Source organism: Kribbella sp. NPDC043289 (assembly GCF_056436705.1).
Map to the genome: position 1 here is coordinate 1 of NZ_JBWKCB010000005.1, position 225,337 is coordinate 225,337.

231 protein-coding genes, 2 tRNA genes and 2 pseudogenes (1 of these 235 cut by a window edge) are annotated in these 225,337 nt (G+C 68.4%); 124 read left to right on the forward strand and 111 right to left on the reverse strand.

The window, feature by feature from the left end; all coding sequences use genetic code 11:
* Positions 1-161: 161 nt before the first annotated feature.
* The 3 genes from AC0662_RS27585 to AC0662_RS27595 form a co-directional block, all read right to left on the reverse strand.
* A complete protein-coding gene (locus tag AC0662_RS27585; RefSeq protein ID WP_478304232.1) occupies positions 162-899 on the reverse strand; it encodes a DUF3800 domain-containing protein in 738 nt (245 codons plus the stop codon).
* A 93-nt stretch (positions 900-992) separates the two neighbouring features.
* Positions 993-1,886: a Rossmann-fold NAD(P)-binding domain-containing protein gene (locus AC0662_RS27590; RefSeq protein WP_478304234.1), complete on the reverse strand. Its 894-nt coding sequence runs from the start codon at positions 1,884-1,886 to the stop codon at positions 993-995.
* Entirely contained in the window at positions 1,883-2,731 is an 849-nt protein-coding gene (locus AC0662_RS27595; protein ID WP_478304236.1) for a phosphotransferase family protein, read from the reverse strand. The genes AC0662_RS27590 and AC0662_RS27595 overlap by 4 nt, the downstream gene beginning before the upstream one ends.
* 54 nt (positions 2,732-2,785) lie before the next feature.
* Between AC0662_RS27595 and dapD the strand changes: the two genes are divergently transcribed.
* Together dapD and AC0662_RS27605 are read left to right on the forward strand one after the other, a co-directional pair.
* Positions 2,786-3,724 (forward strand): 2,3,4,5-tetrahydropyridine-2,6-dicarboxylate N-succinyltransferase, encoded by a 939-nt coding sequence (gene dapD, locus AC0662_RS27600; protein ID WP_478304238.1) that lies wholly within the window; start codon positions 2,786-2,788, stop codon positions 3,722-3,724.
* 175 nt (positions 3,725-3,899) lie between these two features.
* Positions 3,900-4,871, forward strand: a complete 972-nt coding sequence (locus AC0662_RS27605) for a VldE C-terminal domain-containing protein (protein ID WP_478304240.1) — start codon at positions 3,900-3,902, stop codon at positions 4,869-4,871.
* Between the two features lie 48 nt (positions 4,872-4,919).
* On the opposite strand, the gene fdxA is transcribed toward AC0662_RS27605, so the two are convergent.
* A complete protein-coding gene (fdxA, locus tag AC0662_RS27610) occupies positions 4,920-5,246 on the reverse strand; it encodes a ferredoxin (RefSeq protein ID WP_012923087.1) in 327 nt (108 codons plus the stop codon).
* Positions 5,247-5,364: 118 nt separating this feature from the next.
* Here fdxA and AC0662_RS27615 point away from each other — a divergent pair.
* Positions 5,365-5,529 (forward strand): annotated as a pseudogene (locus AC0662_RS27615) (putative acetyltransferase); the annotation flags it as partial.
* Positions 5,530-5,553: 24 nt separating this feature from the next.
* Positions 5,554-6,291: a GNAT family N-acetyltransferase gene (locus AC0662_RS27620; protein WP_478304989.1), complete on the forward strand. Its 738-nt coding sequence runs from the start codon at positions 5,554-5,556 to the stop codon at positions 6,289-6,291.
* Here the strand turns inward: AC0662_RS27620 and AC0662_RS27625 are convergent.
* Entirely contained in the window at positions 6,273-7,634 is a 1,362-nt protein-coding gene (locus AC0662_RS27625) for an MFS transporter (RefSeq protein ID WP_452204571.1), read from the reverse strand. The genes AC0662_RS27620 and AC0662_RS27625 overlap by 19 nt on opposite strands.
* Positions 7,635-7,688: 54 nt before the next feature.
* On the opposite strand from AC0662_RS27625, the gene AC0662_RS27630 reads away from it, so the two are divergent.
* A complete protein-coding gene (locus AC0662_RS27630; protein ID WP_452204570.1) occupies positions 7,689-8,126 on the forward strand; it encodes a type II toxin-antitoxin system PemK/MazF family toxin in 438 nt (145 codons plus the stop codon).
* A 4-nt stretch (positions 8,127-8,130) separates the two neighbouring features.
* On the opposite strand, the gene AC0662_RS27635 is transcribed toward AC0662_RS27630, so the two are convergent.
* The 5 genes from AC0662_RS27635 to AC0662_RS27655 form a co-directional block, all read right to left on the reverse strand.
* Positions 8,131-9,915, reverse strand: a complete 1,785-nt coding sequence (locus AC0662_RS27635; RefSeq protein ID WP_478304243.1) for a VanW family protein — start codon at positions 9,913-9,915, stop codon at positions 8,131-8,133.
* A 112-nt stretch (positions 9,916-10,027) separates the two neighbouring features.
* Positions 10,028-10,546 carry a flavin reductase family protein gene (locus AC0662_RS27640; protein ID WP_452204568.1) on the reverse strand — a complete coding sequence of 173 codons (519 nt, stop codon included), beginning with the start codon at positions 10,544-10,546 and terminating at the stop codon, positions 10,028-10,030.
* Positions 10,547-10,607: 61 nt separating this feature from the next.
* The gene (mshB, locus tag AC0662_RS27645) at positions 10,608-11,519 is read right to left on the reverse strand and encodes an N-acetyl-1-D-myo-inositol-2-amino-2-deoxy-alpha-D-glucopyranoside deacetylase (RefSeq protein WP_452204567.1); all 912 of its coding nucleotides are present in this window, start codon (positions 11,517-11,519) and stop codon (positions 10,608-10,610) included.
* A gap of 82 nt (positions 11,520-11,601) precedes the next feature.
* On the reverse strand, positions 11,602-11,898 hold the full coding sequence (locus AC0662_RS27650) for a response regulator transcription factor (RefSeq protein WP_452204566.1): 297 nt from the start codon (positions 11,896-11,898) through the stop codon (positions 11,602-11,604).
* A gap of 138 nt (positions 11,899-12,036) precedes the next feature.
* The gene (locus tag AC0662_RS27655; RefSeq protein ID WP_452204565.1) at positions 12,037-12,405 is read right to left on the reverse strand and encodes a (deoxy)nucleoside triphosphate pyrophosphohydrolase; all 369 of its coding nucleotides are present in this window, start codon (positions 12,403-12,405) and stop codon (positions 12,037-12,039) included.
* A 48-nt stretch (positions 12,406-12,453) separates the two neighbouring features.
* On the opposite strand from AC0662_RS27655, the gene AC0662_RS27660 reads away from it, so the two are divergent.
* The 9 genes from AC0662_RS27660 to AC0662_RS27700 all read left to right on the forward strand — a co-directional run bounded on the left by AC0662_RS27660 (position 12,454) and on the right by AC0662_RS27700 (position 22,174).
* Positions 12,454-13,086 carry a hypothetical protein gene (locus AC0662_RS27660; protein ID WP_452204564.1) on the forward strand — a complete coding sequence of 211 codons (633 nt, stop codon included), beginning with the start codon at positions 12,454-12,456 and terminating at the stop codon, positions 13,084-13,086.
* Positions 13,087-13,188: 102 nt separating this feature from the next.
* Complete coding sequence (locus AC0662_RS27665) at positions 13,189-13,491, forward strand: hypothetical protein (protein WP_387781663.1); 303 nt, start codon at positions 13,189-13,191, stop codon at positions 13,489-13,491.
* Between the two features lie 79 nt (positions 13,492-13,570).
* Positions 13,571-14,371, forward strand: a complete 801-nt coding sequence (locus AC0662_RS27670) for a hypothetical protein (protein WP_452204563.1) — start codon at positions 13,571-13,573, stop codon at positions 14,369-14,371.
* A 28-nt stretch (positions 14,372-14,399) separates the two neighbouring features.
* Positions 14,400-16,280, forward strand: coding sequence for a fumarate reductase/succinate dehydrogenase flavoprotein subunit (locus AC0662_RS27675; protein WP_452204562.1), 1,881 nt, complete (start codon positions 14,400-14,402; stop codon positions 16,278-16,280).
* A 69-nt stretch (positions 16,281-16,349) separates the two neighbouring features.
* Positions 16,350-17,102, forward strand: coding sequence for a succinate dehydrogenase/fumarate reductase iron-sulfur subunit (locus AC0662_RS27680; protein WP_452204561.1), 753 nt, complete (start codon positions 16,350-16,352; stop codon positions 17,100-17,102).
* A gap of 152 nt (positions 17,103-17,254) precedes the next feature.
* Positions 17,255-19,228, forward strand: coding sequence for an ABC1 kinase family protein (locus tag AC0662_RS27685; protein WP_478304247.1), 1,974 nt, complete (start codon positions 17,255-17,257; stop codon positions 19,226-19,228).
* A gap of 29 nt (positions 19,229-19,257) precedes the next feature.
* Positions 19,258-20,679 carry an MFS transporter gene (locus tag AC0662_RS27690; RefSeq protein WP_478304249.1) on the forward strand — a complete coding sequence of 474 codons (1,422 nt, stop codon included), beginning with the start codon at positions 19,258-19,260 and terminating at the stop codon, positions 20,677-20,679.
* A gap of 4 nt (positions 20,680-20,683) precedes the next feature.
* Positions 20,684-20,971 carry a 4a-hydroxytetrahydrobiopterin dehydratase gene (locus AC0662_RS27695; protein WP_452204558.1) on the forward strand — a complete coding sequence of 96 codons (288 nt, stop codon included), beginning with the start codon at positions 20,684-20,686 and terminating at the stop codon, positions 20,969-20,971.
* Between the two features lie 153 nt (positions 20,972-21,124).
* Positions 21,125-22,174, forward strand: a complete 1,050-nt coding sequence (locus tag AC0662_RS27700; protein WP_478304252.1) for a sialidase family protein — start codon at positions 21,125-21,127, stop codon at positions 22,172-22,174.
* Positions 22,175-22,267: 93 nt separating this feature from the next.
* Here the strand turns inward: AC0662_RS27700 and AC0662_RS27705 are convergent, their stop codons facing one another.
* The gene (locus AC0662_RS27705) at positions 22,268-22,612 is read right to left on the reverse strand and encodes a VOC family protein (protein ID WP_478304254.1); all 345 of its coding nucleotides are present in this window, start codon (positions 22,610-22,612) and stop codon (positions 22,268-22,270) included.
* 10 nt (positions 22,613-22,622) lie between these two features.
* Positions 22,623-23,453 carry a helix-turn-helix domain-containing protein gene (locus AC0662_RS27710; RefSeq protein ID WP_478304256.1) on the reverse strand — a complete coding sequence of 277 codons (831 nt, stop codon included), beginning with the start codon at positions 23,451-23,453 and terminating at the stop codon, positions 22,623-22,625.
* A 49-nt stretch (positions 23,454-23,502) separates the two neighbouring features.
* Between AC0662_RS27710 and AC0662_RS27715 the strand changes: the two genes are divergently transcribed.
* The gene (locus AC0662_RS27715; protein ID WP_478304258.1) at positions 23,503-24,327 is read left to right on the forward strand and encodes an acyltransferase domain-containing protein; all 825 of its coding nucleotides are present in this window, start codon (positions 23,503-23,505) and stop codon (positions 24,325-24,327) included.
* On the opposite strand, the gene AC0662_RS27720 is transcribed toward AC0662_RS27715, so the two are convergent.
* The 3 genes from AC0662_RS27720 to AC0662_RS27730 all read right to left on the reverse strand — a co-directional run bounded on the left by AC0662_RS27720 (position 24,322) and on the right by AC0662_RS27730 (position 27,528).
* Positions 24,322-25,515 (reverse strand): polysaccharide deacetylase family protein, encoded by a 1,194-nt coding sequence (locus tag AC0662_RS27720; protein WP_478304260.1) that lies wholly within the window; start codon positions 25,513-25,515, stop codon positions 24,322-24,324. The two genes, AC0662_RS27715 and AC0662_RS27720, sit on opposite strands and share 6 nt — an antisense overlap.
* Positions 25,516-25,614: 99 nt before the next feature.
* Complete coding sequence (locus AC0662_RS27725) at positions 25,615-26,244, reverse strand: DedA family protein (protein WP_452199910.1); 630 nt, start codon at positions 26,242-26,244, stop codon at positions 25,615-25,617.
* Between the two features lie 99 nt (positions 26,245-26,343).
* Positions 26,344-27,528, reverse strand: coding sequence for a cytochrome P450 family protein (locus tag AC0662_RS27730; protein WP_452199909.1), 1,185 nt, complete (start codon positions 27,526-27,528; stop codon positions 26,344-26,346).
* A 54-nt stretch (positions 27,529-27,582) separates the two neighbouring features.
* On the opposite strand from AC0662_RS27730, the gene AC0662_RS27735 reads away from it, so the two are divergent.
* Both AC0662_RS27735 and AC0662_RS27740 read left to right on the forward strand, forming a co-directional pair.
* A complete protein-coding gene (locus AC0662_RS27735; RefSeq protein WP_452199907.1) occupies positions 27,583-27,909 on the forward strand; it encodes an ArsR/SmtB family transcription factor in 327 nt (108 codons plus the stop codon).
* Positions 27,899-28,318 carry an SRPBCC family protein gene (locus AC0662_RS27740; RefSeq protein WP_478304263.1) on the forward strand — a complete coding sequence of 140 codons (420 nt, stop codon included), beginning with the start codon at positions 27,899-27,901 and terminating at the stop codon, positions 28,316-28,318. The genes AC0662_RS27735 and AC0662_RS27740 overlap by 11 nt, the downstream gene beginning before the upstream one ends.
* 220 nt (positions 28,319-28,538) lie before the next feature.
* Here AC0662_RS27740 and AC0662_RS27745 read toward each other — a convergent pair whose 3' ends face one another.
* Positions 28,539-28,715, reverse strand: coding sequence for a DUF5302 domain-containing protein (locus AC0662_RS27745; protein ID WP_452199903.1), 177 nt, complete (start codon positions 28,713-28,715; stop codon positions 28,539-28,541).
* Positions 28,716-28,852: 137 nt separating this feature from the next.
* Between AC0662_RS27745 and AC0662_RS27750 the strand changes: the two genes are divergently transcribed.
* The 3 genes from AC0662_RS27750 to AC0662_RS27760 are packed head-to-tail and all read left to right on the forward strand — an operon-like array spanning position 28,853 to position 31,120.
* Positions 28,853-29,503 carry a LysE family translocator gene (locus AC0662_RS27750; RefSeq protein ID WP_478304265.1) on the forward strand — a complete coding sequence of 217 codons (651 nt, stop codon included), beginning with the start codon at positions 28,853-28,855 and terminating at the stop codon, positions 29,501-29,503.
* A 33-nt stretch (positions 29,504-29,536) separates the two neighbouring features.
* Positions 29,537-30,217 (forward strand): hypothetical protein, encoded by a 681-nt coding sequence (locus tag AC0662_RS27755; RefSeq protein WP_478304267.1) that lies wholly within the window; start codon positions 29,537-29,539, stop codon positions 30,215-30,217.
* Positions 30,218-30,226: 9 nt separating this feature from the next.
* A complete protein-coding gene (locus AC0662_RS27760; protein WP_478304269.1) occupies positions 30,227-31,120 on the forward strand; it encodes an aminoglycoside phosphotransferase family protein in 894 nt (297 codons plus the stop codon).
* A gap of 135 nt (positions 31,121-31,255) precedes the next feature.
* Here AC0662_RS27760 and AC0662_RS27765 read toward each other — a convergent pair whose 3' ends face one another.
* The 4 genes from AC0662_RS27765 to AC0662_RS27780 form a co-directional block, all read right to left on the reverse strand.
* Positions 31,256-31,990, reverse strand: a complete 735-nt coding sequence (locus AC0662_RS27765; RefSeq protein ID WP_478304271.1) for a class I SAM-dependent methyltransferase — start codon at positions 31,988-31,990, stop codon at positions 31,256-31,258.
* Positions 31,991-32,187: 197 nt separating this feature from the next.
* Positions 32,188-35,937, reverse strand: a complete 3,750-nt coding sequence (locus AC0662_RS27770) for a DEAD/DEAH box helicase (protein ID WP_478304273.1) — start codon at positions 35,935-35,937, stop codon at positions 32,188-32,190.
* A 151-nt stretch (positions 35,938-36,088) separates the two neighbouring features.
* On the reverse strand, positions 36,089-37,165 hold the full coding sequence (ychF, locus tag AC0662_RS27775; RefSeq protein ID WP_452199881.1) for a redox-regulated ATPase YchF: 1,077 nt from the start codon (positions 37,163-37,165) through the stop codon (positions 36,089-36,091).
* Positions 37,166-37,208: 43 nt separating this feature from the next.
* Positions 37,209-37,739, reverse strand: a complete 531-nt coding sequence (locus tag AC0662_RS27780; RefSeq protein ID WP_478304276.1) for a GNAT family N-acetyltransferase — start codon at positions 37,737-37,739, stop codon at positions 37,209-37,211.
* A gap of 65 nt (positions 37,740-37,804) precedes the next feature.
* On the opposite strand from AC0662_RS27780, the gene AC0662_RS27785 reads away from it, so the two are divergent.
* From AC0662_RS27785 to AC0662_RS27825, 9 genes are all read left to right on the forward strand, one after another.
* Positions 37,805-38,671, forward strand: a complete 867-nt coding sequence (locus AC0662_RS27785) for a DUF817 domain-containing protein (protein WP_452199877.1) — start codon at positions 37,805-37,807, stop codon at positions 38,669-38,671.
* Positions 38,672-38,749: 78 nt separating this feature from the next.
* Positions 38,750-39,511, forward strand: coding sequence for a polysaccharide deacetylase family protein (locus AC0662_RS27790; RefSeq protein WP_478304278.1), 762 nt, complete (start codon positions 38,750-38,752; stop codon positions 39,509-39,511).
* Positions 39,512-39,542: 31 nt separating this feature from the next.
* Entirely contained in the window at positions 39,543-40,517 is a 975-nt protein-coding gene (locus tag AC0662_RS27795) for a methyltransferase (protein ID WP_478304280.1), read from the forward strand.
* Between the two features lie 46 nt (positions 40,518-40,563).
* Positions 40,564-41,733 (forward strand): DNA recombination protein RmuC, encoded by a 1,170-nt coding sequence (locus AC0662_RS27800; RefSeq protein ID WP_452199872.1) that lies wholly within the window; start codon positions 40,564-40,566, stop codon positions 41,731-41,733.
* A 47-nt stretch (positions 41,734-41,780) separates the two neighbouring features.
* The gene (locus AC0662_RS27805) at positions 41,781-42,326 is read left to right on the forward strand and encodes a DinB family protein (RefSeq protein WP_478304282.1); all 546 of its coding nucleotides are present in this window, start codon (positions 41,781-41,783) and stop codon (positions 42,324-42,326) included.
* A gap of 94 nt (positions 42,327-42,420) precedes the next feature.
* Positions 42,421-43,608, forward strand: coding sequence for a glycoside hydrolase family 64 protein (locus tag AC0662_RS27810; protein ID WP_478304284.1), 1,188 nt, complete (start codon positions 42,421-42,423; stop codon positions 43,606-43,608).
* A gap of 39 nt (positions 43,609-43,647) precedes the next feature.
* The gene (locus tag AC0662_RS27815; RefSeq protein ID WP_452199867.1) at positions 43,648-43,986 is read left to right on the forward strand and encodes an ArsR/SmtB family transcription factor; all 339 of its coding nucleotides are present in this window, start codon (positions 43,648-43,650) and stop codon (positions 43,984-43,986) included.
* Entirely contained in the window at positions 43,983-44,147 is a 165-nt protein-coding gene (locus tag AC0662_RS27820; RefSeq protein ID WP_478304287.1) for a hypothetical protein, read from the forward strand. The genes AC0662_RS27815 and AC0662_RS27820 overlap by 4 nt, the downstream gene beginning before the upstream one ends.
* A gap of 63 nt (positions 44,148-44,210) precedes the next feature.
* Positions 44,211-45,320 carry an aromatic ring-hydroxylating oxygenase subunit alpha gene (locus tag AC0662_RS27825; protein ID WP_478304289.1) on the forward strand — a complete coding sequence of 370 codons (1,110 nt, stop codon included), beginning with the start codon at positions 44,211-44,213 and terminating at the stop codon, positions 45,318-45,320.
* On the opposite strand, the gene AC0662_RS27830 is transcribed toward AC0662_RS27825, so the two are convergent.
* Positions 45,304-45,912: an NAD(P)-dependent oxidoreductase gene (locus AC0662_RS27830; RefSeq protein ID WP_478304291.1), complete on the reverse strand. Its 609-nt coding sequence runs from the start codon at positions 45,910-45,912 to the stop codon at positions 45,304-45,306. The genes AC0662_RS27825 and AC0662_RS27830 overlap by 17 nt on opposite strands.
* Before the next feature lie 77 nt (positions 45,913-45,989).
* Between AC0662_RS27830 and AC0662_RS27835 the strand changes: the two genes are divergently transcribed.
* The 3 genes from AC0662_RS27835 (at position 45,990) to AC0662_RS27845 (ending at position 47,615) form a co-directional block, all read left to right on the forward strand.
* The gene (locus AC0662_RS27835) at positions 45,990-46,346 is read left to right on the forward strand and encodes a winged helix-turn-helix transcriptional regulator (protein ID WP_452199859.1); all 357 of its coding nucleotides are present in this window, start codon (positions 45,990-45,992) and stop codon (positions 46,344-46,346) included.
* A gap of 96 nt (positions 46,347-46,442) precedes the next feature.
* A complete protein-coding gene (locus tag AC0662_RS27840; RefSeq protein WP_452199858.1) occupies positions 46,443-46,970 on the forward strand; it encodes a SigE family RNA polymerase sigma factor in 528 nt (175 codons plus the stop codon).
* 3 nt (positions 46,971-46,973) lie between these two features.
* A complete protein-coding gene (locus AC0662_RS27845) occupies positions 46,974-47,615 on the forward strand; it encodes a hypothetical protein (protein ID WP_478304294.1) in 642 nt (213 codons plus the stop codon).
* Here the strand turns inward: AC0662_RS27845 and AC0662_RS27850 are convergent.
* The 3 genes from AC0662_RS27850 to AC0662_RS27860 form a co-directional block, all read right to left on the reverse strand.
* The gene (locus AC0662_RS27850) at positions 47,608-48,648 is read right to left on the reverse strand and encodes a 4-hydroxy-3-methylbut-2-enyl diphosphate reductase (RefSeq protein ID WP_478304296.1); all 1,041 of its coding nucleotides are present in this window, start codon (positions 48,646-48,648) and stop codon (positions 47,608-47,610) included. The two genes, AC0662_RS27845 and AC0662_RS27850, sit on opposite strands and share 8 nt — an antisense overlap.
* A 14-nt stretch (positions 48,649-48,662) precedes the next feature.
* Positions 48,663-49,058 carry a hypothetical protein gene (locus AC0662_RS27855; protein ID WP_478304298.1) on the reverse strand — a complete coding sequence of 132 codons (396 nt, stop codon included), beginning with the start codon at positions 49,056-49,058 and terminating at the stop codon, positions 48,663-48,665.
* Positions 49,059-49,149: 91 nt separating this feature from the next.
* Entirely contained in the window at positions 49,150-49,656 is a 507-nt protein-coding gene (locus AC0662_RS27860) for an HAD domain-containing protein (protein ID WP_478304300.1), read from the reverse strand.
* A 45-nt stretch (positions 49,657-49,701) separates the two neighbouring features.
* On the opposite strand from AC0662_RS27860, the gene xseA reads away from it, so the two are divergent.
* The 3 genes from xseA to AC0662_RS27875 are packed head-to-tail and all read left to right on the forward strand — an operon-like array spanning position 49,702 to position 51,631.
* Positions 49,702-50,922, forward strand: coding sequence for an exodeoxyribonuclease VII large subunit (gene xseA, locus AC0662_RS27865; RefSeq protein ID WP_452199849.1), 1,221 nt, complete (start codon positions 49,702-49,704; stop codon positions 50,920-50,922).
* Positions 50,919-51,134 (forward strand): exodeoxyribonuclease VII small subunit, encoded by a 216-nt coding sequence (locus AC0662_RS27870; RefSeq protein WP_452199847.1) that lies wholly within the window; start codon positions 50,919-50,921, stop codon positions 51,132-51,134. The genes xseA and AC0662_RS27870 overlap by 4 nt, the downstream gene beginning before the upstream one ends.
* Positions 51,059-51,631 carry a GNAT family N-acetyltransferase gene (locus AC0662_RS27875; RefSeq protein WP_452199845.1) on the forward strand — a complete coding sequence of 191 codons (573 nt, stop codon included), beginning with the start codon at positions 51,059-51,061 and terminating at the stop codon, positions 51,629-51,631. The genes AC0662_RS27870 and AC0662_RS27875 overlap by 76 nt, the downstream gene beginning before the upstream one ends.
* A gap of 176 nt (positions 51,632-51,807) precedes the next feature.
* Here the strand turns inward: AC0662_RS27875 and AC0662_RS27880 are convergent, their stop codons facing one another.
* Complete coding sequence (locus tag AC0662_RS27880) at positions 51,808-52,434, reverse strand: TetR/AcrR family transcriptional regulator (RefSeq protein WP_478304303.1); 627 nt, start codon at positions 52,432-52,434, stop codon at positions 51,808-51,810.
* Between the two features lie 38 nt (positions 52,435-52,472).
* Between AC0662_RS27880 and AC0662_RS27885 the strand changes: the two genes are divergently transcribed.
* On the forward strand, positions 52,473-53,072 hold the full coding sequence (locus AC0662_RS27885) for a flavodoxin family protein (RefSeq protein ID WP_452199841.1): 600 nt from the start codon (positions 52,473-52,475) through the stop codon (positions 53,070-53,072).
* Positions 53,073-53,197: 125 nt separating this feature from the next.
* On the opposite strand, the gene AC0662_RS27890 is transcribed toward AC0662_RS27885, so the two are convergent.
* Positions 53,198-53,851, reverse strand: coding sequence for a nucleotidyltransferase family protein (locus AC0662_RS27890; RefSeq protein WP_478304305.1), 654 nt, complete (start codon positions 53,849-53,851; stop codon positions 53,198-53,200).
* Positions 53,852-54,090: 239 nt separating this feature from the next.
* The gene (locus AC0662_RS27895) at positions 54,091-54,702 is read right to left on the reverse strand and encodes a DUF4245 domain-containing protein (RefSeq protein WP_452199836.1); all 612 of its coding nucleotides are present in this window, start codon (positions 54,700-54,702) and stop codon (positions 54,091-54,093) included.
* Between the two features lie 149 nt (positions 54,703-54,851).
* On the opposite strand from AC0662_RS27895, the gene glpX reads away from it, so the two are divergent.
* From glpX to AC0662_RS27910, 3 genes are all read left to right on the forward strand, one after another.
* Positions 54,852-55,886 (forward strand): class II fructose-bisphosphatase, encoded by a 1,035-nt coding sequence (glpX, locus tag AC0662_RS27900; protein WP_478304307.1) that lies wholly within the window; start codon positions 54,852-54,854, stop codon positions 55,884-55,886.
* A 97-nt stretch (positions 55,887-55,983) separates the two neighbouring features.
* Positions 55,984-56,934 carry a carbohydrate kinase family protein gene (locus AC0662_RS27905; RefSeq protein WP_478304309.1) on the forward strand — a complete coding sequence of 317 codons (951 nt, stop codon included), beginning with the start codon at positions 55,984-55,986 and terminating at the stop codon, positions 56,932-56,934.
* On the forward strand, positions 56,935-57,405 hold the full coding sequence (locus AC0662_RS27910) for a hypothetical protein (RefSeq protein WP_452199831.1): 471 nt from the start codon (positions 56,935-56,937) through the stop codon (positions 57,403-57,405).
* On the opposite strand, the gene AC0662_RS27915 is transcribed toward AC0662_RS27910, so the two are convergent.
* On the reverse strand, positions 57,402-58,070 hold the full coding sequence (locus tag AC0662_RS27915) for a FadR/GntR family transcriptional regulator (RefSeq protein WP_452199829.1): 669 nt from the start codon (positions 58,068-58,070) through the stop codon (positions 57,402-57,404). The two genes, AC0662_RS27910 and AC0662_RS27915, sit on opposite strands and share 4 nt — an antisense overlap.
* A gap of 184 nt (positions 58,071-58,254) precedes the next feature.
* Between AC0662_RS27915 and AC0662_RS27920 the strand changes: the two genes are divergently transcribed.
* From AC0662_RS27920 to AC0662_RS27930, 3 genes are read left to right on the forward strand one after another with little or no spacing between them, the layout of a single operon-like run.
* A complete protein-coding gene (locus AC0662_RS27920; protein ID WP_452199828.1) occupies positions 58,255-59,583 on the forward strand; it encodes a 2-isopropylmalate synthase in 1,329 nt (442 codons plus the stop codon).
* Positions 59,571-60,347: an ABC transporter ATP-binding protein gene (locus AC0662_RS27925; protein ID WP_452199826.1), complete on the forward strand. Its 777-nt coding sequence runs from the start codon at positions 59,571-59,573 to the stop codon at positions 60,345-60,347. Before AC0662_RS27920 ends, AC0662_RS27925 begins: the two co-directional genes overlap by 13 nt.
* 57 nt (positions 60,348-60,404) lie before the next feature.
* Complete coding sequence (locus AC0662_RS27930) at positions 60,405-60,896, forward strand: hypothetical protein (RefSeq protein ID WP_478304313.1); 492 nt, start codon at positions 60,405-60,407, stop codon at positions 60,894-60,896.
* Here the strand turns inward: AC0662_RS27930 and AC0662_RS27935 are convergent.
* Positions 60,889-61,593: a DUF1707 SHOCT-like domain-containing protein gene (locus tag AC0662_RS27935; RefSeq protein ID WP_478304315.1), complete on the reverse strand. Its 705-nt coding sequence runs from the start codon at positions 61,591-61,593 to the stop codon at positions 60,889-60,891. The genes AC0662_RS27930 and AC0662_RS27935 overlap by 8 nt on opposite strands.
* A gap of 194 nt (positions 61,594-61,787) precedes the next feature.
* Between AC0662_RS27935 and AC0662_RS27940 the strand changes: the two genes are divergently transcribed.
* On the forward strand, positions 61,788-63,452 hold the full coding sequence (locus AC0662_RS27940; protein WP_478304317.1) for a fumarate hydratase: 1,665 nt from the start codon (positions 61,788-61,790) through the stop codon (positions 63,450-63,452).
* Positions 63,453-64,088: 636 nt separating this feature from the next.
* Here AC0662_RS27940 and AC0662_RS27945 read toward each other — a convergent pair.
* From AC0662_RS27945 to AC0662_RS27955, 3 genes are all read right to left on the reverse strand, one after another.
* Positions 64,089-64,247 carry a hypothetical protein gene (locus tag AC0662_RS27945; protein ID WP_452199818.1) on the reverse strand — a complete coding sequence of 53 codons (159 nt, stop codon included), beginning with the start codon at positions 64,245-64,247 and terminating at the stop codon, positions 64,089-64,091.
* Between the two features lie 68 nt (positions 64,248-64,315).
* Positions 64,316-64,981 carry a DUF402 domain-containing protein gene (locus tag AC0662_RS27950; protein WP_478304319.1) on the reverse strand — a complete coding sequence of 222 codons (666 nt, stop codon included), beginning with the start codon at positions 64,979-64,981 and terminating at the stop codon, positions 64,316-64,318.
* The gene (locus AC0662_RS27955; RefSeq protein WP_452199814.1) at positions 64,978-66,381 is read right to left on the reverse strand and encodes a class II fumarate hydratase; all 1,404 of its coding nucleotides are present in this window, start codon (positions 66,379-66,381) and stop codon (positions 64,978-64,980) included. The genes AC0662_RS27950 and AC0662_RS27955 overlap by 4 nt, the downstream gene beginning before the upstream one ends.
* A gap of 78 nt (positions 66,382-66,459) precedes the next feature.
* On the opposite strand from AC0662_RS27955, the gene AC0662_RS27960 reads away from it, so the two are divergent.
* Positions 66,460-66,837 carry a DUF3224 domain-containing protein gene (locus AC0662_RS27960; protein ID WP_478304321.1) on the forward strand — a complete coding sequence of 126 codons (378 nt, stop codon included), beginning with the start codon at positions 66,460-66,462 and terminating at the stop codon, positions 66,835-66,837.
* Here AC0662_RS27960 and AC0662_RS27965 read toward each other — a convergent pair.
* From AC0662_RS27965 to AC0662_RS27975, 3 genes are read right to left on the reverse strand one after another with little or no spacing between them, the layout of a single operon-like run.
* Complete coding sequence (locus tag AC0662_RS27965) at positions 66,822-67,469, reverse strand: spermine/spermidine synthase domain-containing protein (RefSeq protein WP_478304323.1); 648 nt, start codon at positions 67,467-67,469, stop codon at positions 66,822-66,824. The genes AC0662_RS27960 and AC0662_RS27965 overlap by 16 nt on opposite strands.
* A 2-nt stretch (positions 67,470-67,471) precedes the next feature.
* The gene (locus tag AC0662_RS27970; RefSeq protein ID WP_478304325.1) at positions 67,472-68,143 is read right to left on the reverse strand and encodes a response regulator; all 672 of its coding nucleotides are present in this window, start codon (positions 68,141-68,143) and stop codon (positions 67,472-67,474) included.
* Entirely contained in the window at positions 68,127-69,329 is a 1,203-nt protein-coding gene (locus AC0662_RS27975; protein WP_478304327.1) for a sensor histidine kinase, read from the reverse strand. Before AC0662_RS27975 ends, AC0662_RS27970 begins: the two co-directional genes overlap by 17 nt.
* A gap of 149 nt (positions 69,330-69,478) precedes the next feature.
* Here AC0662_RS27975 and AC0662_RS27980 point away from each other — a divergent pair, with 149 nt between their 5' ends.
* The 4 genes from AC0662_RS27980 to AC0662_RS27995 are packed head-to-tail and all read left to right on the forward strand — an operon-like array spanning position 69,479 to position 72,676.
* Complete coding sequence (locus AC0662_RS27980) at positions 69,479-69,916, forward strand: hypothetical protein (protein ID WP_478304329.1); 438 nt, start codon at positions 69,479-69,481, stop codon at positions 69,914-69,916.
* Positions 69,916-70,995 carry a carboxylesterase family protein gene (locus AC0662_RS27985; RefSeq protein ID WP_478304330.1) on the forward strand — a complete coding sequence of 360 codons (1,080 nt, stop codon included), beginning with the start codon at positions 69,916-69,918 and terminating at the stop codon, positions 70,993-70,995. The genes AC0662_RS27980 and AC0662_RS27985 overlap by 1 nt, the downstream gene beginning before the upstream one ends.
* Complete coding sequence (locus tag AC0662_RS27990; RefSeq protein WP_478304332.1) at positions 70,995-71,207, forward strand: hypothetical protein; 213 nt, start codon at positions 70,995-70,997, stop codon at positions 71,205-71,207. The genes AC0662_RS27985 and AC0662_RS27990 overlap by 1 nt, the downstream gene beginning before the upstream one ends.
* A complete protein-coding gene (locus AC0662_RS27995) occupies positions 71,204-72,676 on the forward strand; it encodes an alpha-L-fucosidase (RefSeq protein WP_478304334.1) in 1,473 nt (490 codons plus the stop codon). The genes AC0662_RS27990 and AC0662_RS27995 overlap by 4 nt, the downstream gene beginning before the upstream one ends.
* 3 nt (positions 72,677-72,679) lie before the next feature.
* On the opposite strand, the gene AC0662_RS28000 is transcribed toward AC0662_RS27995, so the two are convergent.
* On the reverse strand, positions 72,680-73,384 hold the full coding sequence (locus tag AC0662_RS28000) for an aggregation-promoting factor C-terminal-like domain-containing protein (RefSeq protein ID WP_452199805.1): 705 nt from the start codon (positions 73,382-73,384) through the stop codon (positions 72,680-72,682).
* 172 nt (positions 73,385-73,556) lie between these two features.
* Positions 73,557-74,888 (reverse strand): PhoH family protein, encoded by a 1,332-nt coding sequence (locus tag AC0662_RS28005; RefSeq protein ID WP_478304335.1) that lies wholly within the window; start codon positions 74,886-74,888, stop codon positions 73,557-73,559.
* 396 nt (positions 74,889-75,284) lie between these two features.
* On the opposite strand from AC0662_RS28005, the gene AC0662_RS28010 reads away from it, so the two are divergent.
* A complete protein-coding gene (locus AC0662_RS28010) occupies positions 75,285-75,956 on the forward strand; it encodes a hypothetical protein (RefSeq protein ID WP_478304340.1) in 672 nt (223 codons plus the stop codon).
* Between the two features lie 354 nt (positions 75,957-76,310).
* On the opposite strand, the gene AC0662_RS28015 is transcribed toward AC0662_RS28010, so the two are convergent.
* Positions 76,311-77,090 (reverse strand): isoprenyl transferase, encoded by a 780-nt coding sequence (locus AC0662_RS28015; RefSeq protein WP_452199800.1) that lies wholly within the window; start codon positions 77,088-77,090, stop codon positions 76,311-76,313.
* Positions 77,091-77,348: 258 nt separating this feature from the next.
* On the opposite strand from AC0662_RS28015, the gene trhA reads away from it, so the two are divergent.
* Positions 77,349-78,044, forward strand: a complete 696-nt coding sequence (trhA, locus tag AC0662_RS28020) for a PAQR family membrane homeostasis protein TrhA (RefSeq protein WP_478304342.1) — start codon at positions 77,349-77,351, stop codon at positions 78,042-78,044.
* Positions 78,045-78,357: 313 nt separating this feature from the next.
* Here trhA and AC0662_RS28025 read toward each other — a convergent pair whose 3' ends face one another.
* Positions 78,358-78,795 (reverse strand): MarR family winged helix-turn-helix transcriptional regulator, encoded by a 438-nt coding sequence (locus AC0662_RS28025; RefSeq protein ID WP_452199797.1) that lies wholly within the window; start codon positions 78,793-78,795, stop codon positions 78,358-78,360.
* 64 nt (positions 78,796-78,859) lie between these two features.
* On the opposite strand from AC0662_RS28025, the gene AC0662_RS28030 reads away from it, so the two are divergent.
* Both AC0662_RS28030 and AC0662_RS28035 read left to right on the forward strand, forming a co-directional pair.
* A complete protein-coding gene (locus tag AC0662_RS28030; protein ID WP_452199795.1) occupies positions 78,860-80,032 on the forward strand; it encodes a phosphotransferase in 1,173 nt (390 codons plus the stop codon).
* Between the two features lie 101 nt (positions 80,033-80,133).
* Complete coding sequence (locus AC0662_RS28035; RefSeq protein WP_478304344.1) at positions 80,134-80,616, forward strand: hypothetical protein; 483 nt, start codon at positions 80,134-80,136, stop codon at positions 80,614-80,616.
* On the opposite strand, the gene AC0662_RS28040 is transcribed toward AC0662_RS28035, so the two are convergent.
* The 3 genes from AC0662_RS28040 to AC0662_RS28050 form a co-directional block, all read right to left on the reverse strand.
* Positions 80,613-82,028 (reverse strand): M28 family metallopeptidase, encoded by a 1,416-nt coding sequence (locus AC0662_RS28040; protein WP_452199791.1) that lies wholly within the window; start codon positions 82,026-82,028, stop codon positions 80,613-80,615. The two genes, AC0662_RS28035 and AC0662_RS28040, sit on opposite strands and share 4 nt — an antisense overlap.
* An 87-nt stretch (positions 82,029-82,115) precedes the next feature.
* Positions 82,116-84,197: a M4 family metallopeptidase gene (locus AC0662_RS28045; protein ID WP_452199789.1), complete on the reverse strand. Its 2,082-nt coding sequence runs from the start codon at positions 84,195-84,197 to the stop codon at positions 82,116-82,118.
* 225 nt (positions 84,198-84,422) lie between these two features.
* Positions 84,423-86,420, reverse strand: coding sequence for a thioredoxin domain-containing protein (locus AC0662_RS28050; protein ID WP_478304346.1), 1,998 nt, complete (start codon positions 86,418-86,420; stop codon positions 84,423-84,425).
* A gap of 227 nt (positions 86,421-86,647) precedes the next feature.
* Between AC0662_RS28050 and AC0662_RS28055 the strand changes: the two genes are divergently transcribed.
* The 6 genes from AC0662_RS28055 to AC0662_RS28080 all read left to right on the forward strand — a co-directional run bounded on the left by AC0662_RS28055 (position 86,648) and on the right by AC0662_RS28080 (position 97,394).
* Positions 86,648-87,451, forward strand: a complete 804-nt coding sequence (locus AC0662_RS28055; RefSeq protein WP_478304348.1) for a type IV toxin-antitoxin system AbiEi family antitoxin domain-containing protein — start codon at positions 86,648-86,650, stop codon at positions 87,449-87,451.
* Positions 87,448-88,395: a nucleotidyl transferase AbiEii/AbiGii toxin family protein gene (locus tag AC0662_RS28060; RefSeq protein ID WP_478304350.1), complete on the forward strand. Its 948-nt coding sequence runs from the start codon at positions 87,448-87,450 to the stop codon at positions 88,393-88,395. The genes AC0662_RS28055 and AC0662_RS28060 overlap by 4 nt, the downstream gene beginning before the upstream one ends.
* Before the next feature lie 852 nt (positions 88,396-89,247).
* A complete protein-coding gene (locus AC0662_RS28065) occupies positions 89,248-91,350 on the forward strand; it encodes a hypothetical protein (protein WP_478304352.1) in 2,103 nt (700 codons plus the stop codon).
* Positions 91,351-91,364: 14 nt separating this feature from the next.
* Positions 91,365-93,041 carry a type I restriction-modification system subunit M gene (locus tag AC0662_RS28070; protein WP_478304354.1) on the forward strand — a complete coding sequence of 559 codons (1,677 nt, stop codon included), beginning with the start codon at positions 91,365-91,367 and terminating at the stop codon, positions 93,039-93,041.
* Entirely contained in the window at positions 93,034-94,134 is a 1,101-nt protein-coding gene (locus AC0662_RS28075) for a restriction endonuclease subunit S (RefSeq protein ID WP_478304356.1), read from the forward strand. The genes AC0662_RS28070 and AC0662_RS28075 overlap by 8 nt, the downstream gene beginning before the upstream one ends.
* Entirely contained in the window at positions 94,131-97,394 is a 3,264-nt protein-coding gene (locus tag AC0662_RS28080; protein ID WP_478304358.1) for a type I restriction endonuclease subunit R, read from the forward strand. Before AC0662_RS28075 ends, AC0662_RS28080 begins: the two co-directional genes overlap by 4 nt.
* Before the next feature lie 329 nt (positions 97,395-97,723).
* Here the strand turns inward: AC0662_RS28080 and AC0662_RS28085 are convergent, their stop codons facing one another.
* From AC0662_RS28085 to AC0662_RS28105, 5 genes and pseudogenes are all read right to left on the reverse strand, one after another.
* Complete coding sequence (locus AC0662_RS28085) at positions 97,724-98,707, reverse strand: Wadjet anti-phage system protein JetD domain-containing protein (RefSeq protein ID WP_478304360.1); 984 nt, start codon at positions 98,705-98,707, stop codon at positions 97,724-97,726.
* A gap of 28 nt (positions 98,708-98,735) precedes the next feature.
* Complete coding sequence (locus tag AC0662_RS28090) at positions 98,736-103,142, reverse strand: coiled-coil domain-containing protein (protein WP_478304362.1); 4,407 nt, start codon at positions 103,140-103,142, stop codon at positions 98,736-98,738.
* The gene (locus AC0662_RS28095; protein WP_478304364.1) at positions 103,142-103,861 is read right to left on the reverse strand and encodes a hypothetical protein; all 720 of its coding nucleotides are present in this window, start codon (positions 103,859-103,861) and stop codon (positions 103,142-103,144) included. Before AC0662_RS28095 ends, AC0662_RS28090 begins: the two co-directional genes overlap by 1 nt.
* The gene (locus tag AC0662_RS28100; RefSeq protein WP_478304366.1) at positions 103,848-105,302 is read right to left on the reverse strand and encodes a hypothetical protein; all 1,455 of its coding nucleotides are present in this window, start codon (positions 105,300-105,302) and stop codon (positions 103,848-103,850) included. The genes AC0662_RS28095 and AC0662_RS28100 overlap by 14 nt, the downstream gene beginning before the upstream one ends.
* 571 nt (positions 105,303-105,873) lie before the next feature.
* Positions 105,874-106,044 (reverse strand): annotated as a pseudogene (locus AC0662_RS28105) (DUF255 domain-containing protein); the annotation flags it as partial.
* A 35-nt stretch (positions 106,045-106,079) separates the two neighbouring features.
* On the opposite strand from AC0662_RS28105, the gene AC0662_RS28110 reads away from it, so the two are divergent.
* Entirely contained in the window at positions 106,080-106,640 is a 561-nt protein-coding gene (locus tag AC0662_RS28110) for a nitroreductase family protein (RefSeq protein ID WP_478304368.1), read from the forward strand.
* On the opposite strand, the gene AC0662_RS28115 is transcribed toward AC0662_RS28110, so the two are convergent.
* From AC0662_RS28115 to mca, 3 genes are all read right to left on the reverse strand, one after another.
* Positions 106,637-107,662, reverse strand: a complete 1,026-nt coding sequence (locus tag AC0662_RS28115; protein ID WP_452199783.1) for a CopD family protein — start codon at positions 107,660-107,662, stop codon at positions 106,637-106,639. The two genes, AC0662_RS28110 and AC0662_RS28115, sit on opposite strands and share 4 nt — an antisense overlap.
* A gap of 138 nt (positions 107,663-107,800) precedes the next feature.
* Positions 107,801-108,106 (reverse strand): hypothetical protein, encoded by a 306-nt coding sequence (locus tag AC0662_RS28120; protein ID WP_452199781.1) that lies wholly within the window; start codon positions 108,104-108,106, stop codon positions 107,801-107,803.
* A 31-nt stretch (positions 108,107-108,137) separates the two neighbouring features.
* Positions 108,138-109,001, reverse strand: coding sequence for a mycothiol conjugate amidase Mca (mca, locus tag AC0662_RS28125; protein WP_452199779.1), 864 nt, complete (start codon positions 108,999-109,001; stop codon positions 108,138-108,140).
* Positions 109,002-109,060: 59 nt separating this feature from the next.
* Here mca and AC0662_RS28130 point away from each other — a divergent pair, with 59 nt between their 5' ends.
* The 3 genes from AC0662_RS28130 (at position 109,061) to AC0662_RS28140 (ending at position 111,705) form a co-directional block, all read left to right on the forward strand.
* Positions 109,061-109,498 carry a DUF4307 domain-containing protein gene (locus AC0662_RS28130; protein WP_452199777.1) on the forward strand — a complete coding sequence of 146 codons (438 nt, stop codon included), beginning with the start codon at positions 109,061-109,063 and terminating at the stop codon, positions 109,496-109,498.
* Positions 109,499-109,742: 244 nt separating this feature from the next.
* On the forward strand, positions 109,743-110,255 hold the full coding sequence (gene greA, locus AC0662_RS28135; RefSeq protein ID WP_452199775.1) for a transcription elongation factor GreA: 513 nt from the start codon (positions 109,743-109,745) through the stop codon (positions 110,253-110,255).
* Between the two features lie 211 nt (positions 110,256-110,466).
* The gene (locus tag AC0662_RS28140) at positions 110,467-111,705 is read left to right on the forward strand and encodes an MFS transporter (RefSeq protein ID WP_478304372.1); all 1,239 of its coding nucleotides are present in this window, start codon (positions 110,467-110,469) and stop codon (positions 111,703-111,705) included.
* A gap of 106 nt (positions 111,706-111,811) precedes the next feature.
* Here AC0662_RS28140 and AC0662_RS28145 read toward each other — a convergent pair whose 3' ends face one another.
* Together AC0662_RS28145 and AC0662_RS28150 are read right to left on the reverse strand one after the other, a co-directional pair.
* Positions 111,812-112,876, reverse strand: coding sequence for a hypothetical protein (locus AC0662_RS28145; protein WP_452199771.1), 1,065 nt, complete (start codon positions 112,874-112,876; stop codon positions 111,812-111,814).
* 134 nt (positions 112,877-113,010) lie between these two features.
* Positions 113,011-114,504, reverse strand: coding sequence for an MFS transporter (locus AC0662_RS28150; protein ID WP_452199769.1), 1,494 nt, complete (start codon positions 114,502-114,504; stop codon positions 113,011-113,013).
* Positions 114,505-114,592: 88 nt separating this feature from the next.
* Between AC0662_RS28150 and AC0662_RS28155 the strand changes: the two genes are divergently transcribed.
* Together AC0662_RS28155 and AC0662_RS28160 are read left to right on the forward strand one after the other, a co-directional pair.
* Positions 114,593-115,036, forward strand: a complete 444-nt coding sequence (locus tag AC0662_RS28155) for a MarR family winged helix-turn-helix transcriptional regulator (RefSeq protein ID WP_452199767.1) — start codon at positions 114,593-114,595, stop codon at positions 115,034-115,036.
* The gene (locus tag AC0662_RS28160; protein WP_478304375.1) at positions 115,029-116,048 is read left to right on the forward strand and encodes an alpha/beta fold hydrolase; all 1,020 of its coding nucleotides are present in this window, start codon (positions 115,029-115,031) and stop codon (positions 116,046-116,048) included. The genes AC0662_RS28155 and AC0662_RS28160 overlap by 8 nt, the downstream gene beginning before the upstream one ends.
* Here the strand turns inward: AC0662_RS28160 and ilvA are convergent.
* On the reverse strand, positions 116,033-117,235 hold the full coding sequence (ilvA, locus tag AC0662_RS28165) for a threonine ammonia-lyase (protein WP_452199763.1): 1,203 nt from the start codon (positions 117,233-117,235) through the stop codon (positions 116,033-116,035). The two genes, AC0662_RS28160 and ilvA, sit on opposite strands and share 16 nt — an antisense overlap.
* 53 nt (positions 117,236-117,288) lie before the next feature.
* On the opposite strand from ilvA, the gene AC0662_RS28170 reads away from it, so the two are divergent.
* The gene (locus AC0662_RS28170; protein WP_478304377.1) at positions 117,289-118,452 is read left to right on the forward strand and encodes an aminoglycoside phosphotransferase family protein; all 1,164 of its coding nucleotides are present in this window, start codon (positions 117,289-117,291) and stop codon (positions 118,450-118,452) included.
* Here AC0662_RS28170 and AC0662_RS28175 read toward each other — a convergent pair.
* From AC0662_RS28175 to AC0662_RS28210, 8 genes are all read right to left on the reverse strand, one after another.
* Complete coding sequence (locus AC0662_RS28175) at positions 118,432-119,187, reverse strand: hypothetical protein (protein WP_452199759.1); 756 nt, start codon at positions 119,185-119,187, stop codon at positions 118,432-118,434. The genes AC0662_RS28170 and AC0662_RS28175 overlap by 21 nt on opposite strands.
* A 68-nt stretch (positions 119,188-119,255) precedes the next feature.
* Positions 119,256-120,299, reverse strand: a complete 1,044-nt coding sequence (locus AC0662_RS28180) for a hypothetical protein (RefSeq protein ID WP_478304379.1) — start codon at positions 120,297-120,299, stop codon at positions 119,256-119,258.
* Between the two features lie 56 nt (positions 120,300-120,355).
* Entirely contained in the window at positions 120,356-121,420 is a 1,065-nt protein-coding gene (locus AC0662_RS28185) for a hypothetical protein (protein ID WP_478304381.1), read from the reverse strand.
* Entirely contained in the window at positions 121,417-122,157 is a 741-nt protein-coding gene (locus tag AC0662_RS28190; RefSeq protein WP_478304383.1) for a hypothetical protein, read from the reverse strand. The genes AC0662_RS28185 and AC0662_RS28190 overlap by 4 nt, the downstream gene beginning before the upstream one ends.
* Positions 122,158-122,217: 60 nt before the next feature.
* Entirely contained in the window at positions 122,218-123,021 is an 804-nt protein-coding gene (locus AC0662_RS28195; RefSeq protein ID WP_452199751.1) for an ABC transporter permease, read from the reverse strand.
* On the reverse strand, positions 123,021-123,806 hold the full coding sequence (locus tag AC0662_RS28200; protein ID WP_452199749.1) for an ABC transporter permease: 786 nt from the start codon (positions 123,804-123,806) through the stop codon (positions 123,021-123,023). Before AC0662_RS28200 ends, AC0662_RS28195 begins: the two co-directional genes overlap by 1 nt.
* A gap of 1 nt (position 123,807) precedes the next feature.
* Positions 123,808-124,755, reverse strand: a complete 948-nt coding sequence (locus tag AC0662_RS28205; RefSeq protein ID WP_478304386.1) for an ABC transporter ATP-binding protein — start codon at positions 124,753-124,755, stop codon at positions 123,808-123,810.
* 10 nt (positions 124,756-124,765) lie between these two features.
* Positions 124,766-125,563: a MerR family transcriptional regulator gene (locus AC0662_RS28210; protein WP_478304388.1), complete on the reverse strand. Its 798-nt coding sequence runs from the start codon at positions 125,561-125,563 to the stop codon at positions 124,766-124,768.
* 170 nt (positions 125,564-125,733) lie between these two features.
* Here AC0662_RS28210 and AC0662_RS28215 point away from each other — a divergent pair, with 170 nt between their 5' ends.
* Entirely contained in the window at positions 125,734-127,182 is a 1,449-nt protein-coding gene (locus AC0662_RS28215) for an amidohydrolase family protein (protein ID WP_478304390.1), read from the forward strand.
* On the opposite strand, the gene AC0662_RS28220 is transcribed toward AC0662_RS28215, so the two are convergent.
* Both AC0662_RS28220 and AC0662_RS28225 read right to left on the reverse strand, forming a co-directional pair.
* Positions 127,183-127,911 carry an SDR family oxidoreductase gene (locus AC0662_RS28220; protein ID WP_452199741.1) on the reverse strand — a complete coding sequence of 243 codons (729 nt, stop codon included), beginning with the start codon at positions 127,909-127,911 and terminating at the stop codon, positions 127,183-127,185.
* Positions 127,908-128,681, reverse strand: coding sequence for a CPBP family glutamic-type intramembrane protease (locus tag AC0662_RS28225; protein WP_478304392.1), 774 nt, complete (start codon positions 128,679-128,681; stop codon positions 127,908-127,910). Before AC0662_RS28225 ends, AC0662_RS28220 begins: the two co-directional genes overlap by 4 nt.
* Positions 128,682-128,920: 239 nt before the next feature.
* Here AC0662_RS28225 and AC0662_RS28230 point away from each other — a divergent pair, with 239 nt between their 5' ends.
* From AC0662_RS28230 to AC0662_RS28270, 9 genes are all read left to right on the forward strand, one after another.
* Positions 128,921-129,529, forward strand: coding sequence for a MarR family winged helix-turn-helix transcriptional regulator (locus AC0662_RS28230; RefSeq protein ID WP_452199737.1), 609 nt, complete (start codon positions 128,921-128,923; stop codon positions 129,527-129,529).
* Entirely contained in the window at positions 129,526-131,133 is a 1,608-nt protein-coding gene (locus AC0662_RS28235; RefSeq protein ID WP_452199736.1) for an MDR family MFS transporter, read from the forward strand. The genes AC0662_RS28230 and AC0662_RS28235 overlap by 4 nt, the downstream gene beginning before the upstream one ends.
* 190 nt (positions 131,134-131,323) lie before the next feature.
* Positions 131,324-131,917 (forward strand): hypothetical protein, encoded by a 594-nt coding sequence (locus tag AC0662_RS28240; protein ID WP_478304395.1) that lies wholly within the window; start codon positions 131,324-131,326, stop codon positions 131,915-131,917.
* Positions 131,914-132,237, forward strand: coding sequence for a hypothetical protein (locus AC0662_RS28245; protein WP_452199732.1), 324 nt, complete (start codon positions 131,914-131,916; stop codon positions 132,235-132,237). Before AC0662_RS28240 ends, AC0662_RS28245 begins: the two co-directional genes overlap by 4 nt.
* Positions 132,238-132,353: 116 nt before the next feature.
* On the forward strand, positions 132,354-132,935 hold the full coding sequence (locus AC0662_RS28250; RefSeq protein ID WP_452199731.1) for a hypothetical protein: 582 nt from the start codon (positions 132,354-132,356) through the stop codon (positions 132,933-132,935).
* Between the two features lie 11 nt (positions 132,936-132,946).
* Positions 132,947-134,038, forward strand: coding sequence for a hypothetical protein (locus tag AC0662_RS28255; RefSeq protein ID WP_452199729.1), 1,092 nt, complete (start codon positions 132,947-132,949; stop codon positions 134,036-134,038).
* 88 nt (positions 134,039-134,126) lie between these two features.
* Positions 134,127-134,783, forward strand: coding sequence for a nucleotidyl transferase AbiEii/AbiGii toxin family protein (locus tag AC0662_RS28260; RefSeq protein ID WP_478304397.1), 657 nt, complete (start codon positions 134,127-134,129; stop codon positions 134,781-134,783).
* Entirely contained in the window at positions 134,780-135,136 is a 357-nt protein-coding gene (locus tag AC0662_RS28265; protein WP_478304399.1) for a hypothetical protein, read from the forward strand. The genes AC0662_RS28260 and AC0662_RS28265 overlap by 4 nt, the downstream gene beginning before the upstream one ends.
* On the forward strand, positions 135,136-135,933 hold the full coding sequence (locus AC0662_RS28270; RefSeq protein ID WP_452199723.1) for a hypothetical protein: 798 nt from the start codon (positions 135,136-135,138) through the stop codon (positions 135,931-135,933). Before AC0662_RS28265 ends, AC0662_RS28270 begins: the two co-directional genes overlap by 1 nt.
* 34 nt (positions 135,934-135,967) lie before the next feature.
* On the opposite strand, the gene AC0662_RS28275 is transcribed toward AC0662_RS28270, so the two are convergent.
* The 3 genes from AC0662_RS28275 to AC0662_RS28285 are packed head-to-tail and all read right to left on the reverse strand — an operon-like array spanning position 135,968 to position 139,770.
* Positions 135,968-137,218, reverse strand: a complete 1,251-nt coding sequence (locus AC0662_RS28275) for an AI-2E family transporter (RefSeq protein WP_478304401.1) — start codon at positions 137,216-137,218, stop codon at positions 135,968-135,970.
* A gap of 30 nt (positions 137,219-137,248) precedes the next feature.
* Positions 137,249-138,619 carry a glutamate mutase L gene (locus AC0662_RS28280; protein WP_452199719.1) on the reverse strand — a complete coding sequence of 457 codons (1,371 nt, stop codon included), beginning with the start codon at positions 138,617-138,619 and terminating at the stop codon, positions 137,249-137,251.
* Positions 138,616-139,770: a cystathionine gamma-synthase gene (locus AC0662_RS28285; protein ID WP_452199717.1), complete on the reverse strand. Its 1,155-nt coding sequence runs from the start codon at positions 139,768-139,770 to the stop codon at positions 138,616-138,618. Before AC0662_RS28285 ends, AC0662_RS28280 begins: the two co-directional genes overlap by 4 nt.
* A 191-nt stretch (positions 139,771-139,961) precedes the next feature.
* Between AC0662_RS28285 and AC0662_RS28290 the strand changes: the two genes are divergently transcribed.
* Complete coding sequence (locus AC0662_RS28290; protein ID WP_452199715.1) at positions 139,962-140,543, forward strand: hypothetical protein; 582 nt, start codon at positions 139,962-139,964, stop codon at positions 140,541-140,543.
* Between the two features lie 8 nt (positions 140,544-140,551).
* Positions 140,552-142,219: a hypothetical protein gene (locus tag AC0662_RS28295; protein WP_478304403.1), complete on the forward strand. Its 1,668-nt coding sequence runs from the start codon at positions 140,552-140,554 to the stop codon at positions 142,217-142,219.
* A gap of 66 nt (positions 142,220-142,285) precedes the next feature.
* Here the strand turns inward: AC0662_RS28295 and AC0662_RS28300 are convergent, their stop codons facing one another.
* A complete protein-coding gene (locus tag AC0662_RS28300) occupies positions 142,286-142,582 on the reverse strand; it encodes a DUF1905 domain-containing protein (protein WP_478304405.1) in 297 nt (98 codons plus the stop codon).
* A gap of 62 nt (positions 142,583-142,644) precedes the next feature.
* Positions 142,645-143,226, reverse strand: coding sequence for a TetR/AcrR family transcriptional regulator (locus AC0662_RS28305; protein ID WP_452199710.1), 582 nt, complete (start codon positions 143,224-143,226; stop codon positions 142,645-142,647).
* A gap of 96 nt (positions 143,227-143,322) precedes the next feature.
* Here AC0662_RS28305 and AC0662_RS28310 point away from each other — a divergent pair, with 96 nt between their 5' ends.
* Complete coding sequence (locus AC0662_RS28310; protein ID WP_478304407.1) at positions 143,323-145,482, forward strand: MMPL family transporter; 2,160 nt, start codon at positions 143,323-143,325, stop codon at positions 145,480-145,482.
* Positions 145,483-145,546: 64 nt separating this feature from the next.
* On the opposite strand, the gene AC0662_RS28315 is transcribed toward AC0662_RS28310, so the two are convergent.
* Both AC0662_RS28315 and yczE read right to left on the reverse strand, forming a co-directional pair.
* The gene (locus AC0662_RS28315) at positions 145,547-145,960 is read right to left on the reverse strand and encodes a YbjN domain-containing protein (RefSeq protein ID WP_452199707.1); all 414 of its coding nucleotides are present in this window, start codon (positions 145,958-145,960) and stop codon (positions 145,547-145,549) included.
* Positions 145,961-146,015: 55 nt separating this feature from the next.
* Positions 146,016-146,675, reverse strand: a complete 660-nt coding sequence (yczE, locus tag AC0662_RS28320) for a membrane protein YczE (protein ID WP_452199705.1) — start codon at positions 146,673-146,675, stop codon at positions 146,016-146,018.
* Between the two features lie 63 nt (positions 146,676-146,738).
* Between yczE and yczR the strand changes: the two genes are divergently transcribed.
* From yczR to AC0662_RS28335, 3 genes are all read left to right on the forward strand, one after another.
* Positions 146,739-148,178 (forward strand): MocR-like transcription factor YczR, encoded by a 1,440-nt coding sequence (gene yczR / locus AC0662_RS28325; protein WP_452199704.1) that lies wholly within the window; start codon positions 146,739-146,741, stop codon positions 148,176-148,178.
* Positions 148,179-148,370: 192 nt separating this feature from the next.
* Positions 148,371-149,009: a peptide-methionine (S)-S-oxide reductase MsrA gene (msrA, locus tag AC0662_RS28330; RefSeq protein WP_452199702.1), complete on the forward strand. Its 639-nt coding sequence runs from the start codon at positions 148,371-148,373 to the stop codon at positions 149,007-149,009.
* Positions 149,010-149,074: 65 nt separating this feature from the next.
* The gene (locus tag AC0662_RS28335) at positions 149,075-149,470 is read left to right on the forward strand and encodes a protein kinase family protein (RefSeq protein WP_452199700.1); all 396 of its coding nucleotides are present in this window, start codon (positions 149,075-149,077) and stop codon (positions 149,468-149,470) included.
* Positions 149,471-149,535: 65 nt separating this feature from the next.
* Here the strand turns inward: AC0662_RS28335 and AC0662_RS28340 are convergent, their stop codons facing one another.
* The 4 genes from AC0662_RS28340 to AC0662_RS28355 form a co-directional block, all read right to left on the reverse strand.
* Complete coding sequence (locus AC0662_RS28340; RefSeq protein ID WP_452199698.1) at positions 149,536-150,369, reverse strand: hypothetical protein; 834 nt, start codon at positions 150,367-150,369, stop codon at positions 149,536-149,538.
* Positions 150,370-150,406: 37 nt separating this feature from the next.
* A complete protein-coding gene (locus tag AC0662_RS28345) occupies positions 150,407-151,264 on the reverse strand; it encodes an aminoglycoside phosphotransferase family protein (RefSeq protein WP_452199696.1) in 858 nt (285 codons plus the stop codon).
* Positions 151,251-151,817 carry a P-loop NTPase family protein gene (locus AC0662_RS28350; RefSeq protein WP_478304410.1) on the reverse strand — a complete coding sequence of 189 codons (567 nt, stop codon included), beginning with the start codon at positions 151,815-151,817 and terminating at the stop codon, positions 151,251-151,253. The genes AC0662_RS28345 and AC0662_RS28350 overlap by 14 nt, the downstream gene beginning before the upstream one ends.
* A 101-nt stretch (positions 151,818-151,918) precedes the next feature.
* Entirely contained in the window at positions 151,919-152,281 is a 363-nt protein-coding gene (locus AC0662_RS28355) for a hypothetical protein (RefSeq protein ID WP_452199692.1), read from the reverse strand.
* 144 nt (positions 152,282-152,425) lie between these two features.
* Between AC0662_RS28355 and AC0662_RS28360 the strand changes: the two genes are divergently transcribed.
* Positions 152,426-152,782: a YciI family protein gene (locus AC0662_RS28360; RefSeq protein WP_452199690.1), complete on the forward strand. Its 357-nt coding sequence runs from the start codon at positions 152,426-152,428 to the stop codon at positions 152,780-152,782.
* A gap of 40 nt (positions 152,783-152,822) precedes the next feature.
* Positions 152,823-153,431 carry a chloramphenicol phosphotransferase CPT family protein gene (locus tag AC0662_RS28365; protein ID WP_452199689.1) on the forward strand — a complete coding sequence of 203 codons (609 nt, stop codon included), beginning with the start codon at positions 152,823-152,825 and terminating at the stop codon, positions 153,429-153,431.
* A gap of 339 nt (positions 153,432-153,770) precedes the next feature.
* Here the strand turns inward: AC0662_RS28365 and AC0662_RS28370 are convergent, their stop codons facing one another.
* A complete protein-coding gene (locus AC0662_RS28370; protein WP_478304412.1) occupies positions 153,771-154,301 on the reverse strand; it encodes a DinB family protein in 531 nt (176 codons plus the stop codon).
* 154 nt (positions 154,302-154,455) lie between these two features.
* Between AC0662_RS28370 and AC0662_RS28375 the strand changes: the two genes are divergently transcribed.
* The 4 genes from AC0662_RS28375 (at position 154,456) to AC0662_RS28390 (ending at position 157,798) form a co-directional block, all read left to right on the forward strand.
* Entirely contained in the window at positions 154,456-155,280 is an 825-nt protein-coding gene (locus AC0662_RS28375) for an alpha/beta fold hydrolase (protein ID WP_452199683.1), read from the forward strand.
* A 75-nt stretch (positions 155,281-155,355) separates the two neighbouring features.
* Positions 155,356-156,156: an alpha/beta fold hydrolase gene (locus AC0662_RS28380; RefSeq protein ID WP_452199682.1), complete on the forward strand. Its 801-nt coding sequence runs from the start codon at positions 155,356-155,358 to the stop codon at positions 156,154-156,156.
* A gap of 81 nt (positions 156,157-156,237) precedes the next feature.
* On the forward strand, positions 156,238-156,759 hold the full coding sequence (locus AC0662_RS28385) for a GNAT family N-acetyltransferase (RefSeq protein WP_478304414.1): 522 nt from the start codon (positions 156,238-156,240) through the stop codon (positions 156,757-156,759).
* A 10-nt stretch (positions 156,760-156,769) separates the two neighbouring features.
* Positions 156,770-157,798 carry an NADPH:quinone reductase gene (locus AC0662_RS28390; protein WP_478304416.1) on the forward strand — a complete coding sequence of 343 codons (1,029 nt, stop codon included), beginning with the start codon at positions 156,770-156,772 and terminating at the stop codon, positions 157,796-157,798.
* Here AC0662_RS28390 and AC0662_RS28395 read toward each other — a convergent pair.
* Both AC0662_RS28395 and AC0662_RS28400 read right to left on the reverse strand, forming a co-directional pair.
* The gene (locus tag AC0662_RS28395; RefSeq protein ID WP_478304418.1) at positions 157,790-158,608 is read right to left on the reverse strand and encodes an AAC(3) family N-acetyltransferase; all 819 of its coding nucleotides are present in this window, start codon (positions 158,606-158,608) and stop codon (positions 157,790-157,792) included. The two genes, AC0662_RS28390 and AC0662_RS28395, sit on opposite strands and share 9 nt — an antisense overlap.
* Before the next feature lie 9 nt (positions 158,609-158,617).
* Positions 158,618-159,097: an NUDIX domain-containing protein gene (locus AC0662_RS28400; protein WP_478304420.1), complete on the reverse strand. Its 480-nt coding sequence runs from the start codon at positions 159,095-159,097 to the stop codon at positions 158,618-158,620.
* A gap of 28 nt (positions 159,098-159,125) precedes the next feature.
* Here AC0662_RS28400 and AC0662_RS28405 point away from each other — a divergent pair, with 28 nt between their 5' ends.
* Positions 159,126-159,872, forward strand: a complete 747-nt coding sequence (locus AC0662_RS28405; RefSeq protein WP_478304422.1) for a hypothetical protein — start codon at positions 159,126-159,128, stop codon at positions 159,870-159,872.
* Here the strand turns inward: AC0662_RS28405 and AC0662_RS28410 are convergent.
* Positions 159,838-161,196: an FAD-binding oxidoreductase gene (locus tag AC0662_RS28410; RefSeq protein ID WP_452199671.1), complete on the reverse strand. Its 1,359-nt coding sequence runs from the start codon at positions 161,194-161,196 to the stop codon at positions 159,838-159,840. The two genes, AC0662_RS28405 and AC0662_RS28410, sit on opposite strands and share 35 nt — an antisense overlap.
* 88 nt (positions 161,197-161,284) lie before the next feature.
* Between AC0662_RS28410 and AC0662_RS28415 the strand changes: the two genes are divergently transcribed.
* Together AC0662_RS28415 and AC0662_RS28420 are read left to right on the forward strand one after the other, a co-directional pair.
* Positions 161,285-162,514, forward strand: coding sequence for a lactate racemase domain-containing protein (locus tag AC0662_RS28415; RefSeq protein ID WP_452199669.1), 1,230 nt, complete (start codon positions 161,285-161,287; stop codon positions 162,512-162,514).
* 22 nt (positions 162,515-162,536) lie between these two features.
* Positions 162,537-163,988, forward strand: coding sequence for a flavin-containing monooxygenase (locus tag AC0662_RS28420; protein WP_478304424.1), 1,452 nt, complete (start codon positions 162,537-162,539; stop codon positions 163,986-163,988).
* Positions 163,989-164,206: 218 nt separating this feature from the next.
* On the opposite strand, the gene AC0662_RS28425 is transcribed toward AC0662_RS28420, so the two are convergent.
* A complete protein-coding gene (locus AC0662_RS28425) occupies positions 164,207-165,580 on the reverse strand; it encodes a cystathionine beta-synthase (RefSeq protein ID WP_478304426.1) in 1,374 nt (457 codons plus the stop codon).
* Positions 165,581-165,657: 77 nt separating this feature from the next.
* Here AC0662_RS28425 and AC0662_RS28430 point away from each other — a divergent pair, with 77 nt between their 5' ends.
* Both AC0662_RS28430 and AC0662_RS28435 read left to right on the forward strand, forming a co-directional pair.
* Positions 165,658-166,686, forward strand: a complete 1,029-nt coding sequence (locus tag AC0662_RS28430; RefSeq protein WP_452199663.1) for an SGNH/GDSL hydrolase family protein — start codon at positions 165,658-165,660, stop codon at positions 166,684-166,686.
* A 155-nt stretch (positions 166,687-166,841) separates the two neighbouring features.
* Positions 166,842-167,072, forward strand: coding sequence for a DUF4287 domain-containing protein (locus AC0662_RS28435; RefSeq protein ID WP_452199661.1), 231 nt, complete (start codon positions 166,842-166,844; stop codon positions 167,070-167,072).
* A 62-nt stretch (positions 167,073-167,134) separates the two neighbouring features.
* Here AC0662_RS28435 and AC0662_RS28440 read toward each other — a convergent pair whose 3' ends face one another.
* The 3 genes from AC0662_RS28440 to AC0662_RS28450 form a co-directional block, all read right to left on the reverse strand.
* Positions 167,135-168,190, reverse strand: coding sequence for a VOC family protein (locus tag AC0662_RS28440; protein ID WP_478304429.1), 1,056 nt, complete (start codon positions 168,188-168,190; stop codon positions 167,135-167,137).
* Between the two features lie 99 nt (positions 168,191-168,289).
* Positions 168,290-169,120 carry a Bax inhibitor-1/YccA family protein gene (locus AC0662_RS28445; protein ID WP_452199657.1) on the reverse strand — a complete coding sequence of 277 codons (831 nt, stop codon included), beginning with the start codon at positions 169,118-169,120 and terminating at the stop codon, positions 168,290-168,292.
* A 141-nt stretch (positions 169,121-169,261) separates the two neighbouring features.
* The gene (locus AC0662_RS28450; RefSeq protein ID WP_478304431.1) at positions 169,262-170,011 is read right to left on the reverse strand and encodes a DUF4118 domain-containing protein; all 750 of its coding nucleotides are present in this window, start codon (positions 170,009-170,011) and stop codon (positions 169,262-169,264) included.
* Positions 170,012-170,271: 260 nt separating this feature from the next.
* On the opposite strand from AC0662_RS28450, the gene AC0662_RS28455 reads away from it, so the two are divergent.
* From AC0662_RS28455 to AC0662_RS28470, 4 genes are all read left to right on the forward strand, one after another.
* Positions 170,272-171,030 (forward strand): class I SAM-dependent methyltransferase, encoded by a 759-nt coding sequence (locus AC0662_RS28455; RefSeq protein WP_478304433.1) that lies wholly within the window; start codon positions 170,272-170,274, stop codon positions 171,028-171,030.
* Between the two features lie 15 nt (positions 171,031-171,045).
* Positions 171,046-171,408 (forward strand): VOC family protein, encoded by a 363-nt coding sequence (locus AC0662_RS28460; RefSeq protein ID WP_478304435.1) that lies wholly within the window; start codon positions 171,046-171,048, stop codon positions 171,406-171,408.
* Positions 171,409-171,597: 189 nt separating this feature from the next.
* Positions 171,598-172,905: an NAD(P)/FAD-dependent oxidoreductase gene (locus AC0662_RS28465; protein ID WP_452199649.1), complete on the forward strand. Its 1,308-nt coding sequence runs from the start codon at positions 171,598-171,600 to the stop codon at positions 172,903-172,905.
* Between the two features lie 92 nt (positions 172,906-172,997).
* Complete coding sequence (locus AC0662_RS28470; protein WP_452199647.1) at positions 172,998-173,456, forward strand: nitroreductase/quinone reductase family protein; 459 nt, start codon at positions 172,998-173,000, stop codon at positions 173,454-173,456.
* Positions 173,457-173,466: 10 nt separating this feature from the next.
* Here AC0662_RS28470 and AC0662_RS28475 read toward each other — a convergent pair whose 3' ends face one another.
* Positions 173,467-174,126, reverse strand: coding sequence for a response regulator (locus tag AC0662_RS28475; protein ID WP_478304437.1), 660 nt, complete (start codon positions 174,124-174,126; stop codon positions 173,467-173,469).
* Positions 174,123-175,247, reverse strand: coding sequence for a sensor histidine kinase (locus tag AC0662_RS28480; protein WP_478304439.1), 1,125 nt, complete (start codon positions 175,245-175,247; stop codon positions 174,123-174,125). Before AC0662_RS28480 ends, AC0662_RS28475 begins: the two co-directional genes overlap by 4 nt.
* 104 nt (positions 175,248-175,351) lie before the next feature.
* Here AC0662_RS28480 and AC0662_RS28485 point away from each other — a divergent pair, with 104 nt between their 5' ends.
* The 4 genes from AC0662_RS28485 to AC0662_RS28500 all read left to right on the forward strand — a co-directional run bounded on the left by AC0662_RS28485 (position 175,352) and on the right by AC0662_RS28500 (position 177,204).
* Positions 175,352-175,858 (forward strand): glycine cleavage system transcriptional repressor, encoded by a 507-nt coding sequence (locus AC0662_RS28485; RefSeq protein WP_452199641.1) that lies wholly within the window; start codon positions 175,352-175,354, stop codon positions 175,856-175,858.
* Positions 175,855-176,397 (forward strand): peptide deformylase, encoded by a 543-nt coding sequence (gene def / locus AC0662_RS28490; RefSeq protein ID WP_452199639.1) that lies wholly within the window; start codon positions 175,855-175,857, stop codon positions 176,395-176,397. Before AC0662_RS28485 ends, def begins: the two co-directional genes overlap by 4 nt.
* A gap of 25 nt (positions 176,398-176,422) precedes the next feature.
* Positions 176,423-176,505 (forward strand) — tRNA-Leu (locus tag AC0662_RS28495).
* A gap of 267 nt (positions 176,506-176,772) precedes the next feature.
* On the forward strand, positions 176,773-177,204 hold the full coding sequence (locus tag AC0662_RS28500; RefSeq protein ID WP_478304441.1) for a hypothetical protein: 432 nt from the start codon (positions 176,773-176,775) through the stop codon (positions 177,202-177,204).
* A 136-nt stretch (positions 177,205-177,340) separates the two neighbouring features.
* Here AC0662_RS28500 and AC0662_RS28505 read toward each other — a convergent pair whose 3' ends face one another.
* Positions 177,341-178,009: a Type 1 glutamine amidotransferase-like domain-containing protein gene (locus AC0662_RS28505; RefSeq protein WP_452199637.1), complete on the reverse strand. Its 669-nt coding sequence runs from the start codon at positions 178,007-178,009 to the stop codon at positions 177,341-177,343.
* A gap of 216 nt (positions 178,010-178,225) precedes the next feature.
* On the opposite strand from AC0662_RS28505, the gene AC0662_RS28510 reads away from it, so the two are divergent.
* A complete protein-coding gene (locus tag AC0662_RS28510; RefSeq protein WP_478304443.1) occupies positions 178,226-180,118 on the forward strand; it encodes an alkyl/aryl-sulfatase in 1,893 nt (630 codons plus the stop codon).
* Positions 180,119-180,141: 23 nt separating this feature from the next.
* On the opposite strand, the gene AC0662_RS28515 is transcribed toward AC0662_RS28510, so the two are convergent.
* Together AC0662_RS28515 and AC0662_RS28520 are read right to left on the reverse strand one after the other, a co-directional pair.
* Positions 180,142-180,972: a uracil-DNA glycosylase gene (locus AC0662_RS28515; RefSeq protein ID WP_478304445.1), complete on the reverse strand. Its 831-nt coding sequence runs from the start codon at positions 180,970-180,972 to the stop codon at positions 180,142-180,144.
* A 107-nt stretch (positions 180,973-181,079) separates the two neighbouring features.
* Positions 181,080-182,516, reverse strand: a complete 1,437-nt coding sequence (locus AC0662_RS28520) for an MFS transporter (RefSeq protein WP_478304447.1) — start codon at positions 182,514-182,516, stop codon at positions 181,080-181,082.
* Between the two features lie 131 nt (positions 182,517-182,647).
* On the opposite strand from AC0662_RS28520, the gene AC0662_RS28525 reads away from it, so the two are divergent.
* Positions 182,648-183,223 (forward strand): TetR/AcrR family transcriptional regulator, encoded by a 576-nt coding sequence (locus AC0662_RS28525; RefSeq protein ID WP_452199629.1) that lies wholly within the window; start codon positions 182,648-182,650, stop codon positions 183,221-183,223.
* Positions 183,224-183,458: 235 nt separating this feature from the next.
* Here the strand turns inward: AC0662_RS28525 and AC0662_RS28530 are convergent, their stop codons facing one another.
* Genes AC0662_RS28530 through AC0662_RS28555 form a run of 6 tightly spaced genes read right to left on the reverse strand, consistent with a single transcriptional unit; the run spans position 183,459 to position 188,213 of the window.
* Positions 183,459-184,397 carry a Ppx/GppA phosphatase family protein gene (locus AC0662_RS28530; RefSeq protein WP_478304449.1) on the reverse strand — a complete coding sequence of 313 codons (939 nt, stop codon included), beginning with the start codon at positions 184,395-184,397 and terminating at the stop codon, positions 183,459-183,461.
* The gene (locus AC0662_RS28535; RefSeq protein WP_452199625.1) at positions 184,390-184,872 is read right to left on the reverse strand and encodes a DUF501 domain-containing protein; all 483 of its coding nucleotides are present in this window, start codon (positions 184,870-184,872) and stop codon (positions 184,390-184,392) included. The genes AC0662_RS28530 and AC0662_RS28535 overlap by 8 nt, the downstream gene beginning before the upstream one ends.
* Positions 184,869-185,477 (reverse strand): FtsB family cell division protein, encoded by a 609-nt coding sequence (locus AC0662_RS28540; protein WP_452199623.1) that lies wholly within the window; start codon positions 185,475-185,477, stop codon positions 184,869-184,871. The genes AC0662_RS28535 and AC0662_RS28540 overlap by 4 nt, the downstream gene beginning before the upstream one ends.
* 31 nt (positions 185,478-185,508) lie before the next feature.
* On the reverse strand, positions 185,509-186,789 hold the full coding sequence (gene eno / locus AC0662_RS28545) for a phosphopyruvate hydratase (protein WP_452199621.1): 1,281 nt from the start codon (positions 186,787-186,789) through the stop codon (positions 185,509-185,511).
* Between the two features lie 60 nt (positions 186,790-186,849).
* Entirely contained in the window at positions 186,850-187,374 is a 525-nt protein-coding gene (locus AC0662_RS28550) for an RNA 2'-phosphotransferase (RefSeq protein WP_478304451.1), read from the reverse strand.
* Positions 187,371-188,213, reverse strand: a complete 843-nt coding sequence (locus AC0662_RS28555) for a LysR family transcriptional regulator (RefSeq protein ID WP_478304453.1) — start codon at positions 188,211-188,213, stop codon at positions 187,371-187,373. The genes AC0662_RS28550 and AC0662_RS28555 overlap by 4 nt, the downstream gene beginning before the upstream one ends.
* A gap of 69 nt (positions 188,214-188,282) precedes the next feature.
* On the opposite strand from AC0662_RS28555, the gene AC0662_RS28560 reads away from it, so the two are divergent.
* The gene (locus tag AC0662_RS28560; RefSeq protein WP_452199615.1) at positions 188,283-188,747 is read left to right on the forward strand and encodes a hypothetical protein; all 465 of its coding nucleotides are present in this window, start codon (positions 188,283-188,285) and stop codon (positions 188,745-188,747) included.
* A gap of 234 nt (positions 188,748-188,981) precedes the next feature.
* Here AC0662_RS28560 and AC0662_RS28565 read toward each other — a convergent pair whose 3' ends face one another.
* The 6 genes from AC0662_RS28565 to AC0662_RS28590 form a co-directional block, all read right to left on the reverse strand.
* Positions 188,982-189,824, reverse strand: a complete 843-nt coding sequence (locus AC0662_RS28565) for a phosphotransferase enzyme family protein (RefSeq protein ID WP_452199614.1) — start codon at positions 189,822-189,824, stop codon at positions 188,982-188,984.
* A 103-nt stretch (positions 189,825-189,927) separates the two neighbouring features.
* Entirely contained in the window at positions 189,928-190,902 is a 975-nt protein-coding gene (locus AC0662_RS28570) for a nucleoside triphosphate pyrophosphohydrolase (protein WP_452199612.1), read from the reverse strand.
* A 6-nt stretch (positions 190,903-190,908) separates the two neighbouring features.
* Positions 190,909-191,532 carry a SurA N-terminal domain-containing protein gene (locus tag AC0662_RS28575; protein ID WP_452199610.1) on the reverse strand — a complete coding sequence of 208 codons (624 nt, stop codon included), beginning with the start codon at positions 191,530-191,532 and terminating at the stop codon, positions 190,909-190,911.
* A 28-nt stretch (positions 191,533-191,560) separates the two neighbouring features.
* Positions 191,561-195,193, reverse strand: coding sequence for a transcription-repair coupling factor (gene mfd / locus AC0662_RS28580; RefSeq protein WP_478304456.1), 3,633 nt, complete (start codon positions 195,191-195,193; stop codon positions 191,561-191,563).
* A complete protein-coding gene (gene pth / locus AC0662_RS28585) occupies positions 195,190-195,765 on the reverse strand; it encodes an aminoacyl-tRNA hydrolase (RefSeq protein WP_452199606.1) in 576 nt (191 codons plus the stop codon). Before pth ends, mfd begins: the two co-directional genes overlap by 4 nt.
* Before the next feature lie 39 nt (positions 195,766-195,804).
* Entirely contained in the window at positions 195,805-196,446 is a 642-nt protein-coding gene (locus AC0662_RS28590) for a 50S ribosomal protein L25/general stress protein Ctc (protein WP_452199604.1), read from the reverse strand.
* 301 nt (positions 196,447-196,747) lie between these two features.
* Here AC0662_RS28590 and AC0662_RS28595 point away from each other — a divergent pair, with 301 nt between their 5' ends.
* Together AC0662_RS28595 and AC0662_RS28600 are read left to right on the forward strand one after the other, a co-directional pair.
* Positions 196,748-197,419, forward strand: coding sequence for a hypothetical protein (locus tag AC0662_RS28595; protein WP_478304458.1), 672 nt, complete (start codon positions 196,748-196,750; stop codon positions 197,417-197,419).
* Positions 197,416-198,033 carry a hypothetical protein gene (locus AC0662_RS28600; RefSeq protein WP_478304460.1) on the forward strand — a complete coding sequence of 206 codons (618 nt, stop codon included), beginning with the start codon at positions 197,416-197,418 and terminating at the stop codon, positions 198,031-198,033. The genes AC0662_RS28595 and AC0662_RS28600 overlap by 4 nt, the downstream gene beginning before the upstream one ends.
* Here the strand turns inward: AC0662_RS28600 and AC0662_RS28605 are convergent.
* Positions 198,026-198,799 carry a DUF1932 domain-containing protein gene (locus AC0662_RS28605; protein ID WP_478304462.1) on the reverse strand — a complete coding sequence of 258 codons (774 nt, stop codon included), beginning with the start codon at positions 198,797-198,799 and terminating at the stop codon, positions 198,026-198,028. The two genes, AC0662_RS28600 and AC0662_RS28605, sit on opposite strands and share 8 nt — an antisense overlap.
* 132 nt (positions 198,800-198,931) lie before the next feature.
* On the opposite strand from AC0662_RS28605, the gene AC0662_RS28610 reads away from it, so the two are divergent.
* Positions 198,932-199,408: a hypothetical protein gene (locus AC0662_RS28610; RefSeq protein WP_478304464.1), complete on the forward strand. Its 477-nt coding sequence runs from the start codon at positions 198,932-198,934 to the stop codon at positions 199,406-199,408.
* A gap of 83 nt (positions 199,409-199,491) precedes the next feature.
* On the opposite strand, the gene AC0662_RS28615 is transcribed toward AC0662_RS28610, so the two are convergent.
* The gene (locus tag AC0662_RS28615; protein ID WP_452199594.1) at positions 199,492-200,472 is read right to left on the reverse strand and encodes a ribose-phosphate diphosphokinase; all 981 of its coding nucleotides are present in this window, start codon (positions 200,470-200,472) and stop codon (positions 199,492-199,494) included.
* A gap of 29 nt (positions 200,473-200,501) precedes the next feature.
* Complete coding sequence (gene glmU, locus AC0662_RS28620; RefSeq protein ID WP_452199593.1) at positions 200,502-202,013, reverse strand: bifunctional UDP-N-acetylglucosamine diphosphorylase/glucosamine-1-phosphate N-acetyltransferase GlmU; 1,512 nt, start codon at positions 202,011-202,013, stop codon at positions 200,502-200,504.
* 158 nt (positions 202,014-202,171) lie between these two features.
* On the opposite strand from glmU, the gene AC0662_RS28625 reads away from it, so the two are divergent.
* The 4 genes from AC0662_RS28625 (at position 202,172) to AC0662_RS28640 (ending at position 204,807) form a co-directional block, all read left to right on the forward strand.
* Positions 202,172-202,669: a DinB family protein gene (locus tag AC0662_RS28625; RefSeq protein ID WP_452199591.1), complete on the forward strand. Its 498-nt coding sequence runs from the start codon at positions 202,172-202,174 to the stop codon at positions 202,667-202,669.
* Positions 202,670-202,738: 69 nt separating this feature from the next.
* Positions 202,739-203,713, forward strand: coding sequence for an ABC transporter ATP-binding protein (locus AC0662_RS28630; RefSeq protein WP_452199589.1), 975 nt, complete (start codon positions 202,739-202,741; stop codon positions 203,711-203,713).
* Positions 203,710-204,435 (forward strand): ABC transporter permease, encoded by a 726-nt coding sequence (locus AC0662_RS28635; RefSeq protein WP_452199587.1) that lies wholly within the window; start codon positions 203,710-203,712, stop codon positions 204,433-204,435. The genes AC0662_RS28630 and AC0662_RS28635 overlap by 4 nt, the downstream gene beginning before the upstream one ends.
* A gap of 36 nt (positions 204,436-204,471) precedes the next feature.
* Positions 204,472-204,807 (forward strand): VOC family protein, encoded by a 336-nt coding sequence (locus AC0662_RS28640; protein WP_478304467.1) that lies wholly within the window; start codon positions 204,472-204,474, stop codon positions 204,805-204,807.
* Here the strand turns inward: AC0662_RS28640 and AC0662_RS28645 are convergent.
* A complete protein-coding gene (locus AC0662_RS28645; protein WP_478304469.1) occupies positions 204,797-205,735 on the reverse strand; it encodes a phosphotransferase family protein in 939 nt (312 codons plus the stop codon). The two genes, AC0662_RS28640 and AC0662_RS28645, sit on opposite strands and share 11 nt — an antisense overlap.
* 109 nt (positions 205,736-205,844) lie before the next feature.
* Here AC0662_RS28645 and AC0662_RS28650 point away from each other — a divergent pair, with 109 nt between their 5' ends.
* On the forward strand, positions 205,845-206,675 hold the full coding sequence (locus AC0662_RS28650) for an alpha/beta fold hydrolase (protein ID WP_478304474.1): 831 nt from the start codon (positions 205,845-205,847) through the stop codon (positions 206,673-206,675).
* 22 nt (positions 206,676-206,697) lie between these two features.
* Here AC0662_RS28650 and AC0662_RS28655 read toward each other — a convergent pair whose 3' ends face one another.
* Positions 206,698-207,024 (reverse strand): hypothetical protein, encoded by a 327-nt coding sequence (locus AC0662_RS28655; RefSeq protein ID WP_452199579.1) that lies wholly within the window; start codon positions 207,022-207,024, stop codon positions 206,698-206,700.
* 371 nt (positions 207,025-207,395) lie between these two features.
* On the opposite strand from AC0662_RS28655, the gene AC0662_RS28660 reads away from it, so the two are divergent.
* Positions 207,396-208,436, forward strand: a complete 1,041-nt coding sequence (locus tag AC0662_RS28660) for a threonine ammonia-lyase (RefSeq protein WP_478304476.1) — start codon at positions 207,396-207,398, stop codon at positions 208,434-208,436.
* Positions 208,437-208,447: 11 nt separating this feature from the next.
* On the opposite strand, the gene AC0662_RS28665 is transcribed toward AC0662_RS28660, so the two are convergent.
* Positions 208,448-208,873, reverse strand: a complete 426-nt coding sequence (locus tag AC0662_RS28665) for an N-acetyltransferase family protein (RefSeq protein WP_478304478.1) — start codon at positions 208,871-208,873, stop codon at positions 208,448-208,450.
* A gap of 134 nt (positions 208,874-209,007) precedes the next feature.
* Here AC0662_RS28665 and AC0662_RS28670 point away from each other — a divergent pair, with 134 nt between their 5' ends.
* The 4 genes from AC0662_RS28670 to AC0662_RS28685 all read left to right on the forward strand — a co-directional run bounded on the left by AC0662_RS28670 (position 209,008) and on the right by AC0662_RS28685 (position 211,033).
* Positions 209,008-209,445: a GNAT family N-acetyltransferase gene (locus AC0662_RS28670; protein ID WP_452199574.1), complete on the forward strand. Its 438-nt coding sequence runs from the start codon at positions 209,008-209,010 to the stop codon at positions 209,443-209,445.
* A gap of 100 nt (positions 209,446-209,545) precedes the next feature.
* Positions 209,546-210,013, forward strand: coding sequence for an NUDIX hydrolase (locus AC0662_RS28675; protein ID WP_478304481.1), 468 nt, complete (start codon positions 209,546-209,548; stop codon positions 210,011-210,013).
* 59 nt (positions 210,014-210,072) lie between these two features.
* Entirely contained in the window at positions 210,073-210,450 is a 378-nt protein-coding gene (locus tag AC0662_RS28680) for a hypothetical protein (protein WP_478304483.1), read from the forward strand.
* 46 nt (positions 210,451-210,496) lie between these two features.
* A complete protein-coding gene (locus AC0662_RS28685) occupies positions 210,497-211,033 on the forward strand; it encodes a DEAD/DEAH box helicase family protein (RefSeq protein WP_478304485.1) in 537 nt (178 codons plus the stop codon).
* Here the strand turns inward: AC0662_RS28685 and AC0662_RS28690 are convergent.
* Positions 211,017-211,535: a GNAT family N-acetyltransferase gene (locus tag AC0662_RS28690; RefSeq protein WP_452199566.1), complete on the reverse strand. Its 519-nt coding sequence runs from the start codon at positions 211,533-211,535 to the stop codon at positions 211,017-211,019. The genes AC0662_RS28685 and AC0662_RS28690 overlap by 17 nt on opposite strands.
* Before the next feature lie 82 nt (positions 211,536-211,617).
* A tRNA-Gln gene (locus AC0662_RS28695) sits at positions 211,618-211,689 on the reverse strand.
* 122 nt (positions 211,690-211,811) lie between these two features.
* Here AC0662_RS28695 and AC0662_RS28700 point away from each other — a divergent pair.
* The 6 genes from AC0662_RS28700 (at position 211,812) to AC0662_RS28725 (ending at position 218,875) form a co-directional block, all read left to right on the forward strand.
* Positions 211,812-212,810 carry an acyl-CoA desaturase gene (locus tag AC0662_RS28700; RefSeq protein WP_478304487.1) on the forward strand — a complete coding sequence of 333 codons (999 nt, stop codon included), beginning with the start codon at positions 211,812-211,814 and terminating at the stop codon, positions 212,808-212,810.
* A 57-nt stretch (positions 212,811-212,867) separates the two neighbouring features.
* Positions 212,868-213,509, forward strand: a complete 642-nt coding sequence (locus AC0662_RS28705; protein ID WP_350281329.1) for a TetR/AcrR family transcriptional regulator — start codon at positions 212,868-212,870, stop codon at positions 213,507-213,509.
* A gap of 179 nt (positions 213,510-213,688) precedes the next feature.
* Complete coding sequence (locus tag AC0662_RS28710) at positions 213,689-214,867, forward strand: sensor histidine kinase (RefSeq protein ID WP_478304490.1); 1,179 nt, start codon at positions 213,689-213,691, stop codon at positions 214,865-214,867.
* Positions 214,867-215,532, forward strand: coding sequence for a response regulator transcription factor (locus AC0662_RS28715; protein WP_452199559.1), 666 nt, complete (start codon positions 214,867-214,869; stop codon positions 215,530-215,532). The genes AC0662_RS28710 and AC0662_RS28715 overlap by 1 nt, the downstream gene beginning before the upstream one ends.
* 99 nt (positions 215,533-215,631) lie before the next feature.
* Complete coding sequence (locus AC0662_RS28720) at positions 215,632-216,411, forward strand: ABC transporter ATP-binding protein (RefSeq protein WP_452199557.1); 780 nt, start codon at positions 215,632-215,634, stop codon at positions 216,409-216,411.
* 1 nt (position 216,412) lies between these two features.
* Entirely contained in the window at positions 216,413-218,875 is a 2,463-nt protein-coding gene (locus AC0662_RS28725) for an ABC transporter permease (RefSeq protein WP_478304493.1), read from the forward strand.
* A 52-nt stretch (positions 218,876-218,927) separates the two neighbouring features.
* On the opposite strand, the gene AC0662_RS28730 is transcribed toward AC0662_RS28725, so the two are convergent.
* Both AC0662_RS28730 and AC0662_RS28735 read right to left on the reverse strand, forming a co-directional pair.
* Positions 218,928-219,275 carry a VOC family protein gene (locus AC0662_RS28730; protein ID WP_478304495.1) on the reverse strand — a complete coding sequence of 116 codons (348 nt, stop codon included), beginning with the start codon at positions 219,273-219,275 and terminating at the stop codon, positions 218,928-218,930.
* Between the two features lie 2 nt (positions 219,276-219,277).
* Positions 219,278-220,063, reverse strand: coding sequence for a methyltransferase domain-containing protein (locus AC0662_RS28735; RefSeq protein WP_478304497.1), 786 nt, complete (start codon positions 220,061-220,063; stop codon positions 219,278-219,280).
* 77 nt (positions 220,064-220,140) lie between these two features.
* On the opposite strand from AC0662_RS28735, the gene AC0662_RS28740 reads away from it, so the two are divergent.
* Positions 220,141-220,656: a MarR family winged helix-turn-helix transcriptional regulator gene (locus AC0662_RS28740; RefSeq protein ID WP_452197085.1), complete on the forward strand. Its 516-nt coding sequence runs from the start codon at positions 220,141-220,143 to the stop codon at positions 220,654-220,656.
* 439 nt (positions 220,657-221,095) lie between these two features.
* Here AC0662_RS28740 and AC0662_RS28745 read toward each other — a convergent pair whose 3' ends face one another.
* On the reverse strand, positions 221,096-222,916 hold the full coding sequence (locus AC0662_RS28745; protein WP_452197084.1) for an ABC-F family ATP-binding cassette domain-containing protein: 1,821 nt from the start codon (positions 222,914-222,916) through the stop codon (positions 221,096-221,098).
* Between the two features lie 49 nt (positions 222,917-222,965).
* Here AC0662_RS28745 and AC0662_RS28750 point away from each other — a divergent pair, with 49 nt between their 5' ends.
* Positions 222,966-223,814 (forward strand): fructosamine kinase family protein, encoded by an 849-nt coding sequence (locus tag AC0662_RS28750; RefSeq protein ID WP_478304500.1) that lies wholly within the window; start codon positions 222,966-222,968, stop codon positions 223,812-223,814.
* A gap of 110 nt (positions 223,815-223,924) precedes the next feature.
* Here AC0662_RS28750 and AC0662_RS28755 read toward each other — a convergent pair whose 3' ends face one another.
* Positions 223,925-225,337, reverse strand: partial view of a GTP-binding protein gene (locus AC0662_RS28755; RefSeq protein ID WP_478304502.1) — the 3' portion only. The gene runs 480 nt beyond the window's last position; only the last 1,413 of its 1,893 coding nucleotides appear in the window; its start codon lies off the right edge, out of view — the gene reads right to left on this strand; it ends in the stop codon at positions 223,925-223,927.

The window sequence follows — 225,337 nt, forward strand, 5'->3', positions numbered from 1 at the left end:
CCCCGGCACAATACGAAGCGAGCACCACGCTTACCGCCGAGAAGGTAGCCTGACCACCTCACACCGACCCTGTCCGTCGAAACGGGTCAATCCCAGAGAACGCCAGGTCTGCTGTCAGACCCGCCTGTATGGTGCGGCGCTCCGGACCATCGAGGGCCTCGTCACATTCCATCGACCGGCCACCACGGATACGCCGCCATCGTCCCCGGCAGCACGATCCCCTCGAACCCGTCCGGGTCCCGGATCTGATGCCGGACAGCCATCAGATGATGCGCTTCGAAACCGCCGAACTCATCCGGCTCCAACGCGGCCCGAAGCATCCCGCAGTACTGATCCGCGGCCTGCAGTCCGTCGAGTTGCCCAGGGCCCAAGAACTTGGGCTTGCCGCGCAGCAGATCCCACGGCAGGTCCGGCGATTCGTTGGTCCGCAACTTCTCGAACCACGCCAGCGTCTCCTCGTGCCGGAAGCCGCGCACGTGCCCGAAGCTGACCACGACGTCGCGGCGGCCGCCCGGCCTGTCGTCCGCGGCGTCCAGGACATGCTCGAGCACCCTGCCGGCAACGAAGTTGTAGAACGCGACCTGGTCGGACAAAGCTCCGGCAACTGCGGTCTTCTCCACCAGCACGACATCGAACACCGCTCCCGGCACCCGCGCAAGCTGCGACGCGACGAACTGACGACGGGGAAATCTCTTCACATGCTCGGTCCAGTGCAGTGGCTTGGTGAGCGGTACCGACAGCCGGTGTCGGCACTCGGCGATCGCGCGGCGCAGACCCGCGTCGTCCTCGTCGGCCACGATCACCGCGACCATGCCGAAGTACCGCGAAGATCGCGCTGACACTCCACGGTCACCGGTCTCGTCGACATACGCACGCACCAGCGGCCGCTCGAAGTACATGGGGCGCAACCCTAGGTGGCCGAATGCCCGTAGGGCGGGCCTCGCATCGCACCTGTGGATATCTGCCCCGCGATGCCCCGGAATGCCCCGAAATCAGTGCGGTGGGTCTGGCGGGATGTTGCCTTGTCGGACCCAGGTGACGTAGTCGCGGGCTGTTTCTTCGTCTGGGCGTAGTTGGAGACCGGCTGTTACGGCTCGGGTGTTGTCGAGTTGGAAGGTGCCGTCGTTGGTGCCGTCGTGGGGGAGGTGGAAGCGGTCTACCGGTGGAGACCAGTTCATGGGTTTTGGGTTGGGTACGGCGGCGCGCCAGGCAGCGGCGAGGGCTGACATGGTGCGGGTGGGGCCGACTGCGTTGAACGGGCCGGGGAGGTGGTTGACGGTGAGGTGGAGCAGGAACGCGGCCAGGTCGCGGGCGTCGATGTACTGGATGGGCTGCTCGGGGCGGGCGGCGCATTCCATCGGGAGGTCGTGGGCGAGGGCCCAGCCCCAGTTGCCGAAGTCGGGGTTGTAGGGGCCGACGACGAAACCCGAGCGTACGGCGGCGGTCCGGTCGCCGAAGGTGGCGGTGAGCAACGATTCGTTGCGGACCTTCGACGGGCCGTAGAGATCCATCGTGAAGTGGTCCTCGGGAGCTCCGTCCGGCCAGTCGAGCAGTGCCGCGGACTCCGTCATACCGGGTGTGGTCTTGCTGGCGTAGACGGCGATCGAGGACATGTACGTGTAGTGACCGCAGCGGTCGCGCAGTACGGACGCGCTCAGCGAGACGTCGCGAACGAGGAACCCGGACATGTCGATCACCCCGTCCCACTCCCCCGCGGCGAGGACCTGCGGTGCGGCGCGGTCGCCGGTGATTCGGCGTACCGACGGAAACAGCTCGGGATTCGTGCGGCCGCGGTTGAAGAGGGTGACCTCGTGGTCGTCGCGGAGGGCGGCTTCGACGACGTGCCGGCCGAGATTCTTGGTGCCACCCAGGACGAGGAGCTTCACGCCAGCGACCCGACGAGGTCCTGGAGTTCGGTCAGCAGCCCATCGATCCAGTTCACCGATTCCGGGATGGTCCGCAGACCTTCCTCGACGATGAACATCAGCGCCACCAGGTAGAAGCATCCGCCGCCGACCAGCATCTGGCGTTCCACCACCGCGGGGTTCCCGCCGATCGCCTCGGTGTACTGGGCAACGATCGGGGCCCGGTCGTGGCCGAGTGCGGCAGCGTCGCGGACCAGCGTGTAGAGGTCGCTCAGATGCGGCGCCTGGTACGCACCCGGCCAGTCGATCGCCGTCCAGTCGGTCCCGTCGGTGACCAGGTTCTTCGGCACGAAGTCACCGTGGACGACGGCCGTCGGCGCGTCCCGGTGCACCGCAGCCAGCGCCTCGGTCAGCGGTTCCAGGCCGAACTCGATCCGCCCGATCCGCGCCGCCATCTCAGCGACCCGTTCCGGCGGGAACTCGCTCGGTCCGTCCACCGATCGGCCGCGAATCGTCGCGAGCAACTCGGCGCCGGCCGCGAATCCTTCGGCCGTCGGCTCCTGCTCCAGCGTCACCCGGCCGACGTCCGCCAGCACGAGCACCCCGGCGTCGTCGGACCGGTGCCGGTGAATCAGCTCCGGAGCCGGGAGGTCCAGCGGGACGACGTACCGCTCGTAGGCGGCTGCCTCGTCGGCCTGCCCGTCGGTGCCCCGCTTGACGATCACGCTGTTCAGCCCGAACGACAATCGCCACACCTCGGACGATCCCCACTGCCGCAGCAACTCTCCGTGCAACTCCGTGACGGCCGGAGCTTTCGTGGCCTCGAGGATCGGATCGGCGACGACGTCGAGCCAGCGGGGAAGCATCCAGAAAGTAGACCACGGCGAGTCGCCGAGTGCGGTCGATTTAGGGTGGGGGTCATGACCGAGAACGCCACGCACGCCTGGGGCTTCGGCCTCGCCACCGTCACGCCCGCGGGAGACGTCCTCGACGTCTGGTACCCGGCCCCCGAGCTCGGCTCGAAGCCGGCCGACGCGAAGGCTCCGGCCGCGCTGATCGCGGCCGAGGGCAACGACGACCTCCGGCAGGTACGGCGTCAGGTCGTGGCGACCGAGATCACCCTGGACGACGCCCCGAGCGGTACGGCGGACGCGTACCTGCGACTGCACCTGCTGTCGCACCGCCTGGTCCGCCCGCACGGCGTGAACCTGGACGGCATCTTCGCCGCACTGCCGAACAACGCGTGGACGTCGCACGGCCCGGTCCCGGTCGACGAGATCGAGACCGTCCGGCTGCGGGCCCGGGCCGCGGGGCAGCACCTGAGCGTCACGAGCGTGGACAAGTTCCCGCGGATGACGGACTACGTCGTACCGTCCGGGGTCCGGATCGGCGACGCGGACCGGGTCCGGCTCGGCGCGCACCTCGCTTCGGGGACGACGGTCATGCACGAGGGCTTCGTGAACTTCAACGCCGGCACCCTCGGGACGTCGATGGTCGAGGGCCGGATCGTCGCGGGTGTCGTGGTCGACGACGGCAGCGACATCGGCGCGGGCGCGTCGATCATGGGCACGCTGTCCGGCGGCGGCAAGCAGGTGATCTCGATCGGCAAGCGCTGTCTGCTCGGCGCGAACGGCGGCACCGGCATCTCGCTCGGCGACGACTGCGTGGTCGAGGCGGGGCTGTACGTGACCGCCGGCACCAAGGTCACCCTCCCGGACGGCAGCGTGGTGAAGGCCCGCGACCTGTCCGGCCAGCCCGGCCTGCTCTTCATCCGCAACTCGGTCACCGGCGCCGTCGAGGCCCGCCCGCGCACCGGCGAGGGCATCACGCTGAACGAGGCGCTGCACGCCAACGCCTGACGTCCGTCAGCTTGTCCGTCCGACCGCCCGGCCGTCCGAAAGCGCGAACCTTCGCCGGCCGGGCCGTCCGAAAGTATGACTTCGGCAACCAGCGTGAGGCTGCGCACGTCATCCAGTTCGTGACCCGCGAACCGGAACCCGACCCCCGCCCCCGGACGTTGGGAGCGGTATGTCGATGAAGCGTGGTGCCCTGGTGGCCGTGGGTGCCATTGGCGGGCTCAGCCTCGTCATCGGCATCGGGATCGCGTGGCTCGGCGGTAAGCACGTGGGCAACCTGCTGCCGCCGCGCGAGCAGTGCACGGCCACGGTGAACGGGCAGCAGACCGTCCTGGATTTCGAGCAGGCCGAGTCGGCGGCGATCATCGCGGGCATCGCCGTACGGCGCGGTCTCCCGGCCCGCGCGGCGACGATCGCGCTCGCGACGGCGTACCAGGAGTCGGACCTGCGGAACCTCGCGCACGGAGACCGGGACTCGCTCGGGCTGTTCCAGCAACGCCCGTCGCAGGGCTGGGGTACGGCGACCCAGGTCCGGGACCCGTATTACGCGGCCGGCAAGTTCTACGACGCGCTGGTGAAGATCAAGAACTACCAGAAGCTCGCGATCACGGTCGCCGCCGACAAGGTGCAGCGCAGCGCATTCCCGACCGCGTACGCCGACCACGAGGCGGACGCGCGGGTGCTGGCGTCGGCGCTCACCGGGCAGTCGAAGAGCGCGTTCAGCTGCACCGTGAACACCGAGACGGTGGCGCAGGAGCAGGCGGGCAGCGACGGGCTGACGCCGCGCGCGGACGCCGTACGGAAGGATCTGATCCGGACGTTCGGGAAGCTGTCGACCGGTGGGTACGCCGCGAACGGGGTGAAGTCCGGTCACATGGAGGGGTCGGCGCACTACGACGGGCGCGCGGTGGATGTGTTCGTGCGGCCGATCTCGGCGGCGAACACCACCAAGGGCTGGGCGATGGCGCAGTACCTGGTCGCGCGGGCGGACCTGCTGAAGATCAAGACGGTGATCTTCAGCGACAAGATCTGGACGGCCGGCTCGAAGTCCGACAGCGGGTGGCGGGACTACACGCCCCCGGAGCGCTCCGGGGACTCCAAGATCCTCCGGCATCTCGACCACGTGCATGTAGACGTGCTCGACCAATAGAAAATGGGACGCCCCGCACCGGGACGTCCCATTTCTGTGTTCAGCTACTTACTCGTCGTGTTCCTGCGGCGGCAACGCCGCGATGAACGGGTGGTCCTTGTCGATCTTGCCGAGCTTGGACGCGCCGCCCGGGGAACCCAGGTCGTTGAAGAAGTCGACGTTCGCCGTGTAGTAGTCCTTCCACTGCTCCGGCGTGTCGTCCTCGTAGTAGATCGCCTCCACCGGGCAAACCGGCTCGCAGGCTCCGCAGTCGACGCACTCGTCGGGGTGGATGTACAGCATCCGGTTGCCCTCGTAGATGCAGTCGACGGGGCACTCCTCGACACACGCGAGGTCCTTCAGGTCAACACACGGCTGCGCGATGACGTAGGTCACTGCTACTCCTCCTATGGCAGGCAAGCGCAGCGCGGGTCTCGGGGTGCTGCGATGCGGTGGTGCTCGGTGTCTCTAGTATCACGGTAGTACGTCGCCCACTGTGCCAGGAGTCCGGATCGTGTCAGCCCTGGATGCCCGTGATATCGGCCACCGTGTCGTGGTCCGACACCGGATACCGGGCGGTCTGACCGACCTGATCGGGGTTCTCCAGGCGTGGACGCCGCAGGTGCTGACCGTCCGACACACTGACAGCACGGTGCACGATATCCCGGCGGGCGACGTGACAGCGGCCAAGAGGATCCCGGAAATGCCGCTCCGCCCGGTCGACGTCGACCAGCTCTTTCTCACCACCGCGCTGGGCCGCCCGGCCGCGGAGACGGCTTACGTCGGGCGCTGGTTGCTGCGAGCATCGGCGGGCTGGACCGGCCGGGGCAACTCGCTGCTCCCGGCTGGCAGCGCGGGGATGCCCGTGGCCGACGCGCTCAAGCACGCCGAGGCCTTCTACGACGAGCGCGGGCTGCCGCCGCTGGCGTTGATCCGGCTCGGCAGCCCCGAGGACGCCGAGCTCCGGGCTTGCGGCTGGGTCGACGCGCGGCCGGAGCAGTCCGACACACTCGTCCTGCACACCACGCTCGACCACGTGAACGCCGAGCCGAGGTACGACGTACAGCTCGACGAGCACCCTGGTGACGCCTGGTACGCCGCCGCTTTCGCCGGGCTGGTGCCCGCGGTGGCGCCGAAGGTGATGGAGGGTGCACCGAAGGCTGTGTTCGCGTCGATCACGCTGGACGGACAGGTAGCCGCTGTCGCCCGCGGATCGATGACAGGCCACTGGCTCGGCGTCGACGCGGTCCGGGTCCGTTCCGACTTCCGCCGCCGCGGTCTGGGTACTGCGGTCGTCCAGGGTCTCGCCCGCTGGGCAGGTCCCCATGGCGGCCGCCGTACGTACCTCGAGGTCCTGCTGGAGAACGAGGCCGGCATGGCGACGTACACGCGGCTCGGCTACCGCGAGGCATACCGCTACCGCTATCTGACCAACCGGTGAGCAGCACCCGCTCCAACCAGCGTCAGCACGAAGAAGCCCGCCAGTACGACGCTGAGCGCGCGGACCGGGTCGCTAGCGAGTGCAGCGTAGGCAGAGCCGGCTAGCGCGACGCCCAGCGCTCCAGAGAGCTGTGCGTTGGTAGCGACCACACCGGACAGGTCAGCGGCGTACTGCGAGGACATGCTCGACGTGACCGCACCGATCAGGGTGTTGGCGCTGATGCCGAGCCCCAGCCCGCCAACGCCGAGCAGTGCGAACAGGAGCGGACCTGTGGTGCCGCCGAGGCCCAAGTAGGCCAGCACGGCCAGATAGCCGACGGCCAGCACCAGACAGCCGATGACAGGCAGCCAGCGCACTCCCCTGCGCAGCCTCGGGATCACAGGTCCCGCCAGCCCGAAGGCAGCGACCCACACGACCATGGCGAACCCGGAGTACGCCGGACCCTTGTGGAGACCGCCCTGGAGGTAGAGGGCCAGCACGAACAGCAGAGCGAAGTACGTGCCGCTGGTGCACCCGTGAGCGAGCAGTCCGGCGCGGACGTACCGGTTGCGGAGCACCTCCCTCGCGATGAGCGGACGGCCCGCTGTGCGACGTTCGCCGTACTCGAAGAGGGCCAGAGCCGGGAGGCTCAGCAGGAGGCAGAGCCAGGACCAGGTGGGCCAGCCGCGTTCCGAGCCGAGCAGGAGCGGCACGATGACGAGCAGAACCGTTGTGGACAAGGCGAGTACGCCGGTCACGTCGAGGCGATCGCGACGGCCCGGAGGATCGGCCGGGAGCAGCCGACGGCCGGCCACCGCCAGCGCGATGCCGATCGGCACGTTGACGAGGAAGATCGGCCGCCAACCGGTGCCGAAGAGGTCGGCGGCAATCAGTACACCGCCCAGGAGCTGACCCGCGACGGCGCCACCGGACAACGCGATCGAGAAGTAGCCGAGCGCTTTCAGCCGGTCGCGGCCCTCGAAATGCAGCTGGATGCCGCTCAGTACCTGCGGGACCATCAGCGCGGCCCCGGCGCCCTGGACGAAGCGGGCGACGACGAGCGTGACGATGTCGGGCGCGAGACCGCAGGCGAGCGAGGCCGCGGTGAAGACGGTCAGCCCGAGCAGGAACGTCGTTCGGTAGCCGATCGAGGAGCCGAGGCGGGCACCGGTGATCAGCAGTACGGCGAACGCGACGACGTACCCGGAGACGACCAGGCCGACCGCGCCCGCCGAGGCGTGCAGGTCGGCGCCGATCGACGGGCCGGCGATGTTCGCCACCGCGGTGTCGATGTTGGCCATGAACTGACCGGTGAGCAGAACGGCGAGGATCGCACCCCGGTTGCGCGTCTGAGTGATGTGCACGCCGATAGAACGGCGCAACCCCGCAGAGATGTGAGGGGGCTACTCTGCTTTGCCATGGCGGATCACGTGGTCGAGCGGCCGGAGTACCCGGGAGACTTCGAGGGGACGGTGCACGTGGAGTACGCGCCGCACCCGGACGACGGGGTGGCGGATCCGGGCGAGATCGTCTGGACCTGGGTGCCGTTCGAGGAGGACTTCAGCCGCGGGAAGGACCGGCCGGTGCTGGTCGTCGGCTGGGACGAGCCGTACCTGCTGGCGCTGATCCTGACCAGCAAGGACCACGACCGCGACGCCGCCGACGAGGCACGCTGGGGCCGGGTCTGGCTGGACATCGGCAGCGGCCCCTGGGACAAGGAGCACCGGCCCAGCGAGGTCCGGCTGGACCGCGTCCTGCGCATCGACCCCGGGCACGTCCGCCGCGAGGGCGCCGTGATCGACGAGCCGCTGTTCGACCAGGTCGCGGCGGAGCTGCACAAGCTCCACCGCAGCTAGCGAATCAGCTTGGCGGGCGGGGTGTGGTGATGGCGGGCTTGCCCCGGCCCGGGGGCGGCACCGAGGTCCCCGGTGGGGGCGGTGTCGTGGTGCCGGGCTTCGGCCCGCAGCGGATGTCGTCGGCCGCGTTGTACTTCGTCGTGAACGACTCGGTCTTCTGCCGTACGCCGTTCTTCGCGAAGTACCGATAGACGGTGATGTCGAAGCCCGGCGTCGGCGCCTGCGCCTCGCACTTCGGGTCCGGGTTGTAGACCAGGCCCGGCTTGCGGACGTTCGTCTTCGACGACTGCCCGGCGGTGATGTCCCAGAACTTCGTGCCCCAGATGATCACCCGGACGCTGCCCTGGGTCCCGGGCGTCGACGGTTTGAAGACCGTCTGCACCAGGACCCCGTGACCGGAGTCGTTCTGGAACTTCAGGTCGACGGACGGCCAGGCGACGGTCGCCTCCCGGCCGACCGGGTAGCGGCTGATGTAGACGCTGTGCGCCTTGTGCGCGACGATCTTCAGCCCCGCGAAGAACGCCGCGTTGAACGTCGTGGTCGCCGACTGCGACACCCCGCCGCCGAAGTCCTTCTCGAACTTCCCGCCGCTGATGATGTAGCCCTCGGTGAACCCGTTCTCCTTGGTCCGCTCACCGACGATCTTGTTCAGGCTGAAGATCTCGTTCGGCTTGAGCAGCGTGCCGTTGATCTTGGCCGCCGCCGTGCCGATGTTGATGTTGCGGTAGCCGGTACCGTGCGGGAATTGGGTGGTGAAGTCGCCGATGTTCTGGGTGATCCCGAGCGCGGCGGCCTGCGCGGTGGTGAACTTCGCCTTGCTCGGCGTCAGCGGGACGGCGGCCCGCCGCTCGCCGGTCGGCTTCGGTAGCGCCGCGAGGATCGCCGCACCGACCTTGGTCCGGTCGACGACCATCCCGTCGACGGCCGGCACCACCTTGGGCCCGGCGCCGACGATCTGCACCGTCGCGTCCTTCGGCAGCGTCTCCAGGGTCTTGAACCGGTGCTGGAACAGCGGCTCCAGCACCTTGGTGTTCAGCGCCGGGATGACCTCGCCCTCGCGCGCGGTGAGCGTCAGCGCGGGCGCGATCTCGGCTGGCTCCAGGTCGACCGACTTGCTGCCGACGGTCAGCCGGACCGGACCGGACATGGCCGGCTGGGCGAACCCGGTGAGGGCCTTGGCGATCGCCTCGGTGCCGGCCTTCGGCTTGGACACGCTGACCGGCAGATCCTTCGGCTGCCCGTCCGAGGGGTACGCCGCGAGCACCGCGGCGGGCGCCTTCTCGGAGTCCAGCTGCAGCCCGTCGGCGGGGTCGTGGGTCACCGGCTTGGTGCCCTTGAACGTGATCGTGCCCTCGGTGGCCGGCCGGTTCACCTGGCCGGCGAGCTTCTCGACGGCGGTCTTCAGCTTCGCGTCGTCACTGCTGACCACCGGCTCGACCGCGGACCCACCGGTCAGCGCGCGCCAGATCCGGGCCGGGGACAGGCTGCGGCCGGCGCCCGCGGCGTCGACGGTCTTGTCCACGTCCACCGACAGCCCGGCCTCGGCCGGCGCCACCTGGAACTTGGCGTCACCCGCCTTCAGCGCGATCGGCGCCGTCTGGCGGTCCTTGAGACCGGCCGCGAGCTTGGTCTTGGCGTCGTCCTGGGACAGGCCACCGATCGGGACTCCGAGCACGGTGGTGTCAGCGGGGATCTTGGCGCCGGCGAACGCGAACGCCGCGCCGTACCCCACGACGACTACACCGAGCCCTGCGGCGGCGATGATCCCCGCGAGCTGCTTTCTCCCCACCGGACGAAGTCCTCCTGCTCGGGCCGTGGTCAGGGCACAAGCGGACATCCTACGGGACGATCCGGGCCCTTCCTGCCGTCGGGGCGGCCCCTGGTTGCCCCACCAGTGACGGTCAGTCGCCGGGCAATTTCCGGTAGTCACTGCGGTGGTAGATCAGCGCGCTCGGGTTACCCGGCTCCCCGGTCCCGAGGCTCAGTACCTCACCGACCACGATCGTGTGGTCACCACCGTCGTACGTCGCCCACGTCCGGCACTCGAGCCAGGACAGCGCACCGTCGACCACCACACACCCGGTCTTCGGGCCGGCCGTCGTCCCGATGCCCTCGAACTGGCTGTACAGATCCCGCCCGGACCGCGCGAACCGCTCCGCGATCTCCCGCTGCGCCCCGGCGAGCACGGACACCGCCCAGTACCCACAGTCGAGTACGGCGGCATGCATCCGGACCCCTTTGTCCACGCAGACCAGCACCAGCGGCGGGTCGAGCGAGACCGAACTGAACGCGTTCGCGGTCATCGCATGCGCGACACCGTCCTGCAACGTGCTCATGATCATGATCCCCGACGCGAACTGCCCGAGCGCAGCACGAAACTCCGCAGGCGGAACACTCCCACTGAGCTCGGACGAGGACACGTCTTGAGGTTATGCCCGCACGAAGGTTGATGCCTCAACCTGGCGTGTGGGAACGGTCACCTCAGAGACCGGCGAACAGGTCGTGCTCCAGACCGTCCGGGCCCGGGGCCGCGGTGCCCTTGACCAGGCGGTAGGGCTCGGAGGCCCAGATCTGGTTGCCGTTGTTGTTCGACAGGGCGAAGAACGGGCCGTCGACGGTGATCTGGGTGGCGTGCGCCTTCATCGCGTTCATCTTCCGGTCGATGAACTCCTCGCCCTCGATCACGCAGTCGATCAGCCTGTCCGGGGTGATCATCGGGGGCAGCGGTCCGTCCGGGTCCATACCCTCGAAGGTCGTGGTGTCGCCGGCGTCGCGGAGCGCCCGCAGCTGCTCGCGCATCGGCGACTCGGCCATCGCGGTCCAGTAGATCTTTTGGATGTCCCAGGCCGGGCCGAGATCCTCGCGGTACGACCGGGCGGCGGCTAGGTCGGCGGCGTACGTCGCGACGCGGTGCGCCTTGATGTGGTCCGGGTGGCCGTAGTTCCCCCACTGGTCGTAGGTGACCAGGACCTGCGGGCGGAGCTCGCGGATCACCGGAACCAGGTCGTTGGCCGCGGCGACCAGGTCGGCCTGCCAGAAGCTGTCCTTACGGGTCTCCGGCGGGACGTCCGCGTTGCCCGAATCGTTGTAGATCATCCCGGTGTCGCGGTACTTGCCCGCGCCGCCGAGGAAGCGGTGGTCGGTGACACCGAGCTCGGCCATCGCGTTCGCGAGCTCACCGATCCGGTGCTCGCCGAGGCCGTCCTCCTGGTCGGAGGCCAGGTGGGACAACTCGGGGACGAGGACCTCACCCTCCTCACCGAGGGTGCAGGTGATCAGGGTGACGTGCGCCCCCTCGGCCACATATCTGGCCATCGTCACACCGTTGTTGATGGTTTCGTCGTCCGGGTGCGCATGCACCAGCAGCAGCCGGCGCTCAGCAAGCTCAACCATGCCGAAAGCCTACGTCGGCGTCCGGACAGTCTCCGGAGCGCGGGCGCGGCCGGCGGGAGCTCATCGGGTGTACGGCGGGAACTCAGCCGAAGCGGCGGACCAGCAGGCACCCGGCCTGGAACCGCGACTTGGCGCCGAGCCCGGCGATCAGCGCGCTGATCTCGGCGCGGACCGTGCGCAGCGACAGCCCCAGCTCACGCGCGATCGCGGCGTCCTTCGCGCCGGTGGACATCATCCGGCCGATGGCGACCTGCCGACTGGTCAGCTCCTTCACCGCGGCGGGGGTCCGCCGATGCGATCCGAGTTCGTAGACCTCACAGACGATCTCGGGCGCGAAGTCTTCCCTTCGCACCACCGGCACGGCCGGGTACACGGACATGCGTCACTCCTCCCCAAGAGTTCAGGGCAAGATTCTGTCCACGGTCCCGAGTGGTCACCAGGTACAACCCATACAAACGACCCATACAGTTCGCGGGCGTGAGCTCCCGATGGCGACCAGCGATGTGACTTCCGCCACTCAAAGTCGCTCGCGCAGCTCCCGGACGAAGGGCCGATCGGGGACCAGCCAGTCCTTCTCGTCGAGCTCGTCGGCCGCGAACCACCGCAGCGCCGAGTGCTCCCGCAGTACCGGATCGCCGGCGACGACCGTGGCCAGATAGACGTGCAGCCGGTAGGTGTCGGAGATGTCGACGCCTGTCCCGAGCGAGGTGCCGACCTTGATCTCCAGGTCCAGTTCCTCGCGGATCTCCCGCACCGCGGCCTCTTCGTCGGTCTCCCCCGGCTCGACCTTCCCACCCGGGAACTCCCACCCGCCGTCGGCGCCCGGCCGGTACGCCGCCAGTACCCGACCGTCCTCGACCAGAGCCACTCCTACCACCGTCTGCATGTCGCGACTCTGCCAGAAATTGTCCGCCGGGTCCGAGATGATGCCGCCATGCCGTTGCAGAACAGGGTTCTGCCCACCCAGGAGATCGTCGCCGACCCCGGCCGCGGTCTGCTGATGGGCAACCGCGGCAGCCTGCACGGCCCGGATCGCCGCCTGGGAACCACCCGCTGGCGCTCGAAAGCGTGGATCTGCTGCGTCCTTGACTGGAAGGGGATCCGGCGCGACCCGATGCCACCCGGCCGCTGGACCGCACTGTTCTTCTTCGACGAAGCCGTCGCGCTCGCCGCCGGCCATCGCCCCTGTCATTACTGCCGCCGCAGGGACTTCCTCCTGTACGCCGGCGCGTGGGCGACCGGCCGCGGCCTCGACGAGCGCCCGCGGGCCGCGGCGATGGACGCGCAACTCCACAGCGAACGCGTCGAACCGCGCACCAGAAGGCAACGCACGACGGTGCGCCCACTGGCCGATCTCCCGGACGGCGCGATGATCCGGTACGACGGCAGCCCCGCGCTGATCCTCGACCACCAGGTGCTCCCCTGGTCCTGGACGGGGTACGCCGCCGCGCGCACACCACCCGGGCTGCGGGAGGCCGAAGTACTCACCCCACCGGCGAATCTCGTTGTCCTACAGGCCGGATTCGCTCCATTACTCCACCCGTCGGCACGGTCGCAACTGAGGTAAGCCTAACTGGAAACACGCCGTACCGAGGGGTCTTCCGTTGGGCGCTCGGCAGGGGCAAAGTGTGCCCATACTGACAGCTACATAACCATCACTGGAGTCGGCATGAGTGAGGGCAACAGCGGTCGTGACGTTACCGCCGGAGTCGTCCGCGCGCTCGAAGGACTGCATGCGGCCGTCGGCAGACTCAGCCAGGAGTACGGTGACACCCTCGGCATTCGCCGCCTGGTGTCCGACGTTGCCCGGTTGAGCGACGATCTCGCAGAGCTGGGCCCGCCCGACCCCAGGCACAGGCCCGGACCAGTTCCGGAGGAACTCGAGGAGATTTCCGACGTGGAGTATGACGCGTCCATGTGGACCGACGCGGAGCACGAAGGCTTCGGCGCACCCGACAGGCACGCACCGTGAACGAGCGGAGCGAGAGAACCATTAAGGACAGCGCCATCTGGGCATCAGAAGCGCCCGCAGCGAAGCGAGGACGGTTCTGATGGCCACTGGAGTTGACGCCCCGGGGCGCGCGCAGATCGGCCTCAAGACCGCACGAACGGATCGATGGTGGCTCGCGCCGTTGCGCATCGGCGTGATCCTGCTGTTCTTCATCGCGTACGCGACGGTCCGCATCTTCATGAACAAGTGGTACTGGGTCGACGCGTACCACTACCTCACGCCGCTGTACTCGCCGTGTGTGACCAGCAGCTGTGTCGAAGGCTCCAGCCACCTCGGGACCTGGTTCGGCGCGTTCCCGCGCTTCGTGCCGTTCAGCCTGATCACGTTCGTGATCCTGGCCGGCTTCCGCGGCACCTGCTACTACTACCGCAAGGCGGGCTACCGGTCGCTGTTCTGGGCGCCGGCCGCGTGCGCGGTGCCCGAGCCGCACAAGACCTACACCGGTGAGCGGAAGTTCCCGCTGGTCGCGCTGAACCTGCACCGCTACTTCTTCTACGGCGCGCTGGTCTTCGGTCTGCTGAACGTCTACGACGGTATCCAGGCCTTCCACGGCAAGGACGGCGGCTTCGGTATCGGCCTCGGCACCCTGATCATCTGGATCAACCTGGTGGCCCTGTGGCTGTACACCCTGTCCTGCCACGCCTGCCGGCACATCGTCGGCGGCCGGCTGAAGAACTTCTCCAAGCACCCGATGCGCTATCGGTACTGGACGTTCGTGTCCAAGCTGAACCCGAAGCACGGCACTTTCGCGATGACGTCGCTGTTCACCGTGATCCTGACCGACTTCTACATCATGGCGCTGTCCGCCGGATGGTTCTCCGACCTGCGCTTCATCAACTGATGAGCACCTCTTTAGGGATCTCTGAGCTATGACTGAGCTGGAACGACACTCCTACGACGTCGTCGTGATCGGAGCCGGCGGCGCCGGCCTGCGCGCGGCGATCGAGGCCCGCGAGCAGGGCAAGAAGACCGCGATCATCTGCAAGTCGCTGTTCGGCAAGGCGCACACGGTGATGGCCGAGGGCGGCTGCGCGGCCGCGATGGGCAACGCGAACTCCAACGACAACTGGCAGGTCCACTACCGCGACACGATGCGCGGCGGGAAGTTCCTGAACAACTGGCGGATGGCCGAGCTGCACGCGCAGGAGGCTCCCGACCGGGTGTGGGAGCTGGAGACGTACGGCGCGCTGTTCGACCGCACCCCTGACGGCCGGATCAGCCAGCGCAACTTCGGCGGGCACACGTACCCGCGGCTCGCGCACGTCGGTGACCGCACCGGCCTGGAGCTGATCCGCACCCTGCAGCAGAAGATCGTCTCGCTGCAGCAGGAAGACTTCGAGGCGACCGGCGACTACGAGGCCAACCTCAAGGTGTACGCCGAGTGCACGATCACCGAGCTGATGAAGGACGGCGACGCGATCTCCGGCGCCTTCGGGTACTGGCGCGAGTCTGGCCGCTTCATTCTGTTCGAGACGCCGGCCGTGGTGCTGGCCACCGGCGGCGTCGGCAAGTCCTTCAAGGTCACCTCGAACTCCTGGGAGTACACCGGTGACGGGCACGCGCTGGCGATGCGGGCCGGCGCGACGCTGATCAACATGGAGTTCATCCAGTTCCACCCGACCGGCATGGTCTGGCCGCCGTCGGTGAAGGGCATCCTGGTCACCGAGTCGGTCCGTGGTGACGGTGGCGTGCTGAAGAACTCCGAGGGCAAGCGGTTCATGTTCGAGTACGTGCCGGACGTGTTCCGCGCGCAGTACGCGGACAACGAGGAAGAGGCCGATCGCTGGTACAAGGACGCCGACAACAACCGGCGCCCACCGGAGCTGCTGCCTCGTGACGAGGTCGCCCGCGCGATCAACTCCGAGGTGAAGGCCGGCCGTGGTACTCCGCACGGCGGCGTGTTCCTGGACGTGTCGACCCGGCTGCCGGCCGAGGAGATCACCCGGCGGCTGCCGTCGATGCACCACCAGTTCAAGGAGCTGGCGGACGTCGACATCACCAAGGAGCCGATGGAGGTCGGCCCGACCTGTCACTACGTGATGGGTGGTGTCGAGGTCGACCCCGACACCGCGTCGTCCGTCGTACCGGGGCTGTTCGCCGCCGGTGAGGTGGCCGGCGGGATGCACGGGTCGAACCGGCTCGGCGGCAACTCGCTGTCCGACCTGCTGGTGTTCGGCCGGCGCGCCGGGATGGGCGCCGCGACGTACGTCGACCAGCTGGGCGAGCGGCCGACGATCGACGAGGCCGACGTGGACTCGGCGGCCGCCGAGGCGCTGGCGCCGTTCGAGCTCGAGGGCGGCGAGAACCCGTACTCGATCCACCAGGAACTGCAGCAGTCGATGAACGACCTGGTCGGGATCATCCGCCGGGAGCCCGAGATGGAGCAGGCGCTCGGCCGGCTGGCCGAGTTCCGCGGCCGGATCGCGAAGATGACGGTGGAGGGTCACCGGCAGTTCAACCCGGGCTGGCACCTGGCGCTCGACCTGCGCAACATGCTGACGGTGTCCGAGTGTGTCGCCGGGGCGGCGCTGCTGCGGCAGGAGTCGCGCGGCGGTCACACCCGCGACGACTTCCCGGAGATGTCGCCGGACTGGCGCAAGAAGCTGCTGGTCTGCCGGCTCGACGCCGAGGGCCAGGTGAACGTGAGCGAGGAGCAGCAGATCCCGATGCGCGAGGACCTGCTGGAGCTCTTCGAGGTCGACGAGCTGAAGAAGTACCTGACCGATGAGGAGCTGCCGAACCATGACTGAGCGGAGCGAAGTCATCATCAAGCAGAGCGAGCTCTGCTCAGCGGCGCCCGCAGCGAAGCGAGGACGCCGGTGAGCTACAAGGGCAAATTCCGCGTCTGGCGCGGGGACTCCGAGGGCGGCGAGCTCAAGGACTACGAGGTCGAGGTGAACGAGGGCGAGGTCGTCCTCGACGTCATCCACCGGCTGCAGGCTACGCAGACGCCGGACATGGCGGTGCGCTGGAACTGCAAGGCCGGCAAGTGCGGCTCCTGCAGCGCCGAGATCAACGGCATGCCGAAGCTGATGTGCATGTGCCGGATGAACACGTTCGCAGAGGACGAGGTCGTCACGGTCACGCCGATGCGCACCTTCCCGGTGATCCGGGACCTGGTCACGGACGTCTCGTTCAACTACCAGAAGGCCCGCGAGGTGCCGGCCTTCAAGCCGCCGGCGGACCTCAAGCCGGGTGAGTACCGGATGCAGCAGGCCGATGTCGAGCGGTCGCAGGAGTTCCGCAAGTGCATCGAGTGCTTCCTGTGCCAGGACACCTGCCACGTGATCCGGGACCACGAGGAGAACAAGGAGAGCTTCTCCGGTCCCCGGTTCCTGATGCGGATCGCCGAGCTGGACATGCACCCGCTCGACGCCGCGGACCGGCAGAAGGCCGCCCAGGAGCAGCACGGGCTGGGCTTCTGCAACATCACCAAGTGCTGCACCGAGGTGTGCCCCGAGCACATCAAGATCACCGACAACGCGCTGATCCCGATGAAGGAGCGCGTCGCGGACCGCAAGTACGACCCGCTGGTCTGGCTCGGCAACAAGATCCGCCGCCGCCCGGCCTGATGCACTGACCGCGCTGACTGCGCTGACTGCGCTGTACGAAGCCCCCGGAATCCGCTGAGATTCCGGGGGCTTCGGCTTGAAGGGACACTTCGGGGGCCGTTCCCTCGCGTGGGTGAGTTCTTCACCGCCGGTCCGCGCCTAGGGTTCCGGGCATGGATGTTGTGCTGGGTGGTCTGTTCAGCCTGGGCGTGTTCCTGGTGATCTTCGTGCCGACCGCGCAGCGGCTGCTCGGCGTGCGGTTCGGGCTGGTGCGGATGGCGCTGGCGGCGGCGGTCACGCTGAGCCTGTTCAGCCCGATCGCCAACGCGCTCGTCGGCCGGGCGCCGTTCACCGGTTCCAACGGCGCCGCGATCGCGTTCCTGGTCCTGACGACGCTCTGCGCGATGCTCGCCGGGCTGGTGTTCCTGGTCCTGTCCGAGGCGCTGGTGCCGACCGGATCGTTGCCCCGGGCCCGCGATCTGCGCCGCGACGTGAGCGGCCGGATCGCCCGGACCCGCCGGTACCTGCAGATCCTCCGGATCGCGCTCACGCACGGCCTCGGTCCGTACCTGCGCGGGCGCCGCCGCCCGGGCCGCGAGAACGCCGCCGGCCAGGCCGAGCTCGCCCGCTCGCTGCGACTCGCGCTCGACGAAGCCGGCGTCACCTTCGTCAAGCTCGGCCAGGTGCTGTCGACCCGCAGCGACATCATCCCGAGCTCGGTCGCTACTGAGCTGAGCCGTCTCCAGGACCAGGTCTCCCCCGCACCCTGGCCGCAGATCGAACAGGTCCTCACCGATGACCTCGGCGCCCCACCCACCCAGTTGTACGCCGCCTTCGACCCCGAGCCCCTCGCGGCCGCCTCGGTCGCGCAGGTCTACACCGCGCGCCTCATCGACGGCACCGACGTGGTCGTCAAGGTCCAGCGTCCCGCGATCGCTGACCTGGTCGACCGGGACCTCGACATCGTCCGCCGCCTCGCCCGGCTGCTGGACCGCAACACCGACTGGGGCCGCTCGATGGGCGTCCGGGCGTTGGCCGACGGCTTCGCGGACGCGATGCGCGAGGAGCTCGACTTCACCGTCGAGGCCAGCAACATGACCACCGTCGCCGCCGGCCGATCCGTTGCCGCCAGCAATGACCTCGTCGTTCCGCGGCTGTACGCCGAGCACTCCACCCGCCGCGTCCTCACGATGGAGCGGCTGGACGGCATCGGCCTCGGCAACGCCCGGCAGGCGATCGCCGACCGCGGGCTGGACCCGGTGCGCCTCGGTCGTGCGCTCTTCGACTGCCTGCTCGGCCAGGTGGCGATCGACGGCGTGTTCCACGCCGATCCGCACCCGGGCAACTTCCTGCTGCTCGCCGACGGCCGGATCGGGATGCTCGACCTCGGCTCGGTCGGCCGCCTGGACCCGGCCACCCGGGACGCCCTGCAGCGTTTCCTGCTCGCCATCGACCACGGCGACCCGATCGCCGCGACCGACGCCCTGCTCGAGATCGTGCACCGCCCCGACGTCATCGACGAACGAGCGCTGGAGCGCGCCGTCGGCCAGTTCATGACCAAGCACCTCGCCGCCGGTGTGGCGCTCGGCCCCGCGATGTTCAACGACCTGTTCCGGATCATCACCTCGCACGAACTCGGCGTACCGCCCGAGGTCGCCGCCGTGTTCCGCGCACTGGCCACGATCGAGGGCACGATCTCGCGGATCTCCCCCGGGTTCGACCTGGTCGCAGCGTCCCGGCAGTTCGCCAGCGCCCATGTCACGGACCGGCTCGCCCCCGAGGCATTGCGCCGTACGGCGACCGAGGAGCTCGCCACGCTGCTGCCGATGCTGCGCCGGCTACCGCGGCGGATCGACCGGATCGCGGCCGCGGCGGAGAGCGGCCGGCTCGGGATGAACGTCCGCCTGCTCGCCGACGAACGCGACCGCCGGCACTTCACCGGTCTGCTGCACCAGGTCTTGCTGGCGGTGCTCGGCGCGACGGCGGGCATCATGGCCGTCCTCCTGCTCGGTACGCCGGGTGGTCCGCAGGTCACCGATGCGATGTCGCTGTTCCAGCTGATCGGCTACAACCTGCTGGTGATCTGCGCGGTCCTGGTGCTGCGGGTTCTCGTACTGATCTTCCGGTTGCCGCGACACTTGACTTAAAGCGCACTTGAGCTTCGACGATAGCGGGCATGTCCTCCACGACCGCCTCCGAGACCCGGCCCCGCCTGTTCACCGGCCAGCATCTCCCGCTGGTGCTGGGCGTGATCGGCCTGGTCACCCTGGGCGCCTTCGAGAACCGCGCCGTCGGCACGGCGCTGCCGACGATGGTCCGCGAGTTCCACGCCCTCGGCAGCTTCGGCCTCGCGAACGCGGCGCCGAACGCGAGCTACCTGATCTCGCTCGCGATCGCCGGGCTCTGGTCCGACCGCCGCGGCCCCATCCCGACGCTGCGTGCCGGTGCCGTCTCGTTCGCCCTTGCGCAACTGCTGGTCGGGACCGCGACCGCGATGCCGATGGTGATCGGGGGCCGGTTGCTCAGCGGTTTCGCCGAGGGACTGCTCGACGTGTCGCTGATGGTGCTCGTGGCCCGCGCACTGCCCGCCGTACTGCGGCCGCGGATGTTCTCGCTGTTCGCGGCGATGTGGATCCTGCCCTCGGTTCTCGGTCCGGTGCTGACCGGCGTGGTGACCGAGCAGTTCGGCTGGCGCTGGGTATTCCTTGCCGCGGTCGTCCTGCTCATCCCGAGCTGGCTGCTGCTCGGCCCGGCGATGCGGCAGTCGGTCGACGTACCTGCCCCGGAACGAACCGCCGAGGACGCCGCCGAACTCGAGGCATGGCGAGCCGCTCTCCCCTGGGCCCTCGCCGCGTCCGTCGCCCTGTTCTCGATGACCGTGGCCGGCGACCACCTCCAGGCCCACCCGATCATCGGCGGTACGGCGATCGTCGTCGCGCTCGCCGTCCTCGGACGAGCCGCCGTCCGCGTGATGCCGGCCGGCACCTTCGTGGCCCGGCGCGGCTTCCCCGCGGTCGTCGCGGTCCGGGGACTCGGCGGAGCGGCCTTCGCGGGTGTGGGTGCGTACCTGCCGCTGCTCCTCACATTGCAGCACGACTTCAGCCCGTCGCGCGCCGGCGTGACGTTGTCGATCACCGGCGTCTGCTGGGCGCTCGGATCCTGGCTGCAGGGTCGTGAGCACGGCGTCGAACGAGTGACTGTACTGCGCACCGGTCTCGCCTTCATGACCGTCGGCGTCGCGGTCACCTCGCTGCTCGCCTGGACCGACGCGACCTCGTGGATCGGCTTGATCGGCTGGGGTTTCGCCGGCATCGGGATGGGCCTGAGCTCGTCGAGCCTGTCCGTTCTCACCCTGGACCTGTCGGACCACCACAACTCCGGCCGGAACAGCAGCGCCGGCCAGATGGCCGCGACGATGAGCGTCGCGACCGCACTGTCGATCAGCGGCACTCTGCTCGCGTTCAACGCCGACAACCCACGCCCCTGGGTCTTCGGCACGATCATCACCGCAGGCGCCGTACTGGCATTCCTCGGCTTCCTCGCAGCACCCCGCGCCCGCCGCGTGGCACTCAGCGAGGTTGCTCAGGGTCTAGAGTGAGCGCATGGCTGAGCTCCTGACCGATGACCAGATCGACCTCGCGCTTCGTGACCACCTGCCGGAGTGGAAGGTCGTCGACCAGGAACTCGTGCGCAGCGTCAAGCGGGACACGTTCCTCGACGGCATCCGGCTGGTCGCGACCGTCGCCCAGCTGGCCGAGTCGATGAACCACCACCCGGACATCGACATCCGCTACACCACGATCACCTTCAAGGTCAGCAGCCACGAGGCCGGCGGCATCACCGACGACGACCTGGTGCTGGCCCGGCACGTCGACACCGCCATCGGCTGAGCTGCCTCACCCTTTCTGACCCTTTCTGACCCTTTCTGACTCTGCCTGACTCTGCCTGACCCGGCCTGAGCTGCCTGACGTGTTCTCGTCATGGCGCCTGTCGGTCACGGCAGGCGCTGGTGGCGCGCGCCCGGAAGCCCTTACATCTAAGGGATGACCGCCCTCGGAAGTGCCCTGTCCGCTCTTCTCCTGCTCGTCCCGACCGCCACAGGCCCCGGCTGGTTCTGGAACGAGCCGCACTGCGACACCGTGTACGGCGACGGCTCGGTGACCATCACCGAGTCCGACGGCGCGACCCTCGCGCCCACGACCGGCACCCTGCGCCCCGTCACATACGCGAAGGTCGCGACGCTCGACGAACCGAACACGCTGATCTCCATCGGCAAACAATCGATTCAACGGTCCAATGACGCCGGCTGCAGTTGGCAGTTGCTCGACAAGTCGCCGGACGACCTGAGCACGTACGACGTCCAGCCGGGCCCGGGCGACTCGGCGTACATCTACAGCGTCAACGACCAGCCCATTCATCGCGTGCACGGATCGCAGGTCAGCACCGTGGCCGGGCCCGTCGACGGTGGTGGGCTCGCGGCGCTCGACGCCCGCCCCGGACGACTCCGCGCGGTGGCCGGCGACGGTCAGCTCTGGGACTCCTCGAACGACGGCGTCACCTGGCAGCGCGTCGGCGTACCGGCGGCTCGTGATCTCTTCTTGTACGACGCTGTGGTGGACCCGCGGAACCCGGATCACATCGTGATCGGGGTGATGTCGGACGGCGTCTATGTCACGTACGACGGCGGCCGGACGTGGACGCGGTCGCGGCCCGTCGAGCGGGTGAACGCGTTCAGCCTGGCGATCTCGCCGGCCGACCCGTCGAAGGTCTGGATGGAGGGCTACGACCGGGACCGGTCGACGCGGTTCATCTGGGAGTCCACCGACGGCGGGCTGAAGTTCCGCGAGGTGCTGGACCAGAGCCGGGCCACCCTCATCAACGGCAACCGGATGTGGGCGTCACCGGCCGACCCGGACCTGCTCTACTTCAGCTACGGCACGTCGTTCGCGAACTACGGCGCGGACCTGTACCGCTTCCGCCCGTCGACCGGCGAGCTCACCAAGAACCACAACCGCAACGACGGCATCCCGTCGCTCGCCTTCAACCCCGCCGACCCGAAGATCCTCTACCTCGGACTCGCCGAGGAGCGGTAGGCGGACCTGCACCACTCACCAACCCCAGGCAAGGCCCGCTCCCGCCACCACGCTGAGCGTGCCGAGCGTGGTGGCGGGAGGTTGGTGAGTGGCTCAGGTCCGCAGGCCGATGAGCACGCCTTCGGAGTCGCGGACGTAGCAGAGCTGCCCGATGCCCGGCTGCTCCTGTACGTCGCCGACCTGCTGACCGCCGGCGCCACGGACGGCGGTCAGCGTCGCCTCGATGTCGTCGACCTCGATCCAGGCGATCGTCGGCTGCGACTGCCACCGGCTGCTCATGATCGCGCCGTCAATCCCCTCTCCCGACCCGGTCGCGGCGAGCAGGTACCCGTCCGGCATCGGCGCCGGCGTCACCTGCCAGCCGAAGGCCTTGGTGTAGAACTCGGCGGCCCGGTCGTGGTCCTCGGCAACTATCTCGACATGAACGATGCGTCCCATGTCTCGATGATCAGCCGTCGACCGGCGGTTCGTCTTGGACGGATCTTCCATGCATCAACGCGGCGATCCCGTTCTCGACGGCGCGGAACGACGTCGCGCTCACCCCCGTGAACCGCTTGAAGTCCCGCGCGGCATGCGCCTGGTCGTAGTACCCGTGCAACGCCGACAACGTCGCCGCCGCGTCCGCCGGTCCATCGAGCAGCCCGCCGACGAAGTGGTAGTAGCGAACGATCTCGGCGTACTGCTTCGGCCCGATCCCCAGGCTCCGCCGGAACACCCGGTACAACGTGCTGTACGACGTCCCGCACCGCCGCACCACATCGGCCACGGCCACCTGCCCCCGCAACGCGTCGATCGCCCGCACCGCCTCGACCACCACCGGCTGCACGTCGAAGCCGACCAACCGCCCCGCCAGAAACCCAGCCAACCGCTCAGCCCGCCCTGCGCCGAACTCCTCCGCCCGGAGCTCTCCGACCAACCCCGCGAGGTCCGCCCCGACCCACTCCCGCATCGGCAGCACCTCGTCCACCAACCCCGGCAGCCCGAACGCCGCGAGCCCCCACGGCAAGAACTCCACGCCCGCGTAGATCGACGTACCGCCCTGTGCGAGCACCTGCGGCCGCGTCATGATCCCGAACACCGACGCCACATTCGGCCACTCGCCCCGCGTCACCGGATCATGCCGCGTCCCCGCATCTCCCAACGCCACCGCCAGCCCCGGCCGCCCGTTCGGAATCAGGATCTCCCGCCGAACCTCCGCCAGCGCCCCGGAATCGACCAACCACACATGGTCGATCACGTGCCGAAGCTCGTCCGGCGGCGAGAAGCGCTGGTAGCCCACGGTTGAGATCGTAAGTCTGTGGCCGGGCCGAATCGGTTAACGTTGACGAGTGACGACTGCCGAGGAGTACCGCCTGCTGGGGTTTGCCGACGTCGATCGGGAGGCTGCTGAGGCGTTCGCGCCGGATCAGGTGGCGGTGAAGGATCTCGCCGACCAGATCCGGGGCGCGATCGGCAAGCTCGGGAGCGAGCCGGAGTTCCGGATGCCGGAGGATCCGCGGAACTCGATCCAGGCGTTCCTGGACACCGTGCCGGACATCCGCCGGTACCACGCGGAGCGCGGGATCCCGGACGACATCAGCTGGGCGACGCTCGCCGACCTCGGGCAGCAGATCAAGGTGAACCGGCGGACCCACGGCGACTACGGCCTGGAGACGCACTGGTGGATGACGATCCACTGGACCGGTCAGATCTACGCGCTCGGCCGCCTGCAGTACCTGCTGCACCAGGTCCCGGCCGACAAGCCGGTCCCGGGCACCGAGCCGGGCGAGTGGATCATCGGCGTCCACATCCCGGAGACCGGTTCGCTCACGCCCGAGCTGGTCGACGAGAGCCTCCAGCAGGCCCGCGAGTTCTTCCCGCGGTACTTCCCGGAGTACCCCGTGCAGACCGCGAACCTGTGGTCCTGGCTGATCGACCCGTACCTGCTCGACAACCTCCCGCAGGAGTCGAACATGGTGCGGTTCGGTCGCCGCTTCACGCCGTACGGGACGCCGAACGACAGCCAGGACAGCGCGATCTTCTTTACCTTCCGCACCCACGGACTCGAGCGCCTCGACGAGCTCCCGCAGGACACCCGCCTGCAGCGCCTCGTGGTCGGCCGGATCAAGGACGGCGGCACCTGGCAGAGCGCGTACGGCTACCTGAAGCTATGACGGCCGGTTCCGCCCACTCGGTACGCCGTACTTCGCCAGCCAGCTCGCCAGCTCCACGTTCGACACGCACCGTACGTCGGGCTGCTTGCACGTCTGCGTGACGAACTGGGTGAGCGCGTCGGAGTACACGCTGTTGTTCCACCGGTTGAAGTGGTTGCCGAGGAACAGCGGCGGGTTGCCGCTCCCCCGCGACTTCGCGAGCGCCTGCTGGTAGGTCGCGATTACCTGCGCCTTCAGGGCGGGTGCCTGCGCGAGCGGCGCCTTGCGGGCCTGGGTCTGCGCGAACCACAAGTTGTAGTCCATCGTCAGCGTCTTCTTCGCGGTACCGGCCAGCGTGACCGACTCGAGCGGGAAGTCCCACAGGCCGTTCTGCTTCTTCGGCCAGGCGATGTAGCCGGGCGCGGAGGCGTCGTACAGCATGTCGCGCTGGACCATCGCCTGCCGGTACGCGGGCCGGTTGCCCTCCAGGCACGGCGTCCGCATGCCCTTCACGGTCGCGGGGTCGAACGGTGGCGCGACCGTCTTGCCGGCCGCGAGTGACGGCCCGGTCCGCACCATCCGGTCGAACGCGCTCAGCTCGGCGGTCCACTGCGCCGTCGTCCACCGTCCGATGCCGGTCGTACCGCAGAAGTGCCCGTTCGCGTGGGTGCCGATCTCGTGACCCTCGGCGATCGCCTGTCGCAGGACCGTGGTCCGGCCGAGCACGTTCGCGGTGTTGCCCCACCCGATATCCGACGCGCCCGGTTTCTGGTACGGCGGTTTGTAGTCGTCGCGGTGATCGCCGGGGTAGAGGTACGGACCGGAGAGGAAGAACGTCATCCGGGCGTTGACCTGCTTCGCGACCGCCCGCCAGTGCGCCCAGAGCGCGAGGTCGCCGGCGCCGTCGAAGGAGACGACCACGAACAGTGGCGGCTTCCCGTTCGGCAGCCGGCCCGGGAAGCTCCGGGTCACCGGCGCGGCGGCGAGCAGGTTGCCCGCGGCGGGCTTCGACGGGGGCACTGAGGGAGTCGGCGTCGGCTTCGTCGCCGGAGTGCTGGGTTTCGGCGTGGTCGCCGGACTGCTCGGCGTCGGTTTGGTGCTGGGCTTCGGCGTCGGTTTCGTGGTCGTCTTGCCCGCCGACGGTGCGCCTTCCAGCGGTACGTCGGCACACCCGGCAGCGACCGCCGCGATCACCAGCGCGACGCCCATGAGGTTCACCCCAGGCCTCACCACCTGTCTACTGACGCACGTCCGCCCGGAAATGTTGGTCCGGGACACGCGTCAACGGCGAAACCCAGGCAGGGATCGTTAAGCGCTCGTGATCTTCGCCGCGCGGCGCTTCACCGCGATCCGGCGGGTCGTCTCGACCACCAGCCCGATCACCCCGGCCAGGCTCAGACTGAACGCGAGCGCCTTCAGCTGGTCGTGCGCGAACGCGTCACCACCGAGGTACCCGAGCAGAGCGACGTACGTGTAAGCCACGGTGACGCCGGCGAAGGTGAAGACGATGAACTTCTTGAACGAGTACCGCGTCGCGCCCGCCGTCAACGTCGCGACCATCCGGGCCCCAGGGATGTAACGCACCGTCATCAGGATCAGCCCGCCGCGGGAGTGCAATGCGGCGGCGACCCGTTCGTAGACCTGCTGGCGGCGTTCCTGCCGCTTCATCCAGCGGTGCAGCGCCGGGCCGGAGCCGCGGCCCATGAAGTAACAGACCGATTCGCCGATCACCGATCCCGCCATCGCGACCGCGATCACGAGCAGCAGGTTCTGGTGGCCGGCGGCGGCTGCCATGCCGGCAGTGACGACCATGCCCTCGCTGGGCACGACCGGGAACACCGCGTCGACCGCCGCGGCGATGAACAGCACCAGCAGCAGCCAGTGCGAGGCCATCGCGAAGTTCAGCAGGTGTCGCGCGGCCTCCATCGACTCTGTCACCCGGACAGAATGACATCCCTGGTCAAGCGGGCTGCAATCCCATCGATGTGATTCAGCAGCGGTTCATCCGATGTTCAGGCGCGCCCGCGCGCGGCGTGGTCAGAGCCGTACGGGGAGTTCCCGGATCGCGTTCATCAGCAGGCTCGGGTGCCGCGGCGGATCCTGGTCCGGCTCGGCGAGCCGGAGGTTCGGGAAGCGCTCGAACAGCATGCCGAGCGCGATCCGGCCCTCCAGCCGAGCCAGCGGCGCGCCGAGGCAGTGGTGAATGCCGTGCCCGAACGCCAGGTGCGCGGTGTCGGCCCGGGTGATGTCGAGCTCGTCCGCGCGATCGACCTTGCGGGCGTCGCGGTTCGCGGGGAGGAGCGCGAAGACGATCACCTCACCGGCCTCGATCCGGCCCGTGGCGAGGTCGATCGGCGCCTGCGCGACGTACGGGATCGCGGCCTGCAGCGGACCGTCGTACCTGAGCAGTTCCTCGACTGCCGCGGGCAGCCGCTCGGGCTCCGCGGTCAGCAGCGCGAGCTGGTCCGGATGCCGAAGTAGAGCGTGTACTCCGTTCGTGATCAGGCTGACCGTGGTCTCGTGCCCGGCGGCGAGCAACAGGAAGATCATCGAGGTCAGCTCGTCCTCGCTCAGCCGGTCGCCACCGTCCTGCGCCAGGATCAGGCCGGACAGCAGGTCGTCGGCCGGCGCCGCCCGCTTGGTCGCGATCAGCTCGTGCACGAAGTCGAGCATCAGCGTGGTCGCCTCGATGTACTCCTCGGCGGTGTACACGGTCGCGTTCACGAACACGGTCGACCAGCGGCGGAACTCCTCGCGCCGGACCGCGGGGATGCCGATCAGCTCGCAGATCACGGTGATCGGCAGCGGGTAGCTGTACGCGTTCACCAGGTCGATGCGGTCTCCCCCCGCAGCCGCCATCTCGTCGAGGAGCTCAGCGGCGATCTCGCGGATCCGGGGCTCCAGCGCGTCGATCCGGCGCCGGGTGAAGGCGGCCGTGACCAGCTTGCGCAGCCGGGTGTGATCCGGCGGGTTCGCGCCCAGCATGTGCTGCTCGGTCCGGTAGATCAGGTCGTCCATCACCGAGTCCCGGTGCGGGCCGTCCATCGGCGAGCGCACCACGTCCGGATGGGCGAGCAGCTCGCGCGTCTCGGCGTACCCGGTGACGAGGCAGACGGGGACGCCGGTGAACAACGTCAGGCGCTGCAACGGGCCGCCGGCGGCGAGGGCCGCGAAGCCGTCGTGGCGGGCGATTCCACTGGTCTCGATGAACGGCTGCGTCATGTCGGCCAGCGTACGGACTTGACAGGACACTTCACCAGTTGGTGAAGTGTCCTCGTGCTGACCGGACTGCCGAAAACCTTCGGCGCGCTCGCGGACCCGACCCGGCTGGCGATCGTCGGCCGGCTCAGCCGCGGCGACGCGACCATGGGCGAGCTCGCCGAGCCGCACCGGATCACGCCGCCGGCGATGACCAAACACGTCCGCGTGCTGGTGGACGCGGGGCTGGTGAATCGGCGGCGCGTCGGGCGGACCGTGGTGTGCACGCTCAGGCCGGAGGCGTTCGCCGAGGTGGAGCAGTGGCTCGGCGACCTCACGTCGTACTGGAACAGCACCGTCGACCGGTTGGAAGAACTGTTGCGAGGGGACGCCGATGAACACTGAGATCCGGATCGAAAGAGTGCTGCCGGCAACGATCGGCCGGGTGTACGACGCCTGGACGCGCGCCGACCTGCTGGTCCAGTGGTACTGCCCGAACCCGGACCTGGAACTGAAGGTCGAGGCCGAGGTCCGGGTCGGCGGGGACTACGTCGTGTGGATGGGCCCGCATGTCGTGCGCGGGACCTACCTGGAGGTGGACCCGCCGCGGCGGCTGGTGTTCAGCTGGAAGTGGGACGGGACCGACGACGATCCGACCCGGGTCGAGGTCGAGCTGTCCGAGGTCGCGGACGGCACCCGGATGCTGCTCAGCCACACCGGCTTCACAAACGCCGAAGACGCCGCGAACCACCGCCTGGGCTGGGACCCCGAACTCGCCCGCCTGACCGACCTGCTCGCGCCCGTCGCCCAATAGCCGTCACCGCACGACCAGGGCTGACCGGCAGCGCCGCGACTGGGCTCGCTCACGCCCCCGACGAGAGTCGGGCACCGATCGACCCCTCGGACACCCAACGGACCCCTCGGACAAGTTATTGCCTGTCCACGGCCCCCAAAGCGTGTCCGCACCCCCAAGAAAAGGTCGAGCCCCGGGCGGTGACCCGGGGCTCATGCGGATGGATGGACAGTGGCGGTTGTCAGCTGCCGGACTTGCGCCGGAACTGGCGCTTCTGCTTGTCGTTGTGCGCTTCGCCAACGCCCTGGCCACGGACCCCGTTGCCGGGGTGGTCGTGGTTTCCGGCGTTCTTCTTCTCGAGCGCTTCCCGGAACTTCTTCTGCAGATCGTCCGCCGGCGTGCTGGACTTGTCGCTCATACCGTCTCCTTCACAAACCGTCAGGCGTACGCCTCCACGCTAACCGAGGGTGAGTACAACCCGCGAGTGGAATTCCGCCGATCTCAGCATCGGAAACCCCCGGCGACACTCCCGGGACCGCTGTTAGGTTCGGCTCCATGGTGGTCAGCAACGAGGCGCTCCTCGGTATCGCACTGGTCGAACTCGGTCTGGTGATCGTCCCCGGACCGAACATGATCTACCTGATCTCACGCTCGATCGCGCAGGGCCGTCGCGCGGGGCTGATCTCGCTCGCCGGGGTCGGCGTCGGGTTCGGTATCTACTTGCTCGCGGCAAGCGCCGGTCTGGCGACACTCTTCGCGCTCGTCCCCGAGATCTACGTGACGCTCAAGCTCGCCGGAGCGGCGTACCTGCTGTGGCTGGCGTGGAACGCGCTCCGTCCCGGCGGCTCGTCGGTCTTCGCCACGCAGGAACTCGAACCGGACCGGCCACGGAAACTGTTCGGTATGGGTCTGCTGACCTGCCTGCTGAACCCGAAGATCGCGATCCTGTACATCTCGCTGCTCCCCCAGTTCCTCGACCCGTCCCGCGGCCATCTCGGCCTGCAGAGCCTGATCCTCGGCCTCGGCCAACTCACCGTCGGCGTCGTGATGAACGCGGTCTTCGTGATCACCGCCGGCTCGGTCGCGGTGTTCCTCGCCCGCCGCCCGACCTGGATGCGGATCCACCGCTACCTGACCGGTACGGCGCTCGCGGTCTTCGCGATCCGCCTGGCCACGGACCGCGCCCGCCCGCTCGCGACGCACTAAAACTGTCGGATCCGGTGATTACCGTTGCCCGGAATGAACGACTTCATTGCCTCGTCCCTGGACCGGTTGGCCGTTTGGAACCACGGTGCGGTTGCGACCCTGGTCCGGGAGCGGGGCCTGCCCGCGATCACCCCTGAGTATCTGCTCGACACGTTGGACTGGCAGGCTGCCGAGGACGCGACGCGGGCGCTGACCGAGCACTTCGCGTCGGCCCGGTTCGCCGGCGAGGTGGAGTACGGCGTACTGCTGGTCCCTGATCCTGAGCGGCTAGACACTCGGCGACCGCTGCCGGGCGAGGTGCGGCCGACGCCTTCGCCTGATGTGTTCGACGAGCGCCTGCCGGCCGGGATCCCGCTGCCCGGTGGTCGCCCGTGGCAGTTGGTGGCGAGCGTGGTCGGGGCGTACGGGCCGTCGCTGGGCAGCTACAACGACGTGATCGCCGCGGATGAGTTTGTGGTGAACGGGCAGGACACCCGGCAGTGGATGACCCGGCAGGTGTGGGGTGCGCGGGTGCTGCAGTGTGGCGCGACGCCGCCGGATTGCGAGGACAACGAGCGGTGGACGTTCACGCTCTTTCCCGGTGAGGAGCTGGTCGACGGGCAGGCCGAGTCCGGGACCGTACTGAAGGGCAAGGTCCGCTTCCGGCTCGGCAGACCGGACCGCGGCATCGGGTCGGCGCGGGTGGCGCCCGCGCTGCTGATTGACGTGAAGTAGGTTCTGCGGATGGTCATGCACGAGGGGCAACTCCAGGTCACGACCGAGCACGTGGCCAACCTGGTCCGCGAGCAGTTCCCGGACTGGAGCCAGCTGCGGATCCGTGAGGTGACCTCGCACGGGACGGTCAACGCGCTGTTCCGGATCGGCGACGAGTTGGTGGCCCGGTTCGCGATCCTGCCGGGCGACGCGGACGAGTTGCGGCGGGAACTCGAGGACGAGGCCGGCGCCGCGCGACGGTTGCGCGCGATGTCGCCGTACCCGACGCCGGAGCCGATCGCGATCGGTGCACCGGGGCTGGACTATCCGCTGCCGTGGAGTGTGTACAGCTGGGTGGACGGGACGATCGCGTACGACGCCGACGTGGCCGGCTCACCCGCCTTCGCGGAGGATCTGGCGCGGTTCGTGCTGGCGCTGCGCGCGCAGCCGACCGAGGGGCGGGTGTTCACCGGGTCGTGGCGTGGCGGGCTGGTGACGTCGCAGGACCCTTATGTCGCGGAGGGTCTGGAGCGCAGTCGCGGGATGATCGACGTGGACGCGCTCGCGCGGTTGTGGGCCGACCTGCGTACGACGCCGCGCACCGAACCGGACGCGTGGACCCACCGCGACCTGATGCCCGGCAACCTGCTGGTCAAGGACGGCCGTCTCGCCGGCGTGATCGACGTCGGCACCTTCACCGTCTCCGACCCCGCGATGGACCTCCAGCCTGCGTGGAACCTCCTCGACCCGACTGCACGTTCCGCGTTCCGTACGGCGCTCGGCAGCGACGACGCCGAGTGGCGCCGCGGCATGGCCTGGTCGTTCGCCCAGGCCATCGGCTGCCTCTGGTACTACGTCGAAACCAACCCGGTCATGTCCCGCACGGCCCACCACACCCTGACCGCACTGCTGAAAGCTTCCTAGCCCTTCCGCAACTCACGGCCTTCCATCGGCTCACCGGCGCATTGCGTCGGCTCACCGGCGCATTGCGTCGGCTCACGGGCGTGTTGCGTCGGCTCACGGGCGTGTTGCGTCCGCTCACGGACATGTTGCGTCGGCTCACGGTTTTCTGGCGACGAACACGAACTCCATGCCTGGTCGATCCGGCGCCTCGCGCACCTCATCCACCACGAACCCGGCCGACACCAACGACTGCTCGACCTCGTCCCGCTCGCGGAACCGCAAGGTCGAGTCCGAGGTCAGCACCGCCCCGTCGGACGAGAACACGTAGTTCGCGCGGAACGACACGAACGGCAGGTCGACTCCGGTCAACTCGCTCCAGCACTCGACGGTCCCACCACCGTCGGCCGGGATAACCTGCCCCGTCTTCTCCCGAGACCACTCGGCCCATTCCTCCCAGATCCGCCGCGCCGGATCCCGCGTCTCGAACACGAACCGCCCACCGCCGACCAGCGCCCTATGCACCCCACGCACCGTCGCGGCCCAGTCCTCGTCGGTCAGAAACACCTGCGCGACGTTCCCCGTCATCACCGCCAGCTCAACGTCCAGCTCCGGCAGCGTCGTGGCATCACCGTGGATCCACCGCACCCGCTCCGCAAACTCCTTGCCCCGAGCAACCTCCAGCGAAGCCTCCGCCGGGTCCACCCCCACGACGTCCACGCCGTGCCCCGCGAGCAAACAGGCCAACTCGCCCGTCCCACAGCCCACGTCGAGCACCCGCCGTACCCCGAACTCCCCCACCATCGCCAGGTAATGCTCCAGATCCCCCCGCCCCGTCTCCATCACGTCATACAACGCCACCAACCGAGGCACCCCGAACAAGGCATCAACCATGCCCGCGACGCTAACCCGCCTGCCCCGATCCGGCGACCCCATTTCCGTACCGAACAACGGGACGTAGACATGTACGCACACGCCCACGCACGCCCGACCAACCACCGCAAGACCAACGAACCCGACACCACTACCCGTTCTTCGGCACGCCTCACGAGGTAGCCCCGCTGTAGCGCCGCAGCTCCGCCCGCGACGGATCAGTCCTCCGGGCGCCATCGCTGAATCAGTTCGTGCTGCGCCAGATCCGAGAAGTAGCGGTGCCGCGACCAGGCCTCGAAGTCACCGATGACGATGAGACGCCGCTTAGCCCGGGTAACGGCGACGTTGAGGAGGTTGGGCTTGTGAGCGGCCCAGCTCCGGGATCCCACCTGGCCGGCGCCAGTACCCAGCACCAGAACCACGATGTCCGCCTCTTTGCCTTGCGTAGTGTGCACTGTGCCGTAGCGGGTGCGGGCCAGGTTGCCCACCACTTTGCCGAGACCACGGACAACATCCCTGAACGGGCTGATAACGAAGACGGAACCACTCAGACGCCGCCCCTGCTCGTCACCATCGCCGCCGTCAATTGTCTCGCCGGCGAGAGCCGCGCCCGTCTTCATGCTCTCTGACCGGATCGCCTCGTCGATACGGTTACGGATCCGGTTGAGGGTGGCTTCGAGGGCTCTTCCCTCAGCCGGGTTCCACTTCTCCTCGGTCGGCAATGCGCGGACGTCCCACCACACGCTGCGCTGCACGAGGGCGAAATCGTCCTGGTCACGATCGACTCCGTAGACCATCATCTCGTCATAGGCGATCGTGTTGCTGATGTCGAACATCAGGCGATCGCAGCGACGGTGCACTCGCAGGGGCGAACCGATCCAGACGTTCTCGCCGTCCGGATCCGGTAGCCAGGTTCCGTACTGGTTGAGGCGGTCGGCGAGAGTCTGGACGGAGGCCGCCGCGGGAGCCCACTGCCGGTCCACCGCGAAGTGTCCCGCCAACCGCCGCTGACCGGTCCAGGGGAGCGTGACGACAGGTTCGAGCTGCAGCGGGTCGCCGACAACGACCGCTCGGCGAGCACGGAACAAAGCGCCGACGACCTCCTGCGGGGCAGCTTGGCCGGCTTCATCGACGAAGAGCCAGCCCAGAGCCTCACTGCCCAGCTGCGCGAACATGCGCCCCATTGACGCGAAGGTCGTCGAGACCACCGGAACGACAAGGAACAACATCTGCCATGCGGCCAGCACCGTTTCGGAATCCAGGTCCGGAGGCGCCTGACCACCGACCACATCCATAGCGGCATGCAGATTCCTGCGCATGAGCCCCGGCGCTGTCGCCAGCAGCGCGCTGTGCAGATCGAGGGCTGCGAGGAAGAGTTCCGAACGAGCCTCGGCGAACGCGGCATCCATCCACGGCGCCGACCGTTCGCGCGTCTCCATCGCCTCCCGATCCTCGAAGGGCGCCTGCCATTCAGCACCCGGTACGTGGTCACGCCACTGCTCCTTCGCTGCGGTCAGTCGGCGTTGCTCGACCTCCCGTTCGTGGCGCCGGCGAGCCACGTGCCGTTCCGCATCGGTCACCGCAGAGATCTGCTGTGCACGAGCTTGCCGGCACGCGACCAGACGAGCCTCGGCGAGTGTGATCGCAGTGAGCGCTTGGTCAAGCTCTCCCTGCGCCTTCCGCAGGGCAGTGTGCCGTAGCGCCCGAGCGGCCTCGAGTCCCGCAAGACGACCGTCCGCGATGCCGATGTTGGCCACGAGTGGGCCTCGTCCGGCCTCCCATCGACGGATGGCATCTCGGTTGACCAGTCTCGTTATCAAGCCAGGTTTGCGCGCGTCGTACACGTGGAGTGCCGACTCCGCTGCGCTGACGGCCTCCTCGCCGTCGCGGACGGCCGCCGCAGCCAGGTCACATCGTGCTCGCTCAGTGGACGTCGCTGCCTGGCGACGAGCGTGCTCCTGCCGAAAGCCGTCAAGTTCACCTTGAACGCGATGCTCTTCCTGCTGCAACCGCGTCAGGGTTCCACGGGCGCCGGTTTCCCGTGACACCAGTTCGTTGAGGAGGGCATCGGGGCCTGCAAGCCGTCGCAGTAGATCCGAGATCCCCTGCCGCTCCGCGGCAAGCGCGCGCACGTGGTCGCGAGCCTCGGCGAAACGCTGCACCGCCTGCTTCCATGTCTCCTGCCCCAACGGGGCAACCACGTCAGCATCCGGCTTGGCACTCCTCGCTCCCTGTGCGGAGCCGGAGGCGCTCTCTTCCTGCAGCTGCAGGATTTCTCGCAGGCCGAGGATCTGGCGGTCCGCGGTCACATTCGGCGTCGGCAGGTCCTTGTCCTTGGCGCGCTCGCCCCACCAGAAGCGCTGGACGAAGTCTGAACGATGCTTGCGCCGTCCCAGGCGTGCCGCGATAGCTCCCCACGCTCGATCCGCCAGCGCCAGGCTGGCTGGGCCCGCAAGATAGTCGGCTCGTTGTGCCCATGCCTTGCCGATGGCGCCGGCTGCTGGAATGTCCAAGGTGACGTTCTCGACCGCCCCGTTGTTGGACGAAGCGACGACGATCTCGAATCCGGTGAGCTCGGGGATCAGTGGGCGGAGGCTCCGCCCGTAGGTCTTGCCGGCGCTTTCCTCCGTGCGCCAGGTTCGGGGCTTTCGGACGAAGGCGTCCTCCGGGCGCTCCAGAGCGGCCAACCGCTCCGCTCGCTGGACCACCAGGGCCGCGATCAGATCTCGCAGCATGGTCGTCTTGCCGGTTCCAGGTGGCCCGTTGACGGCGTACAGGCCGCGACCGTCGTCGTCTCCAAGACTCGCCAGGATTCGGTTGATCGCAAACTGCTGACTGAGCGCCAGCGGCCGCTCGCCTTCCTCCAGCCACCGGCCCAACGGCATGTTCGAAGGTTGCAGATTCTCCAGCATGATCCCGGGCAGGCGCCGTACGTCGAAGCGGTTCATGGCGTCCAGATCTGCCTCGTCCCGCAGGTAGTCGACCAGAGCGGCGCCCGCGTGACCAGCCTCGACGACGTCGGCGACCCGTTCCAGATCGTCGGCGTAGAAGCTGTTCAGGAAGACGTCGCCACTCGCCTCGTCCGCGTGCCGCTCCGCGACCTCATAGCTCCTGATCCGGATCGAGTCGGGCCGGAGAGCCTCGGCGACGCCAAGTTGCTCGGCCACCCATCGAGTGATGGCCGCCAGATCGTCCACGTCCAGCGTCTTCGTACCCACTTCGGCTGGCGGCTCTTCCGGCTGCCCATCCGCTACCTCACCACTGTCCGGACGATGATCGGATACGCCGCTGCCACGGGTAGTGCGGTCGGTCAACCGTGCGGCACCCGCGTCGATCAACTCGCCGCCGGCCTGCTCGATCACCTTCGCGGCCACCACCCCCGCCACCGGGCCGAGCCCGGCGCCCAGAACGCCGGCCGCCGCGCTCACCCCACCCTTCGCGCCAGCGACGACCAGCCGAGACATCAGGCCCGCGACCGGGCCAAGCCCCGCCTGCGGCGCGCGGCCGGCCACTGGCCGGTGGTCTACTTCGATGCGCCCGTCGCCGAGCTCCAGTAGCAGCTCCACCAAGTGCGTACTGTCCTCGTCAAAACCGGTCAGCCACTCGTCGCTGTGCGGCCCAGGATCCAAAGTCTGCCCCACCGCCCAAGCGCAGGAGGACAGGGTCACACTGCTCTTGATCAGCAACCCGTCCTGGTTCACGGTGAAGCACAGCAGAGCGCTGTCCCCACCGATCCGGCCATCGAGGTCCTGCTCGGAATCCGAGGCACGGAACGCCGCCAACAAGACGTCGCGCACCTTGCCGACCGCGAATATCCCCGCGTAGACCGTGTGCTGCCACACCCGGCCGCGCCGGCGCTGGAGCCGATCGAAGCCAGGTTCCCAGGGCAATGGCTGATTCGCTCTGACGGCGATGAGGTTCTTGGCCGGATCAACGGGGTCGACCTTCGGCGGGGAGAAGTACTCCACAGCGCGCCAATACCGCAAGATCTGCGCTTGCCGCTGTCGCTCGGCCTTCGATCCCTTCCCGGCCCCCATCCGCTCCCTCTCTACGATCGTCGGCGACCGGAACCGTAGCAGAGGAGAGGTTTGCGCAACCGCGACCGCGACCGCGACCGCGTCAGACGTTGAAGCGGAATTCCACGACGTCGCCGTCCTGCATCACGTAGTCCTTGCCTTCCATGCGGACTTTGCCGGCGGAGCGGGCGGCGGTCATGGTGCCGGCGTCCATCAGGTCGTTGTAGGAGACGATTTCGGCCTTGATGAAGCCGCGTTGGAAGTCGGTGTGGATGACGCCGGCGGCCTCGGGGGCGGTGGCGCCGCGCTTGATGGTCCAGGCGCGGGACTCCTTCGGGCCCGCGGTCAGGTACGTCTGCAGGCCGAGGGTGTCGAAGCCGACCCGGGCCAGTACGTCGAGGCCGGGTTCCTCGATGCCCATCTCGGTGAGCATCTCGCGGGCCTCGTCCTCGTCGCCGAGTTCGACCAGTTCGGCCTCGAACTTGGCGTCCAGGAAGATCGCCTCGGCGGGCGCGACCAGGTCCCGCATCTTCTGCTTCAGCTCTTCGTCGGCGAGCTCGTCGGCGTCGCAGTTGAAGACGTACAGGTACGGCTTCGCGGTCATCAGCATCAGTTCGCGGATCGCGTCGCGGTCGATGTCCGTGGCGATGATCGGCGTGCCGGCCTCGAGGTGCTTCTGCGCCTCGCGGACCGCGTCCAGGACGGCGGCGCTCTCCTTCTTCAGCCGGGCTTCCTTCTCCAGCCGCGGGATCGCCTTCTCGACGGTCTGCAGGTCGGCGAGGATCAGCTCGGTCTGGATGGTGGAGATGTCGTCGGCCGGCGAGACCTTGCCGTCGACGTGGGTGACGTCGTCGTCGCGGAACACCCGGGTGACCTGGCAGATCGCGTCCGACTCGCGGATGTGGCTGAGGAACTTGTTCCCCAGGCCCTCACCCTCCGACGCGCCGCGGACGATCCCCGCGATGTCGACGAACTGGACGGTGGCGGGGATCACCTTCTGGGAGTCGAACAGCTCGGCCAGCTTGCCCAGCCGCGGGTCCGGGACACCGACGACCCCGACGTTCGGCTCGATGGTCGCGAACGGGTAGTTCGCGGCGAGCACGTCGTTCTTGGTCAGCGCGTTGAACAGGGTTGACTTGCCCGCGTTGGGGAGTCCGACGATTCCGATGGTGAGTGCCACGGGCGTCAAGGTTACGCGGCGAACACCGAAGTACCCCAATCCGTCAGATCAGGAACGCCTCGAGCTCAGCGCCGTACCAGCGGTTCGTGCGGCCGATCCGGTGCATGCCGAGGCGGCCGCACACGGCCAGCGACGCGACGTTGTCCGGGCGGACCACCGCGTAGATCTGGCCCACACCGGCCTTGAATCCGTGCTCGATCGCGCCCCGCGCCGACTCGGTCGCCAGCCCGCGGCCCCAGGCGTCCGGGTGGAAGTGCCAGCCCACCTCGACCTCGCCCCGGGCGGCCGTCCCGTCCGTCGGGTCGGGCAGCGGCACCAGCAGGACGGTGCCCGCGACCGTCCCGGAGGCGCGCTCCTGGACCGCCCAGATGCCGTACGTCGAGTCGCGGTTGCGCTCGTTCCAGCGGGCGATCACCTGCGACGCGGCCCCGCGGTCGGCCATCACCCGCGGCGCGGCACCGAGCCAGCGGGACACCTCCCAGCGCCGGTAGATGTCGAACACCCGGTCCCCGTCGGCATCGGTCCAGTCGCGCACCAGGAGCCGGTCGGTCTCGTAGACCACCTTCGGATCCATCGCCCACCTCCCACTGCTGTTCTTATTTCTCCCAACCAGGCGTCCGCAAGCAACGTCTCCAGTCTGTGACCACCTGGACCGCCCGCCTCGGGTTCTCTTCACGCTTCGTGTTCGGCTGCTTGCAGTTCCTCCGGTTCGGGTGCCTGGAGGTGGTGTCGTGCCTGTTCCCGGGGTTCCTGTTCGCGGGCCTGGCGATCTCGAAGTACGTCGCCCTGCCGATCGCCCGGTACGACGCGTTGCTGATCTACTGCCTCGCACTGACGCTGCTGTTCTGGCTCGTCCGGCTGGAGACCTGGCGCGAGGTCGCGGTGATCTTCGGGTTCCACCTCGTGGGGCTCGGGCTGGAGCTGTTCAAGGTGCACGTCGGCTCGTGGCAGTACCCGGGTGACGCGGTGACGAAGATCGCCGGCGTACCGCTGTTCGCCGGGTTCATGTACGCCGCGGTCGGCAGCTACATCTGTCAGGCGTGGCGCCGGTTCGACCTGCGCGTGAGTGGTTACCGGCCGATCCAGACCACGGTTCTCGCCGTCCTCATCTACGCGAACTTCTTCACCCATCACTGGATCCCCGACCTGCGGATCCCGATCGCGTTCGGGTTGCTCGTCGTGTTGCGTCGTACCTGGGTCTTCTTCACGGTCGGGGTACGGCGCTACCGGATGCCGCTCGTGGTGGCGTTCGCGTTGATCGGGTTCTTCCTGTGGATCGCCGAGAACGCGGGCACGTTCCTGGACGCGTGGAACTACCCCGACCAGGTGAACGTGTGGCGGCTCGTGCACCCGGCGAAGTTCGGGGCGTGGTCGCTGCTGGTCAGCATGAGCTTCGTGCTGGTCGCGAGCGTGAAGTCGCTGGAGGGGCGGCTGTACCACCGGGGCGGAACCGCGACAGTCGAGATCTCACCGCAACACGAACAGGCCAACCAAGCTGACGGGTAAGGCGTCTTTCGTTGTGTTGAGGCGCTCCTGGACAGGAGCACTGGGGAAACACCGCCTGATTCGCAGTGGGGAGCGATCATGTCCCGAAGGTTCGCCGCGTTCGTCGCGACCGGGGTGGCGCTGGCCGTCGTCGTCGGTTCGCTACTCGGCCTGGCACTCGGGCACGAACCACCGCCGCGGCCCGCCGCCGCGCAGACCTCGGCGACCCCGTCGCCGACGCCGACCGTGACGCCGACCTTGAACGCACCACCGTCGACACCGCACAGGCCGGCGCCGAACCCGACCGCAGCGTTTGCCACAGGCAACAAAAAGGTCCTGTTCTTCAGCTTCGACGACGGACCGGACCCGTACTGGACACCGAAGGTCCTGCAGGTACTGCGCGAGCACGGCGCGCACGCGACGTTCTTCGAGCTCGGCGCGATGCAGACCGCGCACCCCGGGCTGCGCGAACAGGTGATTGCCGCGGGCAACACCATCGGCAGTCACTCGATCACGCATCCGCAGCTCACCGCGGTATCGGCGGCGAAACGGCACCACGAGATCTTCGACGGACCGGCCTCGACCTGCTTCCGGCCGCCGTACGGCGCCTCGAACCCGAAGGTGCGGGCCGACATCAAGGCGGCCGGAAAGGTCCAGGTGCTCTGGGACGTCGACCCGCGGGACTGGGCCCGGCCGGGGACGAACGCGATCGTGCACAACATCATGACCCACGCGCACAACCACAACATCATCCTGATGCACGACGGCGGCGGGAACCGCGCGCAGACGGTCGCCGCGCTGGACAAGGTGCTGCCGCTGCTGAAGGCGCAGGGCTACGCGTTCCCCGCGATGGACTGCTGACCGACAGGCCTCCCCGGGCGCACAATGCCCCATGGATGCTTCTCGGGAGTTGCTCCGCCTGATCGGCGGGTACCAGGTGTCCCAAGCGATCTCGGTCGCCGCTCGGCTCGGGATCAGCGACGCGCTCGCCGCCGGTCCACGGACCTTGGCCGAGCTCGCCGAGTCGAGCGGCGCCGACGAACAAGCGCTCGCTCGACTCCTGCACGCCTTGACCGCACTCGGCCTGTACACGGCCGACGACGGCAGCTTCGCGAACACCGAGCTCGGTGCGGCGCTCCGGGTCGACGTACCGCGCTCGGTCGCGGGCTGGGCCCGGTTCGTGGGGACCGGTTCTCACTGGGAGGCGTACGCCGCGTTGGAGCAGTGCATCCGCTCCGGAGAGACCGCGTTCTCGATCGTGCACGGCGAACCGGTGTGGGAGTACCGCGCCAAGCATCCCGACGAGCAGGACGCGTTCGACGCCGCGATGACGTCGATGGCGGACGCGGTTTCCAACGCGGTCGTCACGGCGTACGACTTCAGCCGGTACGACAGCGTGGTCGACGTCGGCGGCGGGCACGGGCGGTTTCTGAGCGGCATTCTGGAGCGCTACCCGACCATCCACGGTGTGCTGTTCGACCAGCCCGATGTGGTCGCCGGCGCGGACACCGAGCAGTTCCAGGTGATCGGCGGCGACTTCTTCGACAGCGTGCCGGCCGGCGACGCACTGGTGTTGAAGTCGGTGATCCACGACTGGGCGGACGCCGAGTCGATCGAGATCCTCCGCAACTGCCGCCGCGCCCTGCCGACGGACGGTCGCGTGCTGCTCGTGGAGCAACTGCTCGACCGGTCGCCGGATCCCGTCCGGACGGCGTTCTCGGACGTCAACATGCTGATCATGACCGGCGGCCGCGAGCGCACGACCGACCAGTACCGCGTGTTGCTCGCATCGGCCGGCCTCACCCTCGTCGACACGGTCGCCACCGCGAGTACGACGTACGTGATCGAGGCCGCGGCGACTCACTGAGCGCGGATTCCGGAAACTGTCGGTGGGGTTCGGCACTATCAGTGACATGACCGGTACGACGCTGTTGCTGATCCTGCTCTTCCTGTTCATCGGGCTGCTGCTGGGTGCTGCGTTCGGTGTGCTCTGGGCGCGCGGGCGGGACGGTTCACGGCTCGCGCGGATCACCGCCGAGCGCGACGCGGCCGAGGACCGGGTCGTCGAGCTGACCCAGGAGCGGACGTCGGTCGGTGCGCAGATGGGCGGACAGGCGGTCGTGAAGGAGGCGCTCGATCGCCTGCACGCGCAGCTGAACAAGCTCGAGCAGGGCCGGGCCGCGTGGCAGAGCCAGCTGCACCAGCAGGTCAACGAGGTGCGGATGAGTGGCGAGGCGTTGCGTCGCGAGACCGCGTCGTTGTCGACCGCGTTGCGGAAGCCGCAGGTGCGTGGACGATGGGGCGAGCTGCACCTGCGCCGGACCGTCGAGCTCGCGGGGATGGTGTCGCATTGCGACTTCACCGAACAGGCGACGACGGTCGGCGAGGACGGCGTACTGCGGCCGGACCTGGTGGTCCGACTTGCCGAGGGCAAGAATCTCGTCGTCGACTCGAAGGTGCCGCTCGCCGCGTTCCTCGATGCCAGCGAGTCGGATGACGCGGACGTCCGCGAGGACCGCTTGCGAGCACACGCGCGGCACCTGCGCACGCATGTCGACCAGCTTGCGGCGAAGGCGTACTGGACGCGTCTCTCGCCGTCACCGGAGTTCGTGATCCTCTTCGTGCCGGGCGAGTCGTTCCTGTCCGCGGCCCTCGACATCGAGCCCACCCTGCTGGAGTACGCCGCTGAGCGCCGGGTGATCCTGGCGACGCCGACGACCCTGATCGCGACGTTGCGCGCCGCGGCCTACGCGTGGAACCAGTCGGCGCTGACCGAGTCGGCGCAGCAGGTGTTCGAGCTCGGGCGGGAGTTGTACGAACGGCTCGGGACTATGGGCGATCACTTGGGGCGCGTGGGGAGGTCGTTGACGTCCGCGGTCGAGGCGTACAACGGCACCGTCGGCTCGTTCGAGCGGCGGGTGTTCATCACCGCGCGGAAGCTCCGCGACCTGCACGTCACGGAGGCCGAGCTGACCGCGATGGAGTCGATCGAGGCGTCGGTTCGTCCGCTGACCGCGCCGGAGTTCCTCGCTCTCGACGAGGCTCCGACGACCCACCGGTGGCCGCCGTCACAGGCCGGCTGACGCGTTCCGGACGGTGATCGTCCGGAACCACCGTTAGCGTGCTCGGTATGGACAACGCACCTTTGACCGAGCCGCCGATCGCCGGGCCCGAGGCCGACACGTTGCTCGGTGCGCTCGAGCGCAATCGGCGGACGTTCGCCTGGAAGTGCGGCGGTCTCGACGCGGCCGGTCTCGCCACGAAGCACCCGCCGTCGACGGTGACGCTCGGCGGACTGCTCAAGCACCTCGCACTGGTCGAGGACGAGTACTTCACTCGCCGGCTGCTCGGCCAGGAACTCGGCGCTCCGTGGGACGCCGTCGACTGGGACGCCGACCCGGACTGGGAGTGGAGCAGCGCGGCGGACGACTCCCCCGAAGAGCTGATGGCGCTGTGGGAGGCGTCGGTCGCGCGCTCCCGCGCCGCCGTCGCCGAGGTGCTCGCCAAGGGCGGGGTCGACCAACTGGCCCAGTGGAAGGGTCGCGGCGGGCAGTCGCCGAGTCTGCGCTACATCCTCGTCGACCTGATCGAGGAGTACGCCCGGCACACCGGCCACGCCGATCTGATCCGGGAGTCGATCGACGGCCTCACCGGCGAGGGTGCGCCGCAGGACTGATGTCGGAAAGCCGACAGTGATGGGCTGTTGACAGCCGGTGGCCTCTTCACGGAACGATGAGAGCGCTCTCTCAGGCGGACGTGAGGAGAAACGAATGCGTGTCAGAACGCGAATTGCAGGCGTTGTCGCGGCTGCGGTGGCGGTGGCCGGTGTGTTGTCGGCTGCGCCGCATCGTGCGGCCGAGGCGGCACAGGACGCAGTACCGGCAACTATTCCGCTCAAGATCACGAACAACTCGGGCCGTGGCGACGCGGTCTACATCTACAACCTGGGCACGAATCTGGCGACCGGCCAGCAGGGCTGGGCCGATGCGTCCGGCACCTTCCACGCCTGGCCGGCCGGCGGCAACCCGCCCACCCCGGCGCCCGACGCGTCGATCCAGGGACCGGGCAACGGCCAGTCGGTGACGATCCAGATGCCGAAGTTCTCCGGCCGGGTCTACTTCTCGTACGGCCAGAAGCTGGTCTTCAAACTGACCACGGGCGGCCTGGTGCAACCCGCCGTACAGAACCCGGACGATCCGAACCGGAACATCCTGTTCAACTGGTCGGAGTACACGCTCAACGACAGCGGGCTGTGGATCAACAGCACACAGGTGGACATGTTCTCGGCGCCGTACGCGGTCAGCGTGAACGGCAACACCACCGGGCACCTCAAGTCCGGTGGCTACAACGCGGTCTACGACGCGCTCAAGAACACCGCGGGCGGCTGGGGCGGCCTGATCCAGAAGGGCTCGGACGGCTCGGTCATCCGGGTGCTTTCCCCGTCGTACGGCGTCGAGACCGGCGCGCTCCCGGCGAACGTGATGGACGACTACATCAACCGCGTCTGGTCGAAGTACAGCTCGGACACGTTGACGGTGACGCCGTTCGGCGACCAGCCCGACACGAAGTACTTCGGCAAGGTGTCGGGCAACGTCATGAACTTCACCAACAGCTCCGGTGCGGTCGTCACGTCCTTCCAGAAGCCGGACGCGGCGAGTGTCTTCGGCTGCGCGAAGCTGCTCGACGCACCGAACGACCAGGTCCGCGGCCCGATCTCGCGCACGTTGTGCGCCGGCTACAACCGCTCGACGTTGCTGACCAACCCGAACCAGCCGGACGCCAACGACGCGAACTTCTACAAGGACGGCGTCACCAACCACTACTCGAAGGCCATCCACGCCCAGATGGCCGACGGCAAGGCGTACGGCTTCGCGTTCGACGACGTCGGCAACCACGAGGCCCTGGTTCACGACGGCAACCCCCAGGACGCCGGACTGATCCTCGATCCCTTCAACTGAGGCTTGCCTCCTCGGTCCGTTAGTGGCAACTTACCGTTCGTGGAGACTTACGGATCACTCGCCGCCGTCGGGCCGGTGCTGGACGCACTGGGCGACCCGACCCGGCGGGTGATCCTCGAGACGCTGCGGACCGGCGGGCCGTGTTCGGTCGGCGTACTGGCCGACCACGTCCCGGTCAGCCGGCCCGCGATCTCGCAGCACCTGAAGGTGCTCGGCGCGGTCGGGCTGGTGCGGCACGAGGCGCGCGGGACGCGGAACATCTACCGCGTCCACCAGGCGGGTCTCGACGAGTTGCGCAGCTGGCTCGACCAGTTCTGGGGCGACACGCTGCAGGCGTACGCCGACCACGTCCGGCGGACCGAGGAGGAACGGACATGACTGTGGAACAAGACCTGTCACCGTTGGTGAAGACCGTTGTCGTACCGGTCGGCGTCGACCGCGCGTTCGAGGCATTCACCGCGGAGACGTCGGCGTGGTGGCCGCTCTTCAGCCACTCGGTCGGCGAGGAAGCGGCGAAGGCGGCGGGCGGGCGCGCCTGAGCTACGACACCGGCTGGGACTACGTGCTGGGCAAGTACGTGGAGTTCGCCCGATAGTTGGTAGATGCTCCCCTTTGACGCGCTGGAAGCTTCGCTACGGCCGCACGGCGAGTCGGTCATGCTGCCGCGGGCGGCGTATGTCGATCCGGACGTGCTCGCGTGGGAACGCCGGCACTTCTTCGCCGGGACGTGGACGTGCCTCGGCCGCGTCGACGAGCTGGCCGGCGGTACGACGTACCGCGAGGTGACCGTTGGTGACATCGCGACCGTTGTCACGTTCGGGGACCGGCCGCGGGCGTTCGCCAACACCTGCCGGCATCGCGGGCACGAGCTGTTGCAGCGCGACGAGACGAGCGACCGCCGCGCGGTGGTGTGCCCGTACCACGGATGGTCGTACGAGCTCGACGGGTCGGTGAAGGCCGCACCGAGGATGGGTGACGCCTTCGACCCCACGCCGTACGGGCTGGTCGAACTGCCGGCCGAGGTATGGCAGGGGTGGCTGTTCGTGAACGCGACCGGTACGGCGGAGGCGTTCTCGGACCACGTCGGCGGGCTGACGGATCTCGTCGCGCCGTACGCGCCGGAATCGCTGGTCATGAAGGCCCGGCACTCGTACGACGTCGCGGCCAACTGGAAGACGATCGTGGAGAACTACCACGAGTGCTACCACTGCCCGCTGATCCATCCCGAGCTCTGCAAGGTGTCGCCGCCGTCGTCGGGCGACAACTGGGATCTGCCCGGCGCGTGGGTCGGCGGGTTGATGGACCTGCGGCCGGACGCCGAGACGATGTCGCTCGACGGCCGGTCGCATGGAGTCCCGCTGCCAGGTGTGAACCCACGACAGGTCAACTACGTCGGCCTGTTCCCGAACCTGTTGCTCTCACTGCACCCCGACTACGTGATGACGCATCGACTCGAGCCACGCGCTCCCGGACTGACCGCGATCGAATGCTCCTGGTACTTCCGTCCCGAGGTGACCGACCCGTCGTACGCCGTGGAGTTCTGGGACATCACCAACCGCGAGGACTGGGCCGCGTGCGAGTCGGTCCAGCGCGGCGCCGAGTCACCGCACTTCCGGCCCGGCCCGCTGGCACCCGCGGAGGACGCCGTCTACCAGTGGGTGACGATGCTGGCCCGCGGGTATCTCGGCAAGCCGCTCAGTAGCCCAGGGTGAAGCGCTGGCGGTTGTGGGCGGGCTTCTCGAGCTCGTCGATCAGCGCGACCGCGTAGTCCTCGGCGGAGATGTGGTCGCCGATCGGCTCGTCGAGGCTGAGCCGGAAGACACCGGTCCGCTCGCCGGGGGCGATCACGAACGCCGGGGACAGCATGGTCCAGTTCACGTCGCTGGCGCGGAGGTTCTCCAACGCCTGCGAGACGGTCAGCGACTCGTTCTTGTACTCGGCCGGGAAGTCCGGGCCGTCCACCACCCGGTTGCCGTTGACAACCAAGCTGCCGGCGCCGCCGACCACGATCAGCCGGGTCGCCGTCCCCCGCACCGCGGCGATCAGATTGTCGACCGCGTCCAGGTAGTGCTGGTGGTCGCCGCCGTCCCGGCTCGGACCGATCGCCGCGACCAGCACGTCCGACTCGCCCGCGAGCTCCTTGGCCGTCGCGACGTCGTTCGCGCTCGCCTGGACCGCGCGGACGCCGGTCGGCAGGTCACCGCCGGATCGCGTCACGCCGGTCACCTCGTGTCCACGGTTCACCGCCTCGGCCGCCACCCGGCTGCCGACCATGCCGCTCGCGCCGTACACCGCGATCTTCATCTTTACTCCTGTCTGTGAGGTCTGAGCTGGACAGTATCCATTGGTAACTGGCTACTTCAACGTGCTATAAGTACCTTGTGGTAACCAAAGGCGACGTCTTCGACCCGAACTGCCCGACCCGGGTGATCCTGGACCGGATCGGCGACAAGTGGACGGTGCTCGCTGTCTTGCTGCTGCGCGACGGCCCGCTGCGGTTCACCGAGCTCCGCGACGGGATCGGCCGGGTCGCGCCCAAGGTGCTCACCCAGACTCTGCGCCGCCTGGAGCGCGACGGCCTGATCACCCGCGAGGTCTTCGCCGAGATCCCGCCGCGCGTCGTCTACACCCTCACGCCCCTGGGCGCCTCGCTGATCGCCCCGATCGCCGTCCTCACCGACTGGGCCGAGACCAACATGCCGGCGATCACCAAGGCGCAGGCGGCGTACGACGGCTGAACATCACAAGCTCCGCACTGTCCGATCACAGCTCAACCTTTCGGAACCCTCGCCTCATCACACTCCTGACCGGATGAGAGCTGGGGGTATGTGGCCATGGATCCAGGACGGGATCGGGAATTCGCGGACTTCGTGGACGGGCGGTTCACGGCGTTGCAGCGGTTCGGATACCTGCTGACCGGCGAGTGGCATCTCGCCGAGGACCTCGTGCAGACATCGCTGACGAAGGTGTGGTTCCACCGCGCCTCGCTGCGCAGCGGGAACGCGCTGGAGAGCTACACCCGCACCGTCATGGTGAACACCAGCACCCAGTGGTGGCGCCGCAAATGGAAGGGCGAGACGCCGACCGAGCATCTCCCCGAACCGCACCAGTCCTCAGGACCGTCGGAGTACGGCGTCGTGGACGATCGTGACCTGCTGCTCCGGGCACTCGCCACGCTCCCCCGGCGGACTCGCGCGACGCTCGTCCTGCGGTACTTCGAGGATCTGCCGGAAGCCGAGATCGCCCAGATCATGGGCTGTTCGCTCGGGACGGTGAAGAGCAACGTCTCCCGCGGACTGGCCAAGCTCCGCGAGCATCATCTGGTCGCCGCCGTCTCCGCCCCTGCCCAGAAGGAGGGCTGAGCCATGACCGAAGACCTGAAGAGCCGCTTCGACCAACTGGTCGCCGAACCACCACCGCCGAGCGCCGTCCCGAGCGAGGCAGTGTTCGCCCGCGTCCGCAAGGTACGCCGCCGCCGCACCGCCGGCGTGGTCGGTATCGCCACGGCCTGCGTAGTGGCGATCGCCCTTGCCCTCGGCAACGTCACGAACATCGGCGGCGCCCCGCCGGTCACGAACACCCCCGGCGCCCCCAAGACCGTGATCACCGGCCCACCAACAGCCAAGCCCCTCCCGCCACCCCCGCCGATCCAGGTCCTCCTGAAACCAACCATCAAAGGCCGCACGGTAACGATGAACATCACCGTCTCCGGCAAGGCCTTCATCCCCACGGTCCAGCCCGAGAACACGTTGTTGTCGGCCGACAGCCTGTTCGTCGACCTGTCGAGCGGATCCGACTACAGCTTCGGTGAGGGCATTCCCGGGGGCTCCGACGGCGGGCCGCTCGATTGCACCACCAAAGAACTGAAGCACGGCAGCCAGACGTATCTGATCGACACCCATACCTACACGAAGCCAGGCACCTACAAGTTCACGTACCGGGTGGGCTTCTGCGGCACGCGGGGCTGGTTCGACACGAAGGCCAGCACCCTGATCAGGATCAAATAGTCCAGGCGTGGTCTGAGGTGCCGGTGGTGGGGAGCCCGGCCGCTTTGAGGTCGGTGCGGAGGTCTCGGGGGAGGGCGAAGGTGAGGCTCTCCTCCGCGGTGGTGACTTCCTGTACGTCGGCGTAGCCGCGCTCGGCGAGCCAGCGCAGGACGTCGCGCACCAGCACCTCGGGCACGCTCGCGCCGCTGCTGACGCCGACCGCGTCGACACCTTCGAGCCAGGCCTCGTCGATCTCGTCGGCGAAGTCGACCAGGTAGCCGGCCTTGGCGCCGTGCTCGACCGCGACCTCGACCAGGCGCACCGAGTTCGACGAGTTCCGCGAACCGACCACGATCATCAGGTCGGCCTCGGGCGCGAGCTTCTTCACCGCGGCCTGACGGTTCTGGGTGGCGTAGCAGATGTCGTCGCTCGGCGGGTCCTGCAAGTGCGGGAACCGTTCGCGCAGGCGGCGTACCGTCTCCATCGTCTCGTCGACGGACAGCGTGGTCTGCGACAGCCAGACGACCTTCTCCGGGTCCCGGACAACGACATTCGGTACGTCGTCGGGCCCGTCGACCAGGTGCACGTGGTCCGGGGCCTCGCCGGAGGTGCCGATGACCTCTTCGTGGCCCTCGTGACCGATCAGCAGGATGTCGTAGTCCGTCGCCGCGAACCGCTTCGCCTCGTGGTGCACCTTCGTCACCAGCGGGCAGGTCGCGTCGATCGTCTTCAGCTGCCGCGCCGCCGCCTCCTCGTGCACCACCGGGGCGACACCGTGCGCGGAGAAGATCACCGTCTCGCCCTCGGGGACCTCTTCGGTCTCGTCGACGAAGATCGCGCCACGCTTCTGCAGCGTCTGGACGACGTACTTGTTGTGCACGATCTCCTTGCGCACGTACACCGGCGGACCGTAGAGGTCGAGGGCCTTCTCCACCGCCACGACCGCCCGGTCGACGCCCGCACAGTACCCGCGGGGGGCCGCAAGCAGCACCCGCTTGGTCTTGGTCGCGGTCGAAGTACCGGTGTTGTCAGGCTGGGCAGTCACGGTCCCCATGGTACGGGCCCGGATTAACGCCGCCGGAGTCGTACCAGGTGCGAAACCGCCAGCGCACACGTGCAGCACACCACCGCGACAGCGGCATCACCGAACGAAGTCAGCTCCGGCGTCGGGCTCCGCGTGCCCGGCTTTGTGAGCAGCATCACCACGATCAGGCCCGCGAGCACCGCGATCCCGGTCGGGACCGCCACGGTCGTCGCCGGACGGAAGCTCGCGTGCGCCAGCAGCGCGATCATCGCGCCCATCAGCAGCGCACCGAGAATCGCCGGTCCGCCACCCTGGCGGCCGGCCATCTCCCACAGCGTTCCGTAGTCCGGCGGGAGGATCGGCTGGAACGAGATCACCACCGACACCACGGCCAGTGGCCCGTACAGCCGCGCGTACCCGATCACTTCCTGCTCTCGCATGCCGACAGCATGCCGAAGCGGAGGTCCATCGGACGTCGAGGAGCCGTCCGCCCTGTCCGGACGGCTCCCCCGTGGGAGGTGTTCCAGCACGTCAAGAATGCGACGGAAACGCCTTGTCCGCAACGGGTTTTCCGCCGCCCCACACCCGGAGCTCCTCGAAGTCCCGCTCGGTCAGCCCGGTCCGGGGATCGACCCGGAGAATCAGTTGGTGCGCCCCCGGAAAACGTGTTCGTTCGAACTCCCCCACCTCGTCGTCCACCCAGGCGAACGGACGATCGCCGACCCACTCCGCGACGTACGGCGCCTTCCAGGAACCATGGCGTACCGGCTTGCGATCCGGCCACCGGATCGTGGGCAGCGGCGGCAGGCCGAGCCGCGGCCCGAGCAGCCGGTTCGCGCCGTCCTCCCAGCTGCTCGCCCACACCAGCTCAAACGTTTTCGCAAGCTCCTTGAGCTGTCCGCCGTGACTCGGGTTGAGCAGGACCCGCCAGGTCTTTGCGCCCTCAGTGATCTCGTGCCGCACGTACCCGGGCGGGATTCCGTCGGCCGCGTGCGGGTTGAGCGGACCGTCGAAATCGAGCAGTAGCAGCGGACGCATCACTCAACGTTAGTGATTGTCGGTGCGGGGTCGTAGGGTCTGGGGGTGGCTTTGGAGACCTCACCGGACGCACCCGCGGCCGTTCGCACGATCGCGAACGGGATCGCCAGCTGGATCAACCAGCTCGGTGCCGTGTGGGTCGAGGGACAGCTGACCGACGTCTCGATCGGGCGCGGTACGACGACTGTCTTCGGCACGCTGCGGGACACCGACGCGGATATCTCGCTGCGGTTCACCTGCAACCGCCGGGTGTTCGAGGCGGTCGACCCGCCGGTGAAAGACGGCTCGCGGGTCGTCGTGAACGCCAAGCCGAACTTCTTCGCCCGGCGCGGGACGCTCGCGCTCGCGGTCAACGAGATCCGGCACGTCGGCATCGGTGAGCTGCTGGCCCGGATCGAGCGGCTCAAGCAACTGCTCGGCGCCGAGGGCCTGTTCGCGCCGCACCGGAAGCGGAAGCTGCCGTTCCTGCCGCACACGATCGGGTTGATCTGCGGGCGCGACTCGGCGGCCGAGCGTGACGTGCTGGAGAACGCGAAGCGGAGGTGGCCGGCGGTCGCGTTCCGGATCGAGTACGCGTCGGTGCAGGGGCCGTCGGCGGCCGGCGAGGTGATGACCGCGCTGCGGAAGCTGGACGCGGACGAGTCGGTCGAGGTGATCGTGATCGCGCGCGGTGGCGGATCGCTGGAGGACCTGCTGCCGTTCTCCGACGAGGGATTGATCCGCGCGGTGTCGAAGGCGAGTACGCCGGTCGTGAGCGCGATCGGCCACGAGCCGGACTCGCCACTGCTCGACCTGGTCGCGGATCTGCGGGCGTCGACGCCGACCGACGCGGCGAAGCGGATCGTGCCGGACGTGCGCGAGGAGCTGGACGGCGTGCGGCTGCTGCGCGAGCGCGGCTCGCGGGCGATCAGGTCGTGGCTGGATCGGGAAGCGCATGCTTTGGCGGCGATCCGGAGCCGGCCGGCGCTGGCGGCGCCGGTGACCGATCTGCAGCGCCGGTCCGACGAGGTCCTGGCGCTGATCGAGCGGAGCCGGCGGACCCTGACGCACCGGCTCGACCGGGCCGGCGACGACATCGCGCACCGGTTGGCGAGTGTGCGGGCATTGTCCCCGAAGGCGACCCTCGAGCGCGGGTACTCCGTGCTGCAGCTCGCCGACGGGACCGCCGTACGGGAAGTGGCGCAGGTCGCGCCGGGTGATCTGTTGCAGGCGCGGGTCACCGACGGCCGTTTCACGGTCGAAGTCAAGTCCGAGGAGAACACGTGAGCGGCGACCGACCCGAGATCACCTACGAGCAGGCCCGCGAGGAACTCGTCGAGGTGGTCCGCAAGCTAGAAGCCGGCGGTACCACGCTCGAGGAGTCGCTGGCCCTGTGGGAGCGCGGCGAGGAGCTGGCCACCACGTGCCAGCGCTGGCTCGACGGCGCCCGCGAACGCCTCGCCAAGGCCCAAGCCGCCCACGAGGAAAAACCCAACTGATCGTCCGTTCGGCCCGGCCAGAAGATCTCCCGGGCGCCGCCGAGGCGCGGGTCGCCAGTTGGCGGGCCGCGTTCACCGGCCTGGTCCCCCAGGATTTCCTCGACGCGATGGACCCGTCGGCGATCGCCACCTCCTGGACCGACAGCATCGCCGCCGGCCGCTCCCGAATCCACGTCGCCGTACGCCAAGACAAAGTCATCGGGTACGCCGGTGTCGGGCCCGAGCGCGATCCGGAGGCGCCGCCGCGCAGCGGTGAGTTGTACGCGCTCTTCGTGCATCCTGACCACTGGGGAACCGGCGCGGGGCGGGCTCTGACCGACGCGGCGTGTGCCGATCTGCGGGCCGCGGACTGTACCAATGTGGGGCTTTGGGTGCTTGAGGCAAATATCCGCGCGCGCACGTTCTACACGCGGTACGGGTTCACCGAGACCGCCGGCCGCACGTACTCCTCGCTCGGGAAACTCCCGGAAATCAGGCTGATCCGCGACCTGACGTGAAGGTTGCGCAAAGCCGCACCGATTCGGCGAGTGGTGACCTGATCCGCGACCCGCTGAACGGCGACGACTTCTACACGTTCCACGCCGAGCAGAGGTAGTCCTGGGAGCTGACGCTGTCGCCGGAGCAGGAGAAGGCGTTCATGGCCGGTCTCGAGGCGTACGACGACGATGGAAGTTCAGGCGCTGAGCAGGTTCTTGGCGATCGCGGCGAGGCCGGCCCGCATTCGGTCGAGCTCGAAACCCTGTGTCCGCAGGGCGTTGTGCAGGTCGGCCGCGAGCGGCGCCAGCAGTACGTGCGCCGTGTAGTCCGCGTCGAGGTCCGGACGGGCGGACTCGATCAAGTGCGACAGGTGCCGGTGCCAGAGGTGGTACGAACCGATCCGGTAGCGCGCGCCGTCTGACGCGTTCTCGCTGTCCATGAACAGCGCGACGTGCCGGTCCAGCAGGTCGAGGTACGCGTCGAGGAACGCCAGTAACCGCACCAACGGCGGCGCTCCCGGACCGAGTGGTGGCGGACCGCTGATGATCCTCGCCTGCAGTTCCTGCTCGCGCTCGTCGAGCAGTGCGACCGCCAGCCCCGCGCGGTCCCCGAACCGGCGGAACACCGTCCCCTTCCCCACGCCCGCCTCGGCGGCGATCGCGTCCAGCGACACGTTCTGCACCCCGTGCGCGGTGAACAACCGATCCGCGGCCTCCAGCACCCGGAGCCGGTTCCGGCGGGCGTCGGCGCGTTCCGGGCGTGGCTCCCCCACGACCGGAAGATCCCGTTGTGAAGCGGACCGCGGTCCGGTACTGTCGTTCATAAGACGGACTGTAGTCCGCTAAAGACTCAGGAGGAAGCATGAGCAACACTCCCGCCCGGATCGCGATCGCCTTTCACTCGGGCTACGGGCACACCGCGAAGCAGGCCGAGGCGGTCGCGGCCGGGGCCACGTCGGTCCCGGACACGACGGCCGACCTGGTCCCGCTGGACGAGTTGACCGAGGACGTCTGGGAGCGGCTCACCGCAGCCGACGCGATCGTCTTCGGAGCTCCGACGTACATGGGGAGCCCGAGCTGGGTGTTCAAGAAGTTCGCCGAGGAGAGTGTGCGGGTCTGGGCCGCCGATCTCGGCTGGCGGGACAAGATCGCCGCCGGCTTCACCAACTCGAAGGCGATGTCCGGCGACAAGCTGAACAGCCTGGTCGACCTGGCGGTGTTCGCGGCGCAGCACGGGATGATCTGGGTCGGCCTGGACATCTACCCGGGCTGGGCGGAGAGCACCGCGAGCATCGAGGACCTGAACCGGCTCGGCAGCTGGATGGGCGCGATGGCGCAGTCCGACGCGGACCTGTCCGCGGAGAAGGCGCCGCCGGCGACCGACCTGCGCACCGCGGCCGCGCTCGGGGCCCGGGTCGCGACGGTCACGCACCGGCATCTGCGCGGAGCGCTGGCGGCCTGATGGCCTGTCGCGTGGGCTTGAACACCATCTGGTGGGTGAGTACAGGCAATAACCTGTGCTCGCTCACCATTTCTTGTGCACCGTCGCTGCGGTGGGTTGGGCGCGACGGTCCGGCGCCGCTGTGGTCAGGGGGCGGTACGGCGGCGGGGGCGGGCAATCGGGGCTACGGGAATCGGGTGGGTGTCGAGCGGGAGCTCTTCGGGGATGGGGGTGCCGGAGAGGAGCCGGTGGTACTCGGCCCAGGTGGTGACGCGGGGCGGGACGTTGCCGATGGCATCGACTCTGGTGATGCGGTGGACGCCGCTGTGGACGGAGGTCCACAGGTCCGCGTCACTACGGAGCGTGCGGAGTTCGCCGAACAGCTCGCGCCCGAACCAGCACGGGTAGCCGTCGCCGTCGTCGTACCGGCAGACGCCGATCGGTGTCGCGGCCTCGGCGACGAGCGACCAGACGGCGGCCGACGTGATCCCGGGCTGATCACCCGGCAGGACGACGATCCCGTCGGCCCGCCGGTCGACCGCGTCGAGGGCCGGGACGATCGAGGAACTCCCGGTGTCGTAGTGCGGGGACTCGACCACCCGCACTCCGTCCAGGTCGATCCGCTCGTGGACGGCCTCCGAGGCGCTGCCCAGCGTCACCACCAACTGGTCGAAGGAGCACTCGCGGGCGCTCTCGAGCGCCGCACCGAACAGCGTGCCGCCGCCGTAGGCCAGGAGCTGCCACGGAGTGCCGAGATGCGGCGAGCCGTCGGCACCCAGCAAGATCCCGGTGATGAACATCGGCGGGTCAACCCTTCACCCGGGACGGCGCGACCATGGTTGGCCCTTCCGCTAGTCCCCGAGCGTGCACAAGCCGTGCATCGATCGAACCAATTGCCGAGGGCACGTGTCAACGACCGTCCGGAAAGTGGGCGGAAATGCCCGGAAATTGGTCAGCGCGCCGGCGGAAACTCGGTAATACGCAGCGAAACCCGGCGGTGCCCGGGAAACTCACCGGCACTCGGTGCGACGAAAACCACTCAGTGCAAGGTCACGGCGAACGTTTCGAGGGCCGGATATCCGGCATTTCCGGTGACGATCGTGGTCACTCCGGAACCTATCCGCACCAACGCGTTCTCGCCCTTGCGGTCCAGCAGAACCTTGCGTTGCCAGGTCACCCCGTCGACGGTCGTCGTACCGTCGTCGGTGGTTCTGCCGAGCTTGTCGGCGAGGTATTTGCCGCCGGAGACATTCGATTGTTCGAGGCCGACGTATTTCTTCTCGTTCGTGACGACGCCGAGATGCCAGGTCATCGGCTCCTGCTGAGGTGAGCGGAACTCGACGCTCGTCGCGGTCCACCCGGACGGCATCGGCTCCGGCCCGAGCACCCAGGAGGCGGCCTTGCGGGCGTCCTGCAGTTGCGCGGTGTACTCGACGGCCTTGACCGTCTCCTGCTTCGGCCGCCAGGTGACGATGATCAGGAACGCGACCACGACGAGACAGATCAGCAGCGCGAACACCATGTTGCCGACGGTCTGCGACTTCCGCTTGTCCCGCCGGTACGCCTGCCGGTACTCGTTCGCCTCCGCCTGGATCTGCGCCCGCTCCCGCGCCGCAGCCTCGTTGGAAGCATCCTGACCTGTCGAACTCATACCCACAGTGTCTCCCGAGGCGCAATCCGCCCGAACACCCCCTCGGGCCGTTGGCTACGATCCGTTGGCATGAGCGAGCGCAGCGAGCGACCAACCAGCAGAGCCGATCTATCGCTCGTGCTGGAGCCGAGCGCCAGCGAGGTGGAAGCATGAGCGATCCGACGACTCCGCCTGCCCATCTGGAAGTCGAGGCCGATGCGCCCGACCGGAACCTCGCGCTCGAACTGGTGCGGGTCACCGAGGCCGCGGCGATGGCGGCGGGGCGCTGGGTCGGCCGTGGTGACAAGAACGGCGCTGACGGCGCGGCCGTGAACGCTATGCGGACGCTGATCGGCACCGTGGGGATGAACGGCGTCGTGGTGATCGGCGAGGGCGAGAAGGACAACGCCCCGATGCTCTACAACGGCGAGCAGGTCGGCTCCGGCGCCGGACCGGAGTGCGACGTGGCGGTCGACCCGGTCGACGGTACGACGTTGGTCGCGAAGGGCATGGCCAACGGGATCGCCGTGATGGCGGTGGCGCCGCGGAACTCGATGTACGACCCGTCCGCGGTCTTCTACATGGAGAAGCTCGTCGTGGGCCCGGAGGCCGCCGAGGTGGTCGACATCCGGCTCCCGGTCGCGGAGAACATCCGCCGGGTCGCGAAGGCGAAGGGCTCCACGGTCGACGACGTCACCGTCGTCCTGCTGGACCGGCCGCGGCACGAGGACCTGGCCCGGCAGATCCGGGCGACCGGCGCGCGGATCAAGTTCATCTCCGACGGTGACGTGGCCGGCGCGGTCGAGGCGGCCCGGCCGGACACCGGCCTGGACATGCTGCTCGGGATCGGCGGTACGCCGGAAGGCATCATCGCGGCCTGTGCGATGAAGTGCCTCGGCGGCAAGATCCAGGGCAAGCTCTGGCCGCGCGACGACGCGGAACGGCAGAAGGCGCTGGACGCCGGCCACGACCTGGACCGGGTGCTCGACACCGACAACCTGGTCGGCGGCGACGACTGCTTCTTCGTCGCGACCGGCATCACCGACGGCGAACTGCTCCGCGGCGTCCGGTACGGCGGCTCGACCGCGCGCACCCATTCGCTCGTGATGCGATCGCGCAGCGGCACGATCCGCAGCATCGAGAGCGTCCACCAGCTGTCCAAGCTCCGCGCGTACTCCGCCATCGACTTCGAGCACGCGCGATGAGCACTGTGCTTTCGGCCGCGCCTCCGCCGTGGTCCCGGGGCTGTGGCTCCGAGCCGTCCCTGCTTCCGATGCTCCTCAGTCCCGGCCGGGAGGCCCAGTGACCGTCCCTCTGCTCGTCGTCGGTGAGGCCCTCGTGGACATCGTCGGCAGTGCCGCCAAGCCTCGTAACGGGAACGGGAACGGCAAGACCAACGCGACCCCCGGCGGGTCTCCCGCGAACGTCGCGGTCGGGCTGGCGCGCCTCGGCGTACCGACCGAGTTGGTGACGCGGTTCGGGACCGACGCGTACGGCGATCAGCTCGGGGCGCACCTGTTCGGGAACGGCGTCCAGCTGGCGCCGGGCTCGGTCGACCCCAAGTTCCGGACCAGCACCGCGACCGCGACGCTCGATGCGGCCGGCGTCGCGACGTACAAGTTCGACATCGCGTGGGAGCCTCCGGCGCTGTCGCTGTCCCGCGGCTGTCCGGCGATCCACACCGGGTCGATCGCGACCGTCCTGGAGCCCGGCGCGGCAGCGATCCGGGAGTTCCTGGAGTCGGTCGCCGATCAGCCGGTGACCGTGACGCTGGACCCGAACGCGCGCCCGAGCATCACCCCCGACCCCGTCGCGACCTGGGAAGCGGTACGGGCGCTTGCGGCCTTGAGCGACCTGGTCAAACTCAGCGATGAGGACTGCGAGTTCCTCCGACCCGGGATGTATCCGGAGGACATCGCGGAGGAGCTGCTGACCGCGGAGCGGACCCAGTGCGTGGTGATCACCCGCGGCGGCAAGGGCGCGCTCGGGGTCAGCCGCGACGCACGGGTCGACGTGACCGCGCCGGTGATCGAGGTCGTCGACACCGTCGGCGCGGGCGACTCGTTCATGTCGGCGCTGATCGCCGGTCTGGACGCGCGCGGGCTGCTCGGCGAACGGCGGCTCGCCGGACTGACGTTCGAGGACCTGCGCGACGTCGTGGACTACGCGGTGAAGGCGGCGGCGATCACCTGCACCCGCCACGGCGCCGACCCGCCGACCGCGGCCGAGCACACTGCGAAGTGGGGTTCATGAGTGTCCGCCGAGACGTGGTCCGCTGAGCTGGAGTCCAAGGGCAGCGTGGAGTTCCCGCCACGCCGCGGCCGGCTCGTGGTGCGGCTAGCGGCTTTCGGCCTGCTGATGGTGGCGTCCGCGTGGACGAACGTGGACCACCTGCAGTCCGACGGGTTCACCGGCACCCTCAGCGTGCTCCGCCTCACCGCACTGGCCGCGTTCGTCTACGGGACCGCGCTGACCGCGTGGCAGCTGATCACCAATCGCCCCGTGGTCCGGATCGACAGCGACGGGATCAGCCGCGGCCGCAACCTCCCCTGGTCCGGCATCACGAGCATCGACGGCCCGGCCGGTCTGCCACTCGCTCGGACGGTCCAGGTCACGCCGGCGGACCGCCGTACCCGGCCGATCTCGATCCCGCAGGACAACGTCGAGGATCTGGCCGCGCTCACGCCGTGGCTGCGATCACTCCTCGAACAGCACCGCGACTAGGCCAGTGAGCTTCGCACCGCGCTGAGGTGTTCGCGGGCGCGCGTCGCGGCCAAGTCGGGGTCCTTGGCGCGGATGGCGTCCGCGATCGCCTCGTGCGCGGCCTGGTCGTGGCGGTGGCGATGTTCGTCGTCCAGCTTCAGCATGTCGATCATCGCCCGCCGGATCCGCGGCACGAACGTGTCGAACAGCTCCGTCAGTACGGCGTTGTGCGCGGCCGTCACCACCGCTCGGTGGAACGCGAGGTCCGCCTCGATGTACCAGTCGTCCGGCGCGTTCGCGGCCGCCCGTTTCCGGTCCGCAAGCGTGTAGCGGAAGTCCTTCAGATCCGCTGGCGTACGACGTGACGCCGCCAGCCGAGCCCCCTCGGTCTCGATCGCCAGGCGCCCCTCCAGGACGTCGGTGATGTCGGCCTTGCGCAACACCTTGTCCCAGTCCTCGGCCGCCTGCAGCGCGATCACGAACACGCCCGCACCCTGCCGGCTCTCCAGCACCCGGCGCCCGGCCAGTTCACGCACGGCCTCCCGGATCGTGGACCGGCCAACCCCTAGCTGCGCCGCCAGCGTGGTCTCGCCGGGGAGCTTGGCGCCGAGCGTCCACTCACCGCTCCCGATCCGGCGCAGCAACTCCTCGGCGGCCTGCTCGGCCAGCGGGTGACGGCGAATCATGCGGGTAGTTTAGAGGAACTCAGGTTGTCAGCTTGTCTGAGGAGTTGATAGCGTGCTCGGCATGCGCAAGCTCCCGGGCCTTCTCCTTCTTCGCCGCCACGGCGGGAGCTGATTCGATCGGCGCTCCCTCCGTGGAGTGCCGTCGCCCGCCGGTCCTGCCCCGCACTCCCCGGAAGGACCCACCATGAATCGCCAGCAGCCCTCCCCCATGCCCAGCCACCGGTACCGCGACGTCTTCGCGAAGGTCCCGGTCGCGCCGGTCGACCGCACCTGGCCGGACCGCCGGATCACCAGCGCCCCGCTGTGGGTACCGGTCGATCTCCGGGACGGCAATCAGGCCCTGGCCGACCCGATGGACCCCGAGCGCAAGCGCACCTTCTTCGAGCTGATGGTTGCCATCGGCTACAAGGAGATCGAGGTCGGCTACCCGTCCGCGTCGCAGACCGACTTCGACTTCGTCCGGATGCTGGCGACCTCCGACCTCGTCCCGTCCGACGTGACCGTCGTCGTGTTCACCCCCGCCCGCCGCGATCTCATCGAGCGCACCGTCGAGTCCGTCGCCGGGATGCGCGGCGACGTCGTCATCCACATGTACGCCGCGACCGCGCCGGTGTGGCGGGACGTCGTACTGCGGAAGTCGCGCGACGAGCTGGCGTCGATGATCTACGCCGGGTCCGAGGAGATCCTGCGGCTGGCCGGGGACTCGGTGCGGTTCCAGTTCTCGCCCGAGGTGTACAACCTGACCGAGCCGGACTTCGTGCTCGAGCTCGCGGACCAGCTCACCAAGCAGTGGGACGCGACGCCCGAGCGGCCGGTGATCATGAACCTGCCGGCGACCGTCGAGGTGGCGACGCCGAACGTCTACGCCGACCAGATCGAGTACATGCACCAGAACCTGCCGCGTCGCGACGGTGTGATCCTGTCGGTGCACCCGCACAACGATCGCGGGACCGGGATCGCCTGCGCGGAACTCGCCGTACTGGCCGGAGCGCAACGCGTCGAGGGCTGCATCTTCGGGAACGGCGAACGCACCGGCAACGTCGACATCGCGACCCTCGCGCTCAACCTGCACGCGCAGGGCGTCGACCCGATGGTGGACTTCTCCGAGATCGACCGGATCCGCGAAGTCGTCGAGCACTGCACCCGGATGCCGATCCATCCGCGGCACCCGTACGTCGGTGAGCTCGTGTACACCGCCTTCTCGGGCACGCACCAGGACGCGATCCGCAAGGGATTCGCCGTACAGGGTTCTGGTGCTTGGGAGGTGCCGTACCTGCCGATCGACCCGGCCGATGTGGGGCGTGGGTACGAGGCGGTGGTCCGGGTGAACAGCCAGTCGGGTAAGGGTGGGATCGCACACGTGCTGGAGTCTGTGTACGGCATTCGCCTGCCGGCCGCGGAGGAGCGGGCGTTCGCGCGGCGGGTGCAGCAGCACACGGACGGCACCGGGCGGGAAGCGAGTCCGGAAGAGTTGAAGGCGTTGTACGAGGAGGTTTACGGGTGCTCGAACTGAAGGATGTCGACTTCGTCCGCGACGGCAAAGTGCTGCTCGGCGGCGTCTCCCTGACCGTCGGCGAGGGCGAGCGCTGGGCGCTGCTCGGGCCGAACGGGGCCGGCAAGAGCACCCTGCTGAACCTGTGCGGAGCGATCACCCATCCGACCCGAGGCACCGTCGAGATCCTCGGACGACGCCTCGGTACGGTCGACATTCGCACCCTGCGCGAGTCGATCGGGCACGTGAACCCGCGGCACCCGCTCCGCTCTCCGCTGAGCATCCTCGACATCGTGCTCACCGGCCTGACCGGGACGATCGAACGGATGCCGCGCTGGGAGCCGACCCCCGCTCAGGTGGAGCGGGCGCGGGAGCTGATCGACCTGCTCGGCATCGGCGGGATCGCCGCCTCGTCCTGGACCACGCTGTCCCAGGGCGAGCGCGGCCGCGCGTTGATCGCGCGCTCCCTCATCTCCGACCCGAAGCTGCTCCTGCTCGACGAGCCCTCCACCGGCCTCGACGTCGCCGCGCGCGAGCAGCTCCTGGAAACCCTCGACCAGATCGACGCCAGTCACCCGCACCTGGCGTGGGTCCTGGTCACCCACCACCTCGAGGAACTCCCCACCTGCACCACCCACGCGGCCCTCATCACCGAGGGCCGCCTCCTCGCCGCCGGCCCGGTCGAGGACACCATCACCACCGAACTGATCTCGACGACGTTCGCCCACCCGATCGAGATCAACCGCCACTCCGGCCGCTGGACCGCGACCGCTCACCGAAACTGACCAGCCGGAGTACAGTGACCCTGCTCCGGGGGCGGGGTCACGCGGCTGGGGGACGACATGAAGGTCATGGGTGAACGCCTACCCGAGGCGTGGATCGTCGAGATGCACCGCAACGGGCGCGTCGAGTTTCCCCTGCGCCGATCGCCGATCGCCCAGCGACCGATGCTGTTTGTGGTCGTCGTGTCCCTCAGCTATGCCACGCGCATCCCGGACATCCTCGACAGCGGCGACCGTCTCCTCGGCTACCTGATGATTCTGGGGTATCTCGCCGGCCTCGTCGCGATCAGCTGGCAGCTGATCACGCAGCGCCCGCTCCTGGTCGTCGATCAGCGCGGAATCCACCTGGGACGTCGACGCTCCATGCCCTGGACCGAGATCAGCTCGATCGGCGTTGTCTCCGGTCCACGGCTGTTCCGACGGCTGGAAGTGTTCCCGAAGGACATCTGGGCCAAGAACCTCACCCTGGCTCAGAGCCACGTGAACGACCTGGAGTCGTTCCGGACGTGGCTGGACGAGGTGCTGGCGGAGCAGCAGCGCCAGCTCAGGTGAGGCCGAGGCGTTTGCTCAGGCGGGGGCCGCGTTTGATCTTGATCTCGCCGAGGACGGCGGTGCCGCGGATGTGGATGCGCAGGGGCGCCGCCGACTGGGCGTTCGGGTCGGGGACGGCTTTCAGGCCGGCTTCCTGTTCGGAGATCGAGCCGAGGATCGGGTTGCTGTCCAGCACCACGATCGCGTTCTGCGGAACGCGGATCTTCACGTCGGCGAGGATCGACTTCACGTCCACCTGGATCTCGTCGAACGGGATCTGCGCCTCGGTGTAGTCCAGCGTGACGTCGCCGAGGACGGCGTTCACCTCCTGGCGCCGCGGCACCAGCCAGTTACCCGTCCTCTTGGTGTCGGACAGGATCACATTGATGACCGGCCCGGACTCGACCAGCGCCCCGCTGTACTGCGACCCGCCGGACGGGACTGCCGACGTACCGGGGGCCTGCAGACCGTTCGGAAGGTCGGACGTCAGCTCGACGAGCTCGCCGTACGTCTTGGAGGAGTACAGCGTCTCGAGCCGCTCCTCGAGTTCGGCGTACGACAGCCGCCCCTCGCCCGCGGCCTCCCGCAGTACGTCGGCGACTTCCTCCCGCTCCAGGTCGGAAACCCGTCGCCGCATCGCCAACTCGTCACCGGTCGGCGCCTGCGCGGGCACGACATCCTGCGGTCGGTTCTCCTGGGGAACGTCATCCTGAGCCACGCTCAGAACCATACGCGCGCAGCACCCCGCCTGCCGCCCGTTTCTTCCCCCATTCCCCCCTGACCGGGCCCCTGATTCGGAGCTGCGGAGTGAGGGTCGCCTCACCGGCGGGTGAGACGGAGGTCGCGTCGGCCGGTCCGGCGGGGAGAACTAGGCTTTGGGCGTTCAGTCCACTCCTGCTGGAGGTATGCCCGGTGTCTGCCGACTTCAACTACTCCGACCTGTTGCCGTTGGGCGCCGACGAGACGGAGTACCGGCTGCTGACGACCGAAGGTGTCAGCACGTTCACCGCGGGCGACCGGACGTTCCTGCAGGTGCAGCCGGAGGTGCTGCAGCAGCTGACCTCCGAGGCGATGCACGACATCTCGCACTACCTGCGGACCGCGCACCTGACCCAGCTGCGCCGCATCATCGACGACCCGGAGGCGTCCGGGAACGACCGGTTCGTCGCGCTCGACCTGCTCAAGAACGCGAACATCTCGGCCGGCGGCGTGCTCCCCATGTGCCAGGACACCGGTACCGCGATCGTGATGGGCAAGAAGTCCGAGGGCGTACTGACCGGCGCGGTCGACGAGGAGTGGATCAGCCGCGGCGTGTACGACGCCTACACCAAGCTGAACCTCCGCTACTCCCAGATGGCCCCGCTGAGCATGTGGGACGAGAAGAACACCGGCTCCAACCTGCCCGCGCAGATCGAGCTGTACTCGACTCCGGCGGGCGCCGGCGACCCGGCGTACAAGTTCCTGTTCATGGCCAAGGGCGGCGGGTCGGCGAACAAGTCGTTCCTCTACCAGGAGACCAAGGCGGTGCTGAACCCGTCGCGGATGATGGAGTTCCTGGACGAGAAGATCAGGTCGCTGGGTACGGCGGCCTGCCCGCCGTACCACCTCGCGGTCGTGGTCGGCGGGACGTCGGCCGAGTACGCGCTGAAGACCGCGAAGTACGCCTCCGCCCACTACCTCGACACGCTGCCGACGACCGGATCGCCGGTCGGGCACGGGTTCCGGGACGTGGAACTCGAGGAGGAGGTCTTCAAGCTCACGCAGCAGTTCGGGATCGGGGCACAGTTCGGCGGGAAGTACTTCTGCCACGACGTCCGCGTGATCCGGCTGCCGCGGCACGGTGCGTCCTGCCCGGTCGCGATCGCGGTCTCCTGCTCGGCGGACCGGCAGGCGCTGGCGAAGATCGCCCCCGAGGGCGTGTTCCTGGAGCAGCTCGAGCGGGAGCCGGCGCGCTTCCTGCCGGACACCACCGACGAGCACCTCGACGACTCCGACGTCGTCCGGGTCGACCTGAACCGGCCGATGAGCGAGATACGCGCCGAGCTGTCCAAGCTGCCGGTCAAGACCCGGCTGTCGCTGAGCGGACCGCTCGTGGTGGCGCGGGACATCGCGCACGCGAAGATCAAAGAGCGCCTCGACGCCGGCGAGCCGATGCCGCAGTACCTGCGCGACCACGCGGTGTACTACGCCGGCCCGGCGAAGACCCCCGACGGCTACGCGTCCGGCTCCTTCGGCCCGACCACGGCCGGCCGGATGGACGCGTACGTCGACCAGTTCCAGGCCGCCGGCGGCTCGTTCGTCATGCTTGCCAAGGGCAACCGCTCCGCGAAGGTGACCGCGGCCTGCAAGGACCACGGCGGCTTCTACCTCGGCTCCATCGGCGGCCCCGCGGCCCGGCTCGCCCAGGACTGCATCAAGTCCGTCGACGTCCTCGAGTACGCCGAACTCGGCATGGAAGCCATCTGGAAGATCCAGGTCGAGGACTTCCCCGCCTTCATCGTCGTCGACGACAAGGGCAACGACTTCTTCACCGACACCAGAAAGCCCGTCCCCCTCACCGTCCGCCCCCGCAGCTGAAACAGTCCCGGGACAGCACACAGTTCACCCCACAAGCCCCTCCCGCCACCGGTCCGCCCGGTTCAGCTGCCCGCGCGGGAGGGGTTATCCGCTCGCGTGATGGGTTATCCGGTGGTGTACGAGCGCAGAACCCCCAACACGCGGGGATAACCTCTCGCGTGCCGCCCGCTTCCTCGGCCGGCACGCGATCCGGGCGGGGCGATCGTAGTCGCGCGACGGTGGTGGCGAAGGCACGCGGCGTTGTCGCGGACCGGCAGCTCGACAGGAGGTGTCACGCTCCGGGGTAGTGCACCTGAGCGTGAACCCACCCGTGCGTACGCCGTACCGCGGTGCACTACCTGTCCACCTGCCGATCCACCAACCCCGCCGACCCCACCGCCCTGCCACCCCACCGCCTCGCCCCCCGGACGCTCCTCAGGCTGCCCGCGCGGGAGGGGTTATCCGTTCGAGTTGGGGGTTCTCCGCTGGTACACGGGCGGACAACCCTCCACGCGCGGGGATAACCCCTCCCGCGTGGAGGACCTCAGCGAGTGCGGCGAGCGCGCTGGGGTGGGCGCGTGCGTGGGGGACCGGCGGGGGCTGGCCGGGGTTGGGCACGGGATCACCGCGCACACGCCTGCCGTGCGCGGGGGTGGGTCAGCTGGCTTGGCTGTCTACCTGCTCGGGGAGCTTGGCGAGAAGGGCGCGGGTGGCTTTGACCAGGTCGGCTTCGTTGTGGCCGAAGGCCTGGAGGTAGCTGTTCAGCGCCGAACGCATCAGCTGCAGCTCCTCGGCATCCAGCTCGATCGTGTCCATATCCCCAAGGTAAGACGGTTCGCGGGAGTTGCAACCGCTCGTGACCCAGCCGTTGTCGGCCTACGCCCTCAGCTGTGCAGTTCCGGTGCGATCAGGGTCGGCTGGTGGCTGGTCGGCGCGGCCGGCAGCGGCCAGTCGGGTGGAGCTGTCCAGGTCTGCCAGTCGTCGCAGAACGGCGACGTCCACGCCTCGATGTCGCGGATCGCTTTGTGGGCGTCGGCGATGATCTGCTCCGCCTCGGCGGGCGTGAAACGGCCGGCGGTAACGGCCCCTTCGAGTTCGTCCTCGTCCTTCCATTCGATGCTGCGGTCCGGTTTGATCCACAGGTCAAGCACATGATCGACGGTGCTGGTACGACGGGAAGCCCAGTCCCGCACGTGTTCACGCTCAAGGTTCACGTACCACCCGTTGAAGGTCCCGTCCGCGGCCCAGAAGTACCAGACCGACCACGGTTTGCCGGGTGGCGAGACCTTGAGGATCCCGGTGCCGTGCCAGATGTCGAGTTTCAGCACCCGGTCCGCGGTGAACATCCCGACCGGACCGGCGTACCGGAGCTCTTGTCCGTCGGCGAGGACCGGTTTGAGCAGCGGCGTACCGGGGGCGAGCCAGGCGACCAGGCCGTCCGCGTCGTCGCGCACGACCGTCATCGGTCGCACGTTCGGCAGGTAGGCGTGCCGCTCCGTGCCCTCGTAGACCCACTCGATCGTCGTCCCCAGCTCCCAGTACTGCGTCATGAACCGGCCGGCCGGGTCATGGACAGGACGTCGAGGGCGGCGTCCAGCTGCTCCTCGGTCAGGTCGCCCTTCTCGACGTGACCGTTCTCGATCACGACTTCACGGATCGTCTTCCCTTGTTTCAGGGCGCTCTTGGCGACCGCGGCCGCGTTCTCGTAGCCGATGTAGCGGTTCAGCGGGGTGACGATCGATGGCGACGACTCGGCGAGCGCCCGGGCGTGCTCGACGTGGGCGGTGATGCCGTCGACGCAGCGGTCGGCGAGCAGGCGGGAACTGTTCGCCAGCAGGGTGATCGACTCCAGCAGGTTACGGGCGATCACCGGGAGCATCACGTTCAGCTCGAAGTTGCCGCCGGCGCCGGCCACGGTGATCGTGGTGTCGTTGCCGATCACCTGGGCGGCGACCATCAGCGTCGCCTCGCAGATCACCGGGTTCACCTTGCCCGGCATGATGCTGGAGCCGGGTTGCAGGTCGGGCAGCGCGATCTCGCCGAGCCCCGCGCGTGGCCCGGATCCCATCCAGCGCAGATCGTTGCAGATCTTGGTCAGGCTGACCGCGACCGTCTTCAGCTGGCCGGACAGCTCGACGAGCCCGTCCCGCGCGCCTTGCGCCTCGAAGTGGTCCTCGGCCTCGGTCAATTCCAGGCCGGTACGACGGTTCAGCTCGGTGATCACCGCTGCGGCGAACCCGGGCGGCGTGTTGATCCCGGTCCCGACGGCGGTGCCGCCGAGAGGCAGCTCGGCGGCGCGGGGCAGCGTGGCGCGGACCCGCGCGGTGCCGCGGCGGATCTGCTGCGCGTACCCCGCGAACTCCTGGCCGAGCGTCACCGGGGTCGCGTCCATCAGGTGCGTCCGCCCGGACTTCACCACTTCGGCGAACTCGGATCCCTTACGGGACAGGGAGTCCGCGAGGTGCTCGAGCGCCGGAAGCAGCTCCTGGACGACGCCGGCGGTGGCCGCGACGTGGATGGCCGACGGGAAGGTGTCGTTGCTGGACTGCGACGCGTTCACATGGTCGTTCGGGTGCACGTCGAGGCCGGACTCGCGGGTGGCGAGGGTGGCCAGGACCTCGTTGACGTTCATGTTCGTGGACGTCCCGGACCCGGTCTGGAAGACGTCGATCGGGAACTCGGCGTCGAACTCCCCCGCGGCCACCTGGCCCGCGGCGGTCACGATCGCGGCCGCGCGGTCCGCGTCCAGGACACCGAGCGAGGCGTTCACGACCGCGGCCGAGGCCTTGATCTGCGCGAGCGCGTGCACGAGCTCGGGCGCGAGCGGCCGGCCGGAGATCGGGAAGTTCTCCACCGCGCGCTGCGTCTGCGCCCGCCACAACGCCGCCCGAGGCACCTTCACCTCGCCCATCGTGTCGTGCTCGATCCTGAACTCCGCGTCATCACCCATACCTGCAGAGTACGTCGCTCACCGTTGTCGGAACGCCCTGATAGACAAGCTGTGGACAACACCACAGGAGGGGACGGGATGAAGTTCACCCAGACGTTCGAGATCACGCAGTGGGACCAGTCGGCGTACGACGAGGCCGGCGCGATCCAGCTCGGCCGAGCGGCCGTCGGCAAGACGTTCACCGGCGACGATCTGAACGGCACCAGCGCGGCCGAGCTGCTCATGGTCGGGACCGCCGACGGCCCGGCGGCGTACACGGCGCTCGAGCGGTTCACCGGCACGCTCGCCGGGCGGAAGGGCTCGTTCGTGATGCTGCACGGCGCGACGACCGATCAGTCCGCGGCGCCTGGCCGGATCGTGGCCGCCGACGGCGACCTGCAGGGCCTGACCGGCACGGTCGTCTACGAGCACGACGAGCAGGGCGCCCGCGTCACCGTGGACTACGAGCTGCCCTGATACACGTAGTACAGCTCGGAGCGGCCCTGGAGGTCGACGGGGACGGGTTTGACGATGCAGGCGCCGAAGGTTGCGCTGACGGCTGACTCCAGGGCGTCCGACGCGGAGGAGGACCAGACGGTCAGCACTCCGCCGGTGCGGAGTTTTGCGCGGCAGGTTGTCAGGAAGCCGGACGTGTAGATGGCCGAGTTCTCGTTGTAGACAAGGAAGTCCGGGCCGTTGTCGACGTCCAGCAGGATTCCGTCGACGGAGGCGTCCGGGAGGTCGGTGACGACATCCCGGACGTCTCCGACCACGACTGCAACCCGGGGGTCGTCGAGGATCGACGGGACCAGACCGGAGCGCATCCAGGACACCAGGTCCGGCTCGATCTCGGCGACGACCACCTCACCGAGCCGCGCATCGGTGAGCAGTGCACGAACCGTGTAGCCGAGGCCGAGTCCCCCGACGAGCACGCGGTTTGGGTGCTGTACGGCGTCCAGCGCCGCCGACGCGAGCAGCTCCTCGCTGGACGTCTCCTGATCGTCCATCACGAACACACCGTTGACCCGGAGCTCCAGCGCCCCGTCGTCGTCCCGCCGACGCAGGACGAGCTCGCCACGCTCGCTGTGCCCCCGAGCGATCTCTGCCACGGTCAGACCCCCAGGCCGGCGTCGTGCGCCAGTAGTGCGAGCTGCACGCGGTTCGTGAGCTGCAGTTTGGCCAGCGAGTTCGTCAGATGCGTCTTCACCGTGGCGATCCCGAGGTCCAGTGCGGCCGCAGCCTCCGCATTACTCTTGCCTTGGGCCACAGCCAGTACGACGTCCCGCTCGCGCTCGGTCAACTGCGCCAGCGCCGCGAGTGCCGTCGTACGCCGACTGTCCTGGTCGACTGCGCCCACATGATCCATGAGTTGCCGGGTCGACTGTGGTGACAGCACAGACTCACCAGCTGCCACCTTCAGCACCGCAGCGACGATCTCAGCCGGTGCAGCGTCTTTCAGCAGGTAACCGGACGCACCGGCCCGCAGCGCCCGCAGCAGGTGCTCATCGGACCCAAAAGTGGTCAGCATGACCACCTGCGGCGCACCAGCTCGTCGACGGATGGCCGATGTCGCAGCAACCCCGTCCAGCACTGGCATCCCGATGTCCATCAGCACGACGTCCGGCCGCAGATCACGGACCGCGTCGACCGCCTGCTGGCCGTCAGCGGCCTCACCGACCAGCTCCAGCTCCGCAGCACCGGTCAGCATGCTGGACAGCCCTGCCCGGACCAGTGGGTCGTCGTCGACCAGCAGCAGTCGGACCGGTTCAGTCACGCCCGTCATCGTAGGCCACCCACGGCAGCCAAGCCGCCAGCCGGAACTCCCCGTCAGCGGTCGACCCGTGCTCGAATCGCCCACCAGCCAGCGATGCCCGCTCCGCCAGCCCGATCAGCCCCACCCGCGACCCAGGTCCCGCCACACCGTGCTCCAGCGGATTCGACACCTCCACAGCCAGTCCAGCACCCGGCCCGCCGGTCAGCACTACGCGGACCGGCTGGTGTGCCGCGTGCTTCCGCGCATTCGTCAGCCCCTCCTGGATGATCCGGTAAGCATGCCGCCCGACCGAGTCCGGTACCGCAGCGAGCTCGACACCCACTGCGAGCTCGATCCGCGTCCCAGCAGCCCGTGACTCGTCCACCAGCTCGTCCAGCTCGGCAATCCCCCGGCGTGGCCCGTCAGCGGTGTCCTGAGACCGCAGTACGCCGACAATCTCGCGCAGGTCGTCCACGCAGTCCCGCGCGCTGGACCGGATCACACCGGCAGCACGCGACATCTCAGCAGTGGGCATGTCCGGACGGAACTCCAGTGCGCCCGCGTGCATGCTCAGCAACGACAGCCGATGCCCCAGGGCGTCATGCATCTCCCGCGCGATCCGCTCCCGTTCCAGCCGCTGCCCCTGCTCGACACGCAACTGCTGCTCCGACTCGGCGCGGACGGCGCGTTCGGTCAGCGATGCCATCAGCTGCCGCCGGGTCCGGACCACGATCCCCCACCCGACCAGGACCAGACAGGCCAGCGCGGTGAGTGTGACGGCGATCCAGTAGGCATTCGGCGTGTCAGCCACCGGGTAGATCCAGAACTGCAGCATGCAGGACGCCATCGCCGCTGCGCCGAGCGAGAGGCTCACAGCCGGACGTCGGTGCACGGCAACGTTGAAGAGCGCCAGTCCGCCCGCTCCACCGAGTGACGGCACCAGTGTGGACACCAGGATCATCAGCACAGCCAGTCCGACCGGCCAGCGCCGGCGGAGCAGCAGCGAAAGCGCACCGGCGATGCACAGCACCAGGTCGAGCCAGTGCGGCAGCGGACCGATCCGTGGCGGCGGGTTCACGTCCCCTACCGCGGGCAGCCCGAGCAGGAACGCGAGCAGCACACAGGCGACATCCACGACCCGGTCCCGCGGGGTCAACCGCCCGTAGCCCGGCGCGGCCCGCGATCCGGGTGCGATCAGCGCGGCGAAGATGTCCACCGGGCTGACGGTAGCGCCTCGACCGCCTGGCTCACCGGCGCGACGGCGTACCGCGAGACTTTCGGTGGAGGCGGGGGTCCGCCGAACGACGGTAACGGCGTGCGGCGGACTGATCCGCCGGGCAACCGCCTGAGGACAGTGTTATCGGCATGATCCTTGCCGAAAGCACCTTCCGTGGGACGACGGCCGCGGAGCTGGCCGCGCGGTCCCGCTGGGACTCGTTCAAGGCCGCTGTCGACCAGCGCGCCATCTTCCCGCGGTCCGGCACGATCCGCCTGCACCTGAGCCAGCTGGAACTCAGCGGCTGGCACCAGGGCCGCGACATCACCGTCCATCCCGGCGAACTCGCATCGGTCAGCAACGACTTCACCGACCTGTACGGGCGCTTCCTCGGCGGCGGCTCCAAGACGCTCGGCGCACCACTGATCCTCGAGCTGCGATCCGGCACCGTCCTCTACCTGCTGGTGAACCACCGCTGGTTCACCGAACGCACCGACAACGCCCAGTGGACCGGACGACTCACCCAGTGGCTCGCCACCAATCGCACTGCCACACAACCTCGAACTGACTGTGATCTGAGCGACTGATGAACCGAACCACTATCGTTGCCGTGAACAACATCTGCGTCGCGCTCCTGCTGGCTGCGCGTGGTGCGACGCAGCCGACCCCTGCCGATCCGGCGGTCATCAGCACCACCAACGGGGCCATCAAGGGCACCGTCGACGGCAAGCTCCGCCACTTCAACGGCGTCCCGTACGCCGCTCCTCCCGTCGGACCGCTGCGCTGGCAATTCCCACAGCCGGTTGCCAACTGGACAGGCGAGCGACCAGCCACCAAACAGGGCCCCAAGTGCGCGCAGGCCGACGACAGCGGCACAGCACTCGCCAAGGGCTCGTCAGAGGACTGTCTGTACCTCAACGTCGCCACACCGGCCGCACAGACCCAGCAGCTCAAGCCGGTCGTCGTCTGGCTGCACGGTGGTGGCTACAGCAGCGGATCGGGCAACGGCTACGACACCGACCGGATGGTTGCCACCGGCGACGTTGTCACGGTCACGGTCAACTCCCGGCTCGGAGTGTTCGGCTTCTTCGGCCATCCGGACCTGCCGGACTCCGGTGTGTACGGACTGGCCGACCAGCAGGCCGCACTGCGCTGGGTGCGCGACAACGTGAAGGCCTTCGGCGGTGACCCGGGCCGCGTCCTGCTGGCCGGCGAGTCCTCCGGTGGGTACAGCGTCTGCGCCCACCTGGTCGCACCGAGCTCACGTGGTCTCTTCCAGACCGCAGCCATCCAGAGCGGCACCTGCCACAACGCCTGGCCCGCCGAGACGTTCGCACCCGGTGACGGCGAGTCCAAGCTGCTCTGGTCGCTCAAGGAGATCCAAGACCGCGGCCGTACGGCGGGCACGCCGTACCACTGCGACACGCTCGCCTGTCTGCGCTCGGTGAAGACGGCGGACCTGCTGAAGCTCAACGGTCCGTTCCACGACCCGGCGTACGGCGGCTCGTTCCTGCCGGTCGATCCGGAGCAGGCGATCAGGCGTGGTGAGTTCCAGCACGTCCCGGTGCTGCAGGGCTCCAACCGCGACGAACACCGGCTATTCGCGGCGATCTTCGACCTGCCCGACACGCGCGACGCCGCGGCGCGTACCACGGCTCCGAGCTGATGTACCTGTTCGACATGGACGGCTCCTACGCCGCTCTGGACCCAGCGCGGCGCGCACTGTCGGACCGCATGATCACCGCCTGGACCACGCTGGCCCGCACCGGAACCCCCGGGTGGGACACCTTCGACGGCAAGACGGCCAAGGTCTTCCGACCGGGGACCGACACGACCGTCGATCTCGACACCGAGCACCACTGCGGGTTCTGGTCATGAGGCGCATCGGGAGGTTCCTGTTGCGGTTCGCGCTCGTGGTCGTCGTACTGGTGCTGATCTTCGTCGGCTGCTCGGCGGTGTGGACCTGGCAGGACAACCGCCGCGCCGAGATGACGACCAACGGGCCGTACGAGGCGACCGTGGAATCGCTGAACGAGCATCCGCTGCCGGAGTGGTTCGCCAACGCCAAGTTCGGGGTCATGATCCACTGGGGTCTCTACTCGGTGCCGGGCTTCGCCTCCAAGGGCACCACCTTCGCCAAGCTGCTCGAGACGCAGTACGGGAACGCGATGACGCACAACCCGTACGCCGAGGACTATGCGAACGCGATGAAGGACCCGGACTCGCCGACCGGTCGGTATCACCGCGAGCACTACGGCGACGCGCCGTACAGCGACTTCACCAAGCAGTTCGATGCCGGACTGGCGCAGTGGAACCCGGACCGGTGGGCAGCGCAGTTCAAGGCCGCCGGAGCGTCGTACATCGTGGTGACGGCCAAGTACGCCGATGGGTACTCGCTCTGGCCCACACAGGTCCACAACCCGCACGCACCGGACTTCCACGCCAAACGGGACCTGATGGGCGAGCTGGCGACGGCAGTCCGCAAGCAGGGGCTGAAGTTCGGCGTCTACTACTCCGGTGGGGTCGACTGGACATTCCAGCGCACGACCGTGAAGACGCAGGGCGACTACGCCTACCTGCACTACGGCGAGGATTACCGCAAGTACGCCGAGGCGCAGGTGCGCGAGCTGATCACGCGGTACAAGCCGGACATCCTCTGGAACGACATCTCCTGGCCGACCGGCTCCAAGCGGCTCTACTCGCTGATGGCCGACTACTACAACACCGTCCCGGAAGGCGTCGTCGACGACCGCTGGGGTACGGCGTCGTTCGGCCGGCAGCTGATGGGCGCCAAACCGCTGCGCTGGGGCTTCGACCAGCTCATGAAGGGTCTGTTCAAGCTGCCCGATGTGGCGGAAGGCGTGAACACGCAGAAGCCTGCCCCGCACAGTGACTTCCGCACACCGGAGTACACCGACTTCGACACCATCCAGGACAAGTTCTGGCAGCAGGACCGCGGCATCGGCGGCTCGTTCGGCTACAACCACGAGGAGACCGACCAGGACTATGCCAAGCCGACCGATCTGATCGGGTCACTCGCCAAGGCCGCGGCCAACAACGGCGCCCTGCTGCTGAACGTCGGACCGAGCGGTGGCGAGGGCGAGATCGTCCCGGACCAGCTGAGCCGGCTCACCGCGATCGGAGCCTGGCTGAAGGTCAACCGGGAGGCGATGGACGGCACCCGCCCGTGGACGCGCCCGTCGGCGACCACAGCCGCCGGCGACCAGGTGATGTTCACCCAGAAGGACAAGACGGTGTACGCCTTCGTACTGGGGCAGCCGAAGGGGGACATCGTGCTGAAGGCTGCCGGCGACGGGAGTTTCGGTCCGGTGTTCCGGATCGGGTGAGGGTCAGTACCAGTTCTTGGCCACCGAGTGCGCCCACGCGGAGCACGGCGAGCCGTAGGTGGCCTCGATGTAGTCCAGACCCCACTTGATCTGCGTCACCGGGTTGGACCGCCAGTCGGAGCCATAGGCTGCCATCCGCTTCCCGGGCAGGGCCTGCGGGATGCCGTACGCCGAGGACGTCGGGTTCGCCGCGCTGACCTTCCAGCGGGATTCCTTGTTCCAGAGCTTCTCGAGGCAGCTGAACTGACCCTGGCCCCAGCCGTGGTCGGGGAGGAGGTTCATCGCGACCTCCTTCGGCGTGCCCTCGTACTTCTTCCGCTCGGCGTCCCGGCTGGCCCGCTCCTCGCTCGACGAGCGGTTGGCGCGTGCCAGGGCCTCGTAGCGGCGCAGGGCGGTGTTCTTGGCGGCCATCTTCAGGTCGGCCGCGTTCTGCAGCGAGACCTGCTGCTGGGCGATCGCCTCGACCTGGTTCCGCATCCGGACCGCGTCGGCGGCCGCATCGGCGTCGGAACCCTTCGGCGTGGCGGACGGCTTGTCGTCAGTGGCGACCACCTTGCCACTGTTGATGACGGCCATTTCGGCACGCCCGGACACACTCTCCGACGCATTACTGCTCCCTGGGGAGCTGAAGAGATCGACACCGGCGACCACGGAGACCACGGCGATTCCAGTCACTGCCAGAACCGCGACGGAGCGCTTCGCTTTCATCTGTCCTTCCGAGAAAACCCGACCCCCGTCGGCTGCAACGAGAACATACTCTGGCGTAAACCGTCCGTGATCACAAGCAGGTCACGAACGAACGGTGCGGTCACCGCATGGCGACCGCACCGTTCTTACTCTCGCTTTACAGAATGCTATGACCCAATAACTCGAACACTCCTTACAGCTGCAAGTCGTCGAGCATCTCGGTGACCAAGGCCGCGATCGGCGAGCGCTCCGAGCGGGTCAGGGTGACGTGCGCGAACAGCGGGTGGCCCTTCAGCTGCTCGACCACCGCGACCACGCCGTCGTGCCGGCCGACCCGCAGGTTGTCCCGCTGGGCGACGTCGTGGGTGAGCACCACCCGCGAGTTCGCGCCGACCCGGGACAGCACCGTGAGCAGCACGTTCCGCTCCAGCGACTGCGCCTCGTCGACGATCACGTACGAGTCGTGCAGCGACCGGCCGCGGATGTGGGTCAGCGGCAGCACCTCGAGCATGCCCCGGTCGATGACCTCGTCGATCACGTCGCTGCTGGTCAGCGCCCCGAGCGTGTCGTACACGGCCTGGGCCCACGGCTGCATCTTCTCCGACTCGGAGCCCGGCAGGTACCCCAACTCCTGGCCGCCGACCGCGAACAGTGGCCGGAACACGACGACCTTCTTGTGCTGCCGGCGCTCCATCACCGACTCCAGTCCGGCGCACAAGGCCAGCGCGGACTTACCGGTACCGGCGCGGCCGCCAAGCGAGATGATCCCGACGTCAGGGTCCAGCAGCAGGTCGAGCGCGACGCGCTGTTCGGCGGACCGGCCGCGGATGCCGAACGCCTCCCGGTCACCCCGGACCAGCCTGATCCGCTTGTCCGGCATCACCCGGCCGAGCGCGCTCCCGCGGTCCGACAGCATCACCAGTCCGGTGTGCGTCGGGAACTCCCCGGCCTCCGGCAGCTCGACCGTGCTGTTCTCGTACAGGTCGTCCACGACATGCGTCTCGACCTCGAGCTCGGCCATTCCGGTCCAGCCCGACTCCAGGGTCAGCTCGGCCCGGTACTCCTCGGCCTGCAGACCGCACGCCGACGCCTTGACCCGCATCGGCAGGTCCTTCGAGACCAGCGTCACGTCCTTGCCCTCGGCCAGGAAGTTGCAGGCCACGGCCAGGATCCGGCTGTCGTTATCGCCGAGCCGGAAACCGGCCGGCAGGGTCTCGGGGTCGGTGTGGTTCAGCTCGACCCGGAGAGTTCCACCGTTCTCCCCCACTGGCAGGGGCGCGTCCAGACGTCCGTGCAGTATCCGGAGCTCGTCGAGCAGTCGCAGCGCGGTGCGGGCGAAGTAGCCGAGTTCCGGGTGATGCCGTTTGGCCTCCAATTCGGTGACGACGACCACCGGGACGATCACCTCGTGCTCGTCGAACCGCAGCATCGCGTGCGGGTCGGAGAGGAGCACCGAGGTGTCCAGCACGAACGTGCGCTGGTCCGGTGTGGATGAGGTACTTGACGCCTTGGCGTGGATGGCCATGTCGCACGTCCTCTTCTGAGGCCGTGACGTGCACCCTCGCCCCGGCCCGCCAGTGGTTAGGTGATGGACCGGGTGCCGCCCCTGGGGTCCGGTGCAGACCCCGTCCGCGCCGCGATTCGAGCGGCAACGGAAATCAGTGAGTTCGAGACCAGAGGTCTCGGGTACTCCGTTCGGCCCCTCACAGGGCCACCGGCTGGGACGAGATTCTCAAACTGATCGGGCCTCCCGGACAGCCGGCTTCCCCTCCGACCGTCCCTGCCAGAGTAGGAGGGTCCCGCAAACGGCGCAGCCCGACACGCCCGGCCACGGGGTTAACAGGGCGTTACGCCTTCTGGGGGAGTCAGGTCACTCCGCCGGGTGATCCGGTCCCCCGTCCCCGCGGGCGACGCTCGGTGCATGAGGAAGAACTGGCCGTCGTGGACCGGGTACGCCACCGCGCTCTGGTCCCTGGGGTACGGCGTACTCGGGCTCTACTGGACCCTCGGCGGCGCGGGCTACCCGTTCGCGCCCGTGCCGGACGACCGCGCCACAGCGTCGATCCTGGAAGGTACGCCGGTCCACGTCGTCGCACCGGTGATGACAGCGATCGGACTCGGCGGCGCCGCGCTCGCGCTCGTCATGACACGCCGTACGCCGCGCGGGTGGGTGCTACAGACAGTTGCCGCCGTACTCGCCGTCGGACTGGCTTTGGTGATCCCTGACTACACACTGATCGCCGTCGTCGCGCTGGCGCCGGCACTCCTCGTGTTCGCGTTCACCGGCGTACCGGGGGCGCAGGGCGGGATCGGCGACATCCTGTACTGGCACCGGGTGAACCTGATCGTGTTGTTCGTCGGCGGTTTGTTGTGGGCGGCAACCGCTCTCGCCTACCACCGCCGGAGCCGGGACCTGTGTGTCTCGTGTGGCCGGGGAGACGAGGATCAGGCGTGGACCAGACCGGATGCCGCGCTGCGCTGGGGCCGGTGGGCGGTCGTCGTCGCGGTGGTGGCGAATCTTCCGTACGAGTTCACCCGGATCGCCTGGTACTTCGGCTGGCCGGTCGGCATCAGCGCCGAGTTCCCCGGATGATGGCCGACACGCCCGGGATGCTCGAAATGGGCCTCGGCCTGGCCGTTCTGGGCCTTGCCGGCAGCGCCTTGACCCACGGTCTGGTCCACCGCTGGGGCGAGGTGTACCCGCGCTGGATCTGGTTCCGCGCGGGCCGGCGCGTCCCGCCGTACCTCGCGATCATCCCGGCGTCGATCGTCGCGGTCGTCCTGGTCCCGGCCGGGCTGATGAACCTGGAGGCGCCGATCGACCCCGCGAACTGGGCACTCACCGCTCCCGGCATCCTCTGGACCCTCTGGGGTACGGCGCTGGGCGTCGCGACGTACGCGTACTACCTCAGACGCCGTACGACGTGTTCGCGCTGCGGCCGCGGCGTCAGGTCCCGAAGCGGCGTTCCCGCTGGGCGTAGCTCCGGACCGCACGCAGGAAGTCCACGTGCCGGAAGTCCGGCCAGAGCGCCTCACAGAAGTAGAACTCGCTGAGCGCGCTCTGCCAGAGCAGGAATCCGCCGAGACGCTGCTCCCCCGACGTCCGGATCACCAGGTCGGGGTCCGGCTGGCCCTTCGTGTACAGGTGCCGGGCGATGTGCTCGACGTCGACCCGGTCCGCGAGTTCCTCGATCGACATGCCCTTCGCCGCTTCCTCGAGCAGCAGCGACCGGACCGCGTCGGCCAGCTCCCGACGACCGCCGTACCCGACGGCGACGTTGACCAGCATGCCCTGAACGTCGTGGGTCGCGGTCTCGGCCGCCTTCAGCGCCTCCGCGGTGGTGCCGGGCAGCAGGTCGAGCGCGCCGACCGGGTGGATCCGGTAGCGGCCGATCGTCGTCAGCTCCTCGACGGTCTGCTCGATGATCCGCAGCAGCGGCTCGAGCTCGTCGGCCGGACGGGTCAGGTTGTCGGTGGACAGCATCCACACCGTGACCACCTTGACGCCGACGTCCTCACACCAGTCCAGGAACTCGGAGATCTTGTTCGCCCCGGCCTCATGACCGCGCGACACCGGGTCGCCGCCCTGGCGGGCCCACCGCCGGTTCCCGTCGATGATGACGCCGATGTGCCGGGGAATCCGGTCCGGCGCCAACGATCGCCGCAGCCGGCGCTCGTACAGTCCGTAGACCGCGTCGCGCAGCTTCTGTTTGCCAGGTGTCCGCATGGGCAGAATGCTCTCCTCAAAGACTCTCGATCACGAGGCTAGCCCAGATTCACCCGGTGCGAGAGGCCCTGGAGTGGCTCACAGAAAGCTGGCAGAAAGGTCGAACTTTCTGCCGAGTTGGTGCATCGTCAACGCGGGGGTCCTGCATCAGGACGGTGACTTCGCCTACATTTCATTCTTCCGACCCATGTGACCTACGGTTGCGTAGGTTACGGTTGCGTAGGTATGACCCGCCCGACACCCCTCGAAAGGACGGCGATGACCGCTACCAGCGCCCAGCCCCAGGACCTCGGGCACCGGCTCTCCGGCCGGCTCGGGCCGCTCAAGCCAAAACTTCGCGGATGGCTGCACGCCGGCACCTTCCCGTTCGCCACCGCCGCCGGCATCGTGCTGATCTGCCTCGCACCCCAGGCGAACGCCCGCTGGGCCGCCGCGGTCTATACCGCCGGCTCGATGCTGCTGTTCGGGATCTCCGCGCTGTACCACCGCTTCTACTGGGGCCCGACCGGTGAGGCGATCCTGCGCCGGCTCGACCACAGCAACATCTTCCTGCTGATCGCCGGCACCTACACCCCACTCGGGATGGTGCTGCTGCACGGCAAGGACCGGGTGCTGCTGCTCAGCCTCGTCTGGGGGGGCGCGATCCTCGGCATCCTGTTCCGGATCTTCTGGCTGAGCGCACCGCGCTGGATCTACACCCCGATCTACTTGGCCCTCGGCTGGGTCGCGATCTTCTGGATGGGCGCCATCTACCACGCCGGCGGCGCGGCAGTCGTCACCCTGATCGCGGTCGGCGGCGGCCTCTACTCCCTCGGCGCCGTCGTCTACGGCACCAAGCGCCCCAACCCGTCCCCCCGCTGGTTCGGCTTCCACGAGATCTTCCACGCCTTCACCGTCGCCGCGTTCATCTGCCACTACATCGCCGTAAGCATCGCGACGTACCACGCCCGCTAACCCGCGCCGTCCTGCGACAGACACGGAAAGGACACGCGTACGGCGTGACTGTCTGATGGCCGGCTCCGCCGGGGCGCGGGATGTCGCGACGAGTGGACGTACCCCGCGAGGCGCCGATTGAGGCCAGCCGGTGAATCGTTGGCCAGCCCATTGATCACCGCACCCACCGCGGTCAGCCTGCCTTTCGCACCGCAGATCGCCGACTCGTGGCGAAAGGCGGACCCCGCGCCGCCGAGTCGTGGGTTCTGGTTGCTGTTTCGGTGCCGGACCCACGACTCGACGCGCAAGACGCAGTCGGCGCGGGGTGCCTCGGCTAGGTGGCTAGCTCGTGGAGCATTTGGCGGAGGGAGTTGTAGCGGTCTGGGCCTAGGTGGTTGGACCACTGGTGTTCTAGTCGGGCTATGACGGATCGGCTGAAGGTGACTGCTTCGTCGCCGAGGGGGGTACGGCGGACCAGGCGGACGCGGCGGTCGCCCCGGAGGCGGTCGGATTCGGTGTAGCCGAGGCGTTCCAGGTAATCGACGTGCTGGCCGAGGCCTTGTTTCGTCATTGCCGCGGTTTCTGCCAGGTCGGTGATCCGGGCGCCGTCCGGCGGGATCATCTCGAGCAGCCGGTAGTGCGAGACGCGCAGCTCGGGGTAACGCTCCTCCGAGGTCGCCAGGATCTCCTGACGGAGCGTCCCGATCGCCGCACCGAGCAGGTTGGCGATGTGGTCGGATCCGACCACAGGCCCGCCGTTGACGGAAGTCATAAGGCCACTTTACTATCCAAATAGTAAGGCTGCTTTACTTCCATGGGGGGAAGGTTGTGGGGAGATGCGGACCGAGTTGGCACCGTTGGGCCGGGACGCTCCGAGCGAGGACGATCTGACCGCGCTCGTGCGGACCATCACCGGAGACGCAGGCGCCGTTCCAGGCGCGGTGCGAGTCGTGCCGGTCGACTACGAGATCGGTACGCCGAGCACCGCGGCCCTGCTTCGGGTCTTCGGGACCGCGACCAGCACAACCGGCGATGACGTCGAGTGGTCGTGCTTCGTGAAGCAGCTCCAGTCCGCGCGGCACTGGCCGCAGATCGGGATGGTCCCGGAGGCGTTCCGCGCCGAGTTCATCAAGTACCTGCCGTGGGAGCTGGAGATCGCGGTGCACCGCAGCGGGCTGGCGGAGCTGCTCCCGAGTGGCCTGCGCCTCGCCACGGCGTACCGGATCGATCTGTACGACGACGATCGCGGCACCGTGTGGATGGAGAACGTTGTCCAGGTGCCCGGACCGTGGCCGATCGACCGGTTCGAGCGCGCGGCGTACCTGCTCGGGCGGCTGTCCGCGCGGCGGCAGCCGCACCTCGTCGGACCGCTCCTCCCCCGGGGCGACATCGAGACGCCTGGTTCCGGACTGCGGTACTACGCGGGCGGACGGGTGGCGCACAGTGCGCTGCCGACGCTGGCCGACCCGCAGACCTGGCGCCACCCGCTGCTCGCCGCGGCGGTCTGCAACCTGGGAGATCACCGGTTGCGGGCGGACTTGCTCGACCTGGCTGAGCGACTACCCGCCGTACTGGATGCGCTCGACGAACTGCCGCAGTGCTACCAGCACGGGGACGCGAGTCCGCAGAACCTCCTGGTTCCCTCCGACGAGCCGGACGAGTTCGTCGTGATCGACTGGGGGTTCGACTGCCCGCAGGCGGTCGGGTTCGACCTGGGGCAGTTGCTGGTCGGGCTGGCGCATGCCGGCGAGTTGTCGCCGGAGGCGTTGCCGATCGTGCATCGGGTGATCGCCAAGGCGTTCCAGGCGGGTCTGGCCGAGGAAGGGATGCGGGTGACCGAGGACGAGGTGCTCTACGGCTACCTCGGTTCGCTGCTGGTCCGCGCCGCGTTCACCGCGCTCCCACTCGAGCAGCTGAGCACGGTGGGCGACCAGGCGACGCTCGCGCTGTTCGAGCAGCGGGTCCAGCTGACGCGCGCGATGGTCGACCTGGTCTCCCCCGTCGTCTGACGATCACATTTCAGTCCTGTCACAGCTGCAACGAACGGCCTGCCATTGGGTATCCATGGTGCGTGAGGAACCTGAGCAGATACGCAGCAGTGGCCGTGTTCATGACCGTCGCGGGAGTCGTGCTGAGCGGGTGCGGCGACGAGTCCGGATCGAGCGGCGGTACGCCGGTGAGCTCGCCACCGCCGACGTTGCCGACGGCGTCGGTCACGCAATCGACGCCGGTCGGAGCCGGCCTGCCACTCACGGTGTCCAGGACCGGTGGGTTCGCGGGCTTCGACGACCAGGTGCAGATCAGCCCGGACGGCATCGCGACCGTGACCGCGCGCGGTAAGCAGCCGATCAAGTGCAAGCTCGACCCGAGCCTGCTGACCACGATCAGCGCGGCCGCTCAGCAGGTCGACTGGGCGAGCCTGGTGGCCACCAAACCGTCGACGAAGCACCCGGACGACATGATCGTCGCGGTCACGGCGAACGGGAAGACCGCCCGAATCGAGGACCCGAAACTCAAGCCGCTGGCGGACCCGGTGAACAAGTTGCTCACCGAAGCCGCCATCCCACCAGGCAAGCTCTGCACAAAGATCTAACCAGCGGTCAAGGCCACGTCGTCGATCACGAAGCTGGTCTGCGCGGAGGAATCCTCCTGGCCGACGAACTTCACCGTGACCGTCTTCCCCTTGTACTGCGACACGTCGAGGGTCTTCTGCACGTACGACGTGTTCTTGTTCAGGTTCGAGTACGTCGCCAGCGTCGTCGCGGTGGACCCGTCGACGACCTGCACCTTGACCGTGTCGTACGCCGTGGAGGACGTAGTCTCCGCGGTGTCGATCCGGATCCACAACGACAACGAGGCCGCGGTGGCGGTCGCCGGGATCGCGACCGACTGGCCGATGCTCTCGGTGGTGGCACGGCCGTTGCCCTGGAGCCACGCCTTCCAGCTACCGGTGTGCGCCGGACGCCCGGTGTTGTTGGTGATCGGGCCGGTCGTTCCGGTCCAGTTCGCCGTACCGGACTCGAAGCCCGGGTTCTGCAGGAGGTTGCCGCCGGCCGGTGGTGGGCCGCCGGTGTAGTCCTTCTGCGCGTACGTCCAGATCATGTGGCCGATGGCATCGATCTGGCGGTCCAGCGAGGTCAGGTCCAGGTTGCTGATGGTGTCGCAGGACCGGTGGTAGCAGGCGTCGAACGCCTGCCCTGCCGTACCTCCCCACTTCGTCGCCTGCGCCGAGCTCTTGATCTCCTCGGCACCGGAGAACGTTCCAGCCGTGGGGATTCCCAACGATCGGAAGGCGGCGTGGTCGGAGCGGCCTTGGACGTCGATGAACTCGGTCTGGACGTTCTTGCTGGTGAAGTACGTGACGAGGTCGTCCCGCGCGGCGTCGCCGGCCGGGTTGTCGTCGTACACGAAATAGCCCGGGTTCGGGGACGCGATCATGTCGAAGTTCAGGTACAGCTCGATCTTGTCCCGATCGGCGGCCGGCAGGTTGTTCACGTAGTACTTCGAGCCGAGCAGCCCGAGTTCTTCCGAACCCCAGAAGCCGAACCGCAACCGGTTCTTCGGGGTCTGGCCGCTGGCAGCGTAAGCGAGGGCGGTTTCGAGTACGCCGGCGCTGCCGGAGCCGTTGTCGTTGATCCCAGGACCGGCGCTGACGCTGTCCAGGTGCGAGCCTGCCATCACCACGTGGTTCGCGTCGCCGTGCGGCCACTCCGCGATCACGTTGTACGACGTACCCGCCGAGGTGCTGAACGACTGCAGGGTGGTGGTGTAACCGGCCGCGTCCAGCTTGGCCTTCACGTAGTCGGCCGAGGCCTTGTACCCGGGCCGGCCGGTGTAGCGGTTCCCACCGTTGCTGGTGGCAATCGACTGCAGCTGGTCCAGGTGAGCCTTGGTGTTGGTGACGGAGATGTCGGGCGAGTCGGCCGCTACGGCGACGTTGCCCGGGGCAAGCAAGACACCGGCGACGAGGGCGGCGCCGACTCCGGGGACGAGAAACTTGCGCATCACTGGATCTCCTTTGACCCAAGAGAAATCCGGGGCGCGCGGGCCTGGGCGGAAGGCCGCGCACGCCCCGGACGTGTCACCGCGAGGTCAGCTCGCGGTCAGGGAGGTGTCGTCGATGACGAAGCTGGTCTGCGCGGAGGAGTCCTCCTGGCCGACGAACTTCACCGTGACGGTCTTGCCCTTGTAGGCCGACAGGTTCACCGTCTTCTGCACGTACGACGTGTTCTTGTTCAGGTTCGAGTACGTCGCCACCGTGCTGGTGGTCGAACCGTCCACGACCTGCACCTTCGCCGTGTCGTACGCCGTGGTGCTGGTGGTCTCCGCGGTGTCGATCCGGATCCAGAACGTCAGGGTCGCGGTGGTCGCCGACGCCGGGATCGCGACCGACTGGCCGACGCTCTCGGTGGTGGCGCGACCGTTGCCCTGCAGCCACAGCTTCCAGGTACCGGTCCGCGCCGGGCGACCGGTGTTGTTGGTGACCGGGCCGGAGGTGCCGGTCCAGTCCACCGCACCGGACTCGAAGCCCGGGTTCTTCAGCAGGTTGTCGCCGGTGGGCGGCGGCGTGGTGCCACCACCGCAGGCGGCCGACCCGGCCGGGACGGCGATCCCGCCGAACGCGGCCTCGATGCCCTTGCACTCCGCGGAGTCCGCGCCGTACAGCTCCTTCGCGGAGGTGATCGCACCCTCGCGGGCGTCCTTGTAGGTGCTGCCCGAGCTGAGCTTGGTGCTCAGCGTGCGGTACCAGACCTTCGAGGCGACGTCGCGGCCGACACCGGCGAACGTCGTACCGTTGCAGGCGGTGCTGTTGTAGGTGACACCGTTGATGGTCTTGCTGCCGGTGCCCTCGGAGGCCAGATAGAACCAGTGGTTCAGCGGGCCGGACGAGTAGTGCGGGTCGAGCCCGCCGGTGCTGGTCGACCAGCAGTCCACGCTGGCCCCGTCCTTCGACGGCTTGTCCATGTAGCGCAGCGGCGTACCGTCGCCGTTGATGTTGATCTTCTCGCCGATCAGGTAGTCACCCGGGTCGCTCGCGTTGTTCGCGGACCACTCGACCATGGTGCCGAAGATGTCCGACGTCGCCTCGTTCAGGCCGCCCGCGTCACCGGAGTAGTTCAGGTTGGCGGTCGCCTCGGTGACGCCGTGGCTCATCTCGTGGCCGGCCACGTCGATCGCGGTCAGCGGGTGGGTGTTGCTGATCCCGTCGCCGTACGTCATCTGGGTACCGTCCCAGAACGCGTTCACGTACGCGCTGCCGTAGTGCACCCGCGAACGCGCACCCTGGCCGTTGTTGAAGATGCCGTTCCGGCCGTGGACGTTCTTGTAGTAGTCCCAGGTCAGCTGGGCACCGTAGTGCGCGTCCACCGCGGCGGTCGCGCGGTCCGAGGCGGCACCGCTGCCCCAGGTGTCGTCGGCGTCGGTGAACGTCGTGCCGTTCCCGGACGTCGCGCCCTTCAGGTCCGTGGTGTAGTTGCCACCGCGGGTCGAGTCGGTCATCGAGAAGTTGCCGGACGAACCCGACGTACCGATGGTGACCTTGCCGGCGTACATCGAGTTGCCGGTACCGGCCTTGATCTCGTCGTCCTGCGCCAGCACCTTGCCGCTCTTGGCGTCGACGAACGAGTGCAGCACCGACGGGGTCTGGTCGGGCTTCACACCGGTCGTGACGACCTCGTACGCGAGCACGGGCTTGGTGGGCGTCACGAAGACGACCAGTTCACCCTTGTTCGCGGTGGCCTTGAACTTCGCGGACTCCGCACCCTTCGCGAGCGCCGCCGACTGGGACAGAGTCGGCTTGGTGGCGACGGCGACGGACTTGGCGCCACGGTTGTACGTGACCTGGCCGACGGACTCGCCCTTGCTCTTGACGATCAGATCGCCGCCGACGACCTTCAGGCCGTTGAAGGTGCGGTCGTAGCGGACATACTCGGTGCCGTCGGCATCCTTGACGACGTCGTGGACCTTGAGCTGCTCACCCTTGCCGAGGCCGAGGGCAACGGCCGTCTGCGGGGCCAGCGCCTGCTCGGCCTTGACCGCGGCGGGCTGGTTGAAGCCCGACGCCGGGAGCGGAGCCGTCCGGTCGGCGGCACCGGCGGTCGACGCGGAGAGCGTCGTGGCAAGACCCGCTGCCGCGACGATCGCCACCGCCCCTGCTGATGTCAGTCGTTTCAAGACAACATCTCCTCACGGTGTGGTCGCTGTTTGGGCGCAGCGACCGAATTCAGTTGGGGACGCGCCGGATGCTGACGCAACAGTGCCACTGCCTCATTTGTGACACTTCGTGTCTGAACATGCGAGTTCTGTTACATCCGACTGAGGACCGACTGTTGCCGTCCGGTCGCCGTGAGTCAAGGGAATCGGGCGAAACCGCAGGGAAAACCCGCACCCGCGCACGCCTCAGTCCGCTGGGCGCAACTCCTGCCGAAGGTGTTCCGGCAACGTCACGGGCAGCCGGCAGGTGAATTTCTGACACACGTACGCCGCTGATTCCTGCCGCCCGTCCATCAGCGGTACGGCGAGACCGGGTGCACCGCTGACGATCGCCGTACCCCACGGGGCGTAGGTGAACGCGGTCCTGGTCAGCTCGGGCCGGTCGCCGACGATCGCGATCTCGAGCGGTCCCCCGGCGATGGTCTCGGCGACCGCGAGGGCGCGACCGGCGAACCTGGGCGCGCGGTCGGCGATCGCGGCGGAGGCCTGCAGGGCCTGGTCGGCGGCGGCTTCGTACCGGACCGATCCGGTCAGGCTGGCCATCGTGGTGAACGCCTCGGCGGCCAGGCTGACGCCGGACGGGGTGGCGTTGTCGGTCGCGTCCTGCGGGCGCCAGACCAGCGTCTCGGCGTCCGCGGCGGTGTCGAAGTACGCGCCATCAGCAACGAACTGCTCGAGGACCCGGTCCAGCAACCGCTCCGCCGTCCGGAACCATTCGGCCTCCCCGGTTGCCCCCAGCAAGGTCGCACACGCCTGCGCGAACGCGGCATAGTCCTCGAGTACGCCGTGCGCGGTCCCCCGAACGCCGTCGCGCGACGTGCGGTACAGCCGGCCGGTGTCGTCGAGGTGCACGTCGCGGATCAGTTCGGCCGCGGCGCGCGCGGCGTCGACGTACTCCGGTTTCCCGAGGACGACGCCGGCGCGGGTGAGTGCGGTGATCGCGAGGCCGTTCCAGGCGGCGACCACCTTGTCGTCGCGCCCGGGGTAGGTGCGGCTGCTCCTCGCCTGCTCGAGGGTTGCGCGGACGCGCTGCCAGCGCTCCGGGTCGTCCGGGTCCTGCCGTAGCTGGAGGACCGACGTACCGTGCTCGAAGGTGCCGCTGACGTCGCAGAGGTCGATGACCCAGTCGGCGTCATCGGTGGCCTCGCGCAACTGCTCGGGGGTCCAGACGTAGTACCTGCCCTCCTCGCCTTCGGTGTCGGCGTCGAGAGCGGACGCGAAGCCACCTTCCGCAGTGCGGAGCTCGGCGAGCAGGAAGTCGGCCGTCTCCTCGGCGACCCGCCGGGCCAGCGGGTCGGACGAGAGCGTCCACCACTGCGTGTAGACGTCGAGCAGGAGCGCGTTGTCGTACAGCATCTTCTCGAAGTGCGGGACGATCCACTGGCCGTCGACGGAGTACCGGGCGAAACCGCCGGCGAGCTGGTCGTACATCCCGCCGCGCGCCATCCGGTCGCAGGTGTGCGCGACCATGGCCAGCGCGTCCTCGTCGCCGGTGCGGCGGTGGTGGCGGAGCAGGAAGTCGAGCACCATCGACGGCGGGAACTTCGGCGCCCGCCCGAACCCGGCGTCGACCGGATCGAAGTCGGCCTTCAGCAACTGGACCGCGCGATCGAGGTCGAACGTTCCCTGTTCGGTGGGCTGCTGGTCGGTGGGCTGCTGGGCGCCGAGCTGCTCGACCACCCGCTTGCCAATGCCGTCGATCTGCTCGCGCCGGTTCTGCCAGGCGTCGGTGATCGCCTGGAGCACCTGGGGGAACGTCGCCATCCCACCGCGGGCGTCCTTCGGGAAGTACGTCCCGCAGAAGAACGGCTCCCCCGCCGGCGTCAGGAACACCGACATCGGCCAGCCGCCCTGCCCCGTCATCGCGACCGTCGCCGCCATGTAGATCGCGTCGACGTCCGGCCGCTCCTCCCGGTCGACCTTCACACTCACGAAATGCGCACCCAGGTACGCCGCCGTCTCCGCGTCCTCGAACGACTCATAGGCCATCACGTGACACCAGTGACAGGCCGAGTACCCCACGGAGAGAAAGATTGGTGCATCACGACGCTTGGCCTCGGCGAAAGCCTCTTCTCCCCAGGCGTACCAGTCCACGGGATTCTCCTGATGCTGCAAGAGATACGGGCTCGTGGCGTCCGCCAAACGGTTCACCATGATGTCACTCCAATCCAGTGATAGATGCATCACTTTGATGCATCTAGGCACATTTCGGGCTCAGATTTCATCATCCGCGCACTGCTATCTGCCCGAGCGTAGTGAGGAGACGGTCGGGATGGCCACGCACTTCAAGATCCTGCCATTGCTGTCATAGCCAGCTTAAAGGTATCCGTTCTGGTTACTTGCGGGCATCGCTTGACAGTTTTGTCACACGCGGTACCTTAGTATCTGAAATGGTTACCTAGGAGGCTCTCATGACAGCACCTGCGCGGACCTTGTCGCGGGGGCTTGCCCGTGTGGTTGCTGACCTGGAGCTGCGTCAACTCACCCTGGTCAGGATGGACGACATTGCCCGCCTCGCCGAGGACGCGGGGCTTCGAACGCCCGCGAAAGTACTCGCCGGCCGGCTGCGCGAGGCCGGGTGGCTCCTCCCCACCGGGCAACGCGGTGTGTACGAGTTCGCCCCCGGTGCGCACGCCGGACCCTACGGCCACGGCGACCCGTTCATCGACTTGCGGGCCGCAATGCTGGCTGGTCACGACTCAGCCACAGTTGCCCTGGGCAGCGCCCTGTGGCTCCACGGATTGGCCGAGCGCGCACCGGATCGTCACGAGGTCGCAGTGCCGGTCAACACAGTGGTCCCTGACTCGCTCAAGCAGCGCATGCGAGTCGTGCATTTCTCCGCTCGACTCCCCCCAGCGGCCCTCGAGCAACTTCCGGTCCAACGGCCAGCCACGATCCTGGCTCACCTGGCGACCAAGCCAGGCGACGTGCGGGACTGGACCACGTTCGCCGAGGCGCTCTCCGACCTCGCCGAGCGGTCCCCGGTCAACGATCTGGACAAGGAACTGCACCGGCGACCGACCACCGTGCGCCCACGACTTGCCTATCTACTCAGCGGCGTCGCGCCGAAGACAGCCGACCTGCTGCAACCGACCAAACCAAACAACGTGACCTGGTTTGGTCGATCCCGAGTCACTCGGCGCTTTGACAAGCGCTTCAACGTGGCCGACGGCCTACTGCCATTCGACCCCCGCGAACTTACAGAGGCGACATGAGCCGCATCACCACTGGTTGGCTGGCACGTCACACCCCTCAGGGACCCGGCGGTCGGCACGCCGCTCTGATCGACGTTGCGCAGGATCTCCTGCTCGCGCACCTGCATGAGCAAGCCACATTCGAGCACCTCGTATTCAAGGGCGGCACTGCACTGCGCAAGCTCTATGCGGGTAACGCAGGACGCTTTTCTACCGATCTGGATTTCTCGGTCCGTGACCCCGCCGATGACCCAACCGTTGTGTCCGACCTGCTGCGCGGTGAGATCGACGGTCTCGAGATCAACGGCTTCCACTACCGCGTTGACGACCATCGCGGACGACCACAAGTTGCCTACGACACACCGTTCGGTGGGGTCGGCAATCTGACGACCAAGCTCGACATCGGACCAGCCCCGTGGCTGCCACCCGACCAGCGGGGATGGATCCGGCTCGCCATCCACGACGCCTACGACCTGCCGACCGCTCTACCGGTGATGGCGCTCGCGGAGAACATGGCCGAAAAGATCGCGCGCCTCACCCGGCGCACACCCGCACGTGATGTGTACGACCTGGTGTGGATCGCAACCAACAGCCCTCACTCGAGCTTCGACCGCGCAGCAGTGCGTCGCCTGGCCGTACTCAAGAACTGGGTCGACCAGTACGGTCTGGCCTCGCCGCCAACGACCTGGGCCCCAGTCTCCGGCGCGGTCGCCTATGACCCCGCACTCTGGCGTCGAGCCCGGACAGCCGCCGACTTCGACGAACAAAGCATCGGTCTACTCGCCGTACCGCCACCCAGCCTGAACGAGCTCAGCGAGCACCTGCGCAGCCTCTACGGCTTCCTGGCCGAACCCGACGACATCGAGCGGGCAATCATCGCCGGCGGCGCGAACAGCCGCAGACAAGTTCTCGACGCAATCAGACAGCTCCACGGTGCTCGCTACGCCGACCGCGCCCTGTACTAACAGCGCGCCGGTCGGTTTGCCGGCGGTCGCCACGCGGTGAGGTCGTTGAACGGAGCACCGATCGTCGCTCGGGGCCAGGCCCAGGCGTCGTGACCCAACCTGTCACCTGATCCTGCAGCAGACCCGAGTGTGACAGTCACTCCATGGAATCCGGCGCAGAGACTGGCCACCCGAGGTAGTGCCGAGCGAGCTCGGCCGGTGGGGTTACTTCCTGCACGCCACCCGACGACGTCCACGTCGCGATCAACGTCAGTTTTTCCCCCGCGGCTGGCTCCCAGTCATGACTTGACCCCGGAATTGGCTCCCACTCGCCGGCCGCCCATGCGGCCGCATCAGCGCTGAACCAGCGGTCACCAAGAGCAGCAGTCCTAAGCCAGACAGGCCCATCGTCTTTCCGGATGTGGACGCCCTCCTCGCCATCGCGCCCAAGAAGGTACACCGTCGCCTCCTTGCCCGCTACCAGCCTGGGAGCGGCTGGTCCCTTCGCCAGAAACGGCGCCGCGACGAGGTCAGCGCGTCGTCCACTTTTCTTGCGAGTCATACCGCCTCCATCCAGTGAACTCGGGGAAGTCCGAGTGTCCCACTACAGCCTGACATATCGACAGCGCTCAGGAGTCGCGAACTCTGATAACCACTATTATCAACGAATTGAGTGCTTGATACGCCGGAGTTGCGTATTGTCTTGTGCCGTCGGTTCAGACTCCGCAGCAACACGAACAGTGACGCCGGACAAGGCTCGGCGCCAACGGCCGAAGTGGCTGTTGTGACGTAACGAGGGGGATACGCACCATGATCAGTGGTCTGCCAAACCTCGCGCTCCGCCCCCCGGGCCCGCTACCCCTCCTGGTGTCGATGTCCGACATCGCGACGTTGGCCCGGGTGAAGCGGCCTGTCGTGTCCACATGGCGCCGGCGCTACCCGGACTTCCCTGCCGCGATGTCGGAGAACTCCGGGCGGCCATTGTTCGACGGCGTACAGGTAACCGACTGGCTAATCGCCTCCGGCCTCGGCAACGCTGCCCCGCAAGAGCTGCGATCCGAGCTGACCCTTTTCGGCATCATCGCGTTGCGGGACCGGTTCACGCCCTGGCAGCTGGTCGAGACGCTGGGCGGCTTGTTGTGCCTGCGCCGGCTCGACGGGCAGCCGCTGACCGACGATGCGAACGCCTCCCCGCGAAACGCCGAAGCCGACGAGGCCCTTTGGTCCGCGCTGCTGCGCCGGGCCGAACGGATCGACACGGAGGACGATTTCGTACTCCGCGAGCTTCGCTCGATCGACGCCACGGCGGCCCCGCTCGCCCGGTTCGCCGAGGACCTGGTCGAGTCCGCATACGACGAGCGCGGCGCGTACGAGTGGCTGCTTACCGCCCGCTCCCGGCTCGGACTGGACTCGCTCACCGCCGACGCGGTCGCCCCGGAGCTGTGCAACCTGCTCACCCAGCTCGCCGACCTCCGCGTCCGCCTTGATCGAGGCGAGTCCCTCACCCTCGCCGACCCGCACGCCCGCGCCGGCGACCTGCTCGCCGCGCTTCTCGACGACACAGAGGACCGCGACCGCGTCACCGTACTCGCCGCCGATCCCGACTACCGGCTTACTCGCATCACCCGCCGTCGGCTCCTGCTGGCGGGCGTCAGCGAACTCGAGCTTGACGTGCAGACCGGCACCGACCTGGACGAACGCTTCGCCGACCCCGACCTCATCGTCACCCAGCTCCCCTACCACCCCGGCGAGGATCGCTCGGCAGCCGTCGCCCTTACACAGCTCGAACGCGTCGCCTACCTCCTTCGCCCGGGCTGCACCGCTCTCGTCCTCGGACCGGCTGACGCACTCGTTGACGAGCTGAAGAGCACCGAGGCCGCCCAGCTCCGCTCAGCCCTCCTCCGCGAGAACATCGTCGAGTCCGTCATCGCGCTCCCCGGCGGGGTCCTACCCTTCCGCCCTGGCTACCGTCCTGCGCTATGGACGCTCACTCGCGGTCCCGTCCGGCAGGCGGAGGGCCTGGTCTTGCTGGCCGACATCAGCTCGGAACAGCTCACGCCAGGTGTGTGCATGCGGCTCGCCGAGGACGTCCTCCTCTGGCGGGCTGAAGGCTCCCGAAGACTCGACGGTCACGACCCACGCTACGGCCGCGTGGTCCCCGTCACCGATCTGGACCGGGCCTTCGGCGCTTCCCTAACCCCACCTGCGCCGCCTGCCTCCGCGATCTGGTCCGACAAGGTCACCGAACGCCCCGCCCTGATCGCCGAGGCCGAGGCCCGCCTGGAGCGCGCGACAGCGGACGCCCGCACGTACGAGGACGAACGAGGCCCTTACCGAGGGGCCGTAATGCGCAGGGTCGGTCGCCCACCCACAGGCACCACCCTCGGCAAGCTGATCACCGCACGCAGGGTGACCCGACTGCCCGGCCACCGTGTCGACGAGAAGCACCTCACCCTTGACGGCCACCACACCTTCCTAGGCCCCGAGGAAATCACCGGCGAAAGAACCGTGGGTGAGCGCCGCATAGACCGCCTGCTACTAGCGACGGCGTACGATCGAGCCGCACTCACCGAGCCAGGAGACGTCGTCTACACCCTCGCTCCCCGCCTCGGTTTGTACGTCGACCACGACGGCTTCTCACTCGTCGCGTTTCCGGCCCGCGTTCTTCGCGTCGACGCCAGCGCCCCCCGCACACTCACCCCCCGGGTTCTCGCAGCCCTGCTCGGCGCGGCCCGTGGCACCGCTCGCAGCCCCAGCGCCGTACGTCCGGGCCGCCGTATTGAGGACTACCAGCTCCCGGACCTCGACCCGGACGAGGTCCTGCGCTTTGAAGCTCTGCTGGCCGAAACTGAACATCGGAAGCGTCTGCTGCAAGCCCAGTCCGACGCGCTCGCGGAGGCCCACCGCCTGACGATCGCGGGCCTCGCCGACGGCACTCTCGTCCTCGGCGAGACCCGAACCATCAACCGCACCTAGCCGAATCCATTTGTATGGAACCCATCACCGCCGAGTCGGAAGAAGGAACAATGCCACCCCGCAAGCGAACCGCGGCAACCGCCGGACAGGGCGAATTGCTCAGTGTCTCCAGCACCAAGGAGATCCAGGACATCCTGTGGAGGGCCGCGGATAAGCTCCGCGGCTCCATGGATGCCGCCCAGTACAAGGAGTTCGTGCTCGGTCTGGTCTTCCTGAAGTACGTCTCCGACGCCTTCACCGAACGCCGCGAGGAGCTGGCGGCCGACCCCGAGCTGGCCCGGATCCCCGAACACCGCCGGGCGGCCTTCCTGGAGGAAAAGGACGAGTACACGGAGAAGAACGTCTTCTGGGTGCCCCCGACCGCCCGCTGGGACCACATCTCCGAGAACGCAGCCAGCGCGGAGGGCGGCGTTGGCAAGCTCCTCGACGAGGCCATGGACGAGGTGATGAAGGCCAACAAGACCCTCACCGGCGTCCTCCCGAAGATCTTCAACCGCGACAACGTCGACCAGAAGCGCCTGAAGGAGCTCGTCGACCTCATCAGCGACGCCCGCTTCACTGGTCATGGCGACCGTCCCGCGCAGGATGTCCTGGGTGAGACCTATGAGTACTTCCTGGAGCGCTTCGCGCGGGCAGAGGGCAAGCGTGCCGGCGAGTTCTACACGCCGGCGAGCGTCGTCCGCCTGATCGTCGAGGTGCTGGAACCGTACGAGGGGCGGGTGTACGACCCAGCATGCGGCTCGGGCGGCATGTTCGTACAGAGCGGCAAGTTCGTCGCGAAGCGGCGCGGCAAGGACCACACACACGACATCGCGATCTATGGCCAAGAGGCCAACGAGCGCACCTGGCGCCTGGCCAAGATGAACCTCGCCATCCACGGCATGGACCCAAAGGGCGTCGGCGAGCGGTGGGCCGATACGTTCGCGGACGACAAGCTGCCGGATCTCAAGGCCGACTTCGTCATGGCGAACCCACCGTTCAACATGTCCGACTGGGCAAGGAAATCGGACGACGCGCGCTGGCGCTACGGCGTTCCGCCCCAGTCGAACGCCAACTACGCCTGGCTCCAGCACATCGTGTCAAAGCTCGGTGATCGCGGCAGCGCGGGCGTGGTCCTGTCGAACGGCTCCATGGCATCTAAGCAGTCGGGCGAGGGAGAAATTCGAGCGGCGATGGTCGAGGCAGACCTCATCTCCTGCATGATCGTGCTACCAAGCAACTTGTTCCGTACGACGACAATTCCAGCCTGCTTATGGTTCCTGACAAAAGACAAATCCGGCCAGGGTGTGAAGGCCCTGGCAGACCAGCGGGGCCGGGTGCTGTTCATCGACGCGCGCACGATGGGCACCCTGGTCGATCGCGCGGAGCGGATCCTCACGGAGGAAGACCTCGAGAAGCTCTCCGACACCTATCACGCGTGGCGGGGCACAAAGTCGGCGAGGGAGAAGGGGCTTTCGTACGAGGACGTCCCGGGCTACTGCTACAGCGCGAAGCTGGAAGAGATCGCACAGCACGGCTATGTGCTGACTCCAGGGCACTACGTGGGGGCAGCGGAGGTTCATGAGGACCCAGATGCTGAACTGGTAGGCGAGCGAATCGCTCGCCTTACGAAGGAGCTCTTCGAGCAGCTGGATGAGTCCGCCCGCTTGGATGCAGCCCTGCGGGAGCGCTTGGGGAGCATTCGTGGCTGAGTGGCGACAGGCAACTTTGGACCGGTTGGTAAGACTCCAGCGTGGGCACGATCTTCCGACGTCGCAGCGCAAACACGGAAATGTGCCAGTGATCGGCGCGGCTGGGCAGAGTGGAACCCATGACACCGCACTGATTAAAGCGCCCGGAGTTGTACTCGGTCGAGCCGGGGCTTCCATTGGTAAGGCAACCTATTGCGAGATTGATTTCTGGCCCCTCAATACGGCACTATATGTTACCGACTTTCTTGGAAACGATCCTCGGTTTGTGTACTACCAGCTGAGCCTCATCGACTTCTCAGGATACAACTCCGGCGCCGCCCAGCCAATGTTGAATCGGAATTACATCAACAAAATCAGGATTTCCCTTCCGGATCCATCTGAACAGAAGGCAATCGTCGGTGTAATAGGGGCGCTAGACGACAAGATCGCGATCAACGACCGCATCGCGGTGACTACTGAGGCCCTTCTCCGCAGCACGTACCTTGCGTACGGAACAGCCGGGACAGGAATCCGCATCGGCGACATCGGCCATGTGGTTCGAGAATCCGTAAATCCAGCCTCCCTTCGCGGGGATGAGCCCTACATCGGTCTTGAGCACATGCCTCGCAAACGAGTTTGGCTCAGCTCATGGGGGCCTTCGTCGGCGATTGGAAGCACCAAGAGTGCATTCAAAGCCGGCGACATTCTCTTTGGGAAACTGCGCCCCTACTTCCACAAGGTAGGAATTGCGCAGGTGGACGGTGTCTGCTCGACCGACATCATCGTGGTGCAGGCCACCAAGACCGAGTACCGCTCGTGGCTTCTGATGGCGCTGTCCAGTGACGAGGTTGTTGCGCATGCGACAGGGCGAAGCGACGGAACACGGATGCCGCGTGCCAAGTGGTCCGATCTTGCCGACTTCAAGGTCCCCTGGCCCGGCGCAGAGCAAGTGGCGTGCTTCGAGGAGAGTGCTGCGCCCTTGATCCAGCGAGCAGAAAGTGCAGCGGCAGAGAACCATGCCCTTGTGCGCCTCCGCGACGCTCTCCTCCCGCAACTCATGTCCGGCAAGCTTCGCCTCCGGGACGCCGACAAGATCATGGAGGGCGCCGTATGACCATCGAAGACGGCGAGCACACTCCCGCCCACCGGGACGCCAAAATGACCGAGTCCACCTGGGAGGACCTGGCCCTCGACGAACTCGCCGAGCTGGCCTGGGAGCCCAAGCCCGGCAAGGACCTAGCGCCCGGTACCGACCACCGCCGCTACTGGGACGACCTGGTCCTCCACGACGTGCTTCAGGCATCTATCGAGAAGCTGAACCCTGAGCTGACCTCCACCGCCGTCCACGAAGCGATGCGTATCGCAACCGATCCGGCATCCCGCGAGGCATACCCGGAGAACAAGCAGGCCCATGAGCACCTGACGGCCGGTGTTCGCCTCACCTACACCGACGAATTCGGCGCCGAGCAGACCCCCACCGTCCGTCTTGTTGACTTCACGGACCCCGACGTGAACAGCTACCTCGCCGCCAATCAGATCACGGTCAGGGACACCGACGGCCGCCACCGCCGCTTCGACATCGTCCTGTACGTGAACGGCCTCCCCCTCGCCGTCGTCGAACTCAAAAGCGCCTCTGACGAGAACGCGACCCTCAAGTCTGCGCACGCCCAACTCCAGACGTACGTCTCGGAGTTCCCGATCGCGTTCCGCTACAACGTCCTCTGCTTGGTCTCGGACGGCATAACCGCCAAGTACGGCACCGCGTTCACGCCGTACGAGCACTTCGCGCCCTGGAACGTCGACCACGAAGGCGAGCGCGTCGACACCAACGAGCCCGGCTACGACGGCCTGGAGGCGCTGAACCTGGCCCTGCACGGCCTGTTCACGCAGGCCCGTTTCCTCTCACTCACCCGCAACTTCGTCAATTTTCCTCCGGCCACGCCGGGCGAGCCTCTCTCCGGCAAGCGCATCGCGAAGCCGCACCAGTACTTCGCGGTGAATAAGGCAGTGGACGCCGTCGTCGAGGCGTCACGGACGAACGGCCAGGCCGGCGTCGTATGGCACACCCAGGGCGCGGGCAAGTCAGAGGAGATGGTGGAGACGGCGGCCCTAGTCGCTCGTCACCCGGCCCTTAACAACCCCACCATTGTCGTCATCACCGACCGCAATGACCTCGACGACCAGCTCTACGACACCTTTCTCGACAGCGAGACCTTGCTCGGCCAGAAGGCCCATCAGGTCGACTCGCGCGAGGAGTTGCGCACCGAGCTGACGCGGCGCAACGTCGGCGGGATCGTCTTCACTACCCTCCAGAAGTTCGGCTTGAGCAAGGAGGAGAAGGACGCCGGCAAGTCCCATCCCCTCCTCTCCGAACGCCGCAACATACTGGTGATCGTCGACGAGGCCCACCGCTCGCACTACGACAGCCTTGACGGCTACGCCCGGCATCTGCGGGACGCCCTACCGCACGCCACCCTGCTTGCCTTCACCGGTACGCCGATCTCGAAGGCTGAGGCCGACACCCGCGCAGTCTTCGGCGAGTACATCGACATCTACGACCTGAAGCGCGCCGTCGACGACGGAGCGACGGTCCGGGTGTTCCACGAGCCACGTGTCATCGAGGTCAATCTGCCCAAGGGCGTCGACCCGAACACGCTCGACGAGCAAGCCAACACGCTCACCGAGGGCATGGACGACGCCGAGCGTCGCCGCGCAATCCAGTACGCGACAACGATGAACACCGTGTACGGCGCCCCCGACCGCATAGCGAAGCTCGCCGACGACCTGATCGCCCACTGGGAGCAGCGCCGCGAGCTGGTCAAACCCGACATCGGCGCCCCCGGCAAGGCAATGGTTGTGTGCGCGACCCGTGAAATCTGCGTACGCATCTTCGACGCGCTGGCAGAGCGGCGGCCCGGCTGGGTCAGTGACGAGGTCGACAAGGGTGTCATGAAGATCGTCTTCCACGGCGACCGCTCCGACTCCGAGCACCTGCGCAAGCACTCGCTGCGCAAGTCCCAGCACAAGGTCGTCCAGAAGCGCGCCAAGGACCCCGACGACGAACTGGAACTACTCATCGTCCACTCCATGCTGCTCACCGGCTACGACGCCCCGCCCATCCACACCCTGTACATGGACCGCCCGATGCAGGGCGCCAACCTGATGCAGGCGCTGGCCCGCGTCAACCGCCGTTTCCGCGGCAAGCAGGATGGTCTGCTCGTCGGCTACGCGCCTCTCACCGACAACCTCGCCAAGGCCCTGCGCGAGTACTCGGATCAGGACCGCAAGGATCAGACTCTCGGCGCGGGCATCGAACGGGCCGTCACTGAGGTCAAGAACGAGCTGGCCACGATCAAGGGCCTGCTAGCTGGGAGCCGTTGGAAGGTATGGCTCGGCGACAGTGGCCGCCCTGACTCTCGCAGGCGGGCGCTGCGCCTGACCGCTGACTTCCTGCGCGACCCGAAGACCTTAGGGAACAAGGTCGACCCTCCAATCAAGCCGCTCTCCGTCCGCTTCAAGGACAGTGCCGCTCGGCTGGACCGCTTCTACCGTGTCTGCGCGATGAGCAAGGAGATCGCCGAACGCTGCGAAGACATGGATGACTGGCGTCGTGACATCTCCTTCTTCAGCGAGGTCAGGGCCTGGATGATCAAGCTCGACGCTGCCCAGCGTGAGGCTAACGGTGAGCCGCTCAGCGCCGAGGTCCAGCGCTACCTGCAAGCCCTCGCGGCCTCAATCGTCGACGCCGACGAGATCACCGACCTGTACATAGAGGCCGGGATTGGACGGCTGGACATCACCCGCATCAACGAGGCGCAGCTGCGCAAGCTGGAGAACTCCGAGACCCCGCACCTCGTGACCGAGGCCCTGCGCCGCATGATCCAGCAGAAGATGCGTGAGGTGACCAAGCACAACGTCGTCCGCAACGAGAGCTTTACCGAGCGCCTCAACGACCTGATGAAGCGGTACATGCTCCAGCAGCTCACCAGCGCCCAGGTCATCGCCGAACTCGCCGCTCTAGCACGGGAGGTGTCCGAGGAGGCCCGCCGTGGTGAGCGGTTCGACCCGCCGCTGACCCACGCCGAACTGGCCTTCTACGACGCCGTCGCACACCGCGACATGGCCGAGGTCATGGAGGGCGGCGGCGACGCCCTCGCCGAGATCGCGCGTGCCCTCGTCAAGGACATCCAGAAGAACCTGTCCGTCGACTGGCTCTCCCGCGAACCCGTCCGGGCGAAGCTCCGTACCCGCATCCGCCGCGTGCTGGCGATGTTCGACTACCCGCCGGAGGAGGAGCGCCAGGCGGTCGACCTGGTTCTCAAACAGATGGAGATCGTTGCCGCCCTGTGGGCGCCCGCGGCAAAGGAGGGGTAGCACAGAGGGCACTGCGACTGCGGCGAGACTTGAGGTTTGGTGACAACTACGCCAGCCCCAGGATCACGCGGCCGCACTCTTTCCCGATGCTGCGCGGCAATGGCAACCACGGAGTCGAACGGACTGGGACCCTCCACATTGGCCGGCAACACGATCTTGGCCATGTTTGCGGAACGTCACGATGCCCAGCCCGAGCCGAGCACCGTGAAGCTGATCTCCCCCTCAACGCCGACGCCGTCACCACCCTTCAGGTGGACGCGTTAACGCGGTGCTGAGCCGAACGGCGCGAGAGTCGCATCCCCGCCCCGTGCGATCTCGCGCAACTCACTTCAAGCGGTGTCCCACCACCGTGGGATTCGATGCAGAACATCGTACCCCACACGCTCCTGAGGAATCCGCTGACGTTCCGAGAGAACCTCCGCCGCACGCTGCCGCAGCTCGACCGGCAGCACGTCGAGAAGGGGCGGCTGGAAGACCGTGGGTCCGGTCGGCGGGACGGGACGTTCGGCGAGCATGAGGGTCCACAGTGGTACGTGGAGCCGGGCTGTCAGCCCGACCTTTGCTGCGGCAGCCAGGACGTCGCGGGTGATCTCGAGGCCTCGTACGTCGAGGTCGCCCCAGTAGTGGACCTCGGTGATCGGAGTCGGGTGATCAAGGGCGGCAGGGATTGTCTTCGGCGCCCACGAACCTTGGCCGAAGGCAACCGCACAGTACGGATGGCCGCTCTCGGCAGCGAGGAGGCGGGCACAGGTTCGGAAGGCCGCGGTGTTCTCCACCATGAGGAGTTTTGTGCCGTCGCCGACTGCGCGATAGGCAAACGGGATCGGGACGTTCTCGTAGCGTAGGAGTACTGGTGAGAGCCGGTCGGGTCGCCACAGCGTCGTGGGTCCCGCGATCCCACTCGCGATCGCCTTCTCGTTGTCGAACAGTTCGGCTGACCGCTCCTCGGCTGGCACTACCGGGCGCTGGGCGCCACCGTCCCGCAACCAGCGATTGACCCGGTCCAGTACGTCGAACTGCTGGTCGCTGAGCACCATTGTCGAGGCCCAGGCAAGCTCGTCCACCCAGGGCACAGGGCGGCGCTCGACCCGCATCGGCCTGGTGGCGATCAAGGTTACGAAGCGCGGCAGCGGGGTCGGCGCGAGTTTGTCTGTCGAGGCGGAAGGCTGAACCAATCCGGCTGCGCCGGCGGCGCCGATGAGCTCCGCGAGCTGTGCCCGCGCGTCGACGGACCGGGCGGCGTCGACGAAGTGGCGGGAAAAGACACGCCAGATCTCGTCGCTGTCGACCCTAGTACGGCGACCGGCGGCCACTCGGAGTTCGGCCACAAAGCGCTCGGCGTCAGTCATCCGTCGGCTCCTCGCGCTGAACGAGCCGAATGGAATCCAGGTAGACCAAGTCGGCGTCCTTCTGATCGACGACCAGATGCACGTGGCCCGAGCGAGGGTTCTCCCGACCGTCCAAGCGCACAATGTTGCGGAACGAGGCCAAGGCCCCTACGTCGTGCAGCCCCGTTGTATAGATCAGCTGCAGTCCGAATGCCTCTGCCACGCGCTGCTGCACCTCCATCAACGTGGCCTGGTTGGCCTTGCCGATCGGGTTGTCCATCAGCAGCGGCAGTGCGGCGTTCGTTTGCAGGCCGGACGAACGAGCCTCGGTACGCATCCTGGTCAGCGCGGCGAACAGAACCAGGGCGACGGTCACCTTCTGACCGCCGGAGAAGGTTGCCATCTCACCAATGTCGACGCGTTCGTTCCGCAGCCGCTTGTGCGGCTTGAGAAGCGTCGCGTGAAACGGTCCACCAATCGCGGCCGAGACCGACGCGTACAACAGGTCCATGCCTGAGGGCACAGTCTTATCCGGGTCCGCGCACACCCGGTCAACAACCGTCGCCACCTTCCCCGAGAGCTCATCAGTTGCCTCTGGCAACTTGGGATGGGTGAGGTTCAGGAACAAGCGATCGGACCACTCCTCCAGACCGGCCGGCATCCGCGTGCGCCGCTGCAACCGCTCGAGCAGCGTCACCGTCTCGCGCACCTTGCCGACCAGGTGCTCGATCACGATCCGTCGGTGCCGCTCGACATCGGCGAGCTGCCGGTCGATGGTCAGCGCGAACATCTGTAGCTGCTCACTCAGCTGCCGCGCATAGGCGCCCCGCTGGTCCGCCGTCCCCTCTGTCAAACGCGGCAGCAGCGTCGGCAGCTCCTTGGTCAGCAGCTTCTGGAACCGATTGGCGAGATGACGTACGTCGTCCAGCGCACTGTCGCGTTCCTTGATCGCGAGCCGGATGTAGTCGGCGGCCTCGTCGAGGTTGATCTGGCGGCTGCGCCGGGCCTGCTCGGCGAGTTCCGGACCGCCCGACCAGGCAGACACCTCCCGTGGCAGGTCGATGAGGTCGGCCGGCCGCTCCATCATCGAGGCACTGCGCCGCAGCACGTCCGCGAGATCGGTCGCTTCGCGCTCGAAGGCCTTCCGTTCAAGGTTAGCTACCTCGGCGACTCCAGTGTGATGCGTCTGGGCCTCGGCCGCTGCCGTATGTTCCTCCATCGCCGCGCTGGACTGCGCGGCCAGCTCTTCGAGCAGTTCGTGCGCTCGATCGACGGTTGTGGGCTCCTCATCGAGCGGTGCCCGCCGGCTCGCTGGAATCGTCTCCTTGTCCCTCAGGTCGGATTGGGTCAGGGACAACGCGTGCTTGGCCAGCGCCTCCTGCTTTCCCAGCTCCGTCAGCCGTTCCTTCGCGACTCTGAACGCCGTCTCGCGAGATTCCAGCGTGGCGCCCTCCGGCCCCGCCAGCAGCGTCTCCGCGAGCGCGACCACCTCGTGGTTCACTCGCCGGATCAGAGTCGCGAGCTCGGACACCGTCTTCTGCAGATCTTCGCGCTCACGCAGCAGCTCGCTGGGCGGGCTGGCCTGGTGCAGCTCGCTACGGGCAGCCTCGAGCGCACGCTCCAGGTTGTCGACGGGATCCGCCGGCGGTTCGGCCTCGACAGCCTCCAGCCGCCATTGGGTGAAGGTGCGATCGATTCCGCTGATACGAATCGAGACCGCCGTCATCAGTCCGTTCGCCGCCGTCTCGCGGGCGCGCGCCGATCGCCGTGCGTCGCCTGCCTTCTGTCCCAGGCGTTGGGCTGCGGCAAGCTCCATCTCGCCCTCCCTGAGCTCATCCGCCACCCCTGGGCGAACGGCTTGGCGGTCAATCAACCGGCGGACGGCGACTTGGGCACGCTCGGCAGCGCCGAGTCGATCGCGAGCCGGCTGCACAGCCTCCGCCGTCGTCTGTGCCGAGGCGCGGGCCTGCCGGTACTCGTCTTCCGCGCCCCCAAAGCGCTTGCCAGCGTCCTCTAACTCCGCATGACGGTCAGCGACCTCCTTGCGCCATTTGGCGACCGCGGCCGCCGGATGGAGCTCGAGGAAGCCGGTCAACGCTGCCCGCACCGTCCTGGCCTCGGCCTCCTGGGCTCTCGCCGTTCGCTTGTCCTGGTCGGAAACAGCCAGCCGGGTGGCCCGACGGGTCACCTCGTCTGCAGCCGCGTTGTCGTCGTACAACGCGGCCGGCCCCTGAAGGACCGTGAACGGCTCCGCCCGGTCTCCGCCAAACGCAGCCGTGGTGGTCAGGACGACCGGGCCGGTCAGCACCACGCGCCCGGCGATCTCGGTTGCGGCGTCCAGGTCAGCTGGATTCTCCAGTACTACGCCGCTGACCACCTCGGGGAATCGGGAGATGTACGCCGCCTGCTGGTCGACCGGCACTCGCCTGCGGAGCACATCCCAGCCGGAGAAGGCCGAGCCGACCTCCTTCGACGCGGTGAGGACCTCCAGGATGGCCTCGACATCCGGACTGGGCGGCAGCAACCCGGTGCGATGCAACCAGTCGACAGCCCGGGTATCGGTCGCGGCCGCAAGCTCGATCATGACCCGAGCCGCTCCAGCCTCGTCGGCTTGCCGGCTGAGACGATCGGCGGCTGCTTCGCCGTCCTGCCAGACATCAGGGTGCGCGGCTTCGAACACCGCTGCCAGTCCGGGTATCTCCAGCAGTCGGGTCAACGCGGCATCGACCGCGCCAGACCGCGCCGCGGCCTGCTGGTACTCCTGCCGTGCCTCCGCCAGCGCCGTACGCGCCGATTCGCGTTGCTCTTCCGCCTTAACCACTGCTTGGAGCGCGTCGTCTGCCAGCGCCGCGAGGCGCTCGGCCTCATCTTTCCACCGCGTGCACTCGGCCGCCGCCGAGACCAAGGCATCGTCGAATGGCTGACCAGGTTTGATCAAACCGTCCTCGATCACCTGGGCCAGATCCTCGTCCAGGACCCGCAACCGCTCCTCGGCGGAGGCGATCGCGCCGGTTGCCTGAAGATGCCGAGCCCGAGCCTTCGTCTCGTCTTCCTCGGCGACCGCGGCGGCCCTGACTGCGGCCTCAAGCTCCTCCTTGACTCCATCGAGTGTCGCCTGTTCCGCGGCACGAAGACTGGTGAGTTTCGCCGCAAGTCGGGACTCGGCGCCGGCGACTGCCGTCCGCAGGGGTGCGGCACGATCGTCCATCTCCACGAGAAGCGCGTCGATCTGTTCCAGCCGAGCCTTGGCCTCGCCTTGGGAACGGAGTCGACCAGTGACCTCCCAAGCGTCGACCTGCCGCTGCGCTTTCTGCAGGTCGTCGGCGAGCTCTTGATGAATCCCAGCTGCTTCCTGGTGCTGCAGTCGCGCCGCGACTAGCTGCGCCTGCCGCCCCTGTTGCTGACGTTGATTGCGGACCGACTGAGCCTTCTTCGCCTTCTCCTCGAAGTGTGCCGCCCGCCCTTCGTGGTGCCGTACGGCGTTCTCCGCCTGCGCCGCCGCGGCCCGGAATTGATCGACCAGTCGCAGACCCGAATCCCAGCTCCCGGTCGCCTCCGACCGCTCTTCCTCCAGCTGAGTCTGCTGCGCCGCCGCATGGGACAGCCTGCCTTCGACTGCCATGCAGAACCGCTGTTGCTCGAGAAGGCCGGGTCGCTTGGTCAGCGTGTCCCGTACACCCTCGACCACGGCCGAGACACCGTCCGGAACCTCAGGCGGAATGATATAGGGCATTGCCCACTGCACCAGCTGATCGCCGTTCTGGAAGTGGAACCGGTCCGAGATCGACCCCTCGTCCGCCGACATCTTCAGCTCGTCGGCAAACACCTCCGGATCCAGCCCATGGTGCCGGAGCCACTCCGCCCAGCGCCCTTGGTGATTGTCCGGCCGGAACGCATCGCCTTCGATCAGCGCCGAAAGCTCCGCCGAGAAGTCGGACAACGGCCGGCGCCGGTCGTCATCGGTGTGCATCAGTTGCACGACGCTCTCGAAGGTCAGGCTGCCACCATCCGCAGGTACGACAGCTGCCCAGAGCTGCCGAAGCAACTGGGTGGACTCACGGGACCGCTCCGGGCGGCGTTGCTTCCACTGCAGCACCTGCCCGATCAGGAGCCGCGTGCCCGACCCAGACAAGGTCCGAACGCCAGCGATCTGCGAGAACTCGAGGAGCACGTGTGCGGTGTCCGTGCCCAGCACGTAGTCGCCCAGGTGCTTGTCCGGCCGGCCGAGGAAGTCGTCGAGCTTCGGCCGCAGTGTGGAGAACACGAGCGACAGCCAGGAGGTCTTGCCGCCCATGTTCTCCAGCCACAGCACTGACGCGGTCGGTTCCCCGTCGACATCGGTGAGGTTCACGGTCAGCGGATCGAAGCGAGCATCAGGATGGCCGACTGATTCAAGATGAACGCGCCGTAGATGCCACATCAGTCCTCCCCTTCCATCCCGGCCGCCCGGACAGCATCGAAGATCGTCTTCGCGGCCACCTCCCGCACGTGCAGGCGGAACCGCTCAGTACTGCGGTAGACGTCCTGCTTGGTGGCGTCGCGCACCATGAACTGCTGCTTGGCCAGCCAAGCCAGCACCCGCCCGACGCGGTAAACAGTGCAGTCCTGACGCAAAGCGGACGAGTCCTTGTTCCGCGAGATCGACTTCTCCGCAACGTAGACGGCCAGCGCGTCGGCGACCGCGATCTCCTCGCCGCCGCCCGCTGTGGAGTCCGTCTGTGCCGCGGTCGCAGCCTTCCGAATCCAGTCGTCCACCTCCACCGCCGTGACCTGACGTGCACCCGACTCGCCGAACGAGTTCGCCGTTGGATAGCAGTAAGTCGCGATGCCGACGAAGGCGACGCCGTACGTGATCCGCTCGGCGGCCGATGTCCACTTGAAGTCCCGAATCAGATCGTCGGAGCGCAGCGAGAACGGCGAGTCGGCCGCTGGGTCGAGGATCAGCCCGACCTGCGGATCCGCCCCGAGCACCCGCAACCCGAGCGGCTCGGCAGCGAACCGTACGGCGCTCGCGTACCCCGGGTCGGTCCGGAAACGCTCCAGCAGCGCCCGATGCGCAGGATCCGCACCAGGACGGCTGGACCGGTCGACCGAGAACCTGAGCAGCCGGTTCGCATCGGCGAAATCATCTACGCGCATCGACGCCTCCGTTCGATCGAGACAGCAACAGATCCGGCACCCTGAATCGGTCGAGAGTCAGCTCGACGCCACTCTCGACCGCGGCGATGCCGATCAGCATCGGATCTCGGGTCTCCGACGAGCCACGCTCGCCCCAGCAGCGCATCGAACACAGCGCGACAAGCAAGGCGATGTCGTCGTCCGCGCCGGCGAGAAGTTTCGAGAGCGCGATGGGCGCCGGCCCGATCTGAGCCATCAGCTCGCGAGCCACGGCCCAGGCGTCGTCGTCGAATCTCTCGAACGGATTGCCGATCTCCTCGAGATCGCCGAGGTCCACATCGACCAAGGCCTCCTCTCGTTCGCGCGGCCGGGTGAGCAGGATGTCGGTCAGCGTCGCCAGCGACACCACCTTGGGCGGCGTCACCCCGGTGGAAACCCGGACAAGCTCCATCGCCATGTCCTCGGCACCTGCCGCCGGCAGCGCGAGCAGCGGCTTGAATACGTCGTCGTGAAGCTGGATCTTTCCAACGTCCAGCGAGATCGCGAATCCCTGCGCGATCTGCGCGGCCCGGAACCGCGAGCGTGCCACCTGAATGTGCTGCTGCAGCCGCAAGAGATGCTCCAGGGTGTCACCCACAAGCCGGACAACCGAAGCAGCCTGCGTCCGCGATTTCGGGTCGACGTCCTCGGCCAGCTGGGCCGCATGATCGGACAGTTGGTGCAGCGCCCGGACCCGATTCTCGAGATGCGCAAGAGCCGCCTCAAGAACGGTCTCAACATCGGTCTCCCAATCGATGTCCCGCAGATCCCGCTCAACCGACCTCAGGTACCGATCCAGTCGATTGCGGTACTCCACCGCCACCCGCTGGGTCACCGCCGCCGACTGCTCGGCCTGCGACCACCTGCCCGACTCGATCTGAGCGCGAAGCACGGCCTCCGCAGCGATCTGTCGGTCCTCAAGATCAAGGTCGAGACCGGCCAACGTCAGATTCAGCGCCGCCTCGTCCGCATGCAGCCTGACTTCGCCCTCGGACGTCAACGTCTCGTAGAGCGCCACGACCCGCAGCAGCTCCCGGCTGTAGCCGACCGGGTTGATCCACGGCACGTCGAACCCACGAGCGGCGTACCCCACGTTCAGCAACCGATCAATCAGCCAACTGGCGACCTCGGCATGCTCCGCCGAGGTCCGCCCGGGCGCCGACCGCGCCGCTTGAGCCCCGACCGCCGCCTCTACAGACGTTCGCGGTACCCCACCCTCCGGATGCAGGCCGTACTCCGCCGCGATCGCGTCGAACGCCGCGACCTGCAGCAACCGCATGTCGTACTCGTCCCAGGACCGCTTGGCCCCACCCGCACGAGCCGCCCGATTCTTGTCATGCTCGATGTCCAGCAGCGGTTGCAGGTGCGCCAGCACCCGCAACCGCCGTGCGAACGACCGCCCGGCCGACTCGGATTCGGACATGTTGCTCAACGTAACCGTCGACTCCGACAATTTCGACGGCCGACGGCGCGTCCAGGTCCTCTACAGGCGCGGCGAGTAGTAATTATGCAGCCGGTACGCAGGATGAGATGACGGGTCTCGGGGATGCGCCGGAGGACCTGCAGCGCCGCCGCTCTGACAAATTTCGCTGCAGCACACGGCACAGGGTCTGGGCTCCCGCCCAGGATGCGTATCGCCTAGCAGAAGGCACGCGACCTGCCCGGTTGGGTGACGTCGTTGATCATGGTTGTCAGCGGTTGATCATGATCCGCAGAAGGTTGGTGGTCGTTCGTCTTCCAGCCTGCAGTCGTCCCGAGGGTTCGCTCCCATGGCGGTACGGACCGGGGATGTTTGACGGCATGAAAGCCGTGCGCAGTCTGGAGCGCGCAGGGCCCCGCTACCGTCGTATCGCTCGGGTGTCCCGCGATGCATCAGCGTGATGCATTAGGCAGTTCAAACGCTGCGGAATAGAGCCGAGCCGTGCGCCACTAAGCGGCGTTTTGCGCCTAGATCGTAGGGATCTCAGCCCTGCTGCCCCCACCCGCAGCGGGCTGGCAGTCACGTGACACCAGTGACAAGCGGAGTACCCCACCGAGAGGAAGATCGGGACGTCCCGCTCCCGCGCCTCGGCGAACGCACGATCCGACCACTCCCGCCACTCCACGGGGTTGTCAGCGTGCTGCCGCAGGTAGGGACTGGTCGATCGCCCGAGCTCGTTCGCCATGCCACCACCGTAGTGCCCCGAAAATGGTGCTCGGAATGGACAGACCGGAGCGGCGGTTGTACGACGTCATGCCCGTGCACCCGTTGCTCGCCAGCCGTTTCAGCCCGCTGCGCTTCGACACCGGCTGGAGCGTGACGGACGACGACATCGAGACGCTGCTCGAAGCAGCCCGCTGGGCACCGTCGGCAGGCAACTCCCAACCGTGGGCGTACTTCGTCGCGCGCCGCGGCGAGCCCGACCACGAGCGCGTCATCAGGCACCTCGCGCGCAGCTCGGCCCGCTGGGCACCGACCGCGTCCCTGCTGATCGTGACGATGGCCCACCGGTACATCGAGGACACCGACTGGGCGTACTCCGATTTCGCCGACTACGACCTCGGCCAGTCGGTCGCCCACCTCACCCTGCAGGCACACGCGATGGACCTCGCCTGCCGCCAGTTCCGCGCCTTCGACCTCGAAGCCCTGACCACCGACCTGAACCCGGGCGACGGCTGGCACATCGTCTCGATGATCGCAGTCGGCCGCCCCGCCGAGGACCGCCCGGCAGACCGCGAACGCCGCAGTACCGCCGAGCTGCGAACGGCGCCCTGGGCCTAGGCGGTTTGCGAGAGGGCGACCGAGAGGCCGAGGGCGATGGCCATGGTCAGGAGTTCGAAGCCGACGATGCGCCAGAACGGGAGGGTGGCGTCGAGGAGGTCGCCGTGCGAGCGGGAGCGGTGCAGCGCGGCGAGCACGATGAGGAGCAGGAACGCCACGATCTTCACGATCAGCAGGACGCCGTACGCGTCCTCGGTGAGGGCGTCGCCGATCGTGCCCCAGCCGCCGCCCTTCGCCGCCAACCGTCCGGCGGCGCTGATCAGGCCGCTCACCAGTACGGCGATCGACGACACGAACGCGACCTGGCGGTACCGCTCCAGCACCATCCGGAGCCCGGTCCGGCTCGCTCGCCCGTAGCGGACCAGACCCGCGAGGCCGCCGACCCACGTGGTCGCCGCGATCACGTGGATCACCAGCGCCGCGCCCGCGAGGACGACGTACGACTCGTTGCGGGGGTACGCCGTGACCGCGGTCGGGACCAGTGCGGCGATCGCCACCAGCACGCCGAGGCCCGCCGCGGACGATGACTGCACGCGGCGGATCCCGATCGCCAGTGCGACCACCAGGATCCCGGTGATCAGCAGCGCCTTGACCTCGGGTACGCCGAGGGCGTCGTCGAGCCGCATCCGGAGCAGCCGGACCGGGGTGTCGAGCAGGGTCGCCGCCGTGACGACCGCGCCGGCGAACGCGCACGCCGCCCAGATGATCGCCGAGTTGCTCGCGTCCCGGACCGCCCGCCGGCCCTGGACACCGAGCGGTCCGCCGTCGGTCCGCAGCAGCACCACCGCCGCGAGCAAGGCACCTGCACACCCGACCGTCGCCAGGACGGAGACGAGCCGGAGCAGCGGCAGCAGCCAGGCGACGAAGACGCTCGGTCCACCGATGCCGCCGAGCTCACGCGGTTGGCTGTCCGAGGCGTAGAGGGCGACCACGAGCGCCAGTGATGCGACGAAGACAGCGCCCACGCCACCGATGACCAGCCGCCCGGGCATACGGTGCCGGGCGGAGCGGGTCGCGGTCACCGAGCAGACCGGAGAAGGGGGCCATTCAGCACGCGGCTCACTATAGGGTCAGCCGAAGGTGGGCAGCCCAGTCCGACACCATCTCGTGATCAGGGTGTTTCCCAGCTCCCAGGAAACGGTGACCGCACTGATACCTCGTCAGTGCTCAGAGTGTTGTTTGCCGTCACTCGATGTCGGGGTCGATGTCGGGGTCGGGTCCGAAGTCTTCGGCTCCGCATCGCCAGCCGGGGACTGCGAGTCGTCCGGACTCGCTGGGCCGGCGGACGGTGCTGGGTCGTCCGCACCATCGCCGTCCACGTCGATCCGCTTCAGCTGTTTGCCCATGTTCCGCCACAGCAGCACCGTGGCGGCACCGAGAGCGAGCACGATCAACAGCGCGACCCAACCGGGCTTCACGGTATTCGGGTCGATCTCGGCCGTCAGAAGGGAGGTCGTCGCTGTCACGCCACCAGTCTCTCACTGTCCCGACCGCCCGTCAGCGGAGCCCCGCGAACAGGTCATTCTCAGGCAGCTCCGACTCGACCAGAGTCCGCGCGAGCTCGTAGTCCTCGGTCGGCCAGGCCGCCTGGTGCACCTCGAGCGGTACGGCGAACCAGGCGCCGTCCGGGTCGATCTGCGTCGCGTGCGCGAGCAGCGCCCGGTCCCGAACCTCGAAGTACCGCGCGCACTCGACCCGGGTGGTGATCCGGCGCTCGTTCTCCGGGTCCGGCTTCCAGTCCTTCAGGCGCTCGGCGTACGGCGACTCGAGCCCGCGCGCGACCATCGCGTCGTGCAGCGCCTTCATCCGCTCGTAGTGGAAGGTGTGGTGGTAGTACAGCTTCAGCGGCTGGAACGGTTCGCCGAGCTCCGGGTAGGCGTCCTTGTCGCCCGCGGCCTCGAACGCCGCGACGGTGATCTGGTGGCACATCACGTGATCGGGGTGCGGGTAGCCACCGTTCTCGTCGTACGTCGTGACGACCTGCGGGCGGAACTCGCGGATCAGCTTCACCAGCGGGGCGGCCGCGTCCTCCACCTTCTGCGCCGCGAAGCAGCCCTCCGGGAGCGGTGGCGGCGGGTCACCCTCCGGGAACCCGGAGTCCACCCAGCCCAGCCACTCCTGCCGGATCCCGAGGATCTCGCGCGCCGCGTCCATCTCCTTGCGGCGGATCTCGGTGATGTTGGCCAGCACCTCGGGGCGGTCCATTTTCGGATTCAGGATCGATCCGCGCTCGCCACCGGTACACGTGGCGACCATCACCTCGACGCCCTCGGCCACGTACCGGGCCGTCGATGCGGCTCCCTTGCTCGACTCGTCATCCGGGTGGGCGTGCACATGCAACAACCGAAGATCTCCACTCACAAGACACAATGGTCCTCCAAGCGCACCGAAAACCCACGACCGACCCCCTGGACGACCCTGTGACCGAGCCTTCAGCCTCACCCGCCGCCGACCCGACCCCCGACCTGAACGCGCGGTACGGCCGGGGCCGCCGGTCGCGGCGACCGCTGGTGATCGGCGGGCTGGGCCTCGTCGTCCTGGTCGCGATGGCGTGGCTGATCTGGGCGGCCTGGGTGCAGTCGAACCCGCCGGTGACCTCGCAGCTGCAGGGCTTCCAGATCGTCTCGCCGACGAGTGCGAAGGCGACGGTGAACGTCGACCGGAGCAAGTCGGTGGAGGCGAGCTGCCGGCTGCAGGCGAAGGCCTCCGACTTCTCGATCGTCGGCGAAGTGACGGTGACGGTCCCGGCCGACTCCCCGCGGCACCAGGTGCTCCCGGTGACGCTGACAACGCAGCGCTCGGCGACCGCGGTGGTCCTCGTCGGGTGCACGACGGCTGATCAACACCGTCCGCGCTGACCTCAGCGCCGTGTCGCCCCGATCTCACCACTTGCCGCCGGGATCCCTGCCTGGGCAACCGATTGCCGCCGAGTGCCCGGGACGGCGCGAAAAAGGCCGGTAGCAAGCGTTTTCCAAGCGTTTGCGTCCGGTCAGAACCCCTGCGTGATCTGGGTTCCCTTGCTACGCTCGTTGGATTGGTCGCCGTCGACGACGGCGGCCAGCAGTATTTTCCTGCCCATCCCACCGACACAAGGAGCAGCCCGTGACGCAGAAGATCGACGAAGACAGCGTTGTCTGGCTGACGCAGGACGGTTATGACCAGCTGAAGTCCGAGCTCGAGCACCTCAAGGGCCCCGCCCGTGCCGAGATCACGCAGCGGATCAGCGAGGCCAGGGACGAGGGCGACCTCAAGGAGAACGGCGGCTACCACGCCGCGAAGGACGAGCAGGGCAAGATCGAGGCGCGGATCCGGCAGCTGGAGGACATGCTCCGACGGGCCCGGGTCGGCGAGACCCCGAAGGCCGGCGGCAAGATCGAGCCGGGCATGAAGGTGTCGATCAAGTTCGCCGGCGACGACGACGTCGAGACGTTCCTGCTGGGCTCCCGAGAGTTGCTCGCCCTGGATGCCTCGGTCGACATCGACGTGTACTCGCCGCAGTCCCCGCTCGGTGCCGCGATCCTCGGGAAGAAGAAGGGTGACAAGGCCACCTACGAGGCCCCGAACGGCAAGGACGTCACCGTCGAGGTCGTCGCCGCGGAACCCTTCACCGGCTGACTCCACCAAAGCTTTCAAGCGCCCCGGTGGAGACCCCACCGGGGCGCTTGCTTTTGAGGTCAGTCTTTTGAGGTCAGTCGCACCCGTCCGTGGGTGCCGGCGTCCAACGACGTACGCCGACACCCGCGGACAGGCTCAAGTTGAGTCGCCTCGACTCAATTTTGTTGATACTTGAGTCGACAGGACTCAACCCGGCGCTTACGGTCGCGGAATGAGCATCCTCCGCCACCCCGAGTTCCGCCGGTTGTGGGCCGCCGACCTGCTCAGTCAGCTCGGGTCCCGGTTGAGCATGGGCGCGATCCCGCTGCTCGCCGTCCTCACCCTGAACGCGTCGACCCTCCAGGTCTCACTACTCCGCACCTGCGAGACCGCCGCCTGGCTCGTGCTCGGCCTGTTCGCCGGCGCCTGGGCCGACCGGATCCGTTGCCGCCCGGTCCTCGTGTACGCCGACCTGCTTCGGGCGCTGTTGTTCGCGTCGATCCCGGTCGCCTGGTGGCTCGGCGTACTCACCCTCACGCAGGTGTACGTCGTACTCGTGCCCGCCGGAATCCTGACGGTGCTGTTCGACGTGGCGCACAACTCGTACCTGCCCCGGCTGCTCGAACGGGACCGCCTGCTCCCGGGCAACGCCAAGCTCGCCGCCAACCACTCGATCGCGGCCGTCATCGGCGCGGGCGCCGGCGGTCTGCTCGTCCAGTGGCTCGGAGCTGCTCTGACGATCGGCCTCGATGCGCTCAGCTTCGTGTGGTCGGCGCTCTGGCTCCGCTCCATCCGGACCTCGGAACCGCAGCCGGTACTGCCCGCGCGCCCGAACCTCCGCCGCGAGATCGGCGACGGCTTGCGGTACGTCTTCCACCACCCGCTCCTGCGCCCGCTCGCCCTCAACACGATGGCGACGATGCTCTTCCAGGCGGCGGCCGGCGCGATCATGGTCGTCTACCTGGTCCGCGAGGTTCACCTGCAGCCGGCGACCATCGGCATCCTGAGCATGATCGGCCTCCTCGGCGCGATCGTCGCCTCCGCCGTCACGGAACGACTCAGCCAACGGTACGGCGATGCGCGCATCCTGCTGCTCTCGTCGACCGGCGTCGGGGTCGCCTTCACGGTGCAGGCGTTGACGGCACCGGGCTGGGCGGTGAGCTGGTTCGTGGTCGGGACGCTGCTCGCCGGCTTCTGCATCATCGTCAGCTACATCCTGCTGGTCAGCACCCAACAACGCCTGTGCCCACCAGACCTCCAGGGCCGAGTCAGCGCCACCATGAGCTTCGTCAGCTGGGGCGTCACACCCCTAGGCAGCCTCCTAGGCGGCGCACTAGCCACCACCCTCGGCCTCCACCCCACCCTCTGGCTAACAGGCCTAGGCACCCTAACCGCCAACACCCTCCTCTACTTCTCTCCCCTCCGCCCCCTCCGCACCATCCCCACTCCCACCAACACGCCAGCAGGCTGACGCTCCGCCAGCAGGCTGACGCTCCGCTGGCGGGTTGTTTCACCGGTGACGTGTTGCAGCACTCCAGTCGGCACAAAAGCCGCCAGCCGCCGGTGGATGGACGGGGTCAGTCGGACGTCAGCTGGGCGGTGCCTACCAGGACCTCTACGTCGAGGGCGGCTCGGCCGCGGCCGATTTCTACGTCTTTGGATTGGCCGGAGACGGCGCCGGACCAGGTGACGCGGCCGAGTTGGGCCTCGGTGTGGACGTGGACGTCGGAGCCGCGGCGGAGGGCGATTTGGGCGGTGCCGGATTCGACGCGGACGCGGGAGCGGCCCTTGGTGATCTGGGCGTCCAGGTTGGCGGAGCCGGCTTGGACGAGGACGTCGATCGGGCCGGCGACGTCTGCGACCTTCGCCGTACCGGCGGTGACGCGGACGCGGGTCAGACCGGGCAGGCGCTCGGCGTTGACGCTGCCGCCGGTCACCTCGACCTCGACCTGGAGGTTCGGGTTGACGCGGATCGACAGTTCCTTGGCGAGGCCGTTGACGTGCGCTTTCAGGTCGGTTGGATTCCGCAGCATGCTGAAGCCGTCGATCGAGACGCCCATGTCGCCTTCGCTGCTGATCGCCAGGGTGTCGCCGTCGCGCTTGATCACGTGCGGCCCGTCGACGGCGACGCCGTTCACCGCGGGCTCGCCGATCAGCCGCACCCGGCGCCCGATCGCCCGCACCGTCACCCGCTGCACGCCGGACGGAATCGGCACGTTGCTGTGCAGCTCCTCGACCAGCTCCTCAGTCTCCTCCGGCACGGTGTCCTGCACCCGCGAAGAGTCAGCCCGCGCGTCGGACGGCTCGCTGGTCGACTCCGCGAACGGCTCGGTCGATGGCGACGCTGGGCCCTCGGCGGACGACTCGCTGGACGGCGTGGCGGTGGGCGAGTCGACGGCGTCGGCCCAGGCGGACGGGGTCGCCGCATCGTCGCCCGTAGCTTCGGGCCGGGGCGTCGTGCCGTCGGCCGGACGGTCGGCAACCGGAGCTTCGGTGGCCGGCTCTGCCTGGGTGTCGGCAGGCTCGGACGGGGTGGTCTTGAGGGCGGCGATCAGGGTGGTGGCCTCGTCGGTCGAGAGGTGGCCCTTGGCGACCCGGTCGAGGATGTCCTTGACCTGCCGGTCGTAGCTCTGGTTGCTCATGCCCCCAAGTCCAGCACCCAACCGGTCCGAAACCAATCGGGGTATCCCCCGAAATGCAGTGGTGCGAACCCCCGAAGGAGTCCGCACCAGCCACTGTCTCTATAACCGCACAGCCCGCGAAGGGCTGGTTGTTGTCACGCCGCCGGCGTCATCTCCTCGGTCGCCAGCTCGTCCTGTACGGCGGCCAACTCGGCGGCCTCCGCCTCTTCAGCAGTCCGCCGGGCGCGCAGCCCGCGCAGACCGGTGAGCGCGATCACCAGGCCGAGCGCCGCGATCCCCGTCACGACCCCCAGCCCGGACTTGTACGCCGGGAGAACCCCCGACGGCGTGGTGATGCCGACGGACTGACCACTGATCACCGCGGTCACGATCGCCAGGACGACCGCGCCACCCACCTGGTTGGAGGTGTTGAACAGTCCGGACGCCAGACCCTGCTCGCTGTCCGGGACCCCGGACACAGCCTGGATGTTCAGCGACGGGAACCCGATCGCGAACCCGAGCCCCAGCAGCATGATCGTCGGGAACACCGTCGAGAAGTACGCCGACTCCGGGCCGATCCGAAGCGACAGCGCGTACCCGGCGACGAACAGCGCCATCGCGAGGATGATCATCTTCTCGGTGCCGACCCGGTCCACGATCTTGCCGACGTTCGGCGAGAGCGTGGCGACCAGGATGCCGGCCGGGAGGAAGCCGAGCGCGGTCTGGAACGACGACCAGCCGAGCAGGTTCTGGAAGTACAGCGTGCCGATCAGCTGGAACGCGACGTACGAACCGAAGACGGTCAGGATCGCCAGGTTCGCGCGCCGCAGCGACGGGTTGCGCAGGATGCCGAGCCGCACGAGCGGGTGCTTGGTGCGCAGCTCGATCGCGACGAAGCCGGCCAGCAGTACGACGGCGAGCGCGAACAGGCCGATGGTCTGCACCGACACCCAACCGGCGTGTTCGGCGCCGACGACGGCGTACACCAGGGACAGCATGCCGCCGGTGACGGTGATCGCACCCGGTACGTCGTACCCGCCGGCGGCGTCGTCGCGCGGGCTGTTCGGGATCAGCTTGATGCCGAACAGCAGCACGATCAGGGCGACCGGGCCGGGCATCAGGAAGGTCCAGCGCCAGCCGACCTCGGTCAGCGCGCCGCCGAGGATCAGGCCCATCGAGAAGCCGCTGGCGGCGCAGGTGGTGAAGATACTGAGGGCACGGTTGCGATCCGGGCCCTCGTGGAACGTCGTGGTGATGATCGACAGCGCGGCCGGCGCGGTGAACGCGGCGGCGATGCCCTTCACGAACCGCGCGGCGATGAGCAGTTCGGGGTTGCTCGCGAGTGAGCTCAGCATCGAGACGACCGCGAACACGGCCAGCGCGATCAGGAAGACGCGGCGGCGGCCGAGCAGGTCCGCGGTCCGGCCGCCGAGCAGCAGCAGACCGCCGTACCCGAGCACGTAGCCGGTCACGACCCACTGGAGAGAAGAAAGGGAGACGCCCAGGTCGGCGCCGATGGACGGCAGGGACATGCCGACCATGGACACGTCCAGGCCGTCGAGGAAGATCACGCCGCAGACCACCAGGAGAGCGCCCCAGAGACGGGCATCCCAGGTCATGCGAGCGGGCGATGTGGTTTGCGTAGTCACGAGGAGAGACTATTGCATGCACGTGCATCTAATGTCTAGGCATTAAATGCGTTTGCATTGAATGCGTGTGCATGCTATGGTCACCTCCATGACCGCTACGAAGGTCAGCAGTGGGACTGGTGAAACCACTGCCGATGTCAGGGAATGGCGCGAGCTGCTGGCTCGCCACGCAGATCTGACTTGCGCCCTCGACCGGGCGCTGCAGGCCGGTCACTCGCTGGGCATGAGTGAGTACGAGGTGCTCGAGCGGCTCGCCGAGCTGCCGGACCATTCCGCGAAGGTAGCGACGATCGCCAAGTCGGTGCACCTGAGCCAGAGCGCCCTGTCCCGCGTGATCGGCCGGCTGGAGACCGCCGGCCTGCTGGAGCGGCACATGTGCCCCGAGGACCGGCGCGCGGTGAACGTCCGGCTGACCGACGAAGGGCTGCGGCGCCAGACCGAGGCCCTGCCAACGCAGCGCGAGGTGCTCGCGCAGCGGCTGCACGCACCTCTCGTGAAGACCTGTGAGCCATTACCCTCATCGGGTGAGTGAGACTTTCGACGACGCTCGCGAGATCATCGCGGATCTGCAACGCATCATGACGCCCAACGGCGTCCAGGAGACCTACCAGCTCCCCGCCGGCGGTATCGACCACTACGTCTACGCGCGTGGCCACGACCGCTCCAACCCCGTCATCTTCTTCGTCCACGGCGGTCCGGCCTCGCCGCTCGCCCCGGCTGCCTGGGAGTTCCAGCGGCCGGTCGAGGAGTACTTCACCGTTGTCACCTACGACCAGCGCGGCGCCGGACTCACGTTCCGCACGGTCGATCCCGACACCATCGCGGACACCTTGACGATCGCGCAGTACGCCGCCGACGCGATCGAGCTCGCCGAACAGGTCAGGGACCGGTACGGCGTCCAGAAACTGATCCTCCTCGGCCACAGCTGGGGCACCCTGATCGCCTTCGAAGCGGCCCGCCTGCGTCCGGACCTCTTCCACGCCTACGTCGGTATCGGCCAGGTGATCGATGCGCGGGCCAACGAGCGCCTCTGCTTCGAGTACGCGCTCCAGCAGGCGCGCGAGCACAACCACACCGAGGCGCTCGAGCAGCTCGAGTCGATCGCGCCGTACCCCGGTGACGTGCCGCTGACCCGGGACCGGATCGTGATCGCGCGTGAGTGGGCGCAGTACCGCGGTGGGCTGTCGGCGTACCGGAGTGACTCGCGCTACTTCTTCGAGGCCCCGCTGCTGTCACCGGAGTACACGGTCGCGGATGCCGAGATCATTGGCGAGGGCAACCAGTTCACCCTGGGACGGGTGCTGGACGAGATGCTCGAGGTCGACCACACGGACGTCACCGAGTTCCCGATCCCGGTGCTGATGTTTCTCGGGCGGCACGACTACACGACACCGGCCGAGCCGTCCGCGGCATGGCTCGAGGCCGTCGATGCGCCGTACAAACAGGCCGTCTGGTTCGAGAACTCGGCGCATCTGGCGCCGTGGGAGGAGCCGGGGAAGTTCCTGGTCAGCCTGGTGACCTACGTGCGTCAGTTGAGCGTGTAGGTGTAGCCGTTCGCGGCGAGGCCGGCGAGCAGACGCTCGCGGTGATCCTCGCCGCGAAGCTCCACCTGCAGGGCGACCTCGACCTCTTCGAGGCTCAGGGTCTCCGAGATCCGTTCGTGCACGACCTCGATGATGTTCGCGTCCAGCGCGGCCAGCTGGGTCAGCAACGTCGCCAACCCACCGGGCGTATCGGGGATCCGGACCCGCAACGACAGGTACCGACCGGCAGCCGCCATCCCCTGCCGGATCACCCGCATCAGCAGCAGCGGATCGATGTTGCCACCGGACAGCACCACGACGACCGGTGGTTTGAACCGCCGCGGCTCATCGAGTATGGCGGCCACCGCTGCGGCCCCGGCGGGTTCGACCACGAGCTTCGCGCGTTCGAGGACGAGCAGCAGCGCCTTCGACAGCGAGTCCTCACCGACGGTCCGTACCTCGCCGACGTACCGCTGGACCGTCTCGAACGGGACCTTGCCGGGCAGCCCGACCGCGATCCCGTCCGCCATCGTGCGCATCCGCTCCAGCTGGACCGGCTCCCCCGCGTCCAGCGAGGCCGGGTACGCCGCCGCGCCGGCCGCCTGCACGCCGACGACCTCGATCGGCATCCCGTCGCGCTGCATCGCGGCCGCGATCCCGGCGAGCAGTCCGCCACCACCGGTCGGTACGACGACCGTCCGGACCTGTGGGCACTGCTCGACGATCTCCAGCCCGGTGGTCGCCTGACCCGCCACGATGTCGGGGTGGTCGAACGGGTGGATCAGTACCGCGCCGGTCTCGGCCTCGAACGCCCGCGCGGCGATCAGGCAGTCGTCGATCGACGTACCGGCGAAGCGGATCTCCGCGCCATACGCGCGGGTCGCCTTCTCCTTCGGGATCGGGGCGCCGTGCGGCATGAAGACGGTCGCCTTGATGCCGAGCAACTGTGCCGCCAGCGCGACGCCTTGCGCGTGGTTGCCGGCGCTCGCCGCGACCACGCCACGCCGGCGTTCGGCGTTGGACAGCCGCGCCATCCGCACGTACGCGCCGCGCAGCTTGAAGGACCCGGTGCGCTGCAGGTTCTCGCACTTCAGGAACACGTCGCCGCCGACCAGCTCGCTCAACCACCGCGAGAACTCCAGCGGCGTCGGCGCCACCACGTCGTGCAGCAGATCGGCGGCCCGTGCGACATCCCTGGCATCGATCACGGGTTCACCCTAGCCAGGAAATGTTGTTGCACCGGGAACATACGCTGCCATACATGAAAGTCACGGCCATCGTGGTGCGTCCGTCCGACCAGGCAAGCATCGTTCGGTACGTCGAGGTTCCGGACGACCTCTGGTTCCCCGACACCGAGCCGGTGCTGCGCGCGCTCCGCGACGAGCACTCCGTGGAGGCGACGGTCCTCTCCTGCGTCAGCAGGGAACCACTCGTCTACCTGATGCAGGCGCGCGGCGAGCTCCCGGCCGAGGAGCAACCCGCCTGGACCAAGCCTCAGTGGTACGACGACGCACTGCCGTGGATCGCCCAGCACATCACTCCCACCGGACCGTGGTCGCAAGTCCGCTCGTGGGGTCTGTCGAACGTCCTGCGGATCCCGACCGCCGACGGAGACGTGTATTTCAAGGCGCTCTCGCATGCGTCGACCCGGCCGGATGCGCTGCCCTTCCTGTTCGCGAACGAGCCGTTGTTCCTGCAGCGCGCGTCGACAGACCGTCCCGGTGCAGTGCCCGCGCCGATCGCGATCGACAGAGAACAGCGGTGGATGTTGCTGCCTGACCTCGGCGCACCGTTGGCGGAGGAGACCGACATCGCGCTCTGGCTGGACGCGATCCGCGATCATGCCCGATTGCAGCGCAGCTATGCGGATCAGCCCGAACGCCTGCTGGAGTTCAGTTGTGTCGATCGCCGGCTCGCCGTACTCGATGCCGAGCTCGACCGGCTGCTCGGGCCGAATCAGGCCACTGACAGCCTGACACCGGACGAGCGCGCCCAGCTGCCGATCCGTGCGAAACAGTTGCGCGAGGCAATCACCGAGCTCGCGTCGATCGGCGTACCGGAGACCTTGCTGCACGGGGATCTGCATCCGCGCAACCTCGCGGTGCGGGACGGTCGGGTGCTCGCGTTCGACTGGACGGACGCCGCACTGTCGCATCCCTTCCTGGACCTGGTGACGTTCGTCGAGGAGCGGTCGCCACTGTCGACCGATCCGCGGGTGCGGGACGCCTACCTGAGCGAGTGGGAGGAGTTCGCCTCCCCCACCGAGCTGCGGCGCGCCCTCGAACTCGCCGAGGAGCTCGGGACGCTGTTCCAGACGATGACGTCACTCCACCTGCTCGATCACCTGACCGGCCCGAGCCAGGATTCCGTACTCCGCGGTGCTGTGTGGTGGTTGCAGCGGACGTTAGCGGTGCAGGACAGCTAGCTGGTTGCGCATGCCGCGGCGTACGGGTGGGTCGAGGTGCTGGTCCCACTCCGGGTGGCGTTCGCCGCGGAGCATCGCGTAGTACGCCAGGGCTTCGGACAGCGCTGCCTCGCGGAGGTAGCCGCGGGCCAGCGGCTGCTTGCCGCGTCCGTTCGGCCGTGGGCGGCGCTCGTACGCCGCGTTCGCGGTGAAGATGCCGAGTCCGTAGAAGACCGTGATCAGGTCGGTCAGCGGCTCGTGATCGGGGCGGCCGGTGAGGGAGATCCGGTGGCTGCCGAGCAGCAGTTCGTGCCCGACTTCGTGCGCGTAGATCGCGATCAGCGCGACCGGATCCGCGGCCAGCGCCGGAGCGAGCTGGATCTGGTTCCGGTCGGTGCCGCGGGTCCAACGCCCGGACTGCTCCTTCACCACGACTGTCGCGCCGCGGGTCGACGGCCGCCGGGCGCCGTCCAGTCCGAAGTCGAGACCGCACTGGCCGGCCGGCAGGTCCATCCGGCCGTCGACACGTCCGCAGATCTCGATCGCGGCCGACTCGCTGCCGTCGTACCCGTCGGGGATGACGTCGGCCGGAAGGGCGATCGGGCGGAGCAGGACGTCGCGGCCGAACTCGCTGACCAGCCAGTCCATGGACGAGCGGATCCAGCGGCGGCTGCCACCGGGCAGGCGCTCGCGCGGTGCCTTCAGTTGGGACCGCACCTGCTGACTTCGCCGGATCATGCCGATCGGATTCCTCACCCGCCGGATCATGCCTGTCCGACGGTTCGGCAAACCTCCCGGTTCCGCTGTGTCACCACTCCTTGACATCAGGTCAGCGGCGCACCCTCCTGGATCGAGGTGATCTCGGCGTCCTTCACCAGCGCCGCGAGCCGCGCGAACGTGCGCATCCGGACCGCCCGGTCCAGCTCGGTCGGCATCACCGGCAGCAGCGAGCTCGGCCACAACTGGTGTCGCCGGAAGCAGTACGCCGCCAGCGCCTCGGAGGCACCGCGTTCGCCCAGGTACCCGAGGGACTGCAGCGTCGAGCGATGCCCCGGGACCCGCTCGACCGCCTGGTTCGCCAGGAAGATCCCGAAGCCGTGGAACACCGCGAACAGGTCAGTGACCGCCTCGGCGTCCGGCCGCTTCCGGTCGAGCAGGTGATAACCCCACAGCACCTCGTGCCCGAGCTCGTGCGCGGTCGCGGCCACCACCGCCGACGGATCGACCAGCGCGCCGGCCGACAACATGACGGCGGTGCCTTCGTACCCACCGCTCCGCAGATCGAGCCAGCACGCGCGCGATCCACTGCCGGCCGGCCTCGACCAGGTGGCCACGGCGCCCGTGACCAGCTCGGCCCGTCGATGCGGATCGGTCTCCTGCGCGATCGCCGTACTGCGTTTCAGCTCGGCCTGCAGCTCGCGCTCGGCAAGTACGGCGATCTCGGCCGCGTATCCCTGCTCTGCAAAGGCGCGCACCTCGTCCGGCGTCATCGTGGCCCGGAGGCCGGAGTACGTGGAGATGTGTCGCGGATGCTCGGCGTGCAGCCGATGGACGGCGGCACTGCGGGCGGCGGCGCGGACCTCTTCCATCCGGAAGCTGAACCGGATCCGGTCGTCGGGCACCTCCATCCAGGCGCAGACCTTCAGACAGAGTTCGCGGGCGGCCGGCTCCGAGCCGTCGTACCCCTGCGGGACGAAGGCGCTCGGCACGACCGGCGGGCGGTGCAGCGGCTCGTGCCCGAACCGGCCGACGAGCCAGTCGAGCGAGTCCTCGATCCACTGCTCCGGTCCACCGGGGAGCAGGACCTTCGGCCCGTACAGCCGTTCCCGCTCGCGTTGCCGGCGCCGCCAGGCACCCATGGGGTTCATATCGACACTGACGCGACGCGCCGCGACGCCGTTCCACACCGATTGTTGCGGTTGGATCACCAACCCAACACAGTCGGCGGGCCGCCGATCAGTTCGTCCAGCCGGGACAGGAAACGAGCCCGCGGTACCGGGTCGAGCGTCTGGTACCAGTCCGGCACGAGCGGCCCGTCACGCTGCAACCGGTGCTGCCGGAAGCGGTACGACGCGAGCGCCTCGGCCATCGCATGCTCGCCGAGATAGCCGGACGTGTGCACCCACTCGTCGTCGAGCGTCGTCTCGTCGACGGCCGCGTTGACGAGGGCGATCCCGAACCCGTGGAACAGGGCGCACAGATCGGCCAGCGGCTCTTCAAGCGGACCCGTTGCCCAGGGCAGCTCCGCTCGGGACAGGAGTTCGTGGCTGAGCTCGTGGGACACGGTCGCGAGCAGCTTCGTCGGGTCGGCGATGACGTCGGACCGGATCATGACCGCACAGTGGCCGGGGACCACCTCGACACCGGGACTGTCGGCCGCCAGGTCGATCCAGCGACCGACGACCGATACCGGCCGGAGGACTTCGGGCTGCTTCGGTGGGCGCGCGCGTTCGGGGCGCTCCTCAGGAGAAGCGGCGGCGATCAGCAGGCACCGCACGACCTCGGTGCCGAACTCGGCGACGCCCAGCCGATGCACCAATGGCAACAGGTTCTCGTCCGTCAGGTCGGACTCGACGATCCGGTCGACCGTCGCGAACGACGCGGTCCCGAGCCGGTTCGAGTAGGTCCGCACCGCCGCGAGATCCCCCGGTGCGGATCCCTTCGCGAGCAGGCTGTCCGGTTCGACGTACATGTCGAGCATCGCCGACCCCAGGTGCTGGGCCGCCTCGAGCACCTTCTCCAACCGGAAGCTGAACTGCACGCGTTCGGACGGGACCCCCATCCGGTCGCTCACCCTCCGGCAGACCTCACGAGCAGCCGCCTCCGAACCGTCGTAGCCAGCCGGGACGAACTCGTCCGGTACGACGGCCGGCCGGAGCAGCGGGCCGAAGTGCTCGGTCAGGCGCTGGAAGGAGTCCTCGACCCAGCGCCGCGGTCCACCCGGTAGATCAACTGCCGGCCCCCGCACGGAATCATCGGCAGAAGTCATGAAGCGGCACGCTCGCTCATCAGCTGCACCCGGCGGCTGAGCAGCAATCGCGCGGACCAGTCGACCTGCTTGCGCCACGGCGGCATCACCGGCTGCCCCGGGCACAGGTCCCGGTGCCGAAGCCAGTACGCCGCGAGCGCCTCGGCGTACCCCTGTTCCTTCAGGTTGCCGAAGGTCTCGATCAGCCACGGCCTGCCTTTCGCGGGCTCGCTGGACCTGTTGAGCAGGAACACGCCGAACCCCTGGTAGACGGCGTACAGCTCGGCCATCGCCTCGGCGTCCGGTCGCTGGGTGTCGATCAGGCCGCGTCCGTCCAGCACCTCGTGCCCGAGCTCGTGCGCGACCGCGGCGACCACCGCGGCCGGTTCGGGCAGCAGCCTGGCGGGCAGCACGATCGCTGTGTCCTGGCCCTGCACCGTCATAGCCCCGTCCGTCTGGAAGCTGACCCGCAGGCGTTCGGTGGGGACGCCCATCCGGTCGCAGACCTTGAGGCACAACGCGCGAGCCGCGTTCTCCGAGCCGTCGTAGTCCTTCGGAACGAAGTCGCTCGGCAGGACGACGGGCCGGCGCAGCGGGGCGGTGCCGAACTGGTCGACCATCCACTGCATCGACACCTGCATCCAGGTCCGCAGCCCGCCGGGCAGCTCGGCCTGCGGCCCGGGCAGCAGCTCGCCCTGGCGGCGACACTCGAGGGCGCGCTCGCGCCGGCGCTGCCACCACGCTGCGATGCTTTTCATGCTGGAGCAGACGCCGCCGGTGCGGCCGGGGTTCCCACCGGCCGCAATCGTTGCCTCGGGCTACTTCAGCAGCAGCTTGCCGAGCCGGCGGGAGGCGACGTACATGCCGGCGGCGCCCATCGCGGCCAGGTAGAGCGCGTGGATCAGCAGGAACCAGCTGACGTTGCCGGTCGTGAACGCACGCTCCAGAACGACGCCCTGGTACAGCGGGGTGATCTCGACCAGCCAGCGGATCACGCCGGGATAGGTCTCGACCGGGTAGAAGGTGGCCGAGAACAGGAACATCGGCATGATCGCCAGCTGCACGAACTCGAAGTCCTGCCAGCTGCGCATGAACGTGGTCAGCGCCATCCCGGCCCCGGCGAACGCGAACCCGATCAGCACCGCGGCCGGCAGCGCGAGCAGCGCCCACCACGACGAGATCAGCCCCATGATCAGCATCACGACGATGAACATCGCCGAGTAGATCCCGCCACGCAGCAGCGCCCAGGTGACCTCCCCGGTCGCCACGTCCCACGGTTTCAACGGGGTCGCGAGCATCGAGTCGTACAGCTTGGCGTACTTCATCCGGAAGAAGATGTTGTACGTCGAGTCGAAGATCGCACCGTTCATCGCGGAACTGGCGAGCATCGCCGGCGCGACGAACGCGGCGTACGCGATCTTGGTGCCGTCGGACAGCGTGAAGTCGCCGACCAGGTGCGCGACACCGATGCCGATCGACAGCAGGTAGAACACCGGCTCGAAGAACCCGGACAGGAACACCACCCAGGACCGCCGGTAGAGCATGAAGTTCCGCTCGACGATATGCCGCCCACCACCGAGCCGAACAGGTACGGGAATCACCCGCGCTGCAATCGTCGCCATCAGCCGATCAATCTCTTCGTGAAGCCGCGGACGGCGAGCCACGTGCCGACCACGAACCAGGCCAGCAGGTAGACGACGTTGAGCAGCGCGAGCCACGGGTTCACGGTGCCGAGGCTCAGGTTGCGGCACAGGTCGACCGCATGCCACAGCGGGCTGACGTAGGCCAGCCACTCGATCCAGTCCGGCAGCTGCGAGACCGGGAAGAACGCCCCGGAGAACAGGAACGCCGGCACCACGCCGAACCGGAAGATCATCGCGAACCCGGAGTCGTTGTCCAAGGTCGTCGCGTACGCCGCGATCGGACTGGCGACCGCCATCCCGACCAGCAGCGCGACGAACAACCCGAGCACCCCGAGCGGCGACTTCAGCCCGCCGAACAGCGCGATGATCACCAGGAACACCGCGCACGAGCTGAACACCCGGAACGCGATGAATCCCAACTGCCCGAACACCACGTCCGCCGGCCGCAGCGGCGTCGCGATCATCGAGTGGTAGAACTTCTGCCACTTCAACCCCGACATCACCGGGTACGTCGCCTCGCCGACCGCGATCTGCAACGCGGTGGCGGCCAGCAGACCCGGCGCGATGAACTGCAGGTAGCTGACGCCACCGAGCGCGCCCGTCCCGTTGCTGTCCACGAACGAGCCGAGCCCGATCCCCATCGCGGCCAGGTAGAGCATCGGCAGCAGGAAGCTGCTGATCATCGTGCCCTTCCAGGTCCGCTTGTAGACGGTCAGCCAGTAGTCGAACATCCGGCGACCGTTCTCCACTGCCATTGCGGTCATGTCAGTCCACCAGCGTCCGGCCGGTGAGGCGGAGGAACACGTCCTCCAGAGTGGAGCGGCGTACTAGGACGGCGGCCGGTTGCAGGCCACGCTCGTGCACCGCGGCGACCGCACGCTCGCCGTCGTCGGTGTAAAGCAGCAGCCGGTCCGGCAGTACCTCGATGCGCTGCGCGAGGTCCTCGACCTTGCCGGCCAATGCGTCGTGGTCGGCCAGCATCACGTCCGGCCCGAACCGCAGCTCGGTCACCTCACGCGTCGAGTAGTCCCGGATCAGGTCGGCGGGCGAGCCCTCGGCCGCGATCAGACCGCCGTCCATCACCACCAGCCGGTCGCAGAGCTGCTCCGCCTCGTCCATGTAGTGCGTGGTGATGATCAGCGTCACGCCGGCCTGCTTGAGCCGGAACAGCTTGTCCCACAACAGGTGCCGGGCCTGGGGGTCGAGGCCGGTGGTCGGCTCGTCGAGGAGCAGCAGGTCGGGCTTGCTGACCAAGGAGCGCGCGATCGTCAGCCGGCGCTTCATCCCGCCGGACAGCTCGTCGACCTTGACCTTCGCCTTCTCGGTCAGGGCGACGAACTCCAGCAGCTCGTCCGCGCGGCTGCGGCACTCGGCGCGGCTGAGCCCGAAGTACCGCCCGTAGATCGTCAGGTTCTCGCGGACGGACAGCTCGGTGTCGAGGGTGTCGTCCTGCGGGCAGACGCCGAGCCGCGCGCGGATCGCCGGGCCGTCGGTCGCCGGGTCCAGCCCGAGGATCCGCAGCGTGCCGCCGCTGGTCGGTGAGACCGCGCCGATCATCCGCATCGTCGACGACTTGCCCGCGCCGTTCGGCCCGAGGAAGCCGAAGGCCTCGCCCTTCCACACGTCCAGGTCGATCCCCCGGACCGCTTCGAAGTCGCCGTACGACTTCCGCAGCCCGCGGACATGGACCAGGGACTCCCGCTCGTCACTCACCTGCCCGAGACTAGACGGATCTCCGGACAGTTTTCTTGTCGTCTTGGGCATACCCGAGCCGCTGGACGGCATACGCCCGCACTGCGGCCGCCAACCACTCCGGCAGGTCCTCGTCGACGGAGGCGATCATCGCCCGCTGGTCCGCGTTCTCCACCAGCACGTCACCGAGCGCGTGGTACGACGCGGGCGTGGCCGGCCACAGCTCCAGCACCCCCTCGTAATGCTGCTGCGCCAGCTCGAGCGCCTCCGGCGAATCCGGCGGTACGCCGCGGTCCCGGGCGGCCGCCATCCGCAACAGCAACCGCCGGCCCTCGTCACCCATCCGCTCGTAGTCCTCGCGGGTCCAGCCCTCGGTCTCCCGAACCGCCTTCTCGAACCCTTCGGCGGCACACTCACCGAACCGCTCGGCCAGGTCGTCCCGGAACCGCGACCGCGCCTCCGTCAGCCCGGTGAAGAACTCCTCGTCGGTCACGCTCTGGTCGCCGGACAGCCCCGCGATCGTCCGTTCGACGGCCCCCAGCATGTCGTCGAGACGCTTCCGCTCCCCCAGCAACTGTTCGCGATGGCCCCTGAGCGCCGCGACCTCGTCGTCCTGCTCGTCAAGGATCCGCGCGATCCCCGGCAGCGGTACGCCGAGTTCGCGCAGCAGCAGGATCCGTTGCAGCCGGATCAGTTCGGGCCGGCCGTAGTACCGGTAGCCGTTCGTTGCGATGCGGCCGGGCTGGAGCAGACCGATGGCGTCGTAGTGCCGCAGCGTCCGCACCGAGACACCGGCGAGCCGGGCGACCTCGCTGACCGTGCGCTCCACAACACCTCCGAAAACCGGTTGGAGTATGACGCTACGTCACCCTTTAGCGTCCGGGACATGGCATTCACCATCCTGCACACCGGACTGGTCGACCGCGGCGCAGTACTCGCGTAGCGCACGGCCGCATCAGTGCGATCGGCGGCGCGGACATCGCCCAACCCGGCGACTCGGTGGTCGACGGAGCGGGTCTGACTCTCCTACCGGGTCTGATCGACGCCCACGTGCACCTCGTGCCCGGCTGCACCCAGTTGGCTGCGACGTACGGCGTGACCACGCTGATCGACCAGTTCAGCATGCCCGAGGTGGTCAAGCGGGTGACGCCGCGATCGTCGTTCCGCACCTCGAGCATCGGCGCCACCGCACCGGGCGGTCACCCGACGATCGCGTTCCCACCGCTCCCGTACGTCACCGGACCGGAGGACGCGAAGCAGTTCGTCGCCGACCGGGTGGCAGAGGGCGCGGACCACCTGAAGCTGATCTACGACGACGGCTCCGGCGCGATGCTGAACATCCCCACACTCGACTCGGCCACAGTGCGAGCACTGACCGACGAGGCCCACGCGCACGGACTCACAGTGGTCGCACATGTCTCCACAGCCGCCGGTGCGGTACGGGTGGCGGAGTGCGGCGTCGACGTACTCGCGCATGCGCCGTCCGACCTCATGTCGCCGGCGGACATCGAAGCGGTCCGAGGTGTCGCGGTGATCGCGACGCTGGACGTCATCGACGGCTTCAACGGCCCGTCCGGTCGCATGCCGTTGCAGGACGAGCCGGAGCTGATGGCGCGGATGCCTGCGCGCTGGCGGCGAGTGCTGGACCATCAGTCCCGCCGCTGGATGCCACCACAACCACCAGACGGTACGGCGCCCCGCGCGAACACGCTGGCGCTGCAGAGGGCCGGCGTACCCGTGTTGGCTGGGACGGATGCACCGAATCCGGGTCTGGTGTTCGGGGCGTCACTGCATCGGGAGCTGGGGCATCTGGTGCGTGCTGGTCTCACACCGGCCGAAGCGCTCGTTGCTGCGACCAGTGCGCCGGCTGAGGTGTTCAAACTGGCGGACCGTGGACGCTTGGTCGTCGGAGCGCGTGCTGACCTACTGCTGGTCGACGGGAACCCGCTGGAGGACATCACGGCCACTCGGCGGATCAGTCGGACCTGGGTGGGTGGAGAGGAGCCGGCTCCCTATGCGGGGATCGCAGTGGAACTGGAGAGCATCCATTTCCTCGGTGAGACGACGGCTCGCATCATCAAGGCGCTGACGGAGCAGTGGCCCGGATTCCCGTCACCGGAAGACGTGGTGCGGGAGGACGGCGAAGTACTCGGGCGGGTAGTACCCATGACCGGCGGGTGGATGCCGACCACCGTCTTCGGCGCCGCGCTCGGTCCGGTGAGTGATCGGGACGGAGCGGTCCACACAGTCGAGTCAGATGGGCTCTCCTGCTTGACGGAGCCGTGGTGGGCGCGGACCGACGGACCGGACTGGCAGGAGGTCGTGCTGGTCGAGGCGCAGCCGGATCGGGTCCGGCTGCGCTGGAAGGACCCGTTGATCGAGCAGCCGCCGAGTGGCCAGTGGTACAACCTGACCGACATCGACGTGGTCCGTGTCCGACCGGACTGATCAGCCGCGCCCCACGTAAGGCATCCCGGCCGCCATCACGGTCAGCGTCGGCACAGCGACCGTGGTCGGCAGGTCCGCGACCCGGACCACGAAGTCGGCCACGATCTTCGGGTCGAACGTCGGCTCGACCGCGATCGAACCGTCCGGCTGGAGCACGCCCTGCTCCATCCGGGCGGTCATCGCGGTCGCGGCGTTCCCGATGTCGATCTGGCACGCGGTGATCCCGTGCGCCCGGCCCTCCAGCTCGAGCCCCTTGGTCAGCCCGGTGATCGCGTGCTTGCTCGCGGTGTACGCGATCCCCTGCGGCCGCGGTACGTGCGCCGAGATCGACCCGTTGTTGATGATCCGCCCGCCCTTCGGGTCCTGCCGCAGCATCAGGTCGAACGCCGCCTGCGCACAGAGGAACGACCCGGTCAGGTTCGTGTCCACCACTCGGCGCCAGTCCGCCTCCGCCACGTCCGGCACCGCCGCGGCCGGTGAGCCCGTGCCGGCGTTGTTCACCAGTACGTCGATCCGCGGGAGGCCACCGAAGAACCGCCGTACCGCTGCACCGTCGGCGACGTCCAGGACGGCGAACTCGACCTGACCGCCACCGAGCTCGACCGTCTCCTTCAGCTTCTCCTCGGTCCGGCCGGTCACCCACACCCGGTATCCGGCCGCGGCCAGCGCGAGCGCCATCTCCCGTCCGAGTCCCGAACCACCACCGGTCACCACGGCCACCCGCGTCATACCGTCACCTCTCCACGTCGTCGAACTGTCGTCCAGGATGGCAGCAACGCCGCAGCGACCACCGTCAGCACCAGCAACTCCAGCCAGACGCCCTTGCCGAGCGGCGGAACCAGTTCCTCGGTCAGATTCCACGCGGCATGCACCAGGATCGCCGCCGGTACGCCGCCCCGCAGGCGCTCGCTGACGAACAGCATCACGAAGGTGAGCGGAAAGAGCTCCAGGAAGAACGTCAGCCCCTGTGCGGTGAACAGACCGTCGTCGTGCTGACCAGTGCCGTTCAGGAAGTACAGCGGCACGTGCCACAGACCCCACGCCGCGCCGAGGATCGCTGTCGTCCCGAGCGGACCGACGTACTGACGCAACCGCGGCTGCACGTACCCACGCCAGCCGAACTCCTCCGACGCCGGCCCCGCCAGGAAGGTGTACGCCGCTGCGCCGAGCACTCCGCCAGCGCCGGAGACAACAGAAGCAGCGTGGTCCGGCAGCGCCGGCAGATCGCCCATCAGCGCACAGGCCGCAAGCGGCGCCACCGCACCGAGGCCCACAGCAGCCACCAGCCACACCAGCGACCACCTGACCGCGGGCCGCCGCTCCCGGTACCGCAGATACATCACCAGCGCCGCCAGCGACGGCCCCGCAGCCGCCAGCGCGAACACCACCGACCCCACGCCCTCGTCGGGATCCGTACCGAGTACGCCGAGCACTCCCCACGGCACCCAGGTCAGGACGAGACAGATGACGCCGAACTCCAGCAGTCTGCGCTTGATCACCGCCCAAGCCTCGTCACGCGCGCAGGCACCGGCGAGGGTGCTGAACCGACCGCTGTGGGGGATCCAGCACCCTTTCCGCGTCACAAAACGCCACCCTCTGCCGTCGAATGAGTGTGCGAATCACCTCTTTGACTGCGGAAAGTGATCGCCTCACAACTAAGAGCAAATCATTGGCGGCTCACTGGAAGATCTCGGAAACTCATTTGCGTGTATCACGCAAGCATGTATATGCTTGCAGCATGCAAGTAAACGACGCGTACACACCACAGACCCCCATCGAGGGCGTCATGCACGCGTTCACCCGGATCGGACGCCGGCTGAAGGCCAAGCAGCCCGGCGACACGATCGACCACAGCGCGCACGTCGTGCTGTTCGCACTGCGATGCAACGGCGCGCTGCGGCTGTCCGACCTCGCCGCGCGGCTGGAGCTGGATGCCTCGACCGCGAGCCGGCACGTCCGCTCGCTGGAGCAGCTGGGCCTGGTCCGCCGCTCCCCCGACCCGGACGACGGCCGCGCGTTCCGCGTCGAGCTGACCGAGCAGGGCCTCGAGCAGTGGGAGGCCAGTGCCCGGCACCGGATGGAACTGCTCAGCACGGCGATGGAGGGCTGGTCCGAGGAGGACGTGCAGACCTTCGAGCGCCTGATGACCCGCTTCGCGGACGGCGTCACCGCCAACACCGAAGCCCCCAGCAGCGCCGCCTGGGCCGACAAGGGCTGGGCCGCGGTAGCACCGCGACTGCAGCCGAAGGCCCCCGCAGAGCGCAGTACCGACCCCAATGACTCCGCGGCCGGCGGCGATCCCGCCGCCCGCGAGAACACCGACAAGAACCTGGAGAGCACCAGATGAGCACCACAGAGCCTGCCACCGCCGGCGGCGCTGCGCCTGACGGCGGTCCTAGCTACCTGTCCCACAAGCAGATCCTGGTCATCCTCGGCGGACTGATGGCCGGGATGTTCCTGGCCGCGCTGGACCAGAGCATCGTGGGTACGGCGCTGCCGCGGATCGTCAGCGAGTTCAACAGCCTGGACAAGTTGTCCTGGGTGGTCACGGCGTACCTGCTGACCTCGACCGCCTCGACCCCCCTGTGGGGCAAGATCTCCGACCTCTACGGCCGCCGCCCGCTGTTCATCGCGGCGATCCTCACCTTCCTCGGCGGCTCGGTGCTGTCCGCGCTGTCGCAGAACATCGAGCAGCTGATCGGCTTCCGCGCCGTCCAGGGTCTGGGCGCCGGTGGTCTGATGTCGCTGGCGTTCGCCACCATCGGCGACGTGATCCCGCCACGCGAGCGCGGTAAGTACATGGGGTACTTCGGTGCCGTCTTCGGTCTGTCCTCGGTGGCCGGCCCGCTGCTCGGCGGCCTGCTCACCGACGGTCCGGGCTGGCGCTGGATCTTCTGGATCAACGTCCCGATCGGCCTCGTTGCCCTGGGCATCGTCGCCGCCGTCCTGAAGCTTCCGCACGTGAAGCGCTCGCACAAGATCGACTACCTGGGCGCCGCGACGATCGCCGCCGCCGTCACCTCACTCCTGCTGGCCATCTCCTGGAGCGGCCCGACCAACGGCTGGGGCACCGGCACCACGATCGCGCTGCTGGCCGGCGCCGTGGTACTCGCGGTCTCCTTCGTCGTCATCGAGCTGCGGGTGGCCGAGCCGATCATCCCGATGGACCTGTTCAAGGGCCGGATCTTCTCCGGGTACGCCGGGTACGCGTTCCTGCTCGGGTTCGCGATGTTCGGTGCGCTGATCTTCCTGCCGCTGTACCTGCAGGCGGTCAAGGACCTGTCCCCGACCCGCTCCGGCCTGGCGTTGCTGCCGATGATCGTCGGTATCTTCTCAGCGTCGATCCCGAGCGGCCAGATGATGAGCAAGAGCGGCCGTTACAAGCACTTCCCGATCATCTCCGCGGTCCTGGTCGGCGGCGCGATGGTGCTGCTGTCCACGCTGAGCCTGACCACGCCGTACTGGCAGCTGGCGATCTACATGTTCGTGATGGGCGCCGGCCTGGGCCTGTCGATGCAGATCACCGTCACCGCCGCGCAGAACAGCGTGCCCCGGCAGCACATGGGCAGCGCGACCTCGACGATGACGTTCTTCCGCTCGATGGGTGGCGCGATCGGAACGGCGGTTTACGGCGCCGTACTGACCAGCCGGCTGAAGACCCACCTGGGCGACATCGTCCCGAACGCCACGCAGTCGATGGTCGACGGGCTGGCCAAGGCGGCCAACAGCGTCCAGGCACTGCACGCATTGAAGGAGCCGTTCAAGGGCTTCGCCCTGCACGGCCTGGTCGACGCCATGGACGACGTGTTCCTGGTCTCGCTGCCGTTCCTGGCGATCGCGCTGATCCTCGCGATCATCACGCCGGAGCAGCGGCTGGCCGGCCGCAACGAGGGCCCGAAGGCCGACGGCGAGGAGTCACTGGAGTCCTCGGCCGCCGCGGCCATGCACTGATCTGTACTTGCAGCACCGCGTCACCGAACTGAGACCGAACGACGGTTGACCTACCCGACAGCCGCCCTGGGAAGCTTCCCAGGGCGGCTGTTCGCATGTCGTACACGCAGCGGACCGCCGTCTGACCCCTGCGGGGTCTTAGTTTCGACAGCAGAGTGTGACAAACCGGACGACAGGGACTTGCCCACGGATGAAGACACTGGACCGGCCATTGGACGACGACGACCGGGCGATGGCGGACATCGCCGACGTCCGCGACTGGCGACGCCTCGGCGGACCCCAGGCGGGTGCGACCGGCCCCGTGCCGGTCCGGCGACTGATCCGACGGGTGAAGTCGGCGACCAACTGGAAGCCGTGGCCGATCAACCGCCGCACCGTCATCGACGACCAGCTCGACGGCTGGGGGTTCCTGACCCGCCGCAACACCGAGCTGGCGGTGTACGACGACCAGGTGCTGCCGCACAGCCCGTTCAGCGGCTGGGTCGCGTTCGCGATCGAGCCCGCTGACGTCGATGCCGCGGCCGCCGGGCTGGACGAGCACTGGCCGGAGAAATTCGACCTCGCTTGCCGGCACTGGGGACAGCCTTCGTACGTCGGAGTGGAGAGCAAGGCCGGATTCGTCGACGACTGGGCGCCCGGTGCCGGCATCGACCGACGGCACCTGGCGGTCTGGACGCCGCCGGGCGCGGAGATCCACCTGTACAGCAACAAACCGACCGCGAGACCGCTGTCGGTGTCTGTCGGAATCAACTACACGGTCTACCTCGCCGAGGAGGGGACATGAGCACAGACGTCCGCAGAAGTGACGTGCACCGAGCCCGAGAGGGCCAGCGGGACCTGAGATTCGCGAATGTCGGAACCCCGACACCCAGCGGCAGCGTCTCAGAGGCGTCGCTCACTGACCTCGCCCACGCACGGGCCGCGGCCGGCACCGGCCCACGTCCGAGCGTGGCCCAGGACCCGATGTTCCGCGCCGGCATGCCGCCGTCGCCAGGACAGTCCCGCTCCACCGGTGACGCCGGCGCCAGGCCGACGATCGGAGGCCAGACCCAACACCGCGGCCCCGGCCGCAACAGCCCCGGCACGCCCAGCCAGGGCCGCTGAAAACCCCAGCTCACCGAGTTATCCACAGGTCCGGAATCGCCCCACACCGTGACCCCGAAATCGCCGTACCGTTTCGAACGACGGCTTGAGGCACAGACGGAAGGAACCAGCCCGGAATGAAAACGCAGGACAGGCCCCTCGACGAGGACGAGGCCGCCATCGCCGACCTCGCCGAGATCGCTGACTGGCGACCGATCGCCGGGCCGGACAACGACGACACCGGGCCCGAGGTGGTCAGGGCGATCGTGCAGCGGGTCATGTCGGCCACCGAGTGGACCCCGTGGCCGCTCAAGCCCGGAGAGCCGATCGACAACGTGCTCGCCTCGTGGGGCTTCACCACGAAGCGCGGCAGCACCATCGTGGTCTTCCCCGGACTCGCGTTCGCCGATGCCCGCAACAGTGGCTGGTCGGCGTACGAGATCAGCCCCGACGACATCCCGGCAGCCGAGGCCGGACTCGACGAGAACTGGCCCGCGATGCTCGACCTGGCCCGCAAGTACCTCGGTGAGCCGGACTACGTGGGCGACGACAGCAGCCGGCACTTCCTCGACGAGTGGCGTCCCGGTGCGGGCGTCGACAAGCGTCACCTGGCCGCCTGGGTCCGCCCGGGCGCACAGTTCCACCTGTTCAGCAGCAAGCCGACGCGGGAACCGCTGACCGAAGCGGTGGGCGTCACCTACGCGGTCTACATCGACTAGGAGATCGAGACATGTCGCAGCCCACCGAGGGCCCGCAGCCACAACGCACCTGGACCGAGACTCTCAACTGGCTGTCGGAACAGCCAAAGGGGAGCCTGGAGAACCTGGGTGCTCTGGCCGCGTTGCAGAAGAACGAGCTCGACCGACTCATCCAGCAGGCCCAGAAGGTGCCGCTCAAGGACAAGGTGCACGAGAAGGTCTCGAACGCCACCACCCGGGTCCAGGTGCTCTACATCCGGGAGTCGATGCGCCTGAACGAAATGGCCGAGCAGCTCCAGAGCCAGGCCGGTCAGTACCTGAACGCCGGGCGTGAGTGGGCCGACCGGCAGGTCCAGGCCGGTCGTGAATGGGGTAGCCAGCAGATCCAGACCGGCCGCGAGGGCTTGCAGGCCGGGCGCGAGTGGGCTGGCCAGACAGCTCAGGCCGGGCGTGAATTCGCCGGTCGGCAGATCGACCGCGCCACGGAGTTCGGCGGCCGGCAGGCCGACCGCGCCGCAGCGTTCACCGACCGGCAGATCGACCGCGCGGCGGAGTTCGGCCAGCAGGCCGCAGGCGCCTACCGTGCCGGCGTCGAAGCGACCGGCCGCGGTATCCAGGCCGGCAAGGAATGGGGCGGCCAGCAGGTCGACCGCGCCGCCGCGTTCACCGACCGGCAGGTCAACAAGGCTACCGAGTTCGGCGGCCGGGCGATGGACGCCGGCCGCGATCTGCGCGACCGGGCAGGGCGCTGGCTCGACGCTCAGAAGGGCCGCGTGACGCGGGCCTCCGAAGGTGCCCGCGCGACCATCGCCATGGCGCGGTTCGACGGGAACATGCCGGGTGTGACGACACAGGATCTGTCGCAGCTGAGCCAGCAACACAGCCGCATCATGACCGGCGCCACGCTGGACGACCGTCTGGCCGCTGCCCAGCAGGTGGCGAACCAGCTCCAGACCCAGAAGGACGCCCAGACCGCGGCGCAGGCCTTCGGCGGTCTGGCCCCGGCGGGCCAGGCTGTCAACCAGACCCAGACCCCGGCGCAGCCCGCCGAGCAGAACCAGGGTCAGCAGACCGCTGCGAACCTCACGAAGAACACCGACACCAAGGGCTTCGGCAAGGGCTGACGCCTGATCCGAACCCACAAGACGCCGCCGAGCCTTGCTCGGCGGCGTCTTGTCGTTCAACGGCGAGTGGCTTGGGCAGACTGAGCTCATGAAACCGTTGCAGCGCCGGATGGCGACCGTTGGCCTGCGAGCTGTGGCCGAGTACGGCTTCGTGCTCGCCGGTGGTTACGCACTTCAGGCGCACGGGTTTGGTGAGCGTGAGTCCGATGACATCGATCTGTTCACCGACGACCCCGTCCATTTCGCAGCGGCCGTCGACGAACTAGTGGCGGCGTACCAGTCTGCCGGGCTCGTTGTGGAGGTCGTCCGGCAAGTCGCGAGTTTCGCGCGCCTGGAAGTGACCGACGAGGAGGGTACGACGGCCAAGGCGGATCTCGGCGTCGACCACCGGCAGTTGCCCCCGGCGACGACCGAGGTCGGGCCGGTGCTCTCCGAGGAGGATGCCCTCGGCAGCAAGGTCGGCGCCGTTTACTCACGACTCGAGCCACGCGACCTGATCGACGTCCAGGCAGTCCTCGACAGCGGCCGCTACGACGGCGACGCCCTACTCACGCTCGCCGATCAGCGCGAGGTCACTCCCCTGGACCGCGAGATGTTCGCCGGCCAACTCCGCGCCGGGGCCCGGCTGCCCGACTCCGGTTTCCAGCAGTACGGCGCCACGCCCGAGCTGATCGCGCGGATCCGGGACACGGCACGGCACTGGGCCGAGCAACTGAACCATCCCTCAGGGAAGATGGACGAATGAACGAGCCGCGCTACACCCAGCCCGGGGACTCGTACGCTTCCCGGATCCCCTACGTCGTACCCGAGTCGCTGGATCAGCTGACCGGTCCGCGCACCGGGATCGTCGAACTGCCGGTCTCGATCAACTGGGGACCGCAGCGCGTCTACGACCTCGCCAACGTCGACGACAAGCTGTCGCTGTACAAGACGGTGCTCAGTGAGGCCTCGACGCCGGCCCAGCTCACCAGCCTGGTGAACAAGGACCTGTTGATCGAGCTCTGGCCGCAGCTCCACCTGCCGCGGTACTGCGTTCGTCGCTGGCACACCGCGTTTCCGCGGCTCGCCGAGATCGGCGCCGGCGGGATCTGGCAGTGATGGACGCCGAACACGCTCAGGTAGCCCGCATCGGGCTCTCCGCGACCCAGGACCGCGGGTACGCGCTGGCCGGCGGGCAGGCCTTCAAGGAACACGGCTTCGGTGACCGGCCGCACCACGACGTCGACCTGTTCACCAACCAGCAGACCGACCTCGACCAGACGATGAACGACCTGCAGACGGCGTACGGCGACGAGGGGTACCAGGTCGACGTGCTGGAGCGGTCGGGCGAGCACGCCAAGTTCGCGGTCAGCAAGGACGGCCGCAGTACCGAGGTCGACATCGGCCGCGACTTCCGCAGCCGGCCCACGGTCGAGACCGAGGTCGGCCCGATGATCTCTGTCGAGGACTCCGTCGGCTCCAAGGTCGGGATGGTCTACGACCGTGTCGAGGCGAAGGGTGCGATCGACCTCGAGGCCGTCGTCCAGTCGGGACGCTACTCACGCGACGACGTGCTCGAGCTCGGGGACGAGCGGGAGATGTCCGGGATGGACCGCGAAGGGTTCGCCTACCAGCTGGATCAGGCCGCGAACCTTCCGGACGCCGACTACGCGAGGTACGGCCTCGACGCGGAGCAGACAGCGTCGATCAAGCAGGACATGGGCAACTGGGCCCAGCAGCTCCGGACCCGGGCGCAGAACCCGGAGGCGGACCGAGCGATGCGGATGGCCGAGTCCGGGCAGTCCCGGGCCGGCTCGGGGCCTGCCGGCCAGACGCAGGGCGCGGCCGCCCGTCCGGGGCACGGGCACGGCGCGGAGCGCGCGAGGGGCGAGCAACACAACGGACGCGGAAGCTAGTCCTCGACACCACCGTCTGCCGCCATCCGGGCGTTCAGTCCTCGGTGGCGGTGGAGTGGTTGTTGCGGAGTCTGGGGAGGGGTCTGGGGGGTTCTGGGTCTACGTCGTTGCCGGCCAGGTGGTTGACGATGGCGTTGATGACGGCGGCGGTGGGGACGGCGACCAGGGCGCCTACGATGCCGGCGATGACGACGCCGGTGGCGATCGCGAGGATGACCGCGAGGGGGTGGACGCTGACCGCGCGGCCGAGCAGGAACGGCTGCAGGACGTGCGCCTCCAGCTGCTGTACGCCGATCACCACCGCGAGCATCACGATCGCGACGATGGGGCCCTTGGCAACCAACGCGACGAGGACCGCGACGATGCCGCTGATCAGCGCGCCGACGACCGGGATGAACGCGCCGACGAACACCAGGATACCGATCGCGCTCACCAGCGGCAGCCCGAGGATCGCCGCGCCGAGCGAGATCCCGATCGCGTCGACCGCGGCGACGATCACGGTGGCGCGGACGAACGCGGTCAGCGACACCCACGCCTTCCGGCCGGACGAGTCCGCCTTGCCGCGGGCGCGGCGCGGGAACAGCCGCACCAACCAGGTCCAGATCTGCTCGCCCTGGTACAGAAAGAAGAACAAACAGAACAGCGAGATGAACAGGCCCGCGACGACGTGCGTGGCCGTCGTGCCGACCGCCGCTGCCTGTTGTCCGAGCGCGCCGCCGGACGTGAACTGCTTCTGGATCTGTTTGAACAGGTTCGTGATGTCGGAGTCGGAGAGGCCGAAGTTGATCCGGGCCAGGTCGCGCAGCTTCTGCACGCCCTCTCCGACCTGGTTCGACAGGTCTTCGAACTGACCGGCGATCTGCGTCCCGACCAGGGTCAGCAAGCCGGCGATCACGATGATCGTCGCGATCACCGTGATCCCGGCCGCCGGGCCGCGCGGCAGGCGGAGTTTCTGCAGCCCGTTGGTGACCGGCACGAGCAGCGCGCTGAGCAGGATGCCGACAGTCACCGGTACGACGACCTCGGACAGGTACCGCATCGTGTAGCCGATCACGGCCACGGCCGCCACGACGACCAGGAACCGCCACGCCCAGGCGCTGGCGATCTCCATCCCCGGCGTCACCCCGTTGTCCACCCGCCTGCGTTTGGTGGATGCCTCGGGCTCGGCCGCGCTGCTCTTCTCGAGCACCTCGTTGTCCGCGATCGGACTCGGATCGTCGCGGACCTCGTCCTGCCTGGCCTCGTCGCGCGTTCCGGCGTCGTCGTCCCGCCCCGTGTCGCTCATCCCACCTCCACAACTGTGCTGGTGACGAGACTAGTGCCCGCGCGTACCCGTTCCATGAATGTGCGCGGCCAGCCCCTCAGCGGCCTTGGGCGCGTCGTCGGCCAGCAGCCCCACACCGGCCAGCACGTAGTCGGTGTCGACGCAGACCTCCGCGCGCTGCGGGACGAGCCAGCCCTCCGCCTGCGCGTTGGTCCCGATCGAGCCCAGGATCCGGGCCGCGACCTCGGGCGGGTTGTGCCGCAGCACTCCCCCGGACCCGACCAGCAGGTCCACCTCGCGCAGATCCTTCCCGGACCGCTCGACCACCCGGCCGCCGGGCCCGAACACGATCCGCTGCCGCCCCGCGTGCCGCCGGAGCGCGACCGTAGCGGCCACGCTCGCGAGGCTCTCGTCGTACGACGCCTCTCGCTCGCTGTCCGGAAGGTAGGACGGATCCGTACGCCGCAGCTCGGCCGCCGACCGCAGCTCGCGCGCGTCCGCGAGCAGGCCTGCCTCGACCGCCGCCTCGACCACCGGTACGGCGCTCCACCGCATCCCCAGGTCGCCCTCGACGGTCCGGGTCACGGGATGAGTAGCGACCACTTCGCGCCCGAGGTTCGCGTCCTCGGGGTCGAGCTCGATCACCGAGTGCACGTCGGTGGTCGCGCCGCCGATGTCCACGACCGCCACGTCACCGTGCAGCGCGGCGAGCACTTCGACACCCCGCAGTACGACGTCGGGCGTCGCGGCGCGGACCATCGCCTGGAACCCCGGGTCACGCGAGAGGTTCTTGCCGCCGATGACGTGCGCGAGGAACATCTCCCGGATCGCGGCCCGCGCACCGTCCGGAGCGAACACCCCGATCTCCGGTACGACGTTGTCCGCCAGCACATGCGGTACGCCGGCCGCGGCCAGCGTCGCCGCGATCTCGTCCTGCGCCTCGATGTTGCCCGCGACAACGACCGGTTTCCGCCAGCTGTACTTCGCGAGTGTCTCGGCCGCCTTGAGCAGGACGGCCGAGTTACCACCGTCCGTCCCGCCGAGCAGCAGGACGACATCCGGGCGGTCCTTGCGGAGCTCCTTCTGGGTCGTGGCCGTGAGTCCACCGCTGACCACAGCGACCACCCGGCCGCCGCTCGACAGCGCGACCCGCTTGCCCGCTTCCGCGGTGACGAGCTCCTCGTTGCCGACGACACCGATCCGCAGTCCCCCGCCGGCGCTCGAACACGCCAGTACCTCGGCCTTGGCGACCCCACGATCGACCGCTTCCAGGGCGGCACGGCACGCGTGCCAGCCCTCCATCACGTCGGTGTCGATCGTCGTCCGGTGCTCGGCTCGGGCAACTAAGTCGCCCGAGCCGGAGTCCACCGCGATCGCCTTCGTGAACGTCGACCCGAAGTCGACGGCCACCACCAGGCTCACGCCATTGCGCGATCGAGGTCGAGGAGCAGGTCGTCGACTGTCTCGATACCGACGCTCAGCCGGATCAGGTCGGCCGGGACCTCGAGCGGCGTACCGGCAACCGACGCGTGGGTCATCTTGCCCGGGTGCTCGATCAGGGACTCGACACCGCCGAGGGACTCGCCGAGCGTGAAGACCTCCGCCTTGTTGCAGATGTCCAGTGCCTGCGACTCGCCCCCGCGGACCCGGAAGCTGACAATCCCGCCGTACCGCTTCATCTGCTTGGCGGCGGTCTCGTGGCCGGGGTGCCCGTCGAGGCCCGGGTACAGCACCTGACTGACAGACTGGTGCCGCTGCAGGAACTCGACGACCTTCTCGGCATTGTCGCTGTGCCGGTCCATCCGGACGCCGAGCGTCTTGATGCCGCGCAGCACCAGCCAGGAGTCGAACGGACCCGCGACCGCGCCGATCGCGTTCTGGTGGAAGGCGATCTTCTCCGCCAGCGCGCTGTCGCGCACGATCAGCGCACCGCCGACCACGTCGGAGTGCCCACCCATGTACTTCGTTGTGGAGTGCACGACCACGTCCGCGCCGAGCTCCAGCGGCTGCTGCAGGTACGGCGAGGCGAAGGTGTTGTCGACGACCAGGAGGGCGCCGGCGTCATGCGCGATCTGGGCGACAATCGCGATGTCCGCAACGTTCAGCAACGGGTTCGTCGGCGTCTCCAGCCAGACCACCTTGGTCTTGCCGGGCTGGATCGCGGCCCGGATCGCCTCCGGGTGGGTGACCGCGGCGGGCGTCATCTCGACACCCCAGTTGCTCAGCACCCGGGAGAACAGCCGGAACGTGCCGCCGTACGCATCGTCGGGGAACACCACGTGGTCGCCGGGCGCGCAGATCGAGCGGATCAGCGTGTCCTCGGCGGCGAGACCGCTGGCGAACGCGAATCCGCGGCTGCCCGCCTCGATCGCGGCCAGACATTCCTCGAGAGCGGTCCGGGTCGGGTTCGCCGACCGGGAGTACTCGTAGCCGTTGCGCAGCCCGCCGACGCCGTCCTGCTTGTAGGTACTGGTCGCGTAGATCGGCGGGACCACCGAGCCGGTGGTCGGGTCGGGCTCGTTCCCGGCGTGGATGGCGAGCGTCTCGAAGCCGTAATGGTGTTCCGTGTTCACCGGACCAGCGTACGGCCTGGTCTGCTCGGGCCCGGCAGGCCGTCCAGCCCGGGGAACTTCCTGGGAACTTCGTGGGATCCAAGTTGTCCACAGGCACGTCGTACGAGGTGGCGAATGACCCACTCCGCCACCTACGGTTGCGCACAGAGGGTTGCCGGCAGGCAACCGGGCAGGAAGGACCCCAGGACCGCATGAAGACGCAGGACAGGCCGCTCGACCAGGACGACCTGGCGATGGCGGATCTCGCCGAGATCCCGGACTGGACCGTGATCGCGGGTCCGGACGGTGACGAGGCCGGTCCGGCAGTCGTGCGCGCCCTCGTGCACCGGGTGATGGGCCAGACCTCCTGGCAGCCGTGGCCGCTGCAGCCGGGCGAGGTGATCGACGCGGAGATGGTGTCGTGGGGTTTCACCACCCGGCGCGGCACCACGATGATCGTCTTCGACGGTCTCGCGTTCGCGGACACCCCGGACAGCGGCTGGTCGGCGTACGACATCGGTCCGGACGACATCTCCGCCGCGGAAGCCGGCCTGGACGCGCACTGGCCGGACAGCCTCGCGCTCGCGGGTCGGCACTGGGGGCGGCCGGACTACGTCGGTCACTCCAGCAGCCCGACGTTCGTGGACGAGTGGGAGCCCGGCGCCGGGATCGGCCGCCGGCACCTCGCCGTCTGGTTGCGTCCGGGGGCCCAGATCCACCTGTACAGCACCCTGCCCAGCAAGGACCCGCTGACGACGTCTGTCGGGGTCAACTACGCCGTGTACATCGACTAGGAGACCTGATGAGCGAGCCCTCCGCAGGCCCCCGCCCGAAGAACCGCTGGTTCGCCGGCGCCCGAGGCACGAAGAAGCTCAAGGCCGCCTACGCGCTCGGCAAGAGCGAGGTGAAGAAGTACGACCGGACGGCCCTGGAGCGGGCCAGCCGATTCTCCCCGTCACAGCTGGCCGTGATGGCGCAGGCCGCCGTCAACGCACGGGTCGACCCGCAGCAGTACGCCGGTCAGGCGGCGTCCGTCAGTCAGCAGATGACCGAGCGGATGCGGTCCACGCAGCCTCAGCGGCAGGCCCCGACCAGGAACCCGTTCCGCCGCATCGCGCGCGCCTACGGCACCCGGCAGCGCGTCCGGCAGGGACGGAAGAATCTCAAGGCCGCGATGGCGCTCAGCTACAAGGACGCGCGGAAGTCCAACCTCGGCGTCCGCAGGGCCGCGGGGAACGATCGGACGCTGTCCCGGGTGCAGCTCGCGGCGGCGATGCGGGGGCAGTTCGAGCAGGCGCTGAGACCTGAGGTCTTCGGGCAGCAGAACCAGGCGGCCCCGGGTCAGGGCCAGGGGCAACAGGTTCAAGGGCAGGGTCAGGGGCAGGGGCAGGGGCAGCAGGGTCAGGGGCAGCAGGCCGGTCAGCAGCAGGTGCAGGGCGGCGACCGGATCGCCCAGCTGCAGCAGATGCTGGAGGCGAGTCAGCAGCGGGCAGTCTCCGCGGTTGCCGAGATCAACCAGTACAGCGCCCAGATCCAGCAGCTGATCCACGCGGAGGCCGGCCGGCTGGCGCAGCAGGCCGCCGACTTCCAGCAGCAGAACCAGCAGTTCAACCAGCAAATGGCGCAGGCGATGCAGGGCCAACAGCCCCAGCAATCTCAGCAGCCCGAGCAAGGCCAGCAGAGCCCCGAGCCCGGGCAGGGTCAGCAGCCGCAGCAAGGCCAGCAGGGTCAGGAAGGCCAGCAGCCGCAGCAGCCGGATCCGAATCTGCACAACGTGCAGTTCGTGACGCCCGTGCAGCAGGAGGGCGCGCAACCCGAGGCCGCACAACCCGAGGCCGCACAGCCGGAGGCCGCACAACCCGAGGCCGCACAGCCGGAGGCCGCACAGCCGGAGGCGGCGAAGGGGGAGGCCGAGCAGGAAGCGGTCGGCGGGAACCCGCAGGAGTCCGGTGGCGAGGTGAGCGCCGACGGCGAGCGGGCCCAGGGCGGCGGCGCAGAGCTCAGCGAGGACCAGCAGAAGGCAGCGCAGGCCGCGGCACAGCCGGCCCGGAAGGAGCGGTGGGTCCAAACGGCCCTGGACCCCGAGGCCGCCGCCGAGGACCCGGCACGCGCGCAGGCCGACCCCCAGGCGCAGGGCCAGGCCCAGGGCGACAACCCGACTCAGGTACAGGGCCAGGGCGACAACCCGACTCAGGTACAGGGCCAGGGAGACAACCCGACTCAGGTGCAAGGTCAGGGCGACAAGGCCGGCCAGGCGCAGGGGCAGGACAAGCCTGGCGGGCAGCCGACCGGAGCGAGCGTGGACGGCAACGACGCGATGCGGCTCACGAACGCGGGCGTCTCAGCGCCGAAGGGATCCACCGTCGACCAGGCCGTCAACACCTCCCGCGGTGCGGGCGACGACAGGCAGCACGCCGGCCACGGCACGGACAAGGGCAACAAGGTGGACAAGCGCGGCGGTCGCGAATGACCGCGCAGCGCGCCTGAACCTGCAATCACCACGAACGCCGCCGGGCAACCGGCGGCGTTCGTGCTGTTAGAAGTCGACGAGCTCCAACCGCGTCTCGACCGGAGCGCCCTCGGACAGCTCCTCGGCCGTCCGCACCTGCTTCTTGACCGGCAGCACATAGGTGCCGGTCTTGCTCGGGAACACCGAGGTCTGCCAGGTGGTCGCGCCGACCGTCACCGTCACCCGCACCGACCCGAAGCCCTTCCGCCGCCCCACGGTCAGATCCGTGATGTCGTCGCTGACCTCCTCCGGGACCGTCACGAAGTACCAACTGCCTTCGCCCGGGTACTGCCACAGCGGTGCCGAGAACCGGTACGTGTTCACGTCGCGAACGTTAGCCCGCAGCACCGACAATCAGCAGTACCGACAATCCGCAGTACCGGCAATCACTCGGAGACCGGCGCACCGCGCCGCGCCAGCACCGCGGACGCGGCGTCGAGCAGGACGGCCCGCATCTCGGCGTCTGGCACGCTGAGGTCGACCTCGGCCGACATCGCCGCGCCGATCGTCTCGACCGCGGCCGCGGCCCGCAGCCGGTCGGCCGCCGTCGGATCCGGCCCGGCGAGCCACAGCTGGAACCGCCGGCTTCGCGCGATCAGATCCTCGAGGTCGTCCCCGAAGGCGGCCAGTACGGCGGCGACGTCGCGGAGCAGCGTCGGCCCGGTGGAGCGGTGCGCCAGGACCACGTCCAGGTACGCCGCGAGTAGTTCACGCTCAGCCTCGGGTGACCACGGCAGCGTGTCCACGCGGCGCAGTACCTCGAAGAGATCTTCCAGGAAGGTGCCGACGATCGCGCGCAGCAGGTCCTGTTTCGACGAGTAGTGGTAGTACAGCGACGCCTTGGTGATGCCGACCTGCTCGGCGATCTCGCGCAGGCTGGTCTTGTCGTAGCCCTGGTTCGAGAACAGGTCGACAGCGGCGCGGTGGATCTCCGCCTTGGTGTCGCGGGAACTGGTCGCGTGCTGCACGTCACCACTCTCTCACTTCTCTTGCCTACCGTGCGGCAGGTAGCCTATCTACCGACCGGCAGGTAGACAGTGCACAACCCTCAGGAGGGGTCAGGGGTGTTCACCAGACTCGGACGCTTCGTCGTCCACAACCCGTGGAAGGTGATTGCCGCGTGGGTGGTCGCGGCGGTCGCGGTGATCGCGTTCGCGCCGACACTCGCGGATGTCACCACCAAGGACCAGGCGGCGCTGCTGCCCGACAAGTACGAGTCGGTGCAGGCGCAGAAGCTGGCCGCGGACACATTCGGGCAGACCAACGACGCGACCGCCAGCATCGTGGTCAAGCGCGCCACCGGCGGTGAGCTGACCGCGGCCGACCAGGCCAAGGTCACCCAGCTCGCGGCCAAGATCACCGCGGCGAAGATCGACCGGGTCACGGCGGCCGTCACCGGCCCGCAGGCGGTCTCACCGAACAAGCAGGTGCAGATCGTCAGCGTCGGCCTGAAAGGTACGGCGGACGAACAGCCGGTGCTCGACGCGGTCCAGAAGATCCGCGACGTCGCCGGACCCGCCCTCACCGGCGCCGACCTCGAGTACGGCGTGACCGGTGACGCGGCGCTGATGCTCGACAACCAGGACGCGTTCGAGAACGCCTTCGTCGTGGTCGGGATCGCGACCGTCGTGCTGATCATCGGCCTGCTGCTGGTCATCTACCGCAGCCCGGTCGCGGCGTTCCTGCCGATCCTGACGGTCGGCCTGGTCTCCGGGATCGCGCCCGGCCTGATCGCACTCGTCGCGAAGGCCACCGGCCTACAGGTCACCCAGGATCTGCAGACCATCCTGACCGTCGTGCTGTACGGCGTCGGCACCGACTACATCCTGTTCCTGCTGTTCCGCTACCGGGAACGACTCCGGGCCGGCGAGCAGCCGAAGGAAGCGCTGGTGAACGCGGTCGCCCGGGTCTCCGAGGTGATCGTCTCGGCGGCGGGCGCGATCGTGGTCGCGTTCAGCGCATTGCTGCTGGCGGTGTTCGGTGGGTTCAAGAGCCTCGGCCCGGGGCTGGCGATCGCGGTCGCGGTGATGGCGTTCGCGGCGATCACGCTCGTCCCGGCGGTCGTCTCGCTGCTCGGCCCGAAGGTGTTCTGGCCGTCGAAGTCCTGGCAGAAGACGCCGAAGGGCGCGACGTTCAAGCGGCTCGGCCGATTCACCGCCCGGCGCCCGGCCGTGGTGGCGGCGATCTCCGGCGGCGTGATGGTCGTGCTCGCGCTCGGCTCGCTCGGGATGAAGGTCGACTACGACGCGTTCAGCCAGCTCCCGGACGGCACCGAGTCCGCCCGCGCGGTCAAGGACCTGCAGGCCGGATTTCCCGCAGGCGCCCTGAACCCGACGACGGTCTACGTCCGCAGCACCGACGGCACGCCACTCGATCCCACCGAGCTCACGGCGTACGCCGGGAAGCTCGCCAAGGTCGACGGGGTGGGTGGAGTACTCCCGGCCGGCGCGGACGGCAGCATGGCGCTGCTGAACAAGGACAAGACGGTTGCCCAGCTCAACGTCGTACTGAAGGACGCGCCGTACGCGAACGCGTCGCTGGATCTGGTGGACGGCAAGCTGCGCGAGGTCGCACACGCCGAGGCGCCGGACGGGACGACCACACTGCTCGGTGGCGTGACGGCCGGGTACGCCGACATCCGGGACGCGAACAGCCGGGACCTCTCGGTGATCTTCCCGGTCGCCGGTGGGCTGATCGCGGTCATCCTCGCGCTGCTGCTGCGGTCGCTGATCGCTCCGTTGATCCTGATGCTCGCGGTGGTACTGAGCTTCTTCAGCTCGATCGGCGCGACGGTGTTCGTGTTCCAGGGCGCCGCCGGCCACGCCGGGGTCACATTCTCGCTGCCGATCATGCTGTACCTGTTCGTCGTTGCCATCGGCACCGACTACAACATCCTGATGATCGCGCGACTCCGCGAGGAGGCCGAGCGCGGAACGGATCCACGGACCGCGGCCGACCTCGCGATCGAGCACGGCGGTCCGTCGGTGGCGGCGGCCGGGCTGATCCTGGCCGGCACGTTCTCGTCTCTGATGCTGGCCGGTATGGCGCTGCTCACCGAGATGGGTTTCTCGGTCGCGGCCGGCATCGTGATCTCGGCGTTCGTGATGTCGAGCTTCCTGGTGCCCAGCCTGATCGCGCTGCTCGGCCCCCGCGCCTGGTGGCCGCGCCGGCTGAAGGTCCGCTCGACGACTCCCGAGGAGCATGAACTGGAGCCCGTCGGCTGAGAGCCCGCAGGCTGAGGGGTCCTGCGAGAAACGGGTCCCGGACCGTGACGGTCCGGGACCCGTGTCAGGTGAGCTGCTCGGCCAGGCAGCGGTCGAACTCGATCGCGGCGCGGATCCAGCTCACGATCGTGTTCACGAAGTTGTCGAGGACGACGCCACCGGTGACGATCATCTGGACCTCACCGATGACCCGGACCGTGCCGTCGTCGTCGGTGTGGGTGTAGACCTTCGGCCAGAGCGTGGTCCGGTTCCAGTCGTCGACGATCCCGAGCAGCCGCGGCTTGTCGTCGAGGCCGTAGTCCCGGTCGTAGAACGTCCGGACCGACAGCACCTGCTGGTCCTCCTCGCCGCGGAACATGAAGTAGGTCCGGAACGTCTCCCACGGCGCCGCGAGATCCCCTTCCTCGTCGACGATGTGCTTGAGCTCCATCTGCTCCAGCAACTCGATGATCAGTTCCTGATCGGGAACGACCGACACGATGCTCGACTCCTGACTGGCTCGGGAACGGCACATCGTACGGCCGGGTCGGGGTCTACTCGCGCTTCAGTCGCACGGTGAAGATCGGCAGCAGGACGTGCACGAGCGGGCCGATCGAGAGCGCGTACACGACGGTGCCGACGCCGATCGATCCGCCGAGCAGGAAGCCCGTGGCGAGGACCGTGAGCTCGATCGCCGTCCGAACCAGACGCACGCTCAGACCGGTACGCCGCACCAGGCCCGTCATCAGTCCGTCACGGGGACCGGGGCCGAACTGGGCGCCGATGTAGAGGGCCCCGGCCAGCGCATTGAGGACGACGCCGGAGAGCATGAACACGATCCGCAGCCAGAGCGCGTCGGGCCTGTCGACCGTGGCCAGGGTGAGGTCGGTGACCAGGCCGATGATGATCGCGTTGCTGATCGTGCCGAGACCCGGCCACTGGCGCAGCGGGATCCAGGCCAGCAGTACGACGAAACTCGCCGCGATCACCACCGTGCCGAAGCTCAGCGGGACGTGCTTGGTGATACCCGAGTGGAAAACGTCCCACGGGTCGAGGCCGAGGTTGCCCTGGATCATCAGGCCCATCGAGGCGCCGTACAGGGTCAGGCCGACGTACAGCTGCACCAAGCGGCGGGGCAGGTGGCCTGCTTTCAGCTGCTGGATCGGGTTGATGGGTGCGAGCTGACGCGGCGGCGCAGCGGAGGTGGCGGTCACGTTCTCCAGTGTCCGGAGTAAGTGGCCTGGTATTCGATAGCCAATTGCGCGATAGTGGACTGCATGCAAGCGCGTTATCTCCCCGCCAGCACGTTGACCGGCCTGCTCGGCGAGTGGGCGGACGGGACCGGTCCGGCGTACCGGCTGCTGTCCGAGCGGCTGCGGCTGCTGATCGCGGACGGGCGGATCATGCCCGGATCGCGCCTGCCGAGCGAGCGGGAGCTGACCGAGGCGCTGGGAGTCAGCCGTACGACGGTCGCGTCGGCGTACCGCGAACTCCGGGACAGCGGGTACCTGACGAGCCGCCGCGGATCGGGCAGCGTCACGGCGCTGCCGTCGAAGGTCGAGCCGGAGCTCGGGCGGCACCACGCGCCCGGGATCGACACCGGCGGGATGTACGACTTCACGTGCGCGGCGCCCGCCGCGGTGCCGGGGATCAGTACCGCGGTTGCGTCGGCCGCCGACGCGCTGCCGCTGCATCTCGCGACACCCGGGTACCACCCGCAAGGACTGCCGGTACTGCGCGCCGAGATCGCGGCCGCCTACTCCGAACGCGGGCTGCCGACGTCGGCCGATCAGATCATCGTGACCGCGGGTGCGCTGGCCGCGACCTCGATCGCGGTCCGGGCGATCACGCAGATCGGGGATCGGGTGCTGACCGAGAGCCCGACGCACCCGAACTCGGTGGACGCGATCCGGCGCAGCGGGTGCCGCGTGGTCGCCGTACCGATGTCGCCGGGCGGCTGGGACCTGCCGTTGTTGGAGGCAACGATCCGGCAGACGGCGCCGCGGGCCGCTTGGTTGGTCGTGGACTTCCAGAACCCGACCGGTTTCCTGATGCCGGCGGCGGATCGGCAGCGGCTGGCGCGGGCGTTCGCGCGGTCGCGGACGACGGCGATCGTGGACGAGACGCTGTTCGAGCTGTCACTGGACGGGCAGGAGATGCCGCCGCCGTTCGCGTCGTACGACCCCGACGGGGTGATCACGGTGGGGTCGGTGAGCAAGTCGTTCTGGGGCGGGTTGCGGATCGGGTGGATGCGGGTGCCGGAGGCGCTGGTCGCGCGGGTGCTGGACGCGCGGGCGTCCATGGATCTCGGGGCGCCGGTGCTCGAGCAGCTGGTCGTCGCGGACCTTCTGCGTCAGCGGTCGACGCTGCTCCCGGAGCGTCGCGCCGAGCTCGCCCGCCGCCGGGACGCGCTGGCCGCGGTCGTCGCCGCCGAGCTCCCGTCGTGGAACTTCAATTTGCCGTCCGGTGGGCTGTCGTTGTGGTGCGAACTCCCCGAACCCGTCGGCTCCAGCCTCGTCGGGGTCGCCCAGCGTAACGGTGCGCTGCTGGTCGCCGGCTCCCGCTTCTCCCCCGACGGCGGCCTCGAGTCCTTCATCCGCCTCCCGTACACGCTGGACGTGGAGTCGTTGCGCGACGGCGTACAGCGACTGGCCGCGTCGTACGACTCCCTGACCGCCGGCGCTCCGCCGCGGCGGACTGGGGTGATGATCGCCTAACGCCGTACCGAACGACGGGTAGTGGTCACCCCTGACCGCCCCGGCCGCCGCCGCGCCAGGCGTGCCGTGGCCCGCCACGTCCGACCACTACCCGTTCTTCGGTACGTCATCGTGCCGTAAGGGGTGCGGGGAAGGTTCGCCTTACATCGGGCGTTGAGAGACTATGAGAGTCACTCTGCGAGAGGCGTGAGAATGTCGTTCTTCACCCGCAACACCGCCATGGTCGAGCCGCAGGCCGCGCTGCCGGGCCGGCCGACCCCCGGCTTCGCCGTACCGGACGAGAACATCGTCCTGCACACGCCGCAGACCGCCGCCGCGCCCGAGGGGTTCGAGGAGGTCTGGTTCGGTACCGGATGCTTCTGGGGCACCGAGGAGATCTTCTGGCAGCAGCCCGGCGTGTACACCACCGCCGTCGGGTACGCGGGCGGTTACACCCCGAACCCGACGTACGAAGAGGTCTGCAGCGGCCGCACCGGTCAGACGGAGGCCGTCCGAGTCGTCTACGACCCGACCAAGACCACGTTCACCGATCTGTTGAAGGTGTTCTGGGAGACGCACGACCCGACCCAGGGCATGCGTCAGGGCAACGACCTCGGTTCGCAGTACCGCTCGGCGATCTACTACACGACCGACGCCCAGCGCGCCGAAGCCGAGCGCACCCGCGACCTCTACGCCCCCGCCATCAAGCCCCTCGGCTACGGCGACATCACCACCGAGATCGCCCCCGCGCAGACCTTCTACTACGCGGAGGACTACCACCAGCAGTACCTCCACAAAAACCCCAACGGCTACCGCTGCCACAGCAACACCGGCGCCAAGTTCCCCGCCTGACAAGCTGTAATGCACCGAGCGCCCGACCGCCAAGCGGCCGGGCGCTCGTGTCATACGGTGTCCGGGTGAAGAACGACGACCGCCGCCTGCGCCGTCTCGTGGTGGGTGACGTCACTTGGCGCTGGACGGTCCGTCAGCAAGTGAAACCCAGCTATGAGGACTGCCGGCTGACGCTCTCCTTGTTCCCCGAGGGCACGCGGCACAGGTTGGTCTTCGTCTTCCGTCCCGGCCCGGACCGGGTCGTCTCGAACACGTACTTCGACGCCGCGGCCCTGGTGCGTCTGCCGGATCGCAGCTATCTCAATCTCTTCGAGCCTGGAACTGTTCGCCGGCTCCTGGATGCGGCTTTGTCGACCCTGGACCTCTTCGCACGCGAGCAGGTGACCGAGGTCGACGGATGGCCGTACTTCGACACAGTCGTGGACTCAGCCAATGAGACAGGCGACCTGCTCGACGACTGATCCTTCAGCAGGCCGAGGGCTCTGCCGCCGGTGGAGCCCTCGGCTTGTGTGTCGTGCTCCCGAAATCAGGTCAAGGTCGGTAGGACACTCTTGGCGGCGCCGGCGTTGACTCCTGCTGCGGCTTTCCACCAGCAGGCTGGGTACGCACGTTCCACGAACCGCTGGGATGGAAGATCACGCGCACTCCACGGAACGAACTCCCTGGCGAATCCAGGATGATCGTCTGTGTCGAGTACGCCGCAGATCCCCAGTATGTCCAGCAGGACCTCGCGTTCGGCCTTGTTGCCTTTCACGAAACCGAGCTGAGCAGCGGCCTGGGATGCCGTGATGTCAGGCGGAAGATCATTCAGCGTCTCGAGGACTGTGCGCCCGAGCCGTATGTCCTCGGCGGTCGGCTCGAGCCTCGGCGCCAGGCGAAACTGCTGCAGGTCGAAGGCGACATAGTTGATGTTGTCGCGTCGCACCCCTCCCCATTTGAAGCGTTCGAAGTTCAGTACGTTGAGATCCTCGGCGGCCGACTCCGAGTACAACCCGCACACCGCGCACTGGCGACCGCGAGTGCTCGCCGTGAAGCCATGGTCCGGTAGGCCGCGCGCGATGAGGAACGATGCCAGGACCGAGCGCAGGTCGAGTCTGCGACTGGTCAGGCTCGCCACAAACGCCGCCTCTGCTTCCATGAGTGATACGTGGCCGACCGCAGCCTGTGCCGTCGCGACCCAACCGTCGTGACTCAGGACGACCGGCTCCGGAAACATGACACCTCGCTGAACGGCCGCGCGGAGATCCTGATCAGCGGGCCAATCCGGCGACTCTCGCCAACCTGCAGCGGACCAGAAGGTGTCTATCAGAGGCTGAATACTGCCTGGCGACGCGTCGTACTTCGTCTGCGGTGTATCCACGCCGTTGATGATGCCGCACGACGGTAGGGGTGTCGCTCTACCAGACGACGTCGTCGAGCGCCGGCCACGGCGGACCCTCCCGCAGAACGCGAAGGTACGCCACTCCCGATTCTCTGCCGCTCGGGTGTTGGTCGTTGAGACTCCAGCGATGCGTTGCGACGATCGCGAGTACGACACCCCTGCACTCACCGACCAAATCTTGGTCAGCGTCGGGATAGTGCTGGCTGACCTCGCTAGGCGCCCAAGCCAGGTCGTACTCGACGGGCCCACGGGCGGTGTTTTCGAAGTCAATGAGGAGCGGCCCGTTCTTCGTGTTGAGGATGTTCAACGGGTGCGGCTCGCCATGCAGCAGTTGTTCGGCGCCGCGCCGGTCGACGATTGATCGCCCTAGATCGTGCAGCGTGTTGGCGAGCAGCGCCCGGTCCGTATCCGCGAGATCGGGAGTGACATCACGGCTGGCAACGTCTCGTTGAGTAGCAGCCACTCGATCCATGAAGTGTGGTGTCGTGATCTCGATCCGCCGCAGGCCGGCATGAAGACGTGCGAGCGCCTGCGCGTACTCGGCCGGCGGAAGCATTGGTGACTGCACAGGTTCGACGTAGGCCCACAGGGCGATCTTGAAGCCGTCATGCACGAAGACGCGTGGTTCGGCTCGAGGCTCGAGCGGGGCGACCGGGCTGTCCGTCTGCGTTAGCCGCCGCACGAGTTCAACTTCTTGCTCTGCGCTTGCGAAATGCGTCATGGGCGTGACTCGGGCGACGGTGTCGCACGGCGTCAGACGGATGACGAGTCGGTTGGAGTCGCTGAGAACGATCGCGTCGTCGACGGCCAAGCCGAGTTCTGAGGCGGTCGACATCGCCACAGCCAGCGCGCGCCGCGCCTCAGATGCTTCCATCTCGGTCTCCCCTCCCCTTGACGTCGACTGCCCCGTCCAGGAATTCCCTGATCGCCCGTTTGGACTTGAGCACGTGCCGGGTCACGTCTTGCCCGTGTCGGGCGATGATCGCTTGCTCGCGTTCGAGTTCCGCGCGCCGGTTCCGCCAGATGAGCGGGATGAGGCGCCATTCATCGCGCAACCGTTGCCAGGCCGAGTACTCACAGCCTTCAGGCAGCGTGTCCGGCATTCGGCAGCCGCGCAGCAACGCTCGTCCCGCGCACCGCCACCACGGCGTGGCTAGGACCACCACAGTGTCGGCGCGTTCGAGCCGGAGATCGAGCGTCTCGGCGTAGTTGCCATCGGCAATCCAGGCGTTGTTGGCAAGGAGGTCACGTTGTTTCTCGCGCCACTCGGCCTCCGACGGTTCGGTCCAGCCCGCCTTCCAGAACTGGAGGTCCAGATGGATGACCGGCAGGCCGGACTTGACCGCAAGCGCCCGGGAGAACGTGGATTTCCCGGATCCAGCCATCCCGGTGACGACGATGCGGCGTTGCGTTTCGTGGGGGTACATGACACCTCGCAGGGTTCGCAGCGGTGCCAGGTTCGACTACATGAAGGCTGTCTGCGCCATGGTGTCGAAGCTGGCAAATGACCTTCTGCGACACGGCAGGATCAAAGATGCCCCGGCAGAGCTGGCAGGTCGCCCACCTGGCGGATCCACGCGCTGACCGTCATCGGGAACGGGGCGAACGTCTCCTCCAGCCAGTCGGCCAGCGCGGGCGCGCCCGGCGACGGCGGGACATGGGCGGGACGCGGCGTCCCCTCGTCGTCGTTCTCCTGCGCACGGAAGCCCTGCGCCTGCAGCCGCCCAACGAGCGTCTCGACGTTCCTGCGGGCACGGTCGGCAAACTCGCGCGCCACCGCCTCGGCGTCCTCGCGGTACGGAGCATCGAAGACCCGTCCGCCGAGACCGCGTAAGTCGCGCCATACCTCGTCGGGATCACCGGACACGTACCGCGCGTGGTAGCTCACCATGGCCGCCATCCTCGCAGGGAGCGACCAGCGTCGCCCGGTGTGGTTCCCGTGTGTGAAACTCGTGAGGGCGGGTGTCGGATTCGGTGGGGTGTGTTCGTGGTGAGGGTGGAAGGTGGTCGTGGCGGCCGCCGCTGAGGAGGAGAGATGTCCGAGTACCTCATTGCCTTCAACGACGAGTGGGTGCCTGAGCACACCGACGAGGAGCTGGCGGCCAAGTCCGCGGCTCTGCGGCCGCTCATCGCGGAGATGAAGGCGGCCGGGGTTCTGATCTTCACCGGCGGGCTGGAGCCCGATGCGCCGGTCTTCAGTGTGGACGCGTCGAGCGGTACGCCGATGTTCAGCGACGGGCCGTACGTCGAGTCGAAGGAACACCTCGGCGGGTTCGCGGTCGTCGACGTACCGGACGAGGACGCCGCACGCCACTGGGCCGGCAAGATCGCCATCGCCTGCGGCTGGCCCCAACAGGTCCACCGCTTCCAGACACCCCGCAACCGCTCGTAACAGCACCTCAGCTGACCGGCTGGTCAGGGATCATGGGGCGATGTCCATCAGCGCGACCCATGAGTTGCTTCCAGAGACCCCGGTCGGGCGGCCGGGGCGGCTGATCCTGCTGAACGGGACTTCGAGTTCTGGGAAGTCGAGTGTTGCGAAGGAGTTGCTGGGCGCGCTGGACGGGGCCTGGTTTCACTTGGCGGTTGATCAGTTTCATCATGTGCGGGCTCGGCGGGAGTGGAGCGAGGAGGAGTTCCTGCCGGTGTTTCAGCGGACCGTGTTGGGGTTTCACCGGGCGGTCGCGGGGATGGCCTCGGCGGGGAATGACGTGGTGGTGGATCACATCTTGGGTGAGCGCTGGCGGCTTGCGGATTGTCTCCAGGTGTTTGACGGGCTCCCGGTGTATTTCGTTGGGATTCGCTGCTCGTTGCCTGAGCTCGAGCGGCGGGAGCGCGAGCGTGGGAACCGGACGATCGGCCGCGCTGCGTTGCAGTTCCCGCTTGTCCACCAACACGGCACGTACGACGTCGAGGTCGACTCCGAGCGTCAGAATCCGGCGGAGTGCGCCGCAACGATCCGCGATCGCCTGTCAGCGGGCCCACCGAACGCGTTCGACGAGCTGCGCCGAGTGGCCGAGCTACAACCTGTAAACCGATAACCCGAGTTACGACCGGTGAAGGTGCTTGTTGTTGGTCTCTGATGAGACCTGGCGTGGTGCCTTGGTTGGTGGGTGGTGGGGCGAGAGGTTCGGCGTGGCCAGGCCGGCCTGGATGGCTCGGGCCATTGCAGCTGTCTGCAGGTCGGCGTCGGGGGTGACGGTCAGCGGCGTCGATACCGCACATCCCGCGGCGCCGATGAGAGACCCCTCGACCACGAACCCACCGATCACCGCACCATCGTCGCCAGCGCGCGAGCCCCGATCCAGCTTTCTCGCAAGCCGCTAACGACAAGCGCCGAGGACGCCACCGACCGGCGGCACCCTCGGCGCTGGAGCGCGTCAGCCCATCGACTTCTGCCCGTCGATGGCTTCGCGGATGATGTCGGCGTGGCCGGCGTGCTGCGCGGTCTCGGCGGTGATGTGCAGGAAGACGCGGCGGGCGGTCCAGAAGACGCCCGGGGGCTGCCAGGGGGCGGAGGGCAACTCGTAGCTGACGTCGAGGTCGAGGGTGCGGACCAGGTCGTCGGTGGCGGCGGCGATCTTCTCGTACTCCGCCAGTACGCCGGCCAGCGTCTCGCTCTCGGTGAGGCGGAACTGGTCCTGCCACGAGGCGATCATCTCCGGCGTGAACTCGGACTCGGCCGGGACGTCGTCGGGACGCGTCCCCTGGGCGAACTCGGCCCAGTGCTGCTCGACCGCCGACACGTGCTTGATCAGGCCGCCGATGGTCAGCTCGCTGACGGTGCTGCGGGTGCTCGCCTGCTCGTCGGTCAGGCCCTGCGCGGTGTGCCGCAGGAAGTACCGGTGCTTGGCCAGGAAGTCCAGGATGTCGGCCCGCTCGCCGGTCACCGGCTGCTCGTTGTTCGTCATGTCCCTGACTCTAGAAGGTGTAGCGGCCAGATAGTGACCGCTATTCGAACCGGCCCGAGAACTCCTCGGAAATCCAGGCGACAGCAGCTAGCGTGTCCCGGGGGCGGCAAAGGGCCGATCCCCTTTGTGCTGAAAGGGAATCAGGGGGTACACCGTGGGAACGATCACGACCAGCGACGGCACCGAGATCTTCTTCAAGGACTGGGGTGAGGGGCAGCCGATCGTCTTCAGTCACGGATGGCCGCTGTCGGCCGACGACTGGGACAACCAGCTGCTGTTCTTCCTGTCGAAGGGGTACCGCGTCGTCGCGCACGACCGCCGGGGGCACGGGCGGTCCACGCAGACCAGCGGTGGTCACGACATGGACCACTACGCCGACGACCTGAAAGCCGTCATCGACCACCTCGACCTGCACGACTGCATCCACGTCGGTCACTCGACCGGCGGCGGCGAGGTCGTGCACTACCTGGCCCGGCACGGCGAGGGCCGGGCCGCCAAGGCCGCGATCCTGTGCGCGGTCCCGCCGTTGATGGTGAAGACCGACGCGAACCCGGAGGGCCTGCCCAAGGAGGTCTTCGACGACCTGCAGAACCAGCTCGCCGCGAACCGGTCCGCGTTCTACCGCGCCCTACCGGAGGGCCCGTTCTACGGGTTCAACCGCCCGGGTGTCGAGCCGGTCGAAGCCGTCATCGCGAACTGGTGGCGCCAGGGCATGATGGGCGGCGCCAAGGCGCACTACGACGGCATCGTCGCGTTCTCCCAGACCGACTTCACCGAGGACCTGCGGAAGATCACTCTGCCGGTCCTTGTCGTGCACAGCGAGGACGACCAGATCGTCCCGTACGCCGATGCCGGTCCGAAGTCGGCCGCACTGCTCAAGAACGGCGTCCTGAAGACCTATCAAGGACTGCCGCACGGCCTGCCCACAACCCACGCGGACGTGGTCAACGCCGACCTGCTCGAGTTCTTCCAGTCCTGACCCGCACCACCCGGCTTCGTCACGCAGCCTTGCGCGCCCTCCCGGCGACAGTCGCCTGACGAAAGGGCTTCATCGATGCATCACCACAGAACGCGGGTGCTGGCGGTAGTCGTCGCCGTACTCGCGGTCCTGATCGCCGCCGTGACACCCGCGGCCGCGTCGTACCGCAGTGGTCCGAAACCGACGGTCGTGCTGGTCCACGGAGCGTGGGCCGACGGGTCGAGCTGGGCGAAGGTCACCCGTCGGCTCATGGACGACGGGTACACGGTCCGCGTCCCACCGAACCCGTTGCGCAGTCTCCCGACCGACGCGGCGACGATCCGAAACTTCCTCGCCACCCTGTCCGGGCCGATCGTGCTGGTCGGCCACTCGTACGGCGGCGCGGTCATCACGAACGCCGCGACCGGCAACCCGAACGTGAAGGCGCTGGTGTACGTCGACGCGTTCGCCCCGAACGAGAACGAGTCGGTCTTCCCGCTGGCCGGTGCGGACTCCGCCCTCGCCGTACCTCCGGAGACTGTCTTCGACTTCGTCCCGAACGGCAGCGTCCTGGACCTGTACCTGAAGCACGACACGTTCGTGAAGTCGTTCGCCTCCGGGGTCCCGCGCTCCGAGTCCGAGCAGCTCTACCCGGCGCAACGCCCGCTCACCCTTCAAGCCGGCAATGACCCGTCCGGCGTACCGGCCTGGAAGACCATCCGGTCCTGGTACGTGCTCGGCACCAAGGACCTGATCATCACCCCGACCGCGCAGAACTTCATGGCCACCCGGGCGCACTCCACCATCACCCGCATCCCGGCCGGCCACCTCGGCCTGATCTCCGATCCCGGCCCGGTCACTCGCGTGATCGAGACCGCGATCCACGCCACCCGCTGATCCGGCGCCGCGGGTCGCCCGAGGTAATTCGGGCGACCCGCGGTCGTGGTCGGGCCTAGGCTGCCCAGCCAGGAGGCCTGTATGGACGACGAGTTGGCGATCCGGCCGTTGCGCGCCGGCGATCCGGCGATGATTGCCGCGGCGATGGACGCGATCGGGTGGAACAAGCCCGAGAGCCAGTACCAGCGGTACCTCGCGGAGCAGCAGGCGGGCGATCGCGACGTACTGGTGGCGACGGTCGACGGACGGTACGTCGGGTACGTGACCGTGCGCTGGGTGTCGCCGTACTTCGGGACCATCCCCGAGATCCAGGACTTCAACGTGTTGCCGTCGGACCGCCGGCGCGGGATCGGGTCGGCGTTGATGGACGCGGCGGAGGCGCTGGTCGCGACGCGGTACCCGGTGGTCGGGATCGGTGTCGGGCTGTACCCGGACTACGGGCAGGCGCAGCGGATGTACGTCCGCCGCGGCTACCTCCCGGACGGGCGCGGGCTGATCTACGACGGCCGGCAGGTGCCGCCGATGGAGTCGATCCGCAACGACGACAGCGCGACCCTGATGTTCACCAAGGAGCTGCGTGCCCGCGAGGACGTCAGCGGGTAGCGTCGGTGGGGTGCGTGCTATCGAGTACTCCGTGACCGGTGAGCCCGACGTCCTGACCCTCGTGGACAGGCCGGTGATCGACCCGGGGCCGGGCGAGGTGCGGGTGCGGATCCACCGGTCGGGCGTCAATCCGACGGACTGGAAGTCGCGCCGCGGCAGCGAGTCCGGGACTCTGATCGACCCGGCTCAGGTGCCGAACCAGGACGGCTCCGGTGTCGTCGAGGCCGTCGGCCAGGGCGTCGACGCGGCGCTCACCGGCCGTCGCGTCTGGTTGTGGGAGGCCGCGTACCAGCGACCGGCGGGCGGCACCGCGCAGGAGTACGCCGTGGTTCCCGTGCGCAACGTAGTGGCACTGCCCGACAGCGCGTCGTACGACCTCGGAGCCGCGCTCGGCGTGCCGTTCCTGACCGCGCACCGCTGTCTGACGGTGACCGAGGATGGGCCGGACCATCTCGGTCCGGGCAAGCTCGCGGGCCGAACGGTGCTCGTTGCCGGTGGCGCCGGTGCGGTCGGCAACGCGGCGATTCAGCTGGCCCGGTGGTCCGACGCGACGGTGATCACCACGGTGAGCAGCCCGGAGAAGGGCAATCTCGCCGCGCTCGCGGGTGCCGATCACGTCATCGACTACAAGCAGCAGGACGTGATCGCCGAGGTGCATGCCATCGCACCGCACGGAGTGAACACGATCGTCGAGGTGTCCCCGGCGGCGAACGCGGCCATCGACGCCGCGGTGATCGCGCCGCACGGATCGGTGGCGGTGTACGCGACCGACGGCGGGCCGACGATGGAGCTGCCGGTGCGGACGTCGATGGTGCCGAACGTTCGCTGGCAGTTCGTCCTGCTGTACACGGCTCCGGAGTCGTGGCGGCCGCGCGGGCTGGGCGATGTCGCCGCCGCGGTCAAGGCCGGCGCGGTGGGTGTCGGGCCGGAGGCCGGGCTACCGCTGCACCACTACGCACTCGATCGGGCCGCGGAGGCGCACGCCGCGGTCGAGCAGAGCGTCGTCGGCAAGGTCCTGATCGACGTCAGCTCAGACTGACGCCAACCGCTGCTGGATTGCGGCCGCGCAGCGGCACTCAGGGTTGTCGGTGCAGAGCAGAGCCGCGGGGTCGGCGAGGACGAGTTCGCGAGTCGCGTCCAGTACGGCCTGTTTGGAGATGCGGCGTACTCGCGCCTGACCGATGCGGACTTCCTTGGTCGCGGGACGCAGTACCGGCTCGATGGCGTCGAAGTGGTGGCTCTCGCCGGGGATGTTCGGGAGCTCGACCCACAGCCCGTCGGCGGATTTCGCGTAGCGGTAGAAGCGCGAGCGCCCGAGGTACTGCTCGGCGAGATGGATCGTGGTGTTGGACGTGTGATCGACACCGAGCAGCAGTACGTCGCCGTTCAGCGCCTCGATCGAGCCCAGCGGCCAGTCGGGGCGCTGCGCCGCCAGCAACCGTTCCGCGGCGGGACCGGCAGCCTGGTAGGCGAACAGCGGATGGGCGGTACGCCGCGGCGCGCCCGTCTGCCGGAACACCTCGGGAATCCGCCCCAACCAGCGGTCGATCGGCAGATCACCCCGGAAACTGGTTGCCTGCGACAACTGTTCGTCGAACTCGGTCCAACTCGCCGCGTTCTCGTAGCAGTTGTCCGGCCGGACGAGCCCCGGCGGCGCCGGCAACCCGGTCAGATCCCAGGTCCCGGCGGGCATCATCACGGTCCCGCACACCTCGGTCAGCGCCGCGCAGACCGCCTCCGCGCCACCGTCGACGTACCCGAACGCACTGAGCGACGAGTGCACGAGCACCTCGGACGTCCCGTCCAGCCCGAGCTGCCGCAACCCGTCGACGATCTCCGCTGCTCGCATCACCGCAATCTAGAACGCCTGGAACAGCCCTGTCTCCCGAAATTCGGCGTGCAGCCGGAGCACCACCTCAGTCGGTGGGTGCAACGGACCTGGCGGAGCAGCGAAGAACCCGGCTTCGAGGACCTCGTCCTCGCCGGGGCGTAGCGCTCCGGTCCACCGGCGTGCCTCGAAGCAGAGGGCGAAGCACTGCACCACGTCACCGTTCGGATAGGTGAGCGTGTGTACGTCGGCCTGCGACAGGCTCGCGAACGGGACCAGTTCGGCCTCGTCGACGACCAGCCCGGTCTCTTCCTGGAACTCGCGAGCGGCCGCGGACCGGAAACTGTCACCGGGCTCAGCGCCACCGGCCGGGAGCTCCCACAGTCCGGAGTCGCGGCTCCGCTGGAACAGGATGCGGTCGTTCGCATCGATCGCGAGCACCTGGGCTCCCGGAAGCAAGAGGAGGCGAGAGCCCACGTCGCGACGGAGCTGGGCGAGGTAGGAGTCCACCAGTGAGAGGGTAGGACCCGTGGACTGGGTGAGGCGTCGGGCGGGCTGGTTGCTGGGGTTGGGGCTCGCGGGCGGTCTGGTGTGGACAACGGTGGTCACGTTGTCGATGCCCGGCTGGTTCGACCCGAGCGCCGACTGCGCGAAGAGGTTCGTCGGCGAGACGGGCGACGCGGTGGTCCGCACCAGCTGGTTCCCGCCGTCCGCGAGCTGCGTGTACGGCGATCACGTCCGCCAGTACATGTCGACGACCCGCTCCGTCGTCCTCTCGATCACCGGCGTACTGCTCCTGGTCGTGATCGTCGCCGGACTGATCCTGACCGTACGGCGACTGCGCGGCGACGCCGGACCGATCCGGCCGGTCGGCACCGTCGACCTGCGCAAACGCCAGATCAATCACCTGCTCTTCGGCGCGCTCGACGCCCTCATCGTGTTCGCCGTCCTGACGTTCCTGAACGCGGCCGCGATCGTGTTCGGCGGGCTCCCCGGAGGCGTCCTGTTCATCGTGACCGCGCTCGCCGGTCTGAGCGGGTTCGGCGTCACGCTCGACCGGCACATGGGCCCGCTGCCGAGCAGCGCGCTCGACTCCCGCCGCCGCGGCACGATCGCCGGCGTCGCGACCTTCGCCGTCGTGTTCGTCGCGACCGCGGTGACCGGCCAGCTCCCGTTCTTCCGCTTCTGGGCGGCCCCCTTGGCCGCGATCGCGTACGTCGTGATCGCCGCGGTGCAGTGGTCGCGCGCGACTAACACCGCCACTCAGGTTCAACATTCTGATTGAGGTGGAAGACGTTCTCGGGGTCGTACTGGCACTTCACCCGGGCTAACCGGTCGTAGTTCGCGGCGCCGAACGCGGCGATCATCCGGTCCCGGCCCTCGTGCCCGACGAAGTTCGGGAACACATGCCCGGTCGACCACGGCTCCAGGTCCAGGCACACGTCCCGCACCCAGCGGATCGCCCGGTCGTCCGAGCACGGATGCGTCCAGGCCGCGAACGGTCGCGCCACCCAGGCCGCGTCCCGGTACGCCTGCGGCCACTCCCCCGAACCACGGCGTACGGCGCCTCCCCAGGGCAGCATCGTCTGCTGCGACGGTGACGGTGTGACCATCTCGCCGACCCGATCACAGAACGCCCGTACGGCGGGATCCGGCAAAGCGGACAGATGCTCGGCGGAACAGTAGCTCCGGAAGCCGGCCGGGCTGTCCAACGCGGACTGCAGTTGGGCGTACGGCAGCTCCGCCAGGAACGTCCCCTCGGGCGCGAGCTCGAACATCGGCGCGAACACGTCACGGGCTTCGGCCGCGCCACCGACGTACACCGCGACCGCCATCACGACCGGCTGCGCCACCAGCGCCTCCGGGACGAACCCGAAGGCCGGCGCGGTCAGGAACACGACGCCGCCACCGAGCTCCTCGGGCGCATCCTCGTCGATCAGGTCGCGGTACGTCCGCAGTACCGAAGGACCAGCCACGGCCGGCCAGACCAGCACCGCCAGGGTGGTCGTCACCACCTGCGTGAGCCGGAAGGTCAGCGCGGTGGCCACCCCGAAGTTCCCGCCACCGCCGTGCAGCGCCCAGAACAGCTCGGTGTTCTGGGCCTCGTCGGCGATCACCAGCTCCCCGTCGGCGGTGACGAGCTCGACCGAGACCAACGCGTCGGACGCCAACCCGAGCTTCCGTTCCAGCCAACCGGAGCCGCCGCCGAGGGCCAGTCCCGCGACCCCGGTCGACGGCACCCGCCCGCCGGTCGTCACCAGGCAGTGCGGCTGTCCGGCCCGATCCAGATCACTCCACGTCGCACCGCCACCGACCCGCGCGAGTCGTCGGTCGGGGTCGATCTGCACGTCGTACATCCGGCGCAGGTCGATCACCAGCCCGCCGTCGCTGACGCCGTCCCCGGTGATCGCGTGACCACCGCCGCGCACCGCCAGTTCGAGCTCGTTCGCGACGCCGTACCGGACAGCGGCCTGGACGTCGGCGGCGGTCTCGCACTGCGCGATCAGCGCCGGCTTGCGGTCGACCATCGCGTTGAAGACCGTCCGTGCCTCGTCGTACGCCGCGTCTCCTTCGCGCAGCAGAACGCCCCCGAACCCCGTGGGTCGCATGATGCATCCCCCTCACTCCCCCAGTGATCCCCTGATCGTCCGTCGTCCCCCGGTCCCGGTCAACGTCCGCAGTGGGTAGGGTCGAAGCGTGACTGGTGCGGCGGTGATCGGTGGTGCGGGGCAGGTCCTGACCGAGGACGAGGTGACGTCGTTCGTTGGTGGTGCGCTCGCGGGCGCCGGGCTGGAGGGCCGCAGCGTCTGCGTGATCGTCCCGGACGCCACCCGCAGCTGCCCGCTACCGCTGCTGCTGAAAGCCGTCACCGGCGCGCTGGAGGGCCGGGCCAGCAAGGTCACAATCCTCGTTGCTCTGGGCACCCATGCGGAGATGACGCCGGAGCAGCTGCGCAAGCACCTCGGCGGTGACTACCCGAACGCGATCAACCACGAGTGGTGGAAGCCGGACACGTTCGTCGACCTCGGCACGATCAGCTCCGACCGGGTCGGCGAGATCTCCGACGAGATGCTCCGCGACGAGGTCCCGGTCCAGCTCAACCGCGCTGTCGTCGAGCACGACGTCGCGCTCGTCGTCGGGCCGGTCTTCCCGCACGAGGTGGTCGGCTTCTCCGGCGGCAACAAGTACTTCTTCCCCGGCGTCGCCGGCCAGCAGGTCATCGACTTCTCGCACTGGCTCGGCGCCCTGATCACCAGCGCGAACATCATCGGTACGCCCGGCATCACCCCGGTCCGCGCCCTCATCGACGAGGCCGCCGCCCTCATCCCGGCCGAGAAGCTCGCGCTCTCGGTCGTCGCCCAGTCCGGGACGGACTCGCTGCACGCGATCGCCTTCGGCGACACCACGTCGTCCTGGGCCGCGGCGGCCCAGATCTCCGCCCAGACCCACGTCCGGTACCACGAGCGCCCGGTGAAGCGCGTGCTCTCCGTGATGCCACCGAAGTACGCCGACATTTGGACCGCCGCCAAGGGCTTCTACAAGCTCGAGCCGATCGTCGCGGACGGTGGCGAGGTGATCCTCTACGCGCCGCACGTCACCCAGATCGCCGCGATGCACCCGGAGATCGAGGAGATCGGCTACCACTGCCGTGACTACTTCCTCGGCCAGTGGGAGAAGTTCCGCGACGTGCACTGGGGTGTCCTCGCGCACTCCACCCACCTGCGCGGCGCCGGCACCTGGGACCCGGTCAGCGGCGAGCACCTCCGGGTCCGGGTGACGCTGGCGACCGGCATCCCGGAGGACGTCGTACGCCGGGCCAATCTCGACTATCTCGACCCGGCGAGCGTCGACATCGCCGCGTACGAGGCCGACCCGGACACGTTCGTCGTCCCGAACGCCGGCGAGACCCTCTACCGGCTGCGGTGACCCGCCGGTAACCTCTGGCGGTATGGCCGACGTCGTCATCATCGGGTCCGGGTTCGCCGGACTGTGCATGGGGATCAAACTCCGTCAGGCCGGGTGCGAGGACTTCGTCATCCTGGAGAAGGCGGACGAACTCGGCGGCACCTGGCGGGACAACACCTATCCCGGCTGCGCCTGCGACATCCCGTCGTACCTCTACTCGTTCTCGTTCGAGCAGAACCCGCGGTGGACGCGGATGTTCGCGCCGTGGGACGAGATCCTCGCCTACCTGAAGCATTGCGCGAACAAGTACGGGATCGCGGACAAGATCCGGTACGGCGCGGAGGCCACCGAAGCCGTCTTCGACGAGACGACCGGTCGCTGGACCGTCACGGTGAACGGCGACGAGACGATCGAGACCCAGGCGCTGGTGACCGGCGTCGGCAGCCTGCACGCGCCGAAGCTCCCGCAGATCCCCGGCCTCGACTCCTTCGCCGGTACGACGTTCCACTCCGCGCAATGGGATCACTCGGCGGACCTGCGCGGGCGGAACGTGGCGGTGATCGGGACCGGCGCGTCGGCGATCCAGTTCGTACCGCAGATCGCGCCGCAGGTGGCCCAGCTGGACGTGTACCAGCGGTCGGCCCCGTGGGTGACGCCGAAGCCGGACCGTTCGATCGGCAGCTGGGAACGCAAGCTGCACGAACGCTTCCCGGCCGGACAGCGGACGATCCGCAACGTCATCTACTGGGGTCTCGAAGGCCGCGGCGCCGGATTCGCGGGCAACCCGAAGCTGATGAAAGGCCTCGAGCTGCAAGCGCGACGGCACCTCCACAAGCAGGTCACCGATCCGGAGCTCCGTGCGAAGCTGACCCCGGACTACCAGATCGGCTGCAAGCGTGTGCTGATCTCGAACGACTACTACCCGGCGCTCACCCGGCCGAACGTCAGCGTCGTCACCACCCCGATCGCACGGGTCACCCCGACCGGCGTGGTCACCACCGACGGCACCGAGCGGTCCTGCGACACGCTCGTGCTCGGCACCGGGTTCGCGGTCTCGGCCAACCTGACCCGGATGCCGATCCTCGGCAAGGACGGTGTCGACCTCGCCGAGCACTGGAAGCGCGACGGCATCGGCGCGCACCTCGGCATCACCGTCGCCGGGTACCCGAACCTGTTCCTGCTGGTCGGCCCGAACACGGTCCTCGGCCACTCCTCGATGGTGTTCATGATCGAGGCCCAGGTCCGCTACGTGATGCAGGCCCTGCACCTGCTCCGGCGCCGCGCCGCGACGTACCTCGAGGTCCGCGAGGAGGCCCAGGAACGGTTCGTGGACTCGATCCAGGGCGAGCTCGGCGACACCGTCTGGCAGTCCGGGTGCACCAGCTGGTACCTGGACGCAGCGGGGCGCAACTCGACGATCTGGCCGGAGTGGACCTGGTCGTACTGGCGCCGTACCCGACGACTCGATCCGGCGGACTTCGCCGTCGTCCATTAGGGGAAGCCCGGACTCCTCTAGTAGGAGTCCGGACCCTCGGATGTACGACCTTGGGATGAAGGAAAGACCGATCCGGAGGCCGATGTCCGGCAGGCTCCGGCGGAGCACTCTTGAGACATGGACATTCTTCAGATCGCAGGAGCGGCAGTCGTGGTGATCGGCATCGTCCTCACCGCACTGATCGCCATCATCCCGTCAGTCGTCGACCGCTAACCGACTCAGTCGGCGGAAAGATGGACCAGCAGGTCCTGCCGGGTCAGTACGCCCACCGGCTTTCCGTCGTCCAGGACCATCAGGGCGTCCCGACCCTCGAGCAGCTCGACCGCCTTGGTCACCGGTTCGCCGGCGCCCAGGGACGGCAGCGCCGGGTCCATGTGCTGCTCGACGATGTCCGCCAGCCGCGCCTTGCCGGAGTACAGGGCATCCATCAGCGTCCGCTCCGACACCGCGCCGGCCACCTCGGCCGCCATCACCGGCGGCTCCGCGCGGACGACCGGCATCTGGGAGACGCCGTACTCGCGCAGGATGGCGACCGCCTCGGCGATCGTCTCGTGCGGGTGGGTGTGCACCAGCGGCGGCAGGCTGCCGTCCTTGCCGGCCAGCACGTCACCGAGCGTGGTGCCCTGCTTGGCGTGCGCGAGGAAGCCGTACTGCGCCAGCCAGTCGTCGTTGAAGACCTTGGTCAGGTAGCCGCGGCCGCCGTCCGGCAGCAGGACCACGATGGCGGCTTCGGGGTCGTCGAGCTCGTGCGCGAGCCGGATCGCGGCCGCGGCCGCCATCCCGGCCGAACCGCCGACCAGCATGGCCTCCTCGCGGGCCAGCCGCCGGGTGAGCGCGAACGAGTCCGCGTCCGACACCTCGATGACGCGGTCGCAGATATTCCGGTCGTAGGTCTCCGGCCAGAAGTCCTCACCGACACCCTCGACCAGGTACGGCCGGCCGGTGCCGCCGGAGTACACCGAGCCCTCCGGGTCGGCGCCGACGATCTGGACGCGGCCGCCGGACACCTCCTTCAGGTACTTGCCGGTGCCGCTGATCGTGCCGCCGGTGCCGACGCCCGCGACGAAGTGGGTGATCTTCCCCTCGGTCTGCTCCCAGATCTCGGGCCCGGTGGTCTCGTAATGCGAGCGCGGGTTGTTCTGGTTCGCGTACTGGTTCGGCTTCCAGGCGCCCTCGATCTCGCGGACCAGGCGGTCGGACACGTTGTAGTACGAGTCCGGGTGCTCAGGGGCGACCGCGGTCGGGCAGACCACCACCTCCGCGCCGTACGCCTTGAGCACGTTCCGCTTGTCCTCGCTGACCTTGTCCGGGCAGACGAAGACGCACTTGTAGCCCTTCTGCTGCGCGACCATTGCGAGCCCGACGCCGGTGTTGCCGGACGTCGGCTCGACGATCGTGCCGCCGGGCTTGAGCTCACCGGAGGCCTCAGCGGCCTCGATCATCCGGACCGCGATCCGGTCCTTCACGGAGCCGCCCGGATTGAAGTACTCGACCTTGGCGAGCACGAGGGACTTGGCACCGTCGGTGGTCTTGGACAGCCTCACCAGCGGTGTGTTGCCGACGAGGTCCAGGAGAGAGTCTGCGTAGCGCACGGTCTTAACTGTAGTGATATGCGTGGCATTCGGTAATTTGGCTTGCTTGTCCGTGACTGCGTGTAATGCTTGTACTTGTGAGTAGAGCCAGGGCAGCGAAGAAGCTGGCCCAGGCCGCAGCCTTCGGGGGCGGGGGACTCGGACTCATCGGTGCCACGTTGTACGGCGTACTGACCGCTGAGGCCGAGTACGCGAAGCGCGTGATCGGACCGATGCGCTACTACCCCACTCCGGGCGACGGTCTGTACGGCCGGCATCCAGGACATCCGATCACGTTCGCCATGCTCGGCGACTCGAGTGCGGCGGGGTACGGCACCGACTCGCCGGACGAGACGCCGGGGGTGTTGCTCGCCTCCGGGCTGGCCGACCTGGCCGACCGCTCGGTCCGGCTGGTCGACGTCTCCAAGACCGGAGCGAAGTCGACCGATCTCGCCGCGCAGGTGGACACCGCGCTGCTGGCCGGTCCGCACGTCGCCGTGATCCTGATCGGCGCGAACGACGTGAAGGCGAAGATGTCGCCGTCGACCTCGGTCCGCCTGCTCTCCAACGCCGTACGCCGGTTGCGCGCCGCGAACTGTGAGGTCGTGGTGGGCACCTGCCCGGACCTCGGGGTGGTTCCGCCGATCGTGCCGCCGCTGCGGTGGGTCGCCCGGTCCATGAGCCACCGGCTCGCCGCCGGCCAGACCATCGCGGTGGTCGAGGCGGGCGGCCGGTCCGTCTCGCTCGGCTCGCTGCTCGGCGAGGTGTTCCGTACCAACCCGTCGATGTGGGGCCGGGACAACTTCCACCCGTCAGCCACCGGGTACGCCGCCGCGTCCGCCGCACTGCTGCCGTCGGTGGCGGCCGCGATGGGTGTCGGGCCGGAGTCGTTCGTGCACCCGGAGCCGTTCCGTGGCGAGGCGATCCTGCCGATCGCGGAGGCCGCCGTCCAAGCGGTCCGCCGCGCCGGGACCGAGGTCGCGGCCACTGAGGTGGCCGGTCGCGAGCGTGGGCCACGGGGCCGTTGGGCCGCGTTGCGGCACCGCCGGCGGCACCCGAAGGCCGAGGTCGATCGCGTCGACGAGCCCGCGGAGGCGTCCCCCGAGACGGTGCCCGTCGGCCAGTAACTCTCGCAGTAGTGGGGGATTCGCCGGAGTGCCGTGGTTGTTGCTGAACTTGAGCGTCCGCTGAGCGGGGACTTTCATGTCGGGAGTCTTGCCTCCGGGCTGCCAGGTGGTGCACAGTCGATAACTACGCGGTACCCCGATGACGGGAGGCGAAGATGGGCTTGAACCACTCTGAGGAGACGCATCAGCGTTTGGTGGAGGCTGTGCCCAGATGCACCGGACGCGCAATGACCGAGTGGTTCCAGCTGATGAACGACGGACCGTCGTTCCTGCGCTTCGACGACAGAGTGCGATGGCTCTCCAGCGAGTACGCACTCGCTCATGGGCACGCGACCGCCATCGTCCACGAGTACGACCTGGTCAGAGCGCACCGGCGAATGGGCTGAGCCGCTAAGGAGACGAACTCAGAAGACCTGCCCTTTCAGGTGGAGGGGCAGGTCTTCTGCGTTCAGCCCGCCGTGATCGCCACCTCGTTCCCCTCCGGATCCGCCACCAGGTAAGGGTTTTCGGCCAGCACCCGCCCGCCCGCTGACAACGCTGCCTCGACCCGCGCCGTCACCAGCTCCTCCGGTACGACGAGTTCGAAGCGCACCCGATTCCGCTGCGACCGCGGTTCGTTCAGCTGTTGAAAGAAGAGCACCGGGTTCAGCCAGCGCGGGTCGTAGATGTCGGTGACATGCGGCCGCGTGTCCTGCTCGTAGCCCAGGAACTCCGTCCAGAACCGCCGTACCGCGGGGACGTCCATCGCGTCCAGCCCGAACTGCACGAACCGCAGCGGCGCCGGATCCGCCCGCAACCCCAGCTCCCGCGCCGCCTCCTCGACCGCCTGTGCCAACGCGACGAACTTCGGGTCGGCCCCGTCCTCGCCCTCCCACCGATCCTTCGCGCTGTCGACGGTCACGCCCTCCGGCCGTACGTCGATGCGCAGCGCGATGCCCGCGGCGTCGGCCAGCTCCGCCGCCTTCGTGACGAACGGCGCCGGCGTGGCGGTCGGGTAGAACACCATCGCCGCGAACAGCGCCTGCCAGTCATTCGTTCCGGGGAGCGGATCGCCCGGGACCAGGTCGATCTCGTTCCCCTCTTCGTCGGCCACCATCACGCCGAACGCACCGGACGGCTCACGCCCCGTCGCCTCGTAGGCCTGCTGGACCACGTCCGACGGACGCACCACGTCGACGTGGATCCGGTTCCGCAGCGGCCGCGGCGTGTCCAGTCGCCGTACCGCGAAGCTCGGAGTGCGGTGCAGAGGGTCCTCGAGGGTCGCTGGGTAGCCGAGCGCGAGTTGCCAGAAGGACTGCACGGCGGGCGGATCCGTGGCCTCGAGGACGACGTTGAGCGTCTCCGCGGGCGATGGCGTCAGACCGAGTTCGCGGGCCGCTCGGGCGATCTCGTCGGTGACGTCGCGCACCTGGACTCCGTCGGCGCGGATGTCGAGGGCGGACGTCGTGGTGATCAGCGCGGCGCCCGCGGTGTGCGAGGGAGCGTCGTACCAAACGGTGGTCATGGAGACACCGTAGAACCGGAACCGGACGAACGGAGTCCGGAAAAGCCGGAAGGGCCGGCCCACCTGGACCGGCCCTTCCGTAGATCTGCTTCCGCGGGGTCAGTCGCCACCGCGGAGGATCGCGAGGATCCGCAGGATGTTCCAGTACAGCCAGACCAGCGTGACGGTCAGGCCGAACGCGGCCCGCCAGGCCTCGCTCTGCGGGGCGCCCTCGCGGACCCCGCGCTCGACCAGGTCGAAGTCGAGGATCAGGTTGAACACCGCCAGTCCGGCGCCGAGCGCGGCGAACAGCAGGCCCATCGGGCCCATTCCGGAGATCCCGGTGTTCAGGCCGAACAGGCTGAGGAGCAGGTTCACCACGAGCACACCGGCGAAGCCCATCGTGCCGATGATGACCATCTTGGTGAACTTCGGCGTCACCTTGATCGCGAAGTACTTGTACGTCGCCAGGGTCAGACCGGCCGTGATCATCGTGGCCAATACGGCCTGCACGATGATGCCGGAGTCACCGACCCAGCCGGCGATGAACTTGCTGCCGATCCCAAGGAACACGCCCTCGGCGACGGCGTACGCCATCAGCAGCGCCGGGTTCACCTTGCGGGAGAACGACAGCACCATGGCGATCGCGAACGCGACCAGCGCGCCGGCCAGGAACACCGGCGAGACCAGGGTGTCCGGGACCTTGTACCAGGCGAGCGCGGCGGCTGCCACGACCACACCGAGGGTGATCGCGGTCTTGACGATCACGTCGTCCAGCGTCATGGGGCGGCTCGCGGCCGGAGCCCCCTGGTACTGCTGCTGCGGCGGCATACCCGATCCGCCAGAGCCGTAGGGGCCCGACTGACCGTACGGAGCGGCCCCCGGATAGGCCTGGCCCTGGCCAGGCGCGAACGCACTCGACCGGTTCAGCACCGGGTTACTGCTCTGCATGTCTTCCTCCTGATGGCCCACATCCGGGGCCGTAGCGAGATACTACGGTCCCATCCTGAACAACATCTGAGAATCCCGTAGACATTCCGCACCGAAAATCAATCGCTTTCCGATGTATTTCCCGGCAATACAAAGGCGGGATCAGGCGTGCCGGTTGATGGGCTCCTGGGTGGACAGGGCGGCACCGACCTGGTCGGCCAGGGCGACCGCGACCAGGCGTTGTTCCAGGTCCGGGCGGGCCACCCGGGTGGCGGCAGTCAGCAGGAACCGGCCGCGGGTCTCACCGGCGTGCTGGACGGTGAGCTCGATCTCGGCGTTCGTCGGCAGGCCGTCACGCTCGACCTTCAGGACGTGTGCGCCGCGCGTCACCGAACCGTCCGGGTTCAGCCGCGGGACGTGGGTCTGATTGCTACCGGCAATGAACTTCACGCCGTCGATTCCAAGGACAGCGGTCAGCTCGGCGCGCACCTGCTCGATCAGGTCGTCGGCCGAGGCGCCGGTCGCGACCGCCTGCGAGGTGGTGATCACGCCGTCCAGGTAACCCCGCCGCCGGGACGCCTCAGCTTGTTGCCTGCGGCCCCAGATCGCGATCTGCGTGACCGCGAGGCCGATCACCAGCAGCAGCACGGCCTGCTCCACGTCGTTGCTGTTGTCGATCGTGAAGCTGTCGTACGGAACGGTCAGGAAGAAGTCGAACCACACCGCGCTGGAGATCGCCGCCACCACGCCGGCCAGCCGGATCCCGAACGCCGCGACGCCGACGATCACGACCACCAGCAACAGCGCGGCGTTCGCGTTGTCGAAATGTTCCCGGAACGGGATCAGCAGCGCGCAGACCGCCGGGGGCGCGAGCAACGAGGCCGTCAGGACCGGGGCGCGGTAGTTCTCCACACCCCTATTGACGCGCACTATCCGACCCGGATCAACAGTTCTCACAAAGGTCTGACGTCCAAAACCCGGTGGTCGGTCCGCCGGCGTCGACCTAGTGTCCTGAGTCGGAGGTTCGGCGAGTGATTTCGGTGGTCAGGTGCGTGCATCGCGGTGCGTGCCTGGGCGCCGAAAGCGCCGTCGAACCTCCGACTCAGGACACTAGGTCGAAGTACGACCGCCTCGGGCTCGTGCGGGGCGGCGGTGACGACGAGGAGGACTTGATGGAGTTGTCGAAGGCCGCGGAGCAGAACCGGCTGTGGAACGCGGACGTCGCCGCCCGGTACGACACGCCGGGCAGCGGGATGTTCGCGGCCGACGTGCTGAGGCCGACCGTGGATCGGTTGACCGAGCTCGCCGGCGGTGGGCGCGCGCTCGAGCTGGCGATCGGAACCGGGCGGGTCGCCGTACCGCTGTCGGAACGCGGGGTGCCGGTGAGCGGGATCGAGCTGTCGACCGCGATGCTCGACCAGCTGCGGACGAAGGCCGACGCGGAGACGATCCCGGTCGTCGTCGGGGACATGTCGACGGCCCGGGCGCCGGGTGAGTTCACGCTCGTCTACCTGGTGTTCAACACGATCTCGAACCTGCTCACGCAGTCCGAACAGGTCGCCTGCTTCCGGAACGCCGCCCGCCACCTCTCCCCCGGCGGGCGCTTCGTGATCGAGCTCTGGGTCCCCGAACTCCGCCGTCTCCCGCCCGGCATCCCCGCGACGGTCGGCATCGCCGATCCCGGCTACATCCTGCTGGACACGTACGACGTACTGCAGCAGCACGTCGTCTCGCACCACTTCCACTTCGGCGAGGGCACCGAGGCACAGCTCGACCGCACCCCGCACCGCTACATCTGGCCCGCCGAACTCGACCTGATGGCCCAACTGGCCGGCTTCACCCGCGAGTCCCGCCACGCCGACTGGAGCGGTTCCCCCTTCACCGCCGACTCGCCGTCCCACGTCACCACCTACCGACTCCCCACCACATAACGCAGGCTGGTGGGCATGATGTTCACTCATCTCGCCCCCGTCCTGAACGTCTCCGACCTGGCCGCCGAGCGCGCGTTCTACGAACGACTCGGACTGCCGGTGATCTACGAGGGTGAGGAATACCCGGACTTCATCGCGTTCGGAACCGACACGGTGCACTTCGGCATCCAGCAGGCGCCGGCGCCGAACGATCCGCCCAGCGTGCTCACCTGGCAGATCGCGGTCGCCGACGTCGATGCTGCCGCCGCACACTGCCGCGCGGCCGGGCTCGACTTCGAGGTCGAGCAGAACGACCCGGCGCCCGAGTGGAGCTACCGGCGCCTGTTGCTCCGCACGCCGAGTGGGTACCGGCTGGCCCTGGAGGGGCCGACCGAGTAGTTCTTGCGGTTGTGTCTCGGCCCTGGTGGGCACGGGGTCTGGGGTCGACTATGAGGGGATGGTGGGTCCCTCGGGTGGGGGATGTTCGGTGGGTGAGATCACCCGCTAGGGGGTTTGTGAAATCTTTCACGAGCCCTTAGCGTTGAAGTGAACATGAAGTCGGAGAACCACTCAGGGAGAGTGAACCGCATGACAGCCCAGGTGCCGCACATCCTCGTCGTCGGAGGCGGTTACGTCGGGATGTACACCGCGTACGGCCTGCGCCGCGCGGCCCGGAAAGGCAAGATCCGGGTCACCGTCGTGGACCCGCGGTCGGTGATGACCTACCAGCCGTTCCTGCCCGAGGCGGCAGCCGGTTCGGTGGAGCCGCGGCACGTCGTGGTGCCGCTGCGCAAGACCCTCAAGGGCTGCCGCGTGGTGACCGGCCGGGTGACCGGTATCGACCACGCCCACAAGGTCGCCAAGGTGCTGCCCGAGGAGGGCCCGGAGTACGAGCTCGCCTACGACCAGATCGTCGTCGCGCTCGGCTCGATCGCCCGGACCCTGCCGATCCCCGGCCTGGCCGACGAGGCGACCGGGTTCAAGAACGTCGAAGAGGCCATCGCGCTGCGCAACAAGGTCCTGGACCGGCTCGACGTCGCGTCGTCCCAGCCCGACCCGGCGCTGCGCAAGTCCGCGCTCACCTTCGTCTTCGTCGGCGGCGGGTACGCCGGTGTGGAGGCGTTCGCCGAGCTCGAGGACATGGCCCGCTACGCCACCCGCTACTACGACAACATCAACCCCGAGGACATGCGCTGGGTGCTCGTCGAGGCCACCGGGCGGATCCTGCCCGAGGTGGGTGAGGACCTCGGCAAGTACACCGTCGATGAGCTGCGCAAGCGGAACATGGACGTCAAGCTGGAGACCCGGCTGGAGTCCTGCGAGAAGGGTCACGTGATCCTCAGCGACGGCGACGAGTTCGACGCCGACACGATCGTCTGGACCGCCGGCGTGAAGGCGAACCCGGCGCTCGCCGCGACGGACTTCCCGCTGGACGAGAAGGGCCGGATCAAGACCCTGCCGAACCTGCGGATCGAGGATGTCGACGACGCCTGGACCGCCGGTGACAACGCCGCCGTACCGGACCTGACCAGCGAGACCGGTGCGTTCTGCGCCCCGAACGCGCAGCACGCGGTCCGCCAGGCGCGCCAGCTCGCGGCGAACATCCTCCGGGTCGTCGACGGGGAGCCGCCGCAGGACTACAAGCACAAGTACGTCGGCTCGGTCGCGAGCCTCGGCCTGCACAAGGGCGTCGCCCAGCTGTACGGCGTGAAGGTGAAGGGCTGGCTCGCCTGGTTCCTGCACCGGACGTACCACGTGTCCCGCGTGCCTACGCTGAACCGGAAGGCCCGCGTCATCCTCGACTGGACGCTGGCGCTGTTCTTCCGCCGCGAGGTGACCAGCCTCGGCAGCCTGCAGACGCCGAACGAGGAGTTCCGCCGGGCAACGCAGTCCTGACCCACCACTGATCAGCCGGGCCCCCAACTCGCCGGGGGCCCGGCTCTTTTTCGTTGTGTCACCCTTGATTCCAGGAGTGTCTGGAGGGGGACATGAGTACAGCGGACCGTGGGGCATGGGTGCCGCCGCACTGGGTGAAATGGCTGGCCTGGAAGATCCATCGCGGCATCTACAAGATCAGCGGAGGCCGAGTCGGCCTGTCACGGCCCCGGGACCAGCGGTACGGCATGCTGCGTCTCACCGTCACGGGCCGCCGCACCGGCCAACCGCGCAGCGTCATGCTCGGGTACTACGAGGACGGACCGAACCTGGTCACGCTCGCGATGAACGGCTGGGAGGAACCCGAGCCCGCCTGGTGGCTGAACCTGCGCGCTCATCCCGAGGCGGAGGTCGTGCTCACCGACGGGACTCGGGCGGTGCTCGGCCGTGCGGCCGAGGGCGAGGAGCGGGTGCGGTTGTGGGAGCGCTGGCGGGAGATCGACCAGCACCTCGACGCCTGGGCGGCGCGACGCTCCAAGCCGACCGCGGTCGTCGTTCTCGAACCGCGCTGATTCCTGAGGGCTAGCCGTGTAGCAGGTCGGCGTCGTGGACCAGTAGGGCGACCTGGACGCGGTTGTTCAGGTCGAGTTTGGTGAGGATGCGGGAGACGTGGGTCTTCACGGTCGGGACGCTCAGGTAGAGCGTGGCGCTGATCTCCGCGTTCGACTTCCCCTCGCCGACGGCGACGGCGATCTCACGTTCGCGGTCGTTCAGTGCCGCGAGCCGCTCGAGGGCCTTGGTCTTGCGGTTGTCCTGACCGGAGTCGGCGACGCGGGTGATCAGGCGTTTGGTGACCGCGGGTGACAGAACGGGCTGGCCGGCCGCGACCCGGCGTACCGACTCGACGATCTCGGCGGGTGGGGTGTCCTTGAGGACGAACCCGGCCGCGCCGGCGCGGAGCGCGCGCAGGACGTGTTCGTCGGCGTCGAAGGTGGTCAGGATGACGACCTCGGGCGCGCCCGGACGACGGCGTACCGTCTCGGTCGCGGTCAGACCGTCGGTGCCGGGCATCCGGATGTCCATCAGGATCACGTCCGGCGCGAGCTTGTCGATCAGCCCCTGAACGCCGGACCCGTCCCCGGCCTCGCCCACCACGCGGATCTCCTCGGCCCCACCCAACATCAACTTCAACCCGGCCCGCAGCAGAGGATCGTCGTCAACAATCAGCACCCGAATGGTCACGGCGCCCACGGTAACCAAGCGAAGAGGCGGAAGTCGCCTTCGGGGGTGCGGCCGTGTTCGACGCGACCTTCTACCAGGGAGGCGCGTTCGCGTAAGCCCTTCAAACCTTGGCCGTCTCCTCGCCTGCGGTCGGGAGCCGGGTTGCGCAGCTCCACGGACAATCCGTTGCCCGGGGCACCGGTCACGCTGATCGTGACCGGCTCGCCCGGCGCGTGCTTGACCGCGTTGGTCAGCCCCTCCTGAACGATCCGGTACGCCGTCCGTCCGACGTGCTCCGGCAAGGCGCCAGGCGCGTCGAGCGTCAACTCGACCGGAATACCCGCCGCGCGCGACCCCTCCACGAGCGCGGGCAGATCCGCGAACGCCGGCTGCGGCAGCTCCCCGACCGGCGCCCGCAGTACGCCGATGACCTCGCGAAGGTCCTGCAGCGCCTGATGAGCACTCGCCCGGATGATCTCCGCGGCCCCCGCCACCTCTTCCGTCGACGCGTCCGACCGGTACGCCAGCGCACCGGCGTGCACGCTGAGCAACGACAACCGATGCCCGAGTACGTCGTGCATCTCGCGAGCGATCTCTTCCCGGGCCCGGAGCTGCGCCTGCTCCGCCTGCAGCGTCGCCACGGTCTCGGCGCGATCCGCCCGGTCCCGCAACGTCTGCAGGAGCTGGCGGCGGGACCGGATGTACAGCCCCCAGCCGGCGACGGCGACGTACATCGCCACCGCAGCGATGAGGATCGCCATCGGGTCGTCCTGCTTGTTGCGGACGTCGATGTAGATCAGCAGTGCGACAGCGTTGATCGCGAAGATGAACAGCGTGGTCTTGAGCGGCCGGTAGATGGCGACGCTCAGGATCAGGATCATCCCGGCGGCACCGGCGGCGTCCGAGAAGGTCGCGATCACGGCTCCGGCGACCGCCAGTTGCACCGGCCAGCGGCGACGGAACCAGAGGCTCAGGCACAACGCCATACCCGCGATGAAGTCGAGCGCGAGTAGTCCGGAGCTGACCGGGTCCTTCTCGCCGTCGTCGTACAGCAGGAGGCTGAACAGCACCGCGACGACGAAGATGACGCTGTCGACGATCCAGTCGCGGGTACTGCGGCGACGGCTCGTGGACTCGGTCATGGATCGAATGTAGCGGTGCGTAAGCGTTCTCCGGGCCGATCCCGGGTGTCCGGATACCGAAGTCGGTGCGGTCGGCTACTTAGGTCGGCGGTAGGTTGCCGGGCATGAGTCAGCTCGCTGTCACCGTCATCGGCCCGGACCGCCCGGGGATCATCGCGGACGTCACCGAGGCCCTGGTCGGTACCGGGGTCAACCTCGAGGACTCGACGATGACGCTGCTGCGCGGTCATTTCGCGATGATGATCGTCTGCGCCGGGCCGGTCGACGAGGTGGAGACGGCCCTCGAGCCGCTGCAGGGCGAGCTGGTCATCACGGTGCGCGCGATCGGTCCCGAGCACGAGCACGCTCCGATCGGGGCGCCGTACATGCTGAGCGTGCACGGAGCGGACCGGCCGGGGATCGTGGCGGCGGTGACGCGGATGATCGCGTCCGCCGGCGGTACCGTCACGGACCTGTCGACGCGGCTGAGCGGCGGGCTGTACGTGCTGACCGCGGAGGTCGAGCTACCGCCGAGCGCCGACCTGGAGACGCTGAACCGGGCGCTCGAGATCACCGCCGAGGAACTCGGCGTCGGAGTGACCCTGCGCGCGACGGAGAGCGACGAGCTGTGATCACCGACTGGTCCCCTGCCCGGCTGGACGTCGAGGGGCAGGTGCTGAAGGTTGTCCAGGCTCCGCACCCGGTGCTGGCCACCGAGGGTGCGCTCGTGGATCCGCTCGACCCGGAGATGATCCAACTCGCCGCGGACCTGGTCGCGACGATGCGGGTCTCCCCCGGCTGCGTCGGCCTCGCCGCGCCACAGGTCGGCGTCGCCGCGCAGATGTTCTCGCTGGACGTTTCCGAGCACCCGAAGACCCGTACCTGTCACGGCGTGTTCGTGCTCTGCAACGCGGTCGTCGTCGAGGCCTCGCGGAACGAGAAGGCGCGCGAGGGCTGCATGTCCGTCCCGGACTTCACCGGCGACGTCAAACGGGCGAGCCGCTTGACCGTGACCGGCGTACTGCCGGGGACGACCGACACGGTCACCATCACCACGGACGCGTTCGAGGCGCGGGCGCTGCAGCACGAGATCGATCACTGCAACGGCAAGCTCTTCCTGGACCGGGTCGCCGGCGCCCACGCCGTGTACCCCCGAAAGGTCTACCAGTAACGAGTAGTCTCGTCCCGAGCCTCCAGCCCGGGTGGCGGAACGGCAGACGCAGCGAGCTTAAACCTCGCGGCCCTCACAGGCATACGGGTTCGAATCCCGTCCCGGGCACAAACGCTTCAGCCCCGCCGTACTCCGCGACCGCTTCCTTCGTCACTACGTTCCTCAGCGCGCCCACTCCGCGCGGCCCCACCCACCCCCGCCTCAGCGCCATACCTCCATCTGCGCGCTGTCGCGCGACCGACCGCCCCGCCCCACGCCCTCTCGGAATGGCTGAGCAAACCGCATCTATCGCGGCCTGGACCCCTCGCCGACCCAGACACCCAAAGGCGGCGGCAATGCGAAGTCTGCGCACTGGGTTTGGATCGCCTAGCCTGCTTGGAAGAGACGAATCAATTCGGGACTCGTGGAGAAAGTCAGTTGATTAGCGCGAGCGAGCCGCAGAACGGTGGCCGATTGCCCGGCCTCACCGTCCAACGGGTACTTCCAACCATCCTGTTACAAGCTCAGCTGATCGGCACACTCGAGATCGAGCCCTCGACAAACTGCCTGGTGCTTCGCATGGCAGTCGGCACTGGGGTCGGTACCGGCGACAGACTCGTCGACGTCGACGTCGCTTGGCCGCCAGGCTGGAGCGTCGCGATCCGTGATGGCGTGGTTGCCCTGATCGATGGAACAGGGCAGACAGTTGCCGGCGTGGGCGACGAGGTGTGGGTTGGCGGAGGTTTTATGACCCCCGACCGGGCCGATGTCGTGCCGTGCACGGGGCACGACTCGGTATTCCAGGCGAGTGGGCTCTCGCGACCTTGAACCTGCGGCCCCGGCTTGGCGGGCGATGGAGCCCGGCGCCGCCGCGAGACGACATCCGTACATGTCGCTGTCGATGAAGCACGGAACTGCCGAGACCTGCGCTGCTCCCCGCGCCCTACGCAGGTAAGTGGTCCGGCTAGGCGGGGAAGGATTTCCAGTGGCCTTCTGAGATGACCTCTGTGGTGCCGTTGAGGACCTTGATGGCGGTTTGGTCGTCTATGGCGTAGGCGGGGCCGGTGATGTCGGCGGCCCATTGTTCTGCGTTGGCGAGGGTGTTGTTGGGCATTAGTTCGTGGTCCAGGTGGGGGTAGATCGAGAAGTCGACGACACCGAGGGTGCGGTCGTCGGGGGCGGCGGGCCAGTTGACGAAGTCTTTGCCGATGCGCGGGGTCATGACCATGCTGCCGGCGCTGAGTCCTACCCAGACTGTGTCGGGGAGCGACGGGAAGACCTCCGCCAGCCCTGACTCGCGCATCCAGTGGTTCAGGTACGTCGCGTCGCCGCCGTCCACCAGGAGTACGTCGGCCTCGCGGACCCACGGGACCCACCGCTCCTCGCCGATGCTGGGCAGTGCGGTGAGCTCCAGGACGCCCAACGAGGCCCAATCCAGGCTCGTCATGCTGTGCCACGGAGGTATGCCGGCGACGAAGTTGCGCACGGAGGGAGGCCCGAGCATCGGGTGGCCCCACTGCGCCGTGGGGATGCAGAGCGCACGGGACTCGGAGATCGGCTTGCCCAGCAGATCGACGAGCGCATCGCGGATGCTCTCGTTCGTCACGCCGCCGGATGTGAGAAGAAGCTTCACAACGCCTCCCGAGTTGATTCGTGTGACAGGCACCGCGGACACGTCATCGCCTGACCCCTCATGTCTGTGGCGGCCTCGAACGGCCGCCATTCACCTGTACTACGCACACTACGGTCCGGATCCGACAATCTCCGGAGCGTCGAATGTCGCGACCGGTTGTCGGCCTCATCCCGGGAGGGGGAGGACCCGGAGTACCGGAACTGGTCAGATGCGGGGATGACGACCCCACGTGAGGCCAGCGCCGCCGTTCGCGAGCAACACCGGGCCGCATTGGCGGACCTGCCGATGTCCGACACCGCCGACTTCGACGCGACCTCCCGGGGCCTCATCGCCGAGCTGCGTCCCGACGTCGTGCGGTCGGCCGGCGGCGACGTGCTGTGGGACAACGACTCGTACGACTTCCTGACCGGCGAGGCGCCGGACTCGGTGCATCCGAGCCTGTGGCGGCAGTCGCAACTCGTCGCGCGGCAAGGGCTCTTCGAGGTCGTCGAGGGCATCTACCAGGTCCGCGGGCTCGACCTTTCGAACATCACGTTCGTCGAAGGCGACACCGGGCTGCTCGTCATCGATCCGCTGATCTCGTCCGAGACGGCCGCCGCCGCGCTCGCCCTGTACCGCGAACACCGCGGTGACCGTCCCGTCCACGCGGTCGTCTACACCCACTCGCACGTCGATCACTTCGGCGGCGTGAAGGGCGTGGTCACCCAGGAGGACGTGACCGCCGGTCGCGTACGGATCATCGCACCGGAGGGTTTCACCGAACACGCCGTCTCCGAGAACGTCTACGCAGGCACGGCCATGGCCCGACGGGCCGGATACATGTACGGCGCTGCGCTGGCGCGCGGGCCGCGCGGGCAAGTGGGCGCCGGGCTCGGCCAGACCACCTCGACCGGGACGGTCACGCTGATCGCGCCGACCGACTTCGTCTCCACCACCGGCCACGAGGAGACCGTGGACGGGATCCGGATGACGTTCCAGATGGCACCCGACACCGAAGCGCCCGCGGAGATGCTCATCTACTTCCCCGATCGCAAGGCACTGTGCGCCGCCGAGGACGCCACCCACACGCTGCACAACCTGCTCACGCTGCGCGGCGCGCTGGTCCGCGACCCACACGGCTGGTCCCGCTATCTCACCGAGACCATCGACCTGTTCGGCGCGGACCTCGAGGTCGTCTTCGCCTCTCATCACTGGCCCACCTGGGGCAACGAGCGAGCGGTCGGCTTCCTGAGGCTGCAGCGCGACCTGTACGCCTATCTGCACGACCAGACGCTGCGGATGCTGAACCAGGGACTGACCGGTGCCGAGATCGCCGAGCAGCTCCAGCTCCCGCCCGCCTTGGAGAACGCCTGGCACGCGCGCGGCTACTACGGCTCGGTCAGCCACAACGTGAAGGCGATCTACCAGCGCTACATGGGCTGGTTCAACGGCAACCCCGCCGAGCTCTGGCGGCACCCACCCATCGAAGCCGCCAAGCGGTACGTCGAGTTCATGGGCGGAGCCGACGCTGTCGTGGCCAAGGCCAAGTCGTCGTTCGACCAGGGCGACTTCCGCTGGGTCGCGGAGGTGGTCAACCACGTCGTGTTCGCGGAGCCGGACCACGCCGAGGCCCGCGCCTTGCTCGCCGACACCTACGAACAGCTCGGCTACGGCTGCGAGAACGGCACCTGGCGCAACTTCTACCTGTCCGGTGCGACCGAGCTGCGCGAGGGAAACTTCGGTACGCCGGCGCAGACCGCCGCGCTCGACATCATCGCGAATCTCAGCCCGTCGATGCTGTTCGACGCCCTCGCGATCCAGATCGACGGACCACGCGCCTGGGACGAGACGCTGACGGTCGACGTCGCCTTCGACGATCTCGACGAGCGCTATCGGCTCAGCCTGTCCAACGGCGTCCTCAGCTACAGCTCGGCTCCACAACGCGGAGCGGCCGACGCGACGCTGAGCATGCCTCGCGCGGCGCTGCCGGTTCTCGCCCAGCAGACGACCGATCCGGGTCAGCTGGCCGCGGCCGGCGTCAAGGTCGCCGGTGACGCGACAGTCCTCGGCCGGCTCTTCGGCCTGCTCGACCCCGGCGACCCGAACTTCAGCATCGTCACCCCCGACTAGCAGACATCCGACAAAAGCGACTTTCAGAGACCCGCGAGCAACTTCGCGCGGTTCAGGACTGCGTCCATCATGGGTGCGGTGAGTTTGCCGGTGAACGTGTTCTGCTGGCTGGGGTGGAAACAGCCGAGGACGGTGACTTCACCTTGCGGGGTTGAGATCCGGTGCTCCACGGCGTGGCCGAACTTGGGGCGCGGTCTGGGGATGGTCGCGCCGAGTGCGGCGAGGCCGGCGAGCAGGGCGTCGTACCCGAACTTGCCCAGGCAGACGATGGCCTGGGTGGTGGGTAGGACCAGTTCGAGTTCGCGGCGGAACCAGGGGCTGCAGGTGTCGCGTTCGGTCGGGGTCGGTTTGTTGGCCGGTGGGGCGCAGCGGACGGCGGCGATCATCCGGGTGCCGGTCAGGTGGAGGCCGTCGCCCGCGTGTTCGCTGGTGGGCTGGTTCGCCAGGCCCACGCGGTACAGGCTGGCGAAGATCCAGTCGCCGGAGCGGTCGCCGGTGAAGACCCGGCCGGTGCGGTTGCCGCCGTTGGCCGCCGGGGCCAGGCCGGCGATCACGATCCGCGGCGCGGGATCGCCCCAGCCGGGGATCGGGCGGCCCCAGTACGGTTGATCGGCGAAGGACTTGCGTTTGCCGACGGCGACCTCTTCGCGCCAGTCGACGAGCCGTGGGCAGGCGTGGCAGACCGAGACCCGGGCCTCCAGTTCCGCCAGGTCGTCGGTCGCCGCGAGCCGGACGACCTCAGGGGCATCGTGAGCCACCCGAGTACGGCGTACGGCGGGATCCTCCGGCCACCCGGTTCCGGGCGGCACCGGGCTGTCGAACAACTCACCGGTCAACGGGTGCGGAAGCTCCATCCGGTCAGCCTAAGCTCACCACGCCACCCACGTGGTTGCCGTCGTACCGCTGGCTGGTGGGAAACTTTTTGCCGCCTGGTGACCAATTGTTTCCCAGCAGAGGGTGATCAGGCGGCGAGTTCCTCCTCGCGGGGGTTCGGTACGGCGGCTGCGGGTGGGAGCGACGTACGGCGTTTGCCGGGGATGGCCAGCGCCAGTACGACGGCTGCGGCGGCGAAGGCGGAGAGAAGGAGGAACGTGTTGGTGAAGCCGGACTCGGCGGGTAGGCCGCTCGGCTGGGTGTGGGCGGTGATGATGGAGCTGGCGAGGGCCGTGCCGATCGAGCCGCCGATGGTGCGGATGTTGGCGTTCATGCCGGTCGCGGCGCCGGTCTGCTCGCGGGGCACGTTCTGGACGATCAGGCTGGTCATGGAGGCGTAGGCGAGGCCCAGACCGATGCCGAACAGGGCGGTCGAGAGCGCGACCTGCCACGGGTGATCGTGGAACTCCGCGAACAGCAGCGCGGCGACCAGGTTCAGCGCGGAGCCCCAGACGACCTGCGCCTTCGCGCTGAACCGCGGCGCGAGCGGACCGCTCACCGACCCGGTGATGGCCATCGTGACCAGCATCGGCAGCATCAACAGACCGGCCTGCGTCACGCTCGACCCAAAGCCGAAACCAGCCGCCTTCGGGATCTGCATGAACTGCGGCACGAAGGCGTAGACGGCGAACATCGCGGCGCCGAACAGCAGCGCGACCAGGTTCGTGGTCCAGACCGCGGGCACGCGCATCATGCGCATGTCGATCAGCGGGTTCCGCGACCGCAGCTCGACCGTGATCCAGGAGGCGAACAGCACGACCGCGGCGGCGAGCAGACCGAGGGTCCGGAACGAGCCCCAGCCCCACGAACGGCCGGCGCTCAACGGGAGCAGCAGCGCGATCAGCCAGCCGGACAGCAGCGTGGCGGCGACCCAGTCGATGCGGCCCGGGACCCGGTTCGGGGACTCGGCGACGTAGCGCCGTACCACCAAGGTCGACAGCGCGACCACGATCATCGGGATCCAGAACAACCAGCGCCAGCCGAGCCCTTCGACGATCGGGCCGGCCAGCACGATGCCGAGACCGCCGCCGGCCGCGATGATCGCCGACACGACGCCGACGACCAACGGCACCCGCTCGGCCGGGAACTCGTCCCGGATGATCCCGAACGACAACGGGAACACGGCGCCGCCGACGCCCTGGAAGACGCGGGCGGCAATCAGTACGCCGACGTTCGGCGCGAGCGCGGCGATCAGACAGCCGATCGCGAGCGCGACCAGTGCGATGAACAGCGTGCGTTCCTTGCCGACCATGTCGCCGATCCGGCCGAGCAGCGGCGTCGCGACCGAGACCGAGAGCAGCAATGCGGTGAAGACCCAGGTGACCGTGCTCGGGGTGGTGTGCAGGTCGTGCTGGATGACGGGCAGCGCCGGGCTCACCAGCGACTGCAACATCGAGAACGAGGCGACCACCGTGGCGAGCACAGCCAGGGTCAGCCGCGGGTTTCCAGACCTGATGACAGGCATGCAGAAGTCCTTCAGAACGGAGGTTTGCGCGCCGGGACCCCGGCGTGAGAGTTCCCCGGCCTGCTAAAGTCGAGGTGTGCCTCCACTATAGCGGAGGCAAGCCTCCGGTAACAACTGGCTAAGGTGAGCGAATGGTGAGCGATCAGAGCAGGCCCGCGCTGCGGGTCGACGTCCGGCGGCCGCAACGGGCGGACGCGCGGCGGAACTTCGACGCCCTGCTCGCCGCCGCCCGGGACGCGTTCGCGTCGAAAGGCGTCGACGCGTCCCTCGAGGACATCGCCCGCCAGGCCGGCGTCGGGATCGGCACCCTGTACCGCAACTTCCCGAACCGCCAGGACCTGCTCAACGCGGTCTACTTCGGCGAGATCGAGGAGCTCTGCATCGCCGCCGAGGACGTCGCGGAACTGCCGCCGTGGGAGGCACTGACCACCTGGCTGCACCGCTTCTTCGGGTACGCCGCGACCAAGCGCGCGATCTGGGAGTCCCTGAACCGCGAGACCGAGAGCTTCAAGGCCGCCCGCGCGGCGATGTACGCCGCCGGGACGCCACTGTTCGAACGCGCGCAAGAGGCCGGCGAGGCCCGCAAGGACGTGTCGTTCGACGACCTGCTCCGGATGGTCAGCGGTCTCACCGCAGCCGGCTTCGTCGACCAGGACCAACGCGACCGAGTCCTCACCATCGCGCTGGACGGCGTCCGTACCCGCTAACCCCGCACACCCCAACCGCCGCCGGGGCGGAAGTCCGGGGCGGAAGTCCGGGGCGGGGCGGGGGCAGGACGAGGCAAGGCGGGCCGGGGCGCTGCAGCGCGCCAGGGCACCGGGTGGACACCGGATCCTGGGCCAGCGTCGGGGTGGTTACACAGGTTCCGGTGGGCTTGGACAGGTTATTGCCTGTGGCTGGACCCGGCTTCCTGTTCAGGCTTTGGGGTGTGGATGGTGCGGGTTAGGCCAGCGAGAGGGCGGTGCCGTCGAGGATGTCGTGTTCCGAGACGGTCAGGGTGTCGATGGGCAGGCGGTCCGCGAGGCGTTGGAGGATGAGGGCGCCGGCACCGATGACATCCACCCGGCCGGGGTGAATCGCGGGAATGCCGCGGTCCGCGCGCGTCGACGTGGTGAGCCAGCTCGTGGTGGCGCGCAACTGGTCGGCGGTGAGGCGGGAGTGGTGTACGGCGGTCCGGTCGTACTCCGGAAGCTCCAGCGCGACCGCCGCGACGGTGGTCGCGGTGCCGGCGACCGCGATCAGGCTGCGGGCCTCGGCGAGCGGGACCTTGGTGGCGTCGAGGAGCGCATCGATGTCGCGAGTGATCGCGGCGAGGTCCGCCGGGGTGGTCGGGTCGGTCCTGACGTGGCGCTCGGTGAGGCGGACGGAGCCGATGTCGAGGGACTGCGCCGCGATCACCCCGTTGGCGTCACCAAGGACGAGCTCCGTCGAGCCGCCGCCGATATCGGCGACCAGGTACGGCGCGGGCAGGTCGAGCGAGGTGGTGGCGCCGCGGAAGCTGAGTTCGGCCTCTTCCTCGCCGGAGATGATCTCGGGATCGACGCCGAGCCGGTCGCGGATGCCCGCGAGGAACTCGTCGCGGTTGCGCACGTCCCGGGCCGCCGAGGTGGCGACGAAGCGGACCCGAGTGGCACCCGACGCGCGGATGACCTCGGCGAACTCGTCACCGGCGGCGAACACGCGCTCCAACGCGACGGGTGCGAAAGCGCCGGTGGCGTCCACTCCCTCGCCGAGGCGGACGATCGTCATCCGGCGATCGACCTCGACGAGTCCCCCGTCGCTCAGGTCGGCGATGAGCAGCCGGATCGAGTTCGTCCCGCAGTCGATCGCCGCAACTCGCACCGCCGCCCGCCGCTGGACCGACGCCCCGAGCTCAGACACAGGGGCCTCGGCGGCCCCAGTCGTCGAGCGCCTCCAGGGCCTCGTCGCCGAGGGGGTTCACGCCGGGGCCGGCCGCCAGGGAGTGGCCGACCAGGACGTGCAGGCACTTCACCCGGTTCGGCATGCCGCCGGCGGTGATGCCGGCGATCTCCTCGACGTGTTCGATCGACTCGCGGTGCTCGAGGTACGCCTCGTGCGCGGCCCGGTAGCGGGCGGCGAGGTCCTCGTCCTCGGCGAGCCGGTCGGTCATCTCCTTCATCATCCCGGAGGACTCGAGAGTGCCGATCGCGGACGCGAGCCGGGGGCAGGTGACGTAGTACGTCGTGGGGAACGGCGTACCGTCGGGGAGCCGGGGCTCGGTCTCGACCACGTCGGGCAGGCCGCAGCTGCAGCGGTGCGCGATGGATCGGATGCCGCGGGCGGTCCGGCCCAGCTGCTGGCTGACTGCTTCTTGATCGGCGGAGCTGACGGTCACCTGGTTACCTTAGGTGACGGCGTCAGGATCGGTAGCGGGGTGGGCTTCGCCGCGGTCGGCGGCGTCACCGGCGCGGGTGGCTTCCCGGCGCCCTCCACGCTCCCCCAGAGCTTGGTGTACCAGGTCGGCTGCTGCGTGTTCGTCGTACCGTCCGCGGGCGTCGACGGCTCCGGCGGGGCGCCGACCGGCTTCCCGTCCGCGCCGATCACGCGGTACCCGACCTCGCCGGGCATCACCCAGCCGAGCCGCTGCCGCGCCTGCGCCTTCACGTAGGCGTCGTCGTCCCAGCGGGCGATCTCGTCGTTCAGTTCGCCGACCCGCTTCTGCCGGTCGGCGATCTCCTGGTTCAGCGCGCTGATCTGCTGGTGCTGGTCGAACCAGACCCGCAGGCTCTGCGCGTAGGACACGATCAGCGCCCCCAGCACCAGCAGTACGACGGCCGCGCGGCCGGTCAGGTTGCGGGACCCGCGGGTGCGCTCCGGTCCCGCCTGCGGACCCGCCGTACGGCGTTTCGGCTGGTCGCCCCGCCGGGCCGGTGGACGCGACTGGTTCCGGCTCGACGGACGCGAGCCGGGGCGTGCACCGGAATCCCGACGGGACGGCATACCTGAACCTCCCAAAAATCAGACGCAGTCGTCAGCCCTGGAAGCGCGGGAAGGCCGAGCGACCGGCGTACGTCGCCGCGTCGTCGAGCTCCTCCTCGATCCGGAGCAGCTGGTTGTACTTCGCGGTGCGGTCGGACCGGGCCGGGGCGCCGGACTTGATCTGGCCACAGTTGGTCGCGACCGCGAGGTCGGCGATCGTGGTGTCCTCGGTCTCGCCGGAACGGTGGCTCATCATGCAGGTGAACCCGTTGCGGTGCGCCAGGTCGACGGCGTCCAGGGTCTCGGTCAGCGAGCCGATCTGGTTCACCTTGACCAGCAGGCTGTTCGCCGACTTCTCGGTGATACCGCGCTGCAGCCGCTCCACGTTGGTGACGAACAGGTCGTCGCCGACGATCTGGATCTTGTCGCCGAGCTGACCGGTCAGGCCCTTCCAGCCCTCCCAGTCCTCCTCGTTCAGCGGGTCCTCGATCGACACGATCGGGTACGACGCCACCAGGTCGGCGTAGTAGGCGATCATCTCGTCGGCGGACTTCTTGCCGCCCTCGAACGCGTACACGCCGTCGGTGTGGAACTCGCTCGCCGCGACGTCCATCGCCAGCGCGATGTCCTTGCCGGCCTGCAGACCGGCCTTCTCGATCGCGGTGATGATCAGGTCGAGCGCGTCGCGGTTGCTCGGCAGGCTCGGGGCGAAACCGCCCTCGTCACCCAGGCCGGTGGACAGGCCGCGCTCCTTCAGCACCGCCTTCAGCGCGTGGTAGACGCCCGCGCCCTGCATCAGGGCCTCGCCGTACGTCGCCGCGCCGATCGGGGCGATCATGAACTCCTGCACGTCGACGTTGCTGTCCGCGTGCGCGCCGCCGTTGAGGATATTCATCATCGGCACCGGCAGGACGTGCGCGTTCGGGCCGCCGACGTAGCGGAACAGCGGCAGGCCGGAGCTGTCCGCGGCGGCCTTCGCGACCGCCAGGCTGACGCCGAGGATGGCGTTCGCGCCCAGCTTGGCCTTGTTCGGGGTGCCGTCCAGGTCGAGGAGCGCGTGGTCGATCAGGCGCTGCTCGTGGACGTCGTACCCGACGATCTCCTTGTCGATGTCCTCGAGGATCGCGGTGACGGCCTTCTGCACGCCCTTGCCGCTGTACCGCTCCTTGTCGCCGTCGCGTAGCTCGACAGCCTCGAACTGGCCGGTGGACGCGCCCGACGGGACGGCCGCGCGGGCGACGGTGTCGTCGTCGAGCAGAACCTCGACCTCGACAGTGGGGTTGCCGCGCGAGTCGAGGATCTCGCGCGCGCCGACGGCCTCGATGGTGGCCACATTGACTCCCAAATTCTCGATGACGAATCGCTCCTGAGCCTAGTCCCCAGACCAGCAGGCTCAGTGGACCGCGTCGACCCTAACAATCGCATCCGCAGGTACCTCGCGCGTCAGTAACACTCCGTTGGGCGCCCGATAGACCGCCAAATCCGCGCAATCCACGCCCAGCAAGACTTCTACGCTCGTCCGCCGCCCGACCGGACTGTCCTTCGACGGCGCCAGATGCACGTGGGTACGGCGTCCCGCGTTGAGCCCCTCCCGCTGGATTGCGGGCAGCGCGGCGCGATTCGTGCCGTGCCACAGGAGATCGTCGGGATATACCCGTTCCCAACTGTTCTCCAACCCTTCACGTGTCACGGGCATCCCCGCCAGTGAATGCCCCTGACACGCTCGGATCCGGTCTCCGTCCACCTGTAACCGATGTTTGTCGTTCTCACGCACAGCGACGTCCAACCGGTCACGGCTCAGGCTGAGCAGCGTGAGTACGTCGGAGATCGTTGCCCACCCATCCGTACTCATCGTGAGCCCGCGCTCACCTGCCGTGTGGCGGAGCAGGCGGGAGATCGCTCGGCTGTCACGGCTCACGCCAGCGCCCTCCTGAATTCGTCCACCCGCTCGTCGCGGTCCGGTCGCGAGATCACGTAGTACCGCACCGGTGGGAGGTCCTTGACCGGGATCTTCCGGACCGTGCTCGTGGTCTTGACCGAGCCGTTGACGACGGCCGGTCCTATTCCGAGACGGACGAAGTGGACCAGCAGTTCCCACCCTTCCGCCTCCACGGCGACGGACCAGCGCAGGCCTTGGTCCAGCATGCTCCGCTCGAGCTGCTGCCGGTGCGGGCGATCCTTCGGCGGTACGACGAGTGCTTCGTCCTGCAGGTCTTTCAGCCGTACCGTGCGCCGCCCCGCCAGACGGTGACTCTTCGGAGTGATCAGCACTTGTGGGGCCTGGGTGAGCAGCGTGCAGTCGAGATCGTCCGGTGGGATGCCGAGCGCGGTGACGCCGATGTCGGCCGAGCCGTCCCGGACCGCGGCCAGGGTCGCTGTTGCGTCGCCGGTCCGCAGGCGGAGCTCGTGTCCGCGGCTGAGTACGCGCTTGAGCGCGTCGCCGAGCAGATACAGGTAGGTGCCCGAGCCCGCGATCAGGACGAGCGGTCGGGGCGGTGCGGCGTCGAGCGTGCGCAGGAAGTCGGCTGCGCGGTCGCGACTGTCGTTGGCAAAGGCAGCGAGCCGCTCCCCCGCCTCGGTCAGCTGCAACTGCCGGCCGACCTTCACGTACAGCTTGGTGCCGAGCCGCGTTTCCAGCTTGCGGATCCGGGCATGCAACGCGGGCTGACTCACGTGCAGCTCCGCAGCCGCCCACGTGAAGTTCCGCTCCACCGCGAACACCGCAAACGCCCGCAGATCCTCCGCCACCAGTTCCATCACCACAAACTATAGCTATGTCGATAAGAACTAGTTCTCCCCGATAGCTCAAGCGCGCAGGCTGAAGGTATGAAGAGATTGGGAATCGACATCGGGCGCGTGATCATCGACGGATCATCCGGTCCCGGCGACACGGCGTTCTTCTCCGGCGACACCGCGGCGATGCTGCGAACTCCCGCCGTACCAGGGGCTTTCGAGGCGATCGCGCGGTTGGTGCCGCTGTTCGACGAGGCGTGGCTGGTGTCGAAGTGCGGGCCGCGGATCCAGCAGCGGTCGCTCGAATGGTTGCGGCATCACCGCTTCTTCGAGCGGACCGGCGTACCGGCCGGCAACGTGCGGTTCTGTTTGCGGCGGCCGGAGAAAGCCGTGCACTGTGCGGAGCTTGGGATCACGCACTTTGTCGATGACAAGGCGGATGTGATCGCCGCGATCAGCGCGGTGGTGCCGCACCGCTACCTCTTCAGGGAGTGGAGAGCGACAGAGGTGGCGGTGCTCGGTGACCTGCGGGCCGAACGGGCGGCCCGCGCCGGATAGATGTACAGCTAACGCTTCGTGGTGTCGCTCAGCACCACGTCACGAGGACATTGCATTCTGGCGCCGCACTGGATGCGGCTGCTGGGGTGGCGACGCCGCCCAGGGCCAGGATCGCCAGTCCGGCCATCACGATCAGCTTCTTCATTGTTCCTCCTTCCCGCGACTAAGGTGGGCGTCATTCTCGCCACGAATCGGTCAGAAAACCATGGCTGAGCCCGATCTGGTGCAGTCCGCCTACAGCCCGAACGAGCGACGGGCGTCCGCGAGGCCCTTCTGGTTCTCGGCCGGCGAGGTGATGCCGACGCGGACGTCCTCGGTGCAGCGCCAGGCGAAGTACGCCGCTTGTACGGCGTACCGAACCCGGAGAAAGGTGTCGAGCCCGCGGTGCACTTCGTCGGCCAGATCGGGGCGTCTGGCAACGTACGAGGGGACGATGTGGGCTGAGCCGTTGTACATCACCGCCGACGCGACGTCGTACAGGATCGGGCCGTGCATGGCGGCGCCCCAGTCGATGAGCGCGAGTCCGCCGTCCGGCTGCCGCAGGAAGGCTTCGGCCGCCGGGTCGCCGTGCAGGCCGGACCAGGACAGGTCGTCGAGCGCGAGCGCGTCCGAGACGGCAGCCTCGCAGGCGGGACGGATCCAGGGCTCGAAGTCCAGGTAGTCCCCCCAGTCAGTGACGATCCCGAGCCAGGACTCCAGGTCGCCAGGCTCCCGCGCCGACAACTCGTGCACCTGCCCGAGCAGACCCCCGATGGCCCGCTGATCAGCCTCGGCGCGGCCGAGGGGTGTACCGTCGACGAACTCGAGCACGCCGACCACACGACCGTCGACCCGCTCGGCGATCCGGCCCGCTGAACTCCGCAGCGGCCGGCCGGTCGTCACACCGACACGGTCGAGCCGCTCGGCGAGCTCCAGCCCCGGCGCGAACCCGTTGTCGCGCCCGTCGACCGTCTTGACCACCACCCGCCACCCAGCACCGGCCGCCGCCCAGGTGAACGACCCCATCCCACCCTCGAGCGGCTCAACCGACGACGGCGTCAGCCCCCAGTGCTCCCGCAGTACCTCGGCGACGTCCATCCCCACACCCTGTCAGCCGACGGCTCGGGGCGCCGCTGAATTTCCCGATGGCGGGCTATTTCACCGCTGGCGCCCTGCAACGCGTCATCGGTGAAACAACCCGCTAGCGGTCAGCTTCGGCGGCCCGGATCTCGTCGGTGAGGGCGGTGATCGCGGTGCGGAGCGCCTGTTCGGCGTCGATGCCGCGGGCGCGGGCCTCGCGGACGATCTCCAGAAGCTGCTCGCCGACATCCGAATCGCCGGCGACCGGCGGCTCGGCCGGAAGGACCTTGGCAGCGCGGCCGAGGACCTTGTCGGCCAGGGCCAGCGCCGGGAGGGCCAGCGGGATGCCCTCGAGAACGGAGGAACGCTGCTTCTCGGCGGCCTTGATCGACTCCCAGTTCGCCTCGACCGCGGCCGCGTCCTTGGCGTCGACCGTGCCGAAGACGTGCGGGTGCCGCCGGATCAGCTTCTCGACGATGCCGCCGGCCACGTCGTCGATCGTGAAGCCCTCGTCGGGATCGTCCTCCGCGACCCGGGAGTGGAACGCGACCTGCAGCAACAGGTCCCCCAGCTCCTCGCGCAGGTGCTCCCGGTCCCCGGTGTCGATCGCCTCGAGCGTCTCGTACGTCTCCTCGAGCAGGTACTTCGCGAGGCTCTCGTGCGTCTGCTCCTGGTCCCACGGGCAGTTCCGCCGCAGGCGATCCATCACGCGCACCAGATCGATCAGCCGCGCGCCAGGCACGTCGTACGACCCGTGCAGGATCTCCACCGCGTACGACGGCTCGCGGACCAGCTCGTCGGACACGACGCGGAGCAGACCCGGCTCGCCGTCGTCACCGGTCAGCCAGACGACCTGTCGCCCCTCAGCCGCCGCAGCGGACAGCCATGTCCACGCGGCGGCGACCCCGGACTCGACCTGCGTGACGACCAGGCCGGAACCGATCACGGCCTGGACGTCGGGCCGGTCCGGACCGCCCGCAGCGCCGATCTCGTCGGCCGCTTCGAGCGCCTGCCAGGTCGCGCGGGTCAGCAGCCCGGGAGCGACGCGAGGACTCGTGAGGACGACCTTGATCCCGCCGGCGGGCTGGTCAGGCATCCGCAATCAGCCCTGGCCCTGCTGCTGTTGCGCGGCGTTCTCGGCGGCCTTGCGCTTGGCGGCGGTCTGCGGGGACTCCTGGGACAGCGACCCGGAGATGCTGGTGTCCAAGGTGCCGTCGGTCCACTTGCCGAACCGCGGCGCGACGGTCACGTCGATGCTCTTCGCCGCCTCCCGGAGCGCGAGCACGCCCTGCTGCAGCTTGGTCTGGTTCTGCAGGTCCTGGATCGAGCCACCGGCGAGCTTCACGGTGACGACCGAGGAGGTCCCGACCGCGTTCAGGAAGTCCCGGGTGAGCGGGTCGCTCTGGAACTTCTGGAACGCCGCCTCGTCGCCGCCGACCGCGGCCCGGGCCGCCTCGCTGGTCTCCGCGGGGCTGACCGAGATCGACTTCTCCTGCTGCACCTCCGCGGTCAGCGCGTTGCTGACCAGCGTGTTCAGCGCGGCGTTCGCGTTGAAGTTCTGCCCGAGGGCCGTGGTGACCGCCCGCGAGGTCTGGTCGACGTCGCTGATGCTGATCTCGGTGCTGCCGACGACGGCCGCCGCACCCGGGTGCGTACCCGCCGCGCATCCACCGGTCAGCAGCACGATCGCTGCGACCGTACCGAGTGCCCGAAGCCGTGTGCTCACCGAATCTCCTCGTATCTCTTCAAGGGTTTCACGCCGGCACCACGATAGGTTCGGCGATCACGTCGTCGATCAACCGGGTGCACCACTGCAGCAGCTCCTGGTCACGCAGCGGCTGCCCACCGATCTGCCTGGTCGCAGGTCTCGGCACCAGAATGGTATGCAGTTGCGGCTTCACCAGACTCTTCGGGTACAGCCTGTTGAGCCTGAGCACCTTCGAGTCGGGCAGCTCGACCGGCCCGAAACGGATCATGTTTCCCTGCAGTGTGACGTCGTGCAGCCCCGCCCGGCGGGCGTGGTTGCGGAACTTCGCCACCTCAATCAGGTTCAGCACCGCCTGCGGAATGTCGCCGTACCGGTCGTGCAGCTCCTCGACCAGCTCGGCGATGCCTTCCTCGTCGCGGACGGCCGCGAGCCGCTGGTACATCTCCAGCCGCAGCCGCTGCGACGGGATGTAGTCGTGTGGGAGGTGCGCGTCGATCGGCAGCTCGATCTTGACCTCGGGCTCCTCGGCCTGGGTGTCACCGCGGTACTCCGCGACCGCCTCGCCGACCAGCCGGACGTACAGGTCGAAGCCGACGTCCGCGATGTGCCCGGACTGCTCGCCACCGAGCAGGTTGCCCGCGCCGCGGATCTCCAGGTCCTTCATCGCGACCGCCATACCGCCGCCGAGGTCGGCGTGCTGGGCGATCGTCGCCAGCCGGTCGTGCGCGGTCTCGGTGAGCGGCTTCTCGGGCGGGAAGAAGAAGTACGCGTACGCGCGCTCCCGGCCCCGGCCGACGCGGCCGCGGAGCTGGTGCAGCTGGGACAGGCCGAGCAGGTCGGACCGTTCCACGATCATCGTGTTCGCGTTCGAGATGTCGATCCCGGACTCGACGATCGTCGTACACACGATCACGTCGGACTGCTTCTCCCAGAAACCCTGGATCACCTGCTCGAGGTGATGCTCCGGCATCTGGCCGTGCGCGACCGTCACGCGCGCCTCCGGCACGAGCTGGCGGATCCGGGCGGCCGCCTTCTCGATCGTGTTCACCCGGTTGTGGACGACGAAGACCTGGCCCTCACGGAGCAGCTCGCGCCGGATCGCCGCGGTCACCTGGTGCTCGTCGTACGCGCCGACGAAGGTCAGCACCGGGTGCCGTTCCTCCGGCGGGGTCGCGATCGTGGACATCTCGCGGATACCGGTGATCGACATCTCCAGCGTTCGCGGGATCGGCGTCGCGGACATCGTCAGTACGTCGACCGCGGTACGCAGCCGCTTCAGCTGCTCCTTGTGCTCGACGCCGAACCGCTGCTCCTCGTCGACGATCACCAGGCCGAGGTCCTTGAACGCGACCTCGCCGCTGAACAGCCGGTGCGTCCCGATCACCACGTCGATCGACCCGTCGGCCAGACCGTCGACGGTGGCCTTGGCCTCCTTGTCGGTCTGGAACCGCGACAGCGGCGCGACGTTCACCGGGAACGCGGCGTACCGCTCGGCGAAGGTCGCGTAGTGCTGCTGCACGAGCAGCGTCGTCGGCACCAGTACGGCGACCTGCTTGCCGTCCTGCACCGCCTTGAAGGCCGCGCGGACCGCGATCTCGGTCTTGCCGTAGCCGACGTCACCGCAGACGATCCGGTCCATCGGCATGACGCGTTCCATGTCGTGCTTCACGTCGTCGATGGTGGACAGCTGGTCGGGCGTCTCCACGAACGGGAACGCGTCCTCGAGCTCGCGCTGCCACGGGGTGTCCTTGGCGAAGGCATGACCCTTGGTGGCCTGGCGGGCGGCGTACAGCTTGATCAGCTCGCCGGCGATCTGGCGGACGGCCTTGCGGGCGCGGCCCTTGCGCTTGGCCCAGTCGCCGCCGCCCATCTTGTCCAGGGTCGGCTGCTCGCCACCGACGTACCGCGTGACCTGGTCCAGCTGGTCGGTCGGCACGTACAGCCGGTCGCCCGGTTGGCCGCGCTTGCTCGGCGCGAACTCGATCACGACGTACTCGCGGGTCGCCTTCTGGCTGCCCGAGCCGACGGTGCGCTGCATCATCTCGACGTACCGGCCGACGCCGTGCTGTTCGTGCACGACGTAGTCGCCGGGCTGCAGCTCCAGCGGGTCGATGGTCTTCTTGCGGCGCGACGGCATCCGTTGCTGGGAACGGCGTTCGGCCGCCGAACGCTGGCCGGCCAGGTCGTTCTCGGTGAGCACCGCGAACTTGATGCCCTCGGCAATGAACCCGTGATCCAGCTGACCCTGCGAGATCAGTACGACGCCGGGCTCGGGGATCTCCTCGATGCCCTCGACCACCCGGGCCGCGAGCTCGGCCTCGGCCAGCACCTCGGCCAGCCGTTGCGCGGGACCGTGGCCCTCGGTGACGGCGACGACGCGCCAGCCCTCCCGCAGCCAGCCGCGGATGTCCTCGATGGCCGCGGCGGTCTGACCGAGGTACGGATCAACCTCGCGCACCGCCAGCTGACGGCTGGTGACCGCTCCGGACTCCGTGTCGATGTCGAACGCGACCCGCTCGCCCATCGAGTCCCGCAGTTCCGCGGTGTCGTCGACCGGCGCCGCCGCGAACGGCGACAGGCTCCACCAGGCCAGGCCCCGGGTCAGCGCCTGCGACCGGACGTCGCCGAGCGACATGTACGCCGCCGCGCCCAGGTCGATCGGAGCCTCGCCACCACCGGCAGCCGCGGCCCACGACGCCTCCAGGAACTCCTGGCTGGTCGCGACCAGGTCATGCGCCCGGGCCCGGACCCGCTCGGGGTCGCTGACCACCACGTGCGTACCGGCCGGCATCAGGTCGACCAGCAGCTCCATGTCGTCGACGAGCACCGGCGCGAGCGACTCCATACCCTCGACGGCATGCCCCTCGGCGAGCTTCTCGAACAGCTCGGCCAGCTCGGGGTGTTCCTTCGCCAGTTCGGCGGCCCGGGCGCGCACCTCGTCGGTCAGCAGCAGCTCACGACAGGGCGGCGCCCACAGTCCGTGCTCGGCGATCTCCAGCGAGCGCTGGTCGGCGACCGCGAAGTACCGGATCTCCTCCACGTCGTCGCCGAAGAAGTCCACCCGCAGCGGGTGCTCCTCGGTCGGTGGGAAGACGTCGATGATGCCGCCGCGGACCGCGAACTCACCGCGCCGCTCGACCAGGTCGACCCGGTGGTACGCCGCCGCGGCGAGCCGCTCGACGACGTCCTCGAGCTCGACGGTGTCGCCGACGTGCAACTGCACCGGCTTCAGGTCCGCCAGCCCGGCGACCTGCGGCTGCAACACCGATCGCACCGGCGCGACCAGGATCTTGATCGGGCCGGTGGTCTCGTCGGACGGATCCGGGTGCGCGAGTCTCCGCAGTACGGCGAGCCGCCGGCCGACCGTGTCGGAGCGCGGCGACAGGCGCTCGTGCGGGAGCGTCTCCCAGGCCGGGTAGTAGGCGACCGAACCGGGCTCGTCGACGAGGCACTGCAGCGCCTCGGTGAGCTCCTCGGCCTCGCGGAAGGTGGCGGTGACCGCGAGCACCGGGCGATCGGCGCCGTGCTGCTGCGCGGCCAGGGCGGCGAGTAGCACCGGGCGGACCGGCATCGGCGCGCTCAGGTCGAGGGTCGTGACGGCGTCCCCGCGGGCGTCACGAACGGCCTCGGCGACCACCTTGTCGGTGATCAGCGTCTCTACGAGACCGCTCAGCTTCACGAGTTGTACCGCCCTTGGGTCGCGTCGAGGCCGTCGGTCATGAGGCACTCCACCGCGTCCGCGGTCCGGTCGACGGCGAACGGAAGATCCTTGCGTTCGGTCGAGGAGAACTCGTTCAGCACGAAGTCAGCCGGTGCCTGGCGGCCCGGCGGACGACCCACACCGAACCGAACTCGATAGTACTCACCGGTGCCAAGCGACTTCCGCAGCGACTTGAGCCCGTTGTGGCCGTTGTCGCCACCGCCGAACTTGCACCGCAGGACGCCGAAGTCGATGTCCAGCTCGTCGTGCACGACCACCAGATTGGTCGGGTCAAGCTTGAAGAACTTCAGCAGCCCGGAGACCGGTCCGCCGGATTCGTTCATGTACGCGCGGGGCTTGGCCAGCACCGTCCGCAGGCCGCTGATCCGGGTCTCGATCACCTCGGCCTTGACCTGCTTGCTCTGCTTCCACTTGCCGCCGGTCCGAGCGGCCAGCTCGTCGGCCACCAGGTGCCCGATGTTGTGCCGGGTGCGGGCATAGGAAGGGCCGGGATTCCCCAGTCCGACGACCAACCACACGTCGTCCGCCACGGATCCCGGCCCTCCAGAAGGTATGTGCTGCGGCAGAGGTTACTCGGCCGCGGCGGCCACCGGCTCCGCGGTCTCCGGCTCGTCGCGCTCGATGCCGGCCTCGGCCTCCGCCTCGGCCAGCTCCGCCTCGGCCTGCTCGGCGGTCTGCTGGGCGGTGATGTTCACGATCAGGGTGTCCGGTTCGATCGCCAGCGTGGTCCCGGTCGGCAGGGTCAGGTCGGAGGCGTGGATCTGCGCGCCGACCTCGAGGCCCTCGATGGAGACGGTGACGCCGTCCGGAATGTGGGTCGCCTCGGCCTCGACCAGGATGCTCTGGGCTTCCAGGACGACCAGGGCGTCGCTGACGGCCTCGCCCTCGAGGTGGACCGCGATGTCGACCTGAACCTTCTCGCCACGGCGGACGATGACCAGGTCGACGTGCTCGATGAAGCCCTTGATCGGGTCGCGCTGGACCTGCTTCGGCAGCGCCAGGTGCGACTCGCCGCCCTCGACCTCGATCATCAGCAGGGCGTTCGCGGTCTTCAGGGCCAGCATGGTGTCGTGACCGGGCAGCGTGATGTGCACCGGGTCACTGCCGTGGCCGTAGAGGACGGCGGGAACTTTGTTCTCCCGGCGGATTCGGCGGGCAGCCCCCTTGCCGAACTCCGTACGCGATTCGGCTTGGATCTTGACCTCGGCCACGACTGAACTCCTCAAAAGCGTTGCGGTGATCTGTTGTCTGGGTGGAACTCGGCTGCAACCTCAGCGGGCGCCTGCTGACCCCGGAGAAGGCGTCAGGCAACGAACCACCGCGTCGATCACGGAGCCGCGCCCAACAACTCTCGGGGGGCGTCCCTCGCCGAGGCAACCAAAACAGTCTACCCACGAGCGCGGCCAGACGGGAAATCCGTACGCCGCAGGTGCTTTGTCCCGTGCGCGACGGCGTACCCGGTGACCGGTTTTCCCCGACGCTGGCGGACCACCTCTTCGATACGTTGCCGGGGTGATTTCCTTCCTGGCGGCGCTGGTCCTGCTCATCCCGGTGGTCACGCTCTGCGGCGTGATCTGGCTGGTGGTCTGGTCGCAGCGACGGCGCAAGGAGGCGGCGATGCGGCGGGCCTCGCAGGTGGCGGCGGTCGGCTGGCAACTGGTCCCGCCGAACCAGTGGCTGGTGCAGGTCGCGGGCACGCTCTTCCCGTCGAACGGTGAGGTCGCGGCGGCGTACGCCGGGGAGTTCCGGGATCGCGGACTGTGCGTGTTCGACTACACCTATGTGACCAGCAACGGGAAGACACAGACGTCGCACACCGTGCAGTTCGTTGCCCTGAACCTCCCGGTCGCGCTGCCGTCGATGACGGTGATGCACGAGACCGGCCTGCGGCGGATGTTCCGCGGCCACGACCTCGAACTGGAGAACGCGGAGTTCAACGAGCGCTTCCGGGTCGAGTGCGACGACGACCGGTACGGGTCGGCGGTCATGCACCCGCGCATGATGGAGTGCGTGATGCTGAACCCCGGCCTGGAGTGGATGATCGCCGGGAACGCGTTGGTCAGCTGGGGCCAGGGTGCGTTCGAGGTGCCGGACGTCCTCGCCCGGGCCGAGGCGATGACACGGCTCATCGAGCTGCTCCCGCCGTTCGTCCTGCGTGACTACGGGCAACCGACGTACCGATGATCGTCACGATCGTTGTTCTCTGCCTGATCGCGGTCGGGCTTCTGTTGCTGTACCTGCGGTCGCTGCACCGTCGCCGTACCTTCCTCGACGAGCGGCTGCGGGCTGCGGCGGGGCACGGCTGGCACCCGGCGCCGACCGATCCCTGGCTGGCGGGGATCGCCGAGCAGCTGTACTCCGTGCAGGGATCCGCCGAGCGGATGGTCGCGGGCCAAGGGATCCGGGCGCTCGATTTCACCTACAGCGCGAGCAGTACGGCGACCGCGGCCAAGTGTCACGTGATCGCGTACGACCTGCCGTGTGCGCTGCCTCCGCTCGCGGTCCTGCAGAAGAACCCGCTGGTGGCGAGCCAGGAGTTCGAAAGCACACGGTTCAACCAGCAGTTCACGGTCGAGGCGGACGATCCGCGGTACGCGAGCGCTGTGGTCAACCCGCAGTTGATGGAGCTCCTGACCGACCGATTCCCCTACGTGCAGTGGCGGATCGAGGGGCGCGCACTCGTCACCTGGGGGCTTGGTTACTGGACCGTGCCGGCGGTCGCCGAGGCGGCGTTCCTGTTCGGCCGGATCGTGGACCTGATCCCGCCGTTCGTGATCGAGGACTACGGGATCAGGTGAGTTTGGTCCACACCTGGCGCAGCGCACGGGCCGCGTCGCCTTCGAGGCCCGCGTCGTCGAGGGTCTCGGCGAGCTCGTCGAATTCCGGGCCCCAGCGCCACGCCACGCTGCGCAACCGCTCGGGAAGCTCCGGATCCTGCAGCGATCCGGCATCCGCCCGCACCTGCTGCGCCGTGAGCGCATCCGTCACGCCGTGCTTCTCGGCCAACTGGAACGCGAGCACCGCCAGCGCCGCCTTGCCCTTGTTGTAGAGCGCGTACGACGACTTCGCCGCACTGGCAGCACCGGGCTCGGACCCGACCACCATCGGGGTGACCGCCGTGCCGGCCCACAAACCGGCGACGTCCTCCGCCTGCGCGCCCGACAACATCAGATGCGTCGGACTGGGCCCACCAGTCGGAGGCGGGCCGACAACACCGGCGTCCACGAAACTCGCATCCGGTACGGCGGCCTGGGCTTCGCGCAGGGAGATCGGGGACAGCGGGTTCGCCTCAACGTAGGTCCCGCGGAAGCCCGCGGCGCCGACCTGCTTCGCGATGTCCACCGCGCCTTGTGGAGCACACGAGCAGAGGACGACGTCGGCCAGTGGGATCGCGTCCGCGAACGGCGTACCGATCAGGCCGGCTTCGTCGGCGCGGGCCTTCGTTACGGCACTGCGGCCGTCCGGGATCCAGTGCACCTCGTGTCCGGCAGCCACCAACTGCGCGGCGAGCTGCGAGCCCATGGCGCCGGGATGGAACACAGTGATTCGCCTGGGGATTCGCATGTGGCGTCCGATCCTCGATCCGGTCAGTCACCACCAAACCTATGTCAGTCACCGTGCGGCCCGAGCCGTTGCCTTCGCGTCGGAATCAGGGGCAGCGTGGAAGGCATCAGCGGCTCACAGGGGGAGGAATTCATGAGTGAGAACGCGATCGGGCGCCGGCAGGCGCTGAGGGGTGCGGGAATGGCCGCGGGTGGTGTCGCGGTCGCCGGCCTGGCTACGGCCGCGCCGGCGATGGCGGACAGCGGCAACGGCCCGACGGGCAGCTGGTTGTGCACACGGCAGGACGACGGCACGACGGCCAAGATCCGGTTGGTCCTGAGTTTCAGCGGCGGTGACGTGTTCCTGTCGCACGACATCAGCCCGGCCGGGCCGCCGTTCACCGGGACCTGGGCGTCGAAGGGCAAGTCGTTCCAGGCGACCTTCTGGACCGGGAACGCCGGCGGCCCGGGGCAGTCGGTCGGGCCTACTGCCCGGGTGCGGGCGCGGGGCTCGGTGTCGCACGGGAAGCTGACGGCGAGGTACCAGTTCACGGTGTTCGCGCCGAGCAGTGACACTCACGTCATCCAGTCCGGCACCGGGACGGTGACCGGGCGCCGGATCAGCGCCTGATCATGACAATGCTCGGCGCCGGACCTGGTGTGGTCCGGCACCGAGCATTGCCCAGGCGCGGGTGGTGCTGAAGCGGGTGATGCTCAGGCGCGGCCGTCGAAGAGGCTGGTGACCGAGCCGTCCTCGAAGACCTCCCGGATCGCCCGGCTGATCAGGGGTGCGATCGACAGCTCGGTGAGCTTGTCGAACCGGCGGTCCTCGGCGATCGGCAGCGTGTTCGTGACGATCACCTCGCTGGCCTGGCAGTTCTTCAGCCGGTCCACCGCCGGGCCGGACAGGATCGCGTGCGTGGCCGCGATCACCACGCCCGCGGCGCCCTCGGTCATCAGCGCGTCGGCGGCCTTGGTAATCGTGCCGGCGGTGTCGATCATGTCGTCGACCAGGATGCAGACCCGGCCCTTGACCTCACCGACGACCCGGTTGGCGACCGTCTCGTTCGGCCGGTCGATGTCGCGGGTCTTGTGGATGAACGCCAGCGGCGCGCCGCCGAGCCGGGCGGACCACTGCTCGGCGACCTTGATCCGGCCGGCGTCCGGCGAGACCACGGCCAACTGCTGGTCGCCGTACTTCTCCGCGACGTAGGTGCTCAGGATCGGGAGCGCCATCAGGTGGTCCACCGGGCCGTCGAAGAAGCCCTGGATCTGCGACGTGTGCAGGTCCACGCAGATCAGCCGGTTGGCGCCCGCGGTCTTGAACAGGTCGGCCATCAGGCGGGCCGAGATCGGTTCGCGACCGCGGTGCTTCTTGTCCTGCCGCGCGTAGCCGTAGAACGGGAGCACCACGGTGATCCGCTTGGCCGACGCCCGCTTCAGCGCGTCGACCATGATCAGCTGCTCCATGATCCACTCGTTGATCGGCGAGGTGTGGCTCTGGATCACGAACGCGTCGCTGCCCCGGACCGACTCCTCGAACCGGACGTAGATCTCGCCGTTGGCGAAGTCGTACGCCTGCGTCGGGACCAGTCCCGAGCCGAGCTCCTCGGCGACCTCCTCCGCCAGCCCGGGATGGGCCCGGCCGGAGAAAACCATCAGGTTCTTCTCGGTGGTTCGTTTCATCCCACTCATCGCCCGCGCCTCCCGTTGTCCTGTCGCGTCTACTGCTCGCCGGACCGGTCCGGCGTACCGGACTGGTCGTCGGCCTTGTCACCGGTGGGGTCACCGCTGGAGTCACCGGCCTGCTCGGCGAGTGCTGCCTCGGCCGCCGCGGCGGTCTTGGTGCCGGGTCGCTTGCGCTCCACCCAGCCCTTGATGTTGCGCTGCCGGCCGCGGGCCACCGCGATCTCGCCCGGGCCGACGTCCTCGGTCAGCGCGGTACCGGCCGCCAGGTACGCACCGTCGGCGATGGTGCGCGGCGCGACCAGCACCGAGTTGCTGCCGATGAACGAGTGCTTCCCGACGTGCGTCGGGTGCTTCGCGACACCGTCGTAGTTCGCGAAGATCGTGCCGGCGCCGATGTTCGCGCCCTCGCCGATCGTCGCGTCCCCGGCGTACGTCAGGTGCGGCACCTTGGCGCCGTCGCCGATGGTGGAGTTCTTGGTCTCGACGAAGGTGCCGATCTTGCCCTTGACGCCGAGCTTCGTGCCCGGGCGCAGGTACGCGAACGGGCCGACCGAGGCACCGTCGCCGATCACCGCGAGTGACCCGTGGGTCCGGATGATCGTGGCGTTCTCGCCGATCTCCAGGTCGGTCAGGGTGGTGTCCGGACCGATCGTCGTACCGCTGCCGACCGTGGTGGCGCCGTGCAGCTGGGTGTTCGGCAGCAGGGTGACGTCCCGGGCCAGGTCGACAGTCTGGTCGACCCAGGTGGTGTTCGGGTCGACGATCGTCACGCCCGCACGCATGTGCTTGGTGAGGGTACGGCGGTTCAGCTCGGCACGGAGCGTGGCGAGCTGGACGCGGTCGTTGACGCCCTCGGTCTGCATGGCGTCGGCGGTGACGTGCGACCCGACCCGCTTGCCGTCGTTCCGGGCGATGCCGAGGACGTCGGTCAGGTACAGCTCGCCCTGGGCGTTGTCGGTGGTCAGCCGACTGAGACCGTCACGCAGGGTGATCGCGTCGAACACGTAGATCCCGGCGTTGATCTCGTCGATCGCCCGCTGCTCCGGGGTCGCGTCCTTGTGCTCGACGATCGCGGCGACGGTGCCGTCCGCGCCCTGCACGATCCTGCCGTACCCGGTCGGGTCCGGGACCCGGGCGGTCAGCACGGTGACCGCGTTGCCGTCCTTGTCGTGGGCGGCGACCAGGTCGTGCAACGTCTCTGCCTCGAGCAGCGGGACGTCACCCGACGTGACGATCACGGAGCCGTCGAAGCTGTCCGGTACGGCGGTCAGACCCGCGCGTACGGCGTCGCCGGTGCCGAGCTGCTGCTCCTGGACGGCGGTCCGGGCGTCCGGGTCGACGCTCCTGAGGTGGTCCTCGACCAGCTCGCGGCCGTTGCCGACCACGACGACGAGGTGTTCGGGGTTCAGCGCCCGGGCGGTCACCACGGCATGCCCGACGAGACTGCGCCCGCCGATCTCGTGCAACACCTTCGGGGTCGCCGATTTCATCCGGGTTCCCAGACCAGCGGCCATGATGACGACCGCCGCGGGGCGATGGGAAGTCACGCGGTCTTCTCCTCGAGTTCCCTGCGAGTTTCTTTCAACAAGTATCAGCATGGGCACCCGATGCAGTGCCCGCGCAAGCCTACTTCCTCATCAGATGAGCCTCCCCCCGGGTACAAGGAGAGCGATTTCACTTTCCACGACCGGGAGGGATCAGCCTCATGGAGCGCATCGACAAGCCGGCGAGCGGGCCGGAGCGGGAGATCGTGGTCGGCTGGCTCGAGTTCCACCGGGACGCACTCCGGGCGAAGTGCGCCGGCCTGGACCCCGACCAGCTGGTACGCCGCGCCGTACCGCCGTCGGCGTTGTCGCTGCTGGGCCTCGTGCGGCACCTGGCGGAGATGGAGCGGGCGTGGGGCGGGTACGCACTCGGGCCGCAGACCGCGATGGTGCCCGTCTGGGGCGACTACACCGACGACGGGCCGGACTGGGACTTCGATGTGAACCCCTCGATGGTGGACGAGTCGATGGCGGTCTGGGCGACGGAGCGCGACCGGACGGATACGGCGCTGGCGGCGTACGCCGACCTCGACGCGGTCCCGCCCGGGAACGGGATGAGCGTGCGGTGGAACCTGCAGAAGCTCCTGCAGGAGTACGCGCGGCACAACGGGCACGCCGACCTCCTCCGGGAGGCAATCGACGGGGAGACCGGGGAGTAACCGGACGTCGACGCTGGGGCCGGCGACCCGGGTAATCTCGAAGTACCCGGGGGGAACGATCGAGGAGCCGTGAACGCGGGGACCGAAGACAGCGCAAGCTCGACCGGACCGGCCCTGTCGGCCGACCGGCTGAGCAAGCGTTTCGGCGACCGGGTGGCTTTCGACGACGTCACGTTCGAGATCGGGTACGGCGAGGTCTTCGGGTTCCTCGGGCCGAACGGTGCGGGCAAGACGACGACCGTACGGACCCTGGGCACGTTGCTCGCGCCGACCTCCGGGTCGGCCACTGTCGCGGGACTCCGACTGACACCGGACAACGGCGTCGAGATCCGCCGGCGGATCTCGATCATGCCCGAGTCGCCCGGCCTGTACCTGCGGCTGAGCGTGCTGGAGAACCTGCGGTGCTTCGCCGATCTGTACGAGGTGCCCGCCGCACTGGAGCGGATCGACCACGTGCTGAGCGCGGTGCACCTGACCGATCGGGCCCACGATTCCTGTGGCTCCTTGTCGAAGGGCCTTCGGCAGCGGGTCGCACTGGCCCGGGCGCTGCTGAACGACCCTCGCGTGCTGTTCCTCGACGAGCCGACCTCCGGTCTCGATCCCGTCGCCGCCCGCGGGGTGCACGACCTGATCGACGATCTCCGGCACCGCGGCGTCACGATCTTCCTCACCACACATCGCCTGGACGAGGCCGAGCGCCTCTGCGACCGGGTCGCCATCCTGAACACGACGCTGCGCACCATCGGCCGGCCGGCGCAGTTACGCGACGAGCTCTTCGCACGGACGCTCACCGTGCGTACGGCGGCCCCGATCCACGACCCGGATCGGGTCTTCCGCGGCCTCCGAGGCGTCACCGGCTGGCATGCCGGCAGCGCCGCGACGTACGTGCTGACCGTGACGGATCCGGAGCTGGCGGCACCGGACGTGACCCGGGCCCTGGTGAAGGACGACGCGGACGTGCTCTCGATCAGCGCCTCACACCACTCGCTCGAGGACGTCTACCTGGAGCTCGTCACCAACGACGTCCAAGCGGGCCGGTCATGAGGCTCAACCGCAGACTGGTCCGCGCGATCATCGCCAAGGAACTGCGCGAGTTCCGGCGGAACCGATCGCTCGTGGTCGGGATGGCAATCATTCCTGTCATCTTCTCCGTCCAGCCCCTGGTCGCGGTCTTCGCGCTGAGTTCGTCGGCATCGGAGGCACTGAGGCACGAACACGTGCTCTTGTACCTGCTCGGCATTCCGGCTCTCGTGCCGTCCATGGTGGCCGCGTACGCCGTGGTCGGCGAGCGCGAGCAGGGCACTCTGGAGCCGTTGCTCACGACACCGATCCGCCGCGAGGAACTGCTGCTCGGTAAGGCTCTCGCGACGTTTCTCCCCGCGACCGGTGTCGCGTACGGCGTCTACATCCTGTTCCTCGCCTGCGTAGGGCTTTTCGCCCAGCCCGGGGTGGCCGCGGCGCTCATCCGCCCGTCCGACCTGCTCGCCCAACTGGTGTTCACACCGTTGCTGGCCGGGTGGTCGATCTGGGTGGCCATCGTCATCTCCACCCGGTCCAACGACGTCCGCGTGGCGCAGCAACTCTCCACGTTGGCCAGCCTGCCGTCAGTCGTCCTGACCACTCTGGTCGCCCTGAACGTCATCGAAACGTCCCGGCTCCTGGCGGTGCTGGCGGCAGCAGCCTTGGTGGCGCTGAACCGGATCGGCTGGCGGGTGTCATCAGTGGCGTTCGACCGGGAACGGCTGATCACGGGCACGAAGTCCTGACCCGCGTTACACCCGGATCTCTGCGACCCTCGGATCATGGCCCTCACTCTCGGAGCAATCATCCTGAACGTCCCGAAAACCGGCCCCGCCGCGGAGTTCTGGCGCGAAGCCCTCGGCTTCACCGGCCAGCCCGGCAACCCCGACTTCCTGCTTCCGCCGGCGAACGCCCGCCCCACCCGCCTGCACCTCGACGAAACCGACCAGACCCACCTCGACCTCTGGGTCGACCACGAGACGTCAACCCTGGAATCCGAAGTAGCCCGTCTCATCGCCCTCGGCGCCGAGCGCGTCGAGGACTGGACCTACCCACCCGACGCCGACTTCGTAGTCCTCAAGGCCCCCGACGGCACGGTCTTCTGCGTCATCGACTGAGCAGTGCGGCGACCTGTGGGGTGTTGTAGAAGCGGGCCGTCAGCGGGAGGTGGCTGTCGCGGTCGTACGGGTCGTTGTCGTGGGCGTTGCTGATGATGAGCGAGTACGCGCAGCGGTAGAGCACGAGTTGTTCGGCGTCGTACCCGAGGTTCGTCGCGAACGTTTCGTCGAAGGCTGCCTCGACCTCGCGGGACCGGGGTGACCACAGGTCGATCACGCTGGCGGCCGCGGCGGCGTCGAACACCGGGTCGCCAGGCATCGTCAGCAGGCCGAGGTCGAGCACCGTGACGGGACGGAGGTTCTCGTCGACCAGGATGTTCCCGGCCGTCACGTCGCCGTGGACCAGCCGCGTCTCCGGCTCCTTGATCTCCGCCAGCAATGCGAGGAGCCTGTCCAGCTTCGGCTCGAAGTCGTCGATGACGGCGCGCAGCTGATCCGCGGACTTCTCGGCCCGCCGACGAACCAGACCCGCCAGCGCCTCGTTCCACGAAACCCCTACCGGCCGGAACGGATCCGCCTCGTCCAGCACGGTCATCCGGTTGAGCACCGGCGGAGCATCCACCTGCGCGAGGGCCGCGAGTACCTCGACAACACAATCCCGCACCCGCTCCCAGCCGGGCTCCCCGAAAGCCGGCGCCACCGTGTGCAACGGGACCCCGGGCAACTCCGCCTCGACCGTCACCCAATACGGCCCCGGCCGATGAACCTCCAGCATCCGCGGCGTACGAAACGGCAGTCGTCCGTCGAGCGCGGCGTACAACTCCCCCAACCGCCGCAATTCGCTCTCGCCGGCGTGGAACCACACCTTCGCGATCCGCTCGTCGCCGAGCCGATAGACCGCCCCCTCCATCCCGATCGCGAGCTGCTCCGCTCCGGCGTACCCGAGCGCCCGAAGCTGCTCCTCCAGAACGGCGTCCGACAACGGCATACGCGACCTCTCCCTGAACGGCTGGCCCCAGCGACCCTAACCGCGCGGGTTGCCCGTCGCAGCTCGATTAACGGCTCGGTTTGTCGGTGGGGCGTGGGACTGTTCGGGGATGGATGAAGCGTTCGTCGACGTCGGGGACGTCACGTTGTTCGTGCGGGAGCTCGGCGTGCGGAGCGCGAAGCCTTCGGTGGTGGTGATTCATGGCGGGCCGGATGTCGGGCACGGGTATCTCGTGCCCGGGTTCGAGCCGTTGGCCCGGGATCACCATGTGGTGCTGTTCGATTTCCGCGGGTGCGGGCGGAGCACGCGGGGGTTGCCCGCGGACGACCTGCAGCCGGAGTACGTCGTACGGGATGCGCACCGGCTGATCGACAAGCTCGGGCTCGAGACGGTCGACCTGGTCGGGTTCTCGACCGGTGGGCGCGCGGCGATCCAGTTCGTGGACAAGCATCCCGAGCAGGTACGCCGGTTGGTGCTCGCGTCAACGTCGGCGTACGGCGCTGCGGACCACGCCCGTTACCTCGCGGACTTTGACGAGTACCACCGTCGCCAGGCCATCGAGGACGCGGCGAACGGTGCCCTGCGCAACTCGACCGTGTTCGTCTGGGACCTCGACCTGGCGCCGGCGTACCTGCAATTGCTCGAGTCCCTCGGCACGGACCTCGGCGACTGGTCCTTCGAGCGTGCTGTGAAGGGCCTCATACATCCGTGGTTCTCCGGCGATCCCGAGCAGATCCTGCGCGACTTCGCGAAGCCGGTCCTGGTCCTGCACGGCGCGCAGGACATGGGTTTCCCCGTCCAGGTCGCGCATCGCCTGCACGCCGCCGTACCCAGGAGTCAGCTGGCCGTCATCCCCGGCACCGCCCACATGTGCCACTTCGAGCAGCCGGAGACATGGGCGAACCACATCGCCGCGTTCCTGAACGCCGACGACTCGTAACGTCCCCCACCAACGCGTCCGGTCAGCTGAGGAACGCGCGCAGGTCGTGATCCCCTTCCTGGAAACTGGCGTGCAGCCAGCGCTGCTGGTCCTCGTTCAGACTCCCCCAGGCGGTCTTCAGTACCTGCGTCGGCTTCCGCTCCGGATCTCGCGCGAGCCCCGGCACCAGCGCGGTGCAGATCTCGGCCAGCCGCCGGATCTGCTCCTGGTACTCGTCCGTCGGAAACACGCCACTCTGCGTCGGCTGTCGCTTGTACGACATCTGCCCGATCGCCGTGACGGCCTCTTCAACTGCGTACGCAACCGCGGCCGCAGCCGCGTCCTCCCAGCGTCGCTCTTTCCTCCCCATCCGCCCATCGTCGAACCCGCACCCGTCCCCCGCAAGCCCATGCCCTTAAATCCCGTGCTCATGCGGGTCATCGGGGTACGCACCCACCACGGGGACCTCTTCGCCAGCAGGGCCATCACAACCATCGAGAGACCGGTGAGGATGCCCGGCGCGGCCATCGCGGCGCACCAATCTCCAGCCGATTCCGCCAAGTGCTCCGCACCAGCGGTTCAACTGGTAGATCGCCTGTCACCACAGAAGCCCCCTCGGCCGACTGAGTAGTCACTAATCGTTTCCGGGCGTACTCATCCTCCGCAACAGAACCGCACCAACCTGCATCTTCCCTGCTTCGGATCACCGGGTGTGCCTGCCAATGCGTAAGCTCCCGTGTCGTGCAGGCGACGCGGCTCGATCTGGAGCGGATTCGTGCGGTACGGCGGCTTGTCGACCCGGTGTTCCTCGACACTCCGCTGTACCGATGTGAGGCGCTCGAACTGGGCTGCGAGCTCAGCATCAAGCTCGAGACAGCGAACCCGGTCCGCAGTTTCAAAGGCCGCGGTACCGAGGTCGTCGCGAGTCAGCTCGCCGCCGGCGACTCGCGAGCCGTGGTGTGCGCGAGCGCCGGCAACCTCGGCCAGGCGCTCGCGTGGTCGGGACGCCACCGCGGCCTCGACGTCACCGTCGTCGCCTCCCGCTTCGCGACCAAGGCCAAGCTCGACCGCATCCGCTCCCTCGGCGCCACCCTCGAACTAGTCGACGGCGACCACGAACTCGCCCGCGACCGAGCCGCCGAGATCGCGCAGTACGCCGGGATCCGCCTCCTCGAAGACAGCCTCGACCTCGAAACCTGCGAAGGCGCCGCAACTATCGCCCTCGAACTCGTGGAGACGTGGTCAAGGCGTGACGACTGCCCCAGGGGCGACGCGGGGGCGAGGGGCGACTGCGCGTCGGACGGGAGTTTGCTCGCGGACAGTGAGGCCGGGCGGCCTGTGGTGTTGATCGCGCTCGGGGGTGGGGCGATGGCGACTGGTGTGGGTTATGTACTGAAGATGCTCGCCCCCGATGTCGAGGTGATCTGCGTCCAGCCGCTCGGTGCGCCCGCGATGACGCATTCCTTTCACCAGCGCCGCGTCGTCACCACCGACACGATCGACACCATCGCCGACGGCGTCGCCGGCCGGCGTCCGATCCCGGAAGTACTCGACGACCTCCTCGTCGTCGCGGACGACGCCGTCCTCGTGCAGGAAGCCTCGATCATCACCGCCATCCGCCTACTCCACGACCACGCCGGCCTCATCGTCGAACCCTCAGCCGCCCTAGGCGTCGCCGCAATCCTCGAAGACCGCAACCGCTTCGCCGGCCGCCCCGTCACAACCATCATCTGCGGCAACAACATCGACCCCGAAACCCACCGCCACTGGATCAACCTCTGAAGGCACGCCTTCTACTGACGGAGCTCTTCGACAACAACAGCCGGCTTCCATAGGAGTACTTCGTCGTACAGCTGGCCGCCTCGGTCGTGGAACCCGTTGGGCATCCGGCCCCACTCGCGGAACCCGAGACCGACGTACGCGCGCTCGGCGTCGGTCCCACCGCGGCAACTGACCTCGAGTACCGAGCATCCCCACGCGTTCGCCTGCGAGCCGGCTGCGTCGACGATCTGCCGCGCAAGCCCCGTTCCGCGCGCAGCCGGGACAATCACGAACCCACCAAGCTTCGCCCGATGCCCACGCATCCGATGCGCGAGCCGCTCCACCGTGGTCATCCCCACCACGCCACCCTGGTTCTCCGCGACCAGGAAGCAGAACTCGCTCCCCCGTTCCCGCTCAACCGCCGACTCCACCAGCTCGGTGGTCTCCTCGATCGTCAACCCACACAGCCGATTCTCGTGAAGGCTCTCTACATCTTTCAGACGCACCCGCCGGACGATCATCCACCCGACAATAGCCATTCGCTCACGTAATTCCAGCCAAAGGGATGACGAGATGCAGCAGACTAAGGCCCGTGCCTGTACAAGACATCCACATCCGTCCAGCCCGACTCGAGGACGGCGAGCTCGTGTGGCCGCTCGCCGAGGCGTTCGCCATGTCGTTCACTCCCGAACGGACTGCCTTCGACGCGACGTGGGCGCAGCTGGTCGACGTACCGGACACGCTCTTGCTGGTCGCCGAGACCGGTGACGGCGGGATCGTCGGGTACCTGCTCGGCAACTGCCACCTCACGTTCCTCGCCAACGGCCCCGTCGCGTGGGTCGAGGAGATCATGGTCGACCAGAATCTCCGGCAGTCCGGCATCGGCCGCCTCCTGATGGAGCACGCCGAGAAATGGGCCCAGTCCGCGGGCGCGCCGTACCTCGCCCTCGCCAGCCGCCGAGCCGGCCCCTTCTACCTCGCCCTCGGCTACGAAGACTCAGCCACCTTCTACCGAAAAACGCTCGCCTAGCCAGTCAGCCAGGCCGCCGACTGCCCCACTCCCGATGTCCCATCTCAGAACCGTAGTCACCCCCCGCCCACTCCGGCGAGTCATGGGATACTCGCGGACTGTGGAAGAGCTCCTGGCAGCGGACGCCGACGGATCGGCGCTGCTCAGCTTTGATCGGCTCGGGGAAGACGAACTCGGTGGGCTGGACCCGGCCGTGCCGCTCACGGCCTCGCTCGTGGTGCTGTGGTGCCGGGGCGAGTGCCTGATGGTGTTCAACAGGTTCCGGAAGGCGTGGGAGCTCCCCGGCGGGATGCTGGATCCGGGCGAGTCGGCGCGGGACGCCGCGATCCGCGAACTCGATGAGGAGAGCGGCCAGCGCGCGGACTCCCTCGAATTCGCCGGCGCCGCACGGATCCGGGTCGCGCCCGACCAGCGGCGGGAGTTCCTGGCGATCTACCGCGGCGAGATCTCCACACCGCAACCGTTCACCCCGAACGACGAGATGTCCCACAGCACCTGGTGGAGCCCGAGCGAGCCCCTCAAGGACCTGCTCCCCATCGACGCCGCCCTCGCCATCCTCTGCGCCTGAACGCTGGTACGCCGAGGTAAAGGCGCGCGGGCATCGCCTCAGCGGGCGATCATGATGCGATGCCCGAAAAGCACTCACGTCTCGTACCTGGCGGCCGAGCCTTCTACCTGACCGAACGCCTGTGGGAGCTGTCCGCCGGCCTTCCCGTCGAGTCGGTACCGATCGACACCATCGCCGCGTTCGACGAGGACTGCTGGTTCGGCGGCGCCGCGGTCACCTGCCGCATGGTCGCCCGCCACGCCGGCCTCATCCAGAAAGCCGACCTCAGCTACCCCGTCATCCTCTCCGCCGACGGCCGCCTGATGGACGGCGGCCACCGAATCTCCAAAGCCTGGATCAACGGCCAATCCACCATCAAAGCCGTCCGCTTCCAAACCGACCCAGACCCCGACTACTACGAGTGGGACTCAGCCCAGCCCACACCTGCCGACGACTAGGCAAATCGCTTTGCCGGTGGCGGCCCAGGACGGCATCATCACTCGAATGCCGACGCCACCAGCCCTAGCGATCTCAGGCCCTCCAGGAGTCGGGAAGACCTCGGTCGGCTGGCGAGTCTTCGACCGCTGCATCGACCTCGATCTCGCACCGGCGTTCGCAGACCTGGACCTGCTCGGCGCGGCCTGGCCTGCTCCCGACGACGACCCACATCAGTCGCGATTGAAAGCAGCCAACTTGGCTGTCGTGTGGTCGAACTACGTCAAGGCAGGCAGCCGTCGCCTCATCATCGCCGGAGTCGTCGAGGACCTCCACGAACTGCAACAACTCGAACACGCCACCGAAGGCCCCGTCGTGCTCTGCCGTCTCGACGCCCCAGACGCCGAACTCGCCCAACGAATCCACAACCGCGGCCGCGAGAGCGAACACAACGTCAACCAGCTCATCACCCGCGCCTGCGAACTCTCCACCCAACTCGCCACAAACGACATCAGCAACTGCGTAGTCAAAACCGCAGCACGCACCATCGACGAGGTAGCCGACGAAGTCCTCGACCGGTGGAGGACGTTCAGGCTCGCCTCGTAGCGAATTGGTCGGCGGTGATCAGGAACTGGCGGTAGAAGCTGCCTTGACCCATGTACTCGCCACCGGCACCCGTCCCGGTTTCGGTCATCCCGAGCCGCCGGAGAATCGTCACCGATCCGCGATTGGCATCGAGCGCCTCGGCCCAGATCTCGGAGAGCCCCAACGTGCCGAACCCGTAGCTGAGACCGGCTGCAGCGGCGGCTGTGCCGATTCCGCGGCCCCACAGGCGTCGTTCCCCAATGACGAACCCGAGCTCGAGGCGTTCTGCGCCCTTCCCGTGCAGATCTACATAGCCCGCTAGGCTGCCGGCGACCTCCGCGCCCAGCCGCCGCAAGTCCGAGGGTGGCTGCGCGATCAGCCTACGATGGAAGGCCAGGCGTTCATCCAGGCCGAGCGCGATGGTCCAGTCCGCGGCACGACAGAACTGTTCATCGTCGCCCCAACCAGCCACGGTCGCCGCGTCATCCGCAGTGAGCGGGCGCAGCCGAACCTCGAGGTTCACCCGGCCAATCTACTCAGCGCTCAGTAGTGACGTGCGAGCAAAAACCCCGGCTCGGGGACTCCAGAGCCGGGGTTTTGGGTTGCTCCCCCGCCAGGTTTCGATCCTGGTCTTCGAGATTCAAAGTCTCGCGGGCTGCCGATTACCCCACGGGGGATCGTGGTTGCCGGGACAGTTTGCCACGAGTGGGGTGGATGACACGCTCAGGGGTTCCTTACCTACGGGGCCGTAGGTTACGGTGGCGTAGGTAAGGACCCCCTGAGCCGAGGGAAGACACACATGACTCCACCCGCCGTTGCCACGCCGGACGCGCCCACCCGTACCGCGCCCGCCGTCGAGGACGTGCACACCGGGACGCTCGGTGGTGAACGGAAGAAGCCCTGGGAACAGGTAGCACTCGCGCTGTTCATCGCCATCCCGTTCCTGGCAGTGCTGGCGGCGGTGCCGATCGCGTGGGGCGGGTTCCTCGGCTGGCGGGACGTGGTCCTGGCGGTGGTGTTCTACACGATCGCCGGACACGGGATCTCGATCGGTTTCCACCGGCTGTTCACGCACAAGTCGTTCAAGCCGAACCGCGCGACGAAGTACGTCCTGGCGATCGCCGGCTCGCTGGCGATCGAGGGGCCGGTGATCCGCTGGGTGGCCGATCACCGCAAGCACCACAAGTTCTCCGACCGCGACGGCGACCCGCACAGCCCGTGGAAGTACGGCAACAGCCTCGGAGCGCTGTCCAAGGGCTTCTTCCACGCGCACGTCGGGTGGTTGTTCGACACCGAGCAGACTCCGCAGCGGCAGTACGCGCCGGACCTGCTGAAGGACAAGGACATCGTCCAGGTGTCGCGGATGTTCCCGCTGCTGGTGACTGTCTCGCTGCTCGCGCCGGCGATCATCGGCGGCCTGTGGTCGTGGTCGATCGAGGGCGCGTTGACCGCATTCTTCTGGGCCAGCCTGGTCCGGATCGCGCTGCTGCACCACGTCACCTGGTCGATCAACTCGATCTGCCACACGATCGGCGACCGGCCGTTCAAGAGCCGCGACAAGTCCGGCAACGTGTGGTGGCTGGCGATCCTGAGCCAGGGCGAGTCGTGGCACAACCTGCACCACTCCGACCCGACCTGCGCGCGGCACGGCGTACTGCGTGGGCAGCTCGACACGTCGGCGCGGTGCATCTGGTTCTTCGAGAAAATGGGCTGGGTCAGCGACGTCCGCTGGCCGGTCAGGGAGCGCCTGGAGGCCCGCCGGGCCGACGCGACGCCCCGCACCTTGAAGGCGGCCTGACCGTAATTCCCGCACCCGCAACACCTGAGTACGGCATGATGCTGACGTGATCTCGACGTGACGGAACCCAAACCGCGGCGGTCCGGCCGGATCCGGATGACGAGTGCCGAGCGTCGCGAACAACTCATCACCATCGCCCGCGGCCTGTTCGCCCAGAAGGGGTACGAGGCCACCTCGGTGGAGGAGATCGCGGCGCGCGCCGAGGTCTCCAAGCCGGTCGTGTACGAACACTTCGGCGGCAAGGAAGGCCTGTACGCCGTCGTCGTGGACCGCGAGGTACGGGCGCTCCTCGACGGTGTCACCCAGTCGCTGACCGCAGGCCGGGCGCACGAACTCGTGGAGCAGGCCGCGCTCGCGCTGCTCGACTACATCGAGAACAACTCCGACGGTTTCCGGATCCTGGTCCGGGACTCCCCGGTCGGTTCGTCGACCGGTTCGTTCATCTCGATCCTCAGCGACGTCGCAACCCGGGTCGAGCACATCCTGGCGGAGAACTTCAAGCGCCGCGGCCTGGACCCGAAGAACGCGCCGATGTACGCCCAGATGCTGGTCGGCATGGTCGCGCTCACTGGCCAGTGGTGGCTGGACGCCCGCAAGCCGAAGAAGCCCGACGTCGCCGCGCACCTGGTCAACCTGGCCTGGAACGGCCTGTCCGGCCTGGAGCCGAAGCCGACCCTGTCGACGCGCCCGCACAAGTAGGCGTACCGAAGAACGGGTAGTGGTCCGGGCTCCGGTCATTCCGCACGCCTGGGGGCGGCGGCACCCAGCCAGGCGGAGGCGACCACTACCCGTCGTTCGGTACGCAACACCCTGGTCGTACGCCGACATCCGACTGTGGACTGACCCCTCGCAGCGGGCGGCCCCGTACCCTGGCTCGCATGACGGGGATCTTGACCGCGCGGCCGCTGCCTGCCCGGAGCAGGGCGTTCGACCTGTTCCTCGCCGGCGGGCTCTGTGTGACGTTCGGGTTCCTGTCGCTCGCCCAGGCGCACTTCGGCGGCATCCTCGCGTTCGGCATGCTGGTCCCGCTGATCTGGCGCCGTACGCACCCCGAACTGGTCTTCTTCGGCGTCTGCTCGGTCGCCGTCCTGCAGTGGCTGACGGGGGTCGAACTGCAGCCCGGCAATGTCGGCCTCCTGGTCGCGCTCTACGCGATCTCCGTGTACGGCGACGTACGCCTGAGCCGGATCGCCCTCGGGATCGGCGGCCTCGGCGTCCTGATGGCGACGTCGAGGTACTGGGCGGGCTCGGACTGGAAGCAGCAGGTCACGATGATGGTCGCGCTCGGCGCGGTCGTCTTCGGCGTCTGGGCGTTCGGCGAGCGCCGCCGGACCCGCGGGCTGTACGTCAACCAACTCGAGGAGCGGGCCGCCCAGCTCGAGCGTGACCGCGACCGCGAGGCGAAGCTGGCTGTCAGCAACGAGCGGACCCGGATCGCCCGCGAGATCCACGATGTGGTCGCGCACGGGTTGTCGATCATGATCGTCCAGGCCGACGGCGGTCTGTACGCCGCGGACCAGTCCCCCGAGGCGGCGAAGAAGGCGCTCGCGACCATCGGCGACACCGGCCGCGCGAGCCTGACCGAGATGCGCAAGATGCTCGGCCTGCTCAAGCAGGACGAGCAGAACGAACTGGATCCGAACCAGCCCCGCCCGCAGCCTGGCGTCTCGTCGCTGCCGGAGCTGATCGAGAACGTCCGGGAAGCCGGGCTGGCCGTCAGCTACGACGTCACCGGCCAGCCCCGCGACCTGCCGGCCCTACTCGGCCTCACGGCGTACCGGATCGTGCAGGAGGGGCTGACCAACACCCTGAAACACGCCGGGCCGGGAGCGCGGACCTCCGTCACCTTGGACTTCGGTCGCGAGATGCTGATCGTGGTGGTCACCGACGACGGCCGCGGTGCCGGCGTCGCGCCGAGCTCGGACCCGGGTCACGGCCTGGTCGGGATGCGGCAGCGCGCCTCGGTCTCGGGCGGTACGGTGAGCGCCGGACCGAAGGCGGGCGGCGGTTACGAGGTGATCGCCAAGCTGCCGTACAACCTGCCGACTGGAGAGTGATGGACGACGTGATCCGGGTGTTCCTGGTGGACGATCAGGAACTGGTCCGAGCGGGATTCACGATGCTGGTCGACTCCCAGGCGGACATGCGCGTCGTCGGTCAGGCGGGTGACGGCGGCGAGGCGGTCGAGAAGATCCAGGTCACCGCGTGCGACGTCGTACTGATGGACGTCCGGATGCCGCGACTGGACGGCGTCCAGGCCACCCAGCAGCTGCAGTCGTTGCCGCAGGCCCCCAAGGTGATCGTACTGACCACCTTCGACCTGGACGAGTACGCGTTCGCCGCGATCAAGGCCGGCGCGGCCGGCTTCCTGCTCAAGAACACCCCGCCCGCGGACCTGCTGAGCGCGATCCGCCAGGTGTACTCCGGTGACGCGGTGGTCTCCCCGAGTACGACGAAGCGGCTGCTGGAGCACTTCGCCGGCGCACTGCCCGACACCGAGACCGAACGGCCGGACCTGGCCGAGCTGACCGCCCGCGAGCGCGAGGTGCTGATCGAGGTCGCCCGCGGCCTGTCGAACACCGAGATCGCCAAGCTCTTCACGTTGTCCGAGGCAACGGTGAAGACGCATATCGGCCGGATTCTCGCGAAGACCGGCCTGCGGGACCGGGTCGCGCTCGTCGTCCTGGGGTACGAGACAGGGCTCGTCCGGCCGACCAAGTAATACCCAGGTAGGACGCGGAGTCCCCACTCTGGTCCGACGTACGCAAGCCTCGCGTTCACTAACTTTTGGTTCACCATCGGGTTTGAACCAAGGAGTGACATGAGCTTGCAGACCGGGGAGCTTGCGGCCGGGCGGCTGCCGCAGGACGGGGAGCCGCGGACCGCGATCCGGGCGCACGAGCTGCGCAAGGTGTACGGACAGGGCGACACCGCGGTCGCCGCGCTCGACGGCGTCTCGGTCGACTTCGGCGTCGGCCAGTTCACCGCGATCATGGGCCCGTCCGGGTCCGGCAAGTCGACGCTGATGCACTGTCTGGCCGGGCTGGACACCCCGACCGGCGGCCAGGTACTGCTCGGCGAGACCGAGCTGACCCAGCTGCCCGACGCGGAGCTGACCAAGATCCGCCGGGACCGGATCGGGTTCGTGTTCCAGTCGTTCAACCTGCTGCCGATGCTGACCGCGAAGGACAACATCCTGCTGCCGCTCGAGCTCGGGAACCGCAAGCCCGAGCAGCAGTGGCTCGGCACGCTGATCGACGTACTCGGGTTACAGGACCGGCTCACGCACCGGCCGTCGGAGTTGTCCGGCGGTCAGCAGCAGCGGGTCGCGGTCGCGCGTGCCCTGGTCGGCCGGCCGGAGGTCGTGTTCGCCGACGAGCCGACCGGCAACCTGGACTCGCGGTCCGGGGCCGAGGTGCTCGGCTTCCTGCGCCGCTCGGTCCGCGAGTTCGGCCAGACCGTGGTGATGGTGACCCACGACCCGCTGGCGGCGTCGTACGCCGACCGCGTGGTGATGCTTGCCGACGGCAAGCTGGCCGGCGAGCTGCGGCAGCCGACCCCGGAGAGCGTCCTGGACGCGCTGCGCCAGCTGGGGGCCTGACGTGCGACGCTCCATCCTCTCCTCGCTGCGCGCCCACCTGGGCCGCCTGATCGCCGCCTGCCTGGCGATCGTCCTCGGGGTCGGTTTCGGGTCGCTCGCGATGATCGTGCACGCGTCCGCGTCGCACGGCGTCGACGAGACGATCGGTGCGCAGTACAAGGGGGTCGACGCGGTCGTCTCCACGGGCAACGCGACGATCTCGCCGGACGACATCGCGAAGGCGCAGAAGATTCCGCAGGCCGCGTCGGTCGTCACGCTGACCACCGCCTTCCTGCAGGCGTCGTACCCCGGTCTGGTCCGCCCGACGTCACTTCCGATCGACGCGCTGTACGACACCACCCACATCTCCGGTCCCGGGACCTCGTCCGGCCGGTTGCCCACCGCAACCAACGAGATCGCGTTGCCGGCCCGGACCGCCGCCAAGCACAAGGTCTCGGTGGGCCAGACGCTGCGGATCAGCTCGTACGACGACAAGTCCTGGAACGTCACCGTGGTGGGCCTGCTCGACGACTCGAAGAGCGTCGGTACGGCGGCCGCGGTCGCGACGCCCGCGGCGGTGAAGGTCTTCGAACCGGGCGCCTACACCCGCGCGATCGCGATCGCCGGCAAGCCCGGTGTCACCGAGCAGCAGCTCGCGGACGCCGCGCAGGCCGCGGTGTCGAAGGACCTGCGGACCTACACCGGTACGGCGTACATCCAGCACGAGGTGGAGGGCTTCACGCACGGCATCGACGTACTCGGTGGTGTGTTCGGGATGTTCGCCGTGATCGCGCTGTTCGTCGCCTGCCTGGTGATCGGCAACACGTTCACGATCGTGATCGCCCAGCGCACCCGCGAGATGGCGTTGCTGCGCTGTGTCGGCGCGTCCCGGCGACAGGTGTTCTCCTCGGTCCTGGCCGAGGCGGCCGTGGTCGGCGCGATCGCGTCGGCGATCGGTGTGGTCTTCGGGGTCGCGCTCTCCGCGCTGGCGCTGGCGCTGTCCCGCGAGTTCGACTGGGGTATCCCGGCCGTCCCGTTGCATCTCGATCTGTCGTCGATGTTCCTGCCGCTGCTGCTCGGTACGGTCGCCACGCTCATCGCCGCCGTCGTACCGGCCCGGCGCGCGACGAAGGTGGCCCCGCTGGCCGCGCTGCGTCCCGAGGCTACTCCGGCGGCCGCGTCGAAGGCCGGCGTACTGCGCCTGGTCCTGGGCTTCCTGCTGCTCGCGGGCGGCGGTCTGCTGCTCGCAGCGGGAGCGTCGCAGAGCCAGGTCTTGCTCGGTGTCGCGGGTGGCGGGCTCTCGTTCCTCGGGGTCCTCGCGATCGGTTCGCTGCTGGTGCCGGCGTTGATCCGCCTGATCGGCGCGCTCCCGGCCCGAGGTGGCGGCGTACCCGCCCGGATCGCCGTCGCGAACGCGGTCCGGAACCCGAAACGTACGGCGGCCACGACGTCCGCCCTGCTGATCGGGGTCACGCTGATCAGCCTCACCTGTGTCGGAATCGCCTCGGTGCGCAAGACCTTCGACGTGTCGATGGACGGGCAGTATCCGGTCGACCTGATGGTGACGACGTACAACGAGAAGATGCCGGCCGGCGCGGAACAGCAACTGCGCGACATCAAGGGCATCACGCAGGTCGTCCCGATCAGCAAGGTGACCGTGAACGCCGGCGGCCAGGAGCTCCCGGTCACCGGGATCGACCCGAAAGCGGCCGGCTCGGTGATCCACAACCCGGATCTGGCCAACAAACTCGAGCCGGGGACGGCGCTGCTGGACCACTCGACGATGGTCCTGCTGCAGGTCGAGAGCGGCGTCCCGGTGACGATCGTCGCGGGGAAGCACAAGCTGCTCATGAAGGCGAAACTGGCAACCGGGCTCGGACCGATCACGGTGACCTCGAGCGACCTCGCGAAGCTGGCGCCGAACGCGGCGGTGACCGGGTACTGGCTGGCGTCGGATCCGAAGGCGAACGGCTCACAGGTGATCGAAGCCGTCCAGCAGTCGATCCCGACCGTGAAGGACCTGAGCGTCGAGGGCGGTCTGGCCGAGCGGACCAGCTACACGAAGATCTTCGACGTCCTGCTGATCGTCGGGATCGGTCTGCTCGGGGTCTCGGTGCTGATCGCGCTGGTCGGCGTCGGGAACACGCTCAGTCTGTCGGTGCTGGAGCGGACGCGGGAGAACGCACTGCTCCGGGCGATGGGGTTGTCCCGACGCCAGCTACGCCGGATGCTCGCCGTCGAGTCGTTGCTGATGGCACTCGTCGCGGCCGGTCTCGGGATCGTGCTCGGCCTGATCTACGGCTGGACCGGGACGAGTGCGCTGATGGGCGGCCAGACGGTCGACGGTGGTGTCGAGTACGCCGTACCCGGGAAGCTGCTGATCGCAATCGCCGCCATCGCCGCGGTCGCAGGCTTGCTCGCCTCGGTCCTGCCCGCTCGCCGGGCGGCGAAGGTCGCACCGGCCGGCGCGCTGGCCACCGAATAACACCGAGTAAGACCAGCGGCTCGCCCGGCTTGAGGGGGCCGGGCGAGCCGCTTCAGACGATCTCGATCCGATTCCCGTGACCGTCGGCGGTGTGAAACCGCCGGCGGCCCGGGATCGTCTCGTTGTCCCACTTCACCGGGAAACCGAGGCTCTCCAGCTGGGACGCCAGCGCATCCAGATCCTCCACAGCCAAGGCAGGATGAGCTTTCTTAGCGGGCGTGAACCCCTCCTCCACACCGACGTGAATCTCCGCCGCACCAGCCTTGAACCAGCACCCGCCGCGCGCCTGCAGCAACTCCGGCTTCTCCACCTCGGTCATCCCGAGCGCGTCCCGGTAGAACGCCCGCGCCACGTCCTCACCACCAGGCGGGCAGGACACCTGCACATGATCGAGCCGCATGCTCACCCCTTCTTCTGGGCAACTGCGAAGATCCGCCGGAACGGCAGCAGCGTCCCGTAGTCCCGCTGCGGGTACGCCTCCGCGAGCCGAGCGCCGTACTCCGCCTCGAACCGCGGCCGCACGTCATCGGGCAACGACTGCAGCACCGGTCGCGCGCCGGTCCCCTTCACCCACTCCAGTACGGCGTTGTCGCCCGACAGCAGGTGGAAGTACGTCGTCTCCCACGCGTCGACCACGCAGCCCTCGGCGCTCAGCGCATCGACGTACTCCGCCGGCCCCGGTACGTCGGGGCGCAGCGACGCGTCCTTCGCGTACTCGGCGTACGGCTCGGTGCCGGCGAGTTCGCGCAGGATCGCGTGCGACGGCGCGTTGCCGTTGCCGGGGATCTGGATCGCCAGCCAGCCGCCCGGCCGCAGCGCGCGCACGAACCCGGGCAACAGGTCGAGCTGTTCCGGGACCCACTGCAGCGTCGCGTTGGTGACGATCACGTCCAGCGAACCCGGCTCGGGCGCCCATTCGCGGACGTCGCCGAGCTCGAAGCTCAGGTGGTCGTCGGCGTACTCCTGCGCCTTCTCGAGCATCTGCGGCGAGCTGTCGATCCCGACGATCGTCGCGTCCGGCCAGACCGGCCGGAGCGTGGCGGTGAGCGCGCCGGGTCCGCAGCCCAGGTCGACGACGTTCCGCACGCTGTCCGCACGGACGCGCTCCACCAGGTCGCGGAACGGGCGGGCGCGCTCGTCGGCGTACGTGCCGTACTGCTCGGGACTCCACACGGGTGACGTGCGCATCGGCTGACCTCTCTCGGGATTTATCTTGACGTCGAGATACTTTACCTCCGGGAGTTGTCTTGATGTCAAGAGTCTTGATGAGTACTCTCGAAGCCATGGAGGACGAGGTCGACCGGCTGATCGAGGCCTGGCGCCGCGAGCGCCCCGATCTCGACGTGGCGCCGATGGAGGTGCTGTCCCGGGTCAGCAGGCTCGCGCGGCACCTGGATCGCGCGCGCAGTCAGGCGTTCGACGCGCACGACCTGGAGTCGTGGGAGTTCGACGTCCTCGCCGCCCTCCGCCGCGCGGGTACGCCGTACCAACTCTCCCCCGGCAAGCTGCTCAAGGAAACCCTGGTCACGTCCGGCACGATGACGAACCGGGTCGACCGACTGACCGCCCGCGGGCTGGTCGAGCGCCTCCCTGACCCGAGCGACCGCCGCGGGGTGCTGGTGCAACTGACCACCGCCGGCCGGGACAAGGTCGATGCCGCGATGGCCGACCTGCTCACCCACGAGCGCACCCTGCTCGGCGGCCTCAGCGACCGCGACCAGCAGAAGATCGCCCGGGTACTGCGCGAGCTCGTGCGCCCGTTCGACCTGGAAAAGCACTAGAAAACAAACCGGTTTATCACCGCAGACAAAGCCTCGCCGGCGTCGACAAACGCGCGCCGGAATTGTGTCGGAATAATCCGAAAAGACGACCCGTCACTTCACCGGGGTCCCAATCGTTGCTAGTTGCAACGAGATCGAGAGGCTGTTGTAGCCGACGACTATCGACACCGGTGAGGGCCAGGACTAGGGTCATCACCGTCGGTGCCAGATCGACTACACAACGTCAGAACATGGTGACTTCGGCGGCAAGAGGTGGTCCGCCGAAAGCGGTCGACGGTGTCCGGGGCTCGGGGCCCGAACAACGCCGGCCGGCACGGGGCCCGCTCACCCACGAGCTCGGCGCACCCCTCCGAATCACAGGGGATCGGAGGGTGCGCCGCTGCTCACAGCTCCTGCACAGCAACGATTTCCGGACCGGCCCAAGGCCGAGACCCGCTGCCTACTCGGCGCGCTCCGCGGCCTCGAACCAGGCGGTCTCCAGCTCCCCGCGCTCGTCGGCGAGCTTGCGGAGCTCGGCGTCCAGCTCGGCCAGCCGCGCGTAGTCGCTCGCGCTGGCGGCCAGCTGGTCGTGCAGTTTCGCCTCGGTCTCGGTGAGCTTGCTGAGCTGCCGCTCGATCCGGTTCAGCTCTTTCTTCGCCGCCCGGGCCACTGCCGCGTCAGCGGTCGGACGCTCAACGACCTGACCATTTCCGGTCGCCGCCAAATCACTGGACATCTCGACCGCCGGTGTCGACACATTTGACGCCGCCCGCCGCGGAATTCCGGCCTCGAGTTCCTCGAGATACTGATCGACACCGCGCGGGAGATGCCGCACCCGGCCATCACCCATGATCGCGTAAACCATGTCGCTGACCCGCTCCAGGAAGTACCGGTCATGGGTCACGGTGACGACCACACCCGGCCAGCTGTCGAGGAAATCCTCCAGCACGGTCAGCGTCTCGACGTCCAGGTCGTTGGTCGGCTCGTCGAGGATCAGCACGTTCGGCTCATCGAGCAGGATCCGCAGCAGCTGCAACCGCCGCCGCTCGCCACCCGACAGGTCGGAGATCCGCGTCGTCAGCTTGTCGCCGGTGAACCCGAACCGCTCCAGCAGCTGCGAGGAGGTCAGCTCACCGCCCCGCCCCGCGAGGGCCGCCGTACGCCGGATCGCGGTGATGTGGTCGAGGACCGTGACGCTGCCGTCGATCTCCTCCAGCGTCTGCGAGAGGTTGGCGATCCGGACCGTCTTGCCCTGCTTGACCACACCGCGATCCGGGGCGAGCAGGCCGGTGAGGACCCTGAGGAACGTGGTCTTGCCGGCGCCGTTCGGGCCGAGCAGCCCGATCCGGTCCGCCGGGCCGAGCCGGAACGTGACGTGGTCGAGCATCTTCCGGTCGCCGAAGCTGAAGCTGACGTCCTCGACGTCGAACACGTCCTTGCCGAGCCGCGAGGTCGCGAGCTGGGACAGGGCGAGCTTGTCGCGGGGCGGCGGCTCGTTCTCGATCAGCGCGTTCGCGGCGTCGATGCGGAACTTGGGCTTGCTGGTTCGCGCCGGTGCACCACGGCGCAGCCAGGCGAGCTCCTTCTTCAGGAGGTTCTGCCGTTTGCCCTCGACGACCTGCGCGTTCCGGGTCCGTTCGGCCTTCGCGAGCACGTACGCGGCGTACCCGCCGTCGTACGACGCGACGCTGCCGCCCTGGACCTCCCAGGTCTCGGTGCAGACGGCGTCCAGGAACCAGCGGTCGTGGGTGACCACGATCAGTGCGCCGGCGCGGTCGACCACGTGGTCCGCGAGCCAGCTGACCGCCTCGATGTCCAGGTGGTTGGTGGGCTCGTCGAGGATCAGCAGGTCGACCTCGGTGAGCAGCAACCGGGCCAGCGACGCCCGCCGGCGCTCACCACCACTCAAGCTGCCGACCAGCGCCTGGTGGTCGACCTCACCGAGCAAGTGCTCCATCACCGACCGTGCTCGCGGATCCGCCGCCCAGGTGTAGGTCTCGACATCGCCGAGGACCGCGTGCAGCACGGTCTGCCCGGGGTCGAGATCGTCGCTCTGCCCGAGGTACCCGAGCCGCAGGTCGCGGTTGTGTGTGATCCGGCCGCTGTCGGGCTCCTCACGGCGCGCCAGGAGCTGCAGGAGCGTCGACTTGCCGTCGCCGTTGCGCCCGACCACGCCGACGCGCTCGCCACGGCCTATGCCGAGGGAGACGGAGTCGAGCAGGGTGCGGGTCCCGAAGCCCTTCGAAACAGCTTCCAGATTGACCAAGTTAGGTGCCGCCATAACGCGCCCAAGAGTAGCCGACCGCGACAGCTGTGCCAGGATCGTCCAGGTGCTGACTACTGCTTGGCTCGACGGCCTGTCTCTGGGCGATGCCGTTTCGGCTGATCCGCTCGAAGGTGGGTACGCGAGCAAGACCTTTCGCGTGCGTACGACGGCGGGCCGCTCGGTGGTCGTGAAGACGCAGGACGACCTGCCGCCTGACCTGTACGCATTGGAGGCGGAGGGCCTCGACGCGCTGCGGGTGGCCGGCGGATTCGTCGTACCCGAGGTCCTGCGGGTGACACCGACGTTCATCGTGCTGTCCGACCTGGGTACGTCGGCGGCGTCACCGACGTACTGGGAGGACGCAGGGCGGGCTTTGGCCGTGCAGCACCAGCAGACCGCGGACAAGTTCGGGTATCACCACGACAACTACCTGGGGACTCTGCTGCAGCGGAACCCGTGGACGACCGACGGGCACGCGTTCTTCGCCGAGCACCGCCTACTGCGCTTTCTGGAGTTCCCGACCTGCCACAACCAGCTCCCCGAGGCGGACCGCCGTCGTCTCGAACGCATCGCCGGCCGCCTCCACGATCTGGTCCCGGCCCAGCCGCCGTCCCTCGTGCACGGCGATCTCTGGCACGGCAACCTCCTCCCCGGGCCGTCCGGCGACCCCGGCATGATCGACCCGGCCGTCCACTACGGCTGGCCTGAGGCCGATCTCGCCACCCTGCTCATCTACGGCCACCTGTCCGACGACTTCTTCACCGCCTACGAGGAAGCCCACCCGCTGGAGTCCGGCTGGCGCGACCGGCTCCCTCTCCTCCACCTGCGAGAGCTCCTCTCCATCACCGCCCACACTCCCGGCGTCACCGAAACGGTCGAGGAAATCCACACCATCCTCGAGAGCTTCGACTAGCGAGCGGACCGCCACCACTCACCAACCCGGGCTGCGCCGCCCTCGCCGGCCGCTCCCACGCGGGGAGCGCGCCCGACGACCTGGGTTGGTGAGTGGTGCACGTCCGCTCCCTACGCCCGGTTGAGGTGCAGGAGGTACTGCTTCTCGTTGAGTGGGTTGCCGTCCGTGCGGGCCCGGGTCGGCGGCGGTCCGGCGACGGGCGTGTAGCTGTGGAAGCTGGTCGCGAGCAGGCCTTCGCCCCGCGTGAGCGGCGGGAGGTGGGACTCGAAGCCGTGCGTGGTGGCGGCCGGGACGGTGCCTTCGAGATGTGCCTGGGTCGGGGTGAGCGTGGTCTCCAGGACGACGCCGCGGTTCTCGGCCACGTGCGCCATGATCCGCGAGACGGTGTCGGACGGGACGTCCAGCTCGAAGTGGTTCACCGGCTCGAGGACCGTCGTACCGGCCTGGTGAATCGCCTGCGTCAGGATCAGCGGGACGAGGCGGCGGAAGTCCGCCGCGACGGTGGCGACGCTGGAGTACGCCGTGTGCGTCAGCGCGACGTGGATGTTCGGGATCTCCCAGCCGTACAGGCCTTGGTGCAGCGTCTGGCGGACCGTCTCCTCGATCGCGGTGTGGAAGGCGCGCGGCAGCCCACCGAGTTCGACCTCCAGCTCGTATTCGATGCCCTCGGCAACCGGCGACACCCGGAAGCCGACGCCGGCCAGCCAGAGGTTCCCCGGCTCACCCATGTCCCGCATCGCCGACCCCGTTCCGTCCAGCCGCTCGACATGGATCGGTGTCGTCTCGCTGAAGGTGACGTCGACGCCGTACTCGGTCGCGAGCAGCGAGGCGATCACCTCCTTCTGCACCTCGCCGTACAGGCTCACGGTGATCTCATCGGCCTTGCGGACCCGGATCAGCGGGTCCTGCTCGGCGAGCTGGGTCAGCCCTTGGAACAGCTTCACCCGATCCCGTGCGCTCACGACGGTCTCCAGGGTCGGCGGCGCGAACAGCTGCCCGACCCGTTCGGTGCGAACGCCGAGCTGATCCCCGATCCGGATGCTCTTCAGCCCGCGCAGCGCGACGATCTGTCCCGCCTCGGCTCGGTCGACCGACTGCCGGCCGCCGTCCGAGAACACCTCGATCCCGGTCGGCCGGATCAGGTACTCTGTTCCGTCGACCGGCTGCACCGGAACCGGCGTCCGGGCCGGCAGCGAGCCGGTGACGATCCGCGCCGACGCGATCTTCTGCCCCGCGGCACCGCGCTCGACCTTGAACACCCGCGCCCGCAGTTCGTCCGCCGGCGATCCGGTTGCTCGCGGCAACCAGGTTCGGATGCCCTCGATCAGCTCCGGTACGCCGGTTCCGGTCATCGCCGAACCGAAGTACACCGGGTGTACCGACGCCGCCGCGACCTGCCGCGCGAGTTCCTCCGCGGGATCAGCATCGGCATCTTCGAGGTACCGCTCCAGGAAGTCGTCGTTGCGTTCGGCAAGCAGTTCGCCGAGCACCTGGTTATGTAACGGCAGCGGCGCGTACCGCGC

Bases quoted from the DNA above. Each gene is read 5' to 3' on its own strand.
- AC0662_RS28380 (WP_452199682.1), top strand. From the start codon at position 155,356: ATGCATCACCACAGAACGCGGGTGCTGGCGGTAGTCGTCGCCGTACTC.
- AC0662_RS27820 (WP_478304287.1), top strand. From the start codon at position 43,983: ATGACTGTGGAACAAGACCTGTCACCGTTGGTGAAGACCGTTGTCGTA.
- AC0662_RS28680 (WP_478304483.1), top strand. From the start codon at position 210,073: ATGCCCGAAAAGCACTCACGTCTCGTACCTGGCGGCCGAGCCTTCTAC.
- AC0662_RS27630 (WP_452204570.1), top strand. From the start codon at position 7,689: ATGGCGGATCACGTGGTCGAGCGGCCGGAGTACCCGGGAGACTTCGAG.
- AC0662_RS27670 (WP_452204563.1), top strand. From the start codon at position 13,571: ATGGCCACTGGAGTTGACGCCCCGGGGCGCGCGCAGATCGGCCTCAAG.
- AC0662_RS27880 (WP_478304303.1), bottom strand. From the start codon at position 52,434: ATGAACGACAGTACCGGACCGCGGTCCGCTTCACAACGGGATCTTCCG.
- AC0662_RS28265 (WP_478304399.1), top strand. From the start codon at position 134,780: ATGAACGAGCCGCGCTACACCCAGCCCGGGGACTCGTACGCTTCCCGG.
- AC0662_RS27665 (WP_387781663.1), top strand. From the start codon at position 13,189: ATGAGTGAGGGCAACAGCGGTCGTGACGTTACCGCCGGAGTCGTCCGC.
- AC0662_RS27945 (WP_452199818.1), bottom strand. From the start codon at position 64,247: ATGGACACGATCGAGCTGGATGCCGAGGAGCTGCAGCTGATGCGTTCG.
- AC0662_RS27950 (WP_478304319.1), bottom strand. From the start codon at position 64,981: ATGACGCAGTACTGGGAGCTGGGGACGACGATCGAGTGGGTCTACGAG.
- AC0662_RS28410 (WP_452199671.1), bottom strand. From the start codon at position 161,196: ATGCGACCCACGGGGTTCGGGGGCGTTCTGCTGCGCGAAGGAGACGCG.
- AC0662_RS27995 (WP_478304334.1), top strand. From the start codon at position 71,204: ATGAGGCGCATCGGGAGGTTCCTGTTGCGGTTCGCGCTCGTGGTCGTC.
- AC0662_RS28485 (WP_452199641.1), top strand. From the start codon at position 175,352: ATGAGTCAGCTCGCTGTCACCGTCATCGGCCCGGACCGCCCGGGGATC.
- AC0662_RS27755 (WP_478304267.1), top strand. From the start codon at position 29,537: ATGAACGACTTCATTGCCTCGTCCCTGGACCGGTTGGCCGTTTGGAAC.
- AC0662_RS28295 (WP_478304403.1), top strand. From the start codon at position 140,552: ATGAGCGAGCCCTCCGCAGGCCCCCGCCCGAAGAACCGCTGGTTCGCC.
- dapD (WP_478304238.1), top strand. From the start codon at position 2,786: ATGACCGAGAACGCCACGCACGCCTGGGGCTTCGGCCTCGCCACCGTC.
- AC0662_RS28350 (WP_478304410.1), bottom strand. From the start codon at position 151,817: ATGTACCCCCACGAAACGCAACGCCGCATCGTCGTCACCGGGATGGCT.
- AC0662_RS28050 (WP_478304346.1), bottom strand. From the start codon at position 86,420: ATGCATCTATCACTGGATTGGAGTGACATCATGGTGAACCGTTTGGCG.
- AC0662_RS28510 (WP_478304443.1), top strand. From the start codon at position 178,226: ATGACGACCCCACGTGAGGCCAGCGCCGCCGTTCGCGAGCAACACCGG.
- AC0662_RS27795 (WP_478304280.1), top strand. From the start codon at position 39,543: ATGGATGCTTCTCGGGAGTTGCTCCGCCTGATCGGCGGGTACCAGGTG.
- AC0662_RS28640 (WP_478304467.1), top strand. From the start codon at position 204,472: ATGGCCCTCACTCTCGGAGCAATCATCCTGAACGTCCCGAAAACCGGC.
- AC0662_RS27990 (WP_478304332.1), top strand. From the start codon at position 70,995: ATGTACCTGTTCGACATGGACGGCTCCTACGCCGCTCTGGACCCAGCG.
- AC0662_RS27790 (WP_478304278.1), top strand. From the start codon at position 38,750: ATGTCCCGAAGGTTCGCCGCGTTCGTCGCGACCGGGGTGGCGCTGGCC.
- AC0662_RS28365 (WP_452199689.1), top strand. From the start codon at position 152,823: ATGTCCATCAGCGCGACCCATGAGTTGCTTCCAGAGACCCCGGTCGGG.
- AC0662_RS27685 (WP_478304247.1), top strand. From the start codon at position 17,255: ATGGATGTTGTGCTGGGTGGTCTGTTCAGCCTGGGCGTGTTCCTGGTG.
- AC0662_RS28030 (WP_452199795.1), top strand. From the start codon at position 78,860: ATGCGGACCGAGTTGGCACCGTTGGGCCGGGACGCTCCGAGCGAGGAC.
- AC0662_RS28600 (WP_478304460.1), top strand. From the start codon at position 197,416: ATGATCGTCACGATCGTTGTTCTCTGCCTGATCGCGGTCGGGCTTCTG.
- AC0662_RS28685 (WP_478304485.1), top strand. From the start codon at position 210,497: ATGCCGACGCCACCAGCCCTAGCGATCTCAGGCCCTCCAGGAGTCGGG.
- AC0662_RS27730 (WP_452199909.1), bottom strand. From the start codon at position 27,528: ATGACGCAGCCGTTCATCGAGACCAGTGGAATCGCCCGCCACGACGGC.
- msrA (WP_452199702.1), top strand. From the start codon at position 148,371: ATGTCGTTCTTCACCCGCAACACCGCCATGGTCGAGCCGCAGGCCGCG.
- AC0662_RS28155 (WP_452199767.1), top strand. From the start codon at position 114,593: ATGACCGCTACGAAGGTCAGCAGTGGGACTGGTGAAACCACTGCCGAT.
- AC0662_RS28345 (WP_452199696.1), bottom strand. From the start codon at position 151,264: ATGGAAGCATCTGAGGCGCGGCGCGCGCTGGCTGTGGCGATGTCGACC.
- AC0662_RS28635 (WP_452199587.1), top strand. From the start codon at position 203,710: ATGAGGCTCAACCGCAGACTGGTCCGCGCGATCATCGCCAAGGAACTG.
- AC0662_RS27980 (WP_478304329.1), top strand. From the start codon at position 69,479: ATGATCCTTGCCGAAAGCACCTTCCGTGGGACGACGGCCGCGGAGCTG.
- AC0662_RS27595 (WP_478304236.1), bottom strand. From the start codon at position 2,731: ATGCTTCCCCGCTGGCTCGACGTCGTCGCCGATCCGATCCTCGAGGCC.
- AC0662_RS27895 (WP_452199836.1), bottom strand. From the start codon at position 54,702: ATGAGTTCGACAGGTCAGGATGCTTCCAACGAGGCTGCGGCGCGGGAG.
- AC0662_RS28355 (WP_452199692.1), bottom strand. From the start codon at position 152,281: ATGGTGAGCTACCACGCGCGGTACGTGTCCGGTGATCCCGACGAGGTA.
- AC0662_RS28625 (WP_452199591.1), top strand. From the start codon at position 202,172: ATGGAGCGCATCGACAAGCCGGCGAGCGGGCCGGAGCGGGAGATCGTG.
- AC0662_RS28185 (WP_478304381.1), bottom strand. From the start codon at position 121,420: ATGACTTCTGCCGATGATTCCGTGCGGGGGCCGGCAGTTGATCTACCG.
- AC0662_RS28250 (WP_452199731.1), top strand. From the start codon at position 132,354: ATGAAAACGCAGGACAGGCCCCTCGACGAGGACGAGGCCGCCATCGCC.
- AC0662_RS27650 (WP_452204566.1), bottom strand. From the start codon at position 11,898: ATGTCCGTGTACCCGGCCGTGCCGGTGGTGCGAAGGGAAGACTTCGCG.
- AC0662_RS28435 (WP_452199661.1), top strand. From the start codon at position 166,842: ATGGGCTTGAACCACTCTGAGGAGACGCATCAGCGTTTGGTGGAGGCT.
- AC0662_RS28610 (WP_478304464.1), top strand. From the start codon at position 198,932: ATGAGTGAGAACGCGATCGGGCGCCGGCAGGCGCTGAGGGGTGCGGGA.
- AC0662_RS28360 (WP_452199690.1), top strand. From the start codon at position 152,426: ATGTCCGAGTACCTCATTGCCTTCAACGACGAGTGGGTGCCTGAGCAC.
- AC0662_RS28220 (WP_452199741.1), bottom strand. From the start codon at position 127,911: ATGACGCGGGTGGCCGTGGTGACCGGTGGTGGTTCGGGACTCGGACGG.
- AC0662_RS27780 (WP_478304276.1), bottom strand. From the start codon at position 37,739: ATGGATCCGAAGGTGGTCTACGAGACCGACCGGCTCCTGGTGCGCGAC.
- AC0662_RS28745 (WP_452197084.1), bottom strand. From the start codon at position 222,916: ATGGCGGCACCTAACTTGGTCAATCTGGAAGCTGTTTCGAAGGGCTTC.
- AC0662_RS27955 (WP_452199814.1), bottom strand. From the start codon at position 66,381: ATGGGTGATGACGCGGAGTTCAGGATCGAGCACGACACGATGGGCGAG.
- AC0662_RS28235 (WP_452199736.1), top strand. From the start codon at position 129,526: ATGAGCACCACAGAGCCTGCCACCGCCGGCGGCGCTGCGCCTGACGGC.
- AC0662_RS28090 (WP_478304362.1), bottom strand. From the start codon at position 103,142: ATGTGGCATCTACGGCGCGTTCATCTTGAATCAGTCGGCCATCCTGAT.
- AC0662_RS27695 (WP_452204558.1), top strand. From the start codon at position 20,684: ATGGCTGAGCTCCTGACCGATGACCAGATCGACCTCGCGCTTCGTGAC.
- AC0662_RS28005 (WP_478304335.1), bottom strand. From the start codon at position 74,888: ATGGCCATCCACGCCAAGGCGTCAAGTACCTCATCCACACCGGACCAG.
- AC0662_RS28275 (WP_478304401.1), bottom strand. From the start codon at position 137,218: ATGAGCGACACGGGGCGGGACGACGACGCCGGAACGCGCGACGAGGCC.
- AC0662_RS27675 (WP_452204562.1), top strand. From the start codon at position 14,400: ATGACTGAGCTGGAACGACACTCCTACGACGTCGTCGTGATCGGAGCC.
- AC0662_RS28710 (WP_478304490.1), top strand. From the start codon at position 213,689: ATGACGGGGATCTTGACCGCGCGGCCGCTGCCTGCCCGGAGCAGGGCG.
- AC0662_RS28070 (WP_478304354.1), top strand. From the start codon at position 91,365: ATGGAACCCATCACCGCCGAGTCGGAAGAAGGAACAATGCCACCCCGC.
- AC0662_RS28145 (WP_452199771.1), bottom strand. From the start codon at position 112,876: ATGAGCAACCAGAGCTACGACCGGCAGGTCAAGGACATCCTCGACCGG.
- AC0662_RS28570 (WP_452199612.1), bottom strand. From the start codon at position 190,902: ATGCCTGACCAGCCCGCCGGCGGGATCAAGGTCGTCCTCACGAGTCCT.
- AC0662_RS27860 (WP_478304300.1), bottom strand. From the start codon at position 49,656: ATGCGTCCGCTGCTACTGCTCGATTTCGACGGTCCGCTCAACCCGCAC.
- glpX (WP_478304307.1), top strand. From the start codon at position 54,852: ATGAGCGATCCGACGACTCCGCCTGCCCATCTGGAAGTCGAGGCCGAT.
- AC0662_RS28455 (WP_478304433.1), top strand. From the start codon at position 170,272: ATGGAGTTGTCGAAGGCCGCGGAGCAGAACCGGCTGTGGAACGCGGAC.
- AC0662_RS27605 (WP_478304240.1), top strand. From the start codon at position 3,900: ATGAAGCGTGGTGCCCTGGTGGCCGTGGGTGCCATTGGCGGGCTCAGC.
- AC0662_RS28520 (WP_478304447.1), bottom strand. From the start codon at position 182,516: ATGCCTGTCATCAGGTCTGGAAACCCGCGGCTGACCCTGGCTGTGCTC.
- AC0662_RS28480 (WP_478304439.1), bottom strand. From the start codon at position 175,247: ATGACCGAGTCCACGAGCCGTCGCCGCAGTACCCGCGACTGGATCGTC.
- AC0662_RS27920 (WP_452199828.1), top strand. From the start codon at position 58,255: ATGAATCGCCAGCAGCCCTCCCCCATGCCCAGCCACCGGTACCGCGAC.
- AC0662_RS28650 (WP_478304474.1), top strand. From the start codon at position 205,845: ATGGATGAAGCGTTCGTCGACGTCGGGGACGTCACGTTGTTCGTGCGG.
- AC0662_RS28565 (WP_452199614.1), bottom strand. From the start codon at position 189,824: ATGGACGTCGCCGAGGTACTGCGGGAGCACTGGGGGCTGACGCCGTCG.
- AC0662_RS27985 (WP_478304330.1), top strand. From the start codon at position 69,916: ATGAACCGAACCACTATCGTTGCCGTGAACAACATCTGCGTCGCGCTC.
- AC0662_RS28560 (WP_452199615.1), top strand. From the start codon at position 188,283: ATGAAGAGATTGGGAATCGACATCGGGCGCGTGATCATCGACGGATCA.
- AC0662_RS27750 (WP_478304265.1), top strand. From the start codon at position 28,853: ATGGTGGTCAGCAACGAGGCGCTCCTCGGTATCGCACTGGTCGAACTC.
- AC0662_RS27765 (WP_478304271.1), bottom strand. From the start codon at position 31,990: ATGGTTGATGCCTTGTTCGGGGTGCCTCGGTTGGTGGCGTTGTATGAC.
- AC0662_RS28095 (WP_478304364.1), bottom strand. From the start codon at position 103,861: ATGCGCGTAGATGATTTCGCCGATGCGAACCGGCTGCTCAGGTTCTCG.
- AC0662_RS28700 (WP_478304487.1), top strand. From the start codon at position 211,812: ATGACTCCACCCGCCGTTGCCACGCCGGACGCGCCCACCCGTACCGCG.
- AC0662_RS28255 (WP_452199729.1), top strand. From the start codon at position 132,947: ATGTCGCAGCCCACCGAGGGCCCGCAGCCACAACGCACCTGGACCGAG.
- AC0662_RS28270 (WP_452199723.1), top strand. From the start codon at position 135,136: ATGGACGCCGAACACGCTCAGGTAGCCCGCATCGGGCTCTCCGCGACC.
- AC0662_RS27970 (WP_478304325.1), bottom strand. From the start codon at position 68,143: ATGACGGGCGTGACTGAACCGGTCCGACTGCTGCTGGTCGACGACGAC.
- AC0662_RS27800 (WP_452199872.1), top strand. From the start codon at position 40,564: ATGACCGGTACGACGCTGTTGCTGATCCTGCTCTTCCTGTTCATCGGG.
- AC0662_RS28040 (WP_452199791.1), bottom strand. From the start codon at position 82,028: ATGCGCAAGTTTCTCGTCCCCGGAGTCGGCGCCGCCCTCGTCGCCGGT.
- AC0662_RS28735 (WP_478304497.1), bottom strand. From the start codon at position 220,063: ATGCGCACGTCACCCGTGTGGAGTCCCGAGCAGTACGGCACGTACGCC.
- AC0662_RS28715 (WP_452199559.1), top strand. From the start codon at position 214,867: ATGGACGACGTGATCCGGGTGTTCCTGGTGGACGATCAGGAACTGGTC.
- AC0662_RS28470 (WP_452199647.1), top strand. From the start codon at position 172,998: ATGAGTACAGCGGACCGTGGGGCATGGGTGCCGCCGCACTGGGTGAAA.
- AC0662_RS27620 (WP_478304989.1), top strand. From the start codon at position 5,554: ATGCCGCTCCGCCCGGTCGACGTCGACCAGCTCTTTCTCACCACCGCG.
- AC0662_RS28100 (WP_478304366.1), bottom strand. From the start codon at position 105,302: ATGTCCGAATCCGAGTCGGCCGGGCGGTCGTTCGCACGGCGGTTGCGG.
- AC0662_RS28170 (WP_478304377.1), top strand. From the start codon at position 117,289: ATGAAAGTCACGGCCATCGTGGTGCGTCCGTCCGACCAGGCAAGCATC.
- AC0662_RS28460 (WP_478304435.1), top strand. From the start codon at position 171,046: ATGATGTTCACTCATCTCGCCCCCGTCCTGAACGTCTCCGACCTGGCC.
- AC0662_RS28445 (WP_452199657.1), bottom strand. From the start codon at position 169,120: ATGCAGAGCAGTAACCCGGTGCTGAACCGGTCGAGTGCGTTCGCGCCT.
- AC0662_RS28465 (WP_452199649.1), top strand. From the start codon at position 171,598: ATGACAGCCCAGGTGCCGCACATCCTCGTCGTCGGAGGCGGTTACGTC.
- mshB (WP_452204567.1), bottom strand. From the start codon at position 11,519: ATGGTTGAGCTTGCTGAGCGCCGGCTGCTGCTGGTGCATGCGCACCCG.
- AC0662_RS27700 (WP_478304252.1), top strand. From the start codon at position 21,125: ATGACCGCCCTCGGAAGTGCCCTGTCCGCTCTTCTCCTGCTCGTCCCG.
- AC0662_RS27825 (WP_478304289.1), top strand. From the start codon at position 44,211: ATGCTCCCCTTTGACGCGCTGGAAGCTTCGCTACGGCCGCACGGCGAG.
- AC0662_RS27890 (WP_478304305.1), bottom strand. From the start codon at position 53,851: ATGTTCATCACCGGGATCTTGCTGGGTGCCGACGGCTCGCCGCATCTC.
- AC0662_RS28515 (WP_478304445.1), bottom strand. From the start codon at position 180,972: ATGGAGCTTCCGCACCCGTTGACCGGTGAGTTGTTCGACAGCCCGGTG.
- AC0662_RS28060 (WP_478304350.1), top strand. From the start codon at position 87,448: ATGAGCCGCATCACCACTGGTTGGCTGGCACGTCACACCCCTCAGGGA.
- AC0662_RS27585 (WP_478304232.1), bottom strand. From the start codon at position 899: ATGTACTTCGAGCGGCCGCTGGTGCGTGCGTATGTCGACGAGACCGGT.
- AC0662_RS28230 (WP_452199737.1), top strand. From the start codon at position 128,921: ATGCAAGTAAACGACGCGTACACACCACAGACCCCCATCGAGGGCGTC.
- AC0662_RS28035 (WP_478304344.1), top strand. From the start codon at position 80,134: ATGACCGTCGCGGGAGTCGTGCTGAGCGGGTGCGGCGACGAGTCCGGA.
- AC0662_RS28245 (WP_452199732.1), top strand. From the start codon at position 131,914: ATGAGCACAGACGTCCGCAGAAGTGACGTGCACCGAGCCCGAGAGGGC.
- AC0662_RS28110 (WP_478304368.1), top strand. From the start codon at position 106,080: ATGGACAGACCGGAGCGGCGGTTGTACGACGTCATGCCCGTGCACCCG.
- AC0662_RS27655 (WP_452204565.1), bottom strand. From the start codon at position 12,405: ATGCAGACGGTGGTAGGAGTGGCTCTGGTCGAGGACGGTCGGGTACTG.
- AC0662_RS28010 (WP_478304340.1), top strand. From the start codon at position 75,285: ATGAGGAAGAACTGGCCGTCGTGGACCGGGTACGCCACCGCGCTCTGG.
- AC0662_RS28055 (WP_478304348.1), top strand. From the start codon at position 86,648: ATGACAGCACCTGCGCGGACCTTGTCGCGGGGGCTTGCCCGTGTGGTT.
- AC0662_RS27850 (WP_478304296.1), bottom strand. From the start codon at position 48,648: ATGGGGACCGTGACTGCCCAGCCTGACAACACCGGTACTTCGACCGCG.
- AC0662_RS27720 (WP_478304260.1), bottom strand. From the start codon at position 25,515: ATGGGCGTCGCGCTGGTGATCGCGGCGGTCGCTGCCGGGTGTGCCGAC.
- AC0662_RS28720 (WP_452199557.1), top strand. From the start codon at position 215,632: ATGAGCTTGCAGACCGGGGAGCTTGCGGCCGGGCGGCTGCCGCAGGAC.
- AC0662_RS27705 (WP_478304254.1), bottom strand. From the start codon at position 22,612: ATGGGACGCATCGTTCATGTCGAGATAGTTGCCGAGGACCACGACCGG.
- AC0662_RS28290 (WP_452199715.1), top strand. From the start codon at position 139,962: ATGAAGACGCAGGACAGGCCGCTCGACCAGGACGACCTGGCGATGGCG.
- AC0662_RS28730 (WP_478304495.1), bottom strand. From the start codon at position 219,275: ATGCGGCTCGATCATGTGCAGGTGTCCTGCCCGCCTGGTGGTGAGGAC.
- AC0662_RS27930 (WP_478304313.1), top strand. From the start codon at position 60,405: ATGAAGGTCATGGGTGAACGCCTACCCGAGGCGTGGATCGTCGAGATG.
- AC0662_RS28200 (WP_452199749.1), bottom strand. From the start codon at position 123,806: ATGACCGCAATGGCAGTGGAGAACGGTCGCCGGATGTTCGACTACTGG.
- AC0662_RS27810 (WP_478304284.1), top strand. From the start codon at position 42,421: ATGCGTGTCAGAACGCGAATTGCAGGCGTTGTCGCGGCTGCGGTGGCG.
- AC0662_RS28525 (WP_452199629.1), top strand. From the start codon at position 182,648: ATGGTGAGCGATCAGAGCAGGCCCGCGCTGCGGGTCGACGTCCGGCGG.
- AC0662_RS27960 (WP_478304321.1), top strand. From the start codon at position 66,460: ATGAAGTTCACCCAGACGTTCGAGATCACGCAGTGGGACCAGTCGGCG.
- AC0662_RS27690 (WP_478304249.1), top strand. From the start codon at position 19,258: ATGTCCTCCACGACCGCCTCCGAGACCCGGCCCCGCCTGTTCACCGGC.
- AC0662_RS28180 (WP_478304379.1), bottom strand. From the start codon at position 120,299: ATGAACCCCATGGGTGCCTGGCGGCGCCGGCAACGCGAGCGGGAACGG.
- AC0662_RS28370 (WP_478304412.1), bottom strand. From the start codon at position 154,301: ATGACGAACAACGAGCAGCCGGTGACCGGCGAGCGGGCCGACATCCTG.
- AC0662_RS28080 (WP_478304358.1), top strand. From the start codon at position 94,131: ATGACCATCGAAGACGGCGAGCACACTCCCGCCCACCGGGACGCCAAA.
- AC0662_RS28015 (WP_452199800.1), bottom strand. From the start codon at position 77,090: ATGCGGACACCTGGCAAACAGAAGCTGCGCGACGCGGTCTACGGACTG.
- AC0662_RS28260 (WP_478304397.1), top strand. From the start codon at position 134,127: ATGAAACCGTTGCAGCGCCGGATGGCGACCGTTGGCCTGCGAGCTGTG.
- trhA (WP_478304342.1), top strand. From the start codon at position 77,349: ATGACCGCTACCAGCGCCCAGCCCCAGGACCTCGGGCACCGGCTCTCC.
- AC0662_RS28240 (WP_478304395.1), top strand. From the start codon at position 131,324: ATGAAGACACTGGACCGGCCATTGGACGACGACGACCGGGCGATGGCG.
- AC0662_RS27760 (WP_478304269.1), top strand. From the start codon at position 30,227: ATGGTCATGCACGAGGGGCAACTCCAGGTCACGACCGAGCACGTGGCC.
- yczR (WP_452199704.1), top strand. From the start codon at position 146,739: ATGCAAGCGCGTTATCTCCCCGCCAGCACGTTGACCGGCCTGCTCGGC.
- AC0662_RS27915 (WP_452199829.1), bottom strand. From the start codon at position 58,070: ATGATTCGCCGTCACCCGCTGGCCGAGCAGGCCGCCGAGGAGTTGCTG.
- AC0662_RS27745 (WP_452199903.1), bottom strand. From the start codon at position 28,715: ATGAGCGACAAGTCCAGCACGCCGGCGGACGATCTGCAGAAGAAGTTC.
- AC0662_RS27805 (WP_478304282.1), top strand. From the start codon at position 41,781: ATGGACAACGCACCTTTGACCGAGCCGCCGATCGCCGGGCCCGAGGCC.
- AC0662_RS28385 (WP_478304414.1), top strand. From the start codon at position 156,238: ATGGACGACGAGTTGGCGATCCGGCCGTTGCGCGCCGGCGATCCGGCG.
- AC0662_RS28555 (WP_478304453.1), bottom strand. From the start codon at position 188,213: ATGGAACTGGTGGCGGAGGATCTGCGGGCGTTTGCGGTGTTCGCGGTG.
- AC0662_RS27845 (WP_478304294.1), top strand. From the start codon at position 46,974: ATGACCGAAGACCTGAAGAGCCGCTTCGACCAACTGGTCGCCGAACCA.
- AC0662_RS28140 (WP_478304372.1), top strand. From the start codon at position 110,467: ATGAGCATCCTCCGCCACCCCGAGTTCCGCCGGTTGTGGGCCGCCGAC.
- AC0662_RS27885 (WP_452199841.1), top strand. From the start codon at position 52,473: ATGAGCAACACTCCCGCCCGGATCGCGATCGCCTTTCACTCGGGCTAC.
- AC0662_RS28440 (WP_478304429.1), bottom strand. From the start codon at position 168,190: ATGACCACCGTTTGGTACGACGCTCCCTCGCACACCGCGGGCGCCGCG.
- AC0662_RS28395 (WP_478304418.1), bottom strand. From the start codon at position 158,608: ATGCGAGCAGCGGAGATCGTCGACGGGTTGCGGCAGCTCGGGCTGGAC.
- AC0662_RS27740 (WP_478304263.1), top strand. From the start codon at position 27,899: ATGAACACTGAGATCCGGATCGAAAGAGTGCTGCCGGCAACGATCGGC.
- AC0662_RS28605 (WP_478304462.1), bottom strand. From the start codon at position 198,799: ATGCGAATCCCCAGGCGAATCACTGTGTTCCATCCCGGCGCCATGGGC.
- AC0662_RS28025 (WP_452199797.1), bottom strand. From the start codon at position 78,795: ATGACTTCCGTCAACGGCGGGCCTGTGGTCGGATCCGACCACATCGCC.
- AC0662_RS27830 (WP_478304291.1), bottom strand. From the start codon at position 45,912: ATGAAGATCGCGGTGTACGGCGCGAGCGGCATGGTCGGCAGCCGGGTG.
- AC0662_RS28645 (WP_478304469.1), bottom strand. From the start codon at position 205,735: ATGCCGTTGTCGGACGCCGTTCTGGAGGAGCAGCTTCGGGCGCTCGGG.
- AC0662_RS27840 (WP_452199858.1), top strand. From the start codon at position 46,443: ATGGATCCAGGACGGGATCGGGAATTCGCGGACTTCGTGGACGGGCGG.
- AC0662_RS28655 (WP_452199579.1), bottom strand. From the start codon at position 207,024: ATGGGGAGGAAAGAGCGACGCTGGGAGGACGCGGCTGCGGCCGCGGTT.
- AC0662_RS28615 (WP_452199594.1), bottom strand. From the start codon at position 200,472: ATGAGTGGGATGAAACGAACCACCGAGAAGAACCTGATGGTTTTCTCC.
- AC0662_RS28190 (WP_478304383.1), bottom strand. From the start codon at position 122,157: ATGAAAAGCATCGCAGCGTGGTGGCAGCGCCGGCGCGAGCGCGCCCTC.
- AC0662_RS27855 (WP_478304298.1), bottom strand. From the start codon at position 49,058: ATGCGAGAGCAGGAAGTGATCGGGTACGCGCGGCTGTACGGGCCACTG.
- AC0662_RS28420 (WP_478304424.1), top strand. From the start codon at position 162,537: ATGGCCGACGTCGTCATCATCGGGTCCGGGTTCGCCGGACTGTGCATG.
- AC0662_RS28195 (WP_452199751.1), bottom strand. From the start codon at position 123,021: ATGGCGACGATTGCAGCGCGGGTGATTCCCGTACCTGTTCGGCTCGGT.
- AC0662_RS28540 (WP_452199623.1), bottom strand. From the start codon at position 185,477: ATGCCGTCCCGTCGGGATTCCGGTGCACGCCCCGGCTCGCGTCCGTCG.
- AC0662_RS27660 (WP_452204564.1), top strand. From the start codon at position 12,454: ATGCCGTTGCAGAACAGGGTTCTGCCCACCCAGGAGATCGTCGCCGAC.
- AC0662_RS28740 (WP_452197085.1), top strand. From the start codon at position 220,141: ATGAGTACTCTCGAAGCCATGGAGGACGAGGTCGACCGGCTGATCGAG.
- AC0662_RS28000 (WP_452199805.1), bottom strand. From the start codon at position 73,384: ATGAAAGCGAAGCGCTCCGTCGCGGTTCTGGCAGTGACTGGAATCGCC.
- AC0662_RS28065 (WP_478304352.1), top strand. From the start codon at position 89,248: ATGTCCGACATCGCGACGTTGGCCCGGGTGAAGCGGCCTGTCGTGTCC.